The following is a 222,824-nucleotide window of genomic DNA, read 5'->3' on the forward strand; positions in this document are numbered from 1 at the left end:
CGGGAGGACATCGCATGCGTTCATCATCCTTGGTCGGCCTTTTGGCCGGAACGGCCCTGTGCGCCCTGGCGCTGCCCGCGGGGGCGCAGCAGGGCGTACCGGCGGGCTTCGTGTTGCCGCCGGACCGCGCGGCGCAGCCGCGGTTTCGCTGGTGGTGGCCGGGGGCGGATGTCTCGGACGCGGCGCTGAAGGCCGAGATCGCCCAGATCGCCGCCGCCGGGTTCGGCGGGGTCGAGATCGCGGATGTCTATGATGCGGTGCCGGGCGCCATCGATCCCGTGACGCGGGGCTGGGGCACGCCGCGCTGGAACGCGGCGGTGGCGGTGGCGCTGCAGGCGGCGGCCCGGGCCGGGCTGACGGTGGATCTGACGGTGGGCCCGCACTGGCCCTCGGCATTGCCAACGGTGACCCCGCAGGACATGGCCGCCGCGAAAGAGATGACCTTTGGCGCGGTGACGCTGGGGACGGACGGGCATTTCAGCGGCCCGGTGCCACAGCCCGGACTGCCGCCCTCGGGGGTGACGCAGGCCAATCCCGATCCGCAGGTGCGTGCCTGGCGGCTGGCGGTGCTGGCGGTGCGCTGCCAGGCCGGCTGTGACGGCGCCGGGCCTGTCACGCTGGAGCGCGCCTCGGTCAGGGACCTGACGGCGCAGGTGCACGATGACCGGCTGGACTGGCAGGCGCCGGATGCGGGCCATTGGATGATCCTGGCGATCTACGGGCGCACCACCGGCCAGCGGGTCAATCTGTTCGACATGGCGCCGGGGGCCAGCCCGGTCACCGATCCGGCCTCTTACGTGGTGGATCATTTCGGATCCGCCGGATCGGCGGCGGTGATCGATTTCTGGAACGCCACCCTGCTGACGCCCGAGGTCCGCGCCGGGCTGAAGGCCGCAGGTGGCGCCATCTTCGAGGATTCGCTGGAGCTGAAGGCGCTGCAGGACTGGACCAACGGGGCGCTGGCGGCCTTTCAGGCCGACCATGGCTATGACCCGCGGCCCGACCTGCCGGCGCTGCTGTTCAAGTCGCTGAAAAGCTTTACCGCCCCCGGCACCCGGGCCTTCACCTTCGACGATGCGCAGGCGGATGAACGGATCCGTCAGGACTGGGCCCGGACGATGGCCGGGCTGTGGCAGCGTCATCACCTGGTGCCGCTGCGCGACTGGGCGGCCTCGCTGGGGCTGGGCTGGCGCAGCCAGGCCTATGGCGGGCCGGTGGATCCGATCCTGGCCGCGGCGATGACCGGCCAGCCCGAGGGGGAATCCCTGGGCTTTGGCCGCCAGGAGGGCAAGTTCCAGGCCCTGCGCGCCGGGCGCGACATGGCGGGCGGCGGTCTGCTGTCGGATGAATTCGGTGCCTTCTTCACCGGCTATGCCACGCAATGGACCAGCCAGATGCTGCCCGAGATGAACCGCAACTTCGCCTTCGGGGTGAACCAGCTGTATCTGCACGGCTATGCCTATGATGTGGCGCCGGGCCAGCCCTGGCCCGGTTTCGCACCCTTCGGCACGCTGTTCTCGGAGGCGTGGAACGCCAAGCAGCCCAGCTGGCAGATGATCGGGGCGCTGTCGGGCTACATCAGCCGGGTGCAGAACGTGCTGCAGCAGGGGCGCAACCGCACCGATGTGGCCGTGCTGCGCACGCAGATGGATCTGGACGGCGGCTATCTGCAGGATCCGGCGCTGGAGCAGGCGGGCTATACGCTGGGCTACCTCAGCCCGGCGGTGCTGGATCTGCCCTCGGCCCGGGTCGAGGGCGGGGCGCTGAACGCTTCCGGGCCGGGCTACCGGGCGCTGATCGTGCCGGAGGGGCTGCGGCTGAGCCCTGCGACCGAGGCCCGCCTGAGCGCGCTGCAGGCGGCGGGCTTGCCGGTGATCCGGCTGGGCGCGGGGCAGGGCGCGGCCGATCTGCCGGCGCGGCTGGCCGCGATGGGGATCGCCCCGGACATGCAGCCGCAAACCGCAGGTCCCCTGCGCGCGGTGCACCGGGCGGCGGGGGAGGTCTCGTATTACTACCTTTTCAACGACAGCGATGCGCCGGTGGCGATGTCCATGGCGCTGAAGGGGGCGGGGGTGCCCTGGCAGCTGGATCCCTGGACCGGCCGGGCGGCGCCGGTCGCCGTCTACCAGGCGCAGGACGGGCGGGTGAGGCTGCCGGTGGCGCTGGATCCGCATCAGGCGGCGCTGATCGCGCTGCAACCGGGACCTGCGCCCGCGCATCTGCTGCAGGCCGATGCGCCGGCCGTGATGACGGCCGCGGGCCCGGTGTTGCAGGTCCGTCACGACGGTCCGGTGCAGGCGGTGCTGGCGGATGGTCAGACGGTGCGTGCGACGGTCTCGGGGGTGCCGGGGCCGCAGGCGCTGACCGACTGGACGCTGCAGGTCGAGGCCTATGGCCCCGGCGACAGCGTCAGCGCGATCCGCAAGACCGCGCTCGGGCCGGTGCGGCTGCAGGGGCTGCGGCCCTGGACCGGGATCGAGGGGCTGCGCGATGCCGCGGGCATCGGCACCTATGACACCACGGTGACCCTGGCCGACTGGTCCCCCGACACCGGCGCCTGGCTGGAGCTGGGCCTGCATGCCGATACCGTGGCGCTGTCGGTGAACGGCCATCCGCTGGGGCCTGTCGACCAGCTGGCGCGCCGCATCGATCTGGGCGGGCTGCTGCAGGCCGGAGACAACCATATCGAGGTCCGTGTCGCGACGCCCCTCAACAACACGCTGCTGCATCTGCAGCCCGAACGCTTTGCGCATCTGCCCTTCGGGCCCCGCCTGCCGCTGCAGACCGGCCTTCTGGGGCCGGTGACGCTGATCCCCTACCGCCGGGTTCCGCTGGCGGACTGACACCGGTTGCAGGCCGGTCGGACCCGGCCTGCAACCATAAATCCAGACTATGGAAATCGGCATAATTATTATTTTGCCTGAAGCCGTTGCCATGCAACCATCGGATGCAGCCGGGGGAGGAGACCCGGCAAGGGAGGAACCATGCATCACAGATCATCCGAGGGGTCCGCCGTGACGGCGTGACCCCGGACCGGGCGCGTCCCGTGCGTCCCCATTCACCGACATCGTGCAGCCCCGACGCGCCCTGACCGGGTGCGCCCGGCGGCCGCGTTTCCGATCCCCTCGCAGGCTGCGGTCCTGGCGGGCCCGATGCCCCCTGTCGCCTGCCTGCCGACATCGCCCGGAGGGTCCGGGCAAGAGGTCATCACCACACATGAAAAAGACGCTTCTCAGCCTTCTCGTCCTGGCCGCAGGCCTGCCTGCCGCCGCCCGTGCCGACGGCATCGACTATACCCGCCAGCTCTATCTGGGGTGGGGCAATACCGGCGACCATGACGGCGCGCTGGCGATCGGCACGCTGGATGCGCGCAGCCGTTACCAGCTGGGCGATGTCGCCACGCTCAGCCTGCATGGGCGGCTGCGGCTGCGCAGCGACCAGGATGATCTGGGCTATGTCGATGACGATCCGCTCGATCTGGAAACGGTGCTGGATTTCGGTCGCGGCGGCCGGCTGACCGTGTCGTCCTTCAGCCGCTACACCGGCTACCCTTGGGTGACCGGCGATATCGAGAACCGCGGCGACCTGTCGGTCTTTGCCGTCATCTCGCCGCTCTATCAGGGCGTGGCGGACCTGACGGGGGTGCTGCACAATGGCCAGGTGGTGCGCGCCGACGGCGCGAGCTACCTGCAATATGACAATGACTTCGGGCCTGTCTCGGTCATGGTGCGGGCCGATCCGCAGATGAAATACGGCCCCGTCTCGGGCAGTGACGTGCGCGATTCCGACGGCAACAGGCTGCCCCGCGCCGAGGCCTCGGCGACGTTGCACGGCCAGCATCTCGATTTTCTGGTGATGGCCAATGACATCGGCGACAGCGTCTATGCGCTGACCTGGAAGGACATGCTGCCGGGGGCGTCGCTGACATTGGGCCAGCAGGTGGGCGACAATGATTTCGACACCCGGATGACCAATGTCGTGGTCAACTGGATCCCGCAGTTCCACGGGCCGCTGCGCCGGGTCTTTGCGCTTTATGATCACTACGACCACGACATGGACTATGTGATTTCGGCCTGGTTCGGCGGCGAGACCTGGCAGCTGGGCCTGAGCGTCGACGACGATTTCGACACCGCAGCCGAGCTCTCGTACCACATCAGCAAGACCTATGAGCTGCTGATCGGCCTCGACAGCGGCCATGCCGCCTACAATGGCTTCGATCCCAAGCATTTCCCGCCGCCCGTCACCTCTGCCCGCGGCCCCGCCGTCGAGCTGGGCCTGCGGGCCACCTTCTGAAACCGTCCAGGGAGGACAGACCATGATCACCCGCCGCACCCTTCTGGCGCTGGCCGCCGCCTCGGCCGCCGCGCGTCCGGCGCTGGCCGCCACGACCCCGGCGCCCGGCGCACCCCCGGCCGGGGACTTTCTGTGGGGGGCCTCGACCGCGCCGCACCAGGTCGAAGGCAACAACACCGCCAGCGACCTGTGGTTCATCGAGAACCAGCAGCCCACCATCTTCCACGAACCCTCGGGGGATGCCTGCAACAGCTTTGCCTTGTGGGAAGAGGATTTGGACCTGGCCCGGGCGCTTGGCCTGGGCTGCTACCGCTTCGGCATCGAATGGGCCCGGATCGAACCGGTGCAGGGGCGGTTCTCGCAGGCGATGCTGGATCATTATGCCCGGGTGGTTGACGGCTGCCTGGCGCGCGGCCTGGCGCCGGTGGTGACCTACAACCACTTCACCGCGCCGCTGTGGTTCACCGCGATGGGCGGCTGGACCAACCCCGAGGCCCCGGCGCTGTTCGCCCGCTACTGCACGCGTGTCACCCAGGCCTTCGGCGACCGCATCGCCTATGCGCTGACGCTGAACGAACCCAACCTGATGCGTGTGCTGACCCACAAGCTGCCGCCGCAGGTCTGGCAGATCCAGGCACTGACCAACCAGCGCGCCGCCGAACGGCTGAACGTGCCGCGCTTCGTCTGTGCCAATGTCATGGGGCTGGAGGACCTGCCCGAGATGGAGGCCGGGATGATGGCCGGGCACAAGGCCGGGCGCGCCGCGATCCGTTCTGTGCGGGCCGATCTGCCGGTGGGCATGGCGCTGGCGCTCATCGACGACCAGGCCGAGGGCGCGGATTCGATGCGCGACGCGGTGCGCGCCGCCTGCTACGACAGCTGGCTGGAGGTCGCCCGCGAGGACGATTTCGTCGGCGTGCAGACCTATGAGCGCACCCGCTGGGGCAAGGATGGCCCGTTGCCGCCGCCTGCCGGTGCCACCCTGACCGAGGCGGGGGTGGAATTCTGGCCGCGCGCGCTGGAAGGTACGGTGCGCTACGCCCATGCCCGCGCCGGTGTGCCGGTCTTCGTCACCGAGAACGGCATTGGCACCTCGGACGACAGCCTGCGGGCGCGTTTCCTGCCCGAGGCCATCGCCGGGCTGCGTGCGGCGATGGCCGATGGCGTGCCGGTGCTGGGCTACTGCGTCTGGTCTCTGCTGGACAATTTCGAATGGATCTCGGGCTACGGGCCGAAATATGGCCTGTATTCCGTCGATTTCGAGACCTTCGAACGCCGCATCCGGCCCAGTGCCGCGGTCTATGCCGAAATCATCCAGGCCTGAAGGTCCGCGCCCAGGCGGGCGCGGGCCCGATGGGACCGGGGGGCGGGAACGGTTTCCGTTTCCCGGCACCCGGTGTATTCCTGCGGGCAAGGAGGACCCCCCATTGCCCATCGATCCGCGCCACCTGCGCATTCTGCTGGCCGTCTCGCGCTCGGGCTCGTTCACCGCCGCCGCGGACGAGCTCAACATGTCCCAGCCCGCCGTCTCGATCGCCATTGCCCAGCTGGAGGACCGTGTCGGCCTGCCGCTGGTGATCCGCGACCGCAAGGGTGCCGTGCCGACCGCGGCCGGAGAGGTCCTGCTGCGCCGCGCCCGCACCATCGAAACGGTGCTGGAACGCGCCGTGCAGGAGGTGGCGCTGCATCACCACCGCATCGAGGGGCCGCTGGTCATCGGCGGTACGCCGGGGGCGCTGATGTCGCTGGTGCCGCCGGTCATGGCGCGGCTGGGCGAGGAGGGGCTGCTGCTGCCGCTGTCGCTGCAGGAGGCCCGCGATGAAGACCTGGCCGAACTTCTGCGCGGCCGCCGCATCGACCTGGCGCTGTGCACCGCCAGCCGGCAGAACCTGCCCGCCGGGGTCGAGGAACTGGTCGTGCGCAGCGAACCCTTCGTGCTGGTCGGCCGGGCCGGGCTGGGCCTGCCGAAGGCCGGGCTGAGCGTCGCCGAGGCTGCCGCCTATCCCTGGATCCTGCCCTTGGCCGAGGGCGCCACCCGGCGCCATCTGGAGGCCGTCTTTCTGTCCGCCGATGTGCCGGTGCCGCGCAACGCGGTGCGCTGCGACAGCCTGGCCACGATGAAAGAGCTGCTGCGGCTGGGCGGTTACATCACGCTGTTGCCGGCGTCTGTCTTTGCCGCCGAACTGGCGGCGGGGCAGCTGGAAAGCGTGCCGCTGACCGGTGCGCCCCCGGCGCGGCGTCTGGCGGCCTGGCGCATGCGCGAGGATGATCCCAGCCCCGCCACGGCCCTGTTCCTGGAGGCGGCTCAGGCGATGGCGGCCTCTGAGCATAATCCAGATTAATGGATTTGCCCTTTATCATTATTTTACTTTGGAGCACTGCCCCGTGAAGATGCCCTCATCCCCGGGAGGAAAACGGGGATGAGGAGGATGAATGCACCACGAAATCCGCTTCGGTGGCAGCGCGGACGCGCCGCTGCTGGCTGATCTCTACTGCCCCGACCGTGCGGGCCCCCATCCGCTGGTCATCGCCGTCTGCGGCGGCGGCTGGGTCCGCGGACATCGCCGGGCGCTGGCGCACTGGGGGCACTATCTGGCGGCGCGGGGGCTGGCGGTGGCCAGCATCGACTATCGCAAATCCGCCGACGGCATCGCCTATCCGGGCAATGCCCAGGACGTGGCCGAAGCGCTGCGGTTTTTCTCGGGGCAGGGCGCCGGGCTGGGCCTTGATCCGGCGCGCATCGCGCTGCTGGGGGTCTCGGCCGGGGCGCATCTGTCGTCGCTGGTGACCTTGTCGGCGGCCTTCGACGTGCCCCGGCCCCGGGCGCTGGCCTGCATCTACGGGGTCTATGACCTGGTGGCGCACTGGCAGTCCGACCTGATCGGCAATGCCCGCCCGGGCACCGACCGGACCGAGCGCATGCTGGGCTGTACGCCCTATGACAATCCGCAACTCTATCACGATGCCTCGCCGTTGCGGCAGATCACCTATGCCAATGCGCTGCCCAGCTTCTTTGTCTGGGGCCATCAGGACCGGGTGATCCAGCCCACGCAATCGGCCGCCATGGCGCTGGCGATGCGCCAGGCCGGTGCGCCGGTCCGGGTGCTGGAACTGCCCGATGCCGACCACTTCTGGTTCAGCGAGGAAGACATCGCCGATCCCACCAGCCATTCGGCCCGCGTGGCCGGACCGCTGACCCGTTTTCTGTGCCAACAGCTGGAGGTCGCGCCCACATGACCCGCCCCTGGGATATCATCATCACCGGCTGCGGCCCCGTCGGCGCCTTTGCCGCCAACCTGCTGGGCAGCCGCGGTCTGCGGGTGCTGGTTCTTGACCGCGACACCGCGCCCTATGCGCTGCCGCGGGCCGTCCACATCGACCACGAGATGCTGCGCCTGCTGGCCGATGCCGGCCTGCTGGAGGCGCTGCGCGCGGGGCTGCATGCCGGCGACGGCCATATCCATATCGGCGCCGATCACGGCGTCATCCGGTTCCTGTCGGCCGCCGGCCAGCCGCGCCCCTTCGGCTATGCCAATGACTACTTCTTCTACCAGCCCGAGCTGGAGGCCGGTCTGCGCGCCGGGCTGGAGCGCTTTGCCAATGTCACCCTGCGCCTGGGCGCCGAGGTGACGGGCCTGACCCAGGACGACACCGGCGTGACGCTCGATCTTGCCGATGGCAGCCAGGAACGTGCCGCCTGGGTGATCGGCTCGGACGGGGCGCGTTCGACCATCCGCAAGGCGCTTGGGGTGACGCTGGACGATCTGCAGTTCGAGGAACCCTGGCTGGTCGCCGATGCCGAGGTCGAGGGCCCGATCCGCTTTCCCGATTTCACCGGCGTCCCGGAGGGGGCGGACCTGCAGAACCTGTCGCTGATGATGTGCGATCCGGCCCGGCCCGCGACCATCGTGCCCGGGCGCGGCAACCACCGCCGCTGGGAATTCATGCTGCTGCCGCACGAGGACGATGCGCAGATGGCGCAGCCCGAAAGCGTGGCCGCGCTGATGGCGCCCTGGCTGGGCGACACGCCGCACCGGATGATCCGTGCCGCGACCTATCGCTTTCACGGGCTGGTGGCGCGGGACTGGCGGCGGGGTCGGGTTTTTCTGGCCGGGGATGCCGCGCATCAGACGCCGCCGTTCTTCGGCCAGGGCATGTGCCACGGGATGCGCGACGCGGCCAACCTGGCGTGGAAGCTGGATCTGGTGTGCCGTGGCCTGGCCGGGTCGGCGCTGCTGGACAGCTACCAGCCGGAACGCGATGCCCAGGTGCGCCACGTGATCGGCGCCGCGATCGAGGCCGGCCGTTATATCTGCGAGCTTGATCCCGCCAAGGCGGCGGACCGCGATGCCCGCATCCGGTCCCAGACCGGCATGCGCACCGCCGCCGAACTGATCGCGCCGATTGCCTCGGGGTTGATCGGCCCCGGCGCGGGCGAGCGCTTTGTGAACCCGGCCGTCACCGGTCCGGCGGGGCCGGGGCTGCTGGATGATGTCACGGGCGGCGGCTGGGTGCTGCTGTGCACGACGCCCCCCGACCTTGCCCCCGAGGCCCATGCCGTGCTGTCGCTGCTGGATGCGGCGGTGGTGACGCTGGGGGCGGATCTGCATGATGACGAGGGACACCTGGGCGCCTGGTTCGCCCGCAAGGGGGCCGAGGTCGCGCTGATCCGCCCCGATTTCTACCTTGCCGCGCTGGCGGCCGACGGGGCCTCTGCCTCGGAGGTGCTGATCCGGCTGGGACAGGCCCTGACGCTGGCCGCGCCCGTGCCGGCGCAGGCTTCGGCCGGGCGCTGAAAGAACAGAAGACGACAGGAGAACGAGATGCGTTTCGTCAGTTTCGTACATGAGGGAAAGGCCTCCTGGGGCCGGGTCGAGGGCGACATGATCGTCGATCTGGGCGCGCTGCCCGGGGCCCCCGCCGATCTGAAGGCGGCGCTGGCCGCCGATGCGCTGCAGATCGCAGGTGATGCCCCGGTGATCGCACGGGCCGATGTCCGGCTGCTGCCGGTGGTGCCGAACCCCGACAAGATCCTGTGCGTGGGGCACAATTACGAATCCCACCGCCAGGAGACCGGCCGTGCCAAGGTCGACCACCCTTCGATCTTCACCCGCTTCGCCGACACGCTGACCGGTGCCGATGACCCGATCATCCGGCCCCGGGTGTCGTCCGATCTGGATTACGAGGCCGAGCTGGCCATCGTCATCGGCAAGGGCGGGCGCCACATCCCCGAGGCCGATGCCATGGCCCATGTGGCAGGGTTCGCCTGCTTCAACGATGCCTCGGTGCGCGACTGGCAGTGGCACACCCGCCAGTTCATCCCGGGCAAGAACTTTCCCGGCACCGCGCCCTTCGGCCCCGAACTGGTTACCCCGGACGAGATCGGCGATCTGTCGGCGGTCTCGGTCAAGTCGGTGCTGAACGGCGAGGTGATGCAGGAAGCGACGGTCGATTACATGATCTTCCCGATCCCCGAGATCATCGCCTATGTCTCGGCCTTCACCGAACTGCGCCCGGGCGATGTCATTGCCACCGGCACCCCCGGCGGCGTCGGCGCCAAGCGCACCCCGCCGGTCTGGATGAAGCCCGGCGACACGATCGAGGTCGTCATCTCGGGCATCGGAACCCTGTCCAGCCGGATCGTCGAAGAGGCCTGAACCGGCCCCGGGGGCGGCCCGCCGGGCCGTCCTTCCATTACCACAGCTTATGCTGATCAGATGTTTCATTCTTGGACGCGCCGGGAATGACGGAGGATACTTCCTCTGACGGCTGGGAGGGCCGCCGAGGGGGGGGCAGACGACATCACCGGATGGACGCTGTCAGCATGGGCGGCCGGGGCGATGCACCCCGGCGCAGCCGAGGGAGGCATGCATTTTGAATATCCAGACCCAGCCACGGTTTCCGGTCTGCGCGCTGCGCAGCGTCGAGCTGAGCGTGCCCGACGTGGCCGCCGCCGTGGCCTTCTACACCCAGACCTGGGGCCTTGAGGAAAGCGCGCGCGATGCGGCCTGCGTCTACCTGCGGGGCACCGGGATGGACCCCTATCTGGTGGCGCTGTCCGAAGGCGCCCCGGCGATCCGCAGCGTCACCTACCGCGCCGATCCCGGCGCCTGCCTGACGACCCTGCGCGCGCGTATGCTGACGGCCGGGGCCTCGGTCTCGGGTGGCGATACCGGAGAGATCGGGCCGGTGGCGCTGGCGGGCGGCGGCACCGGCTTCAGCCTGCGTGACCCGTTCGGACGCTGCATCCGCGTGGTGCAGGACGACCGGCTGCTGGTGCCGGTGCTGGGCGAGGCCGCTCAGGCCCGGCCGACGCGGCTGGCGCATGTCAACATCAACACCCCCGACCAGGAACGAGAGCTGGCCTTCTTTGTCGAGGGCATGGGCTTTCAGCTGACCGATGTCACCCCGATCATGGGCTTCGTGCGCTGCAATCCCGATCACCATGCGGTGGTGCTGGCGCGCGCGGATGTCACCACGCTGAACCATATCGCCTTCCTGCACGACACCTGGGAAGAGGTCATGGTGGCGGCCGGGCGCATGGTCGACAGCGGCCGCAAGATCGAATGGGGCCCCGGCCGCCATGGCCCGGGCGACAATGTCTTTACCTACTTCCTTGACGACAACGGCTTTGTCATCGAACACACCGCCGAGATCCTCGAGGTCGACGACAGCTACCGCGTTGGCGGCCCGGCCGACTGGACCTGGCCGCAGGGGCGGTCCGACCAGTGGGGCATCACCGTGCTGAAGTCCGACCAGTGCAAGCAGGCGCAGCTTGCCATTCCCTTCACCTGAGACCGAAAGGTATTGATCATGCTGATGAAAAACATCCAGACGGCGCTTCCGGGCAAGGCCGTGGCCTATGTGCTGAAGGCGGGTGAGGGGCGCTGTAACCTGGTCGCGGGGCAGGTTGTCCATACCCTGGCCGGGATCGAGGAAACCGCTGGCGGCTTTGGCGCCATGGTGTGCGATGCCAGCATCGACCGCCAGGCGATCCCGCTCCACTACCACGAGAAAGAGCACGACACCTGGCTGTGCACCCGTGGCCGCATGAAGGTCTGGAGCGACGGCATCTGCCGCGTGCTGACGCCCGGCGATTTCGCCTATGTCCAGCCCGGCGGCGTGCATTCCTACCAGTGCGTGGCGCCGCGCAGCCAGTTCTTCGGCATCGTCGCCCCCGGCGGCTGGGAGGTCTTCTTTGAGGATGCGGGCGAGGCCTGGACCGACACTGCGCTGCCGCCGGAAAACCATCCGTTCGATTTCTCGCGCATGGGGCCCGCGATGGGCAAGCACCGCATCATGCGGGTCGAGGGCGCCAGCTATGCCGAGGTCACCTGCGGCGACGACACCGACCGGGTGCTGCCCGAGGCGCCGGCCTCTTACGTGCTGCAGGCGGGCTATGGGCGCCGCAGCCGCCTGAATGGCCATATCTCGACCGCGCTGCTGACCCGCGAGATCACCGGCGACATGGTCGACATGCGCACCATCACCGGCGGGCAGGGCGCCGAGATGCCGGTGCTGTGCCATGCGCGGACGCATGTCTTCCTCTATGTCATCGACGGCACCGTGGCACTGACCCTGGAGGGCGAGGATTACGTCCTGAGCGCAGGCGATGCGGCCAACATTCCCGCCGGTACGCCCTATGCAACGCGGGTGATCAGCCATGACACCCAATGGGTGCTGGCGGCGGCGCATGGCAACGGGCTGTCGGTCTGGGATGCCGTCGGGACGCCCACCGGGGATTTCGGCCATGTCACCCGGGGCGATGCCCGTCTGGAGCAAGTGCCCGAAGGGATCGACGCGACGCTGGCCTGACCGGATCGCGTCAGGCACGGGGCGGCCTTGCGGGGCCGCCTGTCACGGGCGCCGCATCGCGGCAGCCCGGGGGCCCGTCACGGGCCGATGGCCGGCCGGGGCGACCCGGCCCGCCGATCCTGCGCCGCCGGGAGGGGCCGCGCATGTGACCGGGTCCATCGCGGCCCGAGGGGAGGGATTGCAATGACACGACCGACGTCCAAGGGCGCGCTCTTCGCGCTGATCATCGGCCATGTGGCCGGGATGATCGACCTGGCTTCGCTGCCGGTCTGGGTGAACACGCTGATCGAGGGCTACGGCTATCGCCCGGCCATGGCGGGGATGCTGCCGACCGTGTTCCTGCTGGGGGTGGTGCTGGCCTCGCTGGTGATGAGCCGGCTGTTCGAGCGGGTGAACCGGCGGCTGGTGACGCCGCTGGGCTATGCGGTGGCGGCGCTGGCGCTGCTGGGGGTGACGCGCACCGACAGCTTTGCCGCGCATCTGCTGCTGCACGGGCTGGGCGGGCTGGCGGTGGGCAGTGCGCTGTCGATCGTGCACGGCACGCTGGGGCGCAGCGCCAATCCGCACCGCGCCTTCGCCTGTGCGGGCGTCGGCTTTGGCGTGTTCTCGATGGTCTTTCTGGGCGCCGTGCCGCAGATCATCACCGCCGCCGGGCCCCAGGCCTTCTTCGTGACCGTGGGCGGCATCATGATCGTGGCGGCCCTGGTGACGGCGCTGCTGATGCCGGCGCAGACGCAGCGCGCGGCGCTGCTGCGCAAGACCGCGACCGGCCCGCTGCCCCGCCATGTGCGGCTGGCGATTGCGGGCATCATGGGCATGGCGCTGGTGCAGGGCATGGTGTTCAGCTTCCTGGTGCAGGCTGGTACCGCGCGCGGCTTTGGGACCCACCGGGTCGAGATCGTGCTGATCGTGCTGGGCGTCGTCAACCTGGTGCCGCCGGTCATCGCGGCACTGCTGCAGACGCGGGTGCGGGCCATGACCGTGGCGCCGCTGGGGCCGCTGGTGCAGGGGCTTTTCGCGCTGTCGATCATGGCGGCGCCGGCCTTCGCGGGCTTTGCCCTGCCGGCGGTCTTCTTCGCGGCCGTGCTGATCTTTACCCATACCTTCGTCTTCGGCTTCCTGGCCGAACAGGACCCCTCGGGGCGGGCGGTGGCGGCGACGCCTGCCATGCTGATGACGGGGTCGGCCGTGGCCCCCTTCCTGGGGGGCGCCCTGGTCGAGCTCTGGGGCTTTGCCGCCATCGGCCTGACCGGGCTGCTGGTGGGGCTGGTCTGCGCGGCGCTGTTCCTGAAGGCCCGCCGTTCGGCCGGGCCGGTGGCGGGGGCGCATCCCGCCGAATGACCGGACCCCATGGCCGGGCCCCATGCCCTGCCGTGCACCGGCGGGGCCCCGTTTGCGAACATGAGGAGGAGGAGGACCTCGATGACACGTTTTGCCGTGGCAGTGCTTTGTGCGCTCTTGCCGCTGGCCCAGCCGGCGCTGGCCCAGACCCGCTGGACGACGCTGGGCACCTCGGGCGGGCCCAATGCCCGCGCCGACCGATCCCAGCCCGCCAACCTGCTGAGCGTTGATGGCACCTATATCCTGGTCGATGCCGGAGACGGCGTGACCGACCGCCTGGCGGGCAAGCAGGTGCCGCTGTGGCAGATCGACAGCCTGCTGATCAGCCATCTGCATTTCGACCATTTCGGCGGGCTTCTGGCGGTGCTGGGCCAGCGCTTTCAGCTGAACGCGGGCAAGCCGTTGCAGATCTACGGCCCGCCCGGCACCCAGGCCACCGTCGCCGGGCTGCTGACCGGCATGGGCCCCGCGATGGAGGCCGCCTACGGCTTGCCGGACGAACAGACCTTGACCCCGGATGCACTGGTGCAGGCCCATGACCTGAAGGATGGCGACAGCCTGACCATCGGCAGCACCCGGGTGACGGCGGTGAAGAACACGCATTACTCGTTCCCGCCCGGATCTGACATGGACGCCCGGTTCCAGTCGCTGTCGTTCCGCTTCGATACGCCTGACCGCTCGATCGTCTATACCGGCGACACCGGCCCCAGCCCGGCGGTAACGCAACTGGCGCAGGGCGCCGACCTGCTGGTGTCCGAGATGATCGACCTGGATGCCGTCACCGGCCAGATCCGCGCGCAGCGCCCGGACCAGCCGCCCGAGATCCTCAAGGAGATGGCCCGGCACCTCTCGACCCACCACCTGACGCCGGATGCCCTGGGTCTCATGGCGGCCTCAGCCGGGGTCAAGGCGGTGGTTGCCACCCATCTGGTGGCCGGTGCCAGCATCACCCCCGCACAGGAAGACGGCTGGGCCCGCACCATCGCCAGCCATTACGCAGGTCCGGTCACCTTCGCAACCGACCTGCAGGACTTTTGACGGCCTGCCATTCACTGACTGCCATGAACCGGACATTTCGCATGAAAAACAAAGCCCTCGCCGTTCTTGCCACGCTGACCCTGACCGCGCTGACCCTGACCGCTCCCGCCCGGGCCGAGAACACCCCGAAATCCCCCTTCGCCTACCAGCGCGAGGCCTTCGATGGCATCAAGCTGACGCTGCTGGGCACCGGCAGCCCGGCGCTGCGGATCAACCGTTTCGGCCCGTCCAGCCTTGTGCAATGCGCCGGTCAGGACATCGTCATTGATGCCGGGCGCGGCATGACCATGCGCCTTGGCCAGCTGGGCATCCCCGCCGGAGAGATCGATGCCGTCTTCCTGACCCATTTCCATTCCGACCATACCAACGGCCTGCCGGATCTTTACCTGTCGGGCTACGTGCCGCTGCCGCTCGGCGGCCGCACCACCCCGTTCCAGCTATACGGGCCAGAGCATGTCGACCGGCTGGCGAAGGGGCTGACCGAGGCCTATGCCTCGGATCTGGAAGAGCGCGCCGCCGCCTCGATCCCCGAGGCCGCCACCCGGATCGACCCCCATGTGGTGCATGAGGGCGTGGTCTTCGATCACGACGGGCTGAAGGTCACCGCCTTCAAGGTGCATCACGACCCGTCCGCGGAAACCTTCGGCTACCGGGTCGATTGCGCGGGCCATGCGGTGACGTTTTCGGGGGATACGGCCTTTGACCAGAACGTGGCGACATACGGCAAGGGATCGGACGTGATCGTGCACGAGGTGGCCGCCGTCGCCGCCGGTCAGGAAAACAACCCCTTCTTCAAGGTCGTCATGTCCGGTCATACCGCGCCGGAGGAGGCGGCGCAGATCTTCGCTGAGGCGCAGCCCAAGCTCGCCCTGTTCAGCCATATCGTGCAGTTGCCGGGCGGGCCCGCCGGCCCCTCCGAGGCCGAGATCCTGGCCCGCGCCCGCAAGGGCTATGACGGCCGCATCGTGATGGGCGAGGATCTGATGAGCGTTTATATCGACGACAACGGCATCCGTCTTGCGGGCACCGCCCCGGCAACGAACTGAGTGGGTCGCACGCCCGCCTGTACCCCGGCCCGGCCGTTCCGGCAGGATCGCCGGGCCGATGACCGGGTTGGTTTGGGGAGCGGACCCGGGCCCCGGGTTCCTGACCTGCCTTGCCGTCCTGCGCGCGTTGAACATCACGCATTGGTTCCGCGCAACGCGGGTCAGCCAGCTCTGCCTGCCATATAGGCGGGGCGGAGCGCTCCTTGCCTGCTTTGCATCATGCCCGGGGGCACCACCGGGCCCGGGTCCCTTCCCGCAAGGGGCAGCTGCGGGCGCTCCATCAGGTCGGGCGATCTGGTCGGCGCTGCTGGCAAAATGGTTTCGCTGGCGCGCGTCGGGCTGCCGGTTTGTCGGTGGCTTTTTTTGGCCGCGGTTTTGGCGACATGATCGGCGGTTGTCGTGCCGTGCCGGGCCAACAGCGGCGTCGCGGCAGTCACGCCGAACACCCGGCCTGCCAATGCCGCAGCCGATCCGGGGAAGACACCCCGGATGATCCTGACCGGCGGGCGTCGCAGGGTGGCGGGGTTCGGTCAGGACATGATCTGCGCCACCTGTGGCAAGGGCCGGGGACATATGCGCTTGTCGCCCGGCGCATCAGGCTGGCTGCGGGTCCGGGATGGAGCGGCGGATCTTTGGCGGTGATGCGGTGCAGCGCGACCTGGCGGGCAATCGCAGCCGGCGTTTGGGCCGGATCGACTCAGGTACCGCGGACGGTGACGAAATGGACAGCGATCCCTCTGCTGACCTTCCAATCCCTGGGCGCGGTCCCGCCGTGGACGACCGCCGCCTGCAGCGCCCCGGCCCGTGCCATGAGCGTGACAAGGGCAAGGGCCGTCGCAGCCCCCACGACAGGACATGCCGGGCCTGCGTCCGGTCCGGTCGGGATGCGGGAACGTGTACGTTCCTGACACTGCGGCTGTGTCTTGCGAACTGGATTATCAATCGTTTCCAGAGACATACGGATAAACCTGCCGGGCGGGGTCGGGGCGGTTGCCCGATGGTCCGGCAGATGGACGGGCCGGGGCGGATCGGCAGGTCGCGCCGGGGGCACTGGCGGGGGCGGACGGAAAAGGCCCCGGACGCGGGCGGCGCGGCCGGGGCAGTCGGGCGGGCAGAAAAGGGACTTTCCGCCGGAAGGAACAGGGTCAGGAGCGCTTGAAGCCCAGGCTGGATTCGATGCGTTCCCAGGTTTCGTTCATCGGCCAGGCGGCCGAGACGCCGGGGATCGACAGGTGGCCGTAGCGGAACGACAGCTGATGTTCCGAGGCGGCCTCGCTGCGGCCATCGAATTTGGCGACATAGATGGCGGTGGCCAGGCCCGTGCGGTCGGCGCCCTGCTGGCAATGGATCAGCAGCGGTTTCGGCAGGGTTTCCATCAGCTTTGTCAGCTCGGCCACGCGGTCGTCGGGCAGGATGCGGCGGGCGGACATGGCGAAATCGGCATGGGTGACGCCCAGGTCGCTGCTGACCTGGACCTCGGCATCGTACCAGTCCTTGCCGGGGTTGGGCCCGCGCAGGTTCAGCACCGAACGGATGCCGTATTTCTCGATATCGGCGCGCAGGCTCTCGGCGCCGGGCTGGGCCGAACGGTAAAGGACGCCGGGAATGACGGTGTGGAAATTGCCGCTGAGCGCAAGCCAGCCGGCCCAGCCCCCGGCGGCCAGCAGGACCACCCCTGCCACGGCGGTCACGGCCGCGACGCTGCGCAGGATCCGCCGCAGCAGGCGACGCGGTCGCGCGACGGTTGCGTCCGCAGGCTGGGCATTGTCGGGGCTGGCCTTGCCGGCGGGAAGGGGAAGAAGAGCCATGGTCTGTCCGTCGTTTCTTGTTGCTGCGCATCGATCTTCGGGGCGAAACCTTGCACTTTGCTTACGACGCGCCTTTGGCCTTTCCGTGACGGCGGGATCGGGCTAGCCAGAGGCATGAGAATTCTTGTTGTCGAAGATGCAGCCGATCTGGCCGGGGCGGTGCGCCGTTACCTGGTGCGGGAAGGCCATGCGGTGGATCTGGCCGAGGACATCGAAGCCGCGCAAAGCGCGCTGGCGGTGGCCGAATATGACGGTCTGGTGCTGGACCTGGGGCTGCCGGATGGCTCGGGGCTGGAGCTGCTGCGCGCGCTGCGCGGGGGCGGCGACCGCACGCCGGTGATCATCGCCACCGCCCGCGACCAGATCAGCGACCGCATCGCGGGGCTGGACTGCGGCGCCGATGACTATGTGGTGAAGCCCTTCGACCTGGGCGAACTGGCGGCCCGGCTGCGCGCCCATGCCCGCCGCGCCGAGGGCGACCCGGAGGTCATCGCCCGCATCGGCGCGCTGCGCATCGACCGGGCGCGGGCGATGATCTGGCGCGACGAGCAGCCGGTCAAGCTGACGGCGCGGGAATGGGCGATCTTCGATGCGCTGCTGGGCAGCCGGGGGCGGGTCCTCAGCCGCAGCGCGCTGGAAGACCGGCTGTATGATTTCGACGCCGAGATCTCGGGCAATGCAGTCGAGGTCTATGTCTCGCGGTTGCGCAAGAAGCTGGGGGCGGATGTGATCACGACCCGGCGCGGCCTGGGATACCAGCTGCAATGACCCGCTGGTCGCTGCGCGGACGGCTGACGCGGCGGGTGCTGATGGCGCTGGCGGGGGCGTGGATTCTTAGCCTGGGGGTTGGCATCTACACCATTGCCCATGAAATGAGCGAGCTTCTGGCGGACGAGCTGCGCAGCGTGGCACCACTGGTCATGGCGCTCGACAAGGCGGGGGGGACGATGCCCGATCTGCCGGGCGACATGCGGTTGCGCATTGCCGGACAGGCTGCCGGTGATCGCCCCATTCCCTGGCCCGCGCAGGACGCGGATGGCCATTACAGCCTGGGCGACTGGCATGTCTGGCGCCTGACCGACCCCGAGACGGGCCATGTGATCGAGATCGGCCAGAGTGCGCTGAAGCGGCGCGACGAGCTGTCCGAGACGGTGCGCGCCTTCGTCATCCTGATGATCCTGGTGCTGCTGGTCGGCAGCGGCAGCATCTGGTTCGGCACCCGTTCCGCCCTGCGGCCGGCGCAGGATTTCGCCCGCCGGATGGGCGCGCGCCAGGCCAGCGACCTGCAGCCCATGGCCGATACCGGCCTGCCCGAGGAACTGGTGCCGATGCGCGATGCGCTGAACGCCTATCTGGCACGGATCGAAACCCTGCTGGAAAGCGAACGCCGCTTTGCCGCCGATGCCGCGCATGAGTTGCGCACGCCGGTGGCCATCGCGCTGGCGCAGGCGCAGCTGCTGTCGGCCGAGGCCGAGGCCCCCGAGGATCTGCAGCGCCTGGTCCGCGCGCTGGAACGTCTGGGCCATCTGGTGTCACGCCTTCTGCAGTTGTCGCGCGCCGAGGCGAACCTGGCCCCGGGCGAGGGGCGCACCGATCTGGTGGCGCTCTTGCTGCTGCTGATCGGCGAGCGCCCGGGCCGGCCGATCCGCTTTGACGATCATGATCTGGAGCAGGCCTGGGTGGCGGCCGATCCCGACAGCCTGGCGATCCTGCTGTCGAACCTGATCGACAATGCGCTGGAACACGGCACCGGCGGCGTCCGGCTGGAGCTGGTCTCGGAGACCGAACTGCGGGTCATGAACCCGGTGGCCGAGGGGGCCGCCTTCCGCCATGGCCGCTTTGCCCGGGGGCCGGGATCGGCGGGCAGCGGTCTGGGGCTGTCGATCGTGGCGACCATCGCACGGCTGAACCGGATCAGCCTGCAGGACAGCATCCGCGACGCTCAGGCCTGCGTCACGCTGCGATTTCCCCGGGGCTGAGGGGGCGTTCCGCCTGCAGCTCAGTCAGCAGCGGGGCGGCCAATGCCTCGACGCGGGCCTCGACCCGGGCCCTGAAGGGCAGCTTGCCGCGGGGCGGGGGCGTGGCGCGCAGGGCCGCGAAAGAGACGCCGAAGCGGGCTTCGTGACGCGCCCGATCCGGTCCGCAAAGGTCGCAGGTCGACAGGCAGTCCAGCCCGCGTGCCCGGGCCGCGGCCTCGCTCAGCAGGTGGCTGAGGTAGAAGACCGCATAGGCGTCCTCGGGGGGAAGCCGCGCCGTGGTGTCGCGCAGGAAGCTGCGGCGCGCGATCTGCCGGCGCAGGACCGGCAATGCCATCACGGCGATCCGGCTGTGCAGTGTCGCTGGCACCAGCTGTCGCAGCAGCGGCCGTGTGCGCGCGGAACGGGCCAGCTGCAGTAGGGTCCGCGGCAGGAAATAGTCGTTCTGCGGCCAGTTGTACGAGGCGAACTGCGCCTCTGGATCGCGGCGCAGGTAGAAGGCGCAGCGGCTGCCGTCGCAGGCCAGGCCGCGCTGCTGCAGGCCGGATCGGCAGAAGCCGAAAAAGGCGCTGCGGCCATGGGCTTCGGCGACCCGGGTGCAGGCCTGCAGGAAGGCGCGCGCGGCCTCTCCGGGACAGTCGCGATAGACCCGGTCGATCGCCACGTCGCGATCAAAGAGGGCATGCAGCGGCTGGCCGGTTTCCGGATCGCGCAGCAGGTAGGTGTCGAAATAGCCGCCCCGCCAGTCGGGATGCCGCAACCCGGCCGAGACCCGGCGTTGCCGGGCGCCCTCGCAGCGGATCCGCTCGGGCGAGGCGATCATCTCGTGGAAGGGCTCGTAGAAGACCATGTGACGGTCCGAGTCCAGAAAGCACCGGGCCAGGGCCGTGCTGCCGGTGCGCCACATCGAATGAGCAAGAACATGTGTCATTCGTTCCGGCTAGCGATATGTATGCCAGGGAACAACGACTTCGTGAGCAGCGCGAGAGCGCGGGGCGAACATCCGCCAAGATCCGGCGCGCGGGCCGGCAGGGCCCTGCGCGCGCAGAGGTTTGCGTGATCAGTCGGTAACTTTTTTCACGAAGATGGATTTCAGCCCGATCGGACCGATGCCGGGGATCTTGCAATCGATGTCGTGGTCGCCCTCGACCAGGCGGATGCCGCGCACCTTGGTGCCGACCTTGATGACCGAAGAGGTGCCCTTCAGCTTCAGGTCCTTGATCACGGTGACGGTGTCGCCATCGGCCAGCAGATTGCCGACGCTGTCGCGGATGCCGCCCGCTTCGGCCGGGCTTTCCGCAGACCATTCATGGCCGCATTCGGGACAGTTCAGCAGCGCCTCGACCTGATAGGTATAGGCGGAATGGCATTCGGGGCACGGGGGCAGGGTATCGCTCATGGCGCCCTATAACGAGAAATGCCGCAGATTTGCAAGGCCGTCATTGCGGCGACGTTTCCCGGGTGGCAGCGGCAGGTCTCTGGAATGGTTGGGGAATTTCGCAAGGCCGCATCGGGTACCGGGCATGGCCGCCGCCGCGACCCTTGATCGCAGCGCGCGCGGTGGGCGGACATTCAGAAAAAATCAAGGCGGACATGGGATTGGACGGGGGCAACTGCCTTGCCACAACTGCCGGGTTTTCCAAATGACCATAAAGACCAAGATATTCAGTGTTCTTGCTCTGGCCACCCTGCTGGCCTGGGGCGGATTGCTGACGGTGATCTCGGAATTGCTGGTACACAACACGCAGATGGATCGCGGCACCCGGCTGGCGGCCCAGCTGACCGGACGCCTGTTGCCGCTGGTCGAGCGGGTCGAGACCGTCAAGATCGACGTCATTCAGGTGCAGCAATGGCTGACCGACATCTCTGCCACCCGTGCCGCGCCCGGTTTCGATGACGGCTTTGCCGAGGCCGCAGCCTTTGCCGAACGCCTGACCGCCGATCTGGAGGTGGCGCGGGACCATGCCAGGGCGCTTGATCTGCCGGATGTGGTGGCGGCGCTTGATCAGGTGGCGGCGGCCTTTCCGGCCTTCTATGCCGGTGGGCGGACCATGGCACAGGCCTATATCGACCGGGGCCCTGCGGGGGGAAATCCGCAGATGGAGGCCTTTGATATTGCAGCCGAGGCGATCGGTTCGGCGCTGGATGCGCTGATCAGCGGGATGCATGACCAGAGCGCCCAGCTCTCGGACCAGCTGACGGCGATCACCGGCGCGGTGAAGCGTTCGAACATGCGGCTGATCTGGCAGGTGGCGCTGTTTTCCGCGGTGGCGCTGCTGGGAACGCTGGCGGGGGTGATCCACCTTTATCGCGTGCTGACCGGCAGCTTCCGCGACCTCGATCACGACATTGCGCTGGTGATGCAGCGCGACGATGCGACGGCCTTCCGCCTGGATCCCGACCGCCGGGACGAACTGGGACCGGTTGCGGGTGCGCTGCATGCCTTCCGCCGCAGTGCCGCCGAGGTGCGTGCCCGGGAGGCGGGCGAACGCGCTGCGCACGCCCAGGCCGAGGCCCAGCAGCGCGCCCAGGAGGCGGCGCGCCTTGAGGCGGCCGAGCGTGAAGCCGAGGCAGCGGCCCGGCGATCCTCGGACCAGGCTGCCGCCCAGGCGCGCGACCAGGCCATCATCGCTGAAATTGATGCCGTGGTGCAGGCCTGTGCGGCGGGCGATTTCTCTCGTGCGTTGCGGGTGGAGGACAAGAGCGGCGTGCTGGCCGATGTCTGTGCCGGGCTGAACAGGGTGGGCGAGGCCGCCAATTCAGGTCTGGGCGCAGTGCTGCAGGGGCTGCAGCAGATGGCGGCGGGCGACCTGCGCCGCCGCATGCCCGAGGATCTGTCGGGCATCTTCGCCGAGATCGCGACAGAGATGAACATTGCCTGCGCGACGCTTGGCGGGACGCTTGGGGGGATTTCGGCTTCGGCGGGGCGGGTGGACGGATCGACGCGCCAGATCGCCGATGCGGCCGAGGATATGGCGCAAAGGGCTGGCAAGGCGGCAGAAATGCTGGAGGGAACCTCGGCCGAACTGCAGCAGATGTCCGGCACGGTGACGGCGGCGGCCGCCTTTGCCGAGACCGCCTATCGTTCGGTCGAGGAAATCTCGGGCAAGGCGGACAGCGGCCATGACGTGGTGCGCCGCGCTGTCGAGGCGATGGACGAGATCCAGACATCCTCGGAGGCGATCGGCCGGATCCTGCATGTGATCGATGAAATCTCGTTCCAGACCAATCTGCTGGCGCTGAATGCGGGGGTCGAGGCGGCACGGGCGGGCGAGGCGGGGCGTGGTTTTGCCGTGGTGGCGACCGAGGTCCGCGCGCTGGCGCAAAGATCGGCCGATGCCGCCCGCGAGATCGCCGGGCTGATCGAGGCCTCTGGGGTGAACATCGGCCGCGGGGTCGAACTGGTGCAGGCCTCGGGGCGGGCCTTCCAGGAGATCGTCGGCGGGATCGAGGGGACGACGGCTCAGATCCGCCAGATTGTCACGGCCTCGAACGAGATGGCCGAAGGCATTGGCACGATCTCGGAGGCGACGCAGGACCTGGACCGCATCGCGCAAAGCAACCTGGAGGCGGTGCAGAAGACCGGCGGCGCGGTCTCGGCGCTAATCGAGGAGGCACGGGCGCTGTCCCGTTCGATCCACAGTTTCGAACTAGAGACCGCAGTCCCGCTGCATTGCTCCCCAAACTTGGACCGCAGGAAGTTGGATTTTTCAGCTGCCTCACGATGACGGGCCGGTGACGCCATCGGGATAATGCATGGCAATCGGGACGTTGTATCCAATCGCGCTGTGGGGTCGGTCCTCGTTGTAGTGTCGACGCCAAGCTTCCAACTTTTCGCGGGCGTCCTGGCGGTCCTCTCGCAGCTTCGCCTTCACCCTGCGCTTCGGGTGCTTGTTGCCCAGCTGAAGGCCCAACTCATTGTAAATGCGGGTCTTTTCATATTGATCACCCATCCTTCCCGTCGCAGAAGGACATGCACAGGCCGGTAGCCATACCGCACGCGTGTCTCGCAGATCTCCTTGATCCGCTTCTCGACGGCAGCCTGGTGCGTCCGCCGGGACTTGTAGTGGTCGCTGGACGTGTCGAAGCAGATGGCCCCACAAGCCTTCCGGATCGACACGCCCCAGTCGACGCACATCCCGGTCACGATCTCTCGCAGACGCCCAGGCTTCAGAGCTTTCGCCGGATAACGTCCTGCAACATCTCCCGGTCAAGCGTCAGGTCCGCCACGATCTTCTTCAGCCGCGTGTTCTCGTCCTCAAGTGCCTTCCACCGACGCATCTCGTCCGGAAGCAAGCCGCCGTATTTGTTTGGCGGGAAAACCGTCCACTGGACGCTTTTCTTCATCCGCCTGCACTCCAGTTGAAGTAGGTCGCTTGGCTGATCCCTGCCTTACGGCAGATCTCAGCAACCGGCGTGCCTTGCTCGCCCTGCTTCAGGATGAAGGCCTTTTGCGCCTCCGTGAACTTCGATGCCTTCATGCCTTTCCGCTCCTCTCCCAGCCAAGAAAGAGTAGCCGAAAACTCCAGCTTCAAACGCGCCAGGTTTCAGGGGGCAGAGCAGGCGCCCTCGATCTGATGACTTTGGTGCGCGCAGATTTGAGGTCGATGCCGCCCGCAGACACATGGGCCACCTTTCAGACCACGACACCACCACGACGCCAATGGTTTGTGATGCGCATTCAAGTATCTGAAAAGTAATAAAAATATGGACTTGAAATTCGTTTCGCCGCACCGGGATGGACCGACCCGGAGGCCCGATCACGGGACCGCATCGGCCGGGTCCGGTGCCGGGATGCCTCAGGTCAATGGCGCCCCCGGAGGAGGCGCGCCGCCCCGGAAGCATCCGCCCGGAACGGCCACAGGCCGCGGGGCCGGGCAGGCGTGGCGCCTGGCGACCCCGGCCAATTGCTCAGCCCGCGATCTTGGCCAGCAGGCCTTTGACGTCCGGATCATAGCCGCCGATGGCCTGCACGGCGCCGCTGCTGTCCTTGAACAGCAGGTAGGGCGTGCCAGAGATCCCCTGCGCCTGCATCCATTCGTTGTTGGCCTTCACCTTGGCCACCGCATCCGCGTTCGAGGTGTCGCCGGCGATGCCGCCCTCTTCCTGGGCCTCGTCGAACTTGTCCTCGTCCTCGGCCAGGGCAGCGGCCGGATCCTTGGCGGCCATGATCGCGGCAGCCTTGGCCAGAGAACTCTGCTTCAGGAAGCCGGCCTGGATGATGTGCACCTTGACCTTGCCGGCCGCGACGGCGGGCTTCAGATCGTCATAGGTCTTGTGGCAGTAGATGCAGTTCGGGTCGAACAGGATCCACAGCTCTTTCGGGGCATCGGCCTGGCCCCAGACATAGCCCGAGGTCTTGTCGAGCGTGGCAAAGTTCTCGGCCGCCGAGGGCGGTTTGGGCAGGACGCTGGCGCCTTCCAGATTGGTGACGTTCTGGCCGTCGCTGTCGATGATCATGCCCTGCATCAGGTATTTGCCATCTGCCGAGGCATAGAGGATCGTGTCCTTGTGCGGGCCCAGCTCGACCGCCAGGCCGATCAGGCCGGCGGGGGCCTCGAAGGCTTGCAGGACCTTGGCCTGGCCCTGGGTCAGCTTGTCCAGCGTCGCCTTCACCGGGGCGGGGAGATCGATGCTTTTGACGGCGGCGGGGGCGGGGGCGGGCGCGGCTGTGGTCTGGGCCAGAGCAGGCAGCGCCGCCAGCCCGGCGACAAGGCTCAGCGTCAGCCCGGCGCCGCGCAGCAGGGCGGCGGCCGGGAGGGAACGACGAAGCGGGGAAGACAGCATGACGAGGGTCTTTCGTGCAGGATCAAGGAACATGCCCGGCCAGCGGGTATCCCGTCCTTGTCACGGCCCCGGGGGCGGGGGCGCAATGCACATTCATTTGAACGGCGGGCATTTGAACGGCGGGCATTTGAACGGCGGGCATTTGAACAGCTGGGCCCTTGGTCGCGGGCCCATCCTGCGGGGCGGTGATCAAAGGGCTGGCCACCGGGGCGATGCCCCCACCCGAGCGGGCCCGGGGGGGAAGGGCCTGCCACTGGTGCCGCCCTCAGTAGGCGCCGCGTCCCGAGGCGATGCTGCGGAAGGTCAGCGCGATCAGCATCAGGTCCAGCACCGACGAGCGGCTGTGCACATAGGCCAGATCCATGTCGACCATCTTGTCGAAACCGATGTCCGCCCGCCCCGAGACCTGCCACAGTCCGGTGATGCCGGGTCTGACCGCCAGTCGTCCCAGGGCCGGGGCCGGATAGGCGGCCACTTCGCTGGGCAGGGCCGGGCGGGGGCCCACCAGCGACATGTCTCCGCGCAGGACATTCAGGATCTGCGGCAGCTCGTCCATCGAGCTGCGCCGCAACAACCGCCCGATCCGGGTGATGCGCGGATCGTTGTGCGCCTTGAAACACAGACCCGCCCGGTCCGATCCCGCCAGCAGCGCCGGGCGGCGCGCCTCGGCATCCGTCTGCATCGAGCGGAATTTCAGCACCTGGAACGGTTTGCCGTCGCGGCCGATGCGGGTTTGACGGAACAGGGCCGGGCCGGGGCTGTCCAGCCGGATCGCCAGCGCCATGGCCAGCATCACCGGCGCCAGCAGCAGCAGGGCAGGCAGCACCAGGGCCAGGTCCAGCAGCCGCTTGCGGCGCGCTCCGGGATCGGCGGCCGACAGGGCATGGCGGGCGGCGCGGGCCAGGAAGGTGGCATTGCCGATCAGGTAGCGGCGCGCCATGCGGCGCGGCTCCATCGCCAGCCGCCAGGCCCATTCGCCATGCAGGCGCCGCACCATCAGGGGCGCGCGGCGGACATTGCCGGCCAGAAAGTCGAACAGCGCGCCCACACCCAGCCGCAGACGCGGCGCCAGCAGGTGGCCATGTTCGGCCAGCCACAGGTCCTGGCGCGGCACCCCCATGGCGACCAGCAGGATATCCGCCCCCGAGGCATTGATCTCGGCGATCGCCCTCAGATCGTCACGGGCCCCGGCAAAGCCGTCGCGGGTACCGGCGATGCGCAGGCCGGGGATGTCGCGTTGCAGGCGCTGCGCGGCGCGCGCGGCAGTGCCGGGGCTGGCGCCGAACAAAAAGACCGACAGGCCCTGCGCTGCGGCCCGCTGCAGCAGCGCAGGCACAAGGTCCGTGCCGTTCAGGTTGGCGCTCAGCCCGGGGCCGGTCATCCGGGCGGCCAGCTCGACCCCGATCCCGTCGGGCAGCACCATGTCGGCACTGCGCAGCGCATCCGCATAGCGGGGCGAACGTGCCATGACATTGGCGCAATGGGCGTTCAGGAAGGCAATGGTACGCTGTCCCGGGGCCAGGATGGCCTCGATCGCGGCCTCGGCCGGGGCATCGACCAGCGGCAGGCCCAAGACATCGCGGCGCGGCAGGCGGCAGGTGGCGGGCAGCGGCCGGGACTGCAGGAAATCGGTGTCGGACAGGTGTTTCATCGGGCTCCTCCCTGAGCATGTCTCGCTTCAGGGTTGCGGCCCGGGGGTGCGCGCTCAATCGCGCGTCGGGACAGGCGCGCGGCGCGGAAAGCGGGCGGGACCGGCCGGCCGGATCGCAGCTGCCCACCGCCGGCACAGGGGGGCAGGGCCGTTGGATCGGCCCTGCGCCGCCGCCGGAACAGGCCGCGTGACCTAGCGGACAGGCGTTTCGATCCAATGGGATAGGCCCCGGTGCAGTCGGATGGCACAGCGCTTTTTCAGCGCCCTTTCCGCGACGTCGCGATAAGATGGTTAAGAATTTCTGACGACCAGAAGAGGGAGGAGGCAGGATGCGTTTGCTGATTGCCGATGATCATGAACTGCTGCGCGATACGCTGGTGCTGCTGTTCGAACAGGCCGGGGACATCACCGTCGAAACCGCCGCCAGCTTCGGAGAGGCCCGCGCCTGCCTTGCCGCGCAGCCGCCCTTCGATCTGGTGCTGCTGGATTTCAACATGCCCCAGATGCAGGGGCTCGACAGTGTGGCGCAGTTGCTGGCGCTGCCGGATCCGCCCCGGGTGGCGCTGATCTCGGGCGAGGCGCGCCGCGATGTCGCCGAGGCCGCGCTGGCAATGGGGGCGGCGGGGTTCATCCCCAAGACGCTGCCGGCGCGCAGCCTGCTGAATGCCGTGCGCTTCATGGCCATGGGAGAGGTCTATGCGCCGCTCGATTTCATGACGGCGCCGGGCCTGATCGAGGCGCCGCATCCGATGACCGAGGGGCTGTCGCTGCGCGAACGGCAGGTCGCCAAGGGCCTGACCGAAGGCAAGTCCAACAAGGAAATCGCCCGCGACCTGCAGCTGCAGGAACCGACGATCAAGCTGCATGTCAAGACGCTCTACCGCAAGATCGGCGCGGCGAACCGGACCCAGGCGGCGCTGATTGCGCGCGATGTCGGCCTGGCCTGATCCCTTCGGATAGCCCGACCCGTCCCGGGGGGCAGGCGGGCGGCGGAACGGGGGGGCGCGGCTATCCGGCCTTGGCCGCGACCGGCGCGCCCGGCCCCGCTAGCCTGACGCCCGAGAGGAGACGCCGATGACCGACACCCCCGTTCCGACCCGCCGCAGCCGCGCCCCCATTCCCGGCTTTCTGCGCACCCCGCCGCGCCAGCTGTCGATCTGGCGCCTGTTCAGCGGCGGGCGTCCGTCGGATCTGCTGCGCCTGCCGCGCTATCTGGTGCTGGCCGGGCTGGGCGGTGTCGGGATCTGGGCGCCGATCACGACCTATCTGAAGACCGCGCCCCTGTCCTATACTTCGGAAATGTCGCTGATCCTGCCGGGATCGGGGGCGGCGGCCTCGGTCAATCTTGCCAATATCGGGCAGGCGTCCTCTTCGGCCAATTCGGCGTTTTCCTCCAGCTCGATCAGCCCGACGGAAACCTACAAGCGGCTGATCAGCGCCGACCGCATCCTGGGGGCTGCCGCCGCGGCGCTGGACGAGGCACCCCGGGCGTTCGGCCGCCCCAAGGTCGAGCTGGTGGACCTGACCGGACTGATCCGCATCCGCATGACCGGTGCCACCCCCGAGCAGGCCCGCGCCCGCACCGAGGCCCTGCGCCGCGCCTTCTACGCCGAGGTCGACGCCCTGCGCCATGACGAGCTTTCGGTGCGCGAAACCGGGGCGCTGACCGCGATCGAGGACTATCGCGCCTCGATCGCCGAGACCCGTCGCGCCATCGCCGATCTGCAGGCGCGCACCGGGCTGGTATCCTTTGGGCAATACGATCAGCAGGTTGGCGCCAATGACGCCCTGCGGGCTGAACTGGCCGGGCTGACCTCGGATCTGGCGCAGCAGGAGGAAACCGTGGCGGCGCTGTCGCGGACGCTGGGCATCGCCCCCGAACAGGCGGCGGTGACGCTGAAGCTTTATGCCGATGCCGATTACAACGCCCTGCTGGCCGAGATCGCCCGCCACACGGCCGCCCTGGCCCAGGCGCGCGCCCGTGTCGGCCTGCGGCATCCCGATGTGACCGGCGCCCAGGCGGGGCTGGCGGCGGCACGCACCATGGCGCGCAGCCGGGCGATGGCGCTGACCGGTCTGGACGCGGCTGCGGTGCAGGCGCTCGACCTGGCGCATCCCGGCGCCCGGGCCGAGCTGCTGGCCGAACTGGTGCGCAGCGATGCCGCCCGCCGCGGTCTGCGCTCTGAACATCGCAAGATGGCGGCGCGGCTGGCGGCGGAAAGCGCCCGGCTGACCCGCCTGGCGCCGCTGGCGGCGCAGCTCGAAGATCTGCAGCGTGATTTTTCCGTGGCCGAGGCCGTCTTTGCCTCGGCTATCGCGCGCAGCCAGTCCTCGAAGGCCGACATCTATGCCTCCTATCCGCTGGTGCAGGCGCTGGAGGACCCCTCGCTGCCGGACCGGCCCAGTTCCCCCAATCGCAAGCTGGCGCTGGCGGCGGGCGGGGCGGCGACGCTGATGCTGCTGTTCGGTCTGCTGCTGGGCTGGATCCGGCGGCCGCTGATCAACCGGGTGCTGGCGCGGCCGCTGGGACGTCCCGGGGGACGGGCATGACCGGGCGGGCGCGGCCCGCCGGCATGACCCCGGCCGAGGCGCTGGTCTGGCGCGTCATGGTGATGACCTGGGTCTTCTACGGCCTCGGCGCGCTTTACGTGGTGGGGCCGGTGATGGGATGGACGCTGCTGGGCATGGCGCTGCTGTCGCTTTATCTTGGCCCCGCGATCCGGCCCGACCTGCGCGCAACCGGCCCGTTGCCGGGGATCGCGGCGCTGTGGTTGCTGGGCATGGCGGTGATGCTGGTCGCGCTTTGGGCGGGGCATCTGAATTGGGGGCTGGGGGTCCGGCAGACCATCAAATCCTCGATCGGCTGGGCCAAGGGCTGGGCGCTGGTGGCGCTGTTCATCACCGCCGGATCAATCCTGCCGATCCGTCGCGAAGTGCTGATCCGCGGCCAGTGCGCCATTGGCTTCTGGACGCTGGTGCTGGCGCCGGTGATGCTGGCCGCGCCGCATATGGGCCTGCCAGAACGGATCTTCGTCTCGCCGCTCAAGGCCATCGGGGGACCGGGGCCCGAGTATTTCTCGGTCTATTTCTATACCTATGATCCGGCCAGCTGGACGCCGCGCTGGCAGTTCTACCTGCCATGGTCGCCCTTCGCGGCGCTGATCGGGGTGGTGATGGTGATCTTCTCGCTGGAAGAGCGCCACCGGGGCTGGCGCGCAGCCGGGGTGGCGGCGGGGATGCTGATGATCTTTGCGTCGAAATCACGCATGGGGCTGGTCGGGCTGACCGCCTGCACGGTGGGCCCCCGGATGCTGCCGCTGGTGGCGCGCAGCAGCGCCTGGCTGGCGCTGGCGGGGCTGACGGCATCGCTGGCGGTGGTGGGTACCTGGCTGCTGACCAGCGCTCGGGCCGGGATCGCGGCCTTCAAGGGCGCGCGGGCTGACAGCACCCGGGTGCGCGAAACCCTGCAGCGCATTGCCCAGGAACGCTGGCGCGCCGAGGCCGTCTGGTTCGGCCATGGCACCGTGCAGCCTGGTGCTCATATCGTCGAATACATGCCGATCGGCAGCCATCACACCTGGTACGGACTGCTGTTCGTGAAGGGGCTGGCGGGGTTTGCAGCGCTTTTCGTGCCGCTGGTCGCGCATATCCTGTTTACCGTCGTGGATGCCGCCCGCCATCCCCGCGGGCGGCTGCCGCTGGGCATCCTGATGACCATCGTGCTGCTGTCCTTCGGCGAGAACCTGGAGATCGAGGCCTATATGTTCTGGCCGGCCCTGCTGCTTTTGGGGGTGCATCTGCGCGAGGTGGCGCAGGCGCGCGACCAGGGCGCGCCTCGCCAGGAACCGCGCGCCCCGACCCACGACGCTCAGGGCAGCATGGCGACGACGCCCACCATGCCCAGCACCCGGGCGACCTCTCCGACATCCGTCACCGTACTGTCATAGCAGGCAATGGCATCGCCGGGCAGCAGATAGGGGTCGTAATCGTCCCGATCCGCCCGCCGCAGCATGTCCTCGATATTGCGTTCGATCACCACCGAAACCCCGGTCACCGGATTGCGGCTCATCAGCAGGGCCGAGCGGTCGGCGCTGGTGGCCCGCGGCCCGCCGACGCAGTTGGTGTCCACCACCGCCTGCATGAAGCGCGTGCCCCAGGGCACTTCGCGCACCTCCTGACCCACCGCCGAGATCGCGTTGCCGCTGGCCGGCTGGGTCAGGTTCGACAGGAACAGCGACACCCCCGGCGGGCTGACCGGAGAGGGCCTCATCAGCGCCTCCTGAAAACAGGCGCGGCTGGGCACGACGATCTCGTCTCCGCTCAGCAGCAGCACGTCGACGACCCTGCGCCCCTCCAGGACGCCACGCATGTCGATGCGGTGGACATGGCCGTTGCGGTGCAGTTCCACCGCCGAAAGATCCGCATCGGGACGCACGCCGCCCGCGGCACGCAGGGCGGCCGACAGGTTGCGGGCCTCGGTCGAGGCGCCCATGGCGGCGGCACGGGCCGTGTCGCGCTGCAGCCCGCCGCCGGGGCCGATGCCGACCTCATGCGGTTCGAAAACCGCACCCGAGACACCGACGCTGACCGGGGCCAGGTCCATGATCCGCACCGAGACGCGCGGCCGTTCATCGTAGAAGCGTTGCGCCACCAGGGCTGCCGCCAGTGCGGCTTCGACCTGGTCGATGCTGCGGCCCTGGGCCGGGACGGCGGGCAGGAAGGGCAGGCGGATGGTGCCGGCGCGCGACACTTCGTAGGCGCCGTTGAAGGTGGCATCGGCTTCGACGCGGATGTCCAGCAGATCGCCGCGCGACAGGCTTTCGCCGCGCAGCGCCAGGGCTGCAAGACCGGCGCCCTTGCCCAGCGGCCCCTGGGCGCCGCCGCGGGCGAGCTGGCAGCCCTGGGCGTTCATCGTCGCCGAGATCAGGAAACTGTCGCGGCCACGGGCGCGGCTGACCTCTGGCGCGCGCCACTGCGCCTGGTAGTCATGACCGCGCGACACCGGCGCCAGATTGGCGGGGGCCTTGTAGGTCGTGCAGCCCGCCACAGACAGGGCGAGGATCAGCGGAACGGTCTTGAAGTCGGGCCGGAACATGCGGGTCCTCCTGCAATTGGGGCCGGAACTGGGGGTCCTTTCTGGATAGGACAGCGCAGGCGCAGCGGTCCACGCCCCGGTCGGTTTGTTGAAGTATCCCATCGGATTGGCCGCTGTCCGTGCGGGACCGTACGCTGTCCGGGCGGGGCCGGGACGGCGCAACGGATCCGTCGCAGACTGCCCTTCGACCGCAATCCGACCCCGACCAGAGGTATCGTTCCCTTGCCCCTCATCCGTCCTGGCCTGGCCCTGATGCAAGCGCCGCTGGCCCGCAATCTGCTGTCCTACGGCGCCTCTGAAATGGCCTCGAAGGCGTCTCGCCTGCTGGTGGTGATCACCGTCGCGCGGACCATGGAGGCCGGGGCCATCGGCATTGCCGCGGCGGCGCTGGCGGCATCGGACATCCTGAAGGCCCTGACCGAGAACGGCATCGGTCAGCGCATCATCGCCGCCCCGCCCGGGCGCCTGCAGGCGACCTGTGCGACCGCCCGGCGGCTGTTCACCGGCTGGTGCCTGGGGCTGTGCCTGTTGCAGGGCGCGGTGGGGGTGGGGCTGGCGTGGTGGCAGGCGCAGCCGCAGACCGGTCTGCTGGTGGCGCTGCTGGGGCTGGAGTACCTGTTCATGCCGGCCGGACTGGTGCAGGCGGCGCTGGCCATGCGCGAGGGGCGGATGCACCAGACCGCCGCCATCGCCGGTGGCCAGGTGGTCAGCGCCAACCTGCTGTCGGCGGTGCTGGCGCTGCTGTGGCCGGGGCCGCTGGCGCTGGTGTTGCCGCGGCTGGCTGCGGCGCCGCTGTGGCTGGTGTGCATGCGCCGCCTGCGGCCCTGGCGCCCCGATCCGGCCGCCGGGCGGATGCCGTTGGCCCATTTCACCGGTTTCGGCGCCACGGTTCTGGCCATCGAGCTGGTCAAGGCGCTGCGGCTGCAGGCCGACAAGCTGTTGGTGGGGCTGCTGATGGGCCCCGAGGTGCTTGGCCTTTATTTCCTGGCCTTCAACGCGGGGCTGGGGCTGGCGACGTCCTTTTCCGTGGCGCTGTCGGTGGTGATCTTCCCGCATCTCAGCCGCGCCCGCGACCGCCGCCAGGCGTTGCGTCAGGGCATCGTGCTTGGCCTTGCCGTGATTGCGCCGCTGGTCCTGCTGCAGGCGGCGCTGGCGCCCTATTACGTGCCGGTGCTGTTCGGAGCCGGCTGGGAGGGGATCGCGCCCGTGGTCAGCATCCTGTGCCTGGCGGCGATCCCCATGGCGCTGTGGTCCAGCGCTGCGGGCTGGCTGCGCGCCGAACAGCGCACGGCCCAGGAACTGCGGGCCACGGCGTTGCTGACGCTGGCACTGCTGGTCAACACCCTGGTGCTGGCGCCGCACGGGCTGACGGCCCTGGCCTGGGGCTATCTGCTCACCACCTGCCTGGGCATGGGCGCGGCCTCCTGGCCGGCGCTGGTCGCGGGCTTTGGCCTTTCCCCCGCAAGGAGCTGATCCGATGCCGCAATTCTCGATCATCCTACCCTGTTACCGGGCCCAGACGACACTGCCGGACACCCTGGCCAGCCTGCGCGCCCAGACCCTGACCGACTGGGAGGCGCTGTGCATCGACGATGGCTCCGACGACGGCACCCGGGCACTGGTTTCGTCCTGGGCGCGCCGCGATGCGCGGATCCGGCTGCTGCACAACACCGGTCGCGGCCCGTCGCAGGCCCGCAACCTGGGGATGCAGCAGGCCCGGGCGCCGCTGCTGGCATTTTGCGATGCCGATGACATCTGGCGGGCCGACAAGCTGGCGCAGATGGCGGCGGTGCTGCAGGACCCGGCCTGCGACGGGGCCTTCGCCCGCGTCGCCTTCTTCCGCGATCATCCAAAGGATGCGCGCAGCGTCTCTGGCGTTCCGCAGGGGCCGCTGGGGCTGCCGATGCTACTGGCCGAAAACCCCGTCTGCACGATGTCGAACCTGGTGCTGCGGGCGGATTGCGCGGCCGCGGTGGGCGGGATGCGCTCGGACATGGTGCATAACGAGGACCTGGAATGGCTGATCCGGCTGGTTGGCCATGGCGCCCGGCTGCTGCCGGTCGACCGGGTGCTGGTGGGCTACCGGACCTCGCCCGGCGGGCTGTCTGCGGATCTGCAGGCGATGGCCCGGGGCCGGGCCGAGGCACTGCGCAGTGCGGCGCGTTTCGGTCACCATCCCGATGCCACCGCCGAGGCCGTGCACCTGCGTTACCTGGCGCGCCGCGCGCTGCGGGTAGGGCAGGGTGGCCTGGGTCCGGCCCGGCTGGCGCTGCGCGGGCTGAGGCTGGCACCGCGCGGCTTCCTGCATCCGCTGCATCGCGGCGGCGGCACCCTGGCCGCCGCGCTGGCCACCCCGATCCTGCCGGCGCCGCTGCGCCGCGCCCTGTTCACCCGCTGAACCGTCCCAGACAGGAGAGGTCCCGATGACCCCCATGACCCCGCCCCCCCCGCTGTCCGCCCCGGTGGTCCAGGCCGCGCCTCCGGTGGCCTCGATCGTGGTGCCGGCCTTCAATGCCGCCCCGACGCTGCGACAGACCCTTGTCAGCCTGTCCCGCCAAAGCTTCCACGAGCTGGAAATCATCGTGGTCGATGACGGGGCCACCGATGACACCGCCGGGATCGCCGCAGCCATGGCGCGCCACGATCCCCGCATCCGCCTGCTGCGCCAGGCCAACCGCGGGCTGGCGGGGGCACGCAACAGCGGCATCGCGGCGGCGCGCGGCGTGGTGGTGGGCTTTTGCGATGCCGATGATCTGTGGGCGCCGGACAAGCTGGCGGCCCATGTGGCACATCTGGGCGCCGATCCGCTGGTGGGGCTGTCGTTCTCGGGGTCGGTGCTGATGAACGAGGCGGGGCAGCTGCTGCACCGCTGCCAGCGGCCTCGGCTGCGCGGCATCGATGCCGGCCATGTGTTCCGGCGCAACCCGGTCGGCAATGGCTCGGCGGCGGTGCTGCGCCGCGAGGTGCTGCGGGCGCTGGCCTGGCGGCCGCAGGGGGAAACCGCACGCGACTGGGTCTTTGACGAGACCTTCCGCCAGTCCGAGGATATCGAATGCTGGCTGAGGCTGGCGCTGACCACCGACTGGACGATCGAGGGGGTGCCGGGGCTGCTGACGCGCTACCGGGTGTCCTCGGGCGGGCTGAGTGCGGCGACCGACCGGCAGCTGGCCGCATGGGAGCGCATGGTCGACAAGCTGAGGCCCCTGGATCCCGCCTTCTTCGCCCGTCATGCCCCGGCGGCGCGGGCCTACCAGCTGCGTTACCTGGCGCGGCGGGCGGCCAGCGATGGCCGCGGCCCCGAGGCGCGGCGGTTGCTGCGTGCCGCGCTGGCCTGCTCGGTCCGGCCCTTGTGCGAGGAGCCGGTGAAAAGCCTGACCACCGCCGCCGCCGCCCTGCTGATCGACCGGCCACTGGGCCGTCGGCTGCACCGCCGGGCGACGCGCCCTGCCGAACCCTGACCCGATCCCGGAGGAGACCTGCCATGACCTGCCAATTTCCGTTGCCCCTGCGCCCGCGCGCCCTGCATCTGGTGGATGACACCACCCCGGGCGGGGTGATGCGCTATCTTGATTTCCTGTCCGGCGATCCGGGCCTGGCCGAGACCGCGCACCATGTCGTCCAGCCCGTCGATCCGCGCCGTCTGGGGCGCCTGCAGTCAGAGGCCGAGGTGATCGTGTCGCATCTGACGGTCAGCTGGCGCAGCCTGCCACGGCTGATCGCCTTGCGCGCCCGCCATCCCGCAACCCGGATCCTGCATGTCGAGCACAGCTATACCCAGGCTTTCACGGCCCTCAACGTGGCGGCGCGGCCGCGGTTTCAGACGCTGCTGCGCACGGCCTATGCGCTGTTTGACCGGGTGATCGCGGTCAGCGCCGCCCAGGGCGATTGGCTGCGCGCCCGTGGCCTGGTTCCCGCCGAACGGCTGAGTGTGCTGCGTCCGGTGGTCGATCTGGCGCATTTCGCGGCGCTGGAGGCACCATGCGGGCGGCCGCGGATCTTCGGCACCTTTGCGCGGCTTGAACGGCAGAAGGGGCTCGATACGCTGATCGACGCCTTCCGCACCGTGGCCGATCCCGACATGCAGCTGCATATCTTCGGTGCCGGAACCCAGCATGATGCGTTGCTGGCGCGCTCGGGGGCCGATCTGCGGGTCCGCCTGCGGGGGCATGCGGCCGATCCCTGTGCCGCCATGGCGCAGATGCAGGCCATCGTCATGCCGTCCCGCTGGGAGGCCTTCGGGCTGGCGGCGCTGGAGGCGCGGGTGGCCGGGCGGGCGCTGATTGCCAGCGATCTGGACGGGCTGCGCGATCAGGCCGGTCTTGGGGTGACGCTGGTGCAACCGGGCTCGGTCCCGGCGCTGCGCCACGCGATCGAGACCGCCGCCCCCTCGCCGCTGACGCAGCTCAGTCGCCGTGTTCTGGCCGAACGCAGCCTGCAAGCCACCCGCGATGGCTGGGCGCAGCTGATGGCCCTCAGCCCGCAGAGGCCGCACTGAGGCCGGTCCGTCAGGGCTGTGCCGCCAGGATCTGGTCCAGCAGCGCCCAGGTCGCCAGGGCCTCGGCCTCGGGGATCTTCTGGACGGCATAGCCCATCTGCACCAGCACGTAATCGCCGGGCGCCAGCGGCACGTCCTGCAGCATCAGCAGCGAGACCTCTCGGGTGACGCCATGCATGGTGCAATGGGCGACAAGATCCGACCGGGTCAGGATGCGAAGGGGAAGGGCCTGGCACATCCGGCATGCTTGCGCCGGATGGGCGACCAAGGCAAGGCCCTGCGGCAGTGCGCCGCGGGCGGGTGATACGTGTTTTGACTTGTGTCCCGGCGCTGCCGGACCGAAGCTGCGGCACCCCGCCTCAGCCTGCTGAAATCCTGCGGATTTCCAACGCTCCGGGCGGTGGGGCGGAAGGTCGAATGGAACGGATCCCAGACATTGACGCCGGGCACGTGGTCACCGTGCTGGGGCTTGGCAACACGCTTTTGGGCGATGATGGCATTGGTGTGCGGGTGGCGCAGGCCCTGATGGGCAGCCCCGGTATGATGGCCGTCGACGGCGGCACGATGGGCTTTCGGCTGGCCGGGGTGATCGCCGCGACCCCCGCCTGCATCCTGGTCGATGGCGCCGATCTGGGGGCCGCCCCCGGGACGGTCGATGTGCTGGACCTTGCGGCCATTGATGAGCGTTTTGGCGCCCGCGGTGGCGGGACCTCGGCCCATGCGGCGGGGCTTTTGGACCTGCTGGCGCTGGTGCGGCTGGAAGACCGCCTGCCGGACCGGCTGGCGCTGGTGGCGGTGCAGCCGCAGGATCTGGGCTGGTCCGAAACCCTCAGCGATCCGGTGGCCGCCGCCCTGCCGCGCGCCTGTGCCATGGTCCGGGCGATCTGCAAGGACTGGCATGATGCCCGCTGATCCCTTTCTGGATGCCCTCCTGGCGGAACTGCACGGCCATCTGCAGCGCCTGCTGGACGACGGCTCTGGCGCGCTGGTCGACCTGATGCGCCTGCCGATGCCGCCCGAACGCCGCGCCGCGCTGCGCGACCGCCTTGGCACCGGAGAGGTGGTCATCACGCTGGACGCCGAGGGCTCCAGCCGCCTGCAGGAAACCGCCATTCCCGGCCTGTGGTGGGTCGAACACCGCGACCGTACCGGCCGCCTGCTGGCCGAGCTGATCGAGGTGGCGCGGGTGCCCGCCATCGTGCCTGCCGACCGGACGGCGATCCGGGACGGGCTGATGCAACTGGCACCAAAGGAAAGGGCGGCAGAATGACCGACACCCTGGGCGAAACCCTGGCGGCCCGCGGCATCAGCCGTCGCGCGCTGCTGAAATTCGCGGCCGCCGTGGCGACCAGCCTGGCGCTGCCGCCGGGGGTGGCGCCTGCCATCGCCGAAGGCCTGTCGCAGGCGCGACGTCAATCGCTGATCTGGCTGTCGTTCCAGGACTGCACCGGCTGCCTTGAGGCGCTGACGCGCTCGGAGGCGCCGGGGATCGAGCGGCTGATCTTCGATTTCGTCTCGCTCGATTACCAGGAGACGCTGATGGCTGCGGCCGGTACCGCCGCTGATGACGTGCTGCGCCAGGTCGCGCAGGAAAACCACGGGCAGTACCTGCTGGCGGTCGATGGCTCGGTGCCGGTGGCCGATGGTGGGATCTATGCGATGGTGGGCGGCCGCAGCCCCCAGGCGATCCTGAGCGAGCTGGCCGAGGGCGCCGCCGCCGTGCTGGCGATCGGCAGTTGCGCGGCCTATGGCGGCCTGCCCAAGGCCGCGCCCAATCCCACCGGCGCCCGGGGTCTGGCCGGGCTGGTGGGCGATCGCCCCATTGTCAACATTCCCGGCTGCCCGCCCATCCCCGAGGTCCTGACCGGCATCCTGGTCAATTTCCTGTCCTTCGGCCGCCTGCCGGACCTGGACGACCAGGGCCGCCCGCTGGCCTATTACGGCACGACGATCCACGACCAGTGCTACCGGCGGCCCTATTACGATCAGGGCAAGTTCGCCCGCAGTTTCGACGACGAAGGCGCCCGCCAGGGCTGGTGCCTGTTCGAGCTGGGCTGCAAGGGCCCGACCACCCGCAACGCCTGTGCCAGCCTGAAATGGAATGGCGGCACATCCTTCCCGGTGCAGTCGGGCCATGGCTGCCTTGGCTGCTCCGAGCCCGATTTCTGGGATCGCGGCAGCTTCTACACCTCGCTTTCGGGGGGCGAGGGCACGTCCTGGCCCGCGGTTGCGGGGGCGGGGGCTGCGGGGGTGGCGCTTGGCGCGGGGGCGGCACTGGCCGCACGGCGGGCCCGGGCGGCGGTGGAACGGCAGATGGCGCCCGCGGCGCCGGAACAGGAGGACCGGGGATGACGGTTCTGGACTTTGCCCGGGGTCCGGCCTTGCCGGCCTCGGTGCTGATCATGGTGGCGGGGCTGGTCTGGCGGATGGCGGCGGTTCTGCTGCTGCCGGCGCGGCCCGAACGCTCGGCGCCGGGGGAGGGCGCGCCGGGGCGCACCGCAGGGGCGCTGCGGCTGGTCTTTACCCGGATGTGGCCGCGCCGCGCCTTCCTGGGGCGGACCTGGGTGCCGGTGACGCTGGGCTATGCGATGCATCTGGGCCTTGCGGTGATCGTGCTGGGGGGCGCGCCGCATATCCTGCTGCTGACGCAATCGACGGGGCTGGGCTGGGCGCCGCTGCCCAAGGGCATCGTGGCGCTGGCCAGCGCGGTGACGCTGGTGGCGCTGCTGGCGGCGCTGCTGCGGCGGATGATCCATCCGGTGCTGCGGCTTCTGTCGAATGTCGATGACTACCTGTCGCTGCTGCTGGTGCTGCTGGTGGTGCTGACCGGCATCCTGCTGGCCGAGGAAACCCTGGCCAGCTACGCGACCCTGCTGGGCTGGCACATCCTGTCGGTCGAGGCGATGATGGTCTGGCTGCCCTTCGGCAAGCTGTCGCATGTCGCGACGATCCTGGCCGCGCGCGCCGTCGCGGGTGCTCGCCAGGGCCACCGGGGGGCCTTGTCATGAGCCGCCCTCCCTCGGCGCCGCCGGTCCTGCGGCCCGCCACCCGCCGCATCGCCGCAGCCCGCGCGGCCGAGGATCCCGCCCGCCTGCAATCGGCGATGAAGGGGTTCCTCAGCGATTTCGGCCCCACCGCCGCCACCTGGATGGAGGCCTGCCTGCATTGCGGCCAATGCGCCGAGGCCTGCCAGTTCTACGTCGAAACCGGCGATCCCGCCTATACGCCGATTTGGAAGATCGAGCCCTTCAAACAGGCCTACAGCCGCCAGATGGGCCCCTTTGCGCCGCTGTTCCGCCTGCTGGGGCTGACGCCCGAGGTGACGCTGGATCAGCTGGAACGCTGGCAGGGGCTGCTCTATGACAGCTGCAACATGTGCGGGCGGTGCTCTCTGGTCTGTCCGGCGGGGATCGACATTGCCGATCTGGTGGAAAAGGCCCGCCACGGCATGTTCGAGGCCGGCCTGGTGCCGCCCGACTATCTGGGCGCGCTGGCGGGCAAGGAACGCGAGACCGGTAGCCCCTTCGGCATCGCGCCCTCGGCCATGCATGACAGCCTGCTGGAGATCGGCCGCCAGCACGGCGTCGAGATGCATGTCGACGAGGCCCACGCCGACGTGGTGCCTGCGGTGTCCTCGATCGACCTCAAGATGTACCCGGCCTCGATCGCGGCGACGGCGAAGGTGCTGAACCACATGGGCGTGCACTGGAGCTTCATGACCCGCGGCTTCGATGCCGACAACGTGTCGCTGACCGCGGGCGACCGTGACGGCCAGCGCGCCGTGACCGAGGCCATCGTCAGCGCCGCGACCGCCTGTGGCGCCAAGGTGCTGATCCTGCCCGAATGCGGCCATTCCTACACCGAGATGCGGTGGGAGGCGGCCAATACCCTGGGCCGCGCCCTGCCGTTCCGGGTGCTGCACATGTCGGAATACCTGGACGAAGGCCTGTCGCAGGGCCTTCTGCACCTGCGTCCCGTGCCGGCGGAGGGGCAGGGCAAGGGCGTCACCTTCCACGATCCCTGTCAGGTCTCTCGCCGAAGTGGCCGCAGTGCCGCGCCGCGCCGGATCATGGCGGCCCTGGGCCTTGACCTGCAGGAGCTGGCCGATCATGGCCCCGATGGCTGGTGCTGTGGTGGCGGTGGTGGCGTGGCGCTGATCGGCCGCGCCAAGCCCCTGCGCGACCATGCCTTCGACATCAAGGACCGGCAGGTGGCACAGACCGGCGCCGACACCGTCTATGTCACCTGCACCGGCTGCCGCCAGACCTTTGAACACGGCTTCAAGGATCGCGGCCGCGACACCCGCGTCGGCAGCCTGCTGGATCTGGTGGCCGAGCAACTCGACCCTACCCCGAACGGACCCAAGCCATGAGCAAGACCATCGTCGTCGACCCGCTGACCCGGATCGAGGGCCACCTGCGGATCGAGGCCGTCGTGGATGACGGCGGCCGTGTCACCCGCGCCCTCAGCTCGGGTACGCAGGTGCGCGGCATCGAGATCATCCTGAAGGGCCGCGATCCGCGCGATGCCTGGGCCTTTGCCCAGCGGATCTGCGGTGTCTGCACGCTGGTGCATGGGCTGGCCTCGGTGCGTGCGGTCGAGGATGCGCTGAAGATCGAGATCCCGCAGAACGCCCAGCTGATCCGCAACCTGATGGCGGGTTGCCAGCTGGTGCAGGACCACGTGATGCACTTTTATCACCTGCAGGCGATGGACTGGGTGAACCCGGTGTCGGCGCTGAAGGCGGATCCGGCGGCGGCGGCGCGGCTGGCGCAGGCGCAGGATTATCCCGAAAGCTCGGTCGCGCATTTCACCGCCGTGCAGGCGCAGCTTCAGGGGCTGGTGGGCTCGGGGCAGCTGGGGCTGTTTCGCGGCGGCTACTGGGATCATCCGGGCTATGTCCTCTCGCCCGAGGTGAACCTGATCGCGCTGTCGCATTACCTCGACGGGCTGAAATGGCAGCGCGAGGTCGGCAAGATCATGGCGGTCTTCGGCGGCAAGGACCCGCATCCCAATCTGGTGGTGGGGGGCGTGCCCTGCGCCATCGCCGCCGGAGAGGGCACGCTGCCGGGCGGCGGCGATGCGACGGCGGTGAACCTGACCAGCCTGCAGAAGGTGCAGGATCTGATCACGCTGATGCGCCAGTTCGTCTCGCGGGTCTATCTGCCGGATCTGGAGCTGATCGCGGGTCAGTATCCCGACTGGTTCACCCGCGGCGAGGGGGTGCGCAACTTCCTGTCCTACGGGGATTTCGGCGGCACGGTGGACAATGGTTTCGGCGTGCCGCGCGGCGTGGTGATGGACCGCGACCTGACCCGGATCGAGCCTGTCGACCTGGGCGATGGCGACCAGATCCGCGAATTCATCTCGAATGCCTGGTACAGCTACGAGGGCGGCCGCAGCCAGGGCCTGCACCCCTATGCGGGCGAGACGACCTTTGCCTATGACGGTCCGCAGCCGCCGTTCCAGACGCTCGATCCGGCCAGGGGCTATTCCTGGCTGAAGTCGCCGCGCTGGCGCGATCACCCGGTCGAGGTCGGCCCGCTGGCGCGTCTGGTGCTGATGCGCGCGGGCGGCGAGGCCACCTCGAAGGCGCTGACGGATGGCATCCTGAACCGGCTGGGGATGCCCTTCGAGGCGGTCTATTCCACCATGGGGCGGATCCTGGCGCGCGGCATCGAGGCGCAGATGATGGCGGACCGGATGCAGGTCTGGCTGGATGCGCTGCTGGCCAATATCGCCAAGGGCGATCTGAAGACCTTTGACGGGCGGGCGTGGAACCCCTCGGCCTGGCCGAAGCGGGCACAGGGCGTGGGCTATGTCGAGGCGCCGCGCGGCGCGCTGGCCCATTGGCTGAGCTTCGAGGACGGCCGGATCACCAATTACCAGGCCGTGGTGCCGACCACCTGGAACGCGGGTCCCGTCGATCCGATGGGGCAGGCGGGCCCCTACGAGGCGGCGCTGCTGGACGATCACGTCCTGACGATCCCGGACCAGCCGCTGGAGGTGCTGCGCACGATCCACAGCTTTGATCCCTGCATGGCCTGCGCGGCGCATGTGCTGGGCGGCGGCGGAGACGAGATCGTCTCGGTCCGCATCGCTTGACAGGCAAAAGCCCCCCTTCCGGGCGATTGGCGGCGGGCTTGCGTGCCGTCGTGACAGGCCGTGACGCGGGCGGGCGATCCCGTTCGGGCCTGAGATGGCCGCCCGGAACCTGCCGGGCGGGTGTTCCAGCGTGACACGTCCAGACCCGGAGCCTTAGGCAAGGCGCCGGTGGCGGGCCGTTCGTGGCGTCGTTTCGCGGTGCGTCGGGCGTCCCCGGTGGCGCGCCGGACGCTGCCGGGCGCGTGTCCCTGCGTCACATCGCCAGACCCGGAGCGGTGGGGGGGCGCTGCTGTCGGGTCTTTCGGCATGTCGCCTCGCGGTGCGAAGGCCGTCCACGGCGGCGCGGCAAACCATACCCGGGCGCTGCCTGCGGGCATTCCCCCGTCACATCGCCAGACCCGGAGCGGCAAGCAGGGCGCTGCTGTCGGACCCTTCGTCGCGTTGCGGTTCGGCGGACCGTCCCCGCTCGCACGACAAGCCCTGCCCGGGGCCAGCCGGACGCATGTCCCGGCGGGGCACTGCCGGACCCGGACCGGTGCGCAGGACACCGCTGTCGGGCCTTTCATCCTGTCGCATCGCGGTGGGCGGGCCGTCCCCGGTGGCGCGGCAAACCATGCCCCGGATCTTGCGGGCGGGCGGCCCGAACCGCCCCGCCGCACAACCGGCGCAGCAGAAAGCCCCCCGCCGGTTGTCCGGCAGGGGGCGTTGCGTTGCAGGACGCTCAGCGGGCGGCGACGCTGGCGGGGCGGGCGGTGCCCAGGATCTGCTGGGCGGCGATGCGGCCGCTGTTGACCGCAAAGCCGAAGCTGGTCCCCGAGGCCGCCCCCAGCGTGTAGCTGTCGCGCGCCGAGATCCCCCCGGCATCGTTGCCGACCACATAGACCCCCTGCACGACGCTGGCGTCGGGGCGCACCGGTTGCAGGTCGCGGTTCACCCGGATGCCGCCGATGGTGGTGAAGATGCCATAGGTCATGCGGAAGGCATAAAGCGGGCCGTCGGTCTCGAGCTTGACCAGGTAGCGGCTGTCCTTGGCAAAGCCGCTGTCCTTGTTATGCGCCACGTCGTCATTATAGGTGGCGAAGGTGGCCGTCAGAGCCTCCAGCGGCAGGCCGGTCTGCTGCGCCAGATCCGCCAGACCCTCGGCCCGGACCACCGCGCCTTCGCAGTTCTTCAGCCCGTAGTCCAGCAGGGCGTCGAACTCGGTCACTTTCGTGGTGGCGGGGATCAGCACGCCCAGCCCCACGTCGAACCCCTTCTGCATCAGGTGCTCGCGGGTGGCGGCGTCGAAGATCGTCCAGGCATGGCGCACCCGGTGCAGGGCGTTGCCGGCATGGATGAAATCGACGGCCACGTCCTCGGCGGTAAAGCGTTCCCCCGCCAGATCCACCCAGACCGCGCGCGGCTGCCAGCCCAGGATGCACAGGTTCATCTGCTCCCAGCCCATCTTCTTCACATGCTGGTCAAGGGCCGGTGCCAGCATCGTGGCGGCGATGGAATCCAGATCCGCCCCAAGCGCCTGCACCATCGTGATGCCGTCCCCCTCGGAGCCGATCGGGGCATATTGCACCGGGTCGGGCGCCTCGGTGTATTTCGCCAGCATCGCGGGGTTGTTGGCAAAGCCGCCGGTGGCGACGATGACGCCCTCGCGGGCGGTGACGGTCAGCGCGTTGCCATCCGCGGTGACGGCACGGGCGCCGGTGACGCGGCCGGTGTCATCCGTCAGCAGCGCCCTAGCCGAGATGTTGCGGATCAGCGTGGCATTGGGGAAGGTCTCAAGCCGCTCGAACAGGGTGCGGCACAGCTGCTTGCCGTGGCCCTTGGCGATGTGCCAGGTGCGGTTGGCGGTCCATTCGATGGTCTCGGGGCCCTCGAATTCCACACCCTGTTCCTGCAGCCAGTCGATCGTCGCCGCCGAGGCATTGTGGAAGCGGCGCACCAGCGGCGCATTGGCCGACCAGCGGGTTTCCTGCATCTCCTCGCGGAAGGTCTCGTCGCGCTTCAGGTTCACCCAGGCGGCGCGCTGCATCTCGGTCTCGACGCCAAAGACGCCCTCGGCATAATTCGCCCGGCCGCCGGTGACGGGCGTCTTCTCGAGCACCAGCACCTGCTTGCCGGCAATCGCCAGCGTCAGGGCGGCGGCAAGGCCTCCGGCGCCCGCGCCCAGGACCAGTACGTCTGTGCTGCGGCTGTCTTGTGTCATTTCGGTCGTCCAGTTCAATGCATATGGCTGGATGATACGAGGGCATAAGATCTGCGCCTTGATCTGGCGCAAGCCCGTCTGTCGCAGTTCGGGCCCAGGGGTTGTATGCTGCAGCCGTGCTCGTCCGGTGCTTGCGGGCCGGGCGTTCGGCGCGGGGCGGGGCAATCTGCGGGCATGCCAGCGCACGGTGGTGGAATTCCGTATAAAGGACCGGCGGGTGGCATTACCCTGCGGACAGGTGTTCGACCTGTCGTTCCAACCCGGAGGTGCCCCATGCCCGATCCCATTCCATCCGTTGCCGATCCCTCGCAGGACAAGGTCTTTGTCATCGGGCTGACCATGGCCGGGGCGATCTCGGCCGGGGCCTATACGGCGGGGGTGGTGGATTACCTGTTCCGCGCCATGCGGGCGCATAATGCCCGCGTCGGCACCCCCGGCGGGCCCGCGCATCGCGTGGTGGTCAAGGTGATGAGCGGCTCGTCCGCGGGCGGCACCACGGCGGGGCTGATCGTCGCCAGCCTGCTGGACGCCGGCGGCGAGAATGCCGCCATCTGGGATGCCCCGCTGACCGCAAAATACCCGCTGCAATCGGGTGGTTCGGGCGAATTCCAAAGGGTTCTGGGCCCGGTTTTCGATGTTTGGGTGAACGAGCTGTACCTGTACGAGAACGGCAAGGGCCTGCTGTCGCTGTCGGATCTGGAATCTGGGGCGCCGGTGCCGCTTGACTGGAGCGGAAAGCCCCCGGTGTCGCTGCCGCAGCAGGCGCTGCTGAATGGCGGCGCCATCGACGCGGCGGCGAAAAACGTGCTGAAGGCGATCCCGGAATGGACGTCGCAAGTCAGCGGCTACAGCTTCGTTTCGGGCACGTTCGAGCTGTTCCTGACCACGACCTCGCTGGCGGGGGTGGTGATGGATGTGGCCTTTGCCAATAACCAGACCTTCCCGATGACCCAGCATTCGCTGGTGCGGCATTTTCGGATGACGGGGCTGGGGGCGGGGCCCGATCTGCCCTCGGCCTGGCTGGCGCGCTGGCAGGACGAGGGGATTGCCCTGGATCCCCGGCAATGCGGTGCGCCGATGATCCCGCTGACGGATGTGAACTGCGCCTCGGCCTGGAAAAAGCTGACGGTGGCCTGCATCGCCACCGGCGCCTTCCCCTTTGGCCTGCCGCCCCGCTATATCGAGGCCACCGCCGGAGAGCAGGGCGTGACAGATGCCAATGGCCGCCGCCAGGGCGGCGCCATGCCGGTCGATCTGGACCTGGGTCTGCCGCTGCCAGAGGTCTTCCCGGCGGGCATCGCGGCGAATACGGCCGCGCCCTATGTCTCGATCGACGGCGGGACGGTCAATAACGAACCCTTCGAATATGCCCGTTTCGCCCTGCGCCGGGGTAATGAAGGGGCCAGCGGCCCGGCGCTGCAGGACAATCCGCGCGGCGCGCTGGAGGCCGACCGGGCGGTGATCCTGATCGATCCCTTCCCCAATGCCGATGCCTATGCGCTGGCCCGCCGCGCGGATCTGGCGCCGCAGGCGGGGCTGTCGGGGGTGATCGGACGGCTGATGGGGCTGTTCATCTCGCAGGCGCGCTTCAAGCCGACCGAGGTGCTGCTGGCGCGCGACAAGACGGTGCATTCGCGCTTCCTGATCTCGCCCGTGCGCTCGGACGATGCGCTGGATCTGCCCCGGACCGATGGCGCCCGGGCCATCGCCTGCGGCAGCCTGGGGGGCTTTGGCGGCTTCCTGAAACGCGATTTCCGCCAGCATGACTTTGTCCTGGGGCAGCGCAACTGCCAGTGGTTCCTGGAACGGCACTTCCTGCTGGATCCGAAGAACAAGGTGCTGGGCGGGGCCTCGGCCACGGGGCGGATCGTCGATCCCGGGCAGGGGGCGCAGGTCGGCTTGCCGCTCTGGCCGCAGATCACCGAAGGGGAGCTTGCGCCGGTGATCAAGGCGGCGCGGGCCCGCATCAAGGGGCTGATCGGCGACCCCCGCTTTGCCGAGACGCTGCGCGCTGTGCTGCCCTTCCTGCCCGATGTCGGGGTCTGGGGGATCCGCCAGGGGAAGGGCGTGATCGCGGGCTGGGCGCTGCCGAAGGTGCAGGGAGGCATCTACGCGGGCCTGATGGAACATGAGCTGTTAAGTGCCCCTGCGCTGTTCCGCGACATCGACGAGATCTGCCCGCAGCCGCAGGCCCGCGCCCGCTGTCGGCAGATGATCCGCCTGCTGATGGCCGCAGGCAAGAAGGGCCTGACCGCCGGGGCGCTGCAGGAGGCCCTTGGGCCGCAGCCTTTCGCCGGTGACAGCTGGATCGGGGATGTGCTGCAGGCGTTGGCCGCCCGCGGCTGGGTCAAGCCGCAGTCGCCGCGCAATCCGTTCTCGAAGGCGCCGGTCAGCCATGTCTACGACTTTGCGAAACCGTTGGGCTGACGGCGCTGGAACACCCCAGGGTTGCGGGGCAAGATCCCTGATCCTGCAACCATACGCCCACGGCCTATCCCTGTCCCGGATCTGAGACACTTCCGCCTTGCCATCTGGTCCACCCCCGTTGCGACACCGCGGCCGGGGGGGCAGAACCATCCTGTCAGGGCGTGACGGAGACGCGCCCGGAGGTTCGGCAGTTGCGAGGAGGCCTGTCGTGAACATCAGGACGTCCTGCGCGGCGACAGCTTTCGCGCCCGGCCCCTGCGCCGGCCGTGCCCCCGGTGCCCCGGTCCGTCCGGCCATCCGGGCTGCCCGTCGCCTGCCGTCTCGTTCCCTGGCAGGGGACAGCCCCGCCGACCGGCACGCGCCGGGTTCGGGCCCTGTCCCTGCAACACTCACGATCCAGAATGGGAGGATCCCTACATGGCCAAGACGATGAAGGCCGCGGTGGTGCGCAAGTTCGGCGCCCCCCTCGATATCGAAGAAGTCGCCATCCCCGAAGTGTCCGACGGCATGATCCAGGTCGCCATCCAGGCCTCGGGCGTGTGCCACACCGACCTGCATGCCGCCGAAGGCGACTGGCCCGTCAAGCCGAACCCGCCGTTCATTCCGGGCCACGAGGGCGTGGGCTATGTCTCGGCCGTGGGCAAGGGCGTGAAGAACGTCAAGGAAGGCGACCGCGTGGGCGTGCCGTGGCTTTACAGCGCCTGCGGCTGCTGCCGTCACTGCCTGGGCGGCTGGGAAACCCTGTGCGAAAGCCAGCACAACACCGGCTATTCGGTCAACGGCGGCTTTGCCGATTACGTCATCGCCGATCCGAACTATGTGGGTCACCTGCCTGCGGGTTCCGATTTCGCGGAAATCGCTCCGGTCCTGTGCGCCGGTGTGACGGTCTACAAGGGCCTGAAGATGACCGAGACCAAGCCCGGTGACACCGTGGCGATCTCGGGGATCGGGGGCCTGGGCCACATGGCGGTGCAATATGCCGTGGCGATGGGGCTGAACGTCGTGGCGGTCGACATCGACGATGCCAAGCTGGACCTGGCCAAGCGTCTGGGCGCCAAGATGACCGTCAACGCGCGTACCCAGGAAGACCCGGCGGGCTTCGTGCGCCGTGAAACCGGTGGCGTCAACGGCGTGCTGGTGACGGCGGTCAGCGAAAAGGCCTTTGAACAGGCCGTCGGCATGGTTGGCCGCGGCGGCACCGTGTCGCTGAACGGTCTGCCCCCGGGCGACTTCCCGCTGAACATCTTCGGCATGGTGCTGAACGGCATCACGGTGCGCGGCTCGATCGTGGGCACGCGGCTTGACCTGCAGGAGTCGCTGGACTTTGCGGCCGACGGCAAGGTCAAGGCCACCATCGCCAAGGCGCCGCTGGAAGACATCAACAATGTCTTCGACCGGATGCGCAAGGGCCAGATCGAAGGCCGCATGGTGCTCGACCTGACCAGCTGACGGCTCGGGCCGTCAGGGGCGTTTCGGTGCAAACGAAGTCTGCATCCCTCCCCGTGCCGGGACGCCCCCCGCTGCCGCCGCCGTTCCCGACCCTTTCCCCAGGGTTCCAGGCGGGGGCAGGGCCCGTGCGCCCTGGGTCCCCTGTCCCAACAAGACCCGGCGCTGCCCCCTTCGGTTTCCGAACCGGAGGGGGTTTGCCATTTCAGGGGCGGCGATCGGGGAAGGTGCCCAGCTCTTCGATCCGGTAGCCGTCGGGATAGCCCGGCCGCCGTCGCGCGGTGATCCGGCGCGGGCAACGGCGGGCGGGCAGCCAGCGCAGCAGCCGCGCCCGCAGCCTCAGCCCCGTCAGTACCATGCGTTCGATGCGGGCGCCGGGATCGGCAAAGCCCATGGCGCGGCGCAGCGCCGGATCGCACAAGGCATGGACCGCGGGACGCCCCAGCGGCACCAGTGCCCGCGGCAGGTAGAACGACAGCAGCAGGTCGCGGGTCAGGCAGGCGACCTCGGCATTGCTGGGGGCGGGGCGGAAATGCTGCGCCTCGTAGCCCTGCGCATAGGCGGCAAAGCCCTGGTAATCTGCGGGAATGCCGGTGATCCCCATGCGGGTGCCAAGCGCGCGGTAATACTGCGTCCAGGCGGTGATTTCATGCGCGCTCAGCGGGCGGCGGCCGAACCGATCCAGCCAGTCCTTCGGGCAGATCACGAAGGTTGCCAGCACATAAAGCATGTCGGCATTGGCGATCCGGTAATGGCCGTGCATGGTGTTCATCCGCGCCAGCGCCGCCTGGCCACGGGCGCTGTCCTGACCGTTCTCGGCGATTTCCGACAGGATCAGCTCGGTATCGTCATAGCGTTTGCGGGTGTCGCGCCGGAACGCCCCGGTCTTCGCCAGCACCCCCGAGATCGACGGCACGCCGTAGGTGCGGAACAGGGCGAATTCCAGCGCCTTCTCGATGTCCCAGGCGAATTCGCAGCAACTCAGCAGAAAGACGATGCGTTCATATTGCGTCGTGGCATCCAGCGCGGCGATTTCCCGTGACCAGCGCGACATGGCGATCCCTCCGACCTGGCGTGTCGCGCAAGGATGGCGCACCCCTTGCACGCATTCAACCACCGATGGCTTGCCTTCCGGGGCGGGCGCGGACTATCACCGCGCCATTCCTTCCGAGCAGAGAGTTCCCATGTCCCCAGCCTACCTCGTCACGCATTCCGGCGGCTTTCATGCCGACGAGGTGCTGTCCTCGGTCATCCTGACGCGGCTTTTCCCCGATGCGCAGCTGGTGCGCAGCCGGGCGCCCGAATGGATCACCCCCGGGGCCGACCGCATCGTCTACGATGTCGGCGGCGCCTATGATGCCGAGGCCGGGATCTTTGATCACCACCAGCGCGGCGCACCGCTGCGCGAGGATGAAAAGCCCTACAGCTCGTTCGGGCTGGTGTGGAAGCATTTCGGCATGGACTACCTGCGCGCCTCGGGCGTGCCCGAAGAGCACCTCGACAGCGTCCATGCCTCGTTCGACCGCGGCTTCGTGCTGCCGGTCGATCTGGTCGACAACGGCGCCGTCAGCGTGTCCGAGGCCGGTCCCTTGTCGTCGCTGACCCTGCCGGGGCTGATCGAGACGCTGAAGCCCGTCTTCGACGAACAGGACCCCGAGGCCGAGACCGGCGCCTTTCATGCCGCCGTCGCCATCGCCCGCCAGTTCGTCGAGGCCCGCGTGGCGCGCTCGGCCGCCAAGCTGCGCGCCGAGGCGCTGGTGCAGGGCGCGATCGCGGCCGCAGGCCAGGGCCGCATCCTGGAGCTGCCGATGGGGATGCCCTTCCGCCCGGCGGTGATCAAGGCGGGTGCCGATCACCTGTGGTTCGTGATCACCCCGCGCAGCGGCGATGAATGGACGCTGGGCGGCATCCGGCTGGCCGACGAAGGCTTTGCCCTGCGCGCCGATCTGCCGGCCGCCTGGGCCGGTCTGACGGGCGCCGACCTCGATGCCGTCTGTGGCACCGAGGGGGCGATCTTCTGCCACAACGGCCGCTTCATTGCCGCCGCGAAATCCCGCGAGGCGATCGTGACCATGGCCAACCTTGCCGTGGCCGAGGCCGAAGCGGCGCTGGCTCAGGCCTGAGAGGCGCGGCGCAGCACCCCTGCCAGCGCCGCCATTGCCGCAATCAGGAGACCGTAGGCCATCACGGTCTCCTGCAGTCCCAGCACCGGGACCAGCAGGCCCGCGATCACCACCGGCACGCCGAAGGCCAGATAGCTGACGCAGAACATCGCGGCGAAGGTTTCGCCCCGCATCTCTGGCGGGACCAGCGGGATGATCGAGCGGATGAAGCCGTAGAAGCAGGTGCCAAAGCCCATGCCCACCACCGCCAGCGCCACCAGATACAGCGTCAGGCTGCCCGCCAGCACGCCTGCCAGCGTGCCCAGCGTGCCAAGCGCCAGCGCCGAGGTGCCGAACAGCACCACCTGACGCGCGCTGTAGCGCCGTGCCAGAAAGCACGACAGCGCCCCCATGCCCGACAGCAGCGTCACCACCAGGCCCTGCACCACGACGCTGTGGATGCCGAAGACATGGCCCACGATCAGCGCCCCCAGCGACAGGTACAGCCCCCCCGTTGCCCAGCCCGCAAAAAGCGCCGGTGCCCCTTTCCAGAACGGTCCGCGCACCGCCGCCGGCAGGCCCACCTGAGGGCGCAGCGCCTGCCACAGCCCCTCGTGCCGGGGCGAGGTCTCGGGCAGGGCCCAGATCAGCACTGCCAGCACCAGGCTGATGACGGCAAGACCGTGGAAGATGTCCGCCTTGGGTGCCACCAGCAGATCCATCGCAAAGCCCGAGGCCAGCGCCCCCAGGGCCAGTCCGACCAGCGGGATGACCGAATTGCAGACCGCCGCGATGCCGGGCAGACGGGGCGGTTCCAGATCCGTGATCGTGGCCGAGAGCGTCGACATCAGCAGCCCGCAGGCCACCCCCTGCAAGGCCCGTGCGCACAGCAGCTGGGTGACGGTGCCCGAGATCTCGAAGCCCACCGAGGCCGCGGCCAGCAGCGCGAATCCCGCGCTCAGGATCGGGCGGCGGCCCAGGTGGTCCGACAGCGATCCCAGCACCAGCAGCGTCGCCAGCAGCACCAGCGCATAGATCGCGAAGACCGCCGACATCATGAAGGCCGAAAATCCCATCTGGCTTTGCAGCAGCGGATAGAATGGCGAGGGCGCGCTGGCGCTGGCCATCATCAGCGCGCTGCCGGTCAGCACGATGGCAAAGCCCGCGTGGTCCCGCGTGATGGGGAAGGTCGGGGAAAGGGGCATGAGGGCCTCAATGGTTCGATATGTTTCGAACCATTGCCTAGTTCCCTTCCCGCGAAGGTTCAAGTATATTCGAACCATGTCGACGGAAAACACCAGCCCCGATCTTGTCCATCCGCCGGAAGAGGCGATTGTTCTGACGCAGGTGCTGTTTGCGCTCAGTGATCCGGCACGTCTGGACATCGTGCGGCAGCTGCGCGACGGGCCGGTGCTGATGGCGCGCTGCAATCTGATGGATCCCGACGTGGCGAAATCGACGAAATCCCACCTGTTCAAGGTGCTGCGCGAATCGGGCGTGATCCGCAACGAACCCCAGGGCCGCGGCCGCCTGCTGAGCCTGCGCCGCGAGGCGCTGGACCGGCGCTTTCCCGGCCTGCTGGACGCGGTGCTGACCGCCCCCTGAGGGGGGCCGACAAAAACTTTCGGAAAGATTGAACCGGCGGGCATCTTCTCCCGTATCCCTTGCATTCCGGCGCTGCAGGCGACCGGAGCAACGGAGGAGGATCCCATGTTCAAGACATTCGCCCTGACCGCCACGCTGGCGGCGCTGTCCCTTGGTCCCGTGCAGGCGGCCGGCATGGCCGACAACCCGATGGTGGGCAGCGCGCCGATGTATGCCGACAAGACCATCGCCGAGAACGCCAGCGCCGCGCCCAACCTGACCACGCTGGTGGCGGCGGTGCAGGCGGCAGGGCTGGCCGAAACGCTGATGGGCCCGGGGCCCTTCACCGTCTTCGCGCCGACGAACGAGGCTTTCGCGATGATCTCGAAGGCGTCGATGGACCAGTTGCTGATGCCCTCGCACAAGGAGCAGCTGAAGCAGATCCTGCTGTGCCATGTGGTGGCGGCCGAGGCGTTCTCGACCACCATCGCGGGGATGATCTCGGATGATGGCGGGATGCATGTGGTGCCGACGGTGGGGGGCTGCAAGCTGCAGGCCTACATGGAAGGCGGCGCGCTGAAGCTGAAGGACGAGAACGGCCGCGTCGCCACCGTGACCACCGCCGATGTCGACCAGTCGAACGGCGTGGTGCATGTGATCGACCGGGTGCTGCTGCCGCTGGGCCAGGCCGGCTGATCCAGCCTGACGGCGATGACCACGGCGATGACCACGGGGGGCGCCATCTGCGCCCCCGTTTGTGTGGCCTGGGCGGACGTGGGGTCTGCACGAAATCCGATGGCTGGGCCCTTGTCGCAGCATGGGGCCTGGCGTATCCCGAAAGGGTCTGGTGCCCCGTCTCTTATGGGGGGGATAATCGGGAACGCGGTGCAAATCCGCGACGTGCCCAACGCTGTAAGGTGGACCGGGCGGCACGATGCCACTGGCCCCCGGGGCCGGGAAGGCGCCGCACGGGGCGAAGCCAAGTCAGAAGACCGGCCAGGCAGGACGGGCCCGGGTGCGCGGACGGCACCCAGGGCTGCATGTTGTCAGACGGGGGTTACGTCATGATGCTACCAGGCGGGCTGCGGCCGGCAGGTCCCTTTTCCGAAACCGAACGCGACGCGGTCTACCGCGCGATCAACGAACGGCGCGACGTGCGCAGCCAGTTCCTGCCTGACCCCATCCCCGATGAGGTGCTGATGCGGCTGCTGGGGGCGGCCCATGCGGCGCCCTCGGTGGGGTTCATGCAGCCCTGGAACTTTCTGATCCTGCGCAGCCCCGAGGTCCGCGCCCGCATCCGCACCGCTTTCGAGCGCGCCAATGACGAGGCCCGCGACATGTTCGAGGGCGAGCGGCGCGAACTTTATTCCAAGCTGAAGCTGCAGGGGATCGAGGACGCGCCGCTGAACCTGCTGATCACCTGCGACCGCACGCGCGGCGGCAAGGTGGTGCTGGGGCGGACGCATTGCCGGGACACGGATCTGTATTCCACCGTCTGCGCGGTGCAGAACCTGTGGCTGGCCGCCCGCGCCGAGGGCATCGGGGTGGGCTGGGTCAGCATCTTCCATGACGACGAGCTGCGCGCGATCCTGGGCCTGCCCGATCACGTCGTGCCGGTGGCCTATCTGTGCCTGGGCCGCGTCAGAGAGCTGTATTCCGCCCCCGAGCTGGAAATCCACGGCTGGCGCAGCCGCCTGCCGCTTGAGCAGATGATCTTTGAAGACCGCTGGCCCTCAGACCAGGTGCAGCCTGCAGGCGATGGCGACGGCCTCTAGCAGGGTACGCGCGCCCAGCTTGCGGCGCAGGTTGGCGCTGTGCAGGTCGACCGTCGGCACGGTGATGCCCAGATCATAGGCCAGCTGGTCGCGGCGGCGCCCCTGAACCAGCCCGCGCAGCACGTCGCGTTCGCGCGCCGTCAGCCCGGGATGGTCCTGCGGCGCGGCAAGGGCTGCGGCCACGGCCGCAGGCGTGTCGCTGGTCACGATGATCAGCACCCGCCGACCGCCCTCGGTGCGGGGCAGCAGGTTCAGCCGCAGCGCCGGCAGCAGCCGTCCGTCGGCGGCGCGCGCCGGCGCCAGGTCCAGCATCGCGGCCTCGGGGCGGTCGCGGGTGGCAGCGCCCACCGCATGGGCAAAGCGCACCGCCCCGGCGCGCCCGCCCGCCATCAGCACCCGGCGGTGCTGCAGCACCAGGCCGGGATGCAGCGACAGCAGCGCCTCGGCCGGGCCGTTCAGACGCAGCAGGCGGCCCTCGTGGTCCAGCTCGTACATCGGGGCGCCGTCTTCCAGGCTGTGATCGGCGGCGGCGATGCGGTGCACGGCACTGCGCGCCAGCTCTCGGCGGATGCCGTGCATGCGTTCCAGGTCGCGGCTGACATGCTGCAGGCAGGCGATTTCCTCGTCCGAGAAATCTTCGGCCCGCTGCCCCTTGTGCAGTGCCGTCACCACCCGGCCGTCGCGGGTGTCCTGCACCATGCCCAGGCACCAGAACCGGTCCTGGCCGGTCCGGCGGACGAATTCGTTGTAGATCACGCTGTCGCGGTAGGTCTGGGCCGACACGAATTTCGACAGCCGGACGGCGCCGATGCCCGCCAGATCGTCCGTGACCTGGTGCATCCACAGGTCATGCTCCAGCATTTCGGCGTAATAGGCGTGGATGTCGGGCATCGAATCGGCGCTGATTTCCTGGAAATCCCCGGGATGTATCCAGAAAAACACCGCCGAGGGCACGTTCATCTGCGCCGCCATCCGTGCGGGCAGCGTATCGAACAGCGCGTCATCCAGGGCCGCGTCGTAGATCTCGTGATGGCTGAGGGGCCGGGCTGGACGAGGCGGCATCCGGGGCGCTCCGTGGCGATGGACCTGCGCCAGAGGATGAAAACGCTCCCGGTGCGTGTCAATATCCCGGAGGGCCCCTGCGCAGCCATGCCGCGCGGGGGCGCCCGGGTGCCTCAGATCACCCGCACCTGCATCTCAAGCGGGCAGAGATCGTACAGCTCCTTGATCTTGGAATTGTAAAGACCGATGCAGCCATCCGAGGACTGCCGCCCCACCTTGCGCGTGTCGGGTGTGCCGTGGATCGCATAGGCGGGCCAGGTCAGGTACATGGCATAAAGCCCCATCGGGTTCTCGGGGCCGGGGGGGATTGGCTTCCAGTCGGGGTGGCGTTCCAGCTGCGAGGGTGTGGGCGTCCACGAGGGCCCCGCCTTCTTGCGCACGATCCGGGTGTAGCCGCGCCGGGTCAGGTCGGCCGACATCGGCACCGAGGTCGGGTAGATCCGGTAATCGCTGCCGTCATGGTTCCAGTAGTGCAGGGCGCGGGATTCGGTATCGGCGACAATGGCGCCGGTCTTCAGGCTGTCGAAATGGTCGCGCCAGTCCTGGGCCATGAAGCTGGAGATATTGTGCCGCGCGCCCTGAGGCGTGGTGCCGGCAGCGCGCGCCAGCCCCGGCAGCGCCACGCCTGTGGCGGCGGCGGCCGCGGTGATCAGCGCCCGGCGCCGGCTGAGAAGAGGGGTCATCCGTTGTCCTTTCTGCTCGATGAGGCCGGTTCTGCATTCCTGCCTTAAGCCAGCCTTAAGGCGCCCCTCGCACCGGCGGGGTCTTGCCCGGGGCCTTGGCGGCCCCCGCCCCCGGGGCTTAAGACTGCCTTAAGCCCGGCGCGCGATCCCGTGGCGGTGTAGACGGAGGCAAGATGCGGATCCTGATCGTCGAGGACGATGCGGTGCTGGCCGATGGCCTGCAGGTGGGGCTGCGGCTGTGCGGCTTCACGGCCGATCCCGTGGGCACCCTGGACGAGGCCCGCAGCGCCCTGCGCACCGCGCGCTTTGATGCGATGATCCTGGACGTGATGCTGCCCGACGGGCTGGGCCTGGATCTGCTGCGCGAGATGCGCGCGGGCGGCGACCCGCTGCCGGTGCTGCTGTTGACCGCCCGCGACCGGGTCCGCGACCGGGTGGCGGGGCTGGACCTGGGGGCCGATGATTATCTGGGCAAACCCTTCGACCTGGAGGAACTGGCGGCGCGTCTGCGCGCCCTGCTGCGCCGCCGCGACGGCCGCAGCCAGGCCTGGATCACCTGGAACGGCCTGTCGATCGACCCTGCCACGCTGTCGGGGCACCGCGGGGCCGAGCCTCTGGCCTTCTCGCGGCGCGAATTCGCGGTGCTGCAGGCGCTGATGGAACATCCCGGCCGCATCCTGTCGCGCGGCGATCTGGAAGACCGCCTTTATGGCTGGCAGGAGGAAATCGACAGCAACGCCGTCGAGGTCCATGTCCACAAGCTGCGCGCCAAGCTGGGGCGCGGCTTCATCGAAACCGTGCGGGGCCTTGGCTACCGCGTTGCGGCGGAGGCAGTGCCATCTCGATCCGGCTGAGACTGATCCTGATCCTGTGCCTGGCCACCGGCGCCGTCTGGCTGTCGGCCGTCGTCTGGATCGAGCATTCCACCCGCGCCAAGGTCGAGCATGTGCTGGACCGGCGGCTGGAGGAGGCGGCGCTGATGGTCTCGTCCCTGTTGTCGGATCACCGCATTGCGGTGGCTGATGCCGGGGCGGTGCCACAGCCGCTGCAAAGCCTGTCGGACCAGGCATTGACCCGGCAGTTGTCGTGCCAGATCTGGTCTTTGTCCGGGCAGCTGGTGGGGCGCTCGAACGGGGCGCCTCAGGGGGCGCTTGGCGGGGTGGCGGACGGGTTCTCGGTGTCGCGGGTCGAGGGCGAGCGCTGGCGCGTCTACGCCTTGACCAATGCCGCGCTCGGGCTGCGGGTGATGGTGGGCGACAGCCTGTCGGTGCGCGACAAGCTGGTGCGCGACGTGATCGAGGGGCTGCTGCTGCCGGCGGGGGTGATCCTGCCGCTGCTGGCACTGTTGATCTGGTTCAGCGTGGCCCGAGGCCTTGCGCCGCTTGACCGGTTGACGCGCGCCCTGCGGGACCGGGCGCCGAGCGACCTGGGGCCGCTTCCGGCCGGTCCGGCGCCCGCCGAAATTCGCCCGGTGCGGGCGGCGCTCGACGATCTGCTGGCGCGCCTTGCGGCCGCGCGCGAGGCCGAGCGCGACTTCACCAGCTATGCCGCGCACGAGCTGAAGACGCCGCTGGCGGGGCTGCGCACCCAGGCCCAGGTGATGCGCCTGGCCCCCGATACCGAGACCCGGGCGGCGGCCTTGCGCGCCATCGAGGTTTCGGTTGACCGGACCGACCGGATGGTGCGCCAGCTGCTAGAGCTGGCCGAGGTCGATCGCGCCGAGCCGCGCCGTCAGGATTGCGATCTTGCGGCGCTGATTGCGGAAACCTGTGAAGGGCTGGCGCAGCTGGCGGCGCGGCGCGGTGTCGTGCTGGAGGCGGCGGGTGCGGGGCAGGTGGCGACCACGCCCTTCCTTCTGCAGGCGGCGCTGCGCAATGTGGTCGAGAACGGCTTGCAGGTTTCGCCCCCGGGCACGCGGGTGCGTGTCGTGGCCGAACCGGCGGATCCGGCGGCGGGCCGCCCGGCGCGGATCCGTGTCACGGATGCCGGTCCGGGTCTGCCCGAAGCGCTGCAGGCGCGGGTTACGGAACGCTTCACCCGGGGCCCCACCGGCGCCGCTGGCGGCAGCGGCTTGGGCCTGTCGATCACGGCCAGTGCCCTGGAACGGCTGGGAGGCCGGCTGCGGTTCGAGCCGCCGGAGGCGGGCGGGCTGAGCGTCATCCTGGAATTGTGATGTGAAAATATAATATTAAAATCAGTTAATTGTGAGGCATTCCTCTTGCAATTCCCAGCGGAGGTGGTTCCGTGGTTCCGTGGTTCCGTGGTTCCGTGGTTCCGTGGTTCCGTGGTTCCGTGGTTCCGTGGTTCCGTGGTTCCGTGGTTCCGTGGTTCCGTGGTTCCGTGGTTCCGTGGTTCCGTGGTTCCGTGGTTCCGTGGTTCCGTGGTTCCGTGGTTCCGTGGTTCCGTGGTTCCGTGGTTCCGTGGTTCCGTGGTTCCGTGGTTCCGTGGCAGTTCGCTTCGCGGCTGCCGGACCATGCGGCCCAAGGACAGTGCTGCGCCATCACGGGGGGACTGCACCACGCGACGTCTGTGGGGCGGCCAGGGGAATGTGGCCTGGCGCCGGACTGTCCTGAAGACCCATCGGCAAGCGCAGGTGAAAGCGGGTGCCCAGGCCGTCAGGCGGGCTGTCGCACCAGATCCGGCCACCGTGCCGATCTGCGATTTTGCGGCAGGTCGCCAGTCCCAGCCCCGTCCCCGCGCTGTCCCGGGCGCCCTTCAGGCGCAGGAAAGGCTGAAAAACCTCCTCTCGCTTGTCGGCCGGGATGCCGGTGCCGTTGTCGGTCACCTCGAACAACATGTCCTGGCCCTGGACCATGGCGCGGATGGTGATTCGCGGGATCCGGCCCGGCGTGTAGCGCAGGCTGTTGGCCACTAGGTTCTGCAGCAGCAGGCTGATCTGCGGTGGGTCGCAGAAAAAAGCAGTGTCGCAGAGGTCGGTCCTGATTTCAGCATTGCGCAGGGTGATTTCGCGTTCCAGCAATGTCAGGGTCGAGGTGACCAGCGTTTCAGGCAGGGCCGGGATGCGCACCGGCACCCGGTCAATGCGGATATAGCGCGCCAGACTGTCGATCAGCTCGGTCATCAGGGCGGCGGACCGCTGGACCAGAGCAGCTTCTCGGGTCACCGTTTCCAGATCGCCCTCGGCAGCGCTCTCGCTGATGATCTCGCTCAGGGCTCGGACCGAATTCACCGGGGCCCGCAGATCATGTACCAGCACATGGGCGAAAGTCTCCAACTCGCGGCGCTGCTCGTCGAGCTGCAGCTGCATCCGCGCCGTGTCCAGCCCGCGGCGCAGGATCCGTTCGACCGAGGAGGCGGTCATCTGCTTTTTCGAAACGTAATCGACGGCGCCCTGCTGGATGGCGGATTTCGCCGTGTCTTCACTGCCCTGACCGGTCATCAGAACCACGGCGGTGCGCGGAAAACGCTGGCGGAGCACAGGCAGCAAAGCCAGCCCCGTCGTGCCGGGCAACAGCTGGTCCAGGAACACAAGATCCGGGACCGGGGTTTCGGGGGCGATGGCCGCATCGGCGGTCGCGGCCTCGTCCAGAATGATCTCGGTGGGCAGGCCGGTCAGCAGGCGCCGCAGCAGCTTGCGGTCGCCCGGATCATCATCGACGATCAGCACCCGGATCGCGGACATCAGCCGGCGCCTCCTGGGGGGGGCATGCGCGGCAGTTCGATCACCCGCCAGTAATGGTCCAGTGTGCCCACCAGGTCGAGAAAGTCCGCCCCGGCGCGGTTCTTCAGGATGTAACCGGCAATGTTCTGGGCATAGGCCTCGCATTTGTCGCGCTCGTCGCCCGAGGTTGTCATGATGAAGACGACGGCCTGGTGCAGGTCGGGATCGCGTCGGATCTCGGCCACCAGCTCCAGGCCGGTCATCCGGGGCATCTTGATGTCGACCAGCAAAACGTAGGTCTCGGGCGGAGTGCCCGTCTTGCCGCGCAAGAAGTCGAGTGCCTCGATCCCATCGCGAAGCCGCAGGATCGGATTGGCCACGCGGGCCTTGGCAAAGGCGCGGCGCACCGCCTTGGCATCGCCGTCGTCGTCCTCGACCAGGATGATGTTGAGCGGTTCCGACATTGGCTCGGGTGACCGGGGCGGGTGGCTCATGTGGCGCTCCCGTCCATGGGCGGGGTGGCGGTCTCATGTGGCCACAGGATCCGGAATTCGGTGCCGCGCTGGCCGTCCGATCGCAGAGTGACCGTGCCACCTGCCAGTTGCACGGTCTTCTGGACCATCGCCAGACCCATGCCGCTGCCATCGACCTCGTCCCTTGGGCGCAGGGTCTGAAACATCTCGAAGACCTTTTCGTGATAGGCTGGGGGGATGCCGGGACCGTCGTCGAGGACGGTGAAGATCGTGGCCCCGGGGGCGGGTTCGGCAGACAGGATGACCTGGCCGGTCGGGCGGTCATGGTGACGCACCGCATTGCTGACCAAATTGAGCAGCACCCGCTGCAGCGGCATCTGTCGCAGCTCAAGCGCTTCGAAGGCCGGGGTTGCGGTGACGCTGATACCGGGGGGGCAGGCGATCAGCGCGCGAATGGTTTCCAACATCTCAGTGCCCGTGACGCGGCGTCGACCCTCGTCCTGAACCCGGCCGATGCGGGAATATTGCAGCAGATCGTCCAGCAGGCGCTCCATCCGGGTCACCCGGCTGCGCAGCAGCTGCAGGCTGTCGCGTGTATCCTCGGTCAGATGCGGTGCCAGGTCTTCTTCCAGCCAGCGCGAGGCATTGTCGATCACCCGCAGCGGCGCCTTCAGATCGTGCGAGGCGACGTAGGCGAAGGTGTCAAGCTCGGCATTCGAGCGCTCAAGCTCGGCCACCAGGTCATGCAGCCGGGCTTCGGCGGCGCGGCTGCGGGTCACGTCGCGAATGACGCCGATAAAGCGCGCGCCCTCGGCCGATTGCATGCGGCTGACGGAAATGTCGACATCGACGCCATGGCCATCGCGGTGGCGCCCGTAAAGATCGCGCCCGTCGCCCATCAGGATCATGTCGCCGCCGATGGTGGTACTGGCCAGCCAGCGGGCGTGTTCGGCGGCGATCTCGGGGGGCATCAGGACTTCGATCGGCAGGCCGTGCAGGGCTTCGGGCGGATGGCCGAACAGGCGTTCCATGGCGGGATTGGCCTCTTCGATGCGGCCTTTGCCATCGGTGACGACGATGCCCTCTGCCATGCCGTCGAAGATCGCACGGGCGCGGGCCAGCTGGCGGTCCAGATCCAGATTGCGCATGGCGATGGCCTGGACCAGCGGTTGCAGGGGCGATCCCGGGGCCATCGGGAGCGGCTGACCGGTGGCCAGATCCTGCGCCAGCCGCGCCACCTGGCGACGCAGCCGGAGCATCAGCAGCCCGGTCAGGCCGCCGCCCGCAACGGCCGGCACGATGCTGCCGCCGGTCGCCAGGATCAGTGCCGCGCAGGCCAGCGCGGGCAGCAGAACATCCGTGCGCAGCAGTGACGGCATGGTCCCGGTCCCCAGAAATGCCACGATTGCGCCCCGCCCTGCGGGACGCCTGCTTTGTGGTTAGACGAGGAAGTGTTGTGATCGGGTTATCAACCCAGAGGTTTCCGCCCCGGCAGCGCGCATTCCGGCGGTTTGGCCCGTCCGCGTCTGCGAGAGCGGGCCGTGCGGAAATCTAGACGCGCACGGTGCCACGGGGCCAGTCCTGCAGGCGGAAGCTGTGCCGGCGGGCCCGCCGCGTCGCCCCCTCGGGGCGCCAGGACAGCCGCAGCCGGTCGCCCGCCTGTGCCCCTTGCAGCCGCACCTCCAGCCGGGCGAAATCCGAGGCATTGGCCGCCCCCGCCGGACAGTCGATGCGGGGGGGCGGCAAAAGCGTGCGTTCCAGCAGCAGGCGGCCCCGGCTGATCGCCTCGCGCAGCTCCAGCGCCGCGCGCCCGTTCGAGCAGCGCAGCTCCAGCAGGTCAACGGCAACGGTGCCGGTGTTGCGCACCGCGATGATGCAGGTGACGCTGCCGTCCGGGGCATCGAACTGCCAGAAGTCGAATTCCGGCCCCGTCGCGAAAGCGTCCAGCCGGCTGTGCCAGACGACCAGACAGGCAGCCGCCGCGATCAGGACCAGGTAGGCCATCGCGATGGCGCTGACGATCAGGAAACTGACGCTCATGCCGGACCCTTTCAGTACCGGTCGCCCGGCACGCAGCCTGTTCCGCCAAAAATGCAGCACGACAGTCCCGCAGCAGGGGAAGGCGACTGGTCTGGAGGAGTCTTGGGGAGAAGTTGCGGCGTGAATAGCCCCATCCCGTATCGATTTCCAAGGAAAATTGATCTCGATACGTGAAAAAGACCGGATTGCCGGAAATCTGCCGGTTTGCCCGGCTTTGCGCCGTTCTGCTTCACTGAAAGTCCGTGCGGGCTGCACGCAGAAACCCGAGCAGAGCATCGGTGCAGGCCGGGTCCAGCACCAGCAGGCGCGGCCCTTCGTCGGTGATCAGCTCGATCTCGCAGCGGGTCAGGCGTCCGTCGTCGCTGGCTTGCATCCGTCCGCCCAGCACGCGCTGGACGGTCAGGGGGGGTGTGGGGGAGGTCACGGGGAGGCCGCTCCTGTCCGAAAGAGGTATCCCGGATGTAGCTATGGCTTAGAAGTTAACGCCCTGTTAACGACGTTAGCAGCGTGTTTACCCTTTCCCGGAAAATGCTGCGGCGCGGCGTCGCAGGGGTCAGGCGGCCGGTCCCAGGACCTCTTCCAGCAGCGCTTTCAGCTGCGGCAGGCCCAGGGGTTTGCGCAGCACCGCAGCGGCTTCGAAGCCCGCGGGACGGGCGGCGGCATCGCCGTAACCGGACAGAAAGCGCAGTTGCAGCTCGCCTTTGCTGCGTTGCAGATCCTCGGCCAGGGCAAAGCCGCTTTCGCCGCGCCCCAGGCGGATGTCGACCAGTGCCAGCGCCAGGTCGGGACTTTGGCTGAGGGCCGCGCGGGCGCTGGCACCATCGGCGGCGACGACGGCGGGATAGCCCAGCAGGGCGCAGGCCTCGGCGGTGATCTCGGAGAGGTCGGCATCGTCATCGACGATCATCAGGCGAGGCTGGGACATGGCGGCTCCTGCGGTGGGTTAACCAAGCTTATCGGGCGCGGCGCCATCCAGCAAGGCGCGGGCGCTGCGGCCAAGTGCGGTGGCCGCGCGGCGGATCTGGTCGGGCCTGTGGCCGGAAAAGCCCAGGATCAGCGCTTCGTCAGGGGCGGGGTGCAGGCGACAGTCCGACAGGCGCTGCGCGGTGACCCCGGCGCGGGCGGGCAATGCGTGCAGGGCTGCGGCGCTCAGCCCGGGGCCGGGGCGCACGACCATGTGCAGACCCTGGCCGGGGATCTCGGGCTGCAACGCCCCTCCCGAGGCCTGGGTCAGGACCTGCGCCAGAAGATCGCGGGCCTCGCGGTAGCCGCGACCGACGCGGCGCAGGTGGCGGGCCAGGTGCCCCTCTTGCATCAGCGCCGCCAGGGCGTCCTGCAGGAAGGGCGGCTGGAAGCGGTCGAAGGCGGCGCGGGCCTGCAGCACGGGCAGCAGCGCCCGGGGCGGCAGCACCAGATAGCCGATGCGCAGCCCGGGAAACACCATCTTGGCAAAGGTGCCGATATAGATCACGTGATCCGGCGCCAGCCCCGCCAGTGCCGACAGGGGTGGGCCGTCATAGCGGAATTCGCTGTCGTAATCATCCTCCAGGATCCAGGCATCACGGGTCCGCGCCCAGTCGATCAGCGCCACGCGCTGCGCCATGGCCATGGTGCGCCCCAGCGGAAACTGATGCGAGGGGGTGACATAGGCCGCACGCGCGTCCGGCGCCGCAGCGATCCCCGAGGCCACCTCCAGCCCCAGCGGCCCGACCGGCACCGGCACGATCCGCGCCCCCGCCGCCTGAAGCGTCCGCCGCGAGGTGACATAGCCCGGGTCCTCCATCCAGACCGGGGCGCCGGCGGGCAGCAGCGCATCGGCACAAAGGCGCAACCCGTGCTGTGTGCCGCTGACCACCACGATGCAGTCGGGATCGCAGACCAGCCCCCGGTGCGCCGCCAGGAAGGCCGCGATCTGCTCGCGCAGCGCCCGTGTGCCGCGCGGATCGCCATAGGTCAGCTCGGCCGGTCCGGCGCAGGTGATTTGCCGCCGGGTGGCCGCGCCCAGCTGCTGCAGCAGCGCGGGCGGCACGGTCGTCTGGCCCAGGGCGAAGGCGGCGCGGCCCGGAAGATCGGGCTGTGGCACCGGCGCGGGCGCGGGCGAGGCGGGCGGCGGCAGATCGGCCGCGACAAAGGTGCCGGCGCCGTGGCGGGCCTCGGTCAGGCCATCGGCGGCCAGCTGGTCATAGGCTTCGACGATCATGTTGCGCCCGATGCCCAGCTGCGCGGCCAGCGCCCGCGACGACGGCAGCGCCCGGCCCGGGGCCAGCCCGCCGTCCAGGATCGCGGCCCTGAGCGCGGCATGGACCCGCCGTGCCTGGCCGGGGATTGCGGGATCCAGGGCAAGCGGCGGCAGGGGCAGGAAAGTGGTTGGCAAATTTGCCCCCTTAGTGGACCTGTTTGAAACCAGTTTGCCGATCTAGACCGGCGGGGCAAGCAAAACGAGGCCTCCCCATGTCCGACCTGTCCTATCCCGTCGATGCCACCAACCGCGTCAAGCGCGTGCATGAACGCGGCGCCTATGACCATGCCACCGTTCATGATCTGCTGGATGCCGCGATGCTGGCGCATGTGGCCTATGTCATTGACGGCCAGCCCTTCTGCACGCCGACGCTGTTCTGGCGCGAGGGCACGCGGCTTTACTGGCACGCCAGCTCGGCCAGCCGGATGCTGCGCAACCTTTCGCAGGGGGAACCGGCCTGCCTGACGGTGACGCATTTCGACAGCCTGGTGCTGGCGCGCAGTGCCTTCAACCATTCTGCCGATTACCGTTCGGTCATGGCCTTCGGCACGGCGCGGCTGGTCACCGACCCCGCCGAGAAGGACCGCGCGCTGCGCATGATGGTCGACCGTTTCTTCCCTGATCGCACCGCCCAGCTGCGCCCGACCACCGCCCAGGAGGTGAAGGCGACCGGCGTGGTGGTGATGGAGATCGAGAAGGCCTCGGCCAAGATCCGCGCCAAGGGCATCGGCGATGACGAGGCCGATTACGCCCTGCCGATCCATGCCGAGCGCATCCCCCTGCGCACCGTTCTGGGCGCACCCGAACCCTGTGCCCGCCGTCCCGAAGGCGTCCTGCGCCCGGCGACCCTTTCGGCCTGGCAGGAGGGGCGGCTGCTGGAGGCGGCGCTGCGCGATACCTATGCCGAGGCCTATCCCGAAGCCTGACGCGCACTTGCCGTGACCCTGCCGGGACTTTCCGGGACTTTCCGGGACGTGCCGTGCACACCGGGCTTCGAGGTGCCTGGGCCTTGCCACCCGCGGGCCCGGCCGGACCTGCCGCGCGCGGGGCTTTGGCTGCGCGCGCATCCTTTGGGGGGCGCGTGCGCACAGGATTTGCCCACGGTTTTCGCGGACCCGGGCTTTCGCCGTACAGCGGGTCCCGACCCGTGGCCCCCGTCCTGCGACCGGGCTAACGAGAGGCCGATGACGGCTTCATGACGGACAAATGACAGTGCACGCAGAACGGACCGGCGGAGACCTTGCGCGGGACAGGGACTTTCTTCTTTTCCTGGTGACACGGGGGGGCTCGACCATGGCCTTCCAGGTGCTTTCCGTGGCGGCGGGCTGGCATGTCTACGAGCGCAGCCAGAATGTGCTGAACCTCGGCCTGATCGGCCTGTCGATGTTCCTGCCGTTCCTGGCGCTGTTCCTGGTGGCGGGGGTGGTGGCGGACCGGGTGGACCGGCGCTGGATCCTGACGCTGTGCAACCTGGTCCATGCGGCGCTGATGGTGGCCATGGGGCTGTGGTTCCTGAAGGGCGGCAGCGCGCTCTGGCCGGTCTTCGCGATGCTGGCGGCCAGCGGCAGCGCCCAGGCCTTCCTGCAGCCGGCGCTGCAGGCGGTGCTGCCCGGCATCGTCTCGCGCGAGGTGTTCCCGAGGGCAGTGGCGGTGTCGTCGATGGTGATCACCGTGGCGCAGCTGGGCGGCCCGGCGCTGGCGGGGGTGCTGCTGGCGATCCTTGACGTGCATGTCTACTGGGTCGCCTCGGGGTTCTTCCTTGCGGCGGGGCTGGCGGGGGCGCTGATGCGCACCGACCTGCATGTGCGCGGGCGCGAACCCTTCGGGCTGGAGCTGCTGTTCGGCGGCTTTCGCCACATCTGGGAGACGAAGGCGATGCTGGGGGCGATCTCGGTCGATCTGGTGGCGGTGCTGTTCGGCGGCATCGTCGGTATCCTGCCGGTCTATGCCCATGACATCCTGCATGTCGGGCCCGCAGGCCTGGGGGTGATGCGCGCCGCCCCGGCGATCGGCGCGCTGGTCGTCGGCACGGCGCTGGCGCGCTTTGGCATGCCGTTCCGCGCCGGCCCGGGATTCTTCCTGTCGCTGGCGGTCTATGGCGCCTCGATCCTGGTCTTTGGCCTGTCGCACTGGTTCTGGCTGTCGGTGCTGGCGCTGGCGGTCTATGGCGGCGCCGACATGGTCAGCGTCAACATCCGCCAGACGCTGGTGCAGATGCGCACGCCAGACGACCTGCGCGGCCGGGTGGCGGCGGTCAATTCGGTCTGCATCAATGCCTCGAACCAGATGGGCGATTTCCGCGCAGGCGTCATGGCCAGCGTCACCGGTACCCCTGCGGCGGTGGTCATCGGCGGCGGCGTCACCCTGGCGGTGGTGGCGCTTTGGGCGCGGCTGTTCCCGCAGTTGCGGCGCCTCGACAGCGCCAGCGGCTGACGCTGCCGTTCGGATTTTAGAAAACCCGGTCCCGCAGGCCCCGTCCAAATTAAGGGCGGGGCAATTCTTTTGCGCCAAGGTCCGCGATCAACGTCATCGCGAACCGAGGATAAGCAGATGAAACACCTTGCCGCCGGCCTGCTTCTGGCCACCACCCTTGCGCTTCCGCTGCAGGCCAATGATTACGAGGCCTCGATGCGCGACTACCTGGAAAGCGAAGTGCTGATGTGGGCCTTCGATCCGCAGGTGCTGGATGCGGTGCGGGCGCAGAACAAGGCCCATGCCAGCGTCACCCAGTCCGATATCGACAAGATGGATGCGGACTGGCGCAGCCAGGTCGGCTCGGCCAGCGAACCGCTGGTGGATGAGGTGGTGAAAAATCCGCTGGCGGACTTCCTGCGCGTCCAGCAACAGAATTCCGCCGGGACCGTGACCGAGATCTTCGTCATGGACAGCCACGGGCTGAACGTGGCTGCCACCGGGGCGACATCGGACTACTGGCAGGGCGACGAGGCCAAGTTTCAGGACACCTACGGCAAGGGACCGGGTGCCATCCATGTCGGAGAGATCGAGTTCGACGAAAGCTCTCAGACCCATCAGGGCCAGATCTCGGTCAGCCTGAGCGATCCGGAGACCCATGAATTGCTGGGCGCGATGACCATCGGCCTGAACGCGGAAATGCTCTACTGAGGCGTCCCTGCAAGAGGTTGGGCAGGCGCGCGGTCGCCTGCCCGAAACGCGGTCCAACAAGGATGACGACATGGCCAAGAGCGACGCGGTGACCCGGAACCCCAGAACGCCTGATCCCGGGGCTTCGGCTGGCAGGGATGCCCTGCGGGTGGCCTTCCATCGCAGTGCCTTCTTCCGGGCGACGGTGTTCGTGGCGATCTGCATCCTGATGGTGGTCACCACGACCGAACTGATCGCCGTGTCGAAGGTGCGCCAATCCGTACGCGACTGGACCGGCGTGCGCGCGACCGAGGCGACGACGGGGCTGGCCGGCCAGTTCTCTGGCGCGATGCGCTTTGGCACCGAAGGTCCGGTGGCCGAGGGCTTTGAGAAATTCGCCGCCGCCGTCCCCGAGGATCTGCTGGGCGTGCTGGCGATCCGGGCCGATGGCTCGGTCCTGGCCGAAAAGACCCGCCCCGGCTTCGATGCCGATGCGGCCCGGGCGCTGGCCGAGACCGCGATGGGCAAGGGGATGGTCGTGTCCGATCCGGCGCGGCTGATCTGGGCCGCCCCGGGGCATTTCGGTCCCGACAATACGGTCGTGGGCGCGCTGGTGACGCAATGGACCGCGGCACCGCGCACGGCGAGCGCCCTGCATGCCCGGCGCGGCTCGCTTCTGGTGGCGGGGGGGGTCTTCCTGGCGGCGCTGGCGCTGGCGGCGGGGCTGTTCTACCTGCTGTTTTCGCGCGCCCTGCAACGGGTGGCTCTGGAAATGGGCGCCGTGGCCGAAGGCCGTTACGACACCCAGATCCATGGCACGGCCCGCGGTGACGAGATCGGCGTGCTGGCCCTGCGCCTGGCGCAGTTCCGCGACAATCTGAAAGCCGCCCGCGCCACCGAGCGCGAGAACGCCTTTCGCAGTGCGGCCATCGACAGCTCTGGCGCGGCCCAGCTGCTGATGGATGCCGAGATGAAGATCGTCTTCGCGAACCCCGCCTGCCTGACGATGATGCAGGGGTTTGAGCATGCCATCTGCGAAAGCTGGCCGGGGTTCCGCGCGGATCAGGTCTCGGGCCATCCCGCCCACAGCCTGCCTGGGCTGGGCGGCGTGCTGACCGATATCGCCGCCGGTGCCGTTAGCCTGCCACGTGAGGTCGAACTGAAATGGGCCTCGGCGCGGATCTCGGTCCGGCTGGATCGTGTGCTGGGCACCGGCGGCGCCACCATCGGCTATGTGGCCGAACTTAAGGATGTGTCTCTGGACAAGCTGAATGCGGCGGTGCTTGAGGCGATCGAGGCCCATCAGGTGCGGCTGGATTTCGATGGCGAGCATCGCTTGCTGTCGTGTAATGCGGGCTTTGCCCATGCGATCAGCGCGGATCCCGCGGCGCTGAAGGGGCGTCTTGCGGCGGATCTGATCCGCGGGCTTGGAACCTCCGAGGCCGAGCGCCAGGACCATCTGCGTCGTCTGGAGGCCGGCAAGGCGGTGACCGGCAAGTTCGAACATGCCGGAGGATCCGGCGCCTGCTTTGAGGGCAGCCTCAGCCCGATCCTGGGGCGGGACGGCAAGATCCAGCGGGTGGTCTTCATCGGGTCCGATATCACCGCCAGCCAGCAGGCCATGCGCGCGGCCGAAGACGAGCGCCAGGAAACCGCTCGCCAGCAGCAACTGGTGGTCGATACGCTGAAGATCGGCCTGCAGAACCTGGCCGAGGGGGATCTGACCTCGGCCATCGAGCAGCCCTTCCGAAGCGAATACGAACAGTTGCGCGGCAATTTCAACCAGGCGGTTGAATCGCTGCACGATGCCATGTCCGCGGTGGTGCAGAACGCGGAATCGATCCGTGGAGAGACCGGTGAAATCAGCAATGCCGCCGACGATCTGGCGCGCCGGACGGAAAAGCAGGCGGCCACCCTGGAGGAAACCGCCGCAGCGCTTGACCAGCTGACGGCCTCGGTGAAATCGGCCGCCGAGGGCGCCGACGAAGCCAGCCAGATCGCGGAAAATGCCCAGGCCAAGGCCGTGCAGGGGGGCAACGTCGCCCGCCAGGCGGTCGAGGCGATGGATGCTATCAAGGCTTCGTCGCGCGAGATCTCGAAGATCACCGGGGTGATTGACGACATCGCCTTCCAGACCAATCTGCTGGCGTTGAACGCAGGTGTCGAGGCCGCGCGGGCGGGCGAAGCGGGGCGCGGGTTCGCCGTCGTCGCGACCGAGGTCAGGGCCCTGGCCCAGCGGTCCTCGGAAGCTGCCCGCGAAATCAACCAGTTGATCTCGGCCTCGGGCAACCATGTGAAATCTGGTGTGGAACTGGTTGATCGCACTGGCTCGGCCCTGTCCGAGATCGTCACGGCCGTGGTCGATATCTCGAAGCGGGTGACCTCGATCGCGACTTCGGCCCGGGAACAGTCCACCGGTCTGAACGAGGTCAACAGCGCCATGAACGAGCTGGATCAGGTGACCCAGCAAAACGCGGCCATGTTCGAGGAAACCACGGCCGCCAGCCATGCCCTGACCAGCGAGGCCAATGCACTGGTCGAAGCCGCTGGCAAGTTCCGCGTCAGCGGCAGCCGCAGCCCGCAGCGCAAGGCGCCGCGGCGCGCCGAAAGTCGGCCGGCTGCCGAACCCCGGCGCAAGGTCGTAGGCGGAGGCGGGGATGGATCGCCTCCCAGTTGGGAAGAATTCTGACGCAGCGCAGGGGGACGGCGGCCAGACCGGCTGGTTTTGCGGCGCGCCTCGGCTCCGGGAACGGCCCTTTCACGAAAAGACCCATAGCAAATCGCCATCGGGCGCAGATCAAAGAAACAGGGGGCAGCCCCCACAAGGGGACGACGCCCAAGGGCTCTGCCGCAATAGACCGAGGGTCCTGCCCAGATAATGAGGCCGTATTCAAGGGCCAGCCCAAATGAAAAGGCCGCACCAACGGCGCGGCCTTTTCCCGTCTGGGGATCAGTCCCGTTTGCCGCTGAACCGCGACTGCCAGTCCTCGCGTTCCTCGTCCGAGACCTTGCGGAACAGATTTTCCGGTACGATGAAGGCTGCACCCGGGGCCAGCGCATCCAGTGCCGTAGGCAGATCTTCGGGCCAGTCCAGCGACGGCAGCTGCATCGCCTCCTTCAGCGTCTCGGCCGTGTCGGGGATGAAGGGGGCCGACAGGATGGCGTAGAGGCGGATCAGGTTCAGCGACAGGCGCACGATGGCGGCCGCGCGTTCGGGGTCCTCCTTGTAGACGGACCAGGGGGCGGCGGTCTGAAGGTATTCGTTGCCGGCGGCCCAGATGGCGCGCAGCTCGGTCGCGGCCTTGCGGACCTCGATCGCGTCCATTGCCGCCTGATAGCGGCCCAGGCGCGCAGCCAGATCGGCGATCAGCGCCGCTTCCTGTTCGCCATAGCTGCCGCCCTCGGGGACGACCTCGCCGAATTTCGAGCGGCAGAACTTGGTGACCCGGCTGACCAGGTTGCCCAGCACATCCGCCAGGTCCTTGTTGACCGAGGCCTGGAAGTTCTCCCAGGTGAATTCGCTGTCCGAGCTTTCGGGCGCATGGCTCAGCAGCCACCAGCGCCAGTAATCCGACGGCAGCACCGCCAGCGCCTGGTCCATGAAGACCCCGCGCCCGCGCGAGGTGCTGAACTGGCCGCCTTCGTAATTCAGGTAGTTGAAGGACTTGATGTAATCCACCAGCTTCCACGGCTCGCCCGAGCCCAGGATCGTCGCCGGGAAGGACAGGGTGTGGAAGGGCACGTTGTCCTTGCCCATGAACTGGGTATAGGTCACGTCCGCCGCGCCCTTGTCGGTGCGCCACCAGCGTTCCCAGTCGGCCCCCTTGCCGGCCTCGACCCATTCCTGCGCGCAGGCGATGTATTCGATGGGCGCGTCGAACCAGACGTAGAAGACCTTGCCCTCCATGCCCGGCCAGTCCTCGGTGCCCTTCTTGACCGGCACGCCCCAGTCCAGGTCGCGGGTGATGCCGCGGTCCTGCAGCCCGTCACCGTCGTTCAGCCATTTCTTGGCGATCGAGGTGGTCAGCACCGGCCAGTCGGTCTTCGAATCGATCCAGTCCGCCAGCGCCTCCTTCATCGCGGATTGCCGCAGGTACAGGTGCTTGGTCTCGCGCATCTCCAGGTCGGTGGCGCCCGAGATCGTCGAATGCGGATTGATCAGATCGACCGGGTCCAGCTGCTTGGTGCAGTTGTCGCACTGGTCGCCGCGCGCGCTGTCAAAGCCGCAATTGGGGCAGGTGCCCTCGATGTAGCGGTCCGGCAGATAGCGGCCGTCGGTCGGCGAATACATCTGCTTTTCAGACACTTCCCGGATCAGCCCACGCTCTGCCAGAACACCCGCGAAATGTTGCGTCAGCACTCGGTTCTGCACGCTGGACGACCGCCCGAAGTGATCAAAGCTCAGCCGGAAGCCCTGGGCGATCCCGGCCTGGACCTCGTGCATCTCGGCGCAGTACTCGGCCACCGGTTTGCCGGCCTTGGCCGCGGCCAGCTCGGCGGGGGTGCCGTGTTCGTCGGTGGCGCAGAGGAACATCACCTCGTTGCCGCGGCCGCGCTGGTAGCGCGCGAACAGGTCGGCGGGCAGCTGGGACCCCACGAGGTTCCCGAGGTGCTTGATCCCGTTGATATAGGGAATGGCCGAGGTGATGAGATGCCGCGCCATGGACGCCTCCTGAAGCTGTTTCGGATTTTGCGCCACCGCGCTTTTCCGCCTCATATCCCGCCCGGGGACAAAGCAAAAGGCCCGCGCCTTCATCTTTCCCCAACTACGGCGGGGGAGGCCGCCGGCCGGGGGCATAGCCCCCCGCCGGGCGGGCCTCAGGCGCCGCGCTCATCTTCCTCGCGGGTGCTGCGCAACAGCCGCCCGATGTTGAACGAGGTCCGCGGCGCATAGGTAAAGCGCGTGCGCAGCCCCCGCGCCGGCGTCGGGCGCACCCTCATCCGCCCCAGGCCATACAGCAGCAGCGCCCCGTGCCCCGCTGCCACCATCGCGTAGATCGAGCGCGGCCCGAAGATCCCGATCAGCTCGGATGCCAGCAGCGGCGCCGCCATTGCCCCCACGGCATAGTAGAACAGCAGCGCCGCCGACAGCTCGGCCCGTTCGTGGCTTTCGGCAAAGTCATGGGCATGGGCTGAGGCGATGGAATAGACCGGATAGGTCGCCAGGCCGAAGAAGAAGACGTTGATCAGCACCGGCCCGATGCCCGAGGGCGACAGCATCGAGGCCGCGCAGCTCAGGATCGTGAGGATCGAGACGCCGACCAGCACCCGCCGCCGGTCAAAGCGGTCCGCCAGCCAGCCCGCCGGCACCTGCGCGACCGCGCCGCCGACCAGGAACAGCGCCAGGAAATACGAGATCTGGTGGGCATCAAGGCCCATCTCCAGCCCGTAGACCGGGCCCATCATCCGGAAGGTCGCCGCCGACAGCGCCGAGACGATCACCGCCACCACCGCCAGGGGCGAGCGTTTCAGCGCCAGTCCCGGCTGCAACCGGGGGGCCGCACCCAGGGCAGGGGCGGGCGCGCGGGTCAGCGCCAGCGGCAGCAGCGCCGCGCAGCACAGGATCGACAGGATGTTGTAGGACAGGTACGAGGCCGGGCTCAGCACGCCGACCAGCAGCTGCGCCACCAGCGATCCGCCCATGTCGCCCAGCCGGTAGACCCCGGTCACCCGGCCGCGGTCGGCATTCGACAGCCGCGCCATCAGCCAGCCCTCGATCACCGTGTAGCAGCCCGCGATGCACAGCCCCGAGGCCACCCGCATCAGCGCCCAGGCATAGGGGTTGACGATCATCATGTGCATCAGCGTCGCGATCGCCCCCAGGGCTGTCAGCGCGGCAAAGGCGCGCGAATGGCCGACCCGCCCCATCAGCCGCGGCGTGCCCCAGCAGCCGATGAAGAAGCCCAGGAAATGCGCCGAGCCCAGAAGCCCGATCTGGGCCCGGCTAAAGCCCAGCTCCAGCCCCGACAAGGCATCAAGCGGCGACACCGCGCCCGAGGAAAGTTGCAGCAGGATGACCGAAAGAATGAGGGCGGAGAAGGAGATGATCGTGCGCATGTCCGTGCTGTCCCCTCCATGTCCGCCGCTTGCCCGCCCGTTTTCGACATGATGTGACGTTTCCGGCATATTGCATGCTTTTTACCCGCTTTTGCGGCGGGAACGTCAGGTCATCCGCCACACGGGGCTGACCGACATGTCGGGGGGCGGTGTCTCTGGCAGCGGCGGGGTCAGGCTGAAACCGCCGGTGGCGTCGCGCTCGGCGATATCGGTGGTGTAGCGGTGATGCAGCGCCCAGCGGCGGGGCGGTGCCATCCGGGCCCGGCGCCGTTCCAGCCGCCACAGCCGATGCCCGAAGGCCAGCAGCAGCGGATCGGCCCGCAGGTGGTCGGGGGCACAGTGCCAGCGGCTTTCGACCCCCTGGGCGCCGCCGTCACCCGGCGTCAGGATCAGGCCCAGGGGCGCGCAGGCGCCGGTTTCGGCCCCGGTTTCGGCGGCCAGATGCAGCCGCCGCACCGGGGTCAGGGCGGGCGGGCGCTCCAGCTCGGCCACCACCAGCGGCACCAGTCCCGAACGCAGGACCTCTTCCAGCACCCAAAGGATGTCCTCGGCCCGGCGGGGGGCGGCAAAGATCACCCGCCCGGGATCCAGGAACGCCGCCATCCCCGGGGCATGCAGCGGCGCGCGGTTCCAGGCGGGGGCGATCCAGTAGATCGGTGCCTCGTCATCGCCGCGCGCCCGCGCCGCCGCCAGGGCGCGGGCGCCCACGAAATGGGCAAAGGCATGGCGCCCCGGCCCGCAGGCCTCGTGCAGGCGGCTCAGGCGCAGGCCGGCCTCGGGGGCAAGGGCCAGTTCAGGGGCGCTTTGCCAGGGGCGGCGCTGCAGCAGAGAGGGATCGGGACTCATGGTCCCAGGATAGAGTGTTCTTAAAATGTTCTCAAGCCGCGGAATGGCCTTTGACAGGGCTGACGACACGGAAAGGTGCCCCGGGACCTTGCATCGGGCAGGGAAATGGTAAGGTTCGGCCCCTAACGATGGTTCTCGGGATGAGGAAGGTAAGAATGCGCAGACACCAGCTGGGACGAAGCGGGATCGAGGTTTCCGATTATTGCCTGGGCTCGATGACCTGGGGCAACCAGACACGCAGCGCCGTGGCGCATGAACAGATCGACGCGGCGCTCGACGCCGGGATCAACCTGATCGACACCGCCGAGATGTATCCGGTGAACCCGGTGAAGGCCGAAACCATCGGCCGGACGGAACGGATCATCGGCCTCTGGCTGGAAAAATACCCGCATCGCCGACACGAGATGGTGCTGGCCTCGAAGGCCAGTGGCGAGGGGCTGAAACATGTCCGCGAAGGTGCCCCCATCACCCCCGAGACGATCGAGGAAGCCATCGAGGGGTCGTTGCGGCGGCTGAAGACCGATTACATCGATCTGTATCAGTTCCACTGGCCGAACCGCGGGTCGTATCATTTCCGCCAGAACTGGGGCTTTCACCCCAAGGGCGGCCGCAAGTCGAAGGACGCTGTGCTCGACAATATGCGCGCCTGTCTTGAGACGCTGAAGACCCAGCAGAAGAAGGGCCGTATCCGCGCCTTTGGCCTGTCCAACGAAAGCGCCTGGGGGATGGCCCAGTGGCTGCGCCTGTCCGAAGAGCTGAACGCGCCGCGTCCTGTCTCGATCCAGAACGAATATTCGCTGCTCTGCCGCCTGTTCGACACCGACCTGGCCGAGCTTTGCGTCTATGAAGAGGTCGGGCTGCTGGCCTATTCGCCGCTGGCGACCGGCCTGCTGACCGGCAAGTACCAGGGGAATGCGGTGCCTGCGGGCTCGCGCATGGCGATCAACGGCGATCTGGGCGGGCGGAAAAGCCCTCGCGTCTTCCCTGCCGTCGACGACTATCTGGACGTCGCGCTGAAGCATGATCTGGATCCGGTGCACATGGCGCTGGCCTTCTGCGCCAGCCGCCGCTTCAACGGCTCGGTCATCTTTGGCGCCACCACGATGGCGCAGCTGGGCCATGTCCTGGACGGCCTGGATGTCACCCTGTCGAAAGAGGTGCTGGAGGATCTGGATGCGGTGCATCGCAAGCATCCGATGCCCTACTGATCCCAAGGGGCGATGATCCGGCCGGTCCCGAAGGGGGCCGGTCACCAGGCCCCCTGGTGGTTTCCATGGCCGCCCTGTGCCCCTTGGGGCGGTGTGTCCCGTGTCACGGCGGACCCGCCCTTGCCGGTGTGCCGGTCCCGGGGCAAGGGCCCGGGCTGCTCAGGCCAGCAGACTCAGGCCAGCAGCCTCAGGCCACCAGGCCGCGGAACACCGGCCCCGAGGGCGGCTGGTCGAAGAAAGGGATTGCCTCGGGGGCGCGGCCGCGGCGCAGCATGGCGGCCAGTTCCGACAGGGCGACCGCGGTGACGAAGGGCAGGTTCAGCCGCCGCGCCGCCGCCAGAGGCACCCAGGCCAGGTCCGACAATTCTCCCGAGGCGCCACCGAAGTCGTCGCTGTCGCCGTGGATTGCGCTGTCTTCCAGCAGGAAGAAACGGGCGTCGAAGCGCCGCGCCTGCCCCGGCGGCGTGATCGCGCGGTAGAAAAAGCCGAGCGCCCCGGCATCGGGCAACAGTCCGGCCGCGGCGAAGGCGGCCCAGGCGGGGTCCTGCGGCGGTGCGGGCCAGAGGCCGGGGCGGCCGATCAGCAGGCCGGTTTCCTCGGCGAATTCGCGCAGCGCGGCGGCGGCCAGCGCCGGCACCAGGGCGGGATCGGCATCCATGGCCAGCAGTCTCTGTGCGCGCTCGGGCAGGGGACGGGCCAGCGGCACCCCGGCATCGCCCGCCTCGACCGCACCGCCGGGAAAGACCATCTTGCCCGGCATGAAGGCCGCGCTCTGGCCGCGCTGGCCCATCAGCACGCAGGGGCCTTCCGGGCTGCGGCGCAGGGCGATGATCGTGGCGGCGTCTTTCGGCTGGGCAGTCATCGGGGCCTCCTTGTGCAGGCGGGGTCAGTATGCAGGCGGGGTAAGGGCGTCAGGGGTCTTGGGCAAATCCGTGCATCCGGCGCGCCCATTGCACGGCAATCAGCACGCCCTTCATCCGGGGCAGAGTGTAAAGCGTCAGCGCCACGGCGAAAATGGCAAAGCCGGTGAACAGCATGATCGGATCCGGCTGCCAGGCCATCCACACCGCCCCCAGCAGCGGCGCCGACAGATGGCCGACCACCAGGATGGTCAGATAGGCGGGGCCGTCGTCGGCACGGTGATGGCGCAGGTCCTGCCGGCAGACCGGGCAGATGTCGCGCACCTTCAGGTAGCCCTTCAGCAGCGGACCAGAGCCGCAGTTCGGGCAGCGCAGCCGCCAGCCACGGCGCAGGGCAGGCCAGAGCGGCCGCTCTTCCGGGTCCTCCCCGGGGCGCAGGGGCGCCGGGGGATGATCCTCGGTCTTCTGGGTCACGTCGGGCTCCTGCGGGGACATTACTTCCGGTTGCAGGATGCGGCGGCGCGGCCTGTCTGAAAAGCCCGGGCGACCCGCTTGCGGCGCCATGTCGCAAATCCGTGATCGCGGGCGGCGGAAAAAAACGACCCTTCGGCGACGGAAGCCCCGGGCTGGCCCGTATTTACCTGCAGATGACGGAGGGCGACGCCCCCCATCGACCCGAAGAGACTAGAGGAGTTGACCTTATGAAACGCGCAGTTCTTCTCGGCAGCATCGCCGCCCTTTCGCTGACGGCATTCGCGTCCAGCGTGTCCGCCCAGGCCGCCGACACGACCACGACGGCTCCGGCACCGGTCAGCGCACCTGCCAAGCCGCTGCCGCCGCGGATGAAGGCGATGGACACCGACGGCAACGGCGAGGTCTCGCAGGAAGAGCGGGATGCCGCCGCCGCCAAGCGCTTTGCCGCCGCCGACACCAATGGCGATGGCGAAGTGACCCAGGACGAGCTGGTTGCCTACATGGCCGCCCAGGAAAAGGCCCGTGAACAGGCTCGCGACACGCAGATCGCCGAGGACATGATCAAGCGCCTCGACACCAATGGCGACGGCAAGCTGTCGGCCGAGGAAATGAAGCCGAAATCGCCGGCCGACGCCGCCTTCGCGCGCCTCGATACCAATGGTGACGGGCAGGTCTCGAAAGAGGAATTCGAGGCAGGCTTTGCCAAGATGGCCGAGCAGCGCATGGATCGCGGCATGGGCCCGCAGATGGGCATGATGGATCGCGACGGCGGTGGCATGGGCCGGGGTTTCGACCGTGATCACGGCCCGCAGATGGGCATGATGGATCGCGACGGCGGTGGCATGGGCCGGGGTTTCGACCGTGACCATGGCCCGCGCATGGGCATGATGGATCGCGATGGCGGCGGCATGGGGCGCGGCTTTGACCGTGACCGCGGCCCCGGCTGCGACATGATGGATCAACGCGGTGGCGACATGCGCCGTGCCGATCGTGGTCAGGGCGGTGACATGCGCAAGATGCACAACCGCATGATGCCGCCCGCTCCGAACGGCCAGCCCGGCCCGCAGGATGCCCCGGCCGATGGTCAGGCGCCGAAGGCGTCCGACGACAGCCAGGGCTGAACCCTGCGCCGCTCCCCAAGGCAGGGGGCGGCCGCCCGGTGATCCGATTTCGGGCGGAAAAAGGTAGACTTGCCGGGGCGATCCGTTGTCGGATTGCCCCGGGTGACGGAAACGGATACGCCGCTGGAGCATGAGCAACATGGCCTTCGACGATCCCAATGCCATTCCCGATGATGCGCTCCTGGTGCTGTATGCCAACGGGGACGCGGATGCGGCACGGCAGTTGACCACGCGGCTGGCGCCGCGGGTGCTGGCGCAGGCCGCCCGGATGCTGGGCGACCGGGCCGAGGCAGAGGATGTGACCCAGGAGGCAATGCTGCGGCTTTGGCGCATTGCCCCCGACTGGCGCCAGGGCGAGGCGCAGGTGACGACCTGGCTTTACCGGGTGACGGCAAACCTGTGCACCGACCGTCTGCGCCGCCGGCGTGGCGGTCCGCGCGACATGGACGAGATGCCCGAGATCGCCGACGAGGCGCCCTCGGCAGACCAGCGCATGCAGACGGCGGCCCGGATGGATGCGCTGCAGGATGCGCTGAACCAGCTGCCCGACCGGCAGCGGCAGGCAGTGGTCCTGCGGCATATTGAGGGGCTGGGCAATCCCGAGATTGCCGAGATCCTCGAGATCAGCACCGAGGCGGTCGAGAGCCTGACCGCCCGGGGCAAGAGGGCGCTGGCCCGCATCCTAGAGGGGCGGCGCGATGAACTGGGGTACGACGATGACTGAGCGGAAAACAGGAGACGCCTTCCAGGACGATGCGCTGGACGCGATGTTCGCGCAGGCCCGCCTGATGCCACCGAAGCTGCCGGCGGGATTGCAGGCGCGCATCCTGGCCGATGCCGATGCCCTGATGCAGGCGCGCCTTGCCCCGGCGCCGCAGCCGGTGACGCCGGCGCGCCGGCCCGGCCTGTGGCAACGCTTTGTGCGCGGTGTGGGCGGTACGCCTGCCCTGGCGGGACTGGTTGCGGCGACCGCGGCGGGGCTTTGGATCGGTATCATGCCGCCCGCCTTTGTGACCAGCGGCGTCGAGGCGGTGCTGGGCACGGATGTCAGCTACAGCCCCTACATGGTCGACAGCACCAGCGCCTTCGACTTTTTCGACACCGACACGACCCAGACGACCGGAGGCTGACCATGACCGATCCCCTTGCCAGCCCGCCCCAGATGCCGCGCTCGGGCACCGGGCTTCGGGTGCTGCTCTTTGCCTCGCTGGCGGTGAACCTTGCGGTGGCCGGACTGGTCGTGGGCTCGGTGTTGCACAACCGTCCCGACGGGCCTGACGGCCCGCCTCGCGTCGACCGCATCGGTGGCGCGCTGAGCTATGCCCTGAGCGAGGCGGACCGCCGTGCCATCGGCCGCGCGGTCTGGAAGGACATGCGCGAGAACCGCCCCGACCGCGGCCAGGTCCAGGCCGAGTTTCAGCAGATCATCGCGGCGCTGCGGGCCGATCCCTATGACGGCACCGTGGTGGCGCAAAGCCTGAAGCGGCAGCTGGACGAGGCGATGCGGCGTCAGGATGTCGGCCAGCAGATGCTGCTGCAGCGGATTTCTGAGATGAGCCGGGACGAACGCGTGGCCTTCGCCGATCGCCTGCAGGATGCGGTGCAGAAGCTGCAGACCCAGGGCCCGGACGCGCTGCGCCCCGATCGCGACAAGGGGAAGGGCAAGGATGGCGACCATAAGGCACCGCCCCCACTGGAATGACGCCGGCCGGTCCGCTCTGCGGGGCATCGGATCTCTGGCTGTTCTGCGGTCGGGGATTTCCGGTTGCAAAGCGGGGGCAGGCGACGGATGGCTTTCTGAGCCGTGAGCCGTGAGCCGTGAGCCGTGAGCCGTGAGCCGTGAGCCGTGAGCCGTGAGCCGTGAGCCGTGAGCCGTGAGCCGTGAGCCGTGAGCCGTGAGCCGTGAGCCGTGAGCCGTGAGCCGTGAGCCGTGAGCCGTGAGCCGTGAGCCGTGAGCCGTGAGCCGTGAGCCGTGAGCCGTGAGCCGTGAGCCGTGAGCCGTGAGCCGTGAGCCGTGAGCCGTGAGCCGTGAGCCGTGAGGGGCATCCGGCCCGTGGCACGGATGTCCGTGCGGCCTTTCCGAAGATCAGCGGGGCAGATACAGGATACGGGCCTGGGGCAGGGGGCGGGGATCTTCGGGTTCCTGGGCGATGCAGTCGCGTCCCGCGGCCTTCGCACGGTAGAGCGCGCGGTCGGCATCCTCCAGCAAATGCTCGGGCGTGCGGGTGCCGTGGCGCGCGCAGGTCACTCCGATCGAGATGGTCAGCGCCTGCGGCACGCCATCGGCGATCAGCGGACGTGCCCGCACCGCCGTGCACAGCCTTTCGGCCACGATGCGGGCCTCGGCCGGAGGGGTGTCGGGCAGCAGGGCCAGGAATTCCTCGCCGCCGATGCGGGCCAGCACATCGCTGCCGCGCAGGCTGTCCTGCAGCACCCTGGCCACCAGCTGCAAGGCCTGGTCGCCCATCGCATGGCCGAAGTGATCGTTGACCTGCTTGAAATGGTCGATATCGGCCAACAGCACGGCAAATGGCCGCCCCTCAAGCGCGGCTGCCCGTGCCGCCAGCGCCAGCTTTGGCAGGGCGAAGCGACGATTGTGCAAACCGGTCAGCGGATCCGTGACCGAGGCCTTCATCCCCTCGGAAAGCACCGCCTGCAGGCGCCGCCGACGCGCCAGACGCCCCTGCAGGCCCCGCAGGCGCGCCGCGATCTCGGCCGGGTCGAAGGGGCCTTCCATCACTGCGCTGGCACCGATGTCATAGGCCGCCGCACGCAGCCTGCGGCTGCAGCCCGTGGCCAGCAGCAGGACCTCGCTTGACAGGCGGTCCCGGTGGTTCTGGAAGGTGGCCAGGCGGCGCAGGCTGTGCTGTTCATCGTTGGGATCGGCGGCCATCAGGAACAGCCCGTGCCGTGGCAGATCGCGCGGAGGAGCGTCGCGCGCGGGATCGCCGCGCCGCAGGGTTCCCGCCAGCTCCAGCCGCAGCCCGGGCTGCGCGTTCAGCGCCTGCCGCCACAGCAGCCCGGTCGCCGCATCGGGCGGCAGGGCGATGACGCGGCTCTGGCCCAGAAAGCGCAGCGCGCCTTCCGCGAGGCCCGGAGGCTCATGCAGATCGCCCCGTGGCTTCAGCGCTTCCAGGGTTTCTCGGGCGCGGTCATGGGCGCGCAGCCGGGCGCGGAAGACATCCTCGGATTCGGCGCGCGAGATGACATCGTCGGCGCCCGCTGTCAGCAGACCCGCCCGGCCCATGTGATGGCCCGGTGCCGTCACCACAAAGATCGTCACATCGGCGAACTGCGGCGCGCTGCGCAGCGCGTGGATCAGCCGTCCCGCCGGCATCATCTGCATGTCGTCCGCCACGATCAGCACCTGGGGCTGCCAGTGATGCGCCTGCTCCTGGGCTTCGGCCGGGGTGGCGGCGGTCCGGATGTCGTAGAAATCGCCCGACAGGCGCGCCGCAAGGGTGATGCGGCGGGTCACATGCTCGTCCACGATCAGGATCCGTGCCGGCATTTCCCCTCCTGTCACGTCGCGCCGCATGGCACTTTGTCAGCGGGCGTCCTAGAAGGAGGGTGGCCTGAAAATGGTTAACAAATCCTTTAACAAGATATATCATTCGGGGGAGGAACGGGAACGTGATGACGCGCAAGCAGGCCGAGGATACCGCGGTCCAGGCGCTGGCCTGGCTGGCTGGCAACGAAGAGCTTCTGCCGGTATTCATGGGCTCGACGGGGTTGTCGCCGGACGATCTGCGTCAGGCGGCGCAGACGCCGGAATTCCTGGGGGCCGTGCTGGATTTCCTGACCATGGACGATGCCTGGGTCATGGCCTTCTGCCGCAGTGCGGGGATGCCGTTCGATCAGCCGATGCAGGCGCGCGCGGCCCTGCCCGGTGGCGAGCAGGTGCACTGGACCTGATGCGCGCGGGCCTCAGAAGGTCCGCAGCCCGCCCTTGTCGCCTTCCGAAACCTTGGCCAGCAGGCGCAGCAGCTCTTCCTTCTCGCCGGGGGCAAGGCGGTCGGTCATGACGGCGGTGTTCTGCAGGGCATAGGGGATGGCGCGTTCCAGCGCCTCGTGACCGGCCGGGGTCAGGCCGATCTGGCGGGTGCGGCGGTCGCCGGTGCCGGGATCGCGCGACAGCAGGCCGGCCTCTTCCATCTGGCGCAGCGCGCGCGAGGTCGCGGTGCGGTCGATGCCGACGAAATCCGCCAGCTCAGAGGGTTGGGTCAGGCCTTCATTCGCCAGACCCAGCAGGATGCACCAGGTGATCCGCGTCAGCCCAAGACCGCGCAGGCGCTCGTCCATCCGGCGTTCCTGGATGCGCGCGGCCAGCGACAGCCAGTAGCCGAGCGAGTTGTGAAGGCGATAGGGGGTGTTCTGCGGATCCATGGGGCCAGAAGCCCGAGCGTCCCGCGAAAGTCAAGCGGCAGCCGGTTTGCATAACGGACGGCTTTGGTTTGCAAATCTTGCGCAGCCTTGTGCTTGGGCTGCGATCCCGGCAGTGTCGCGGCGACATTGCAAGGGCAGGACATCATGGGTTCGGGCAGACCGGTACGCGGCATTCTCTTCGACAAGGACGGCACGCTGTTCGATTTTGGCGCCACCTGGAACGGCTGGGCGGCGGGCATCCTGCGGGACCTGTCGGAGGGGGATGACGCGCGGGCCCAGGCCATGGCCGATGCGCTGCATTACGACCGCGCGGGCGGGGGCTTTCGCCCCAGCAGCCCGGTCATCGCCGGCACCAACGGCCAGGCGGCGGCGCTGATCCTGCCCTATCTGCCCGGCTGGCAGGCCCCCGCGCTGGAGGATTTCCTGTCGCAGCGCGCCGCCACGGCCGCGCTGGTGCCGCCGGTGCCGCTGGCGCCGCTGCTGCAGGGGCTGCGCGCCCGCGGCCTGAGGCTGGGGGTGATGACCAACGACACCGAATTCAGCGCCCGCAGCCAGCTGACCTCGGCGGGGGTGCTGGATCTGTTCGACTTCATCGCGGGCTTTGATTCCGGCCATGGCGCAAAGCCTGCGCCCGATCCGCTGCTGGCCTTTGCCCGCGCCACCGGGCTGTCCCCGGCCGAGGTCGTCATGGTCGGCGACAGCACCCATGACCTTGAGGCCGGCCGTGCCGCCGGGATGCAGACGCTGGCGGTGCTGACCGGCATGGCCGGGCCCGGCGATCTGGCGCCCCTGGCCGATGCCGTGCTGCCCGATATCGGGCATCTGCCGGACTGGCTTGCGGCCTGATCCTGAACAGACAATTGGATATATTGAGGCGTTGTTAAGCCGCGCCGGGCATGGTGGCGGAAAAGGACGGCACCCCGGACCATGCACGGCTTGATCAACAGATCCATCGAATGCTTCCTGCGCGACACCTATGGCGAGGGGCTGTGGGCGGATGTCGCCCTGCGAGCGGACCTTCCCGCCGCAGCCTTCGAGGCGATGCTGATCTACGAGGACGCGCTGACCTGGCGGGTCCTGGATGCGGCTGTGGCGCTGCTGGAAAAGCCCAGCTCGACCCTGCTGGAGGATGTCGGCACCTATCTTGTCTCGCATCCCAGCAACGAGGGGCTGCGGCGCCTGCTGCGCTTTGCCGGCGTAGGGTTCGAGGACTTCCTGCATTCCCTCGACGACCTGCCGGACCGGGCGCGGCTGGCGGTGGGCGATCTGATGATCCCGCCGCTGGAGCTGGTGCAGCAATCCGGCAACCGTTTCGTGCTGACTTGCGGCCCCGGGCTGCCGGGCTTCGGCCATGCGCTGATCGGCGTGCTGCGCGCCATGGCGGATGATTACGGGGCGCTGGTGATGATGGACCACCTGGGCAGTCATCAGGGCATCGAGACGATCGAGGTCCGGCTGGTGGAAAGCGATTTTGCCGAAGGCCGGGAATTCGCCCTTGGGGCGCGCACGGGATGAGCGCGCCCTTGACGCCGGTCTGCCCGCCGCCGGGGCAGGCGCTGGTTCCACCGCTGCCGCAGATGTCGCTGGACCTGCTGTGCCCGATGCATCTGGTGCTGGATGCCGGGGGCTGGATCACCCATGCCGGCCCGACGCTGCGCAAGCTGCGACCGGGGCAGGAGGTCACGGGGCGGGCCTTTCTGGATCTGTTCGAGGTGCTGCGCCCGCGGATCTCCGGTTCGATGGAGGCGTTGCTGGCCGCGGCCGGAACCCGCCTGCACCTGCGGTTGCGGGACCATCCCCGCACCGGGCTGAAGGCGGTGCTGGTGCCGCTGGAGGCTGCGGCAGATGGCACGCGGGGCGCGATCCTGAACCTGTCCTTCGGCATTTCCATTGATGAGGCGCTCAGGGATTATTCATTGCACTCCAATGACTTCGCCCCCACTGACCTGGCGATCGAGATGCTGTACCTGACCGAGGCGAAGCTGGCGGTTCTGGACAGCTGGAAGGATCTGAACCTGCGCCTGCAGGGCGCCAAGATCGCGGCCGAGGAACAGGCCTATACCGACACGCTGACCGGGCTGAAGAACCGCCGCGCCATGGATCACGTGCTGGCCCGGCTGATCCGTGGGGCCGAGCCCTTTGCGCTGATGCATCTGGACCTGGACTGGTTCAAGGCGGTGAATGATTCCCATGGCCATGCGGCGGGCGACTATGTGCTGCAGCATGTCGCCCGCGCCCTGGTCGAGGAAACCCGTGACGAGGACACGGTGGCGCGGATCGGCGGCGACGAATTCGTGCTGCTGTTTCCGCGCCTGCTGCGCCGCGCCCGGATCGAGGAAATCGCCCATCGCCTGATCGCCCGGCTGGAACGCCCGATCCTGTTTGAAAGCGCCACTTGCCGGGTGTCGTGCTCGATGGGCACGACGCTGTCCAGCTTCTACGATCACCCAAGGTCCGATCAGATGCTGGCGGATGCGGATGCGGCGCTTTATGCTTCGAAAAAGATGGGCCGCGCGCAGCATTGCTTCTTCCGGCCCGGCACTGCCCCTGGGTAATGCAGCGTGGCAAATGCGCAGCATATCTAGATGTAGTATTTCGCGACTACCCAATCCGCTGTAGACCCCCTATACTGCCTGTGGATAAGATACGGGGGCCCCATAGCTGCTGCTGCGAACCGGGGCTGCAAGAAGTGGGGGCCCGGCAGAAACATGCGTTGTCCGTTCTGCGGAAATATCGACACCCAGGTGAAGGACTCTCGCCCGGCCGAGGATCATGTGGCGATCCGCCGGCGCAGGCTCTGCCCGTCCTGCGGCGGCCGGTTCACCACCTATGAACGGGTCCAGCTGCGCGACCTCGTGGTGATCAAGTCCAGCGGCCGACGCGAGGATTTCGACCGGGAGAAGCTGGAACGCTCGATCCGCATCTCGATGCAGAAGCGCCCGGTCGAGCAGGAGCGCATCGACCAGATGATCTCGGGGATCGTGCGCCGGCTGGAAAGCATGGGCGAGACCGACATCCGTTCGAAGGTCATAGGCGAGATCGTGATGGAGGCGCTGGCGCGCATCGATACGGTGGCCTATGTGCGCTTTGCCTCGGTCTACAAGAATTTCCAGGCCGCTGACGATTTCGACAAGTTCGTCAGCGAACTACGCCCGAACATCCCGCACGACAAGTGACCCGCGAGCAGGATCTGCGCTGGCTGGCGCTGGCATTGTCGCTGGGGCGGCGCGGGCAGGGCAACACCTGGCCCAACCCGGCCGTCGGCTGCGTGCTGGTCAAGGACGGCCGGGTGATCGGCCGGGGCTGGACCCAGCCGGGCGGCCGCCCGCATGCCGAAACCGTGGCGCTGCGCCAGGCGGGCGAGGCGGCGCGGGGCGCCACGGCCTATGTCTCGCTGGAGCCGTGCTCGCATTACGGCCAGACGCCGCCCTGTGCGAAATCGCTGATCGCGGCGGGGGTGGTGCGGGTCGTCGCGCCCTTTGCCGACCTGGATCCGCGGGTCGAGGGGCGCGGCTTTGCCATGTTGCGCGATGCCGGCATCACCGTCGACACCGGGCTGATGACCGGCGAGGCGGCGCAGGATCTTGAGGGGTTCTTCCTGAACCGATCCCAGGGGCGGCCCCGGGTGACGCTGAAACTGGCGCTGTCGCTGGATGGCAAGATCGCCACCGCGACCGGCGAAAGCCAGTGGATCACCGGCCCCGAAGCCCGCCGCGAGGTCCATGCCATGCGGATGCGCCATGACGCGGTGATGGTGGGCGCGGGCACGGCGCGGATTGACGATCCCAGCCTGACGGTGCGCGGCCTCGGGGTCGAGCGCCAGCCGGTCCGGGTCGTGGTGTCGCGTCGGATCGATTTGCCGTTGCTGGGCTCGCTGGCCTGCACGGCCCGTGATGTGCCGGTCTGGATCTGCCACGGCCGGGATGCCGATGCCAAGTTGATCACCGCCTGGAAAGAGCTGGGGGCGACGCTGATTCCTTGCGCGCTGCAGGGGCGTCAGCTGGATATCCTGTCGGTTTTGCAGGGGCTTGGAACGCATGGCCTGACGCGGGTCTTCTGCGAGGGGGGCGGCGCGCTGGCCGCCACGCTGCTGGCCGCCGACCTGGTGGACGAGCTGGTGGTGATGAACGCGGGCGTGCTGCTGGGGGCCGAAGGGCGCCCGGGTCTTGGGGCCATGGGCATCGACCGGCTGGCCGAGGCGCCGCGCCTGACCCTGGCCGAGGAACGCCGCATCGGTCCCGACGTGATGACCCGCTGGCTGCGCCCGACGCAGTAACCCTCAGGGCAGCACGGCGCTGGCGGTGTTGAAGTCGCTGAGCGACCCCAGCATCGCCGACACGGCCTTGTCCCATTGGGCGAAGGGCGCTTCGGTGATGTAAAGCAGGTCACCGTCGCGGATCAGGAAATCACCGGCCAGGAACAGCCCGTTCGGCTGCGTCAGGTCCAGCACGTAGACCATGCGCTGCGGGCCGGTCAGATCGCTGCGGCCCAGCACCTGGTCTGCAATCTCGGGGGCTTCGTTGCGCATCACGAAGACGCCGGTCGGATCGGCGGCGTTGCTGCGCAGGCCGCCCGCCAGGGCAATGGCCTCGATCCCCGAGAGCGAGGGACGCTCCAGCGGCACGATCTTCTGCGCACCCGCCGCCCCCAGCACGGTGAAGGAACGCACGGTTTCCTCGACCAGGATGCGGTCGCCGTTGCGCAACGCGATGTCATCGGCGGGATTATCGAAGATGTCCTGGAACCGGACCGAGGACCGCTGCCGCCCGCGGATCACCGTGACCTCGGCCGCCTCGGGGTCGATCGACAGCCCCCCGCCCGAGGCCAGCATCCCCGACAGCCGCCGGGTGGGCCGTTCGATCTTGTGCACGCCCTGGCCCGCGATTTGCCCGACCAGCGTCACCGTCGCGCCGTCGCCCGGCGCGCGCTGCAATTCCACCTGCGGATCGGGGGTCTGTTCCGCCAGCTTGACCGAGATCTGGCTGCGGATCACCTCTGGCGTGTTGCCGGCGGCCTTGATGCGGCCCGCGTAGGGCACGAAGATCCAGCCGTCATCATCGACCTGAATGCCCGACAACCGCGTGGCCCGCGCCCCGGCGGTGGCGAACAGCCCGTCGTCGACGTTTTCCCAGATCGTCAGGTTCAGCGTGTCGCCCGGCCGGATCAGATCCGAACTGACCTCTCCGGCGCCGCGGAAGGCGGCCGAAAAGCCCAGTTTCGGGATCACCGCCGTGGCCCGCGTCACCCGGTCGTTCACCGTGACCACAAAGGCATCGCCCTTGCGCAGTACCGACCCTTCGTAGATATCGGACTTGTTCGGGCCGATCCGGGGCAGGGTGCTGCAGCCCGCCAAAGCCAGCGGGGCCAGCAGAACCATGCGGCGGGAAAGGGTCGGGTGAAGGGGGCGGACGGTCACTGTCGATCTCCTGGTCCTTTGCGGACTCGTTCAGGCTGCCTCTGCGTCACGTTACACGCAAACAGGGAAATGAAACGTTGCCGTGCCCCGGTTTCACGGAACGGCACGCAACTGTTGCCGGGGGGCCGCGGTGCCGGCGCGCAGGGCGTCGTAGGGGTCGTCCTCGGCCAGCATCATGTCGACGACCTGGCGCAGCAGCTGCCGCCGCCCGGCTGCGGAATAGTAGCCGCCCGCGACCTGGCTGGTCTCGAACAGGAAGCGGCGATAGTCCTTGTAGGCGCGGGTATCGGGCCGCGCGGCACAGGCGAAGAAATCCGCCAGCGGCTGGGCCGAGACGAATTCCGGCTTGTCGTAGACCGCCGTGCCGAAGGTCTTCAGCGGGATGCCGCGATACAGCGCCTGCTGCGCCGAGGTCGAATTCACCGTCACCGCGCTGCGGCAATCGTTCAGCAGCGGCCCCAGCTTGCCGCCGCGCACGTAATGCACCCGCCCCTCCAGCCCGTGGGCGCGGGTCAGGCGCGCGATTTCCCGGCGCAGGGGGGTGCGGCCGTCCTCCAGCGGATGGGCCTTCAGCACCAGATGGTGGTGGCCGGGCGCGCCGGCGGCAAAACCTGCCATCACGCGGTCGATGAACTCTGCCAGCGAGGCAAAGGGCGAATGGCTGCGGAACGAGGCATCATGGGCCAGCTGCAGCAGCACGACGTGATAGGGAAAGCCGCCGCGGCGGATCCGGGCCGAGGCCCGGCGCCGCTCGGCGGCACTGAAGGGCATGCGCAACAGCCGGCGCAGGTACAGCCGGAATTCCTGGCCGACGGACAGGGCACGGTGGGGGCGGAAATCGCGGTAGCCCTGGTTCAGGCACATCACGAACCAATGATACAGCGCGCCATAGAAGACATGTTCGCGCAGATCCCCCCAGCGGGCGGGGGGCAGCGGCGCATCCAGGTCGCACAGGGCCAGCATGGCCCGCATGTCTGCCACCGACAGCTGCATCAGCCGCGAATGCCCGTTCGAGCCGCCGCGTTCATAGGTCACCCAATAGGGGCGCAGATAGCCTTCCTCGAAGACATGGATGCGCAGCCCGGCAGTGCGGGCGCGGGCGATGGCGCGGGCATGGATGGGCCGCGTGTCGCCATAAAGCACGATGTCGGTGGCGCGATGGGCGGCGGCCAGCGCGGCAAAGGTCTTGTCCCAGTCCTGCGCCGGGCCGCGAAAGGCGATGTAGCTGTCACGGTCGGGCCAGAAGGCCCGGTCCCCGGCATTGAAACCGACGCGCCAGACCTGGGCCCCGGCCTGGCGCAGCAGCCGGCCGAGCTGATGAAAGAACGGTCCATGCGGCCCCTGCAGGAACAGAAAGACCCGGTCTGCGTCGGCTTGGTTGCTCATCCTCAAGGTGTGATAGATCCGCATGAACAATCTATTGAAGAATCCTGCACTCTGCCGTCCCCGGTTGTCAAAAGGTCTTTGCCGTCCCGCGCTTGCGGTGGCCTGCGCGGGGCGCTACCCCTTGCCCAGACCAGACCCGGAGGCCCCATGTTCACTGGCACCATCACCGATATCGGCAGTATTTCGGCCCTGAGCCGCGGTCCGGGCCAAAGCGCCCGTATCCGCTGCGGCTATGATCTGGACCGGCTGGATGTGGGCACCTCGGTCGCCTGTGCCGGGGTGCGGCTGACGGTGACGGCGAAGGGCGATGACTGGTTTTCGGTCGATGTCAGCGCGGCGACGCTGGCGCGCACCACGCTGTCGGACTGGCTGGAGGGCACGCGGATCAATCTGGAACGGCCGCTGCGCGTCGGCGACGAACTGGGCGGCCATATCGTGTCGGGCCATGTCGATGACGTGGCCGAAGTGCTCTCGGTCATCCCCGCGGGCGAAAGCCTGCAGGTGCGGTTGCGCGCGCCGCAGGCGCTGGCGCGCTTTGTGGCGCAGAAGGGGGCGGTGGCGCTCGATGGCGTATCGCTGACGGTGAATGCGGTCGAGGGCGCGGAATTCGAGGTCAACATCATCCCGCGCACACGTGCCGTGACGACGCTGGGCATGCTGGCGGCGGGCGACCGCGTCAACCTCGAGATCGACACCCTGGCCCGCTATGTCGCCCGCCTGCAGGAGATGCGCGCCTGATCCCCGGCATCGGACACAACCAGGGTCCCTCGATGGAGCCAGGCCAGGCCTGGCGCATCCATATGTGGACCCGCGCCAAGGCCCAGCACCCCGAGGCCAGGCTGCCGCCCGCGCTGGTGCGCCAGCGCATCGCCCGCGCGCGCGAACTGGGGCTGGCTTATGCCGATTATGCTTCGGTGCGGCGCACCTCGGGGCGCGACATCTGCGGCTATCTGCTGTCGTCGAATGCGCTTGGCGTTTTGCGGCCGGGGCAGGTGGCGCCCGAGGGGGTGCGCGATGTTCTGGCCGGGCTGCGCCATGTGCGCCGCATTGGCCTCGCCCATGCGCCGCTGACCCCCGAGGCGCTGATGGACCTGGCCGGACACCTGGACGAAGCCTGGCCCGCGCCGCCGCTGCTGGCCGATTTCGCCCGTATCCGCGAGGGGTTGCGCGCAGCCCAGGGGCGCCTTCCATCGGCAGGCCTGGTGGCGGTGACGGCCCTGCAGCTGGAAGCGGACTGGGTGAGCGCGGGCCGCCTGGGCGCGTCGCTGCCCGGCATGGCACTTTTCGGCACCGATTGACCCTGCCGCATTTGCACAACCGCTTTGCACCGGTTGAGAGTGGCAATCGCTTTCAAATGGCGGTGGAGTATATTATTCCCCACGGCAACACGACCGAAAGTGATTGGCCCATGCCCGAAGCATCCCCTGAAACCGCTTACGAAAACCCCGGCCCCGTGGAACAGAACTGGTCCGATGCGATCTCCTCGGTCGACGAGATCCTGGAAGAGGCCCGCAACGGCCGCATGTTCATCCTCGTCGATCACGAGGACCGCGAGAACGAGGGCGATCTGGTCATCCCCGCGCAGATGGCGACCCCCGAGGCGATCAACTTCATGGCCACCCATGGCCGCGGCCTGATCTGCCTGTCGCTGACCGGCGAGCGCGTCGACCAGCTGGGCCTGCCGCTGATGGCCTCGCACAACTCTTCGCGTCACGAGACCAACTTTACCGTCTCGATCGAAGCCCGCGAAGGCGTCAGCACCGGCATTTCCGCCCATGACCGCGCCCGCACCATCGCGGTGGCCATCGACCGCGGCAAGGGTGCCGCCGACATCGCCACCCCAGGCCACGTCTTCCCGCTGCGCGCCCGCGAGGGCGGCGTGCTGGTGCGCGCCGGCCATACCGAGGCCGCCGTCGACGTCTCGCGTCTGGCGGGCCTGCAGCCGGCCGGTGTGATCTGCGAGATCATGAACGAAGACGGCACCATGTCCCGTCTGCCGGAACTGATCGCCTTCGCACAGCGTCACAACCTGAAGATCGGCACGATCTCGGACCTGATCGCCTATCGCCGCCGCCACGACAACCTGGTGCGCGAACGCGAAGAAAAGACCATCACCTCGGATTTCGGGGGCGAGTGGACGCTGAAAGTCTTCACCGATGAAACCCAGGGCGCCGAGCATATCGCGCTGATCAAGGGCGACATCACCACCGACGAACCGGTTCTGGTGCGGATGCATGCGCTGGATCCGCTGCGCGACGTGGTGGGCTACAAGGCGGGCCGGGCGGATGAATTCCGTCATGCCATGTGCCAGGTGGCCGAAGAAGGCCGCGGCGTCGTCGTGCTGCTGCGCGACCTGACGATGAAGATCATGGATGTCGAGGAAGTCTCGCCGCAGACGCTGCGCCAATATGGCCTGGGCGCCCAGATCCTGTCGTCGATCGGGCTGCACAAGCTGGAACTGCTGACCAACTCTCCGCGCCCCAACATCATCGGCCTGGAGGCCTACGGGCTGGAAATCACCGGCACCCGCCGCATCAAGGAGTGAGCACCCATGGCTGCCTCTGAACTGCACCACATCATGCCGCGCGGCACGCTGGACAAGCCTGCCAAGGTGCTGATCGTCTATTCGCCCTATTACAAGGACATCTCGGACGAGCAGATCGCCGGCGCCAAGGCCGAGATCGAGGCCTGGGGCGCCACCTGGGAGGCCATCGAGGTCCCCGGCGCGCTGGAAATCCCCACCGCCATCGCCATGGCGGGCCGGATGGCCGATTTCGACGCCTATGTGGCACTTGGCTGCGTGATCCGCGGTGAAACCACCCATTACGACACAGTCTGCAACGACAGCTCGCGCGGGATCACCCTGCTGGGGCTGCAGGGCCTGCTGATCGGCAATGGCATCCTGACGGTCGAGAACCGCGAGCAGGCGCTGGTGCGCGCCCGGGTCGCGGATCAGAACAAGGGCGGCGGCGCCGCAGCAGCGGCCTTGCATCTTCTCGCGCTTTCGCGCAAATGGGGCGCTCCGAAAAGCGGTGTGGGATTCCGTCCTGCGACCGATGAATACCAGCTGGCCGGCGGAACCGCTTCCGCCTGAGCCCGGCCCCACCGATAGGCCCCGAGATGAGCGACGAGATCCAGAACCCGCAGCCTGCCGACCCCGTGTCGGGGAACCAGAAGCGCAAGATGCGCTCTGCCTCGCGTCTCTACGCGGTGCAGGCGCTCTACCAGATGGAAGTGGGCGCACAGACCGTCGACCGCGTGATCACTGAATTCGAGGATCATCGCTTCGGGGCCTCCTACGAAGAGGGCGACTTTATCGAAGGCGACGTGACGCTGTTCCGCAAGACCATGCGCGATGCGGTCAACTGGCAGGCCAAGATTGACCAGATGACCGACCGCGCGCTGGTGGCGAAATGGCCGATCGCCCGCATCGACCCGACCCTGCGGGCCCTGTTCCGCGCCGCCGGCGCCGAGCTGGTCGAGGGCGAAGCCCCCCCGAAGGTGGTGATCGTGGAATTCGTCGACGTGGCCAAGGCCTTCTTCCCCGAAGGAAAAGAGCCCAAGTTCGTCAATGCGGTCCTGGATCACATGGCCCGCGAGGCACGCCCCGAGGCCTTCTGATGGCGGGGCTTTCGGATCCCTGGCGCCTGGCGTGCCCGGCGGATCTGCCCGCCATCGAAACCCTTCTGGCCGAACCGGAATTCTTCGACCGCCTTGCTGCGGTCGATCCGGTGCGTCTGCGCGCCTCTCTGGATGGCACCCGACCCGAGCGGATGCTGGTCAGCGGTGCGCCGGGGGCCATTGCCGCCTTTGCCTGGGTGTCGGGCTGCGACACCGACAGCCCCAAGATCGAGGAATTCGCCGTGCTGCAGCGCGGGCAGGGCGTCGGCCGTCAGGTCTTCCCGGCGCTGGTGCAGACCCTGCGCGCCGAGGGCTGCTATCGTTCGGTCTGGCTGAAGGTGGTGGTCGGCAACGATCCGGCGCGTCACCTTTACCGAACTTCGGGCTTTGACCGGGAAACCTTCTGGCCCGCGGGCTGGACCGATCGCAACGGCCATGTCGCTGACATCTGGCGCATGGAATGCACATTCGAGCCCGCCTGACCCCCGCGACAGCACGTCCCGGCGGTTATGGCGGACAGGAAAAACAACCTGTGGTATAAGTCCGGGGGACTCTCTTCTCTCCCGGAGGTATCAATGCCAAGGCTTGTTCGTCTTTACATCCTGCACTGCCTCATCGGCTTCGGCCTGTCGGCGCTATTCACCGCCGGACTGGTCTGGTTCGATGTGATGGGGCTGAAACATCTGGTGCTGACGTCACGCGACGGTTGGCTGGGGGCCTTCCTGATCTTCTTCTCGAACGGGATCGTCTTTGCCGGCGTGCAATTTGCCATTGCCATCATGAACATGGCCGAAGAGCAGGGGCCGCGCGGCGGCAATCGTCTTCCTCAGCCCGCCCGGGTGGCGGTGAAGGAAGATCAGCGACGGGCCCGCACGCAGCCGTTTGGGTGACGCATTCCCGAGGACCTGTATATACAGGTGGGCGCCAGGTAACCGGACCACAGCCCGGACAGAGCCAGCTCCCTCGGAGTTGCTTAAGGCCACCGGAATGCACCCGTACACGAGAAGGGCAGCACCCGTCGGATCCACAGGTAGTGGCTTGGCAGGGCTGCGGCAAGGGGGCAGCGGCGTGAAGCGGCCGAATTTTCGGGCGTCTTACGGCGGGGCTGGCGGTGACGGACAGGCCTGCCCTGTGCCGATTGCATGACTAGTCAGGAAAAGATGGGCGGCTGGCTTGCCTTTTTCCGTGCTCCGGCGCATATCCCAAAGGGGATCCGCCGCATCGTGGCGGGGACGCCGCCCTTTCGTCGTGCGACGGGCCGGGGCACGTCCCGCAGGAGCGAGGCGTCCGGTACGGCTGCGATCCTTTCGATTTTCGAACGACCTTTGCCGAACTGCCCCGACGGGCGCAGCCAGTGATCCCACTCGGGCACAATCGGGTGCCGCAGCCATGGACCGCACCTGGGGAGGAGCGCGGCCCGACCAGATATGGATAGACCATGACGGAGACCCCCTCCCGCACCGTTCCCGCCGAGGACGGCCTGCCGACCGGCCGCCGCCGCCTTGCCTTTGTCGCCCTGATCGTCACCATCGCCATGGCGGTGCTGGACGGCGCCATCGTCAACCAGGCGCTGCCGGTGATCGCGCAGGAACAGGCGGTCAGCGCCTCGACCGTGATCTGGGCGGTGACCGTGTACCAGCTGGTGCTGGTGATGACGATTCTGCCCTTCGCCGCCCTGGGCGACAAGATCGGTTTCCACCGCGTCTACCTGTTCGGAATCGCGCTCTTTACCCTGGCCTCGGCGCTGTGCGCGCTGGTGCCGGGGATCCACGCGCTGATCTTCGCGCGCGGTCTGCAGGGCATCGGTGGCGGCGCCCTGATGAGCCTCAACAGCGCCATGGTCCGACAGATCATGCCCAAGGACCGTCTGGGTCGCGGCCTGAGCGGTATTTCCATGATCATCGGCATTGCCGGTGCCGCGGGCCCGTCGCTGGGCGCGGGGATCATGGCGGTGGCCAGCTGGCACTGGCTGTTCCTGATCAACATTCCCATGGGTCTTGCGGCGCTGCTGCTGGGCTGGTTCACCCTGCCGCGCGCCGCCGGGTCGGGGCGGCGTTTCGACCTGACCGGCGCCCTGCTGAATGCGGTGACGCTTGGCCTGTTCATCACCGCGCTTGGGACCTTCGGCCATCCCGGCGCCGCCCGGCTGGCCCTGGCCGAGCTGGCGGTGGCGCTGGTCGCGGGGGTCTTCTTCCTGCGTCACAACCTGGGCCAAAGCCACCCGATGCTGCCGCTGGACCTGTTCGGCATCCGCCAGTTCAGCCGATCGATGATCTGTTCCTTCTGTGCCTTCTTCGCGCAGTTCCTGATGCTGGTGACGCTGCCGTTCTACCTGCATGATGTCATGGGTCATTCCGTGGTCACCACCGGCCTGCTGATGACCCCCTGGCCGGTCGCGACCGCCGTCATGGCGCCCTTTGTCGGCCGGCTGGCGGATCGCCACAGCGCCGATTGGCTGGGTACGATCGGCATGATCCTGTTCGGCGCGGGCTTCCTGGGGGTGGGGGTGCTGACGCTGCATCCCTCCGAGGCGCTGGTGCTGGTGTCGATGACGGTCAGTGGCGCGGGCTTTGCGCTGTTCCAGTCGCCGAACAACCGGCTGATCCTGTCCTCGGCGCCGAAACATCGCGCGGGCGGGGCCAGCGGCATGCAGTCTGCCATGCGTCTGATCGGCCAGTCGGTGGGTGCGGCCGGGGCCTCGGTGCTGATGTCCGTCTCGGGCGGGGTCAATCTGGAGGCCGCAGCCGCCCTTGCCGCCTTCCTGGCGCTGGTCGCGGCAGGCGTGTCGCTCAGCCGCAGGTCCGGTCGTCCGGTCCACCAGATGGCCTGATCCCATCCCCCGGCGGTACGCCGCCGGGGGCTTGCGGGGCGTTCATGGATTGTTCATGATGCGCCCATGCCCCTGACGCCCCTGTCCCCCGATCCCGCTCCACCGCAGCCCGGCCAGCTTCTGGCGCGGGGTGTCTGCCGTCTTCTGGCCAGCCACGACTTTGCCTGCCTTGAGGAATTCGTCCCCGAGCGCGGCAAGCGTCTGGATGTCATGGCCCTGGGTCCAAAGGGGGAGCTTTGGATCATTGAGTGCAAATCCTCCCGGGCGGACTTCATGTCGGACATGAAGTGGGAGGGCTATCTGCAATGGGGGGATCGTTTTTTCTGGGCCGTGGATCAGGATTTCCCGGTCGATCTGCTGCCAGAGGACTGCGGGCTGATCCTCTGCGACGCCTGGGGCGGAGAGGTCCTGCGGATGCCCGCCGAGCAAAAGCTGGCAGGCGCCCGGCGCAAGGCTGTCACCCTGAAGTTTGCGCGCGATGCCGCGCGACGACTTCAGGGGTACCGCGACCCGAGGGTCTGAGGCAGCTCAGCGCTTGGTCTTGCCCTTGCCGCCGGACTTGCCGGCCTGTTCGGCAGCCTGCGCGGCGGCCTTGATTTCTTCCGCGATTTCGATCGCCTCGTCGGGTTCGAAATCCATCGGAATTTCCAGGCCGTTGGCCTCGATGAACAGGCGCACCATGCCTTGGTCGGTCGGGCCGATCTGCAGGTTTGCCTCGATGTCGCGTTCGGTATCGATGCCCATGGGAGCCTCCAAAACTAAGGCTTGCTGGTTAGCGCGGGACTTGGGTCTTGGCAAGAGTAGCTGCGGAGCGGCCGGCTGACCATACGTCGTGAATTTTTGTGCAGCTTTCCTCTTGCGCGCCCCGGATGGCGCCGGTAAATCCCCCTCAGTGCCGCCTTAGCTCAGTTGGTTAGAGCGCTGGATTGTGGATCCAGAGGTCCCCCGTTCAAGCCGGGGAGGCGGTACCACAAATTTCCTGACATCGAAAATAGTTTGATGGCGTGCCAGTGGCGCGCCGTTTGTCGTGGCGCGTGGGTCTGCGATTTCGGAAAGTGACCCTGGGGAGGGGCATGCGGATTTCCTCTTGCACGGGTCGTGCGGCACCGGTAAATCCCCTCTCAGTGCCGCCTTAGCTCAGTTGGTTAGAGCGCTGGATTGTGGATCCAGAGGTCCCCCGTTCAAGCCGGGGAGGCGGTACCACTCCCCCCTTGGAGCCTTATCCGATCTGACGGTGTGGTGCGCATCGTAAGGTGTGATGCGGTTGTGTTGCTTGCCCTGCGTCGCATTATGCAGATGGAGCAAAGGGGTGATGCGCCATCGCCAGATGCATCGACGGGTTCTGCCCCTGTCAGACAGCATTCATTGCCGGATTTCCAGGGTCGGATCGCATTCGAGCGAAATATCCGCGAACTGGGCTAATCTCTCTTCGAAGCAGCCGGACAAGTCCCGCGCTGCCATGCCCGGATCTGTCAGCGGGCATCGCCCGGCGACGAGAGTAGCGTCCGGGTGGAACGGATGCGCCCGGTGCCGCGCGACGAGCTGGGCAAGGTGATCGGGATGACCCTGCGGGGCCTCACCCTCGGCCTCATGGCGGTGCCGCCAATTTCAGAGCGTCGGGCGCGACACGCCACAGCGCCGACATGTCAGTCCCGCGTCCCCGGTCCATTGATGGGTCGTCACCCGGATCAAGCTTGCAGCAGGGGAGGCATGCCGTCACCTTTCATCCGTCGAAGCTGAGGGGAGGTTGCGTCAATTTGCGAGTGAAACCCTCATACATCAGCCCTGGCCTCGACCGGAGCAGCTTTGTGGGCTTCCGGCGCTGTGGGCGCACATGCATCTTCATGAAGGGGCGGCGGTGGGTGGCGCCCGATCTCTATGGCTCGGAGCGCACGAGGCATCGCAGTGAGCGGGGCTGCCGATGGCAATGTGAATATGTTGCAGAGGTCCCTGAAACGACAAAGGCCCCTCTTACGAGGGGCCTTTATGCCATTGATCTCTTTGAGAGATTTGGCTCCGGCGGTAGGGATCGAACCTACGACCAATTGATTAACAGTCAACTGCTCTACCGCTGAGCTACGCCGGAACATGTGGGGCTGTATAGCGATGGCTTTCGGGGGGCGCAAGACGCAGATGTCGCCTTTTTTGCGCATTTGCGGATGCCGTTACGCCACCTTTGGCAGGGTCTGCGCGGATCCCTTTTCGCGTCCCGGCAGAGGGGGTAGGATGGGGCCAGAAACCTCAGCTTATAGATCCAGATGGCCATTCCTGCCGAGACCTTCTTCTTGCCCGCCGACGGCCAGGGTACGCTGCAGCAGCAGATCCGGCAGCTTGTCTCTCAGGCCATCCTGTCGGGGCGTTGCCTGCCGGGGGAAAAGATGCCCTCGACCCGGCATCTGGCGCAGCATCTGGGGGTGGCGCGGATCACCGTGACCAATGCCTTTACCGATCTGGTGGCGGATGAATATCTGCTGGCCAGGGGGCGTTCGGGCTTCTACGTGGCCGAAACGGCGCCGCATCCCACCATGCACCGCCCCGAAGGTCAGGGCCCGGCCGCGCCCTTCGACTGGTCGCGGCGGCTGCGGCAGGGCCATGCCCAGGCGATGCCGGTGTTGCGGCCGCAGAACTGGGCCGACTACCGCTATCCGTTCATCTACGGGCAGACCGATCCGAAGCTGTTCGATCACGCCAACTGGCGGGCCTGCGCGATCCGTGCGGTTGGGCGGCGCGATTTCGACAGCCTGGCCATCGACCATTACGAACGCGACGATGCGCTGCTGGTGGAATTCCTGCTGCGCCAGATCCTGCCCCGTCGCGGCATCGAGGCCCGCCCCGAAGAAATCCTGATCACCATGGGCGCGCAGCACGCGCTGTGGATGACCGCGCAGATCCTGCTAAGCCCCGAACGCACCGCAGTGCTGGAAAACCCCTGCTACCCCGGCCTGAGGCATATTCTGCAGCAGGCCCGGGCGCGGGTGCACAATGTCGATGTTGACCGTGACGGACTGCCGCCCGAGGCCATTCCGCAGGGCGCCGACGTGGTCTTTACCACCCCCTCGCATCATTGCCCCACCAACGTGACCCTGCCGCTGGAGCGCCGCCGCGCCCTGCTGGCCCGCGCCGAGGCAGAGGGCTTCGTCATCGTCGAGGACGATTATGAATTCGAGATGTCATTCCTGAAACCGCCCTCTCCGGCGCTGAAATCCCTCGATCGGTCGGGGGCGGTGGTCTACATGGGCTCGTTTTCCAAGTCGATCTTTCCGGGGTTGCGCATCGGCTACATGGTGGCGCCCGAACCCTTCATCACCGAAGCCCGGGCGCTGCGCTCGATGGTGCTGCGCCATCCGCCCGGACACATGCAGCGCACCACCGCCTATTTCCTGTCGCTGGGGCATTTCGACGCCCAGATCGCCCGCATGGCGCGCAGCTATCGCCAGCGCCGCGCGGTGATGGAAGAGGCTCTGGCCGCCCATGGCCTGCTGGATCCCGACCGCCCCGGCACCTTTGGCGGCTCGTCCTTCTGGATGCGCGGCCCCGAGGGGGTGGACATGGGGCAGGTGGCGTTGCGGCTGCGGCAGGCCTCGGTGCTGATCGAGCCGGGCGAGGCCTTCTTTGCCGGGGGCGCGCAGGCGAAACGGCATTACCGGCTGGCCTATTCCTCGATCCCGGCGGCGCGGATCGAAGAGGGCGTGGCGCTGATCGCCCGCGAAATCCGTGCCGCAGAGGCCGAGATCCGATGACCGACACCCCCGACCGCATTATCCTGATCCATGGTGCCTGGGCGGGCGGCTGGGTCTGGGAGGGGCTGGTGCCCGCGCTCGCGGCCCTGAACCGCACCGCCATCGCGGCCGAGCTTCCGGGCAACGGCCATCACCCGATCGCGTTGCCCGACGTGCGCCCGGGCGATTACCTGGACACGCTGGCCGATCTGATCGGCACGGGGCCGGGCAAGGTGGCGATCCTGGGCCATTCGGGGGGTGGCCAGCTGGTCAGCGCGGCCATTGCCGCCTTCGCCCCGCGCATCAGCCATGCCATCTGGCTGGCCGGAATGCTGCTGCCCGAAGGCCAGACCTTTGATGACCTGCAGGACGATATTCTGGGGCAGGGCAAGCGTTTCGGCGTCACACCTCATGTGGTGCATGAAGAAGACGGGCGCTCTAGCCGCGTGCCGGAAGACATCGCGATGACGCATTTCTTCCAGGATGCGCCGCCGGATCTGGCGCGCGCTGCGGCGCGGCGCCTGACCCCGCAGCCCAGTGCAGGGCACCGGCTGAAGATCCCACGCGGGCCGCAGTTCCAGGCCGCTTTTGACGCGATGCCAAAGCTATATATCCTGGCAGAGCGCGACCGCTCGGTGCTGCCCGAGGCGCAGCGGCGCATGGCCTCGGGGCAGCGGAACCTGGATCTGGTGCGGCTTGACAGCGATCACGTGCCGCAACTGACCCGCGCCGACACCCTGGCGCGGATCCTGGACGACTGGCTGCCCTAATAGCGCCGCGCCTCGGCCGAGATCGCCTGCAGCAGCGGGTCGCTTTTGTGCTCCATCGCCTGCATCAGCAGCTCGGATGTGGTCGGGCCCAGGGTAAAGCCCTGGTGGCCATGGCCGAAATGGAACCACATGCCGGGATGGCGCGGTGCGGCGCCGACGACGGGCAGCATGTCGGGCATGCAGGGACGGGTGCCGAACCATTGGGTTTCGGGGCGACGCTCGCCGATGGCGAACAGCTCCCGGGCGCCAGCCACCCCGCGTTCCAGCTGCCGTGGGTCCGAGGGCGCCTCCATGCCGACAAGGGCTGCACCGGTGGCGACCCGCAGACCGGCGCGCATCGGCGACAGCACGACGCCATAGCCATTGTCCATCACCGGCGTGCGCGGCATCATCGGAGCGTCGTAATGGCCATGATAGCCGCGCTTCATCACCATCGGGATGTGGTACCCGAAGCGTTTCAGCAGCTCGGGCGACCAGGGCCCCAGGGCGATCACCACCTGGCTGCCCTGGACGGGCCCCTCGGTGGTGGTGACATGCCAACCCGACCCGTCCTGCGCCAGGGTCGCAGCATCGCCCGCCAGAAGACGGCCGCCGCGGTCCTGGAACAGCTGCGCATAGGCCGCCGTCAACCCGCCCGGATCGCTGCAGGTCCAGGCCTGCGCCCAGTGCACCGCCCCGGCGGGGGCCGCGATCAGGGCCGGTTCCTGTTGGCGGTAGGTCTCGGCATCCAGCACCCGGCCCAGCCGGCCGTAGCTTTTGCTGATGCGTTCGAAATCCTTTGCCGCAGCTTCGAATTTGCGGGCCGAGCGATAGACCACGTGGTAGCCGCCGCGCGCGATCAGGTTGTCGGCGCCCGCCGCCTCGATGAGCGGCGCATGGTCTTCTGATGCGCGCATGGTCAGCGCCGCGTAATGCACCGACAGCGCCCGGTGCGCCTTGGTGCCGGATCGCAGGTAGTAGCCCAGCAGCGCGCCGGCCTGCTTCATCACCGATGCGGGGGTCCAGACAACATCGTTCGAACGCCCCGAGGCATAGGCCAGCAGGGTGCGCAGGTCATGGGGCAGGGCGTAGGGCTCGGCCGCCTCGACCTGGATGAAGCCCGCATTGCCAAAACTGGTTTCGCGACCCGGTTCGCGCCGGTCCACCAGCGTCACCGCATGGCCGCGCGCCTGCAGCGCCAGTGCCGTGCTGACGCCGACCATGCCGGCGCCCAAAACAAGAAACTCCGCCATCTTCCGCCCTTTCGCGACGCAGCATTGCCCGTCAAAGCCTAGCCAGCCGGTCCGCGCCCCGGCAAGAGAGCCTTATGTCCACCCCCACACCTTGCCGTAGCGGCAGGCGGGTGCGCTGCATCACGCGACAGCACGCTTGCGTGAAACCTGCGCGCCCGGGCACGCGAACTTGACACCGATCAAGTCGCGGGCTGCCCTATGGTCATAGCTGTGATCATATTTCCGGCCGTCCTTCGTTTCGCGGTACCTCCTTGGCAGGCGGGCAGGGCGACCTCTCTCTCAGGACCGGAAGGACCAGAAAATGACCCAGACAGAGCTTGCCGCCGATCCCGGGGCTGGCGGGGCGCCCGTTCCCGACACCGACATGACCAAGGGCCTGAGCGCCGACGAGGCCACCCGGCGGCTGGCCCAATACGGCCCCAATGCGCTGGATGAAAAGCACGAGACGCTGCTGGACCGGCTGAAGCATTTCTTCTGGGGGCCGATCCCCTGGATGATCGAGATCGCGGCAATCCTGTCGGCGATCCTGGGCGATTGGCCCGATTTCGCGATCATCCTGGCGATGCTGCTGATCAATGCCGCCGTCGACTGGTGGCAGGAACGCAAGGCGGGCGACGCGATTGCCTCGCTCAAGGCGCAGCTGGCGCTGACGGCGCGGGTGCTGCGCGATGGCAGTTGGCAGGACATTCCGGCCGCCGATCTGGTGCCCGGCGACGTGGTGCACCTGAAGCTGGGCGACATCACCCCCGCCGATGTGACGCTGGTGTCGGGCAGCTATCTGACGGCGGACGAATCGGCGCTGACCGGCGAATCCCTCCCGGCCGAGAAGAAACCCGGTGATACCGCCTATTCCGGCGCCACCATCCGCATGGGCGAGATGGGCGGTGTGGTCACCGCCACCGGCATGCAGACCTTTTTCGGCAAGACCGCCCGCATGGTCCAGTCGGCCGAGACGAAATCGCATTTCCAGAAGGCCGTGCTGGGCATCGGCAACTTCCTGATCTTGGTGACGCTGGGGCTGGTGGCGGTGATCCTGGTGACGGCGGCGCTGCGCGGCACGCCGTTCTGGGAAACCCTGCAATTCGCGCTGATCCTGACGGTGGCGGCGATCCCGGTGGCGCTGCCGACGGTGCTGTCGGTGACGCTGGCGGTTGGCGCTGAAAAGCTGGCGGGCCTCAAGGCCATCGTCTCTCGGCTGGTGGCGATCGAGGAGCTGGCGGGCGTCGACGTGGCCTGCGTCGACAAGACCGGCACGCTGACGATGAACCAGCTGACGCTGGCGGATCTGAAGCCCGAATCCGGCGTCACCCCCGACGATCTGCTGCGCGCCGCGCGCCTGTCGTGCAACGCCGAGGATCCCGATGCGATCGACAGCGCCATCCTTGCGGGCAGCAGCCCGGTTCAGGGCCAGCTGATCGACTTTACCCCCTTCGATCCGGTGTCGAAACGTGCCGCCTCGCGGATGCGCATCGACGGGGCCGAGATCGCCTTTTCCAAGGGCGCACCGCAGGTCATGCTGGATCTGTGCCAGCCCACCCCCGAGGACCGCGCCCGGATCGAGGCCGCCGTTGATGCGCTGGCTGCCGACGGCTACCGCGCGCTTGGTGCGGCGCAACAGCCCGAAGGGGGCGCCTGGCAGTTCCTGGGGCTGATCCCGATCTTCGACCCCCCGCGTGAGGATGCCGCCGAAACCATCGCCACGCTGCGCCGGATGGGTCTGGGCATCAAGATGATCACCGGCGATCACGAGGCCATCGCCCGCCAGATCGCCGGACGGCTGGGGCTGGGGGCCGATATCGGCTCGGCGGCGCGGATGTTCGACGGCAGCGATGCCCAGGTTGCCAGCCGCATCGACGGCGCCGATGGCGTCGCCCGCGTCCTGCCCGAGCACAAGTTCGCCATCGTCAAGGCGCTGCAGGGTAAGGGCCATATCGTCGCCATGACCGGCGACGGGGTGAACGATGCCCCGGCGCTGAAACAGGCCGATGCGGGGATCGCGGTCTCAGGCGCGACGGATGCGGCACGCGCGGCCGCCGATGTGGTGCTGACCGGCACCGGCCTGTCGGTGATCGCCGCCGCGGTCGAGGAAGCCCGCCGCATCTTCGAGCGGATGCTGTCCTACGCCACCTTCCGCATCTCGGAAACGATCCGGGTGCTGATCTTCACCACGCTTTCGATCCTGGTCTTCAACTTCTATCCCGTCACCGCGGTGATGATCGTGCTGCTGGCGCTGCTGAACGACTTCCCGATCATGATGATCGCCTATGACAACACCCGCGTCTCGGACCGGCCGGTGCGCTGGCGGATGAAGCGTGTGCTGACGCTGGCGACCTGCCTGGGGCTGACGGGGGTGCTGGAAACCTTCCTGCTGTTCTGGTTCGCCGATGCGGTGCTGAAGCTGCCGCGTGACACGATCCAGTCGATCATCTTCCTCAAGCTGCTGGTGGCGGGGCATTTCACCCTCTACATCACGCGCTCGCAGGGGTGGGTCTGGACGCGCCCCTGGCCGTCGCTGCGCCTCTTCGTGACGACGGAAACGACGCAGGTCCTGGGGACGCTCTTTGCCGTCTACGGCGTGCTGATCGCGCCCATCGGCTGGGGCTGGGCGCTGGCGGTCTGGGCCTATGCGCTGTGCTGGCTGGTGATCGAGAACATCGTCGCCCGCTTCGTGCGCCGCCTGCTGGATCGGTCCGAAGCACGCCAGGCCTGAGTTGACGCACCACATGAAGAAACGCCCCGAAGATCCTGTCTCTGGGGCGTTTTCCTGTCAGATACCTTCGACGATGCTGATATGGGCGATGCAGGCGCCGTCGCGGGCATCCCGGGCGGCGCGGTATTCGGGACTGTCGTAGCAGGCCCGCGCCTGGTCCATCGTGTCGAAGGCGATGACCACCTGGCGCTCATGGGCCGTGCCCTCGAATGTCTCCGAGGCGCCGCCGCGCGCCAGGAACCGGGCGCCGTATTTCGCGAAGGCGGCCGGGGCCTGGGCCATGTAGCCTGCATAGGCCTCGGGGTCGGTGACGGTGACATGGGCGATCCAGTAGGCGGTCATGCCGGGGGCTCCTGCTGCAACAGCCGTTCGGCAATGGCCGAGGCTTCGTCGATATGGGCGGCAACGGCCTGGGCTGCGGCCTCGGCATCATTGGCCAGGATCGCCTCGCAGATCGTCGTCATATGGGCAAAGCCTGACCGGTGCCGGTCGGTGGTGGCCAGCGTCATCGCCCGCAGCCGGCTGATCCGGCCATTGAGCCGCTGCACCACGTCCCAGGCGATGTCATGCCCCGCGGCATCGAAGATCGTCTTGTAAAAATCGCTCGAGGCCTGGGTCAGAACGCCGGGCGTCGGGTCGGCATAGGCGACCTCCAGCTGCATCAGCGCGGCGCGCAGCCGCAGCTTGACCGCCGGGTCAGCGCGCAGGGCGCAATCGCGCGCCGCATCCGATTCCAGCAACCGCCGGATCCGGTAGATCTGCTGTGCCTGGCCCAGGTCCAGCCGCGCCACGATCGGGCCACGGTTGGGCTGGATCTCGACCAGGCCCTCGGCCTCAAGGTAGCGCAGGGTTTCCCGGATCACCGTGCGCGAAACGCCCATCTGGTCGCACAGGCTGCGTTCCACCAGCCGGTCGCCGGATTTGAAATGCCCGTCGAGAATCGCCTTGCGCAGACGTGTCACCGCGATCTCTCGCAGGGTCTGGGGCGGCTGGTCGATCTTCAGGGAGAGGGGAGAGGTGCTGCTTTCCATGGCATCACGATAGCCTGTCCCCCCGTCGCTGCCAATTGCGAATTGACAGACGGTATTATGGCATACCAACATACAAGCATCACCAATGCGAGGGAGAGACATGCCCGCGATCATCCGCAAGACCCTGCTTCACAAGGAAACCACCTTTATCGAGGGTGGCCGCGCAGCGCCCGTCCCGCTGGAGCTGATCGCCGCCGTGGCGGTGGTCAAGAACCCCTGGTACGGCCTTGGTTTCGTTGAGGATCTGCGTCCCGGTATCGCCGATGTCGCACCCGGCCTGGGGGAGCTTCTGACTGGTATGATCATTGATGCCTGCGGCGGCGGCGACAAGGTCGAGGGCTATGGCAAGGCGGCCATCGTGGGTCTGGGCGGCGAGGTCGAACATGCCTCGGGGCTGATCCACACCCTGCGTTTCGGCAATCATTACCGCACTGCCGTTGGTGCAAAGTCCTACCTGTCGTTTTGCAACACCCGCGGCGGGGCCAATGCGCCGCTGCTGATCCCGCTGATGGACAAGAACGACGGCGGGCGGCGCTCGCATTACCTGACCATCCAGCTGGCGATCCCCGATGCTCCCGCCGATGACGAGATCGTCGTGGCGCTTGGTGCCTCGAATGCCGGCCGGCCGCATCACCGCATCGGCGACCGTTACCAGGACCTGAAGGAAATGGGCCATGACCTTGAGAACCCTGCGGCTGTCTGACGGCCTGGGCGCCGCGATCCGCGACGAGGGGCAGGGCGATCCGCTGCTGCTGATCCACGGCGTCGGTCTTCAGAAGGCGGCCTGGGATGCGCAGGTTGCGGCGCTGGCGCCGCACATGCGGGTCATCGCCGTCGACATGCCGGGCCACGGCGGCAGCGATCCGCTGCCCGAAGGCAGCCTGCTGCCCGATTTCGTCGCCTGGGCCGCCCGGGTGATCGAGGCCCTGGATTGCGGTCCGGTCAGCCTGGCGGGTCATTCGATGGGCGCCCTCATCGCTGCCGGCACCGCGATCGAACGCCCGGATCTGGTCGCCCGCCTGGCGGTGCTGAACGGCGTCTTCCGCCGCAGCGCTCCGGCGCGCGCCGCCGTGATCGCCCGGGCGGCCGAAATGGTCCAGGGGATCAAGGACGTGGACGGCCCGATTGCCCGCTGGTTCGATGCCTCGCCCACCGAACAGCTCAGCGCCGCGCGCGCCCGCGACTGGCTGACCGAGGTCAATCCCAAGGCCTATGCCACCGTCTACCGCGCCTTCGCCGAGGGCGATTCCCTCTATGCCGACCGCTGGCCGCAGCTGGGCTGCCCGGTGCTGGTGCTGACGGCGGATGGCGATCCGAACTCGACCCCCGAGATGGCCCGCGCCATGGCCGATGCCGCGCCGCGTGCCCAGCTGAAGATCGTCGAGGGCCATCGCCACATGGTCCCCATGACCGCCCCTGACGAAGTCAGCGCGGCCATCATGTGCTGGCACGGGCTGGATCTGGTCGCACGCTGACCGCCGGGGCCAGGCCCCGAACCACAGATCCCGTCCCAAGGACAAAGCCCATGAAATTCTCGCTTTTCATCCACCTTGAACGCCTGAACGCCGACCAGCCGCAACAGCAGCTTTACGAAGAATTCCTTGCCCTGTGCGAGATCGCCGACAGGGGCGGCATGCACGCCATCTGGGTGGGCGAGCATCACGGCATGAACTTTACCATCGCGCCGAACCCCTTCCTGCAACTGGTCGACCTGGCGCGGCGCACGCGGAACGTGCGGCTGGGCACCGGCACGGTTGTCGCCCCCTTCTGGCATCCGATCCGCCTGGCGGGCGAGGCCGCGATGACCGACATTCTGACCGATGGCCGGCTGGAACTGGGCATCGCCCGCGGCGCCTATTCCTTTGAATATGAACGCATGGTTCCGGGCATGGATGCCGTCACCGCCGGCGAGCGCCTGCGCGAGATGGTGCCCGCCATCCAGGCGCTGTGGAAGGGCGACTATGCCCATGACGGCAAGTACTGGCAGTTCCCCGCGACCACCTCGGCGCCGCAGCCGCGCCAACAGCCGGCGCCGCCGATCTGGATCGCCGCCCGTGAACCCGAGAGCCACGATTTCGCTGTCCGCAACGGCTGCAACGTGCAGGTGACGCCGCTGGCCGCGCCCGATGCCCAGGTCGACAAGCTGATGGGCAATTTCAACGCCGCCTGCGCCGCCAACCCGCAGGTGCCGCGCCCCAAGATCATGCTGCTGCGCCACACCTATGTCGCCGACAGCGCCGCCGACGCCGATCTGGGTGCCAGCGAAATCAACGTCTTCTACAATTACTTCGGGGCCTGGTTCAAAAACGAACGTCCCATCAGCCAGGGCCTGATCGCGCCCCTGAGCGATGCGGAAATCGCCGCCAACCCGATGTTCTCGGCCGAGGGGATGCGTAACAACTGCGTCGTTGGCCAGCCGCCCGAGGTGATCGACCGCCTGAAAGCCTACGAGGCGCAGGGCTTTGACGAATATTCCTTCTGGATCGACACCGGCATGAGTTTCGAGCGCAAGAAGGCCTCGCTTACCCGCTTCATCGAAGAGGTCATGCCCGCCTTCGCCTGAGAGGACCGAATGGAACAGTTCAACCACTATATCGACGGCGCCTTCGAGCCGGGCAGTGCCCGGTTCGACAGCACCGATCCCGCCACCGGTGCCGTCTGGGCCCGGATGCCCGAGGCCCGCCGCGACGACGTGAACCGCGCGGTCGAGGCCGCGGCGCGGGCGCTGAAGGCGCCGCAATGGCGCGGGCTGACGGCCTCGGCCCGCGGCAAGTTGCTGCTGAAACTGGCCGATCTGGTCGAACGCGATGCGCAGAAGCTTGCCCTGTACGAGACCCGCGACACCGGCAAGATCATCCGCGAAACCTCGGCCCAGATTGCCTATGTGGCGGAATATTATCGCTATTACGCGGGGCTGGCGGACAAGATCGAAGGCAGTTGCCTGCCCATCGACAAGCCCGACATGGAGGTCACGCTGCGCCGCGAACCGGTGGGCGTGGTGGCAGCGATCGTGCCCTGGAACAGCCAGCTGTTTCTCTCGGCGGTCAAGCTGGGCCCGGCGCTGGCGGCGGGCTGCACCGTGGTCCTGAAAGCCTCGGAGGAAGGCCCGGCGCCGCTTCTGGCCTTTGCGGAACTGGTGCACGAGGCGGGCTTTCCGCCGGGCGTGGTCAATGTGATCACAGGTTTCGGGGCAGAATGCGGCGCCGTCCTGACGACCCATCCCAAGGTCGCCCGCGTGGCCTTCACCGGCGGCCCGGAAACCGCCCGCCAGATCGTCCGCAACAGCGCCGAGAACCTGGCCGCGACCTCGCTGGAGCTGGGCGGAAAGTCACCCTTCATCGTCTTCGAGGATGCAGATCTGGACAGCGCCGCCAATGCCCAGGTGGCGGGGATCTTTGCCGCGACGGGGCAAAGCTGCACCGCCGGTTCGCGGCTGCTGGTCCATGCCAGCGTTGCCGATGAATTCGCCTGCCGCCTGCGTCAGAAGGCCGAGGCTATCGTCATCGGTTCCCCCGATGACATGGCAACCGAGGTGGGCCCCCTGTGCACCCTGCGCCAGCGCGACCGGATCCAGTCGGTGGTCGACGCATCCGTCGCGATGGGCGCACGCCTGCTGACCGGCGGCGCGGTTCCCGAAGGGCCGGGGCGCTACTATCCGCCGACGATCCTGGATTGCCGCCGGGCGCCCGGTGCGCCGGTCATCAGCCAGGAACTGTTCGGCCCCGTACTGGCCCTGCAGACCTTCGAGACCGAGGCCGAGGCGCTGGAGCTGGCCAATGCCACCGATTACGCCTTTGCCGCCGGGGTCTTCACCACCAACCTGACGCGTGCGCACCGGATGATGCGCGACCTGGATGCCGGGATCGTCTGGGTGAACACCTATCGCGCCGTCTCGCCCATCGCGCCCTTCGGCGGGGCCGGATTGTCGGGGCATGGCCGCGAAGGGGGGCTGGAGGCGGCGCTTGACTATACCCGGGTCAAGGCGGTCTGGCTGCGGCTGTCTGACGACCCGATCCCCGATCCCTTCGTCATGCGCTAACGGCGCGCGGGCCCGCAGCAGCATTGCAGGCCCGCCTGTCCCGCCTTGGTCCCCCGTATTGCGCTTGTATAACGCGGTGTTGCTATTAGGGTGACAGCGGGTGAACGGGGAAGACACATGGGTGATCTTGCAGTCGATACGGCCGCGGTGCTGACCTTGCTGGCCTCGGTGCCGCGTGGGGCGCGGCGGGTGATCCTGGCCATTGCGGGGCCGCCTGGGGCGGGCAAGTCCACTCTGGCCGAGGCCGTGGTCCAGGCGCTGGACACCGCCCAGCCGGGGCAGGCGGCGCTGTTGCCGATGGATGGCTTCCACCTGCCGAACACGGTTCTGAAGGACCGCGGCCTGAGCGCCGTGAAGGGCGCGCCGCAGACCTTCGATGCCGAAGGCTATCTGGCGCTGATCACCCGGGTGCGCGCCGATGACGGGCCGGTGTCCTACCCGACCTTCGACCGCGCCGCCGATTGCAGCCTGCCCGATGCGGGCCTGCTGGCCGCCACGACCCGCATCGTGGTGACCGAGGGCAACTACCTGCTGTCACGCGCCGCACCCTGGTGCAATCTGCGGCCGCTTTTCGATGCGGCGGTGCTGCTGTCACCGCCGATCGCGGTGCTGGAACAGCGCCTGGTACGGCGCTGGCTGGACCATGGGCTGGCGCCGGATGCGGCGCGGGCGCGGGCGCTTGGCAACGACATTCCGAATGCGCGTTACGTGCTGGACCAAAGCTGCGGCGCGGATCTGGTGCTGTCGCGCTGAGCGGCCCCGGGGGGGCTGGTCCGGGGCGCCCGCCTCTGTCATGCTGCCCCTGCACGCCCCAGCGGAGACCCGGAGATGGCAACCACCGTCCCCCGCCGCCAGACCGTGGTCCGCGCCCGGGCGGAGCGGCCGCGGCTCTACAAGGTGATCCTGCTCAACGACGATTTCACCCCGCGCGACTTTGTCGTGCGGGTCCTTGGGGTGGTCTTTCGGATGACCGAGGCCGAAGCGCTCGGGGTCATGCTGACCGCCCATCGTTGCGGGGCCTGCGTGGTGGCGCTTTTCACCCGCGAGGTGGCCGAGGAAAAATGCCTGCGGGCGAATGACGAGGGCCGCCGGGCAGGGCATCCGCTGTCCTTCATCACCGAACGCGACAGCTAGGGCCCATCGCCGCCGGGGGCGCGCGCTCAGCCATCCCGGCGCGCGCGCCGCCTGCCAACGCGGGGGCCCTGGGCGGCTTCGGCCAGAAGACGGCGCAGCACCTGGGCGCGGATCGGCTTGGCGATCACGTCATCCATGCCGGCCGCGCGCAGGCTGTCGGCGACCTCTCCACCGACATGGGCCGTCAGCGCCACGATCCGCGCCCGGGCCGAGGCGCCCTGTCCCGCCCGAATGGCCCGCGTGGCTTCAAAGCCATCCATCACCGGCATCGAGACATCCATCAGGATGATATCGTAGCGATGCGCCTCGCTGGCGGTGACCCCCAGGGCACCGTCTTCGGCCTCGGTCACGCGGTGGCCGTCCCGTTCCAGCATCCGGCGGGCGACGAAACGGTTGGTCGGATTGTCCTCGACCAGCAGGATATCCAGGGGGCGCAGGGGGGCCGGGGCGGTATCGGGGCCGGGCAGTCGCGTGGGGGCGCAGACCGCCAGCGGCAGGTCCAGTGTGAACAGGCTGCCCTCACCCGGCGTACTGTCGACCGAGATGCTGCCCCCCATTGCCAGCGCCAGCTGACGCGCGATGCCCAGGCCCAGGCCGGTTCCCTGGATCTGCCGGTGCACCGCCCCATCAAGGCGCACGAAATCGTCGAAAATGCGGCCGCGTTCCTCCTCGGTCATGCCGATCCCGGTGTCCCGAACCCGCAAGCTGACACGCGGCCCGTCGCGTTCGGCACTGACGGCCACTTCGCCGCCCTCGGTAAACTTCACGGCATTGGACACCAGGTTCAGCAGCACCTGACGCAAGCGCGTCGCGTCGCCCTCGACCCAGCCCAGCATCGGCGTGCCGGTCCGATGCAACCGGTTCCCGGACCGCAGCGCCCGCGGCAGTTCGCTGGTCAGGATGTCCTCGATCAGCGCGTCCAGATCGAAGGGGGCCCGATGGATCGTGACATCTCCGCCCTCGATCTGGGTGATGTCCAGCACGTCATTGACCAGCTGCAGCAGGGTTTCGGCAGAGTTGCGCACAACGCCCAGATAGGTGGTGCATTCGCGGCCCTCCGGTGCCTCCTGCACCAGATCTAGCGTGCCCAGGATGCCGTTCAGCGGGGTCCGCATCTCGTGGCTGATGACGGCAAGAAAGCGCGCCTTGGCCCGTTCGCCCGCCAGCGCCTGATCGCGCGATGCTTTCAGCTGCGCTTCGATCGCCACCTGATGGGAAATGTCGCGGATCACGCAAACCAGCACCGGACCGTCGTTGTCGGCCGCGGTCATCGATATCTCGATCGGAAAGCCGCCGCCCTGCTGACGCCGCCCGGTCAGCCGGTAGCCGGTGTGCGCGCCCTCTTCGCAGGCGGCGAAAAGCTCGGCCGCGCTGACCCTGACGGGCCCTTCGGGGGTGTCGCGGCGCAGATAGTCGCCCGAGGAAATGTCGCCGTGCTCGACCTCGCCAAAGCCGAACATCTGCTGGGCGGCCCGGTTGGCGCTGCGCAGGCAACCGCGCGGATCAAGCACGATGATTGCATCGCGCGAGGTGCGGAAGATGGTTTCCAGCCGCGCGGCGGCGGCCTGGCCTTCCTGCAGGCGGCGGCGCGCCACCAGCGCCAGCTGGCGGAACAGCACCACCATCGCGCCCAGCACCGTGATCAGCCCCGAAGTTGCCAGCGCCAGCCCCCGCAGCACCACGAAGACGCCTTCGCGCGCGGCGTCCGATTGCGCCACCATCAGCTGGTTGCCCACCGACAGGATCCGCCGCACGTCCTGACGGCTGCCCTCCAGGACCGTCTGGATCTCTGGCAACCGCTGCAGCAGTGCCGCATCGCCGCCGTCGATCAGCGGGATCATCGCATAGACCCGGTCGCGGATCTGGTCGAAATCGGCGGCGACCTTCGGGTCGTGCAGGGCGCTCAGATAGGCGCGGCCGCGCGACAGGGTCTCGAACCGGCTGTAAAGGATGTCGTAGCGGGTGCGCAGGTCGGTCAGATCCGGCAGACTGCCAGTGTCGCGCGACAGCGCCTCAGAGAGACGAGTGGCCTGGACTGCAGCCTCGAATTTCAGGAATTCGACCTCCAGCTGGCTGAGCGTCCATTGGATGTTGTCCTGCCGGGACGAGCCGAGTTCGGTCAGCTTCTCGCGCACGTCGGTCAGCATGTAAAGCACCACACCAAGGCACAGCGCCAGGATCAGCCCCAGCACCGTCAGCCGGACCACCCCGGTATCGAGGCCGCTCCGCCCCTCGGTCTGAAGGGTCATCTTCGCCATCCCCCCAGGGGGGCACCTGTGGGCCCGGCAGGGGGGAACCGGGGCATCTGTGCTACTCGGTCACCGACATCCGGTCGAGCTGCCAGATGGAGTTGGAATAGATCACCTCGGTTTGGAAATCTGGAGACGAATCATATGGATAGATCAGCCAGAGAGGACCCTTCTGACGCAGGCTCATGGCGGCGCCGTTGCGTTCATAGGCCAGTACGGCCCCATCGGGCCGGAAGCTGGAGACGGGGATGGTGATGGTATAGTCATTGGCCGCTGTCAGGTGCAGATCGCCATGGGTGATGCCGAGATGCGCCAGCAGGTCGGTCATCCGGACGCCGCGGAAATGTTGCAGGCCCTCGGTCCAGATGGTGGTGGTGTCGACTTCGGTCGCGGGCAGGGCGGCCAGCCCGGCCTGGTCGAACACGACCTGCCCGGTGTCCAGCGTCACGCTCAGCAGCGGCGCATCGGCAGCGGCGGGCAGGGCGGTCAGTGTCAGGCTCGCGCCCAGCAACAGCGCGGCGAGGGTCTTTCCTGGTCGGATCATCGGAGCCTCTTGCAGATCGGGAACACCGGGAGGCGGCATGCGGGCCACGGCCCTGCCTCTCTCCCCGTGCTAACGATGAGTCCTTAATGTTCCCTCTAGCCGCACCGGATCGTCCCGATTGCCGCAAATTGCGCATATTCCGGGGCCTGCGATGCGCCGTGCCAGAGCACGATTAAACCAATCTTCACGGCTGGGCTTCCATACCTCTGTCGGGCCGTGGTGCCGGGGATCCCGGGCGGCGGTCCCGTCCCGACGCCGTCGCGCGGAACCCTTTCGAGGCAATCACAAGGACAAAAGATGGGCCTTTCCCGGATTCGCATCGCCTTCAGGCTCCCGGTCGCCTTCCTGCTGATCGTGGCCATTTCGCTTGGTATCCTTGCGGCGGTGTCCTACCGCTCGGCCAAGGCCACGCTGATGGTCTCCGGGCAGGAGGAACTGTCGGGGGTCGCGGCGGAACGCGTCGAAACCCTGCAAGCCTGGGCCGCAGGTGTGCAGACAGATATCCTGATGCAGGCGCGCAGCCCGCTGCTGGCGAATGCGCTGAAATCCTTCTCTGCCGCCTGGGACACGCTGGGGCCCACCGCCGCTGGCGATCTGCGCAGGCTCTACATCGAGCGCGCGGGCCTTGCGCCCTTCCAGCGCCAGGAGCTGGAGGATGCCGGGGACGGATCGGTCTATTCCAGGGTTCATGCACGGTTCCACGATCATTTCCGCTCCCTCATGCGGCGGGGCGACTACCGTGACATCTACCTTTTCGATGCCAACGGCCGTATCGTCTATTCGGTGGCCAAGCAGGACGATTTTGCCCAAAGCGTCGATGCGCCCACGGGCGGGGCCTTCTTTGCCGGGGTGCATCAAGACCTGCAATCCGCCAAGCCCGGCACGGCGCGCTTCATCGATTTCGCCGAATATGGCCTGGCCGGCGAACCCTCTGCCTTCCTGATGGCCCCCGTGACGGGGCCGGATGGCAAGATCATGGGGGCCATCGCCTTCAGGATCAGCATCGCCACGATCACCGCCAAGGTGGGACATGTCGGGGGGCTTGGTCCTTCGGGGCAGGTCTTCGTGATCGGCACCGATGGCAAGGCCCGCTCTGAGACGCATGGCTGGAAGGGGGGGGCCATCGCGGCCGACTCACCCCTGGCACCGGCCCTGGCCGGGCAGTCAGGATTGACCTCCGACGACCTGATCGAAAGCGATCTGACCGACGAGATGACGGCTTTTGCCCCAGCCAAGATCTTCGGCAGCACCTGGATCGTCATCGTCTCCGAGAAGATGGATGAACTTCTGGCCGCAGTCGCGAGCTTCAGCCAGATGATGATGATCTATGGGGCCATCACCCTTGCCGTGTCGGGCGCGGTCGGGCTGTTGATCGCCCTTGGCGTCAGCCTGCCGCTGCGCGACATTTCCCGCAGTATCGAGAACGTCCGTCAAGAGGTCTATGACGTCGATGTGCCCCATGTCGGGCGCCGGGACGAGATCGGCGATATCGGACGCTCGATCGAGGCGTTGCGGGCGCGGCTGTCGGATGCCCAGGCGCTGACCCATGAAATGGCCTTCAAGAGCGCGGCCCTTGAATCGACCTCGGCGGCGCTGATGATCACTGATGACGATTTCACCATCACCTACGTGAACGAGGCCGTGCGGCAGATGATGCGCACCCAGCTGACCGAGTTCCGAAAGATTGCCCAGACCTTCGATCCCGAAAAGCTGATCGGGGTGAACATGGACATCTTCCATGCCAAGCCCGCCCAAATCCGCGCGCTGGTGGAGCAGCCGGGAAAGCTGCCGTTCCGCACCGATATCCGTGTCGGCAATGCCCGTGTCCAGATCGAACTGAACGCGGTCTATGGCGCCGACGGCAATTTTGCCGGGCTGGTGGTGGAATGGATCGACGTCACCGAGGAACGCCGCAAGACCGCCGTTCTGTCGGCCATCGAAAAGGGCCAGATCCTGGCGGAATGCGACATGACCGGCCGCCTCGTGCGCACGAACGACAATTTCCTGGCGTTGACCGGGCGTAGCCGCGATGGGCTGTTCAGTCTCGATCTGCCGGATTTGCTGCATTTCCAGGGGGAATTGCCTTCGGGCGAGGGGGTGCTGGATATCCTGCGGCGTGGCGAAGCCCTGCAGGGGCGCTTCCTGATCCCGCGCAGCCAAGGGGACGAGGCCATCATCGAAGGTGGGCTTTACCCGGTCTTCGACCGCCGCGGGGATACGACCGGGGTGACGATGATCGGCTCTGACGTCACGGCGGCACAGGCCGAACTGCGCGCCGCCGAGGCCCGTCAGCAGGCCATGCAGGAGGCGCAGCGCGGTGTCGTCGAGGCGCTGAGCGTCGGCATGCGGGACATTTCCCGTGGGGATCTGACCTCGCGGCTGAACCGTCCCTTCGCGCCGGAATACGAACAACTGCGCAGTGACTTCAACGAGGCATTGGAGAACCTGACCCAGGCGATGCGCAACGTCGCCAGCCAGACCAGTGCCATGCATCATGAAACCTCGGAAATCGTGAAGGCCGCGGACGAGATGTCTCTGCGGACCGAACGCCAGGCAATGACCCTGCAGGAGACAGCCTCGTCGCTGGACGAGCTGACGACCAACATTACCCAGACCGCAAACGGAGCCGCGCGGGCCAACGAAGTGGTGAGCGAGGCGCGCAGCCGGGCCGAAGAAAGCGGCGGTGTGGTGGATGAAGCCGAAAAGGCGATGGCCGAGATTGCGGCCTCATCCCAAGAAATCGTCAAGGTTATCAGCGTGATCGACGACATTTCGTTCCAGACCAACCTGCTGGCGCTGAACGCGGGGGTCGAGGCGGCGCGGGCGGGCGAGGCGGGCCGCGGCTTTGCCGTCGTCGCCACCGAGGTGCGCGCCCTGGCGCAGCGCTGTGCCAATGCGGCAGCCGAGATCAACCAGCTTATCAGCGTCTCGGGGCAGCATGTTTCGCGCGGGGTCGAGCTTGTGGGTGTCACCGGCGAGACGCTGAAGAAGATCGTCGGTTCGATCTCGGAGATCTCGGATTACATCGCCGAGATTGCCCAGGCCGGGAAGGAACAGTCGGTGGGCCTGGCGCAGGTGAACTCGGCCGTGAACCAGATCGATCATGTCACCCAGCAGAATGCCGCGATGTTCGAGGAAACGACCTCTGCCAGCCATGCGCTGGCGCAACGCGCCAACAGCCTGTCCGAGACCATTGGCCACTTCCGCGTCGGCAGTGATGCTGTGTCCGAACCCCGGGCACCGCGCAAGCCCACCGCACCACGTCGTGCGCCGGTCAGCCGCGGCAACCTCGCCACTGCGCCGGACCCGCAGGTGCCTGAGGCCTCGGGCTGGGAAGACTTCTGATGACGATCACCCTGGAACATGACGGGGCCCGGCAGGCGGTTCGCGTGCTGATCGTGGATGATCAGCACAGCGTACAGAACCTGCTGCGTTATTCGCTGAACAAGGTCGAAGGGATCGAGGTTGTCGGTGTCGCGGATGATCCCTACATGGCCCGGGACATGATCAAGAAGCTCGCGCCGGATGTGCTGACGCTGGATGTCGAGATGCCGCGGATGAACGGGCTGGATTTTCTGGAACGGCTGATGCGCTTGCGGCCGATGCCGGTGGTCATGTTCTCATCGATCACCACATCGGGCAGCGAGGCGGCGATACGGGCCCTGTCGCTGGGGGCGGTCGATGTGCTGCCAAAGCCTTTGGGCGGCATCAACGAGGACCTGCTGGGGCAGCTTGCACGTCGGGTGCGGGCGGCCGCCCGGTTCCGCCGAAATTCCCGTGAAGCGGCGCTGCTGCCGGTGGCGTCCACGCCGGGCAAGGCTGCCACGCTGAAGCGCTGGAATGGCCATGCGGTGCTGATCGGCGCCTCGACCGGAGGGGTTGCCGCGGTCGAGACGGTGCTTCGCGCGATGCCGCCGGATTGTCCACCGATCGTCATTGCGCAGCACATGCCCGCCAGTTTTCTGGTCAGCTTTGCCCGTCGGTTGAACGATATCCTGCCGCAGACGGTGCAGTTGGCGACCGACGGGCTGGAGCTTTTGCAGGGCCACATCTACCTGTCGCCGGGCGGCGAAGTGCACACCGGTATCCGTCGCGCCGGGCGCCGCTATGAGACAGCGGAAATTTCCGCGCCGAAACGCAATGGTCATATTCCATCGGTAGATGAATTGTTCATCTCGGCGCGTGATTGCGCCGAGACGGTGACGGCCGTGCTGCTGACCGGTATCGGCAAGGACGGTGCGGAAGGCATGCGCGAGATCAAGCGCAGGGGGGCCCATTGTATTGCTCAGGACGAGGCCACAAGCGTCGTCTACGGCATGCCGCGGGCGGCGGCAGAACTGGGGATCCTGGATGCGCAGCTGCCTCTGGGCGACATCGCGCAGGCGATCTGCGCCAGCTGTGAAACAGGACGGGGCTGAAAACGGAGAGCGATGTGAGACGGGCGACGGGCCGAGGGCCCAACATCAACATTACACAGGACGAGTTCGCCGTGTCGGACATGCATGATGGCGTGATCACGACGATCCTGGGGTCTTGCGTTGCGACCTGTATCTGGGATCCGGTCCGTAAGGCGGGGGGCATGAATCATATTCTGGTGGCGCGCTCGCACACGGCGCTCGGGGTGAACGACTATGCCGGGACCAACGCGATGGAGCTTTTGATCAACGGGCTGGTGCGGATCGGCGCAGAGCGCAGCCGCCTGAATGCCAAGGTCTTTGGCGGGGCGGCGATGATCAACGGCCTGTCAGACATCGGCCATGCCAATACCACCTTCGTTCTGGAATTCCTGGAGCGGGAGGGCATTCCGGTTCTGGGCAAGAGCATCGGTGGCGGGGCAGCTCGTCAGATCCGCTTTTTCCCGGCCGAAGGTCGGGCCATGCAGCGCACCGTCGCGGCGCCGCCGGATCTGGAGACCAAGCCCAAGCCCGTTCACGAAGAGCGCAATGGCGTGGAACTGTTCTGAGGTGCCTTGTCCGCGAGACCTCTGTGCCGGGGGGGCGATCCACTGCGGGATCAGCGCCAGTTGGGGATGTTGTGCGTCGCCCGTTGGTCCCGGCATGCGCCTTGCTACCTGAGGGTGAGAAGGAAAGAAGGGAAGCACAGCAGAGGGCGGCGATGTCAGGTGGGATGCGGGGCATCAGAACCAGGGTGCGGGGATCTGCTGCGGAAATGTCCCGGCCATTCCATCGCTCGGCCCCCATTCAGCCGGCGCCTGGCGGAAGCCGTCCGGAGAGGTGACAGGAAAGAGCGGCCTGTGTCATGAGGATAAGAGGAAAGGATTGCAACAGGAGGTTCCAGAGCGACGGTGGAAGGGCGACATTTGGAACCGGGGATGATCCGGGGAGGCCCGGATAAAAGGGGGCGGGTTCTTCGCGCAGCATGCAAAGTGAAGGCGCCCCGTGCGTCGCAGATCTCCGGCGGGTGTTTTCAGTTCGGCTGATGTCCCTCCATTTCCCCGAGCATCCTTGTGCAGGGTTTACGGCACTGTCGGCCGGCCGCGCAGAGCCGGGTGCACGTCAGGCCCAATCAGCACATCTGGCCATCGGCCATCGGCAGGACCATTCCTTAACCGGCGCGGCAATGCGCAGAATGGACGGGGGCGCCGAAGATTGGCGGATCAGGGCCGGAAGATCTGGGAAACCGGGCTGTGCGGCAGACATCCTTGGGCGGATCAGGGAACAGTCGGGCTGTAGATGCCGATGCGGCGCCTTTGGCAGGACGCCGCCCTCAGTTCACCATCTGGTCGGGGTCCTCCACGCGGCCAGAGCCTGTTCGCCTCTGGGTGGTGACCTTACGTACGCCCCCAAGAAGGATGAGTGTCCCGTGCGTCGTCAACGATCCGATGCACCGCCGTCTGACAGGAGGGTTGGCATACTGTCTCATGACGACCGATTTGCCCCTGCCGGTTGCCTGGCCTCTCGGGACATTGGAACGCAAGGGCCCGCCCGACGTCATTGACCTCTCTGGCGCGCGAAGCGGAAAGACAATGCACAGGTCCACGGCGATCGGGGCTTTCAGGGCGCATGCTGGGATTGGCCGGTGTTCCGTCCCGCGCTGGATCCCGAGCCCAATGGGCACTGAGGCGGGATTGGCGCTGGCGCCCCGGACCGCTTCCCCAGGGTGCCGAAATGGGGGCGAAACATCTCTCTCCCGCAAAAACGTCCAAGGGGATGCGTGCACCCATACGGACCCTCTTTTCCCTGGCCAGGCGCACGGGTGACGCGGTGCCGGATTTCAAGATCAGACAGAGCCGGACCTCAGAGAGGCTGGGGCCGGGTGGACCTGCGCCGTCACCTCTTGCAGACCAGACACGTAAGGTTGTGACAGGTCCGGCAGGTCTCTGGCGAACCAGGGCGCCACATGTTCCGCCGTGCGGGCCAGGTGACCGGCCTGCCGCCCGGCGGGGAGCGGACCCGCGCAGGTGTGACAGGGGCGCTGGCCACCAGGATCGGCAACCCCATTCCGGCACGGAAACGGGCCAGCGTCTGACCCCGGCCCCGTGGACAGGACGGGGGCCGGAGGCTCTGGCCATGGAAGATGACGCGAGGCTTCAACAGGATGTGATTGCGCGTCGCGCAGCCTTTGGGCAGGGGGCGCAGGCCGAGCTGTCCCGTTCCCCCCCCCGTGGTGCCCTGAAAATCCGGCAGATCGCGGCTGGTAGGGGCATGCGGATGCTGCTGCCTGACATCCCGGGCGGCCTGTACGCTTGACCATCGACTCTGGCCGATCCCGGCCCTTATATCGGACCAAGTTCAAAAGAGGACGTCCGGTTGAGTTTCGTCGTTCATGTCATCGGTCTGCTGATCGCCCTCTTCGGAGGGCTGATGTTCGCGGATGCGGCCATCTTTCCCGACACTGCCCGGATCTTTCTGACCGGGGGCGTCCTTGTCGTGCTGGTGGGGGCGTCCCTGGCGCTGTCGACCTCGGCCCGCCTGCACGAGCTGAACCGCCTGCACGCCTTTCTGCTGACTGCCGGTATGTGGATTGCCGCGGCCACCGCGGGGGCGGTGCCGCTGTGGCTGTGGAAGCTCTCGGCGGCAGATGCCTTTTTCGAGGCCATGTCGGGCATCACCACCACGGGGTCGACCGTGATGACCGGGCTCGATCATACGGCGCACGGCATCCTGTTCTGGCGGGCGCTGCTGCAATGGATCGGCGGCATCGGCTTTGTGGTCACCGGCCTTGCGCTGCTGCCCATCCTGCGCGTCGGCGGCATGCAGCTGTTCCGCACCGAAAGCAGTGAGCTGGGCGAGAAGGAAATGACCAGCACCGCGCGTTTTGCCATGGCCAGCTTTCAGGTCTATACCGCGCTGACGCTGCTGTGCACCGCCACCTTCCTGGCCGGTGGCATGACCTTTTTCGAGGCGATCTGCCATGCCATGGCGACGCTGTCGACGGGGGGCTATTCGACCTCGGACAGCTCTTTCGGGCATTTCCAGAGCGGCTTTCTGCAATGGTCCGGCACGCTTTTCATGCTGGCGGGATCGCTGCCCTTCGCCTGGTACATCCGCATCCTGCGCCGTCGGGATTTTGCCAACGAACAGGTCAAGATGCTGGTCCTCAGCCTGGCGGTCGCGATCGGCCTGATCACCGCCTGGCGCGTCTGGAGCGCCGGAACCCCGATCCTTGAAACCCTGCGCCTGGTCGCCTTCAACGTCGTTTCGGTGGTCTCGACCACGGGCTTTGCCACCACCGACTATACGACCTGGGGCGCGCCTGCGGTTGTGGCCTTCTTCCTGCTGACGGTGGTGGGTGGCTGCACGGGCTCGACCTCGGGCGGGGCCAAGGTGATGCGCTGGATCATCATGGCGCGGGCGATGAAGATGAAGCTGCGGATGATCCGCGACCCGCATGGCGTCTTCTCGTTGCGCTACGAGGGGCGGGCGGTCGAACCCGACGTGCTGAGCGGTGTCATCAGCTTCTTCGTGCTTTATGCGGCCACGGTCTTTGCCCTCGCGGTGATGCTGGCCTTCCACGGCATGGACATGGAGACCGCGGTCAGCGGCGCGCTGACGGCCGTGGCCAATGTGGGGCCGGGGATCGGCACCCATATCGGCCCCTCCAGCACCTTTGCCGATGTGCCCGATGCCGTGAAATGGGAGCTTTCCTTCGGCATGTATGCCGGCCGGCTGGAAATGATGACGGTCTTCGTGCTGTTCACCCGCGGCTACTGGCGCGCCCTTGCCTGAGGTCACGGCGATTCGCCTGTCCCGGCCAATGGGTTTCGTCCGGCAGGGGGCGGCCATGCAGCGCACGCAACAGCTGCCGCATTCCCGCCACGAACTCTGCGACCAAGGGCGTAGAGACCGGGCGCGCATGGTGGAAATCGTGCGAAATGGTTAATTGTGCCGGAGAGCGAAACCCAAATCTTCATGGTTAGGTAAGATTTGGGACGCTCACCGGAAATGGCCCCCCGTTCCGCCCGGCCTTAACCATTTCCCCGGAAACAATACCCCCGGAGAAACCGCCAAATTTCTCGAAAAACCTCGGTATTTCGACCCGGGGGGCGGGGCTCGTACCTTGGTCTTGTCTTGTCCGGTGGGGCGATCGGGTTAGAACCATCCTGACCCGACTGGGGGGTCAACGGGGCCGTTGGGGCGGCCCGAACACTGTCAGGCATCCGGTGATGCGCGGGAGGTGATCCCGCAGGCCGGCACGGATTTCGTGCCGGCGCGATGGGCAGCTTGCTTCGGTGCGCCGGATGTCTTCCGTCGCGCCGCGGGCAGGCTTTGTCCTTCGTCAGGTCACGGGAGGCCCGGCCAAGGGCAAGGGTGCGGAGCGGCGGGCTCCGGCAGGAAGGGATGAAGACGATGACGACGAACCACCATGACAGCGATTGCGGCACCACCACGACCCCGGCGGCTGATGGCTATGTCGAGGGGACCTCGGGCGCCGATCTGATCACCACGGCCTATACCGGCGATCCGCAGGGCGACCGGATTGACGCCAATGACGCGATCCTTCCGGGCGAGGCCGGCAATGACGACATCGTGCTGGCGGGCGCGGGCGATGACACGGTGCTGGCGGGCGCGGGCCAGGACGACATCTATGGCGGTTCGGGCGATGACCTGCTGGAAGGCCAGTCGGGCGATGACCGGATCTTGGGCGAAAGCGGCAACGACACCCTGTCGGGCGGCCTTGGCGACGACACGCTGGCGGGTGGCTCGGGCGACGACGTGATCTATGGCGACACCGGCGGCACCGCGACCACCGCGCGCGAGACGTTCAGCTGGGACAAGCTGGCCGATCCCGATTGCAACGGCGGCGCCATCGACAACGGCGACCGGATCTCGGGGGTGCAGGTGCAGGACACCGGCCAGGTCACTGTGACGATGACCAGCCAGACCAACCACGGCACCCCCTCGACCTATTATACCGACACCCATCAGGACGTTGCCGGGATCGAGGGCGATGCCTCGGGCGTCGACAGCACCTCCGGCATGGCCTCCGTCGTCGACAGCGCCGGCGAAAGCGCCACCTACAGCTTTGATTTCTCGCAATCCGTTGGCGATGTGTCCTTCCGCATCAACGATATCGACTATGGCTCCAAGGTCGAGATCCACGCCTATGACGCCGATGGCAATGAGGTTCCGGTCAGCGTTGAGTCCGGCTGCCTGGTGCAGGCCCAGGACCTGGACGGCACCGCCGGGACCGAGACCCTGACCAGCGGCACCGCCTGGTACGGCAGCACGCCGACCGATGGCAACTATTCCGCCCTGATCAGCATCGACGGCCCGGTCACGCGGCTGGAAATCACCCATGTGCAGACCGGCCCGACCGCCGGAGGCATCACCCTGACCGACATTTCCTACGAACCGGTCGCGGATGCCGCGGCGCTGACGGCGACGACGGCGGCGGATGGCAATGACGTGATCTCGGGCGGGGCCGGGCGCGACACGATCTATGGCGAGGGCGGCAATGACCTGATCGCGGGCGGCGCCGGGGCCGACCTGATCTATGGCGGCGCCGACCGCGACACGATCCAGGGCGCCAGCATCGGCGACGTGATCAACGGCGGATCCTCGGGCGACGACTGGGACGTGCTGAACCTGGAGGGGTCCGCCCCGGAGGGCGGCCATCTCGAGGTCGTCCGCGACAGCGACAACCCCGAGGACGGCACGATCTATTTCTACGCCGCCGACAACAGCCTGACCGGCACCGCCTGCTTCGAGGACATCGAGGTCATCGTGCCCTGCTTCACCCCCGGCACCCTGATCGCCACGCCGCGCGGCGAGATGCGGGTCGAGGATCTGAAGGACGGCGACCGGGTGATCACCCGCGACAACGGCATCCAGCCGCTGGCCTGGATCGGCACCCGGCATCTTTCGGCGGCGGAACTGGCCGCGCATCCCCATCTGTCGCCGGTTCTGATCCGCCGCGGCGCCCTGGGCCATGGCCTGCCGGAACGCGACATGATGGTCAGCCCGAACCACCGGATGCTGATCAGCAACGACCGCACCGCCCTCTATTTCGAGGAACGAGAGGTCCTGGTCGCCGCCAAGCACCTGGTCGGCATGGAGGGGATCGAGCGCGCCGAGGTCGACGAGGTGACCTATATCCACTTCATGTTCGCCGATCACGAGGTGGTCCTGTCGAACGGCGCCTGGTCGGAAAGCTTCCAGCCGGGGCACCAGACCTTGGGCAGCCTCGATGCCGATCAGCGGGCCGAGATCCTGACGCTGTTCCCCAGCCTGAAGACCCCGGCCGGCCAACAGGCCTATCCGGCCGCCCGCCGCACCCTGCGCCGCCACGAAGCGCAGCTTCTGGTGGTCTGAGATCTCCTTGCGGCACCCCGCCCGGTGCCGCGGGGCCGGGCTGATCCCGATCAGCCCTCACGGCCTGGCGTGTTTCCCTTCCTCCCTCCCGCACGCCAGGCCGTCCAGTCTTCGGGGGTATCCAGATCGGTCAGCGCATGGGTTCCGGGCAGGGGCACCAGCCGCACCCGCCCGGCATGGCGCTTCAGGACCGAACGCGCCCCCTCATCGCCTTCCAGCGCCAGCAGCTCGGGGAACAGATCGGCCGGAAACAGCACCGGATGGCCCGGCCGCCCGCCCGAAGCGCCGCGCAGGATGGCCTGTCCGTCGAAACCTTCGATCATTTTCCGCAGGTCGGCTTCGGTGATCTCGGGCATGTCGCCCGGCAGGATCAGCACCCCCTGCGCCTCGGGTAGCGCCGAAACCCCCGCCCGGATCGACGCCGCCATGCCCGCCTGCCAGTCCGGCACCGAGACCTGCCGCACCGCCAGCCCCTGCAGCGCCTGCGCCCGGGGATGCGCCAGATCTGGCAGCGTCACCAGCACGGGCGCCAACGGCAGGGCACGCAGCGCCAGCAGCCGGATCAGCGGCAGGCCTTCGACCTCTTCCAGCAGCTTGTCACCGCCCCGCATCCGCGATGCCGCCCCGGCGCCCAGGATCAGCACCCAGGGGCTCATCGCCCGGCCTCGCGCTTCAGCGCCTCCAGCACATGCAGACGGATCGCCGTGGCCAGCCCTGCCTCCAGATCACGCCCTTCGTCGATCTGCGCCGCCAGCTCGTTGATCGCGAGGCCGTCGCGCGCGGCCAGGCGGCAGAATTCCTTCCAGAAGGGATCTTCCAGGGTCACGCTGGTCCGGTGCCCCCGCAGGGTCAGGGAGCGTTTCACCGGCCGGGCGCTCATGCCTGCGGCTCATCCTCCGAAGGTGCATCCTGCGACGGGCCGTCCAGCCGGTGCCCGGTCAGCCGCCGCGCCTCCAGCGCCGCCTCGGCCTCGGTCTGCCGCTTCTCGGCCAGCGTCCGGCCGAATTTCACCGCATTGGCATCGCCCTGCACACGCCTTGCGTCGCGGGCCTTCTGCTTGCGGAACTGGTTGAGGTTGGTGACATTGCTCATGCCCGCAGGATGCCACGCCGCGCGCGCCCCGTCCAGCCAGCGCAAAGGGGCGGCCCCTCGCGGAACCGCCCCTTTCATCTTTCCCCAAATATGCAAACGCCCGGCCCGCCAGGGGCCGGACATCCGCCGCAGGGATCAGTCCTTCGGACCGATCATGTCTTCGGGGCGCACGACGCGGTCGAAGGTTTCCTCGTCGACGAAGCCCAGGCCGATGGCCTCTTCCTTCAGCGTGGTGCCGTTCTTGTGCGCGGTCTTGGCGACCTTGGTGGCATTGTCGTAGCCGATGGTGGGGGCCAGCGCCGTCACCAGCATCAGGCTTTCCTTCATCAGCTTGTCGATGCGCGGCAGGTTCGCCTGGGTGCCCACGACCATGTTGTCGGTGAACGCGCTGGCCGAGTCGCCCAGCAGCTGCATCGACTGCAGCACGTTGTAGGACATCATCGGGTTGTAGACGTTCAGCTCGAAATGGCCCTGGCTGCCGGCAAAGCCGATGGCTGCATCATTGCCCATGACATGGGCGCAGACCATGGTCAGCGCTTCGGCCTGCGTCGGGTTCACCTTGCCCGGCATGATCGACGAACCCGGCTCGTTTTCCGGCAGGATCAGCTCGCCCAGACCGGACCGCGGACCCGAGCCCAGCAGGCGCATGTCGTTGGCGATCTTGAAGAGCGACGCCGCCACGGTCTTCAGCGCGCCCGAGAACATGACCATCGCATCATGCGCGGCCAGGGCCTCGAACTTGTTGGGCGCGGTGACGAAGGGCAGGCCGGTGATCTCGGCCATGTTCTTCGCGACCATCTCGGCCCAGCCCTTCTTGGTGTTCAGGCCGGTGCCGACGGCGGTGCCGCCCTGCGCCAGTTCGTAGATGTCGCCCAGGGCGGATTTCACGCGCTCGATGCCCTTGCGGACCTGGTGCGCATAGCCCGAGAACTCCTGTCCCAGGGTCAGCGGTGTCGCGTCCTGGGTGTGGGTCCGGCCGATCTTGATGATGTCCTTGAACTCTTCCGACTTGGCTTCCAGGGCGGCTGCCAGCTTTTCCAGGCCGGGGATCAGCACGTCGCGCGCCTGCATGGCGATGCCCACGTGCATGGCGGTCGGGAAGGTGTCGTTCGAGGACTGACCCATGTTGCAATGGTCGTTCGGGTGCACCGGGGATTTCGACGCCAGCTTGCCGCCCAGCATCTCGATCGCGCGGTTCGAGATCACCTCGTTGGCGTTCATGTTGGACTGGGTGCCCGACCCGGTCTGCCAGACGACGAGGGGGAAGTTGTCATCGAACTTGCCCTCGATGACCTCGGTTGCCGCAGCCATGATCGCATCGGCGATCTCGGGGGACATGGCGCCCAGGTCCTTGTTGGCCATGGCACAGGCCTTCTTGATCACGCCGAGCGCACGGATGATCGGAACCGGCTGCTTTTCCCACCCGATGGGGAAGTTCATGATCGAGCGCTGCGTCTGCGCGCCCCAGTACTTGTCCGCGGGAACTTCCAGCGGGCCGAAGCTGTCGGTTTCGGTGCGGGTTTCAGTCATGTCTGCTCTCCCAAAGGATGGTCGCAGGTGGTTTGCCCTGAAATCCCGGGGGGTTCAATGCCGTTCGCGCCAACAGGACAAGATCTGCAACGCAGGCGCGAGGGGAAGCCACCGCGAACCGTTCCGGAAGAGGATCCGCCCAATGGCGCATCACTGTCCGCCACGTCCCGTTCGGGACAGGGCCGCATCGCCGCGCGAGACAGGGCCGCATCGCCGCGCGAGACAGGGCCGCATCGCCGCGCAGGACGGGCCGCATCGCCGCGCAGGACGGGCCGCATCGCCGCGCAGGACGGGCCGCACCGCCGCGCGGGACAGGGTCACGCTGATGCGCAGGTGGGGCCAGACCGATGCCGCGGGATTGGACGACGCCGAGCCGCAGGACAGGGCAAAAACACCCCTATGTGTTCGCAAGGGCCTGGGTGGGGGCCTTCCTTTGCAAATCCTAGCTATCCAGTTTTCAAACTCGGATTGCCACCTCCTGGCTTTGCAAAGAGCCGCAGAGATCTTTGCAAGTTCTTCTTCCCAAGCGAAACCCCCCGGACAAGACTGTCCCGGGGGGGTCTTTCAAAGCGGCCTGCTTTTACTTGCGGAAGGAATCCAGTCGTACGACCTCGGCATCCTGACCGGATTTCTTCTCGGCCGGTGCGCTGTCCTTCTTGGTCCGGTCCCGCAGCGGGCGCGGCGCGTCGGGCGGCGTCGGATCGTCGTCATCCTCGTCCATCTCGTCATCCTGCTCCTGGGTTTCGAAGCGCAGGCCGAATTCCACCGAAGGATCGACGAAGGTCTGGATCGCATCGAAGGGGATGTACATCCGTTCCGGGCTGTCGCCAAAGTTCAGCGTCACGGCAAAACCCTGGTCGTCAACTTCCAGGTCCTCGAACCAGTGCTGCATCACGACGGTCATCTCGCGCGGATAGCGTTCCTTGAGCCAGTCCGCCATCTCGGTCTCGGGATGGGTGGTGTCGAAGGTGATAAAGAAATGATGGGCGCCCGGCAGGCCATTCTCGGACACGTCCGTCAGCACATCCTGGATCAGGCTGCGCATCGCCCGATGCATGAGGTTCCCGTAGTCGATGGTGCGTTGCATGGCTTTTTCCGCAGTTCTTTCGGAGGAGAATAGGGGATTCGGAACAAAACGAAAGGTGGGGCGCGAAGTTTCTGCGCGCCCCGCTCTGACGGCTCCGCAGGAATGGCGGGTCAGGGCAGTGGCGCGGTCCGGAACAGCGTGACCTTCAGGCCGCCATGGGACACGGCCGGGCCCGGCGGAAGGAAGGGCAGGTCGCTGGCCCGTGCCAGCCCCGCATCCGAGGTCACGATGCCGACCCGCCACCCCGAGAACCGCTCGCCCAGGGTCTTCCCAAGCGCCCCGTAGACCGAGAACAGCAGCTTGCGCGTGCCGATCCGCTCGCCATAGGGCGGGTTGACGATCACGATCCCTGGTGCGCCTTCGGGGCGCGGCAGCTCCGACACCCCATGGCGGTGGAAGCTGATCAAATCGCCCAGGCCGGCCGCCACGGCATTCTGGCCGGCCGCCCGGATGGCCCCGTCATCGCGGTCGGATCCACGGAACAGCGGCAGTGCCGCCGGACGCGGGGCGCCTTCGGCCCGCATCGCGGCCCAGGCCTCGGCATCGAAGGACCGGAACTGCTGGAAGGCGAAATCGCGGTCTCGTCCGGGCTGCAGGCCCAGGGCGATCTCGGCGGCCTCCAGCAGGAAGGTGCCAGAGCCGCACATCGGATCAATCACCGGCTCATCACCGCGATAGCCCATCTGCCGAAGGAACAGGGCGGCCAGCGTCTCGCGCATGGGCGCCTTGCCGACGGCGGGCTTGTGACCGCGTTTGTGCAGGCCCTCGCCCGAGGTGTCGACCGAGAAGGTGACGATATTGTCCTCGATGCGGACCTTCAGGCCGATCCCGCCTTCTTTGGCCAGCGGAATACCCGCGGCCTCCAGAGCGCCCTCGATGCGCTGCCGGGCAGCACCGGCATGGTAGATTTTCGATTTCCGCGTCGTGACCTCGACCTTCACCGGCAGATCGGGACGGAACATCGCCGACCAGTCGAACTTGCGCGCCCGCTTGTCCAGCTGCGCCAGATGCACCGCCGGAAAGCTGCCGATCCGCGCCAGGACCCTGCCGGCGCCGCGCAGACACAGGTTCGCCCGCCACACCTCCGGCCAGCCGCCCTGAAAGCTCACGCCGCCGGGCGTGGCCTGGGCATCGGGAAATCCCGCCTCGCGTGCCTCATCCCGAAGCGTGTCTTCAAGCCCGGGGGCCACCTGCAGAAAGATCTCGAATGTCTCGCTCATGCCGGCTGGATAGCCGCCTTCTCCGGCCAAGGCGAGGCCCCATGTCGTCATTTTCTTGTTCCAAATACCTCGGGGATGAATTGGCCGCAGGCCAAGAAGGGGAAGAGCCCCTTTCGCCGGATCAGCCAGCGCATCGACAAGAAGATGGGAAGTGCAGGTTTCTGTTGCCAGGTACCTGCGAACCCCGCCTTACGCCGCTAAGCGAAAGGACTTAGATTTCGGTATTCCGGACTGCTTACGCAGCCAGGGCAACCGGAGCACGATTGTTGTTGGCAATTGTACTATGTGAACCGATAACGGTGGTATCTCACCGAAGCAAAGCAACATCTTTACACGTTCGTCGATCCTGTTTCGACCCCATGATCCCCCAACAAGGGATATTTGGTGGAGCCGCCGGGTACCGCCCCCGGGTCCGATCCGCTTATTCCATGCGCGTTTATGCCCATAGTTCCCGTGGGAACGTCTCAGATATAGGGCGCGCGTGGGCGGATTTGAAGGGGGATTTTCAGAAAATGCGAAAGGTGGCGTGGCGGCAAGGCCCTGAGGGGCGCTGCCCCTCTTGAGCCCGTTCCGGGCTCAATTCACCCCGAGGTATTTCAGACAAGAAAATGAGGCGGTCATTTGGAGGCGCTGAGCCAGCTGCGGGCGGCAAAGAGCCCAGATTCGGGGAAGAGGCGCGTGGGCGCGGGGATCATCCAGCTGAGGCCTGCGATGGCGGCAGAGAGGAGCGCATTGTCGGTCACGACGGCAAGGCGATCGATATCGCGCAGGTGATGCAGGCCCAGGTTCAGGTCCTGCCACATGGCTCCGGGCGTGAAGCCCTGAAAATCCGGGCCGAGGTGATAGAGCATTTTCAGAGGGCCGTGCTGGGCCAGAGCAGCCTCGAAGCGAGGTATCAGGATGGTTTCGTAATCTTCCGCGGTGACGTGGCTGGTGGCCGAGGCCTCGAAAAGGCCGGTGGCGGGGTCGAACGTGGTGGTGATCATCGCAATGTCCTCCTGCCTGAAGAATATAGCGACGACACTGCCCGGTTGGAACCGCCGACAGGCTGGGCAGCTGTCGGCGGCAGGGATCAGTCGGCGAGCTTGATCAATGCGTGGCGCTTCTTGCCGGCCGAGAGTTTGACCGGAGAGGAGAGTGCCGCGCGGTCGAGCATCATGCCGGCGTCGGTCAGGGGGGCGTCATCGATGCGCGCGCCGTTGTCGGCGATCAGGCGCTTGGCCTCCTTGCCGGTCTTGGCGAGGCCCGAGCGCACGATCAGCTGGGCGACGGAAATGCCTTCACCGACCTCTTCCGGGGTCAGCTCCAGCGTCGGAAGATCGTCACCGACGCCACCCTTTTCGAAGACCTCGCGGGCGGTGGCCTGGGCGGCAGCGGCGGCATCGGCCCCGTGCAGCAGGGCCGTCACCTGGTTCGCCAGGATGATCTTGCCCTCGTTGATCTCAGAGCCGCCAAGGGCGCCCAGGCGCTCGCATTCCTCGACCGAAAGCTCGGTATAAAGTTTCAGGAAGCGGCCGACGTCGGCATCGGTGGTGTTGCGCCAGAACTGCCAGAACTCGTAGGGGCTGAGCATCTTGTCGTTCAGCCAGGTGGCGCCGTTCGCCGACTTGCCCATTTTGCGCCCGTCCGAGGTGGTCAGCAGCGGCGTGGTCAGGCCGTAGATCTCATGGTCCAGCACACGACGCGTCAGGTCGATGCCGTTGATGATGTTGCCCCACTGGTCCGAGCCACCCATCTGCAGCACGCAGCCGTAGCGGCGGTTCAGCTCCAGGAAGTCATAGGCCTGCAGGATCATGTAGTTGAATTCGAGGAACGACAGGGATTGTTCCCGGTCGAGGCGCGATTTCACCGATTCAAACGACAGCATCCGGTTGACGCTGAAATGGCGGCCGATGTCGCGCAGGAATTCCAGGTAGTTGAGGCTGTCCAGCCATTCGGCATTGTTCAGCATCAGCGCGTCGGTCGCGCCGTCGCCGTATTTCAGGTACTTGGCAAAGACATTGCCCATGCCGGCGATGTTGGCGTCGATCTGTTCGGCCGACAGCAGCGGACGCTCGTCCGAGCGGAAGGACGGATCGCCCACCTTCGTGGTGCCGCCGCCCATCAGCGTGATCGGCTTGCCGCCCAGCTTCTGCAGCCAGCGCAGCACCATGATGTTCATCAGGTGCCCGACATGCAGCGAGGCGGCGGTGGCGTCATAGCCGATATAGGCGGGAACGACCCCCTTCACGAGCGCCTCGTCGAGGCCCTGGTAATCCGTGCAGTCGGCGACGTATCCGCGTTCCTGCATCACGTTCAGGAATTCCGACTTGGGGGTATAGGTCATGGCACTTGTCCCGGGTTTGAATGATGGGGCACTCTATAGTTGCGAGGCCGGGAAAGGAAAAGACCATGTCGCATCCGCAGACTGCAACGGGGGTGCTGCGCGCCCTGGGGGCCATGTCGGGGACGTCGCTGGATGGCGTCGATGCCGCGATGATCGAGACCGATGGCCATGTGATCACATCCTTCGGCGCCTCGGGTTATCGCGCCTATCGGCCGTCCGAGGCCACGGTGCTGCGTGCGGGCCTGGGCTGCTGGCCCGGACAGGAGCCGCCCGCGGCCGCTGGGGTTGTCCTCGATACCCATGCTGAGCTGCTTGCGACCTTCCCGCAGGCGCAGGTCGTGGGTTTTCACGGCCAGACCCTGGCGCATGAGCCGCATGGCCGCGGCACCTTCCAGCTGGGCGACGGGGCGGCGCTGGCGGCGCGTCTCGGGCGCACCGTCGTCTGGGATTTCCGCAGCGCCGATGTGGCGGCAGGGGGCGAGGGGGCGCCGCTTGCCCCCTTCTTCCACCACGCCTGCGTCCGCTGGATCGGGGCGGATGCGCCGGTGGCGGTGCTGAACCTGGGCGGCGTCGGCAACCTGACCTGGGTCGATCCCGCGATCGAGGCGCCCGAAACCCCCGGTGCCCTGATTTCCTTTGATACCGGCCCCGCCAATGCGCCGGTCAACGACCTGATGCAGCTGCGCCTGGGGCGCGACGTGGACCGCGACGGGGCGCTGGCGGCGCAGGGCAGGGTGGACGAAGCGGTGGTCCAGGCTTTCCTGACCCATCCCTATTTCACCCGTCCCGCGCCCAAGTCGCTTGATCGCAACGATTTCGGCGATACCGCGGCGCTGGTGGCGCATCTGGGCGATGCCGATGCGTCGGCAACCCTGACGGCGCTTTGTGCGGCCTCTGTCGCGGCGGGGCTGTCGTTGCTGCCTGTCCGCCCCTCGCGCCTTCTGGTCACCGGCGGAGGCCGCCTCAATCCCGTGCTCATGGCGATGATCGGGGCGCGCTGCGACTGCGAAGCCGTCGCAGTCGAGCATGTCGGCCTCGATGGCGACATGCTCGAAGCCCAGGCCTTTGCCTACCTGGCCGTGCGGGTGCTGAAGGGCCTGCCCACCTCCTGTGCGGGCACCACCGGCGTGGCCCATCCGGTCTGTGGCGGGCGCATCAGTGCCCCCGATGCCGCACTGCTGCGCGCCTGAACCGGCGCGTGCCCCCCGGGCCACGCCATAAGTTACCGCTAACGGTCGCCATTGTGATGCCCGGATCATCTGCTATGGTGCCCCCGAACCGCCGCGGTGCAGCACCCGCTGCCGCCCGGCGCAAGGCACATGCGAAGAGGAGCTTTCATGGTTTCGCGCGTGATACCGGTCGAACCGTTCGACCTCGTCATTTTCGGCGGCACCGGCGATCTGGCCCGGCGCAAGATCCTTCCCGCCCTGTTCCGGCGCTTCTGCGCCGGCCAGATGGAGGAACCGTCCCGCATCATCGGGGCGGCGCGCTCGGAGCATGATACGGCCGAATTCCGCAGCTTCGTCGCGGCGGCCATCGAGGAATTCAACAAGGGCCACAGCTATACCCCGGGCGAGCTTGCAAGCTTCCTGGAGCATATCCATTACGTGCAGATCGACGCCCTCGGCACCGGCGGCTGGGAAGAGCTGGCCGAGCTGACCAACTCGGACCGCATCCGCGCCTTCTACTTCTCGGTCGCGCCCTCGCTTTTCGGGGCGCTGGCGGAACGGCTGCACAAGTACGGCCTGTCGGATGACGCGACCCGCATCGTGGTGGAAAAGCCCTTCGGCCGCGATCAGGCCTCGGCCAAGGCGCTGAATGCCGTGCTGGCCGAGCATTTCCACGAAAGCCAGATCTACCGGATCGACCATTATCTGGGCAAGGAAACCGTCCAGAACCTGATGGCCGTGCGCTTTGGCAACATGCTGTTCGAACCGCTCTGGAACGCGCAATATGTCGACCACATCCAGATCACCGTCGCGGAAACCGTGGGCGTGGGCGGGCGTGGCGAATATTACGACAAGTCCGGCGCGATGCGGGACATGGTGCAGAACCACCTGATGCAGCTGCTGTGCCTGATCGCGATGGAGCCGCCGGCGAAATTCGACCATGACGCCGTGCGCGACGAGAAGCTGAAGGTGATCCGCGCCCTCGACATCCCCCCCGCCGAGGACATCGTGCGCGGCCAGTACGCCGCCAGCGATGACGGAGAGCCGGGCTATCTGGCGGATGTGAACGATCCTTCCTCGGCCACGGAAAGCTTCATCGCGATGAAGGTGCGGATTTCCAACTGGCGGTGGGCCGGCACGCCGATCTACCTGCGCACCGGCAAGAAGCTGAAGGCGCGGACCTCGGAAATCGCCGTGGTGTTCAAGGAAACGCCGCATTCGATCTTCGGGCCGGAATCGGGGCGCCATCGCAATATCCTGACGATCCGCCTGCAGCCGAACGAGGGCATGGATCTGGGCGTCACGATCAAGGAACCGGGCCCCGGCGGCATGCGGCTGATCGACGTGCCGCTCGACATGACCTTTGCCGATGCGCTCGGCCCCGATGCCGATGACGTGCCCGATGCCTATGAACGGCTGATCATGGACGTGATCCGCGGCAACCAGACGCTGTTCATGCGCGGCGACGAGGTCGAGGCCGCCTGGGGCTGGGCAGATCCGATCATCGAGGCCTGGGAAAGGAACGGCATCAAGCCCGTCCCCTACGAGGCCTATTCCACCGGCCCCGAAGATGCGCTTATGCTGATGCACCGGGACGGACGCCGCTGGCGGGAGATCAAGGTATGAACTTCCAGGAATACCCCGATCGCGACATGCTGGCGCTGAAGCTGGCGGATCTGCTGGCCTCAGAGCTGGGCGCTGCGCTGCGCCACGAAGAGCGCGTCACCTTCTGCGTCCCCGGCGGCACCACGCCGGGGCCCATCTTCGATGCGCTGACGGCGGTGCAGCTGGATTGGGACCGCGTCGACGTGGTGCTGAACGACGAACGCTGGGTGCCCGAAACCTCGCCGCGCTCGAACACGGCGCTGCTGCGCCGCCGCCTGCTGACGGGCCATGCGGCCAGCGCCACGCTGCTGCCGCTGCACCAGGATGTCGAAACCCCCGAGGAAGGCCTGGCGCCGCTGTCCGAGGCGCTGAAGCCACACATGCCGATCGACGTGCTGCTGCTGGGGATGGGGGGCGACATGCACACCGCCAGCCTTTTCCCCGGGGCCGACAAGCTCTCGCAGGCGCTGGCGGATGATGCGCCGATCCTGCTGCCGATGCGCGCCGATGGCGCGGGGGAACCCCGCATCACCATCACCGCCCCCTGGCTGAAGGGCGCGCTGTCGACCCATCTGGTGATCATGGGCGCGGAAAAACGCGAGGCCCTTGAAAAGGCCCGCAAGCTCAAGCCGGAAGAGGCGCCCGTGGCCGCGATCTTGTCGGGTGCCACCGTGCACTGGGCGGAATAAGGCTTCATGCATTACCTGAAGATTTTTTCACAACATTCTGATAAAAATGGATATTGATCCCATGTGGGAAAAGCTGACCTCGCTCGCTGCCAGCCATGCCGACCGTCCGATCCTGGACCTGTTCGAGGACGGTGATCGCTTTGCGGCCTTCTCGGCCAGCCATGACGGGCTGCTGTTCGACTATTCCAAGACCAACATCTGCACCGAGGTGAAAACCGCGCTGCTGGATCTGTGCGAGACCGCCGATGTGGCCGGTCGCCGCGCCGCGATGTTTGGCGGCGAAAAGATCAACGACACCGAAGGCCGCGCCGTGCTGCACACGGCCCTGCGCAATCTGGGCGGCGCGCCGGTCTATGTGGATGGCCAGGATGTCATGCCCGGGGTCGAACGCACCTACCGCCGGATGGAGGCCTTTGCCTCGGATGTGCGCGGCGGGCGCTTCCAGGGCGCGGGTGGCAAGATCACCGACGTGATCAACATCGGCATCGGTGGCTCGGACCTGGGGCCGGCCATGGCCGAGATCGCGATGAAGCCCTATGTTGACGGGCCGCGCTGCCATTTCGTCTCGAATGTCGATGGCGCGCATATCGCCGATACGCTGAAGGGGCTGGATCCGCGCACCACGCTGGTCATCGTCGCCTCGAAGACCTTCACCACCATCGAGACCATGACCAACGCGGAAACCGCGCGGAAATGGATGGCGGAAAAGGTCAAGGACACCGGCGCGCAGTTTGCCGCACTCAGCTCGAACACGGAAAAGACCGGTGAATGGGGCATCGCCCCCGAACGCGTCTTCGGCTTCGAGGACTGGGTCGGCGGCCGCTATTCCATGTGGGGCCCGATCGGCCTGTCGGTGATGCTGGCCGTGGGGCCGGGGGATTTCCGCGCCTTCCTGGCCGGTGCCGCCGCCATGGACCAGCACTTCCGCGACGCCCCGTTCGAGCAGAACCTGCCGGTCCTGCTGGCCCTTGTCGGGATCTGGCACAATCAGGGCCTGGGCTATGCGACCCGCGCCGTGCTGCCCTATGAACAGCGTCTCGCCCGTCTGCCCGCCTACCTGCAGCAGATGGAGATGGAGAGCAACGGCAAGCGCGTCGCCATGGACGGCAGCCCGCTTACGGTGAATTCCGGCCCCATCGTCTGGGGCGAGCCGGGCACCAACGGCCAGCACGCCTTCTACCAGCTGATCCACCAGGGCACCCGGGTGGTGCCGTGCGAATTCATGGTGGGCATCGAGGGTCACGAGCCCGAACTGGCGCATCAGCACGACCTGCTGGTGGCGAACTGCCTGGCCCAGTCCGAGGCGTTGCTGCGCGGCCGCGACCTGGCCGAGGCCACCGCGATCATGGCGGCCAAGGGGCTGGAAGGCACCGAGCTGGCCCGCCAGGCGGCGCATCGCGTCTTCCCCGGCAACCGGCCCTCGACCACGCTGGTCTATCCGAAACTGACGCCCTACGTGCTGGGCCAGATCGTGGCGCTCTATGAACACCGGGTCTTCGTCGAAGGCGCGGTCCTGGGCATCAACTCCTACGACCAGTGGGGCGTGGAGCTGGGCAAGGAACTGGCGCTGAAACTGTCGCCGATCCTCGCCGGAGAGCAGGGCACCGAGGGCAAGGATGGCTCCACCGCCGGTCTGATCGCCGCGCTGCGCGCCGGCAAATAGGCAAACCCACTTTGCAAAGCGGCCCGGGATCGTCCTCCCGGGCCGTTTTCGTCAGGCCGGAATGTCGAAACCCGGCGGGGCCAGCTCGAACCCCTTGAAATCAAAGGCGGGGGACACGGTGCAGCCGACCAGCACCCAATCCCCCAGCGGCCGCGCCGCCTGCCAATGGCCTTCGGGGACAATGCCCTGCGGCCGTTCTCCGGCGGCCAGGTCCTTGCCCAGGGTCAGCGCCCTCGCCGGACCGCTTTCGGTGGCGGCGATGCGCAGCTCCAGCGGCGCGCCGGCGTAGTGATGCCAGACCTCGGTCGCATCGACCCGATGCCAATGGCTGACCTCGTCCGCCTGCAGCAGGAAATAGATGCAGGTCCCGGCGGGGCGCGCGCCCCCGTCTGCCCCCGCGATCCAGGTCTGATGGAAATGCCCGCCCTCGGGATGCGGGGCAAGGTTCAGCAGGGCAATGATCTCGTCTGCAGTCATGGGGTCCTCGGCTTTGTCGCCGCAGGGTCCGGCCTGGGGATGGGAAAGGCAAGCCCTGCATGGCGTGCAGGACTGCGGCCCAGGGTTGCAGCGCGGACATGGCCCTCGCGCTTGACCGAAACCCGCGAGGCGGGGTAAACCGCTCAGGCCGAAAAGCGCAGGACCGGTTGGTTATCCCGGTCACCGAGGCCCCCCTCGGGAGTTAGTCGATTTTCCGAACCCACGGCAGACCCCAACCCGGGTGTCGTGGAACCATGCCTTCAGCATGTCCAGGGCACCCCCGTATCCAACGGAGCCCGCCATGCCCAATTCGAAATCCATCGTCATCATCGCCCAGGTCTTCATCTCCTGCTTCATGGCGCTGCTGATGACCTTCACCATGTCCATCGCCTTTTCCGGCGCCCTGCACGAAGCCGGCTGGTTCGGCCTGTGGATGCAGCGCTGGCTGACCGCCTGGCCGATCGCCTTCGTCTTCTCCCTCGGCGTCGGCCCGCTGGCCTTCAGGCTGTCGATGCTGACCAACCGCGCCATTGTACGGGAACAGGAACGACACGGCTGATTTCAGCTTTCCCCAAATATGCCCGCCGGAGGCATGGGGCCAAAGGCCCCATTCGCCATGAAAAACGCGCCCCGAAGGGATCCCCGGGGCGCGCGTCGTCATTCGAAGGCCGATCTGATCACTTCAGGATCGAACGGCCGGCATATTCGGCAGTGTCGCCCAGCATTTCCTCGATGCGGATCAGCTGGTTGTACTTGGCCAGCCGGTCCGAGCGCGCCAGCGAGCCGGTCTTGATCTGACCGCAGTTGGTGGCCACGGCCAGATCCGCGATGGTGGCGTCCTCGGTCTCGCCCGAGCGGTGCGACATCACGTTGGTGTAGCGCGCGCGGTGGGCCATATCGACGGCCTTCAGCGTTTCCGTCAGCGAGCCGATCTGGTTCACCTTCACCAGCATCGAATTCGCCACGCCCTTCTCGATGCCCATGGCAAGACGCTCGGGGTTGGTGACGAACAGGTCGTCGCCCACCAGCTGCACCTTGTCGCCCAGCTCGGCGGTCAGCAGCGCCCAGCCTTCCCAGTCATCCTCGGCGCAGCCGTCCTCGATCGAGATGATCGGATAGGCATCGACCAGTTTCTTCAGATAGGCGACGTTCTCGGCCGAGGTCAGCGAAAGGCCTTCGCCCTTCATCTCGTACTTGCCGTCCTTGTAGTATTCGGTCGAGGCGCAATCGAGCGCAAGGTAGATGTCCTCGCCCGGGGTGTAGCCGGCCTTTTCGATGGACTTCAGGATGAAGTCGAGCGCCTCGGTGGTCGAACCCAGCTGGGGCGCAAAGCCGCCTTCATCTCCCAGGCCCGTCGACATGCCGGCAGCCGAGAGTTCCTTTTTCAGGGTGTGGAACACCTCGGAACCCATGCGGACCGCTTCCTTGATATTGGAAGCCGCCACCGGCATGATCATGAATTCCTGGATGTCGATCGGGTTGTCGGCATGTTCGCCGCCGTTGATGATGTTCATCATCGGCACCGGCAGGACCCGGGCCGAGGTGCCACCCACATAGCGGTAAAGCGGCTGCGAGGTGAAATCGGCAGCGGCCTTGGCCACGGCCAGCGACACGCCCAGGATGGCGTTGGCGCCCAGGCGGCCCTTGTTGTCGGTGCCGTCCAGTTCAATCATCGTCAGGTCGATGCCGACCTGATCGGTGGCGTCCATGCCGACGATGGCTTCGGCGATCTCGCCGTTGACGGCCGCGACGGCCTCCAGGACGCCCTTGCCCATGTAGCGGGACGTGTCGCCGTCACGGCGTTCCACCGCTTCGTAGGCGCCGGTCGAGGCGCCCGAGGGAACGGCGGCGCGACCCATGGTGCCGTCCTCGAGAATGACGTCGACCTCGACGGTGGGGTTGCCACGGCTGTCGAGGATCTCGCGGGCGTGAATATCAATGATGGTGCTCATTTGGGCGCTGTCCCTTTCGGTGAAAATGCCTTCGCGGAAGTCATATTAGACCGCTTGCGCCGTGGAAAGGGGGCGGCGGCAACTGTTTGCGATAAACGGTGAAATCGGCACCGGACAGGGCGACAGGGGCGCTGCCCCTCTTGCGCGCAGGCGCGCAATTCACCCCGGAGTATTTCCGGTCAGATGACAGGGACCCGTTCAGGCCCCGTCCGCAGGTGCCGCGCTGTCGTGGATCGTGTAGTGGCGCGTCAGGCCTTCGGTGACCCGGGCCCAGGCGCTGGTGCCGGCGCGATGCTGATGGGCGTCGAAGGCCGGGCGGTCGCGGAAGAGCTCGTGCACCTGGAACCGGTCGCCGAGGTCGGTGACGACGAAATCGATGCAGCCCGGTTCGGCCAGGGTCAGGCGGATGTGCTCGGGCAGGGCGGCGCTAACCGCCGCGTGACGTTCGGCGGGGCAGTCCATGTGGCCTGTCAGTCTGATCATGATGTCCTCCCGAAGGCAGGGTGCCACGGGCGGCGGACAAGGAAAAGGCCGGGTGGGGACCCGGCCTTGCCTTTGGCTTATTCCAGCTCGATCGTGCCCGGCGGCTTCGAGGTGCAGTCGTAGAAGACGCGGTTGATGCCCTTGACCTCGTTGATGATCCGGGTCGAGGTCTCGCCCAGGAAATCATGGGTGAAGGGGTAGTAGTCGGCGGTCATGCCGTCGACCGAGGTCACCGCGCGCAGCGCCAGGGCGTAATCATAGGTGCGCCCGTCGCCCATCACGCCGACGGTGCGCATCGGCAGGATGGCCGCGAAGGCCTGCCAGATCTCGTCATAGAGGCCGTGCTTGCGGATCTGGTCGATATAGACCGCATCGGCCTTGCGCAGGATCTCCAGCTTGTCGCGGGTGATTTCGCCCGGGCAGCGGATCGCCAGGCCCGGCCCCGGGAAGGGGTGGCGGCCGATGAAGCTGTCGGGCAGGCCCAGTTCGCGACCCAGGGCGCGGACCTCGTCCTTGAAGAGTTCACGCAGCGGTTCGACCAGCTTGAGGCCCATCTTCTCGGGCAGGCCACCGACGTTGTGGTGCGACTTGATGGTGACCGAGGGACCGCCCGAGAAGCTGACGCTCTCGATCACGTCGGGATAGAGGGTGCCCTGCGCCAGGAAGGCCGCGCCCTCGATCTGGTCGGCGTATTTCTGGAACACGTCGATGAACAGCTTGCCGATCGTCTTGCGCTTGACCTCGGGGTCGGAAACCCCTTCCAGCGCGTTCAGGAACAGGTCCTGTTCCTGGGCGTGGACGACCTTCAGGTTCATGTGGTCGCGGAACATCTGCACGACCTGTTCGCCCTCGTTCAGGCGCAGCAGGCCGTGATCGACGAAGACGCAGGTCAGGTTCTCGCCGATGGCCTCGTGGATGAGGGCCGCCGCGACCGAGCTGTCGACGCCGCCGGAAAGCCCGCAGATGACCTTGCCGTCGCGGACCTGATCACGGATTTTCTGAACCATTTCCTCGCGGTAGGCGGACATGTTCCAGTCGCCCGTGAAGCCTGCTTCGCGCACGAAGTTCTGGTACAGCGTGGCGCCGTTCGGGGTGTGGTGCACCTCGGGGTGGAACTGCACGGCGTAGAAGCGGCGGGCGACATCGGCAGTGATCGCGAAGGGCGCGCCCGGCGAGGTGCCGTAGACGGCAAAGCCCGGGGCGATTTCGCTGACGTGATCGCCATGCGACATCCAGACCTGCTCGCGCTCTTCCAGGAACCAGCCGGACAGCAGGTCCAGCTTGGCATTGGCCGGGGTCACATAGGCGCGGCCGAATTCGGCGGTGTGGCTTTCACCGGCTTCCACCTTGCCGCCCAGGTCCTGCATCATGACCTGCTGGCCATAGCAGATCCCGAGGATCGGAACGTTCAGGTCGTAGACCTCTCTCGGGGGGCGGGGCGAGCCCTCGCGCACCACCGAATCCGGCCCGCCCGAGAAGATGACTGCCTTGGGGGCAAAGTCCTTCAGGAAGGCCGCGGTGACGTTCTGGTAGGGGTGGATTTCGCAATAGACGTTCAGCTCGCGCAGGCGGCGCGCGATCAGCTGCGTCACCTGGGATCCAAAGTCGATGATCAGGAGGCGGTCGTGGGATGTCTCTAGCATGGCCTCGCCATAGAACCAGTCGTGGAACTGCGCAAGCCTTCACGTGCACCCCGGAGAGGACCTCCCGGGGGCGGCGTTCAGACCGCGCGGGGTTAAGGGTTTCGAATAGGGGGTTTCGGCCCCGGTTTGAAGCCCGAAGTGAACGGTGGTTGCAGGCCGGATCGGCGGCATGGTCAGGTTGCACCGGCGGGCACAGCCGCAGCGCCATTAGCGTGGTCGCCAGGGTGCAGCCGCGGAGCGTCCGCATGGCCAGTCCGGAACGGCCGTCGGCAGCCTGCAGCAGTAGGCCTAGGAATCGTTGTCGTCGTCCTTCTGGCCCTTGTTGAACGGCTTCGCTTAGATCACCGGGATGAACCGGGGCGCGATGCCCATTCCCCTCAGCCCCCGACGGACGAAATGCGCACTAAGACTTGCCACCTTGCCATTGATGCAAGGCGGCGGCTTCTGGAGGGGCGCCACGAGAGCCGGGCGCTTGATCTTCTGTCGCAGCACGAGGTTGCCGTCGGAACGGAACCCGAGCAGGTGAAAGACGTCCTTTCCGATGTCCATCCCGATGACGGCCACGGTCGCAAAATCCTGCCCGGTCCTGGAGACGATGATCGCCTCTTCCTTGGGGCGGTGCCCCCCTGAAGGCGCCAGCGCCAGATCCGGGAAGATCTGCATCAGGGCATAGACCCAGAAGAACAGCCCCGAGAGCGTCGCAAGCCCGCCGCTGCCCGATGGTCTGCGGCGCCAGGCTGGGGGCCATCGGGCGACGATTTCATAGAGGAAGAACAGGGCAGCGGCCATGTAGGCCAGCCAGGCTGCGGCGCGGTCGCGGGCTGGCATTGGCAAGTCCCTGCGTCGTTGGCCCGCCGACCCTGGCCGGATCCCGGCGGGGCGCAACCGCGACGCGACATGTCGCTTTTGCCTCACCGATGCCGCATGCGACCGAAGCGCCCCTCGCGTGCTGCGGTAATCTGCCGGAAGATGATCCCGGACCAGCAGAGAAGGAGCAGGCCCATGACCGACGCAGCCGCCCCCAGGCGTACCCGCGGAGGCGGCGGTGCCGCCCGTCGTGCCGCCCGCAGCGCCGTCAGCTTTGACACCGCCCGCTTCATCGAGCGTGCCGTCCCTGTCTACGAGATGCTGCCCGAAGAGGCCCTGCAGATCATCGAGACCAATGCCGAGACGGTGCTGGAAGAGATCGGCGTCACCTTCGCCAACAATCCCCGTGCGCTGGCCCTGTGGCAAGAGGCCGGCGCCGATGTCCGGGGCGACCGGGTGCACATTCCCCGCGGCCTGGCGCGCCGGCTGTGCTCGAGCGCGCCCGCGCGCTTTACCCAGCTGGCGCGCAACCCCGAGCGCAATGTCGACATCGGCGGGAAATCCCTTGTTCTGGCGCCAGTTTACGGGCCGCCTTTCGTGCGGGACCTTAACGGCGGCCGACGCTATGCGACGATGGAGGACTTCCGCAATTTCGTGAAGCTTGGCTACATGTCGAAATGGCTGCACCATTCCGGCGGCACGGTGTGTGAGCCCACCGACATCCCCGTCAACAAGCGCCACCTCGACATGGTGCTGGCCCATATGACGCTGTCGGACAAGCCCTTCATGGGCTCGGTCACCGAACCCTCGCGGGCGCAGGACAGCGTCGACATGTGCAAGATCCTGTTCGGAGAGGAGGTCGCGACCAGCCAGCCGGTGATGACCTCGCTGATCAACATCAACTCTCCGCTGACCTTCGACGACACGATGATGGGTGCACTAGAGGTCTATGCGGCCAATATGCAGGCCACCATCATCTCGCCCTTCATCGTGGGCGGCGCGATGGCGCCCGTGTCGGTGGTGGGGACGCTGACGCAGGTGCTGGCCGAGGTGCTGGCGGGCGTGGCCTATTCGCAGCTGATCCGCGCCGGGGCACCGGTGATCTTCGGCGCCTTCGTGACCTCGATCGACATGAATTCCGGCGCGCCCACTTTCGGCACCCCCGAGGCCAGCCAGATCCTCTATGGTGCGGGCCAGCTGGCGCGGCGGCTGAATCTGCCGTTCCGTTCGGGCGGGGGGCTGTGTGGATCGAAACTGCCGGATGCCCAGGCCGCCTACGAAAGCGCCAACACGCTGAACGCGGCTCTGATGGGGGGTGTCAACTTCATGCTGCACGCCTGCGGCTGGCTGGAGGGCGGGCTGGTCTCGTCCTTCGAGAAATTCGTCATGGACGCCGATCAGCTGGGGGTGCTGCACCGTCTGGCGCAGGGCGTCAGCTGGGACGAGGAGGGCCAAGCGATGGATGCCATCCGCGAGGTCGGCCCCGGCGGCCATTACCTGGGCTGCGCCCATACCCAGCGGCACTTCCAGACCGCCTTCTGGCGATCCGACGTGCTGGACAACAAGCCCTTCGAGACCTGGACGGACGAGGGCGCGCGTGACACCCAGGCGCTGGCGGCAGCGAAGGTGCGGCGGATGCTGGACAGCTACCAGCAGCCGCAGCTGGATCCGGGCGTGGCCGAGGCGCTCTCGGATTACGTGGCGCGGCGCAAGGCCGAGATGCCCGACGCCTTTTCCTGATCTGGCAGGCTGTCAGGCGGGCAGGGCGTCGTGGCGCGCCTCGGCGATCAGCGAGGCCAGCAGATCGACATGGCGCGCGGGGGAATAGTCCGCGCGCTTTTGCCGACGGGCATGGTTCATCTCGGATTCCAGCTCCAGCAGCTGCATCAGCAGGACACCGCGGCGCGGCAGGCCGTGATGGCCGAGGACGCGCGCCAGATGACGTTCGCGGTTGTAATCCTGGGCGGCCAGGGTGGCGGCGCGCACCAGCAGTGCGGGGCGGCGCAGGGTGGCCAGCATCGCGGTCAGGTCTTGCATCGTCATTCTCCTCGATCCGGGGTCAATCGACCCTATATGAGAGAAACAAGCCTGATGAGTGTTGCGCGGTTTGATACGATGCGTGCGGTAGGGTTAGACTAGTTTATCATATCGAAACAATTATTGCAGTGAGGGTTAATTGTTAACCCTTTGGAAACCTAAACGCCCTGTTATGTGGACAACTTGGGAGAAGTCCCAAAATGAGTGTAATGCCAATAGGCTATCTCGATGTCTGCACCCGATCGCCCGGCAGAGTCCTACTGGCCAGACTGGCTACCGGATTCCGCACGGCACTACATAGTCTACACGCGGGACGGGGTTTCCATTCGCCAGCTGGCGCGAGAGGCGGGCTGCCACGCTTCGACCGTCTTGCGACAGATCCGGCGCTTCGAAACCCTGCGTGGCGATCCTCTGGTGGATCGTGCGCTCGATGCCCTGGCCCGGTTGAGGGATGACTGGCACAGGGCATCGCCTGCAATGGAGCGATGCAAGATGAAGGCGACTTTTTCTGAAGATTTCCGTAGCTCGGTTCCGGCGGCCCTGCCGATGACCGAGGTGGCGCTCGCGCGCCAGGCCCTGCCGGTGCTGCGCCTTCTGGCGCGGCCCGGCACGGTTCTGGCGGTGGCCGCCGAGATGGAGAAGGCAGTGGTGGTTCAGGACCGGGCGCAGGGGGCGCCCGAGAAGCTGGACGTGATTGACCGCGGCCTCGCGCAGGCGCTGGCGCTGAAGGACTGGATCGCCTGCAATGCGCCCGGCCGGATCGCCCGCTACCACATCACGACGCTGGGCCGGACTGCACTCAACCAACTGATTGCAAAGCAGGAAAATGCTGCCCGTGGGTTTGCGGAAGGCATGGCGAGCTTCGATATGCGCGGTGCGGTCCCGGTCGAGGCCGACACCGAGGAGGAGGCCTCGGGTCGAGCGGGGCGTGGCTATCAGGCCGATACGCCGGTGGCGGCGCTGGCGCGGCGCCGGGACCGGGACGGCGAACCCTTCCTGCGGCCCGAACATGTGCGTGCCGGCGAACGCCTGCGCGAGGATTTCGAACTGGCGCAGATGGGGCCGCGGGTGACCCAGGATTGGGGTCGTTTCATGACTGCGGGCGTGTCGGGCGGGCAGGCGTCCTCGGGGCCGTCGCGGGGGCCGGATGGTGCGCGTCGCCGCGTCGCCGAAGCGCTGCGTGACCTGGGCCCGGGGCTGGGCGACGTGGTGCTGCGCTGCTGCTGCCACCTGGAGGGGCTGGAGGCTGCCGAACGCAAGATGGGCTGGTCGGCGCGCTCGGGCAAGATCGTGCTGCGGATCGCGCTGGAGCGCCTGCACCGGCATTATGCGGCTCTGCCAAGTGACAGTGGGCTGATCGGTTAAGGCCCGCGCCAATCTGGAAACAATCCGGGAAACAGTTCTGGAAACAATCCGGCGGCGATGGTTCCCGGGGGCAAACGGTCCCCGCACCCCGCCGCCGATTCCCCAAGGACGCAGGCCCGGATCGGACCGGTCCCCCAAGCCCCATGATGGCTCGCCTTCTGTCGATCCCTGCCATGGCCCCGTCCCGTAAGGCCCTTGTGCGGCTGGACCCGGCCCCGTATTCATAGGACCCATCGGGCGAAATCCAGCCCTTCGATAAGCCGGTCTTATGAATATCACCCTCCGCCAGCTCTCGTATTTTCAATCCCTGGCGCGCCACCGCAATTTCGGTCGCGCGGCCGAGGCGGTGCATGTCAGCCAGCCCGCGCTGTCGGTCCAGATCCGCGAGATGGAGGCGACCCTTGGCGCGCCGCTGGTCGAACGGCGCAGCCGCGACGTGGTGCTGACGCCCTTCGGCCGGATGATCCTGGCCCAGGCCGAACGCGTCCTGGAAGAGATGCGCGCCTTGTCGGATCTGGCGCGCTGGAACAGCGGCCTGGCCGGAGAGCTGCGCCTGGGCATCATCCCGACCGTCGCCCCCTACCTTCTGCCCGATGCGCTGGCCGAAATCCGTGCCCGCGACATCGGCCTGTCGGTGCAGATCCAGGAGGGCATGACCACGCGGCTTCTGGCGGATCTGCGGGCCGGCCAGCTGGATGCGGCGGTTCTGGCCCTGCCGCTTGACGAAACCGAGGGCCTGCGCCAGCTGCCGCTTTTCGAGGACCGCTTCCTGCTGGCCGGCACCGATGCACGGCTGGCGGCACTGGAAGGCCAGGCCGAGGCGCTGCGCCCCGAACAGATCGGCGCCGCCCAGCTGATGTTGCTGGAAGACGGCCATTGCCTGACCGACCAGGCGCTGGCGGTCTGCGGCCGGGGCAGGGGCCATGCGCAGATCAACATGGGGGCCTCGTCTCTGGCGACGCTCAGCCGGTTGGTGGCGGCGGGGTTCGGCCTGACGTTGCTGCCGGAACTGTCGTTGTCCACCGATGCTGCGGGTCTGGCCCTGCGCCGTTTCGCCAGCCCCGAACCGGCCCGCTCCATCGTGCTGGTCTGCCGCGCTTCGGGCCCCGAGGACGGCTGGTTCCGCGCGCTGGCCCGCGTGCTGTCCGATGTCGGCACCCGGCTGGTCGCCGCCACCCGGTCCGACACCCTGTCCGGCTGACCACGGCCGACGATGTGAAAAGGCCCGGAGGATCGTTCCCCCGGGCCCGCTGTCCCTGCCTCAGGCGGCCTGTCAGGCGGCCGAAGCCTTGGCGTCTTCCAGGTATTTCAGCAGGTTCTCGGGCGAGGATTCGCCATAGGGGTCTTCGCCGTGGTTGTCGCTGATGCCGGGCTCTTCGAACCAGGCCTCGACCACGCCATCATTGATGATGGCGGCATAGCGCCAGGACCGCATGCCAAAGCCCAGGTTGTCCTTGGCCACCAGCATGCCGACGCGGCGGGTGAATTCGCCCGAGCCATCGGGGATGACATCGACGTTCTCGATACCTTGGGCCTTTTTCCACTGGTTCATCACGAAGCTGTCGTTGACGGACATGCAGTAGATCTTCTCGACGCCCAGCTCCTGGAACTTGGCGAAGTTGTTCTCAAAGCCCGGCAGCTGGTAGGTCGAGCAGGTGGGCGTGAAGGCGCCCGGCAGCGAGAACAGGATCACGCGCTTGCCGGCAAAATAGTCGTCGGTGGTCATGTCCTGCCAGCGGAACGGGTTCGGGCCGCCCACGCTTTCGTCACGGACGCGGGTGCGGAAGGTGACGGCGGGAAGTTTGGAGCCGGGTTGCATGGATCAATCCTCAAGGTTGGAAGTCGCGGGAAAAGACTCGGAAATTTTCTAGAATTGTTCAAAAATATCCTCAAGGCGCTTTCCGCTTTCCCCGGGGCCACCCCGCCATGGCTGCCCGGAATTTAGCCTTTGGCGCAGGGCCTCTTTCCGCCCCTGCATGGCGGCCATGCGCGCGGTGCAAGTCGGAATTGCGCCACTGGTCCTTCATCTTTCCGCCGACTATGATAGGGCCAGTCCGAAAGGAAAGGCAGATCATGCGCGACCTCAAGATCCCCGAGCAGCGTCACCCAGAGAAGGCGCATCGCCCGGACAACGCCCAGCCGAAGAAGCCCGACTGGATCCGCGTCAAGGCACCCACCTCCAAGGCCTATGCCGAGACCCGCAAGATCATGCGGGACAACAAGCTGGTCACCGTCTGCGAGGAAGCAGGCTGCCCGAACGTCGGCGAATGCTGGAGCCAGGGCCACGCCACCATGATGATCATGGGCGAGATCTGCACCCGCGGCTGCACCTTCTGCAACATCGCCACCGGCCGCCCCGATGCGCTTGACGCGTTCGAGCCGGGCCGCGTCGCCCATGCGGTGGAAAAGCTGGGGCTGAACCACGTGGTGATCACCTCGGTCGACCGTGACGACCTCGATGATGGCGGGGCGGAACATTTCGCCCAGACCATTCGCGCGGTGAGGCACCGCTCGCCCTCCACCACGATCGAGATCCTCACCCCGGACTTCCTGAAATGCGCCCCCTCGGCGCTGGAAACCGTGGTCCAGGCGCGCCCCGACGTCTTCAACCACAACCTTGAAACGGTGCCCGCGCTCTACACCTCGGTGCGCCCCGGCGCGCGCTACTTCCACTCGCTGCGCCTGCTGCAGCGCGTCAAGGAAATGGATCCGACGATCTTCACCAAATCGGGCATCATGGTCGGCCTCGGCGAAGACCGCCCGCAGGTCCTTCAGGTCATGGACGACATGCGCGCCGCCGATATCGACTTCCTGACCATCGGCCAGTACCTGCAGCCCACCCCGAAACACCACGCGGTCGAGAAATTCGTCACCCCCGAGGAATTCAAGGGCTACGAGACCTCCGCCTGGGGCAAGGGCTTCCTGATGGTTTCGGCCACGCCGCTGACGCGCTCCAGCTACCATGCCGGCGACGACTTCGCCCGCCTGCGCGATGCGCGGCTGAAAAAGCTCGGCCAGGCCTGACCCAGCTACGACCCGAACCGAAAAGGCCGCCCCCAATCCGGGCGGCCTTTGCATTTTCTTGTCCCAAATACCTCGGGGGAGTCCGCCTCCGGCGGACGGGGGCAGCGCCCCCCCCCTTGCCCTCAGTCCGTGACCGCCGGCAGGGCCTTCACATAGGCCGCGATCGCCATCCGGTCGTCTTCGCTCAGATGCGAGAGGTTCTGCACCACCTCGGCCATCTCGCCCCCCGCCACGTCGAAATCCGGCGTGAACCCGCTGCCCAGGTATTCCGCCACCTCGGCCTGGGACCAGGTCAGCGCCGCAGGCGTCAGGTTCGGCACCTTGCCCGTGCCGCTGGCCGCAGGTGCACCCGCCATCCAGGCATCGCGCTCCAGCCCGCCCAGGGCGTCGCGCGGCGTGTGGCATTCAGCACAATGGCCAAGCGCCTCGACCAGGTAGCGCCCCCGCACCAGCTCGGGGCTCGGTGCGTCCTCGACCCAGCCGTCGTTCAGGTAGAGGATCTTCCAGGCCCCGATGGCGCGGCGGATGTTGAAGGGAAACGACACCTCCTGCGGCTGGCTGGGGGTCGGATCGGCGGGCAGGGTCCTAAGGAAGGCGAACAGATCCGCGATGTCCTGCAGCGTCGCATGGGTATAGGTCGTGTAGGGGAAGGCCGGGTACAGGTGCCGCCCCTCGGGGTCGACACCGCGCTTCATCGCATTGGCCAGGTCCTGCACGCTCCAGCCCCCAATCCCCGCCACCGGATCCGGCGAGATATTGGGCGCATGGAAGGTGCCGAAGGCCGTGGGGAAACTGCGCCCCCCCGCCAGCACCAGCATCTCGTCCCCCGGTTTCGCGCCGGGTGCGGCATGACAGGACGCACAGCCGCCGGCATAGAACACCTCTTCGCCATGGGCGGCATCGCCCGACAGATCGGCCGTGGCCTCCGGGGCCAGCCGCCGCGGCCCGGTCAGCATCCAGGCGCCGGCGCCCCCCAGCACGGCCAGCAGGACAACAAGAAGGATCAGCTTGCGCAAGCGGGCCTCTTCGGGATCACGCCCGGATCGCGGGCTCTTCACGAAAGATTTAGCGTCCGTGTGGCGCGGCGCAAGCGCACATCCTGCATGGGGCCGCGAAATGTCGGAAAACCGCCCATTCCACGGCCTGCCGGATCAATCGGTGAAACGCACCTTGCCGATGAAGGGCAGGTTGCGGTTGCTCTGGGCATAGTCGATGCCATAGCCCACGACGAATTCGTCGGGGATCTCGAAACCGATCCAGTCGGCCTTGAAATTCACCTCGCGGCGCGACGGCTTGTCGAGCAGCGCAATGGTCTTCAGCTGCTTGGGTTCGCGCGATTTCAGCAGGGCAACCACGTGGCTCAGCGTATAGCCGGTATCGACGATATCCTCGACCACCAGCACGTTGCGGCCGCCGATCTCGCCGCGCAGGTCCTTCAGGATCCGCACCTCGCGAGAGCTTTCCATCGCATTCCCGTAAGACGACGCCTCGAGGAAATCGACCTCGACCTCGCGGTCCTGCAATTCCCGCACCAGATCGGCGATGAAGATGAAGGACCCCCGCAGCAGACCCACGACCACCAGCCGTTCGCCGGTGGGGAAGGTCTTGCGGATTTCCCGCGACAGCGCCTCGATACGGGCTGCGATTTCTTTGGCAGAGATCATCTGGTCGATGACATATGGGCGCGACATCGCGGCTTCCCCCTTGAATGTCCGGGCGTGGTGGTAGAAACGAAGCCCCCGAGAGCACCTGCGCGTGAACCCGAACGACTTCAGGGGGCGATATGCCAACCCATTCAGAGACCCGCAAGCTTCCCTATACGGCACAGCAGATGTACGATCTGGTGGCCGATGTGGGAACCTACCCGAAATTCCTGCCCTGGTGCGCGGCCGCGCGCATCCGCCGGATCACCCCGGTCGAGGACCACAAGGTGATGGAGGCCGACCTGGTGATCTCCTTCAAGGTCTTCCGCGAGAAATTCGGCTCGCGCGTGGTGCTGTGGCCCGAGGCGCGCAAGATCGACACCGAATACCTGGACGGGCCGTTCCGCTACATGAAGTCCAGCTGGGCCTTCCGCGATGCCGAAGGCGGCTGCGAGGTCGATTTCTTCGTCGATTTCGAATTCAAGAACGCGGTGTTGCAGGGCATCATCGGCGTCGTCTTCAACGAGGCGATGCAGCGCATCGTGCGCGCCTTCGAACGCCGCGCAGCCGAGCTTTACGGACGCTGAGCGCCCAATTTCACAGCGTCTCGACGCAGGTCAGCACCAGCGTCAGCGCATGATCGACCGCCGCGCGGCGGACCTCCGCGCGGCCCCTTGCGCCGAACTCGACGGTTTCGGTGCGGGTGCCCGCGGGGCTGGTGATGCCAAAGCAGACCCGCCCCTCGGGCTTGAATTCCGACCCGCCGGGCCCGGCAATGCCGGTGGTCGAGACCGCCACCTGCGCCCCTGTCACGCGCGCCACCCCCTTCGACATCTGCGCCGCGACCTCTTCCGAGACGGCACCATGGGCGGCAAGGGTTTCCCGGGCCACGCCCAGCAGCGCGATCTTGACGCTGTTGGAATAGGACACGACCCCGCCCAGAACCACGTCGGAACTGCCCGCCACATCGGTCAGCGCCCCCGCCACCAGCCCACCGGTGCAGCTTTCGGCGGTGGCAAGGGTCAGCTTTGCGGCACGGCAGGCGGCCAGCGTCGCGGCCGCCAGGCATTCATCAGGACGGGCATCGGAACGGGCATCGGAACGGGGCATCGGGGGCCTCAGCGCATCAGGACAAGATGGAACAGGGCGGCCATGGCGACCACCACCACGGCGGCAAAGATGCCGGCCCAGACATCGTCCAGCATCACGCCCACCGCATCGTCGCGGCGATCGGCGCGGCCGACCAGCCAGGGCTTCCAGATGTCGAACAGCCGGAACGCCAGCAGCGCCGTCACCCAGCCCGGCCACAGGTCGATCAGCGGGAACCCCACGTGCCAGGCGCCGAAGACCACCGGGAAGAAGGCGATCCACTGGCCGACGACCTCGTCCACGACGATCTCGGAAGGGTCGTGGTTCGCCTTGCCCGCGGTTTCCACGCGCGTCGCCCAAAGCCCCGCGAAGAACAGCGCCACCGCCGCCACCGCCAGCAGCAGCGGCCCGCCGATCAGCGACAGGATCCAGGCCACGGGCAGGGCCGCGACCGAGCCCCATGTGCCCGGCGCCGGTTTCAGATGGCCGACCCCCGCGAAGGTGGCGATGAAATGAGATGCCTTCATGCGATCAGCACCGCGGTCGCGATGGCCGCGATTCCCTCTTCCCGACCGGTGAAGCCCAGCCGCTCGGATGTGGTGGCCTTGACCGAGACCCGGGCGGGCTCCATCCCCATGATCTCGGCCATCCTTGCCTGCATCGCATCCGCATGGGGCCCGACCTTGGGGCGTTCGCAGATCAGCGTGCAGTCGACGTTAGAGATACGGTAGCCCTTCGCCGCGGCAAGCTCTACCGCATGTTTCAGGAAGATGTCCGAGGGCGCGCCCTTCCACTGCGGGTCCGACGGCGGGAAATGCCGACCGATGTCGCCTTCGGCCAGCGCTCCGTAGATTGCATCCGTCACCGCATGCATCCCCACATCCGCGTCGGAATGCCCCTTCAGCGCCTTGTCGTGGGGCACCTTCACCCCGCAGAGCCAGACGTGATCGCCCTCTTCGAAGGCGTGCACGTCAAAGCCGTTGCCCATGCGTATGTCCATCTGTCCTCTCAGAATCTTCTCGGCCCGGGCGAAATCGCCGGGATGCGTGATCTTCAGGTTGTCTTCGTGACCGGGGGTGATGGCGACGGCAAGGCCCGCGTGGCGGGCGACCTCGACATCATCGGCAGCGCCGCCGGGATGCGCCTGATGCGCGGCCCGCAGCGGCGCCAGCCGGAACCCCTGCGGCGTCTGCGCCCGGAACAGCCCCTCGCGCGGCTGGATGCCCGCGACCTGACCGGCAGTGCCGATCCACAGCGCATCCGTGACGGGCAGGCCGGGGGCGGCGGCCTCGTGGGTTTCCAGCGCCTGCAGCACCCCCTCGATGACGGAGGCGGGCACGCAGGGCCGTGCCACGTCGTGAATCAGCACGTTGCGCACCCGTTCGGGATCCAGCGCCGCCAGACCCGCCCGCACCGAAGCATCGCGCGAGGCGCCGCCTGCCACCCGGATCAGATCCGCGGGCAGACCCGGGGTTCCCATGTCGTCGGGATGCAGCACCAGCACGATGGGCGACAGGCCCGCAGCCCGGATCGCCTCGATCGTCCAGTCCGCCACCCGGCGGCCCGCAAGCGGCTGCCACTGTTTCGGAAGATCCCCTCCGGCCCTTGTGCCGCGCCCGGCGGCGACGATGATGGCGGCGTCCTGCATTCCGGCCCTCCGTTGTCAGGCCCTTGGAATAGGGGCAGGCCCGGGGAAGGGCAATCCGTGGCCTCCCTTGCGGGATGATTAAAAATTATGCATGTAATAGGTCAAGCCGCTGGTCTTTGTGCCAGCTTTGTTGTTTGATGCCTGCGTCTGGTCTAAACGTTAGGCTCTTGCCCAAGGTTTGAGCATGGTCACTGCAGTTCCGTTCACATCCGCGTTTCCCCCGGTCTGCCTGGCCCCTCTGGCCGGAATCACCGACCGTCCGTTCCGCGATCTGGTCGCGGGCTTCGGCGCGGATCTTGTCGTCAGCGAGATGGTCGCCTCGCAGGAGATGGTGCAGGCAAAACCCGGCGTGCGCGAACGCGCCGAGCTGGGCCTCGGCGCGGCCGCGACCTCGGTCCAGCTGGCGGGGCGCGATCCCTACTGGGCGGGCGAAGCCGCCCGCATGGTCGAGGGGCAGGGCGCGCAGATCATCGACTTCAACATGGGCTGCCCCGCCAAGAAGGTAGTGGGCGGCCTGTCGGGCTCGGCGCTGATGAAGGAACCCGACCACGCCCTGCGCCTGATCGAAGCGGTGGCGAATGCCGTCAGCGTGCCGGTCACGGTCAAGATGCGGCTGGGCTGGGACGACGACCTGCTGAACGCCCCCGAGATCGCGGCGCGTGCCGAATCCGCCGGGGTCCGCATGGTGACGGTCCATGGCCGCACCCGCTGCCAGTTCTACAAGGGCCAGGCCGACTGGTCCGCCATCGCCCGGGTCAAGCGCGCCGTGTCGATCCCGGTGATCGCCAATGGCGACATCATCGACACCGCCACCGCCCGCCGCGCGCTGCAGCTTTCGGGCGCCGACGGCGTGATGATCGGGCGCGGCGCGCAAGGGCGCCCCTGGCTGCTGGCGCAGGTCGCCGCGGGGCTGCGCGGCACCGCCGCGCCGCAGATCCCGGGGCCTGCCGCCTTCGCCGACATGGTCGGCACCCATTACGAGGCCTCCCTGTCCTTCTACGGGCTGGAGCTGGGCCGAAAGGTGATCCGCAAGCATCTGGGCTGGTACATGGATACGGCGGCAACGCCCGACCTGCTGCGCGGCCGGATCCTGCGCGCCATGGACCCGCAAGAGGTCCTGTCACTCCTGCCCGAGGCGCTGGCCGCGGGCCCGAATACCAACACCCAACCGGAGGTCGCAGCCGCATGAATTCTCGTGTGCTCGAAGCCGACACAGACCAGATCACCGCCGTGGTGGACGAGGTCGAATCCAGCGAGATCTGGACTTCGCTTCCCGTCCCGGCGCTGCTGCTGGATCCAAACGACCTGATCGTGTCGATCAACTCGGCGGCCGAGGGGTTCCTGAACACCTCGACCAAATCCATCCGCGGCCAGCATGTCTGGGAGCGCGTGATGGTCGACAGCCCGCTGGAGGACGCCTTCACCCGGGCGCGCGAAACCTCGTCTCCGCTGTTCGTCAATGATGTCGACGTGGGCACGGGCGAACGCTCGCCGCTGCATTGCAACCTGCAGATCGCGCCGCTGTCGACCTATCCCGGCTTCATGATCTTCCTGATCAGCCCGCGCGAACTGGCCGGCCGCATGACCCAGGACCACAGCGTCAAGTCGGCGGCGAAATCCGCCATCGGCATGGCCGAGATGCTGGCCCACGAGATCAAGAATCCGCTGGCGGGCATCACCGGCGCCGCGCAGTTGCTGTCGATGGGCCTTTCGGCCGAGGACCGCGAGCTGACCGACCTGATCGTTGCCGAAAGCCGCCGCATCGTGAAGCTGCTGGAACAGGTCGAGCAGTTCGGTAACCTGACGCTGCCCGATTTCAAGCCGGTCAACATCCACGACGTGCTGGACCGCGCGCGGCGCTCGGCGCAGCTGGGCTTTGGCGCCAACATGAAGATCATCGAGGATTACGACCCCTCGCTGCCGCTGTGTCTGGGCGATGCCGACCAGCTGCTGCAGGTGGTGCTGAACCTGCTGAAGAACGCGGCCCAGGCCGCGGGCAAGGACGGCGGGCGGATTCGGCTGCACACCTATTTCGAACATTCCTTCCGACTGCGCCGCGCGGATGGCAAGGGGCGCTCCCTGCCGCTGCAGATCGAGATCGAGGACGACGGTCCGGGCCTGCCGCCCGAGATCGCCAACGACATTTTCGAACCCTTCGTCTCGGGGCGTGAAAACGGCACCGGCCTGGGGCTGGCGTTGGTCAGCAAGATCATTTCGGACCACGAAGGCTGGATCTCGGTCTCGTCGGTCCCCGGAAAGACGGTGTTCCGCATCTCGCTGCCGCGGGCGCCCAAAGAACTTATCGAGAAGGAGAATTCCTGATGGACGGTACTGTCCTGGTTGCCGACGACGACCGCACGATCCGCACGGTGCTGACCCAGGCCCTGACGCGCGCAGGCTGCAAGGTGCACGCGACCTCCTCGCTGACCACGCTGATGCGGTGGGTGGGCGAAGGCAAGGGCGACGTGGTGATCTCTGACGTGATGATGCCCGACGGGAACGGCCTCGAGATGCTGCCCAAGATCAGCCAGGACCGTCCCGGCCTGCCGGTCATCGTGATCTCGGCGCAGAACACCATCATGACCGCCATCCAGGCGGCCGAGGCCCAGGCCTATGACTATCTGCCCAAGCCCTTCGACCTGCCGGACCTGATGAAGCGCACCGCCCGCGCGCTGGAGCAGCGCCAGCGCATCCCCGCCAAGGGCCCGGTCGAGGAAAAGGAACGCCCTGACGAGCTGCCTCTGGTCGGCCGCACGCCCGGGATGCAGGCGCTGTACCGGCTGGTTGCACGGGTGATGAACACCGATCTGCCGGTGCTGATCGCCGGTGAAAGCGGCACCGGCAAGTCGCTGATCGCGAAGGCCATTCACGATTTCAGCGACCGCCGCAACCTGCCGTTCGTCGCCGTTTCCGCGCAGGACCTGACCGATCTGGAAGGCCCCGCCCGGGTTCTGGCCCGCGCCAAGGGCGGCACGATCCTGTTCGACGAGATCGCCGATATCGACCAGGAGGTCCAGGCCCGCATCGTGCGCATGATGGATGGCCCCGCCGACACCCTGCCGCGCTTCATGGCGACCTCGCAGACCGATCTGAACCGCGCCATGGAAGAGGGGCGCCTGCGCCAGGACCTGTTCTATCGCCTGACCGGCGCCACCATCAACGTCCCCGCCCTGCGCGAGCGCGTCGACGACATCCCGCTGCTGGTCGATCACTTCCTGCAACGCACCGAACGGGAAGGGGCGATGCGCCGCTACCTGGCCGAGGATGCGCTGGAGATGATGCGCACCTATTCCTGGCCCGGCAACGTTCGCCAACTGGAAAACGCCATCCGCCGCCTGGTGCTGACCGCCCGCACCGACGAAATCAGCCGCGCCGAGGTCGAAAGCGTGCTGGGCAACCAGCCCGAGACCGAACCCCTGCTGTCGGGCGGCGGCGGCGAGAGCGAAAAGCTCTCGGGCTCCGTGGCGCGTCACCTGCGGCGCTATTTCGACCTACATGGCAACATGCTGCCGCCTCCGGGCCTTTATGCGCGCATCCTGAAAGAGGTCGAGATGCCGCTGATCGAGATCGCGCTGGAAGCGACGGGTGGCAACCAGGCGAAATGCGCGGACCTGCTGGGCATCAACCGCAATACCCTGCGCAAGAAGATCACCGATCTTGATATTCGCGTGACACGTCGTCGGAAGTTGATGTAAAATCGCCACAGGACCGTGGCCGATCGGGGACAGACCCTCTGATCTGCCACAAAATATGGCGGTTGGTGCCCTTCAGCACCACATCAGCGCGGGAGTGGCCTGTGGCGGCCCGGACACGACGAATGACCTGGAACCGCATCACGCAGATGCGGCGCCTGCGCAAGTGGCAGAATTTCGCCACCCTCGGACTGGTCATTCTGGGCCCGGTTCTGGTGCTCGCGACCTTCATGGTGCTGGGGCCCCTCGACAAGGGGGCTTCGGCAACGGCGCTGCGGCTGGTGCTGCTGGCCGACTTCGTCTACGTCACCGTCGTCGCGGCGCTGGTGCTGCAGCGGGTGGCGCGGATGATCGCCGCGCGGCGGGCGCAGTCGGCGGGCTCTCGGCTACACCTGCGGCTGACCGGGGTCTTCACGCTGATGGCGCTGATCCCCACCGTTTCGGTCGCGGTCTTTGCGGCGCTGACCATCAACATCGGGCTTGAAGGCTGGTTTTCCGAGCGCGTCCGCTCGGTCGTGGGCACCTCGATGGAGGCGGCGCAGGCCTATAAGGAAGAACATCGCGACGCCCTGGTGCAGGATGCCAACGCCTTGGCAAACCTGCTGGATTCGGCCCGTGATGCGTCCTTCTACATCGGCGACGGAGAGCTGCGGCAGGTGCTGACCAGCGGTCAGGCGCAGATCCAGCGCGGCCTGCGCGAGGCCTATGTGATCGACGGCGCCGGCACGATCAAGGCGCGCGGCGACCGATCCTATCTGTTCGACTACGACAAGCCCACCGTCGCCCAGATGAAGGAGGCCCGCGAAAGCGGCCTTTCGGTCATAGAGGATTGGGACGACAACGAATTCCGCGCCCTGGTGGCGCTGAAACGCTTCCCCGACCGGTATCTGTATGTCACCCGCGATGTCGACGGCAAGATCCTGTCGCTGCTCGATGACACCCAGGCCACCGTGCGCCTTTATCAGCAGCTGGAGCACGAGCGCGGCCGGGTGCTGTTCGAATTCGCGCTGCTGTATCTGGGCTTTGCCGTGATCCTGATCCTGGCGGCGATCTGGCTGGGGCTGTGGTTCGCCGAACGGCTGTCGCGGCCCGTGGGGCGGCTGACGGCCGCCGCCCAGCAGGTTGGCGCGGGCGATCTGAACGTCCGGGTCTACGAAGACGGCGGCAATGACGAGATTTCAGAACTGTCTCGCTATTTCAACCACATGACGCGCGAACTTCGTCATCAACGTGAAGAGTTGCTGTCAAATACCGACCAGATCGAACAGCGCCGCAGGCTGTTCGACAGCGTGCTGGGCTCGGTCACCTCGGGGGTGGTGGGGCTGGATGCCGAGGGGCGGATCACCTTCGTCAACCGCTCGGCCGAGCGTCTGCTGGACTGGCACGAGCGCAAGCAGGCGCTGCTGCTGGAGGATGCGGTGCCGGAATTCGCCGCGCTTTACCGCGAACTGGTCTGCAGCCATCGTGAAGTGGTGCAGGAAGAAATCCGCGTAACCCGCGGTGGCAAATTGGAAAACCTTCTGGTCCGCATGGCCACCCGCCGCAATGCCGAGGGCGCGGGCGAAGGCTATGTGGTGGCCTTTGATGATGTGACCGATCTGGTGGCGGCGCAGCGCATGGCGGCCTGGGGCGACGTGGCCCGCCGCATCGCCCACGAGATCAAGAACCCCCTGACGCCGATCAAGCTGTCGGCGGAACGCATCCGGCGCAAGTTCGGCCGCTACCTGGACGAGGAGCAGGACAACAACCTGCAGAACCTGACCGAGGTCATCGTGCGCCAGACCGACGACCTGCGCCGCATCGTGGACGAGTTCTCGAAATTCGCGCGGATGCCGGAACCGCAGCGCAAGCCCGAGGACCTGGTGCGCCTGGTGCGCGACGCGGCGCTGCTGCAGCAAAGCGGCCAGCCCGACGTGGCCTTCCAGGTGTCACTGCCCGAGGGCCCGCTGACGGCACTGCTGGATGCGACGATGATCAACCAGGCGCTGACCAACCTGATGAAGAACGCGGGCGAGGCGATCCAGACGCGCGCGGAACAGGCCCCGGGCGACTGGGCGCCGCAGATCCGCGTCCAACTGCAGCTGGAAGAGGGCGCGACCGCCGATCCGCAGGCGGTGATCCGCATCGCCGACAACGGCATCGGCCTGCCCGAGGACCGCGCGCGCCTGTTCGAACCCTATGTGACGACCCGCGCCAAGGGCACCGGTCTGGGCCTGCCGATCGTCAAGAAGATCATCGAGGAACATGGCGGCGTGCTGACGCTTGAGGACGCACCCGCCTTCGAGGAAGGCGCCCCCAGAGGCGCCATGGCCGTGATCCGTCTGGTCCTGACGCCGCCGGCGCAGACCTCGGGCCCGGCAGCCGACAAGGCACAACACGCAGAAAATGTGGAGGTATGAGGGCAAGATGTCGGACATTCTGATCGTCGATGACGAGCGTGACATCCGGGAGCTGATCTCGGACATCCTGCAGGACGAGGGCTATGCCACACGGCTGGCCGGCAACTGCGACGACTGCATGGCGGCGGTGCGCAACGCGCCCCCCGCGCTGATGGTTCTCGACATCTGGCTGAAGGACAGCGAGATGGACGGGATCGACATCCTGAAGACCGTCAAGCGCGACCATCCCGAGATCCCGATCATCATCATCTCGGGGCATGGCAACATCGAAATCGCCGTCGCCGCGATCAAGCAGGGCGCCTACGACTTTATCGAAAAGCCCTTCAATATCGACCAGTTGCTGGTGGTGATCCGCCGCGCCATGGAGGCCAGCCGCCTGCGCCGCGAAAACACCGCGCTGAAACGCCAGGGCGGCGATACCGCCGAGATGATCGGCGAGGCGCCCGCCTTCCGCGGCCTGATCACGCAGCTGGAAAAGGTGACGAAATCGAACGGCCGGGTGATGCTGACCGGCGGTCCGGGGTCCGGCAAGGAACTGGCGGCGCGCTATATCCACGCCCATTCGGCGCGCGCCGATGCCCCCTTCGTGGTGGTCAACTGCGCCCAGATCGAGGCCGACCGCATGGAAGAGGTGCTGTTCGGCCGCGAAAGCCCCGAACGCGGCATCGAACCGGGTCTGCTGGAACAGGCCCATGGCGGCGTCGTCTATTTCGACGAGGTGGCCGACATGCCCTTCGGCACCCAGTCCAAGATCCTGCGGGTGCTGGTCGACCAGCAGTTCATGCGCGTCGGCGGCACCGAGAAGGTCCGCGTTGACCTGCGGGTGATTTCCTCGACCAGCCAGGACCTTGAGGATGCGATCCTGACCGGCCGGCTGCGCGAAGAGCTGTATCACCGGCTGAACGTGGTGCCGATCCGGGTGCCGCAACTGTCAGAACGCCGCGAGGACGTGCCCTATCTGGCGCGCCATTTCATCGACGTGCTGCACCGCACCCAGGGCCTGCCGAAGCGGGCGCTGTCAGACGAGGCGTCGTCGCTGATGCAGACGCTGGCCTGGCCCGGCAACGTGCGCCAGCTGCGCAACGTGATCGAGCGGATCCTGATCCTGGGCGACGGCACCGGGGCGATCTCGGCCGAGGAGGTCCCGGGGGACGAGGAACGCCGGGGCCTGGATGACGGACGGGTGGTGATCTCGGGCACATTGGCGATGTTGCCGCTGCGCGAGGCCCGCGAGGCCTTCGAACGCGAATACCTGCTGACCCAGATCAATCGCTTTGGCGGCAATATCTCGAAGACGGCACAGTTCGTCGGCATGGAGCGTTCGGCGCTGCACCGCAAGCTGAAGTCGCTGAACGTGGTGACCACCAGCCGCTCGGGGGCGCGCATTGCCCAGTACGACGATGAAATGGACGAGGCTGAAGCCGCAGAGTGATCTTGCCGGGCCAAGCTGCCCCATAACCCGTGGTGCCCCGGCAGCGACCTGATCTGCCGGGCAGCAGCCGCAGCGGGACCCCGTCGGGGGCCGCAACAGTGCGCCCCTAGCGGATCAGCCGCATGGTGCTGCCGGTGATCTCGATCCGGCGGAACAGGTCGAGGTAGTCCATGCCCAGCAGCGGCGCCACCAGGTCTCCGTCATTGACCATGGCGCGGACGTTGTGGTCGGTGACACCGCCCAGGGTCATGTTCTTCAGACGCACCGGCGCTGTGCGCACCTTGCCGTTGGCGGTGCCCGCAACGCCGGAATAAACCAGCTGGTCGGGCGTCAGGCCGATGTCCTGGGCGATCTGGCGGGTCAGCACGATCTGGCTGGCGCCGGTATCCACCAGAAAGCGCACCGGGGTGCCGTTGACGGAAACGGTGGCGTAATAGTGGCCATCGGGCTGCCGGGGCAGGGTGATCTCGGTCCCCGAGGCGCTGACGCTTTGCCGGGGCAGCAGCACGGTCTTCACCCGGTCCCACATGCCGATACCGGCCACGACCCCCATGAAGATCAGCGCCCACAGCAGCGCATGTCGCATCATCTGCCCCAGGCGCCGCCGGTTGCCGATGATGACATAAAGGCCGATCACCGCCAGCAGCAGCAGCAGATAGGCCAGATGTCCGTAATCCTGTTCACTCATGTGCCGAATATAGGGATCCTGCGCGCCCGCGTCACCGGGGCCTAGCCTGCGGCAAAACCGAAGGCCTTCAGCCCGTCCAGCACGAATTGCACCGACAGCGCCGCCAGCAGCATCCCCATCAGCCGGGTGATGACGTTGATGCCGGTCTTGCCCAGGGCGCGCTCCAGCAGACCGGTGGTCTGGAACAGCAGCCAGACGACGCAAAGGACCGCGATCACCACCCCCAGCACCAGAGCCACGCCGGCAAGGCCCGGCTTCTGCCCCGACAGCAGGATGACCGAGGCAATGGCGCCAGGCCCCGCGATCAGCGGAATGGCCAGCGGAAAGACCGAAGGATCGGGGGCCTCGGGGTGGTCGGTCTGGCCCTCGCGGCGCTTGGTGCGTTTCTCGAACAGCATTTCAAGCGCGGTGAGGAACAGCAAAAGCCCCCCGGCAATGCGGAAGGCCGGCATCGAGATCCCGATGAAGCCCAGCACATGTTCCCCGAACAGCGCGAACAGCGCCAGGATCGCCAGCGCGATGCCACAGGCCCGCAGCGCAATGGCCCGGCGCTGATGCGCGGGCATCCCCTGGGTCAACGCCGCGAACAGCGGCGTCAGACCGACGGGGTCGATGATGACGAAAAGCGTCGCGAAGGCGGTGATCAGAAAGGCGCTGTCCATCACGACTTATCGCCTGCGATCCCCGCCTTGCCAAGCCGTCTTGACGCCTCAGGCGACCTCGGCCTGCTCCAGCTTCTCAAGCGCGGCCATCCACAGCGCCTCGGCCTTTTCCAGCGCCGCGCGCAGCTCGGCATATTTGCGGTTCCAGACCTCAAGCTCGCCGACCTTCTCGGGCTCGTAGAGGGCGGGATCGGCCAGCTTCTTGGCCAGCTTGTCGCCCATCTCGTTCAGCTTGGCCACGCGTTCTTCGCATTTGCGGACCTCGGCGCGCAGGCCCAGAACCACATCGCGCGAGGGTTTCTTGGGCTTTTCCTTCGCCGCTTCCTTGCGCGGGTTCGAAGGCTTGGCGCCCTGCAGCAGCATCTCTCGGTAGCTGTCCAGATCGTCCTCATAGGGCGCCACGCGGCCGTCCTTGACCAGCCACAACCGGTCGGCAACCAGGCTCAGCAGGTGCATGTCGTGCGACACCAGGATCACCGCGCCGGAATAGTCGGTCAGCGCCTCGATCAGCCCCTCGCGGCTTTCGATGTCCAGGTGGTTGGTCGGTTCGTCGAGGATCAGCATGTGCGGCGCATCCAGCGTCGCCAGCAGCAGCGACAGCCGCGCCTTCTGGCCCCCCGACAGCCGCCCCACCAGCGTTTCCGCCTGCTCTGATCCGATGCCGAAGCCCGCCAGCCGCGCCCGCAGCTGCGCCGGCGCCTCGGTCGGGCGCTCGCGGCGGATGTGGTCGATGGGGGTCTCGTCCAGGTGCAGTTCCTCGACCTGGTGCTGGGCAAAGAACCCGACCCGCAGCTTCGAGGATTTCGTCACCTTGCCCGACATTGGCGCCAGCCGGTCCGCCAGCAGCTTCGACAGGGTGGATTTACCCTCGCCGTTGCGGCCCAGCAGGGCGATGCGGTCATCCTGGTCGATGCGCAGATCCAGCTTGGAAAGCACCGGCTTGTCGTCATAGCCCACGACACCGCCCTCGATCCGCAGGATCGGCGGCGACAGTTCCTCGGGCGCGGGGAAGCTGAAGCGGCGCAGCGCGGCCTCCTGCGGCCGGGTGATCGGCGTCATCTTCGACAGCGCCTTCAGACGCGACTGCGCCTGCTTGGCCTTGCTGGCCTTGGCGCGGAAACGGTCGACGAAACTTTGCAGGTGGGCGCGGCGCGCATCCTGCTTGGTGGCCTCGGCCTCGGCCACCGCCAGACGGGCGGCCCGGGTCGAGGCAAAGGTGTCATAGCCGCCCTGGTAGAGGGTCAGCTTGCGGTCTTCCAGGTGCACGATGGATCCCACCGCCCGGTTCAGCAGCCCGCGGTCGTGGCTGATCACCAGCACGGTATGCGGATAGCTGACCAGATAGCTTTCCAGCCACAGCGCGCCTTCCAGGTCCAGATAGTTGGTCGGTTCGTCCAGCAGCAGCAGATCCGGCGCCGAGAACAGCACCCCCGCCAGCGCCACCCGCATCCGCCACCCCCCCGAGAAGGCCGAGCACGGCATCTTCTGCTCTTCGTCGGTGAACCCCAGCCCCTTCAGGATCGAAGCGGCGCGCGCCTCGCCCGACCAGGCGTCGATATCGGCCAGCCGCGTCTGCACCTCGGCGATGCGGGCGGCATCGGTCGCGGTCTCGGCCTCGGCCATCAGCGCGGCGCGCTCGGTATCGGCGGCCAGCACGGTGTCGATCAGGCTGACCTCGTTGCCGGGGACCTCCTGCGCCACGCCGCCGATGCGGGCGCGGGCGGGCAGGGTGATCTCGCCGCCCTCCAGCACCAGCTCGCCCCGGATCAGCTTGAACAGGGTCGACTTGCCGGTGCCGTTGCGGCCGACAATGCCCACCTTGTGACCATCGGGAATGGTGACCGAGGCGCCCTCCAGCAGGGGGCGGCCGGCAACGGAATAGGAGATATCTTGGATACGCAGCATGAAGGCTCTCTGACCGATCCCCGCATCCCCGTCAACGGCCCGCGCGCGCCCGGTTCCCTCATCTGGCCGGAAATACCCCGGGGGAGGCGCGGGCCCGCCCGCGCCGGGGGCAGAGCCCCCCGCCACCGCTGCCGCAAGACGGGCGATTTGACGGCTTTTCAATCGCCCGACCCCATGCTACCCGAAGCTCGATTTTCACGCGGGCACCCGCCCATCTGAATGAGAGACCGCAAAATGGCCATCGAACGCACCCTGTCGATCATCAAGCCCGACGCCACCCGCCGCAACCTGACCGGCAAGATCAATGCCAAGTTCGAAGAGGCAGGCCTGCGCATCGTCGCCCAGAAGCGCCTGCACCTGTCGGAAGCACAGGCCGGCAAGTTCTACGAAGTCCACAAGGACCGTCCCTTCTACGGCGAACTGGTCGAGTTCATGGCCTCCGAGCCCGTCGTCGTCCAGGTCCTGGAAGGCGAAGGCGCAATCGCGAAGAACCGTGAAGTGATGGGCGCGACCAACCCCGCGAATGCCGACGAAGGCACCATCCGCAAGGAATTCGCGCTCTCCATGGGCGAAAACTCGGTCCACGGCTCGGATGCGCCGGAAACCGCCGCTCAGGAAATCGCCTACTTCTTCTCCGGCCTCGAACTGGTCGGCTGATTGCTGCAGGGCTGATCCCGATGTTCCGATCCCGCTGATCGGATCCCTGCGATCGGATCCCGGTGATCGCCTGACGAAAAGACCCCCGGCAGGGCCCTGCCGGGGGTTTTCTTATGCCTCGGGCGGATCAGGCTTCACGCCCACGATCAGGCGTGAAGCGCCCGCCGCATCAGCGCCACGTTGCGCAGGTTGGCCTTCCAGCCGATGTCGAAGATGTCGCCCAGCAGCGGCACCGACCCCAGCAGCCAGTCGAAGACCACGTTGCCCGCCATCTGCAGCAGCACGCGCTTGGGCAGGCCCATGTGCCAGGCCTCGATGACGATCCACAGCGCCGGAGCCAGGGTGATCGTGTCGCCCGCCCAGGGCACCAGCCCCAGGATGCCGTCCCAGCCCAGCCGGATGCGGGTGCCGGGAATGCGGTAGGCGGCGTCCAGCCAGCGGGCCAGGCGCTCCAGCCGTTGCAGGCGGATCAGGTCATCCGCCCGGTTGACCCGCAGCCCCGCATCATGCAGCGCCACCATCGCCTCAGTCCCGCAGGATGATGTAGAGCGCGTGGATGATGCCGGGGATATAGCCCAGCAGGGTCAGGATGATGTTGATCCAGAAATGCTTGCCAAAGCCCACCTGGAAGAACACCCCAAGCGGCGGCAGGATGATGGAAAGGATGACACGCAGGAAATCCCCGCCAATGGAATCAGTACGTTGATAGGCCATGATGCCCTCCGTTTCGGTCTGCTGACCTAACGGGCAAGGGCCCCTGCCGGTTCCACCGCCGGTCGTGCGGCCCTTTCCCGGCGCCACCCGACAGCCGCGTCCGGGCGGCCCGGCATTCGGTCTGCCGGGATCCCGCGGTGGCGACCGGCCGATGCCTCAGTCCAGCGGCCCGAGGCGCAGGCCCTCAGGCGCGGGCGCGGATGCCGTGACGGTCCAGGAAGCTGGCCAGTTCTCCCGGCAGGGCGCCGGGATCGGGGGCGGCCTCCTGCGCCCCCGCCAGCACGGCCTCGTAACGCAGCCGCAGCGCCGCGCGCTCGGCCTTGTCACAGCTGTTCCAGGGCCGCTCCTGCAAGCCCATCACCAGCGAGATGAAGGCCATCAGATGCGGCCGCCGCCCGCTGCGCACCACCGCCCCGTAGGCGGCATCGGCCCCAAGCGCCCGCACCGCCTCGGCCGTGGTGATACCGGCGGACAGGAAGGCCTCTTCCATGGCGGGCCCGAGGTTGCGGATGGTCTGGATCGAACTCATGCGGCCACAGTGCCCCGGCCGGGGCCCCGGCGCAAGAGAATGTTCGGGAAATGTTCACCCGGCCCGAGGCGGCGCCGAAAGATGTGCCGCCCATGTGACGATTGGGGTCCTTCTGCCCCGCCGCCATCCGCGATAGGCGGGCCGGGTGGAATGGGAAAGGATGGACGATGGCGGGCTCATCGGACAGGAAGGCCGCGCGCGCGGCCGAGGCGCGGCTGATCGCGCCGGTGGCAGGGGATCTGAAACGGGCAGGGATGCTCTCGGTCCTGTCGGGGGCGCTGTGGCCCGTGCAGGCGGGCGGCCTGGCCTGGGCGGTCTCGGGCTGGGCGTCGGGGACCGAGGTGATGCAGCGCAGCCTGGTGGCGGCGGCGATCTTTCTGGTCTGTGCGGCGCTGCGGGTGGCACTGGATCACCGGGCGGGGGCGATGCTGTTTGCCGCCGCCGACCGGGTGATTTCCGGCGAACGCGCCCGGATCCTTGCGCGCGAGGCGCTCAACCCCGGGCCGCAGGGCTCGGCCTCGGTGGCGGCGCTGGCGGTGCAGAAGCTGCCGATGCTGCAGCCCTGGATCACCCGCTACCGCGTCGCCTCGCTGAAGGTGCTGGTGCTGCCGCTTTTGCTGCTGGCGCTGTCGGCCTGGTACAGCTGGGCGGTGGCCATCGTGCTGCTGGTCTCGGGCCCGCTGATCCCGGTCTTCATGGCGCTGGTCGGCATGGCGGCCGAGGACGCCTCGCGCAAGCAGCTGGGGGAAATCGCCAGCATGAACGACATGCTGATGGACCGGCTGTCGGCGCTGCAGGACATCCGCCTGCTGGGCGCCACGGATCGCGCCGCCGATGACTTTGCAAATCGCGCCGATACACTTCGCAACAGGACCATGGCGGTGCTGCGCATCGCCTTCCTGTCCTCGACCGTGCTGGAGCTGTTCGCCGCCATCGGCGTTGCCATGGTAGCGGTCTACGTGGGCTTTTCGCTGCTGCACGTGCTGCATTTCGGGACCTGGCGCGGCCCGATGACCCTGGACGAGGGGCTGTTCCTGCTGCTGCTGGCGCCCGAATTCTTCCAGCCGCTGCGCGATCTGGCCGCCGCCTGGCATGACCGGGCCTCGGGGCTGGCTGTGGCGCAGGAACTGGCCGAGGCCGAGACCGCGGACCGGATCGCGGTGCTGGGGCAGGGTGCCCCGGCCGAGGCACTGCCCGGTTTCCTGTCGATCCGGCTGCGCGATGGGGTGGTGGCGCTGCCGGGGCGGCGGCTGGCGCTGCCCGATCTGGACCTGACCCCGGGCGAGGCGCTGGCGCTGACCGGGCCCTCGGGGGCCGGGAAATCGACGCTGCTGCGGGTGCTGGCGGGGCTGATCCCGCTGGCCGAGGGCCAGCTTGAGGTCTGCGGCCAGCCGCTGGACGCCGAAATCGCCGACAGCTGGCGCGCCCGCATGGCCTTCCTGCCGCAGGCGCCGCATTTCGCCGACCAGAGCCTGCGCGATTTCCTGGGCGGCACCGATCCCGAGGCCGCGCTGCGGCTGGCGCAGGCCGACCGCATCGTCGCCCGCCTGCCTGAGGGGCTGGAGACCAAGCTGGGCGCGCGCGGTGGCGGGGTCTCGGGCGGCGAGGCGCGGCGGCTGCTGATCGCGCGGGCCGTCGCCTCGGGGCGAGAGCTGATCCTGGCGGATGAACCCACTGCCGATCTGGACGAAGACACCGCCGCCCGGGTGATCCGGGCGCTTCTGGACCTGCGCGCCGCAGGCCGCACGCTGATCGTGGCCAGTCACGATCCCGCCCTGGTGGCCGCGATGGATCGCGCCGTGGAGGTAGAGGCATGAAACCGATGCTGAAGATGATGCGGCTGCTGCTGACGGCCGCGCCCTGGGCGATGACGCGGGGCGCGGCGCTGTCGCTGATCGTGCTGCTGATGGGCTCCGCTCTGCTGGGGCTGTCGGGCTGGTTCATCACCGCGACGGGGATCGCGGGGGTGGCGGGCGTGGGGATCGCCTTCGACGTGTTCCGGCCTTCGGCCGGGGTGCGATTCCTGGCGCTTGGCCGGACGGCGGCGCGCTACGGAGAGCGCGTGCTGACCCATGACGCGACACTCAGGGCGCTGGCGGCGCTGCGGGTCGATCTGCTGCGCCGCCAGGCCCAAAGCGGCGCCCGCGCGCTGGCACGACTGCGCGGCGAACAGGCTCTGACGCGGATCGTGGCGGATGTCGACGCGCTGGACGGACTGGTGCTGCGGCTGCTGCTGCCGCTGCTGGCGGGGGGCTGCACCATCGTGCTGACGGCGCTGGCGCTTTGGGCGCTGGTGGGCTGGCCGGTGGCGGTGCTGCTGCCGGTGCTGCTGCTGCCGGGGGCGGCGCTGATCCTGCTGGTGCTGGCGCGGCGGGGCCTGGCGCCCGCATCGCGGGCCGAGGACCGCCTGCAAACCCTGCGCCGTGGCCTGATCGACATGATCCGGGACCGCGAGGCGCTGATCCTGGCGGGCGATCTGCCGGCAAGACAGGCGGCGCTGCAGGCCACCGATACCCAGGCCCGCGCGGCCGCGCGCCAGCTTGACCGGGCGGATCGCGGTGCGGGGGCGGCGCTTGGGCTGCTGCATGGGGGGGCGGTGGCGCTGGCGATCGTGCTGGCGGGCGGGCTGGTCGCGGCCGGGCAGGCGGGGGCAGCGGCGGCGGCTGTCGCGGTCTTTGCCACGCTGGCGCTGGCCGAGGCGCTGTTGCCGCTGCGCCGGGGCGTGTCCGAGCTGGGGCGGATGGCCGACGCGGCGGGTCGGATCGCGGGTGACACACCGCGCCCTGCGGCGCGCGCGCCGGTGCAGCCGCGGCATGGCGCGCCGCTTCTGGAGGTCTCTGGACCCGGCCTGTCCATCCATCTGCAACCGGGGGATGCAATTGCGCTGACGGGACCGAGCGGCGCGGGCAAGACGACTCTGCTGCTGCAGGTTGCGGGGCTGCTCGACTCACATCCCGGCCGCGAGATCCGGCTGATGGGTCACGATATTTCGACCTGGCCCGAGGCCGATTTCCGAAAAAATGTGACCATGCTGCCACAACGCAGCGCCCTGATCCGGGGCAGTTTCCGCGACAACCTGACGCTGGCCCAGGACGCCCCCGAAGAGGCCCTGTGGGCGGCGCTGGAGGCGGTTGACCTCGGGTCTGAAATCCGCGCCAGGGGGGGCCTCGATGCCCCGCTGGGCGAGGCGGGCGCGGGCCTTTCGGGCGGCCAGTCGCGGCGTCTTTGCCTTGCAAGGGCCTTGCTGCAAAGGCCCCGGCTGCTGCTGCTGGATGAACCGACCGAGGGCCTTGACGCAGCGACAGCCGAACGGGTGATCCACGGTCTGCGCAGCCTTCTTCCCGATACCGCCCTGCTGGTCGCGCTGCACCGCGGGGCCGCCCATGACGTGTTCACGACACGTATTTCCCTTACGGCATGAAACCCCGTAGGTGATATTGTCACAGGGACTATTCCGGGCGGGTGACTATGGTCCCCGGCAATTGACGGATCCCGGATTCAGTTTTCACGTAAAGCGTGTATACTGATCCGGGGTCCGCCTTGAACCAAGGAGAACCGGGAATGGACATAGGTGTCGTCGAGCTGTCGCGCCTCCAATTCGCGTCGACAGCCCTTTACCACTTTCTCTTCGTGCCGCTGACGCTGGGCCTTTCGATCATCGTCGCGATCATGGAGACGGTCTACGTCATGACCGGCCGCCCCATCTGGCGGCAGATGACGAAATTCTGGGGCACGCTGTTCGGGATCAACTTCGTGCTGGGTGTCGCAACCGGCATCACGATGGAGTTCCAGTTCGGCATGAACTGGAGCTACTACAGCCAGTATGTCGGTGACATCTTCGGTGCGCCGCTGGCAATCGAGGGCCTGATGGCCTTCTTCCTGGAAGCGACCTTCGTGGGCCTCTTCTTCTTCGGCTGGGACAAGATGCGCCCGGTCACCCACTGCGCCGTCGCCTGGCTGGTCGCCATCGGGTCGAACTTTTCGGCGCTGTGGATCCTGATCGCCAACGGCTGGATGCAGCACCCGGTGGGCGCGACCTTCAACCCCGACACGATGCGGATGGAAATGCACGACTTCATGGCCGTGCTGTTCAACCCCGTCGCGCAGGCCAAGTTCGTGCACACCGTGTCCGCGGGCTATGTGACTGCCGCCTGCTTCGTGCTGGGCGTCTCGGCCTGGTACCTGCTGAAGGGCCGCCATCTGGAACTGGCGAAACGCTCGATCACCATCGCGGCCTCCTTCGGGCTGGCGGCTGCGCTGTCGGTCGTCGTGCTGGGGGACGAATCCGGCTATTCCGCTGGCGAAACCCAGAAGATGAAGCTCGCCTCGATCGAGGCCATGTGGGACACGGAACCGGCGCCTGCGCATTTCACCCTGTTCGGCATCCCCGACAAGGCCGAGCGTGAAACCCATTACGCCGTCCACATTCCCTGGGTCATGGGCCTGATCGGCACCCGTTCGCTGGATACCCAGATCCCCGGGATCAACGACCTGGTGGCCAAGAACAAGGAACGCATCCAAAGCGGTCTGATCGCCTATGACGCGCTGATGACCATCCGCGCCGACAAGGACAAGGCCCCCGCAGACGTCCGCAAGACCTTCGAGGACCATTCGGCCGACCTGGGCTATGCGCTGCTGCTGAACCGCTACGTGGACGATCCGCGCACCGCGACGCCCGCCCAGATCGACCAGGCCGCCAATGACACTGTTCCTGGCGTCGGCATCCTGTTCTGGGCCTTCCGCATCATGGTCGCGCTTGGCTTCTCGTTCATCGCCGTGATGATCTACTTCTTCTGGCGCTCGTCCTTCAAACGTCAGGACTATCCCCGCTGGGCGCTGCGCCTTGCAGTGATCGTGATCCCCTTCCCGTGGATCGCCGCCGAAATGGGCTGGGTCGTGGCCGAGTTCGGCCGTCAGCCCTGGACTGTGGACGGCGTGCTGCCGACGGCGCTTTCGGCCTCGCAGCTGACGGTCGGTGACCTGCTGTTCACCCTGATCGGCTTTGTCGCCTTCTACTCGGTCCTCTTCGTGATCGAGATGGGCCTGATGCTGAAATACATCCGCAAGGGTCCGCATATCGACGTCAAGGAAACCGAAGCCTGGATGAAACGGCATGAAAACCGCCTGAAATCCAATGCTGGCGATGAACCCTACGCCGCAGTTCCGGCAGGGGAGTAAGAGACATGATCCTTTCCAATCTGATCGACTACGAAGTCCTGCGCGTCATCTGGTGGGTGCTGCTGGGCGTGCTGCTGATCGGCTTTGCCATGACCGACGGCTTTGACATGGGCACCGCGGCCCTGATGCCCTTCATCGGCAAGACCGACATGGAGCGCCGTCAGGTCATCAACACCGTGGGTCCCGTCTGGGAAGGCAACCAGGTGTGGTTCATCCTGGGCGGTGGCGCCATCTTCGCCGCCTGGCCGCCGCTTTATGCGGTCAGCTTCTCGGGGTTCTACCTGGCGATGTTCCTGGTGCTGGCCTCGCTGATCCTGCGTCCGGTGTCCTTCAAGTACCGTTCGAAACGCGAAGGCACGCGGTGGCGGAACAACTTCGACTGGTGCCTGTTCATCGGCGGAGCCGTGCCCGCGCTGATCTTCGGTGTGGCCGTCGGCAACGTGCTGAAGGGCGTGCCCTTCACCTTTACGGACGAGCTGATCCCGCTTTACCCGGGCAACTTCATCCTGAAGCTGCTGTTCCTGCTGAACCCCTTCGCGCTGCTGACCGGTGTCGTGTCGCTGACCATGCTGCTGACCCACGGCGCCGCCTGGGTGTCCTTCAAGGCGGATGGCATCGTGGCTGAACGCGCCCGCGCCATCGGTTCGGTCACGGGTCTGGTGTTCATCGCGGGCTATGCGCTGGCGGGCATCTGGCTGGCCTTCGGCATCCCCGCCTACCACTTCACCGGCCCCGTCGTCACCGACGGCCCGTCAAACCCGCTGTGGTCCGAAGTGGCGCGCGGCGGCAGCTGGCTGGCCGCCTATGGGACCCGTCCCTGGATCATCATCGCCCCGGTGCTGGCCTTTGGCGGCATGGCGCTGACGGTGCTGGGTCTGCGGGCCGGCCGCGAAGGCACGACGCTGCTGTTCTCGAAGCTGGCGATCTTCGGTGCGATCTCCTCGGTCGGGCTGACGATGTTCCCGTTCATCCTGCCCAGCTCGCTGAACCCCACCGCGTCGCTGACGGTCTGGGACGCCTCGTCCTCGCACCTGACGCTGTTCATCATGCTCTGCGCGACGATCATCTTCCTGCCGATCATCCTTCTCTACACCGCCTGGGTCTACAAGGTGCTGTGGGGCAAGGTGACGATCGAGGACGTCGCGAAGAATTCCGAAACCGTCTACTGAGAGGACCGAACGATGTGGTATTTCGCCTGGCTTCTGGGCCTGCCGCTGGCCGCCGTCTTCGCCGTCATGAACGCCATGTGGGTCGAGCTGCAGCGCGACCGGCGCATGGCCGAAGAAGACAACTGACCTGACCCAGACGCCGGGCCCGCAACGGGCCCGGCGTTTTCCGTTGCGAGAGAGAGCGATGACCTACAAGGAAAAATCCGAGGACATGCGCAACGACCTGCGCGCCCTCTACAAGGCGGCCCCCGATGCCACGAAGGCCTTCGGCGGCCTTGGCAAGGCGGTGAAAGAGGCCGGTGTCCTTGATCACAAGCAAAAGGAACTGATCGCCACCGGCATGGCCCTGGTGATGCGCTGCGAGCCCTGCATCGTCAGCCATGTCGAGGCCCTGGTAAAGATCGGAGCCACCCGCGAGGAACTGTCGGACGTGATCGCCATGGGCATCCAGATGTCCGGCGGCCCGGGGCTGATGTATGGCGCCAAGGCGCTGGCCTGCTACGACGAATTCGCCGCCACACAATGACCACGCGCGCGGGGCGGGCGATCCCCCCGCGCGTCTACAGCATCCATTCCATTGGCAACAGACGCAGCAGCCGCATCCGCAGCCGGTTGACCAGCCGGGTGTTCGGCTCGTGATGCCAGCGGACCTCGTTGCCGTCACTGTCGCTGGCGCGCCATTCCAGCCGCCCCGGCCTGGGCTCGGTCAGCGCATAGGAGGTCGCGGGCAGATCCAGCGTGCGGCTGAGCGCCCGGGCCAGCTTCTGGCTTTCGATCAGAAAGCCCATCTCGGTGTTCAGCCGGGCCGAGCGCGGATCGAAGTTGAAACTGCCGATGAAGACGCGCTCGCCATCCATCACGAAGGTCTTGGCATGAAGGCTGGCGGTCGAGCCGGTCAGCGCATGGCGCACCAGCGTTTCATGGGGAAAGGCGGGGTGGGCGCGCAGTTCAAACAGCGTCACGCCCGCGCGCAGCAGACCCGGCCGGTAGCGCATGTAGGCGCTGTGGACCGAGGCGACATTGGTGCTTTCCAGCGAATTCGTCAGCACCCTGGTGCGCACGCCACGCCGCGCCAGCCCCTCCAGCTGTTCGGCGCCGGGGGGGCCGGGAATGAAATAGGCCGAGGTCACATCGACCGAATGATGCGCGCGCTCCAGCAGGCGGCGCAGGGTGGTGATCAGCAGCCGCTCATCCGCCAGCGCCCCGGTGCCCTTGGCGGGATCGTCGCAGTATAGCGTGACGCGGGTCCATTCCAGCTCGGGCGCCAGTTCCCACAGGTCCGACACCACGCAGGAGGCCTGGATGGCCGCCAGGTAATCCTGCCCCTGAAGCGTCGCACGGGCATTGGCGGCGGCGGCCTGCAACCGGTCAAGCCCGGCCGGATGACCTTCGCGCAGGATGATCTCGGCCGGGTAGGCGGCGGCCGAGGCCCAGTAAAGGTCGAAGGCCTGCGCCACCTCGTCGGCCGCCTTGCCTGCGGCCAGCACATCGACGTCGAAGATATGCACGCCCGGCCCATAGGCGAAATAGCCGTCGCCGATATTGCGCCCGCCGATGATCGTCACCGCACCGTCGGCCGTCATCGCCTTGTTGTGCATCCGGCGGTTCAGCCGCAGGAAGTCGAACAGATAGGACAGCCCGCGCGGCCGGCGCAGCACATAGGGGTTGAACAGGCGGATCTCGAAATTGGGAAGTTCGTTCAGTGCTGCAAGAACGTCATCGAACCCCTTGATACCATTGTCATCCAGCAGCAGACGCACCCGCACGCCCCGGTCCGCCGCCGCGCGCAGTTCATCCAGCAGCAGCCAGCCGGTCGTATCGGTTTGCCAGATGTAATATTGCAGATCCAGGCTTTCTTCGGCGGCGCGCGCCAGCCGGACCCGGGCCGCCAGCGCCTCGCGCCCATCCGCCAGAGAGCGCACCCCCGATCGCGCCGGGTGGTGGTGCATCAGCCCCAGGATCCGTGCGCCCAGCCGGGTCCGGTCGGAGATCGACAGCCGCCGAGAGCCGCGGCGCACCGCGTTCGGCGGCAAGGGATAAAGGCTTCGCAACGTGGCGATAACGAGCAGCAGCAGAACCGGAGCGAGAACGACAAAGATCATGCGACCGCGCGAGATATCCTTCAGGGCGCCGGAACGGCGTGAGCTACACTTGTAGCGTGCCGGGCCGGTCAGGAAAGGGAAATCGGCGTCAGGGTTTCGCGATCACATCGCTAGAGGCGCGCCTGCCGCAGCGTCTCGACCGGGGTGCAGCCATATTTGCAGCGGAACGCGGCCGAAAACCGGCCAAGATGGGAAAAGCCCCAGCGGGTGGCGACCCCGGTGACGCTGGTGTCGGGGCCGGGGGCCGACAGATCCTGCCAGCTGCGCTCCAGCCGCATGTCGCGCAGCCGCTGCAGCGGGCTGTGGCCGCGGGCCTCGCGAAAGGCCATTTGCAGGGCCCGGCCGCTGACCCCGGCCGCCCGCGCGATCTGCTCCAGGTCCAGCGGGTCGCCCAGATGGGCCGCCATATAGCTTTCGGCCTGCCGCACCGCGCGCGGCGCCGGCCGTGCGCCCTCGCAGGGGGAAAGGCCATGCGGCATCGCCTCCAGAAGGCCCAGCAGCAGCGCCTGTTCCATCTGGCGGCTCATCAGCCCCTCGCCGCCGATCAGCCCGGCCCCGGTTTCGGCCGCGCGCACCAGAAACAGCAGCAGCTCGCGAAAGCGCTGACCGGCCCCTTTCGACAGCCCGGCCGGGCCCCGGAAATGCAGCGGCCGCCCCGGTGCCAGACCGTAATGGCTGCGCGCCAGCGCCTCCAGCCCGGCCCGGTCGACCTGCAGCATCAGCTGGGTGCAGCCCTCGTCCCAGATCATCGCGGTGCGCCGGTCGGGATTGAGCACACCAGCACGACCGGGGCCGATCTCGTACTGGTCGGCGCCGTTGCTGATCGAGGCCGCCCCCCGCAAGGGCATCTGCAACAGGTAGAAATCCCCCAGTTCGCCCGGCGCGATCAACGTACGGGCGCCATAGGACATGACGTTGATCGACAAGAGCCGCCCCGCCACCCGGTTCTGCCGGGCATGAAAGGGGACGCGGCCCATCCGCTCAAGCCTGTGATCACAATACACCCGGGCGACGCCGCTGCGGGCCTCGTCCAGATCGGTGGTATCGACCAGCGCACAGGCGGCCAGTGGCAGGGGATCGGGCAGGGCGGGGATCATCGACAGCTCCGCAACAGATGCTTCAAGCATGAAGGAAATTCGCCGTGCCGCACAGTGCGGACTGCATCCGGGGCCACTGCCTGCCGGAAACCGCCCAAAAACCTCGCAAGGCGAGGTCCGGCAGACGGGTTTCCCGGCAACGGCGGGCCCGGGCGGCACAAACGCCCCGGTGACAGGGCCGTCGTCTGCGGCAAGGATGGCGGAAAGATGGACGGAAAGGCTGAAGACATGTTCGACCTATTGCTGCGCAACGCCACGCTGCCCGACGGGCGCACCGGCCAGGACATCGGGATCCGCGACGGCCGGATCGCCGCGCTGGAGCCCGCCATTACCGCCGAGGCCGGGCAGGTGATCGACGCCGCCGGCCAACTGGTCAGCCCGCCCTTCGTCGATCCGCATTTCCACATGGATGCGACGCTGTCGCTTGGGCTGCCGCGGATGAATGTCTCGGGCACGCTGCTGGAAGGGATCGCGCTTTGGGGGGAACTGCGCCCGACCCTGACCCGCGACGCTTTGGTCGAGCGTGCCCTGCGCTATTGCGATCTGGCCGTGTCCAAGGGCCTGCTGGCGATCCGCAGCCATGTCGATGTTTCAGACCCGCGCCTGGTCACCGCCGAGGCCCTGCTGGAGGTCCGCGATCTGGTCGCCCCCTATATCGACCTGCAGCTGGTGGCCTTTCCCCAGGATGGCTATTACCGTAGCCCCGGGGCCGCGGCGGCGCTGGAGCGGGCGCTCGACATGGGTGTCGATATCGTGGGCGGCATCCCGCATTTCGAACGCACCATGGAAGATGGCGCCCGCTCGCTGGAGGTGCTGTGCCGGATCGCGGCCGACCGCGGGCTGCGCGTCGATATCCATTGCGACGAAACCGATGATCCGATGTCCCGCCATGTCGAGACGCTTGCCGCCCAGACCCTGCGCTTTGGCTTGCAGGGGCGCGTGGCAGGCAGCCACCTGACCTCGATGCATTCGATGGACAATTACTATGTTTCCAAGCTGATCCCGCTGATGGTTGATGCAGAGCTTCAGGTCATTCCGAACCCGCTGATCAACATCATGCTGCAGGGCCGCCACGACAGCTATCCAAAGCGGCGTGGCCTGACCCGCATCCCCGAACTGATGGCTGCGGGCCTGACCGTGGGGCTGGGGCAGGATTGCGTGCTGGATCCCTGGTATTCCATGGGCTCGGGCGATCTGCTGGATGTGGCCCATATGGCCGTGCATGCCACGCAGATGGGCGCAGGCCTGGACAAGCGGGCGCTGTTCGATGCGGTGACGGTGAATTCCGCCGCCATCATGGGGCTGGAAGGCTATGGGCTGAAGGTTGGCAACCCGGCCGACATGGTGCTGCTGCAGGCCCGCGACCCGGCCGAGGCCATCCGCTTGCGCCCGCATCGGCTGAAGGTCATCCGTCGCGGCAGGATCATCGCGGAAACCGCTCCGGAGGTTACGCTTTTGTCGCTGGCCGATCGGCCCGCCCAGGTCGATCCCGCGCAATACGCGCCCCGTCACGCCGTTTGATCAACCGGTCAGGATTTGCCTGTTTCCGGGGCACTGCCTGCCGTTGCAGGGGGGACTGCGGGGGGCGAGGCTTGACACTGCGTCACCCCCGCGCCCCGATGAACGGGCAACAGAGCCGGGCCCGGACCCGGCCACAGGGAGAGCCTCATGACACGATTTCTGATGACCCGCCGGCGGCTTTTGGGCACCGGCGCCGCCTTCGGGGCGACCACGCTGCTGGCCCCGGCGGTGCGCGCGCAATCGACCCCGGTGAAGGTGGCCGGCATCCATGCCTCGCCGGTCGAGAACGCCTGGAATTCGGTCCTGCACGCGGCCATGCTGGCGGCGGCCAAAGAGGGGGTCATTGACTATACCTTCTCTGAAGGGGTGTCGGCCACGGACTATCCGCGTGCGATGCGCGAATATGCCGAAGCTGGCAACAGGCTGATCGTGGGCGAAGCCTATGCCGTCGAACGCGAAGCCCGCGCGGTGGCCAAGGACTATCCCGATACGGCCTTCCTGATGGGCTCTTCCGCCGCGCCTTCGGGCGAGAATTTCGGCGTCTACGGCACCTGGAACTGGGAGGCGGCCTATCTCTGCGGCATGCTGGCCGGAGCGATGACCAAGACCGGCACCGTAGGCTCGGTCGGGGCGATGCCGATCCCTGAAGTTAACATGCTGATCAATGGCTTCGGCGACGGCGTCAAAGCAGTGAATCCAGAGGCGAAGCACGTTGTCAGCTTCATCGGCACCTTCTTCGATCCGCCCAAGGCGCGCGAGGCCGGGCTGGCGCAGATCGACAGCGGCGCTGATATCCTGTTCGGCGAACGCATCGGCACGGCAGATGCGGCCCAGGAACGCGGGATCAAGGCCATCGGGTCTCTGATTGACTATACGCCGCGTTACCCGAACACGGTTTTCGCCAATGCTATGTGGTCTTTCCGGCCGCTTCTTGATGCAGCGCTGAAAGATGCCACCAGCGGCAATCCCGTGGGCAAGACCTATACGCCCCTCAGCCTGATGAAAGATGGTGGCAGCGACATCAAGTTCGTCGAGGGCGTCGCCCCCGATGCGGCCGTGCAGAAGATGCTGGAGACCCGGGCCGCGATCATGGCCGGTACCTTCGACGTGCCGCGCAACTTTGACGCGCCGGCCTGAGGCCCCATGACGTCTGTTCCGCCGCTGACCGATGCGCTGGATCTGGCGCGGGCGATCGCCTCGGGGGCACTGAACGCGGGTGGGGCGATGGCCCTGGCCCGCGCGCAGGCGGCCAAGGTCTCGGATCTGGGCGCCATCACCTGGCTCAGGCCCAAGGAACCGGTCTTGGACGGCCCTCTGTCAGGCCCTTTTGCCGGGGTGCCGCTGCTGGTCAAGGATCTGGGCGGGCCTTTCGCGGGGATTCCGATGCGGGCAGGTTCGGCCGCGCTGGCCGGCAAGAAGGGGGTGGCAGACAGTGATCTGGCGGCGCGGTTCCGGGCCGCCGGTTTCCGGCCCTTTGGCGCCACCACCGTTCCAGAATTCGGCCTGTCGTTGTCGGCGGAGCCGGATGTTGGGCCGATTTGTCGAAATCCCCTTGATCCTCAACGCAGTGCGGGCGGATCTTCGGGTGGCGCGGCAGCTTCGGTTGCCGCTGGGATCGTGCCTCTGGCCCATGCCACGGATGCCGGAGGATCGATCCGTGTCCCGGCCGCGGCCTGCGGGCTGGTTGGGTTGAAACCCTCGCGCGGGGCGATTCCGGGGGGGCCGGGCTTTGGCAACCATCTGGGCGGCATTGCCACCGAATTCGCGGTGACCCGCAGCGTCCGCGATGCCCGCGCGCTCTGGCCTTGCGTCACCGGAAGGGCATGCGGTGCCACGGCCGATCCGATGCAATGGCCTGATGACGGCCGCTTTGCCATCGGCCTGCTGAGCGAAGCCGAGGGTATCTCCGATGATCGGCTGCAGGTGCTTGAAGACGCCGGCCGCGCCTTGGAAGCCGCAGGTCATCGTCTTGTCCCCGTGCCCGCCCGCCAGTTGGAGCCGCTGCGGCGCATAAGTGCCCGTGCCTTTGACCGCATCATCAGCACCAACATGGCCGCGCTTCAGGAAGCGGGCCTGGATCTGTCAATTTGCGAATCCCTGACCCAGGCTTTTGCAAAGCGGGGTATGGCCCTATCCGCCCGGGATCTGTGGACCGCGCAAGAAGCCGGTGTTTCGGCCGCTCATGCCCTGTGGCAGATTTTCCAGACGGTCGATGTACTGCTGACGCCGATGCTGTCCACGGCACCTCCGCCTCTGGGCGCCTTTCCCACCAATCACCAGGACCCGGAGTTGCAACTGATCCGCATGGATCGGTTTGCGCCCTATGCGGCTTTGGCCAATGTCACCGGCGCCCCGGCGCTGACCTTGCCCTTCGGTGTCGATACCTGCGGACTGCCGCTGCCGGTTCAGCTGATCGGGCCGATCGGAGGCGACCTGCGGCTGCTGACCCTCGCCGCAACACTGGAGGCAGAGGGACGCTGGCAGCACCCAATCGCGCTGTTCGGAGGCGCCACATGACCCCGGTCCTGGAACTGCGCGGCATCACCAAGCGCTTTGGTCCCGTCACCGCGAACGAAGACGTCTCTTTGACCCTCGGGCGCTGTGAAATCATTGCTCTGCTTGGAGAAAACGGTGCCGGAAAGACGACGCTGATGTCGATCCTCTTCGGTCACTACACCGCAGATTCGGGCGAGGTACGCATTGATGGCCAGCGCTTGCCACCGGGCCGCTCCCGCGCGGCGATCCGCGCCGGCGTCGGCATGGTGCACCAGCATTACGCTCTCGCGCCGAACCTCAGCGTGCTGGACAATGTGATGACCGGGACCGAGCCTCTGTGGCGCCTGCGGTCTGACCGGAAAGGCGCGCGGACGCGGCTGGTGGCCCTGTCGGAACGCTTTGGCCTGAAGATCGACCCCGAGGCCCGGGTGGCGGATTTGTCGGTCGGCGAATGCCAGCGTGTCGAGATCCTGAAAGCGCTTTATAACGAGGCCCGTGTCTTGATCCTGGATGAGCCGACGGCGGTTCTGACATCGCAGGAATCCGAAAGCCTTTTTAAAACCCTGCGGCATATGGCCGGGCAGGGGCTGTCACTGATTTTCATCAGCCACAAACTGCCCGAGGTAATGGCGGCCTCGGACCGGGTGGTGGTGTTGCGCAGGGGCCGGGTGGTGGCCGAACGGCGCACCGCTGACACCACCCGGGAGGAGCTGGCCGAGTTGATGGTGGGCCATGCGGTGACACGCCCCCGGCGTCTGCCAGGTCAGAAGGGGCCCGTTCTGCTGGAGGCCCTGGATCTGCACGCGCCCGGTTTGCAAAGCGCAACATTTCAACTTTGCAAAGGCGAGACGCTGGGCATCATCGGTGTCTCAGGCAATGGGCAGACGGTGCTTGCCGGGATCCTGTCCGGTGTGATCACACCGACCTCAGGCCAGCTGAGGATCGGCGGGCAGGTGCCAAAGCGCCATGACGTGCCCCATGCCATGGCAGCAGGCATCGGCCGCATTCCCGAAGATCGCCATGCCGAGGGCACGATAGGCGACATGACGATTTGGGAAAATGCCGTACTGGAAAGGCTTTGGGCCCCGGAATTCTCATATCATGGGGTGGTGCGGCGCGGGGTGGCCCGGGCTGCTGCCCAAAAGATACTGGACGATTACGATGTCCGCGGTGCCCGGCCCGACGGCCGCATCCGGCTTTTGTCGGGGGGCAATATGCAGAAACTGATCCTGGGCCGCGTGCTGGAGGCCGGTCCCAAGATCGTGCTGGCCGCTCAGCCCAGCCGGGGCCTGGACGAGGGCGCGATTGCCGCGGTCCATGCCCGCCTGCTGGAGGCCCGCGCCCGGGGCGCCGGCATCTTGCTGATTTCAGAAGATCTGGAGGAGGTCATGGCGCTGTCCGATCGCATCCGCGCGATCGTCGGCGGCAGGCTGTCCCCGGCGATCCCGGCCGAGGCCGCTTCGCCCCGGTTGCTGGGGCTGATGATGGCGGGCGACTGGGACGAAGCCGCCCGCCTGGAGGTCACCCATGCGCCTTGAACGCCGCGCGGCCGTGCCTGTCTGGATGACGCTGCTGGCACCGCTTGGTGCTGTGATCACAGCGCTGATTCTGGCCGGGATCCTGATCGCCATCGCCGGGGCCAATGTCCCGGATGCCTATCGGCTGATCCTGAAAGGGGCGCTCGGCTCGCGGCTGGGGGTTTCGGAAACCCTGACGCGGGCGACGCCGCTGATGCTGACGGGGCTGGCGGCTGCGGTGGCCTTTCGGGCAAGGCTTTGGAATATCGGGGGCGAGGGGCAGTTCTATCTGGGTGCGCTGAGCGTTGCCGCGCTGGCGATGATCCCGGCTGTGACGACCCTGCCGGGGCCTGTGATCACAATTCTCTGCCTGCTGGGCGGCGCCGTGGCCGGGATGGTGCTGCTGCTGGTACCGCTGGGACTGCGGCTGCGCTTTGGCGTCGACGAGGTGGTGACCAGCCTGCTGCTGAACTTTGTCGCGGTGCTGTTCGTGTCGATGATGATTGAGGGGCCGATGAAGGACCCGCTGGCCTTCGGCTGGCCGCAATCGGTGCCGGTGCCGGATGATGCGATGCTGCCCAGGCTGATGGCCCGGACCCGGCTGCATGCGGGGCTGCTGATCGCGGTGGGGGCGGCGCTTGTTGTCGCCGCAATCCAGGCACGGACCGTTTTCGGAATGCGGGCCCGCGCCGCGGGGCTGAACCCCCGGGCCGCGGCCTTTGCCGGCGTACCGCTGGGGCGGACGCTGGTGATCGTGGCCTGCCTGTCGGGCGGTCTGGCGGGGTTGGCGGGCGCGGTCGAGGTGCTGGGCGTCAAGGGCTATGTCACCACCGATCTGTCGCCGGGCTTTGGCTATTCGGGGATCGTGATCGCCATGCTGGCGAACCTCAATCCGCTGGGGGTCATCGCGGCGGCGCTGTTTTCGGCCGTCATGTTCGTCGGCGCCGACAGCATGTCGCGGGCGCTGGCGATCCCGTCCTACATCGCCGATGTCACCGTCGCACTGTCGCTGCTGTGCATGTTGGTGGCCCTGTTCCTGACACAATACCGGATCCGCAGATGAGCATTCTTTGGGATATCCTGGCCTCGGTCGGGCTGTGGGAAGCGGTCCTGAGGATCGCCACGCCGCTGATCTTTGGCACGCTGGGGGTGCTTTTGTGCGAACGCTCCGGGGTGCTGAACCTTGGTATCGAGGGGATCATGACCTTCGGCGCCATGCTGGGCTGGCTGACGGTGCATGGGGGCGGCGATCTGTGGCTGGGGATGCTGGCCGCCGCCGCCGGAGGGGCGCTGTTCGGCCTGCTGCATGCGGTGATGACGGTGGTGCTGGGGCTGTCGCAGCATGTGACGGGTCTGGGGATCACGCTGTTTGCCTCCAGTTTTGCCTATTATGTCTTTCGGCTGGCGGTGCCCACGTCCTCCAGCCCGCCGACGGTGGTGCCGTTCCAGCCCTGGCCGGTGCCCGGGTTGTCGCAGATCCCGTTCCTGGGGCCGGTGCTGTTCGACCAGACGCCGCCGACCTACCTGGCGCTGGTGCTGGTCGCGGTGCTGGGATGGGTGCTGTACCGCACGCCCCTGGGGCTGGCGCTGCGGATGACGGGTGAGAACCCCCATGCGGTCGATGCCCAGGGCATAGATCCGATCCGGCTGAGGATCGGCGCCGTGATGGCCGGATCGGCGCTGATGGGGATGGGCGGCGCCTTCCTGACGCTGGCGGCCTTCAACAGCTTCTTCCCGACCATGGTGCAGGGGCGCGGCTGGATCTGCGTGGCGCTGGTGGTCTTTGCCCTGTGGCGGCCGGGGCGGGCGCTGCTGGGGGCGCTGCTGTTTGCATTTTGCGATGCGTTCCAGCTGCGTTTGCAAACCGTGGTGGAGGGCGTGCCCTACCAGCTGTTCCTGATGCTGCCCTATCTGCTGTCGATCCTGGCGCTGATCGTCATGGCGCGGCGCGCCCGGGTGCCGCAGGCGCTGATGCAGCCCTACCGCCGGGGCGAGCGTTAACCCGCAACCGGCGTCCAGATCACATGATCGACCGAGGGCGCGGCGGTGGCCAGCATCGCCAGCCGGTCAAACCCCATGGCAATCCCCGAGGCCTCGGGCATCAGCGACAGCGCCGCCAGAAACTCTTCGTCCAGAGGATAACGTTCGCCGTATATCCGTTCCTTTTCGTTCATTTCCGCCTCGAACCGGCGACGCTGTTCGGCGGGGTCGGTCAGTTCGCCAAACCCGTTCGCCAGCTCGACACCGCAGGCATAGACCTCGAAGCGCTCGGCCTCGCGCGGGTCGTCGGGGCAGGTGCGCGCCAGCGCCGCCTCGGCCGCCGGATAGCGGTCCAGAACCGTCAGGCAGCCCTGACCCAGGTGCGGCTCGACCCGTTCCGACAGCACGCGGGAAAAGATGTCGGACCAGGTGTCATCTGCGGCCAGAACCACCCCCGCGGCCCGAGCGCCCGCCGCCAGACGCGCGCGGTCGGTGGTGCCATCCGCCGACAGCGTCGCCAGCAGGTCGATCCCGGCATGATCGCGAAACGCCTGCGCGACCGAGACCCGTTCGAACGGCAGGAAGGGATCACAGGTCAGATCGCGGTGCCGCAACAGCGTGCTGCCGGCGGCATCGCAGGCCAGCCGGGCCATCTGCGCCACGTCCTGCATCAGCACCGTGTAATCCTGGCCCGCGCGATACCATTCCAGCATGGTGAATTCGGGGCTGTGCCTGTGCCCCCGTTCACGGTTGCGCCAGACATGGGTGAAGGCGGCGATGCGGGGCTCGCCCGCCGCCAGCAGCTTTTTCATCGCGAATTCCGGCGAGGTGTGCAGATACATCACCCGCGCCGCGCCATCATTGCCGATCATCTGCGTCGCGAAGGCATGCAGATGCGTCTCGTTTCCGGGGCTGGGCACGAGGGCATTGGGGTCAACCTCGACAAAGTCCTGCGTCGCAAGAAACCCCCGGATCGCGGCCTGTGCACGGTTGCGGGCCAGCAGCGCCGGACGGCGGTCCGCATGACGGGACGGGGTCCACCAGGGAGAATGGGACATGAAATGCACCTGCAGTCTGGATTTTCCTGTGATCTTCGGCTAGGGCCGGGCACGATCGGGCGCATACCCTGCGCCGAAGCCACCCACAAGGAACAACACCGATGAGAGTCATCGCTTCCTCGCTCCGGAAGGGCAACGTCGTCGAGCAGGACGGCAAACTGTTCGTCGTGCTCAAGGCCGAGAACTTCCACCCCGGCAAGGGCACGCCCACCACCTCTGTCGACATGCGCGGCATCCAGGACGGCGTGAAGGTCACCATGCGCTGGAAGACCACCGAACAGGTCGAAAAGGCGCTGGTCGACGAACGCGAATACGATTTCCTCTATGACGACGGCGAAGGCTATCACTTCATGGAGCCCGAAAGCTTTGAGCAGGTCACCGCGTCCCCCGACGTCGTGGGCGACAGCTCGGCCTTCCTGGAGCCGGGGATGCGCGTCTTCCTGCAGACCTTCGAAGGCAACCCGATCTCGATCGAACTGCCGCAGCGCGTCACCGTCGAGATCGCCGAGACCGAGCCGGTGCTGAAGGGCCAGACCGCGTCCTCCAGCTACAAGCCCGCGATCACCAACGTCGGCGTGCGCATCATGGTGCCGCCGCATATCGCCGTGGGAACCCGCGTGGTGATCAACACCGCCGATCTGACCTATGTCGAGCGCGCCCGCGACTGATCCGTCGCCCCGCCGCATCTGATCGGGCCCCGTGTCATCCGGCACGGGGCCTTTTTCATGGCCGATCCGTGCAGACCCGAGTGCTACGAAAATAATAGCGGACGCCGGGCAGGGTGGATGCTATCATTTCCATAGCAACGCGGAGACACCGATGGATTTCCCCAGACCCGGCGAGGCCGTGCGCGGATCGCGCAGCGGCAACCCGATCATGGCGCTTTTCGACCTTCTGGGCCGAAGATGGGCCATGGGGGTGCTGTGGACGCTGGCCCGGCAGGGGCCGATGACCTTCCGCAGCCTGCAGGACGCCTGCGAGAGCATCTCTCCGACCGTTCTGAACACCCGGCTGAAGGAACTGCAGGCCGCAGGCTTCGTCACCAGAACCCCCGAGGGCTATGCGGTGAGCGATCTGGGCCGCACCGTCTTTGATGCGCTGTTGCCGCTGTCGGATGCCGCCCGCACCTGGGCGCGCAGCCTGCAGGACCCCCAGACCTGATCCCAAACGACCCGGAGCGCCCGATGCCCCTTCTGCCCCCAGACCAGACCCTGTTCGTCGTCGATCTGCATTACCTCGTGCCGCTCGACAGGCTGGATCCCTTCGTGCCGCCGCACCGGGATTTCCTGGATCGCCATTATGCCAGTGGCACGATGATTGCCTCGGGGCCGAAGGTGCCGCGCACCGGCGGGGTGATCCTGGCCACCGCCGCAAGCCGCGCCGAGCTGGAGCGCATTCTGGACGAGGACCCGTTCCGCCAGAACGGCCTGGCCGAATACCGGGTGACCGAATTCAACCCGATCAAGGCCGCTGCCGCCCTGACGGCCTGAGGTAACAGCTAAGGCGCCACCGTAACGACACCGCCCAAGCCATGGGCCACAGGCGCCTTTTCCCTGGCCCTTGCTTGACCTTCCGGTCAGGCGAGGGCCAGATGCGGCGTAGCCCAGACAGCCGCCCTCAGGACCTTCCCCCGATGAGTGACCGCCCCAGCCCCTTTGCCCCGCTGCGCAATCCCGCCTATCTGGCCTATTGGCTGACCGGGCTGTCCGCCAACTTCGGCTGGCTGATCCAGATGGTCGCCGCCGCCTGGCTGATGACCTCTCTGCATGGCTCGGCCGAGATGGTGGCGCTGGTGCAGACCTCGGTGGCGCTGCCGGTGATGCTGTTTTCGCTGCCGGCGGGCGCGCTGGCGGATGCCATCGGGCGCAAGACAACGGTGATCTGGTCGCAGGCCTTCCTGCTGGTGGTCTCGACCACGCTGGCGGTCTTTGCCTATCTGGAGTGGCTGACACCCTGGCTGCTGCTGCTGTTCACCTTCCTGGTGGGCGCCGGCAAGGCGCTGAACAATCCCGGCTGGCAGACCATGACCGCCGAGATCGTCCCCAAGAAAGACCTGCCGCCCGCCATCGCGCTGAACTCGATGGGGTTCAACCTGGCGCGCACCGTGGGCCCGGCCATCGGCGGCGCGCTGGTGGCCTTCCTGGGCGCCTTCGCCGCCTTCGCGATCAACGCGCTGTCAAATCTGGGTGTGATGCTGGTGGCTTCGCGGTGGAAGCGCAACGAGGACCCGAACCGCCTGCCGCCCGAACCCATGGGTGGCGCGATGATTGCCGGGCTGCGCTATGTGGCGCTGTCGCCGAGGCATCTGAAGGTGAACCTGCGTGCCGGGATCTTCAACTTTGCCGGGATCTCGGTCATGGCGCTGATGCCGCTCATTGCCAAGGAACTGGTCCATGGCGGCCCCCAGACCTATGGTCTGATCTTCGGCGGCTTCGGCGCCGGTGCCGTCAGCGGTGCCCTGGGCGCCGCCCGCCTGCGCGAGAAACTGTCGCTGGAATGGCTGATCCGCGGCGGCTTCCTGTGCTTTGCTGCAGCCCTGGTGGTGATCGCGCTCAGCCCCTGGCTGGTGCTGACGATCCTGGGTGCCGCGGGCGCCGGGGCCAGCTGGCTGCTGACGCTCTCGACCTTCAACACCACGATCCAGCTGTCCTCGCCCCGATGGGTCCTCAGCCGGTGCCATGCGCTCTATCAGACCTCGTGCTTTGCCGGCAACGCGCTTGGCAGCTGGGTCTGGGGCTATCTGGCGGAACAGATCAGCCTGCCCGCGTCGCTGCTGATCTCGGGGGCGGTGCTGGCGGCAGGCGCGGTGTTGGGGCGCTACGTGACGTTGAAGGATTTCGACCCCAGCCGCCTCGATGCCCATACAACCTGGACGCCGCCCGCCATGGCGCTGGACATCCGTCCGAACAGCGGCCCGATCGTCACCGAAGTCGGATATCGCATTCGAGAGGCAGATATACGCGACTTTCTTATCCTGATGCGTGAACGCCGCCGCCGCCGGATCCGCGATGGGGCCCGGGGCTGGATCCTGGCCCGCGACATGATCGACCCCGAGATCTGGTGGGAACGCTACCGCACCGCCACCTGGGTCGAGCATGTCCGCCACCACCAGCGCCGCACCGTTGCCGGCGCCGAGCTGGTCGACAAGCTGCGCGCCCTGCATCAGGGCGACAAGTTCCTGATCCGCTACGAGCTGGTTCGCCCCACCGGTGCGCCGCCGCCCGATCATGCGGAATTCTACAGCGACCTGGGCGGGCACCATCATCCGCACTGATCAGCAGCAATCGGCGCGGGTCCGCGAACTGTTGGGCCCGCCGATGCGCCGCCGCAGCCGCCGCGACAGCGCATCGACCACCGCCGTCATCCCCCCCGTCGCGACAAGCAGCAGCAGCGCGCGATCCAGCCGCAGTTCCTGCACGGCGCTGTCGACGAAGAAGCCCAGCGTCGCCACCCCCAGCAGGCCCATGACGGCGGTTTCCCTCAGGATGATCTCCCAGCGGTAAAGACAGAGCGCCAGGAAGCTGCCGGTCAGGCGCGGCGCGATCTCGTAGCCCCAGAGGGTCAGGCCGCGCGGTGCATCGGCACGCAGGCCCGGCACCAGCGTTTCCCCCTGGCGGCCCAGCAGATGCGCGATGATGGCGCCGTTGTGCAGCGCCAGCGCCAGCACCGCCGGCAGCATCGAGGGGCCGAAGACCTGCAGGAACAGGTAGGCCAGCATGTATTCAGGGAAGCTGCGCAGCACCACCAGCCCCAGATGGCCGATCCAGCGAAGCGGCCGGGCGGTGACGCGCGGCACCAGCACCCCGAAGGCCGCGAAGGCCAGCGCCCCGGTCAGCGCCAGCGCGATCTGCGCCACCAGCAGCGTGGCGATCAGGCCGGGCAGGGCCTCGGTCAGCAGCAAGGGCTTGGCCCAGGCCCAAAGGGCGCCCGCATCCCAGCCCTGGCGCAGCGGTGCGGGCACGATGTCATGGGTCAGGAACCGCGTCAGCGCGCCCTGTCCCATCGGCAGGCTGGGGTAGGTGGCCAGCGTCCAGATCCCCGCCAGCAGCCACAGCGGCACCAGCCGCGGCCGCATCCACAGCCGCATCGAGGCGATCATCGCCACGTAGCAGATCATGATGGCACTGGCAGCGCCGTAATTGCCGATGGCAAAAAAGCTGTCCAGCTGGAAGCCCAGCGTCGGCAGCCCGATGAACCCCAGCACCGCCGAGGATCGCAGCGCGCATTCCAGCCGATAGAGCGTATAGCTGGCCATCGCCTGAAGCGCCATCGGTGCCCGTGCCCAAAGGAACCGCGACAGCGCATCGGTGGCGGGCGGCAGGGCCCGGGCGGGCCGTTGATCTGCTTCCTCAAGAAGCTCCGAGAAGACCTTGGCGAAAATACCAATATAGGGCAGGGCGATGGCCAGGACGCCGGTGGCAGGCGCGATGCCCAGCACCTGCATCAGCATCAGCGCCCAGAACAGTTCGTGGACCGAGCGCAGCGCGATGCAGACCGCCCGCACCGGCCCGAGGTGGTAGAAGGGTGCCAGCCCCAGCCCCACCGTGCCGCCAAGCGCGACACCCGCCACCGCAAAGCAGACCGTCAGCCACAGCGCCCGCCCGATCTGGTCGACAGCACCGAAATCGGGGTGCAGAAAGCCCGCCAGCATCCGCCCGACCACCGGCCAGGGGTTGTGGTCGGCCATCCCCAGATCCGCAAAGGGCAGCGCCAAAAGCGCCAGCGCCGCGAACAGCAGGATGACCCTCAGGCGGGGACGCTCAGCCGTAGAGATCGGCAAGATGCGCATCGCTGACCTCCTGTGGGGGGGCGTCGAACAGGATCCGGCCGCGGCCGATGCCGACCAGCCGGGTGGCAAAGCGGCGCGCCAGCCGGACGTCGTGCAGCGCCACGAGCGTCGTGTCGAAACGGTTCTGGAGGGTCTCAAGCAGCGCCACAGCCTGGGTTTCGTCGACAGCCGAGACGGGCTCGTCACCGATCAGCGCGGCGCCGCCCCGGTACAGCGCCCGCGCCAGCGCCACCCGCTGCCTCTGGCCACCCGACAGCGCCTCGACCCGGCGCGCGGCCAGTCCCTGCAGGCCGACTGATGTCAGGCAATCTTCGATCAGTGCTTTCGTTGCGCCCGGCAACCACATCAGATCACGCAGGTTCCGTAGTGCTCCGTGATCGTCCAGTCGACCCATGTGGACATTGCGCGCCACCGACAACTGCGGCACCAGCGCATGATCCTGGGGCACCAGCGCCACGCGTTCGCGCGGCGCCAGATCACTGTAGACGCGGCTCAATAGGGTGGATTTGCCGGCACCGGAACGGCCCAGCAGCACCACGTGTTCGCCCGCGCTCAGGTCAAAGCGCACCTCCCGAAGGATGGTGGTCTGACCATAGCCCAGCGATTCCCCATCAAGCCGCGCGTAGCTCATTCCAGCAGGCCAAGCTGTTTGCCGGTGACCTCGACGGGATCGAAATCGGCGTTCTTGGCGGGGATGAAGGCCTCGCGCGGGAAGGCCGCCAGGATTTCGGGGTCGTGCAGGTTGACCAGCGCGTCCTGGACCTTCTGGATGAAGCCCGCGCCGAAGGTCGCGTCCACATCGCCGCGGATCGTCCAGTTGTAATCCGGGTAGGGCGGCGTCTGCCAGATCACCTTGGCCTTCTCGGTGTCCGGGTCATGTTCGGCCACGGCCTTGTCGTAGACGGCATAGTTCAGCGCGCCGATGTCATAGGCGCCCGAGGCCACCAGCCGCAGCGTCTGCGAATGATCGCCCGAGAAGCCCACCTTCGAGAAGAAGTCCTCCGGCGCAAGGCCCGTCTCCTTGCGGATGTAATATTCCGGCATCAACCGCCCCGAGGTCGAGGTCTTGGCGCCGAAAGTAAAGCTCATGCCCTTGGCGGCTTCGGGGAAGGCGTCGCCCTTCGTCAGGCCGGTCGAGACATTGGCGATGAAATACGAAATGAAGGTCGGGTCTTCCTTGCCCTGTGCGATGGTCTGCGCCCCCGGCACCGCCAGCCGCGCCTGCACCGAGGTCAGCCCGCCGAACCAGGCCAGCTGGATCTGGTTGTTGCGGAAGGCCGTGACCGAGGCGGCATAGCTTTTCACCGGCACGAATTTCACATCGACGCCCAGGGTCGTCGACAGGTAGTCGGCCACTTTCGAGAAGCGCGCGACCAGCTTGGTCTCGTCCTCATCGGGAATGGCCGAAAAATACAGGGTCTGCGCCGAGGCATGGCCCAGCGAGGCGACCAGAAGGCCCAGCGAAAGGCCGATGGTTTTGAACGACATAGAGCGATCCGTGAATGTACTGGTGAAACTTGACAGGTGAAGGCCCCGGCATTGCGCGCAAGGGCTTGTCCAGCTAGTGCAGCCTTGGGTTGCGCAGGTCAAGGCGACATGGCGCACCAATCTGCGCCGGGCGGATCTTTCTGCCCCTGGTCACCCGGAACGGTGCCTGGCGCGATGACCGAGACGACCGGCTCCTGAACCGCGAGGCCGATTTCCGCCGCAAATTGCGCGTGGCTGGCTGCTGGCCCGCAGCCCGAACGTGCTGCTGATCGCCGATATCTGTTCCAAAGCGTATCAGCGCGCCAACGTTGCCGCCGCGCTGACCCTGCCGTCCATGGCAACGGCGCGGCTCGACCGGATCGGCAACGTCTGAGCCTGCCGGAATTTCCGGCGGAGCCTGCGGCATATGCGGCAGGTCCCGAAGGGGGATCTTGTGCCGCCCGGCGGAACGGGTTGGGATGGCCGCGACCTGCCCCGGAAAGGACACCGCATGTTTTCCCTCGCGGGCCAGAAGGCCCTGATCGTCGGTATCGCCAATGACAGCTCCATCGCCTACGGCTGTGCCCGCGCCCTTAAGTCGCAGGGTGCAGAACTGGCCATAACATATTTGAATGAAAAGGCAGAACCTCATGTTCGCCCTCTGGCCGAGGCACTGGACTGCCCGATCATCGCGCCGCTGGATGTCAGCCAGCCGGACCAGATCGAGGCGCTGTTTCAGCAGATCGCAACCCGCTGGGGGCGCCTAGATACGCTGGTGCATTCCATCGCCTTCTGCCCGAAGGACGATCTGCACGGCCGCGTCACCGACTGTTCCCGCAATGGCTTTCAGCAGGCCATGGATATCTCGGTCGGCAGCTTTATCGAGCTGGTGCGCCGGTCCGAAGCGCTGATGCCGCAGGGGGGCACCTGCATGACAGTCAGTTTCTACGGCGCCGAGAAGGTCGTCGATCATTACAACATCATGGGCCCGGTGAAATCGGCGCTGGAGAGCGTCACCCGCTACATGGCAGCCGAACTGGGTCCAAAGAAGATCCGCGTGCATGCCCTGTCGCCCGGGCCGCTGAAGACCCGGGCGGCCAGTGGCATCGCCCATTTCGATGCGCTGATGGAGGCCACGGCCGCCCGCGCGCCCACCCACCAGCTGGCCACGATCGAGGATTGCGGTGCCTATGCCGCCTTCCTGGCCAGTCGCGAGGCCGCCAATGTCACCGGCGGCGTGCATTACATCGACGGCGGCTTCAATATCCTGGGCTAAGGCAGGACTTGAAGGCAGGCCGACAGGACGCTGAATTCGCTGTCACAGTTGCGCAATCACCTCGGGCAGGTCCTGGGGGCGGTCGCAAAGCAGCGTCGCGTGGTTCGAGGTCAGCTCCTCGGGGCTGCCATAGCCCCAGGTGACGCCGATCGAGGGCACCGCATTGCGATGCGCGGCCAGCGTGTCATTGGCGCGGTCGCCGACCATCACGGTCTGCTCGGGCCCGAGGCCCTCGGCCTGCAGCAGATGCGCCATCAGGTCACCCTTGTCATCAAAACGGCCGTCCAGCTCGGCGCCATAGACGGCCTCGAAAAGCGGCAGAAGGTCGAAATGCCCCAGCACCTTCAGGGCAAAGGGACGCGGCTTGGCGGTGCAGATGATCATGCGGTGCCCGGCCGCGCGAAAGCCGTGAAGGGTTTCGGGGATGCTGGCGTAGACGGTCGCGTCGAACATCAGGCCGGCGTTGTAATGGCGGCGATAGCCCGCGACACCGGCCTCGACCTGATCGGGGGGCAGGAATGCGGCATAGCTGCGGCGCAGCGGCGGCCCGATGATCCAGGTCAGATCCGCGGCCGGCGGGGCAGCAACGCCCAGCTCTTCCAGTCCCAGGCGAAAGGCGCCGACGATGCCGCGGGCAGGATCGACCAGGGTGCCGTCCAGATCGAACAGCAGGGTTCGGGGGGCAGTTTGCATCATGGGGGCACCTCTCTTGCAAAGATGCCCCCGGGGGTAGAGCGCGCCCAGGGCGCAGGCAAGGGCGCGGACGCCCTTGCGCGGGGGATCAGGACAGTTCGTCCCGTTTCGGCAGGAAGACCGTCAGCAGGCCCAGCACCGGCAGCAGGGCGCAAAGGTCGAAGACGAAGCGGATGCTGGTGGCATCCGCCAGAAAGCCCAGGCCCGCCGCCGCGATGCCGGCAAAGCCGAAGGCCGCGCCGAAGAACAGGCCCGCCACGGTGCCCACGCGGCCCGGCAGCAGATCCTGCGCGAAGACCATGATCGCAGGCAGCGCCGAGGCCAGGATGACGCCGATGATCATGCTCAGGACCGCGGTCCAGAACAGCGAGGCGAAGGGCAGCATCAGCGTGAAGGGCAACACCCCCAGGATCGACACCCAGATCACCGTGCGTCGGCCGATGCGGTCCCCCACGGGGCCGCCGATGACGGTGCCTGCCGCGACGGCCGCCAGGAACAGGAACAGCATGCGCTGCGCATCCGTGGTCGACAGATGGAACCGGTCGATGAGGAAGAAGGTGAAATAGTTGCTCATGGCGGCCATGTAGACCTGTTTCGAGAACATCAGCACCAGCAGCACCGCGACCGAGAAAGCCGCGCGGCGTGGCGACAGGGTCTGCACCCGGACCGCCTTGCGTTTTTTCGCCACGGCATGTTCGCGGGCATGCCAGCGGCTGACCCCGGTCAGGATCACCATGCCCACCAGCGCCACCCCGGCGAAGGCCGCGACCGAGGGCCGACCCAGCGGTACCACCACGAAGGCCGCCAGCAGCGGACCGATGGCCGTGCCAAAGTTGCCGCCCACCTGAAAGACCGACTGCGCCAGCCCGAAGCGGCTGCCAGAGGCCGCCCGCGCGACCCGGCTGGCTTCGGGGTGGAAGACCGAAGATCCCAGACCGATCAGCCCGGCGCCACAGATCAGCAGGCCGTAGCCCGGCGCGAAGGCCAGCGTCACCAGCCCCACCATGGTTGAGGCCATGCCCAGGGGCAGCGCATAGGGGAAGGGCCGCTTGTCGGTCACCATCCCCACCACCGGCTGCAGCAGCGAGGCGGTCAGCTGAAAGCAAAAGGTCAGCAGGCCGATCTGCCAGAACGCCAGGGCGAATTCGGTCTTCAGCATCGGATAGAGCGCCGCCAGCAGCGACTGCATCAGGTCGTTCAGCAGGTGGCAGCAGCTGATCGCGGCAAGGATCACGTAGCTGGTGCGGGCTGCGTCCCGCGGGGCCGCATTCGGGAGGCTGCCGGAAGTGGCATCTGTCATGGAGGTTATCCTTTTTTTTGCCCTAGCTAGCCCATGTTGCAGGGGTCCGTCTTTCGTGGTTTGGTCCAAAACATTCGCAATCGGGCCAAAGTAGAGGTCAGCCATGCCGCAGCAGGTACCCGTGGACCTGTTCCTCCGCATCGACAAGGTCGAACAGGCCGACAGCCAGCTGGTCAGCCTGGCCTCGGATTATCCCGTGGCCACGACGATACGGCCGCACAGCCATGCCCGGCACCAGCTGATGCATGCGCTCTCGGGGGTGGTGCATGTGCAGACCGACCAGGGCAGCTGGATGGTGCCGCCCGACAGCGCGCTGGCGATCCCTGCAGGCTGCGTCCATGCGGTCGAGATGTTCGGGCCGGTGCGGATGCGCTCGACCTATCTGAAGCGGGGGGTGTCGGATCATGTCTTTGACCGGCCACGGGTTCTGTCGGTCAGCGATCTGGCCCGGGCCCTGATCGTCGAGGTCCACGCCATCCCCGATACCGAACGCCCCGACACCCGCAGCGCGCTTTTGATGGCGCTGCTGGTCGAGGAGATCTCGTGCCTGCGGGAACAGCCCCTGGCATTGCCCTTGCCAAAGGATCCACGGCTGTGGCGGCTATGCCAGAAGGCCTTGCAGGCGCCCTCGGCCCGGCTGTCGCTGGAGGACTGGGCCGCGCAGGCCGCGATGAGCCGGCGCAGCTTTACCCGGCATTTCCGCGACCAGACCGGCCTGTCGCCCGACCAGTGGCGCCAGAGGGCGCTGGTGCTGGGGGCGCTGCCCAGGCTGGTGAAGGGGGATGCGGTGACGGCGATCGCGATGGATCTGGGCTATGACAGCCCGGCGGCGTTCTCGACCATGTTCCGCCGGTTGCTGGGCTGCACGCCGCGCGACTACCGCGACCGCAGCAAGTAAGGGGCGCCCGACAGGCGCCCCTTCGTGGATCATTTCTCGGGCAGAAGGCCCCTTGGAGAGAACCGCAGCACCAGCAGCAGCAGCACCCCCATGACCAGCATCCGCATGTAGGCCGAGGCATCGACCAGATGGGCCTTCAGCCCGCCATCGGGCAGGGGTGCCGCGATCAGCCCCATCAGGTCCGGGCCCCAGTCTCCGGCCTTGACCCACAGATACCAGATCAGCACGCCACCAAGCGCCGAGCCCCAGTTGTTGCCCGAGCCCCCCACGATCACCATGACCAGGATCAGGAAGGTATAGCGCAGAGGGTTGTAGCTGGAGGGCGTCATCTGCCCATCGAGCGAGATCATCATCGCCCCCGCCAGCCCGATCACCGCCGAGCCCAGCACGAAGACCTGCAGATGCCTGCGGGTGACATGTTTGCCCATCGCCGCGGCCGAGACCTCGTTATCGCGGATCGCGCGCATCATCCGGCCCCAGGGCGATTTCAGCGCCAGCTCGCAGCCCCAGATCAGCAGCAGCACGACGACAAGGAACAGCGCCAGATAGGCCAGTTTCACCGTCAGCGTCGAGGCCAGCACCGGATCCATCCCCCAGCCCTGCGCCATGTGGACGAAGGAGGGGCTGTTCTGCAGGTCGATCTCATACGGGACGGGCCAGGGCCGGGGGATGCCGTTGACGTTCAGAACGCCGCGGTCCAGCCATTGCTCGTTCTTCAGGATGGCCACCAGGATCTCGGCAATGCCGAGCGTCGCGATGGCCAGATAGTCGGATCGCAGGCCAAGTGCGGTCTTGCCGACCAGCCAGGCCGCCCCCGCCGCCAGCAGCGCCCCCACCGGCCAGCTGACCAGCGTCGGCAGGTTCAGCCCGCCCAGATTGCCTGCCGCCGATGGGTTGATCGCCTCGATCGCCTCGACCGCCGGATCGAAGAAGCCCCGGTAGGCGAAGAACCCCACCAGCAGGATCAGCGTCACCAGCAGGCCACGGCCGCGGATCTTCAGCCGGCGCCAGGCCAGCACCGCCAGCAGCACGGCGATGATCGCAATGGCAAAGGCCGCGATCAGCCCCATGCCGCCCGCCCGGAACGCGCCCGGCGTCGGCGGCATGGAGATCAGCACCGGTGCGATGCCGCCAAGCGCCAGGAACCCCATGGCACCGGCGTTGAACAGCCCCGCATAGCCCCATTGCAGGTTCACCCCAAGCGCCATGATCGCCGAGATCAGTCCCATGTTCAGGATCCCGAGCGCCGAATTCCACCCCGAGGTGACGCCCTCGAAGATCAGCAGCAGCGCCAGCACGGCAAAGAACAGCGGCGCCCGCAGGGCCGATGTCTGCCCCGGTTGACGAGAGGTGCTCATACCACTTTCCCCTTGAACAGGCCCGTTGGCCGGAAGATCAGCACCAGGATCAGGATGGTGAAGCTGACCGCATATTTGTAATCGGTGGACAGAAGCTGGACCAACCCGTCAGGGTGCCAGTTCGGCAGCAGGTAGCCCGCGACCTTCTTCCAGGCATAGGTCAGACCGACCTCCGAGAACGAGATCACGAAGCCCCCCGCGATGGCGCCCACCGGGCTGCCGATGCCGCCGACGATGGCCGAGGCGAAGATGGGCAGCAGGATCTGGAAATAGGTAAACGCCTTGAAGGACTTGTCGAGGCCATAGAGGGTGCCCGCAATGGTCGCCAGCGCGCCGGTCAGGATCCAGGTGACGGTGACCACGCGGTTCGGGTCGATGCCCGACAACAGCGCCAGGTCCTCGTTGTCGGAAAAGGCGCGCATCGACTTGCCGGTGCGGGTGCGGTTCAGGAACCAGAACAGCGCCGCCATCACGATAACGGCCGTCACCACGGTGATCACCTGCGTCGAGCGCAGCGTCAGCGGCTCGGCCAGGCCGGTCCAGTCCTTCCATTGCCGGGCTGTGATCACAAAACGTGCGCCATCGTCAAAGTTGATCTGGTCGACCCCGATCAGAAAGCGCGTCAGCGCATTCATCACGAACATCACCCCGACCGAGACCATCACCAGCACCACCGGCGCGGCGCGGGTCCGCCGGTAATAGCGGTAGACCACGCGATCGGTGCCCAAAAGCAGCGCGGCGGTGATGACGATGCCGAAGGGCAGGGCCAGCAGTGCCGTCGGCAGCGGACCAAAGCTGATCCCGAGGCTCTGGAAACCCCAGGTGATCAGGATCACGATGCCGGTGCCGAAGGCCATGGTGTCGCCATGGGCGAAATTCGAGAACCGCAGGATCGAGTAGACCAGCGTGACGCCAAGCGCACCAAGCGCCAGCTGCGCGCCATAGGCGGTGCCGGGGATGATGACGTAATTGGTGATCGCGATCAGCGCGTTGAGGAAATCCATCTCTCAGCCCCCCAGGAAGGTGCGGCGGACCTCCGGATCGGCCAGAAGGGCCTCGCCGGTGTCGGTATAGCGGTTGGCGCCCTGGACCAGCACATAGCCCTTGTCGGCGATCTCCAGCGCCTGGCGGGCGTTCTGCTCGACCATCAGGATGGAAATCCCGGTGCGGGCGACCTCGATGATGCGGTCAAAGAGTTCGTCCATGACGATGGGGCTGACGCCGGCGGTCGGCTCGTCCAGCATCAGAAGGCTGGGCCGGGTCATCAGCGCGCGACCCACGGCCACCTGCTGACGCTGCCCGCCCGAAAGCTCGCCCGCATTCTGGCGGCGCTTTTCCTTCAGGATCGGGAACAGATCATAGACCTGCTCCATCGTGGGGCGGAAATCGTCATTGCGGATGAAGGCGCCCATCTCAAGGTTTTCCTCGACCGACATGGTGGGGAAGACGTTGTTGACCTGCGGCACGAACCCCATGCCCTTGCGGACGCGCTCCTGCGGGGACAGGGCGGTGATGTCCTCGCCCGCCAGCGTGACGGATCCGGCGCGCAGCGGCAGCATCCCGAAGACCGCCTTCATCGCGGTCGACTTGCCGGCGCCGTTGGGGCCGACGATGACGGCGATCTCGCCCTGATCGACGGTCAGGGTGCAGCCGTGCAGGATGTCGGCCTTGCCATAGCCGCCGGTCATGGCGGCGGCGTTCAGAAAGCTCATGATGCGTCCCCCGTGCCGGGTGTTGCACCCTGAGATTGCTGTTGCATTGCAGGCGATTGTGCTTCGGCCTTCACCTTGTTCTTCAACCCGGTGCCCAGGTAGGCCTCGATCACGGCCTCGTTCTCCATGATATGGGCGGCGGGGCCTTCGGCCAGCACCTTGCCCTCGGCCATGACGATCACCGGATCGCAGAGGCGGCCGATGAAATCCATGTCATGCTCGATGACGCAGAAGGTATAACCGCGCTCGCGGTTCAGCCGGACGATGGCGTCGCCGATGGTGTTCAGCAGCGTGCGGTTCACGCCCGCGCCCACCTCGTCCAGAAAGACGATCTTGGCCTCGACCATCATGGTGCGGCCCAGTTCCAGCAGCTTTTTCTGCCCACCCGAGAGGTTCCCCGCCTTCTCATCTTTCAGATGAGAGATGGTCAGGAAGTCCAGGACTTCATCGGCCTTTTTCAGCAGTGCCGCTTCCTCGTCCCGGATCCGGGCGCGCTGGAACCAGCTGTTCCACAGCGTTTCCCCGGTCTGGCCCGCAGGCACCATCATCAGGTTTTCGCGCACGCTGAGCGAGGGGAATTCATGGGCGATCTGGAAGGTGCGCAGCAATCCCTTGTGGAACAGCTCGTGCGGCTTCAGCCCGGTGATGTCCTCTCCATCCATGGTGACGCGCCCCGAGGTCGGTTCGTGCACCCCGGCGATGACGTTGAAAAGCGTGGATTTTCCGGCCCCGTTCGGACCGATCAGCCCGGTGATCGACCCGGTGGCGATCTGCAGGCTGGCATTGTCGACGGCTTTGAAGCCGCCAAAGGATTTGACGAGATTATCGACCCTTATCATGGGCGCCCCTGATCTCTGGCGTTACGCGAAATTCGCGCCGCAAGATGTTGTTATAAATGTGAAACAGCCCGGGTCTTCGCCGGGCTGTCCTGAAACCTTACCGTCTTCAGCGGTATTTCACGGTTTCGATCTTGTCGTCCTTGATCTCGATCTCTCGGAAGGTGCCCGAGGCTTCGCCGCCGCCGACCAGCGTGACAGCGGTGGCGCCCTCGTAGTCGATGGCCTTGCCTTCTTTCAGCAGCTCCAGGCCCTTGGCCAGCTCGCCGGGATAGATCTTTTCGCCGGGGCCATTGGCGATCTCCATGATCTTGTCCTTGTAGACCTTGGGATCGGTGGACCCGGCCGCCTGCATCGCCAGCAGCATCAGCGCCGCCGCATCATAGGAGGCACCGGCATAGGCCGAACTGCCGTCAAAGCCCGCGTCCTTGGCCATCTTCAGGAAATCGTCCATGCCCTGGCCCTGGCTGTCGGGCAGTTGCCCGAACGAGCCATTGATTTCCTTGCCGAAATTGTCCTGCAGGGTCTGGCTGACCATGCCATCGGGGAAGACGAAGGTATCGAAGGCCCCGGTGTCGAGCGCGCCGCGCAGGATGCCCGAACCGCCCTGATCGATATAGCCCGCGATGACCAGCGCATCGCCACCGGCCGAGGCCAGCGCGCCCACTTCGGCGGAATAGTCGCCCTTGCCGTCCTCATGCGCGGCCGAGATCGTGACCTTGCCGCCCTTGGCCTCGTAGGCCTTGTCGAAGCTGTCGGCGAGGCCCTTGCCGTAGTCGTTGTTGGTATAGGTGACGGCGACGGACTTGATACCCTTTTCCAGGATCTCGTCGGCCATGACCTCGCCCTGACGGGCATCCGAGGGCGCGGTGCGGAAGAACAGGCCGTTGTCCTCGACCGTCGAGAGCGCGGGAGAGGTGGCCGAGGGCGAGATCTCGACGATGCCGTTGGGCAGCGCCACGTTCTGCAGCACGGCCGAGGCCGCGCCCGAGCACATCGCCCCCATGATGCCCTTCACGCCATCCGAAGTGACCAGCGTTTCCGCCGCGGCGGTGGCTGCCGCCGCATCGACGCAGGTGCTGTCGCCGCGCACCGCGCTGACGGTGTCGCCACCCAGAAGCTTGCCGCTCTCCGAGACCTCCTTGATCGCCAGCTCGGCGCCCGCAGCCATCGGCGGGGCCAGCGATTCAAGCGGGCCGGTGAAGCCCAGCAGGACGCCGATCTTGACGTCCTCGGCCGAGGCGGCCGAGGCGACAAGCGCCATCGCGGCCGAGGCCAGAAGAAGCTTTTTCATGAGATACTCCCGTGTTGGAACTCGCGTTCAAGGCGAGGCTAGAGCCGTGTCCCGGAAAAGGAAAGGACCGTCCCTTGCCCCGAGCGAGGCATATCGCTGCGGAAGGTCAAGGGGCAGGCAGGGGCGATCACGGGAAAGTGCCGCGTCGTGACGCAGGACTGCCCGCCGGACAGGCGGGCAGGGCGGATCAAGGCAAAGGCAGTGACGGGAATGTGAAGCATGCCACTCACTTGGCAGGGAAACGCCATTTGACAGTTTTGTGACGTCCGGGTCAGGATTTGGATCATTTTACACGTTCAAGGATGATTTCCATGCGTCTCAGCCCCTCGCGGTTCAGCCTTTCCGTTTCGGCCCTTGCGGTGATCAGCGCCACGGTTCTGGGCCTTTCCGGCCCGGTCCAGGCGCAGGATGCCAAGGTCGCGCCCGACGATCTGCTGAACGCCACCGTCTGGATGAACACCTCGGTCGAATACAAGGCGACGGTTTCGCAGCTGTTCAAGCAGGCGCAGGTTCAGCTGGACAAGGCGCTGGCCGACAAGAGCTGGTCGGCCGTTCCCGACAAGGAACCCCAGGGCTATGAAAACCTGCCCGTCGCGATCGTGTCGGATCTGGACGAGACGCTGCTGGACAACGGCAATTACGAGGCCTCGCTGATCACCCGCGGGGTGGATTACAGCTCCAAGGAATGGACGGATTATGTCAATTCCCAGACCTCGTCCGCGGTGCCGGGTGCGCTCGGGTTCCTGAAATACGCAGCTTCGAAGGGGGTGACGATCTTCTACGTCTCGAACCGCAAGTCGATCGAGAAGGACGGCACGCTGGGCAACCTGAAAAAGCTGGGCTTCCCGATGACCGAGGGCACCGACACGGTGCTGCTGAAGGGCGACCAGAAGGACTGGGGCTCGGACAAGGAAAGCCGCATCGCCTTTGTGGCGCAGAAATACCGCGTGGCGCTGCTGATGGGCGACAACCTGGGTGATTTCACCGATGCCGCCGGCGGGTCGCTGGAAGACCGGGACGAGTTCTTCAAGGCCAGCCAGGACCATTGGGGCAAGGACTGGATCATGCTGCCGAACCCGGAATACGGGTCCTGGGAATCGGCGGCCTTCGGTGGCGACTGGTCGAAATCGCCCGATGCGCGCCGCCAGATGAAGAAGGACGCGCTGAAGCCCTGGCAACCCGCCAAGTAAGGCAAGCCGGGCAGGGGGTGCATGACCCCCTGTCCGTCACCCGCCAAAGCTGGAGCGGCTGGTCTTGGTGCTGCCGAAGCCACCGCGCGAGGCCAGCGTGGCCTTCGTCATCGGCGCCTTGCCGACGGTGGTCTGGGGCTTCTTGAAGAACGACTCGCTCAGCTTCGTCTTGCCGGAATTCGACGAATAGGTGGCGCCGCCCGCGGCGGTGGTGAACTTGCCGTCGGCGGTGCGGTACATCGGCTGCGCCGCCGCCATCCCGGTGCGTCCGCCCATCAGGTTGCCCAGCAGGTAGCCCGCGATCAGCGGCAGGAAGATGCTGCCAGAGCCACCGGACATCGCCTTGGCCTCGGTCTCGCAATTGCCGGTGCCGTGCTCGGCCTCGCAGGTGGCCTGGCTGTCGTAGCGCGGCGCGGTTTCCACGTTCAGCTCCTGCGCCTGCTGGAAGGCGGTTTCGCAGTCCTGAATGCTGAAATTGCCGCCGGTGTTCGAGGCTTCCTTGCAGCTTTGCAGATCCGGGAAGGCCTGGGCATCGACCTTTTCGTCCCGGCAACCCGCCAGGGTGAAGGCGGCGGCGCCCACGATGGCCAGCGCCACGGTCTTCGAACGTTTCCTCATGAGATGCTCCCCCTCAGTCGCGGATGAAATGCGGCTTGAACCGCGACAGGTCCCGGGTGATGCGGCCGCGGTCCTCGCGCAGGCCGATGCCCGCACAGGACTGGCCCACGATCCACGATCCGATCACCGGGCGGAACCCGTCGAAGACCGGCAGGGCCGCGTACCCTTGGATGATCCTCGGGTACTGGCCATAGCCGTCATCGGGCGAGGCCTCAACCTTGTGGCCGCCCTCGAAGATCCGAACCGAGGCGCCTTCACGCGAAAAGATCGGCTTGGAAACATAACCATCCGGGAACATTGCGGAAACATCTCCGCGTTCCAGATCGTCGGCGAAATAGGCGGGTAGGAGGTTCGGATGCCCCTCGAATATCTGCCACAGCACCGGCAGCAGCCCCTTGTTCGACAGCACCGATTTCCACGCCGGTTCCAGGAACTGGCACTGCGCGGTGGCGATCTGCGCGGCATAATCCTGCTGCAGCAGGTCTTCCCACGGGTAGAGCTTGAACAGAGTGCCGATGACGCGATCCTGTTCGTCGATGAACTGGCCGTCGGTTGACAAGCCGATCTGCTCCAGCTCGACATATTGCGCGCCAAGGCCCGCGTCGCGCGCGGCCCAGGCCAGGGCCTCGACGGTGCCGTAATCCTCTTCGTTGCCGGCAACCGAGGTAAAGTGCAGATCGGCATTCTGCGGGAAAAGCGCGCCGAAGCGTTCCACCAGCGCCTCGTGGATGCCGTTGAACTGGTCGTCGCCCGGGTGCAGCACGCCAGCCTCGATCTGGTCCTCAAGCCAGCTCCACTGGAACGAGGCGCTTTCATAGAGCGAGGTGGGCGTGTCGGCGTTGTATTCCAGAAGCTTTGCCGGGCCGTGACCGTCATAGGCCAGATCGAACCGACCGTAGAGTTCGGGGTCCGCGCGGGTCCAGCTGTCGGCCACCAGGTCGCGGTACTCGGCCGGGATGCCCAGCTTGCGCAGCAGTTCCTCTGACGCGCAGATGCGGGCCGCGGCCTCGCGGCACATGGCGTGCAGCTCGGTCGAGGGGTCTTCGATGTCATCCTCGATCTGGCGCAGCGTGAACCGGTAGGCCGAGGTTTCGTCCCAGTAAGGCTCTCCGTGCATGTCGGCGAAGGTAAAGCCCAGGTCGCGTGCCTTGTCGCGCCAGCCGGCGCGCTCGGGCAGAAAAATCTTGTCCATGTCGCTCCTTGACGTGGGACGTTCGTGGAATACCCGAGATGGCTGTCGCGGCACCGACATGCAAGACGCCGAAGTTGCAAAAGCGGAAACGAAGGACCGAAGACGCATCCGGGGGCTTGTCACGTTCTGTGCTCATCCGTTATAATTACATAATAGTGATTATCCAGATGTTGGAGGGGTATCTTTGATACCCCTCCAACATCTGGAAAATCACTAATATGTTAACAACTTAGACGTTGATCTTAAGGTTATGCGCTAAGGACGCGGCCAGAAAAAAGCGCCACAGGATCTCTCCTGCGGCGCTTTTTTCCTTATTTTATTGGGTTTGCGCGGAAACCTCAGCCCAGGGCGTAACCTGCACCGCGCACGGTGCGCAGCGGATCGTCTCCGCCATGCACGCACAGCGCCTTGCGCAGCCGGCCGATATGCACGTCGACGGTGCGCGTATCGACATAGATGTCGCGCCCCCAGACCCGGTCCAGCAGCTGCTCGCGCGACCAGACGCGGCCGGGCTTTTCCATGAAGGTCGAGAGCAGCCGGAATTCCGTCGGCCCCAGCTTCAGCTCCTGGCCGTCGCGGTTCACTCGGTGGGTCTCGGCGTCCAGCACGATGTCCTGGTAGGTCAGCCGCTCGCCCATCGCCGCGGGCCGCGTCCGGCGCAGCTGGGCGCGCACGCGGGCCATCAGCTCGATCACCGAATACGGCTTGACCACATAGTCATCCGCCCCGGTTTCCAGCCCCCGCACGCGGTCGACGTCCTCGGAACGCGCAGACAGCATGATGATCGGCACGCCCCGCGTCTCGGCACGCATCTTCAGCCGGCGGCAAACCTCGATCCCCGAGAGGTTCGGCAGCATCCAGTCCAGCACGATGATGTCGGGCGCGATCTCGTCCACCAGCAGGATCGCCTCTTCGCCGTTCTCGGCGCGGCTGACGCGGAACCCCTCGGCTTCCAGGTTGTAGGCCAGGACCTCACGCTGCGCGGGCTCGTCCTCGACCACCAGGACGGTCGGTTGCTGATCTGCGGCCATCAGCCGTCTCCCATCGGGGCATCGGGCGCGACCGAGGCATCGGTCGAGGTCTTGTCACCCTTCACCCGCGCCTCTTCCGGGGTCGAACCGGTTACCAGGTAGACCACCTGTTCGGCGATCGAGGTCACGTGGTCGCCCATGCGCTCGGTGTTCTTGGCCATGAAATGCAGGTGCATGCAGGGCGTGATGTTGCGCGGGTCTTCCATCATGAAGGTCAGGAATTCGCGGAACAGCGCATTGTACATCTGGTCGACGTCGCGGTCGCGGGCGATCACGTCCTCGGCCAGCGCCAGGTCGCGCTGGATATAGGCGTCGAGCGCATCACGCAGCATCGCCTCGACCTCGCGCGCCATCCGCCGCAGCGCCGAGTTCGCCCCCTGGATCGGTGCCATCTGCACCAGCACCGTGGTGCGCTTGGCCATGTTCTTGGCATAGTCGCCGATGCGTTCCAGGTTGCCGGCGATCTTCATGATCGACAGCACGATGCGCAGGTCCGATGCGGTGGGCGCGCGCAGCGCGATGATGCGCGCGGTCTCTTCCTGGATCAGCTCTTCGAGTTCGTCGATGGCGGCATCGCCCCGGCGGACGGCCTCGGCCAGTTCCTCGTCGCGGGTTTCCAGCGCGGTGGCGGCGTCGCTGATCGCCTGTTCCACCAGGCCGCCCATCTTCATGATCCGCGCCTGGACGGCCTCCAGGTCGCGGTCGAAACTTTTGGTGATATGCTGGGTCATCTTTGGGTGTCCTGCCTCAGCCGATCCGGCCGGTGATGTAGCTTTCGGTCCGGGGGTCCTTTGGCGTCGTGAAGATCTGGCTGGTGTCGCCATATTCCACCAGGTTGCCCAGGTGGAAGAACGCGGTCTTCTGGCTGACCCGCGCCGCCTGCTGCATCGAGTGCGTAACGATGACCACGGAATAATTGGTGCGCAGCTCGTCGATCAGTTCCTCGACCTGGCCGGTGGCAATGGGATCGAGGGCCGAGCACGGCTCGTCCATCAGCAGCACCTCGGGTTCGGTGGCGACCGCACGGGCGATGCACAGACGCTGCTGCTGCCCGCCCGACAGGCCCGTGCCCGGCGCATGCAGGCGGTCCTTGACCTCGTTCCAGATGGCGCCGCGGCGCAGGGCTTTCTCGACGATCTCGTCCAGCTCGGCCTTGTTGCGTGCCAGACCGTGGATGCGCGGCCCGTAGGCCACGTTGTCGTAGATGGATTTCGGGAACGGGTTCGGCTTCTGGAACACCATCCCCACCTTGGCGCGCAGCTGCACCGGATCGACGCGCGGATCATAGATATCCTCGCCGTCCAGCAGGATGCTGCCCTGCACGCGGCAGATGTCGATCGTGTCGTTCATCCGGTTCAGCGTGCGCAGGAAGGTCGACTTGCCGCAGCCCGAGGGGCCGATGAAGGCGGTGACGGTCTTGTCCTGGATCTCGACGTTGACGTCCTTGATGGCGTGGGTCTCACCGTAGAAGACCTGCACGTTCCGGGCGGCGATCTTGATGGTCTGATTGTCCAAATTCTTCTCCAGGGCGGGCTGGTCGTACATGGGTCCCCTCCTCTTTCTTACCAGCGGCGCTCGAAGCGGCGGCGCAGGATGATGGCGATGATGTTCATCGTCATGAGGAAGATCAGCAGGATGATGATACCCCCCCATGCCCGTTCGTAATAGGCCGGATCGGCGCGCTTGGCCCATTCGTAGATCTGTGCCGGCATGGCCGAGTTCGGCGACAGGAAGCCCGCGACGATGCCGTCGGGCGGCGTCGAGGCGATGTAGCCGATCATGCCGATCAGCAAGAGCGGCGCGGTTTCCCCAAGCGCCTGCGCCAGGCCGATGATGGTGCCCGTCAGGATGCCGGGCATGGCGAGCGGCAGCACATGGTGGAAGACCGACTGCATCTTCGAGGCGCCGATGCCAAGGGCGGCATCGCGGATCGAGGGCGGCACCGCCTTCAGCGCCGCGCGGGTCGAGATGATGATGGTCGGCAGCGTCATCAGCGTCAGCACCAGCCCGCCCACCAGCGGCGCCGATTGCGGCAGGCCGACGAACTGGATGAAGACCGCAAGGCCAAGGATGCCGAAGACGATCGACGGCACCGCCGCCAGGTTCGAGATGTTGACCTCGATCAGGTCGGTAAAGCGGTTCTTCGGCGCGAATTCCTCGAGGTAGATCGAGGCCGCGACGCCGATCGGCAGCGACAGCACCAGCACCACCAGCATCATGAACAGCGACCCCACCATCGACACCCCGATCCCGGCCTGTTCCGGCCTGCTTTCAGAGGCATCGGCGCCAAAGATGAAGTCCCAGTTGAAGCTGCGGGTGACGATGCCGTCCGCCTTCAGCTGGTCCACGATGTCCAGATGCGCGGCGTCCAGGTTCTTGTCGCGCTCCAGGCTTGCGCGGGTGACGCGACCCTTCAGGTAGCCATCGACGCGCGACGCGGCCAGCAGGCGGAAACTTTGCGTCGTGCCGATGATCGAGGGATCCGCGATCACCGCGTCACGCACCTGCGCCGCCGCGGACGAGGACAGCATCTTGCGCAGATCCGCCGCCTTCATCGTGGTCTCGACATGATTGTCGGCCAGGACCTTGGTCAGCGCATCCCCCAGGATGTCGTTATAGCCGAAGGTGGTGACCTTCTTGATGTCCTCGGGGTTGCGATTGCCCTTCTTGTCCAGCTTTGCCGCCGGCAGATCGACCTGCAGGGTGATGTAGGTCTGGGTAAAGGCCGGGATGCCGTTCTTGACGATGGCGCCCAGCAGCACCACCAGGCACAGCACCCCCACCGCGACCGCCCCCATGCCGTAAAGGCGAAAGCGCGTTTCGGCGGCGTTGCGTTTGCGGGTGCGCTTGTCCAGCGTCAGGATCGAGCTTTTCGGTGCGGGCGTTGCGCCCTGTTGGGTCGCGTCGGTCATTCGTATTGCTCCCGGTATTTGCGCACGATCCACAGCGCGAAGATGTTGAGCGCCAGCGTGATCACGAAAAGCGACATGCCCAGCGAGAAGGCCACCAGCGCCTCGGGAGAGGCGAAATCGGCATCCCCCGTCAGCTGGCTGACGATCTTGGCGGTGACGGTGGTCATCGCGTCGAAGGGGTTCAGCGACAGCCTGGCTGCGGCCCCTGCCCCCATGACCACGATCATCGTCTCGCCGATGGCGCGCGAGGCCGCCAGCAGGATGGCCCCCACGATCCCCGGCAGCGCCGCAGGCAGCACCACCTGCTTGATGGTTTCCGATTTCGTGGCACCCAGCCCCAGCGAGCCGTCGCGCAGGCTTTGCGGCACGGCGTTGATGATGTCATCGGACAGCGAGCTGACAAAGGGGATCAGCATGATGCCCATGGCCAGGCCCGCGGTCATCACGGCCGTGCCGCCCTGCATCCAGCCGATACCGCCGTTTTCGCCGAAGACCTTCAGCAGCAGCGGACCGATGGTGACCAGCGCGAACAGGCCGTAGACGATGGTCGGAATGCCGGCCAGGACCTCGATCAGGGGCTTGGCGATGCCGCGGATGGCGGGCGTTGCATATTCCGACAGGTAGATCGCGGCAAACAGGCCCAGCGGCACTGCCACCAGCAGCGCGATGAACGAGATATAGAGCGTCCCCCACAGCAGCGGCAGGATCCCCAGCTGCGAGCCGCCGCCAAAGCTGGGCGACCAGGTCAGGCCAAAGAAGAAATCCTGCGCCGGATACAGCTTGAAGAACTCGATCGTGTTGAACAGCAGCGACAGCACGATGCCGATGGTGGTCAGGATCGCCAGCGAGGCCGCCAGCACCAGCAGCGCCTTGATGCCCTTTTCCACCGCGTTGCGGGCGCGGAAATCGCGGTCGGTCTGCTTCAGCGCCCAGCCGAAGCCCGCCAGCGCCAGCAGCACGATCACCGCATCGCGGATCCGGTCGCCTGCATGGGTCAGGGCGCGGTAGTCGCGGGCGGCGTTCAGTTCCGCCGCATCCACATCCGAGCCAAGCGCCACGCCCACCTGCGAAAGCCTGCCGCGCACGTCGTCGGCGGCGGTCAGCCGGGTCACGGCGGCCTCGGTCAGGACGCCCTGCCCGACTGCCAGATCAAGGCCTTGCGCGATGCGGTGCACGTCCGACATCATCAGGCTCAGCTCGCCTGCATTGGCATAGGCATCGGCCGGGATCTCGGCCTGGGCACGCTTTTCGATGACCGCAGGCTGCAGCACCAGCCACAGACCCAGCACGATCAGCGCCGGCACGGCCGTCAGCAGCGCGGCGTTCATGCCATAATAATTTGGAAGGGAATGCAGCTTGCGTCTGTCACCCATCGCCGAGGCCAGGGCCCGGCGGCGGGCCAGCACGTATCCGATGGCGGCAAGCACCACCACGATCAGGAAAATCCAGGATGCCGGCATTGAATACTCGCTGGAAGTCAGGGAATGAAAACGCCCCGCGCAATCAGCGCGAGGCGGAGGCGGCGGTCCCGTCACAGGACCGCCGCTTGTGGATCAGTTGGACGCCATGGTGGTTTCGTTGGCGACCATGTCCTGGGTCTTGGCCAGTTCGGGATCCGAGACCAGGCCGTATTCGGCCAGCGGGCCATCGGGGCCTGCGATGTCGTCCGAGACGAAGAACTCGGCATATTCCTTCAGGCCGGGGATGACGCCGATGTGGGCCTTCTTGATGTAGAAGTACAGCGGACGCGACACCGGGTAGTCACCCGAGGCGATGGTCTCGGTGCTGGGGGCGATACCGGACATGGTCGCGACCTTCAGCTTGTCGGTGTTGTTCTCGTAGAAGGCCAGGCCGAAGACGCCGACGCCGTTCGGGTTCGACGAGATGCGGGCCAGGGTCTCGGTGTAGTCGCCGTCGATGTCCACGGACTTGCCGTCGGTGCGGATGTTCAGGCAGGCGGCTTCGGCATCCTTGGCGGACATGCCGCCGTCTTCCATCGCCTTCAGCGCGCCGGTGGCCTCGCAGCCGGCCTTCATGACCTTCTCTTCAAAGACTTCACGGGTGCCGTGCTTGGTGCCCGGAATGAAGGCCAGGATGTCAGCGTCGGGCAGAGCGGAATTGAATTCATTCCACTTGGCATAGCTGTTGTCGACGATCTTGCCGTCCTTCAGCACCTTGGCGCCCAGGGCGTTGTAGATGTCGGCTGGGGTGAAGGCGGTGAAGGCCGGGCCGTCGATCTGGCTGGCGAAGACGATGCCGTCATAGCCGATGCGGACCTGGATGATGTCCTTGACGCCGTTTTCGGCGCAGGTGGCGATTTCCTTGTCCTTGATCGGACGCGAGGCATTGGCGATGTCGATGGTGTTCTCGCCGACGCCTTCGCAGAATTGCTTCAGACCCGCCGAAGAGCCGCCCGACTGGACGACCGGCGCGGGGAAATCGGTGTTCTCGCCGAAGGCCTCTGCCACGATCGAGGCATAGGGCAGCACGGTCGAGGAGCCGGCAATCTGGATCTGGTCGCGGGCCGCGGCAGCCGAGGCAGAGACGGCAGCAACCGCAAGCGCCGAGGCGGTCAGTTTCATGAAGGACATGGAGTGCTCCTGTTTCACTGGTCGTGGCCGCCATCCCCGGCGGCCTTGAAGCCCTGCTAGGCCCGGTCGATGAGCCTTTTGTGACGCCGACGTAACAGTTTCATGACGACACCCCAGCTTACCCTGCGTCGCTGTCACATTTCAAAAAGGAAAAAGGCCGCAGTTGCCTGCGACCTCACATGAAAGTGCCTTATTTTGAAGGTTCCGTGCCCTGCCCGCCCTAGCCCAGCGGCAGGCTGATGCGAATTTGCGTGCCCTCGCCCAGTTTCGAGGAAATCCGCATCCGGCCACGGTGACGGTTCACGATATGCTTCACGATGGCCAGTCCCAGCCCGGTTCCGCCCATTTCGCGCGAGCGGTGCGAATCAACCCGGTAGAATCGTTCGGTCAGGCGCGGCAGGTGGACCTCGGGGATTCCGGGGCCGCGATCAGCCACCGTCAGCGCCACGCCCTGCCCCTGCAATTCCTTCATCTCGGCCGGCGCCGAGAGGCTCAGCCGCACCTCTTTGCCCGAGCGCGCGTATTTGATGGCGTTTTCCGTCAGGTTCATCAGCACCTGGCGCAGCTGATCCTCGTCGCCCTGGACATGGACCTGCGGCACGGCGCTTTCGACCACGATCTCGACGCCCGCGCCCTCGGCCAGGGGCGCCAGCGCATGGCGCACCGAATCCAGCAGGCTGTGCAGCTCGACCCGCTCGGTGGGCTTGATGCGTGCCGCGCCCTCGACCTGGCTGAGCGACAGCAGATCCTTGACCAGGCGCTCCATCCGGCCGGCCTCGCGGCCCATGATCTCCAGGAAGCGCTCTCGGGCGGGTTCGTCGTTGCGCGCAGGGCCGCGCAGGGTCTCGATGAAGCCGATCAGCGCGGTCAGCGGCGTGCGCAGTTCATGGCTGACATTGGCCACGAAATCGCGGCGCATCTGTTCGGTCTTGTCCTGCTGGGTGGTGTCCTGCAGCGTCACCACCACGCCCCGGCCCAAGGCGCTGTCGACATAGGCGCAGGTCACCGCATGGTGGGTCTCCTGGCCGCGCCGCGTCGCCAGGTAGCGCGTGGTGTGGCGCTGGTGGTCGGCCAGGCAGGCCTCGACCGCGTCCAGCACCGCGGGCTGGCGGATGACGGTGATGAAATGGCGGTCGGTGATGGTGTTGCCGAACATCGCCTGGGCCAGATCATTGGCGGCGATCACCCGTTCGGTGGGGGCCACCATCAGCGCCGGCAGCGGGATGGCGTCCAGAAAAGCCGTGAGTGCGTCTGGCATGGATCAGAGCGCCTTCAGCCCGTCCCGGAACCGGCGCATGTTCTGCTGATAGCCAAGCGCCGAGGCGCGCAGGCGGTCCTCCCAGTCGGGGCCCAGCTGCTTGGCGACCTTTGCCGGGCTGCCCAGCACCATGGAATTGTCGGGGATCACCTTGCCCTCGGTCACCAGCGCCCCCGCGCCCACCAGGCAATTGCGCCCGATGACGGCGCCGTTCAGCACCGTGGCGCCCATCCCGATCAGGGAATTGTCGCCCACCGTGCAGCCGTGCAGCATCGCCTTGTGGCCCACCGTGACGCCCTGCCCGATGGTCAGCGGATAGCCGATATCGGTGTGCAGCACCGCGTTTTCCTGCACGTTGCTGCCCGCGCCCAGGGTGATCACCTCGTTGTCGCCCCGGATCGTCGCGCCGAACCAGACCGAAGTGCCGCTTTCCAGCACCACCCGGCCGATCACGTTGGCATCGGGGGCAATCCAGAAATCCAGGTCTTCGGGCAAGACCGGCGCGTGGCCGTCAAGGGCATAGAGGGTCATGGGTTCTCTTCGTATTCGTCGTTCAGGGTGCGCACATGGTCGACGATAGCGGGTTGTTGTGACAATCTCATGCGTTCGGCGGAAATGATCGTGCGCAATTGCAGTTCCGTCGCGTCCAGATCATCATTGACCAGAACGTAGTCGTATTCCGACCAGTGGCTGATCTCGTCCAGGGATTTTTCCATCCGCTGGGCGATGACCTCGGCGGCGTCCTGATCGCGGCTGACCAGGCGGCGCTCCAGCTCTTTCATCGAGGGCGGCAGGATGAAGATCGACAGCGCGTGCTTGCCAAGCGCCGAGGCGCGGATCTGCTGGCCGCCCTGCCAGTCGACATCGAACAGCAGGTCCTTGCCGGCATTGATCGCCTCTTCCACCGGCGCGCGGGGGCTGCCGTAGCGGTTGCCGAAGACGGTGGCATATTCCAGCATCTGCCCGTCCGCCACCAGCCGGTCGAATTCCGACCGGTCGTGGAAGAAGTAGTGCACGCCGTGATCCTCGCCCGGGCGCGGCGCCCGCGTCGTCGCCGAGACCGAGAACCGGATGTCGGGATCCCAGGCCAGCAGGCGTTTCGACAGCGTCGACTTGCCCGCGCCCGAGGGGGAAGAAATGATGATCAGAAGCCCGCGCCGCTGGCTCATGGGACGCCTCCGCTGGAATGGAATTTCGGCCGGTTATGCAGGTTTTCCCGCCCGGGGCAATGGAGAGGCATCATTCGACGTTCTGCACCTGCTCGCGCATCTGGTCGATCACTGTCTTCAGCTCCAGCCCGGCGGCGGTCAGATCGGGGTCCTGCGCCTTGGAACACAGGGTATTGGCCTCGCGGTTGAACTCCTGCATCAGGAAGTCGAGGCGTCGGCCCACCGCGGCCTCCTCGGCCAGCAGGTCGCGGGCGGCACCGACATGGGCGCGCAGGCGGTCGATCTCTTCGGTGATGTCGGCCTTGATGGCGATCAGCGCCAGTTCCTGCGCGACGCGCTGCGGGTCCATCGTCGCGGCCTCGCCCAAGACCCGCGCCAGGGCGGCCTCCATCGCGGCACGCTGGCGCGGCAGGCGGGCGCTGGCGGCATCGCAGGCGCGGGCGACCAGCCCCTCGATCTGCGACAGCTGGCCCAGCAGCACGTCGCGCAAGGCGCGCCCTTCGGCGGCGCGCATCTTCAGGAACTGCGTCAGGACCGGCTCCAGATCCGCGATCAGCAGCGTTTTCAGGGCTTCGGTGTCGTCTTCGGGTGCGGCCATCTCCAGCACGCCACGGCTGGAAAGGATATCGGTGGCGCGGCTGGGGTCCAGCACCAGGCCTGCGTCCTCGGCCGCGGCCTCGACCTGCCGCAGCGCCCTCAGCACCGCCGCCAGCTGGCCCGCATTGACCTGCAGCGCGGCCTGGGTTTCCTCGCGCGCGAGGCGCAGCGACAGCGTGACATTGCCGCGCGCCACCGCCCCCGTCAGACGCGCCCGCAGCGCCCCTTCCAGCCCCGGCACCCAGTCCGGCACCCGCAGCCGCAGATCCAGCCCCTTGCCATTGACCGAGCGCAGCTCCCAGCTCCAGCCATAGCCTGCGCCCGTGCCCTGTGCGGCGGCAAAAGCCGTCATCGATCGCGTCATCCGTGCCTTCCCGGCAGCCTTCACCCGGCAGGATCCAACCGATGTTAACCAACGGCGGGGATTTCGAGCGAAATTTGCCTAAACCCTGTGATATTAAAACTTCGGTAACCTCTGTGAAGCTACCATTAACCTTGTGCGCCGTCCGGGACGGTCCGCAACGTGAGCATAGCGCAGGGGGCGGCATGATCACATCAGGAGAAGTCACATGCGACAGGATGGTCGCGACGGCAGGACCGTCATCGACATGTCCAGCTTCGTGAGCGCGGCGCGGTTCGGCGCGATCAGCGAAGTCGAGGCCTACTGGGAAGCGATCCGGGCGGGCCGTCTGGTGCCGCGCCGGTCCGATATCGACCCGCGCGGGATCGAACGGGCGTTGGAATACGCCTTCATCCTGGAGCGCGTGGCGCCCGGGATCGCGCGCCTGCGCATCGCGGGGTCCCACCTTTCCGACCTGATGGGGATGGAAGTGCGCGGGATGCCGCTGTCGGCCTTCATGACCGCGACCTCGCGCAACCTGCTGGGAGAGATCCTGGAAGAGGTCTTCGACAGCCCCGCCAAGGCGGTGATCGAGCTGGAATCCGAACGTGCCATCGGCAAGCCCCATATCGAGGCCCGGATGATCATGCTGCCGATGAAAAGCGACCTGGGCGACATCTCGAGGATGCTGGGCTGCTTCGTGACCGCCGGCGACATCGGCCGCACGCCGCGCCGTTTTGACATCACCGACAGCCATGTGACGCCGCTGCTGGGGGATTTCCTGACGCCGCGCAATGACGACACGGCCAAGGCCGAGACCCCTGCCCCGAGCCCGGCCCCCACCGGCCTGTCCGCGCCGCGCGCACCCTTCCGTCCGGCCGAGGCCGACACCACCTATACCCTGCGTCCCGGCCCGCGCCCCTACCTGCAGGTGGTGGAAACCCGCGACTGATCCCGCATCGGGGACAAACCCCTGCCGGTGCATGGAAAAAGGGCCGCCCAGGGGCGGCCCTTTCCTGTTGCGGTCTGCCAGGGCTCAGCCGGCTTCGGCCATGCGCTCCTGATGCAGGGCATTCAGCTCTTCGGCGACCAGGAAGGCCAGTTCCAGCGACTGCGAGGCGTTCAGGCGGGGATCGCAGGCGGTGTGGTAACGGTCCGACAGGTCCTCTTCGGTCACCGGCTGCACGCCACCGGTGCATTCGGTCACGTCGAGGCCGGTCATCTCGAAATGCACACCGCCGGGGATCGTGCCCTCGGCGCGGTGCACGCGGAAGAAGTCCTGGACCTCGCGCAGCACGTTGTCGAAGGGGCGCGTCTTGTAGCCGGTCGAGGACTTGATGGTGTTGCCATGCATCGCGTCGCAGACCCAGACCACGTTGGCGCCTTCGCGGCGGACGGTGTCGATCAGGCGCGGCAGATGATCCGCAACCTTGCCGGCCCCGAAGCGCGCGATCAGGGTCAGGCGGCCCTCTTCATTGGTCGGGTTCAGCTTGGCCATCAGGACCTTGAGGTCCTCCGAGGTCATCGAGGGGCCGCATTTCAGCCCGATCGGGTTCAGCACGCCCTTGCAGAATTCCACATGTGCGCCGTCGGGCTGACGGGTGCGATCACCGATCCAGATCATGTGACCCGAGCCCGCCAGCCATTTGCCCGAGGTGGAATCGTTGCGGCACAGCGCCTCTTCATATTCCAGCAGCAGGGCTTCGTGGCTGACGTAGAAGTCCACCGTCTTCAGCGCATGGTTCGAGGCGGAATCGATGCCCGCCGCCTTCATGAAGTCCAGCGTGTCCGAGATCCGGTTGGCCATGTCGCGGAAGCGTTCGGCCTTGTCGGAGGCGGTGAAGCCCAGCGTCCAGCGGTGCACCTGGTTCACGTCGGCATAGCCGCCGGTCGAAAACGCGCGCAGCAGGTTCAGCGTCGCCGCGGCCTGGGTGTAGGCCTGCAGCATCTTGCCGGGGTTGGGGATCCGGGCTTCGGGGGTGAAGGCCAGGTCGTTGATGATGTCGCCACGGTAGCTGGGCAGCTCAAGGCCATTGAGGACCTCGGTCGGGGCCGAGCGCGGCTTGGCGAACTGGCCGGCCATACGGCCCACCTTCACCACCGGCACCTTGGCACCGAAGGTCAGCACCATCGCCATTTGCAGCAGCACCTTGAAGGTGTCGCGGATCGCATCGGCGCTGAACTGGTCGAAGCTTTCGGCACAGTCGCCGCCCTGCAGCAGGAAGGCTTCGCCGCGGCCGGCAGCGGCCAGGGCCTGTTTCAGACGCCTGGCCTCGCCCGCAAAGACAAGGGGCGGATATTTCGCAAGCTGTGCCTCGGCGGCATGCAGCGCGTCCTGATCCTGATAGTCAGGCATCTGCACCCGCGGCTTGTTGCGCCAGTCGGATTTCTGCCATGCACCCATCTTGTCCTCCACGGGGTCATTCGCTTGTTGAGGCGTCAAGCCTATAGCGAAAGTTGCCCCAGGGGGCCACACTTCTTTTGCGACACCTTGACGTCGCGAAAAAGCAATGCGCTGATGCTGGGATGAATCGGACAGGGCCCCTGTCCAAGGACCCTTCTGCCACAGGCTAAGACATGCCGGATAGCTCTCATTCGGTGCAGACCGTTCCCGTTGCCCCGGCACGGACACGGCGCTTCATCTTCGTGCTTCTCAACAATTTTTCGCTGCTGTCGTTCTCCAGTGCGCTGGAATGCCTGCGCATCGCCAACCGGATGTCGGCCCAGAAGCTGTACAGCTGGGAGTTGCGCAGCGAGGCAGGCGGGCTGGTCGAATGCTCGGCCAGGGCGGCCTTTGCCACCGATGGCGAGCTGGGCGAGCTGGCGCGCGAAGACATCGTGCTGGTCTGCGGCGGCCTGGACGTGCAGGTCGAGACGACGCGGCGGCTGCTGAACTGGCTGCGCCGCGAGGCCCGCAAGGGAATCGCGGTGGGGGGCCTTTGCACCGGCGCCTATGTGCTGGCCAAGGCCGGGCTGCTGGACGGCAAGCGCGCCACCATCCACTGGGAGAACCACGACAGCTTTGCCGAGGAATTCGAGGAGGTCGATCTGACGAAATCGGTCTTCGTGGCGGATGGCAACCGGCTGACGACGGCGGGGGGCACGTCCTCGATCGACCTGCTGCTGAAGCTGGTGGCCGATCATCATGGCGAGGACCTGGCCAATGCCGTGGCCGACCAGCTGATCTATTCCTCGATCCGCACCGACCAGGACACCCAGCGGCTGTCGATCCCGACCCGGATCGGTGTGCGCCATCCGAAGCTTAGTCAGGTCATCCGGATGATGGAGGGCAATATCGAGGAACCGATCAGCCCCGCCATCCTGGCCCGCGATGTCGGCATGTCGACCCGCCAGCTGGAGCGGCTGTTCCGCCGCTACCTGAACCGCAGCCCCAAGCGGTACTACATGGAACTGCGTTTGCAAAAGGCGCGAAACCTGCTGATGCAAACCGACATGAGCGTGATCAACGTGGCGCTGTCCTGCGGTTTTGCCAGCCCGTCGCATTTTTCCAAATGCTACCGGGCGCAGTATCAAACCACGCCGTATCGGGAACGCGGCAGTCAGGGCACGCGGGAGCAGGTGTGACGCCGGCGCGGTCCGGCCCGCCGCGCGGGCGGGGCCGGCCAGGTGGTGGACAGTGGTGGACAGGTCCGGCTCTGCGCCCTCGCGGCAGTTCTTGCCCGCGATCGACGGCAGAGGGGGCTCTGCCCCCATCGGCGCGGGTCGCGCCGATTCCCCCGAGGTATTTTGAACAAGAAAATGGCGAAAGCGGAGGGCGCTGCCGCTTTCGAGGGCATTGCCGCATACTGTTGCTTAATGGTTTCATGCCAGTCTGGGGCTGTCCGGTGGTGGATGCGTTTCCGCCGGGCAACTTCCTCCCTGTCAGACTGGCCGCGTCCTGCGGGGCGCGGCGTTTTTCCCGGATCCCGAATGGGAGGATCCCTGGCCGCGCGAGCCCGGCGAAAAAGCCAGGACAGGGCGGGAATGGCCATGAAAAAGGCACTCTTCCGGGCTTTTGCCGCCATCATCATGCCAGTGTCACAGGGCTGCCGTTCCGGGGTCGTTTCCCTGTTGACGAGGTGTCACAAAAATCTTAGCGTCCCGTTCAAACACAAGTCGGCCAGTCCGACAGGGAGCAAGAATTGGGGAAAGGGGCCGGATCCGGTCCCTTTTTCCTTCTTCCCCGACATGGGTTTTCCCAATCCTTTCAGAGGCCCCGCCCCGCCGGCAGTTCCCCGCCTATGGCCGGGCTCACAGCTTTGGGACCAGCCATCCGGGGGCCAGGTTTGCACCTGACACTGGCGGGCCTGCATGGTAATCGGGCTGCAGGGAACCAGAAACGGAATGTTCATGTCTATTGTCTCGAAAACCGCTGCAGCCTTTGCCGTGATCGCGTTGATGGCCGGGGCAGCCTCGGCGCAGGACGCGGCCTCGGGCACTGCGGCCACGGATACGTCGACCGCCGGCAGCCAGGCCACCGCACCCGCGAAGCCCGACCTGTCGATGGGAGAGGATCCCAACAAGGATCCCCAGGTCGGCCAGCAATACACCAAGACCACCGAAGGCGACTGGACCATCCAGTGCGTCAAGGCCGACAAGGGCAAGGACCCCTGCCACATGGTCCAGGTGCTGAAGGGCGAGGAAGGCAACTCGGTCGCGGAAGTGACCCTGTTCCGCGTGCCCGCGGGCAATGGCCCCGCCGTCGCCGGTGCCAATATCATCGTGCCGCTGGAAACCTTGCTGCCGGCCGGCGTTCTGATGAACATCGATGGCTCGGCCGACAAGAAGTACCCCTTCGCCGTCTGCACCCAGGTGGGCTGCATCGCCCGCGTCGGCCTGACCCAGGACGAGCTGGCCGCGCTGAAGAAAGGCAAGATCGCCAACGTCACCATCCGGCCGTTCTCGCGTCCTGATGTCACCGTGCCGCTGAAAATGTCGCTGTCGGGCTTTACCGCCGCCTTTGACGCCACCACGATCGAAGCCGGCAACTGATCCCCCGATCCGTCGCCGGACATGCGAACGCCGCGCCTTTCGGGGCGCGGCGTTTTCATTCCGAAGGCTGGAGGATCAGGATCAGACCCGGCGCAGCGCCAGCACCGCGTTCAGCCCGCCGAAGGCAAAGGCGTTCGACAGGGCATATTCCACCTTCGCCTCGCGCGCAGCATTCGGCACCACGTCGAGGGCGCATTCGGGATCGGGTTCCTCGTAGCCGATGGTCGGCGCGATCACCCCGTCGCGCAGCGCCATGATGCAGGCCAGCAGCTCGACCGCGCCGGTGGCGCCGATCAGGTGGCCGTGCATCGACTTGGTCGAGGAGATCATCACCGTATCGGCATGGGGTCCGAAGACATCCGCCACCGCGGCGCTTTCGGTCTTGTCATTGGCGCTGGTGCCGGTGCCATGGGCGTTGATGTAGCCGATCTGCTCCGGGGTGATCCCGGCAAAGCGCATCGCCCCCATGATCGCCCGCGCGGCGCCCTGCTTTGAGGGCATCACGATGTCGGACGCATCCGAGGTCAGCGCATAGCCTACCACCTCGGCCAGGATTTCCGCGCCCCGGGCACGGGCGTGCTCGTATTCCTCGAAGACGAAGATGCCGGCGCCCTCGCCCTGGACCATGCCGTTGCGATTGGCACTGAACGGGCGGCAGGCGGTCTTGGACATGACGCGCATGCCTTCCCAGGCCTTCACGCCGCCAAAGCACAGCATGGATTCAGAGCCCCCGGTGATCATCACCGGCGTCATGCCGCAATGCACCATCTGGAAGGCCTGGGCCATCGCATGGTTCGAACTGGCACAGGCCGAGGACACCGTGAAGGTCGGCCCCTTCAGGTTGAATTCCATCGACACATGCGACGCGGCCGCGTTGTTCATCAGCTTCGGCACGACGAAGGGGTGAACGCGGTTCTTTCCCTCTTCGTAGACCGAGCGGTAATTGTCGTCGATGGTGGTCATGCCACCGCCGGAATTGCCAAGGATCGCACCGGTCTTGTGGGCCAGCTCTCCGGCGAAGGTCAGGCCGGACTGGGCAATGGCCTCGCGGGCGGCGACCAGGGCGAACTGGGTGAACCGGTCGTAAAGCGCCATCTGCTGACGGTTGAACAGACCCTCGGAAGAGAAGCCCTTGACCTGCGCGCCGATGGTCACCGACAGGCGTTCGGAATCCCGCACGTCCAGTTCGGCAATGCCGCAGCGGCCTTCGCGGAAGGCCTGCAGCGTTTCGGCAACGTTATGACCCAGGGCGTTGATCGTGCCCGCCCCGGTAATGACAACGCGCTTCACGAATTCTGTTCCGCGACCAGTTTCTCGACCCCGGCGACGATCGAGGCGACATCGGTGATGTCGAAATCGCTGGCGTCGGGTTCGTTGGCGTTGAAGGGCACGTTGATGTCGAAGGCTTCCTCGATGGCGAAGATGCTTTCGACCAGGCCAAGGCTGTCGATCCCCAGATCGTCCAGCGTGCTTTCCATGGACACGTCGGATGGCTCGAGAACCGCCTGCTCGGCGATGATCGCGATCACCTTATCCCTGACCTCAGACATGCATCGTCCCCTTCTGATACGCGCCCGCTTCCCCGGACTGGTGCCGATTTAGTCGTTCTTCTCCGACTTGAAAACCGCTTTCTGTAGCTCTGCCACCTGCTTGAACAGCCGTGGCAGGCGGCGTGTCAGCTTGTAGGTTTCGATATGCGTGTCCATCTTGACGGCCGGATAGCCCAGCATGACACGCCCCGCAGGCACGGATGTCATCACCGCCGTGCCGCCGCCGCAGACCACGCCGTCGCCGATGGTGATATTGTCCGACAGGCCGACCCGGCCACCGAACACCACGTTGTTACCGATCGTGGTCGATCCGGCGATGCCGACAAAGGCCGCGAACAGGCAGTCATGACCGATGACGACGTTGTGGCCCACATGCCCCAGGTTGTCGATCTTGGTGCCGCTGCCCACGCGGGTCGGCCGGATGGTCCCGGCATCAACGCAGGTCTGCACGCCCAGTTCAACGTCATCCCCCAGCACCACGGCGCCCAGGGAATGGATGCGCACCCAGGACTGCGGCCGCAGTTCGACCTGACCGCCCAGCGTCGAGCGCACCTGTTCGACGCTGCCGGCCTCGGGGGTGACAAAGCTGAAGCCGTCGCTGCCAACGACACAGTTCTGATGGCCGATGAAACGATCACCGATGGTCACGCGCGGACCGATCCGCACGCCCACATGCAAAAGCGCATCGCGCCCGATCACGCTGTCGGGCCCGACAAAGACCTGCGGCCCCAGAAGCGAGCCCGCGCCGATCTTCGCCCCCGCCGAGATGATCGAGAACGGGCCGATGCTGACGCCCTCGCCGATCTCGGCCGTGGGGTCGATCAGGGCGGAAGGATGGATGCCGGTCGGATAGCCATGGCCGCGGTCGTATATCCGCGTCAGCCCGGCCAGCGCCATGCGCGGACGCGGCGCGACGATGGCGGCCTTCAGCCCCATCGCCTGCCAGTCGGCCCCCTGCCACAGCATCGCGGCCCGCGCCCGGCCCTTGGGCAGGGCCTCGGCGAATTCGGGCTTCATCGCCAGCGCCAGATCGTCGGGGCCCGCATCGGCGGGCTCCTTCAGGCTGTCGATCAGGATCGAGCCATCCCCCAGGACCTCGGCGCCAAGCGCCTGGGCGATCTCGCTGATTGCATGTGCCATACCGGACCCCGTTCCTTGAAAGTTCGGGGAAGTCTTAACTGCGAACCGGAGACAGGGCTACCCCTTCCGCCGCGAGCGCCTGCCAGATCTTGGCATCGCGCCCATAGACATCCGAGCGATAGTGCATCCGGCCATAGCCATCCGCAAAGGCGGTGCGGTAGACCAGATGCACCTGGATCGGCTGCTTCAGGTTGACCTGCACCTGCTTGCCGGTGGCCAGCTTCTCCTGGAAGTAGGTTTCCGGATCCGAGACCTGACGGGCCAGCAGCGTATAGGCAAAATCGAAGGGCTGCTGCAGCCGGATGCACCCGTGCGAGGCCGCGCGCATGTCGCGCCCGAACAGCGATTTCGACGGCGTATCATGCAGATAGATGTTGTTCGGGTTGGGGAACATGAACTTCACCAGGCCAAGCGCGTTGCGCTCGGACGGGGGTTCGCGCAGGTCGTAGGGGAAGTTCTGCGCATTGTACTGCGCAAAGTTCACCGAGCCCCGCGGCACCACCTGCCCGCGGCTGTCGATCAGCTCCAGCTGGCTGGCGGCGGCGGGGTTCTGCTGCATCTGCGGCAGATATTCGTTCACCACGATCGAGCGCGGCACGTTCCAGCTGGGGTTGATGGACATGTATTCCATCACATCCGAGAACTCGGGGCTCTGGTGGCTTTCCTCGCGAGCACCGACCACGGCGCGGGTCTCGAAGGTGACAGTGCCGTCATCGACGATCTCGGCACTGAAATCGGCCAGGTTCACCCAGATGTGGCGCTTGCCCAGCGGGCGGTTGATCCAGCGTTCGCGCTCCATGGCGACGATGACGGATTTCAGGTTGTCCTCGGCCGAGCGATTGATCAGCGCCATGGTCGCAGGCCCTGCCACGCCGTCCTCGGTCAGCCCGGCATCATGCTGGAACGCCTTCACCGCGGCGATCAGCGAGCCGTCATAGACCGTCGACAGCGACCCGCTGTCATAGCCCAGCACCGACAGGCGGTTGCGCAGCGCGCCGACGTCGGCACCCGAATAGTTGGGCTTGAGCACGTTGGCGCCGACCTTGGGGCCATAGCCGCCGGCCTCGATCACCTGTTGCAGCTGCATCCGCGCCTTCATCAGGCTGGCATATTGCGTGCTCTGCGGCGGCAGTGAATGCACGTAGCGGATCGGATCCGGGCCCTGGATCTGATCCAGGTACTGGGAATAGTCGCGCAGCGGCACCTTGCGCAGGATTTCGGGCACCACGTTGCTGGGTGTCAGAATGCCGGTCTGCAGATCCTTGGCGAGGGTGATGAAGGCCACGCTCAGCTGCACGTCAAGGCGGCCGCGGTCTTCGCCAGTCTGGGCGGCGCCCATCTGGTTGACCAGCTGCTGCACCGTGTAGACTGACGCGGGCAGGCCGTTCTGCGGCATCATCCGCACCGCCTCCAGCAGCGCGCTGCGGCGGTCGTCATAGGCCGCGCCCGAACCGGTCCAGATCGGGGCGAAATCGCGCGAGCGGTAGTAATCCGCAATGCGGCTGTCGGCATTGGCCAGGGCCGAAGCGACCCCCTGACGGAAGGACATGCCCTGCAGATCCGACGCCGCGGGCGGCGGCAAGGTCGATTCCTGAGCAGATGCTGACAAACAGGGCATACCAAGGCCCACGGCGGCCGCCAGCAACCCGGCGCGGGCGGGCCGCAGGGCGCTCTTGAGAGACGACATCGGGGTCCAGAGATCCATAAGGGGCTCCTTACAAACGGGATTCGGCGCAAAGGCGTCGGGGAGGCGCGCCGCGGAATGCAGTTTTTCGGATGGCGCGTCCGGCGTCTACCCGAAAAACTAGCCCGCGCAAGATCCTTTCAACCCGTTGCGGCAGGGTTGCTGTCCGACGGGTCATGAGCGGATTAACGATGAAATGCCTGCAAACGCTGCGCGAGATCTTGCCGGTTTTGCCGCATCCCCGGCCTGCCGGAAAATGGCTGGTTTGCGAAATTTTACCCCTGTGCCATAAACCACGCATACTTGGGGATGAAGAGGGCACGTCCGGCCACCGGTCGCGTCCGAACAAAAAGACTACTCAGGCAGACACGACGGGACAGACAAACCGATGACAGAGCAGAAGACTGCGCGCGTTTCGCGGCGTTCGCTTCTGGGTGCGTTCATGGCAACAGCCGTGGTCGCCGCACCCACCTATTCCAATGCGGCCGGACTGCTGCGGGGCAGCGGCGATATCCGGCGCGTTAAAATGTACTCCTCCCGGACGGGCGAGAAGATCGACATGATCTACTGGGTGGATGGGCAATACATCAAGGACGCGCTGACCGAGATTTCCGGCTTCATGCGCGACTGGCGGCAGAACGAGGTCAAGTCGATCGATCCGCGCACCATCGACATCATTGCCGCGACGCACAAGCTGCTCGATGTGAACGAACCCTACATGCTTCTGTCCGGGTATCGCACGCCGAAGACCAATGCGATGCTGCGGTCGCGCTCCAGCGGCGTTGCCAAGCATTCGCTGCATATCCAGGCGCAGGCCGCCGATCTGCGACTGTCGTCGCGCTCGGTCAGCCAGATCGCGCGGGCGGCCAGCAGCTGCCACGCCGGTGGCGTCGGTCGGTATTCGCATTCCGATTTCGTCCATATGGATTGCGGCCCGATCCGCAGCTGGGGCGCCTGAGGCCCGGCCCTTCGGCCGCGCGGCCCGCACCCGACGATCCCTTTCAAGGACCCGCACCCTCAGGGCGCGGGTCTTTTGCTGCCTGCGGTTCGGGCAGACTCCCGGCAAAACGGCACAACGGCCCTGCCCGGGCATCCCGGCAATTGACGCCCCACCCGGCGCCTTCGAAAGATGTGCACAACAGGGCGGAAACGGGGATCGAATCGCGATCAACAGGCCGTATTTCCGGCGCAAATGGACGCTCCCCTGATCAATCCGATTGCGATGTACACAAACAGGGAGATTCCGCGCATGTCCGTCAGCAAGGCCCCCTTCCCGGCCGCCGAATACCAGCGGCGGATCCGGCTGACCCGGCAGGCCATGGCCAAGGCCGGGATCGAGGTGCTGTTCGTCACCAACCCCTCGAACCAGTTCTGGCTGACCGGCTATGACGGCTGGTCCTTCTACGTCCATCAGGGGGTCATCCTGCCGCAGGAGGGCGATCCGATCTGGTGGGGCCGGCTGCAGGATGCCAATGGCGCCCGGCGCACCGTCTGGATGGCCGAGGACCACATCCTGTCCTATCCCGACCGCTACATCCAGGCCCCCGACATCCATCCGATGCAGGATCTGGCAGAACATCTGCAGGCCTTGGGCCATGGCCAGGCCCGCATCGGCGTCGAGATGGAGACCTATTTCTACACCGCCCGCGCCCATGCCATGCTGGCCGCAAGCCTGCCCGGGGCGACGCTGGTCGATGCCTCGACGCTGGTGAACTGGCAGCGGCTGATCAAATCCCCCGAAGAAATCGCCTTCATGCGCCGCGCCGCCCGGATCTCGGAGCTGGTGATCCGCCGCGCGATCGAAATTGCCGAGCCCGGCCTGCGCAAGCACGATCTGGTGGGGGAACTGTTCAAGACCGCAGTCCAGGGCGAGGCCGACAGCTGGGGCGACTATCCCGCCATCGTGCCGCTGCTGCCCTCGGGCGAGGATGCCAGCGCCCCGCATCTGACCTGGAACGGCGAGGCGCTGAAATCCGGCG

General features: G+C 67.2%; 204 protein-coding genes, 3 tRNA genes, 1 other RNA gene, 2 pseudogenes and 1 riboswitch (1 of these 211 running past the window's edge). Of the genes and pseudogenes, 116 read left to right on the plus strand and 94 right to left on the minus strand.

The features are described from left to right. The first annotated feature begins 14 nt into the window (after nt 1–14). From AC2ITM_RS08340 to AC2ITM_RS08395, 12 genes are all read left to right on the plus strand, one after another. Entirely contained in the window at nt 15–2,843 is a 2,829-nt protein-coding gene (locus AC2ITM_RS08340) for a glycosyl hydrolase (protein WP_486469348.1), read from the plus strand. Nucleotides 2,844–3,216: 373 nt separating this feature from the next. Beyond that, nucleotides 3,217–4,293, plus strand: a complete 1,077-nt coding sequence (locus tag AC2ITM_RS08345) for a hypothetical protein (protein WP_486469349.1) — start codon at nt 3,217–3,219, stop codon at nt 4,291–4,293. A 22-nt stretch (nt 4,294–4,315) separates the two neighbouring features. Next, complete coding sequence (locus tag AC2ITM_RS08350; protein ID WP_486469350.1) at nt 4,316–5,617, plus strand: glycoside hydrolase family 1 protein; 1,302 nt, start codon at nt 4,316–4,318, stop codon at nt 5,615–5,617. 103 nt (nt 5,618–5,720) lie between these two features. Further along, complete coding sequence (locus tag AC2ITM_RS08355) at nt 5,721–6,635, plus strand: LysR family transcriptional regulator (RefSeq protein WP_486469351.1); 915 nt, start codon at nt 5,721–5,723, stop codon at nt 6,633–6,635. Nucleotides 6,636–6,726: 91 nt separating this feature from the next. Then, the gene (locus AC2ITM_RS08360; protein WP_486469352.1) at nt 6,727–7,530 is read left to right on the plus strand and encodes an alpha/beta hydrolase; all 804 of its coding nucleotides are present in this window, start codon (nt 6,727–6,729) and stop codon (nt 7,528–7,530) included. After that, nucleotides 7,527–9,089: a bifunctional 3-(3-hydroxy-phenyl)propionate/3-hydroxycinnamic acid hydroxylase gene (locus tag AC2ITM_RS08365; protein WP_486469353.1), complete on the plus strand. Its 1,563-nt coding sequence runs from the start codon at nt 7,527–7,529 to the stop codon at nt 9,087–9,089. The genes AC2ITM_RS08360 and AC2ITM_RS08365 overlap by 4 nt, the downstream gene beginning before the upstream one ends. A 27-nt stretch (nt 9,090–9,116) precedes the next feature. Next, nucleotides 9,117–9,950, plus strand: a complete 834-nt coding sequence (locus AC2ITM_RS08370; RefSeq protein ID WP_486469354.1) for a fumarylacetoacetate hydrolase family protein — start codon at nt 9,117–9,119, stop codon at nt 9,948–9,950. Between the two features lie 217 nt (nt 9,951–10,167). Next, complete coding sequence (locus AC2ITM_RS08375; RefSeq protein ID WP_486469355.1) at nt 10,168–11,088, plus strand: VOC family protein; 921 nt, start codon at nt 10,168–10,170, stop codon at nt 11,086–11,088. 18 nt (nt 11,089–11,106) lie between these two features. Beyond that, nucleotides 11,107–12,108, plus strand: a complete 1,002-nt coding sequence (locus tag AC2ITM_RS08380) for a cupin domain-containing protein (RefSeq protein ID WP_486469356.1) — start codon at nt 11,107–11,109, stop codon at nt 12,106–12,108. Nucleotides 12,109–12,291: 183 nt separating this feature from the next. Further along, on the plus strand, nt 12,292–13,449 hold the full coding sequence (locus AC2ITM_RS08385; RefSeq protein WP_486469357.1) for an MFS transporter: 1,158 nt from the start codon (nt 12,292–12,294) through the stop codon (nt 13,447–13,449). Between the two features lie 81 nt (nt 13,450–13,530). Next, on the plus strand, nt 13,531–14,487 hold the full coding sequence (locus AC2ITM_RS08390) for an MBL fold metallo-hydrolase (protein WP_486469358.1): 957 nt from the start codon (nt 13,531–13,533) through the stop codon (nt 14,485–14,487). Between the two features lie 41 nt (nt 14,488–14,528). Further along, on the plus strand, nt 14,529–15,533 hold the full coding sequence (locus tag AC2ITM_RS08395; protein WP_486469359.1) for an MBL fold metallo-hydrolase: 1,005 nt from the start codon (nt 14,529–14,531) through the stop codon (nt 15,531–15,533). 1,145 nt (nt 15,534–16,678) lie between these two features. Here the strand turns inward: AC2ITM_RS08395 and AC2ITM_RS08400 are convergent. Then, complete coding sequence (locus tag AC2ITM_RS08400; RefSeq protein ID WP_486469360.1) at nt 16,679–17,341, minus strand: dual specificity protein phosphatase family protein; 663 nt, start codon at nt 17,339–17,341, stop codon at nt 16,679–16,681. A gap of 114 nt (nt 17,342–17,455) precedes the next feature. Here AC2ITM_RS08400 and AC2ITM_RS08405 point away from each other — a divergent pair, with 114 nt between their 5' ends. Continuing rightward, nucleotides 17,456–18,109, plus strand: a complete 654-nt coding sequence (locus AC2ITM_RS08405; RefSeq protein WP_486469361.1) for a response regulator transcription factor — start codon at nt 17,456–17,458, stop codon at nt 18,107–18,109. Next, nucleotides 18,106–19,320: a histidine kinase dimerization/phospho-acceptor domain-containing protein gene (locus tag AC2ITM_RS08410; RefSeq protein ID WP_486469362.1), complete on the plus strand. Its 1,215-nt coding sequence runs from the start codon at nt 18,106–18,108 to the stop codon at nt 19,318–19,320. The genes AC2ITM_RS08405 and AC2ITM_RS08410 overlap by 4 nt, the downstream gene beginning before the upstream one ends. Here AC2ITM_RS08410 and AC2ITM_RS08415 read toward each other — a convergent pair. Together AC2ITM_RS08415 and AC2ITM_RS08420 are read right to left on the minus strand one after the other, a co-directional pair. Further along, nucleotides 19,295–20,248, minus strand: a complete 954-nt coding sequence (locus tag AC2ITM_RS08415; protein WP_486469363.1) for a hypothetical protein — start codon at nt 20,246–20,248, stop codon at nt 19,295–19,297. The genes AC2ITM_RS08410 and AC2ITM_RS08415 overlap by 26 nt on opposite strands. 129 nt (nt 20,249–20,377) lie before the next feature. Continuing rightward, nucleotides 20,378–20,716, minus strand: coding sequence for a zinc ribbon domain-containing protein YjdM (locus tag AC2ITM_RS08420; protein ID WP_486469364.1), 339 nt, complete (start codon nt 20,714–20,716; stop codon nt 20,378–20,380). Nucleotides 20,717–20,960: 244 nt separating this feature from the next. Between AC2ITM_RS08420 and AC2ITM_RS08425 the strand changes: the two genes are divergently transcribed. Next, the gene (locus AC2ITM_RS08425) at nt 20,961–23,045 is read left to right on the plus strand and encodes a methyl-accepting chemotaxis protein (protein ID WP_486469365.1); all 2,085 of its coding nucleotides are present in this window, start codon (nt 20,961–20,963) and stop codon (nt 23,043–23,045) included. On the opposite strand, the pseudogene AC2ITM_RS08430 reads toward AC2ITM_RS08425, so the two are convergent. The 3 genes and pseudogenes from AC2ITM_RS08430 to AC2ITM_RS08440 form a co-directional block, all read right to left on the minus strand. Beyond that, a pseudogene (locus AC2ITM_RS08430) lies at nt 23,037–23,798 on the minus strand (transposase). The gene AC2ITM_RS08425 and the pseudogene AC2ITM_RS08430 overlap by 9 nt on opposite strands. A gap of 430 nt (nt 23,799–24,228) precedes the next feature. Next, entirely contained in the window at nt 24,229–25,104 is an 876-nt protein-coding gene (gene dsbG / locus AC2ITM_RS08435) for a thiol:disulfide interchange protein DsbG (RefSeq protein ID WP_486469366.1), read from the minus strand. Between the two features lie 265 nt (nt 25,105–25,369). Next, nucleotides 25,370–26,755 carry a WecB/TagA/CpsF family glycosyltransferase gene (locus tag AC2ITM_RS08440; protein WP_486469367.1) on the minus strand — a complete coding sequence of 462 codons (1,386 nt, stop codon included), beginning with the start codon at nt 26,753–26,755 and terminating at the stop codon, nt 25,370–25,372. Between the two features lie 329 nt (nt 26,756–27,084). Between AC2ITM_RS08440 and AC2ITM_RS08445 the strand changes: the two genes are divergently transcribed. From AC2ITM_RS08445 to AC2ITM_RS08455, 3 genes are all read left to right on the plus strand, one after another. Then, nucleotides 27,085–27,702: a response regulator transcription factor gene (locus tag AC2ITM_RS08445; protein WP_486469368.1), complete on the plus strand. Its 618-nt coding sequence runs from the start codon at nt 27,085–27,087 to the stop codon at nt 27,700–27,702. 127 nt (nt 27,703–27,829) lie between these two features. After that, complete coding sequence (locus tag AC2ITM_RS08450; protein ID WP_486469369.1) at nt 27,830–29,305, plus strand: GumC domain-containing protein; 1,476 nt, start codon at nt 27,830–27,832, stop codon at nt 29,303–29,305. Next, nucleotides 29,302–30,702 carry an O-antigen ligase domain-containing protein gene (locus AC2ITM_RS08455; protein WP_486466215.1) on the plus strand — a complete coding sequence of 467 codons (1,401 nt, stop codon included), beginning with the start codon at nt 29,302–29,304 and terminating at the stop codon, nt 30,700–30,702. Before AC2ITM_RS08450 ends, AC2ITM_RS08455 begins: the two co-directional genes overlap by 4 nt. On the opposite strand, the gene AC2ITM_RS08460 is transcribed toward AC2ITM_RS08455, so the two are convergent. Beyond that, nucleotides 30,624–31,850: a polysaccharide biosynthesis/export family protein gene (locus AC2ITM_RS08460; protein WP_486466216.1), complete on the minus strand. Its 1,227-nt coding sequence runs from the start codon at nt 31,848–31,850 to the stop codon at nt 30,624–30,626. The genes AC2ITM_RS08455 and AC2ITM_RS08460 overlap by 79 nt on opposite strands. A gap of 222 nt (nt 31,851–32,072) precedes the next feature. Between AC2ITM_RS08460 and AC2ITM_RS08465 the strand changes: the two genes are divergently transcribed. From AC2ITM_RS08465 to AC2ITM_RS08480, 4 genes are read left to right on the plus strand one after another with little or no spacing between them, the layout of a single operon-like run. After that, entirely contained in the window at nt 32,073–33,323 is a 1,251-nt protein-coding gene (locus tag AC2ITM_RS08465) for an oligosaccharide flippase family protein (protein WP_486466217.1), read from the plus strand. A 4-nt stretch (nt 33,324–33,327) separates the two neighbouring features. Beyond that, nucleotides 33,328–34,248, plus strand: coding sequence for a glycosyltransferase family 2 protein (locus tag AC2ITM_RS08470; RefSeq protein ID WP_486466218.1), 921 nt, complete (start codon nt 33,328–33,330; stop codon nt 34,246–34,248). Nucleotides 34,249–34,273: 25 nt separating this feature from the next. Beyond that, nucleotides 34,274–35,308 carry a glycosyltransferase family 2 protein gene (locus tag AC2ITM_RS08475; protein WP_486466219.1) on the plus strand — a complete coding sequence of 345 codons (1,035 nt, stop codon included), beginning with the start codon at nt 34,274–34,276 and terminating at the stop codon, nt 35,306–35,308. A gap of 23 nt (nt 35,309–35,331) precedes the next feature. Further along, entirely contained in the window at nt 35,332–36,345 is a 1,014-nt protein-coding gene (locus AC2ITM_RS08480; RefSeq protein WP_486466220.1) for a glycosyltransferase family 4 protein, read from the plus strand. Nucleotides 36,346–36,355: 10 nt separating this feature from the next. On the opposite strand, the gene AC2ITM_RS08485 is transcribed toward AC2ITM_RS08480, so the two are convergent. Next, nucleotides 36,356–36,583: a HypC/HybG/HupF family hydrogenase formation chaperone gene (locus AC2ITM_RS08485; RefSeq protein WP_486466221.1), complete on the minus strand. Its 228-nt coding sequence runs from the start codon at nt 36,581–36,583 to the stop codon at nt 36,356–36,358. A gap of 179 nt (nt 36,584–36,762) precedes the next feature. Here AC2ITM_RS08485 and AC2ITM_RS08490 point away from each other — a divergent pair, with 179 nt between their 5' ends. From AC2ITM_RS08490 to AC2ITM_RS08515, 6 genes are read left to right on the plus strand one after another with little or no spacing between them, the layout of a single operon-like run. After that, nucleotides 36,763–37,257 carry a hydrogenase maturation protease gene (locus AC2ITM_RS08490; RefSeq protein ID WP_486466222.1) on the plus strand — a complete coding sequence of 165 codons (495 nt, stop codon included), beginning with the start codon at nt 36,763–36,765 and terminating at the stop codon, nt 37,255–37,257. Beyond that, complete coding sequence (locus AC2ITM_RS08495; RefSeq protein WP_486466223.1) at nt 37,247–37,615, plus strand: hydrogenase expression/formation C-terminal domain-containing protein; 369 nt, start codon at nt 37,247–37,249, stop codon at nt 37,613–37,615. Before AC2ITM_RS08490 ends, AC2ITM_RS08495 begins: the two co-directional genes overlap by 11 nt. Then, nucleotides 37,612–38,697: a hydrogenase small subunit gene (locus AC2ITM_RS08500; RefSeq protein WP_486466224.1), complete on the plus strand. Its 1,086-nt coding sequence runs from the start codon at nt 37,612–37,614 to the stop codon at nt 38,695–38,697. Before AC2ITM_RS08495 ends, AC2ITM_RS08500 begins: the two co-directional genes overlap by 4 nt. Continuing rightward, nucleotides 38,694–39,353 (plus strand): nitrate reductase, encoded by a 660-nt coding sequence (locus tag AC2ITM_RS08505; RefSeq protein ID WP_486466225.1) that lies wholly within the window; start codon nt 38,694–38,696, stop codon nt 39,351–39,353. Before AC2ITM_RS08500 ends, AC2ITM_RS08505 begins: the two co-directional genes overlap by 4 nt. Continuing rightward, nucleotides 39,350–40,717, plus strand: a complete 1,368-nt coding sequence (locus AC2ITM_RS08510; protein ID WP_486466226.1) for a (Fe-S)-binding protein — start codon at nt 39,350–39,352, stop codon at nt 40,715–40,717. Before AC2ITM_RS08505 ends, AC2ITM_RS08510 begins: the two co-directional genes overlap by 4 nt. Then, nucleotides 40,714–42,450 (plus strand): nickel-dependent hydrogenase large subunit, encoded by a 1,737-nt coding sequence (locus tag AC2ITM_RS08515; protein WP_486466227.1) that lies wholly within the window; start codon nt 40,714–40,716, stop codon nt 42,448–42,450. The genes AC2ITM_RS08510 and AC2ITM_RS08515 overlap by 4 nt, the downstream gene beginning before the upstream one ends. 721 nt (nt 42,451–43,171) lie before the next feature. Here the strand turns inward: AC2ITM_RS08515 and AC2ITM_RS08520 are convergent. After that, nucleotides 43,172–44,650: an FAD-dependent oxidoreductase gene (locus AC2ITM_RS08520; RefSeq protein WP_486466228.1), complete on the minus strand. Its 1,479-nt coding sequence runs from the start codon at nt 44,648–44,650 to the stop codon at nt 43,172–43,174. A 273-nt stretch (nt 44,651–44,923) separates the two neighbouring features. Between AC2ITM_RS08520 and AC2ITM_RS08525 the strand changes: the two genes are divergently transcribed. Together AC2ITM_RS08525 and adhP are read left to right on the plus strand one after the other, a co-directional pair. Beyond that, nucleotides 44,924–47,077: a hypothetical protein gene (locus AC2ITM_RS08525; protein ID WP_486466229.1), complete on the plus strand. Its 2,154-nt coding sequence runs from the start codon at nt 44,924–44,926 to the stop codon at nt 47,075–47,077. 417 nt (nt 47,078–47,494) lie between these two features. Further along, nucleotides 47,495–48,526: an alcohol dehydrogenase AdhP gene (gene adhP / locus AC2ITM_RS08530; RefSeq protein WP_486466230.1), complete on the plus strand. Its 1,032-nt coding sequence runs from the start codon at nt 47,495–47,497 to the stop codon at nt 48,524–48,526. Nucleotides 48,527–48,728: 202 nt separating this feature from the next. On the opposite strand, the gene AC2ITM_RS08535 is transcribed toward adhP, so the two are convergent. Continuing rightward, complete coding sequence (locus AC2ITM_RS08535) at nt 48,729–49,577, minus strand: oxygenase MpaB family protein (protein WP_486466231.1); 849 nt, start codon at nt 49,575–49,577, stop codon at nt 48,729–48,731. Nucleotides 49,578–49,707: 130 nt separating this feature from the next. Between AC2ITM_RS08535 and AC2ITM_RS08540 the strand changes: the two genes are divergently transcribed. Beyond that, the gene (locus tag AC2ITM_RS08540; RefSeq protein ID WP_486466232.1) at nt 49,708–50,646 is read left to right on the plus strand and encodes an MYG1 family protein; all 939 of its coding nucleotides are present in this window, start codon (nt 49,708–49,710) and stop codon (nt 50,644–50,646) included. Here the strand turns inward: AC2ITM_RS08540 and AC2ITM_RS08545 are convergent. After that, nucleotides 50,637–51,830: an MFS transporter gene (locus tag AC2ITM_RS08545; RefSeq protein WP_486466233.1), complete on the minus strand. Its 1,194-nt coding sequence runs from the start codon at nt 51,828–51,830 to the stop codon at nt 50,637–50,639. The two genes, AC2ITM_RS08540 and AC2ITM_RS08545, sit on opposite strands and share 10 nt — an antisense overlap. Nucleotides 51,831–51,906: 76 nt before the next feature. On the opposite strand from AC2ITM_RS08545, the gene AC2ITM_RS08550 reads away from it, so the two are divergent. The 3 genes from AC2ITM_RS08550 to bluB all read left to right on the plus strand — a co-directional run bounded on the left by AC2ITM_RS08550 (nt 51,907) and on the right by bluB (nt 53,984). Further along, nucleotides 51,907–52,230 (plus strand): ArsR/SmtB family transcription factor, encoded by a 324-nt coding sequence (locus AC2ITM_RS08550; protein ID WP_486466234.1) that lies wholly within the window; start codon nt 51,907–51,909, stop codon nt 52,228–52,230. Between the two features lie 105 nt (nt 52,231–52,335). Further along, on the plus strand, nt 52,336–52,905 hold the full coding sequence (locus AC2ITM_RS08555) for a fasciclin domain-containing protein (protein ID WP_486466235.1): 570 nt from the start codon (nt 52,336–52,338) through the stop codon (nt 52,903–52,905). Nucleotides 52,906–53,051: 146 nt separating this feature from the next. After that, a riboswitch (cobalamin riboswitch) is annotated at nt 53,052–53,211 on the plus strand. A 62-nt stretch (nt 53,212–53,273) separates the two neighbouring features. Continuing rightward, a complete protein-coding gene (bluB, locus tag AC2ITM_RS08560; protein ID WP_486466236.1) occupies nt 53,274–53,984 on the plus strand; it encodes a 5,6-dimethylbenzimidazole synthase in 711 nt (236 codons plus the stop codon). On the opposite strand, the gene AC2ITM_RS08565 is transcribed toward bluB, so the two are convergent. Then, nucleotides 53,943–55,046 (minus strand): helix-turn-helix transcriptional regulator, encoded by a 1,104-nt coding sequence (locus AC2ITM_RS08565; protein ID WP_486466237.1) that lies wholly within the window; start codon nt 55,044–55,046, stop codon nt 53,943–53,945. The two genes, bluB and AC2ITM_RS08565, sit on opposite strands and share 42 nt — an antisense overlap. A 113-nt stretch (nt 55,047–55,159) precedes the next feature. Then, nucleotides 55,160–55,729 (minus strand): L,D-transpeptidase, encoded by a 570-nt coding sequence (locus AC2ITM_RS08570; protein ID WP_486466238.1) that lies wholly within the window; start codon nt 55,727–55,729, stop codon nt 55,160–55,162. A gap of 173 nt (nt 55,730–55,902) precedes the next feature. Between AC2ITM_RS08570 and AC2ITM_RS08575 the strand changes: the two genes are divergently transcribed. Both AC2ITM_RS08575 and AC2ITM_RS08580 read left to right on the plus strand, forming a co-directional pair. Next, nucleotides 55,903–56,583, plus strand: coding sequence for a response regulator (locus tag AC2ITM_RS08575; RefSeq protein WP_486466239.1), 681 nt, complete (start codon nt 55,903–55,905; stop codon nt 56,581–56,583). Nucleotides 56,584–56,624: 41 nt separating this feature from the next. Continuing rightward, a complete protein-coding gene (locus AC2ITM_RS08580; protein ID WP_486469409.1) occupies nt 56,625–57,902 on the plus strand; it encodes an ATP-binding protein in 1,278 nt (425 codons plus the stop codon). 327 nt (nt 57,903–58,229) lie between these two features. Here AC2ITM_RS08580 and AC2ITM_RS08585 read toward each other — a convergent pair whose 3' ends face one another. The 7 genes from AC2ITM_RS08585 to pdxR (AC2ITM_RS08615) all read right to left on the minus strand — a co-directional run bounded on the left by AC2ITM_RS08585 (nt 58,230) and on the right by pdxR (AC2ITM_RS08615) (nt 64,238). Next, a complete protein-coding gene (locus AC2ITM_RS08585; RefSeq protein WP_486466240.1) occupies nt 58,230–59,372 on the minus strand; it encodes a sensor histidine kinase in 1,143 nt (380 codons plus the stop codon). Then, nucleotides 59,372–59,845: a response regulator gene (locus tag AC2ITM_RS08590; protein WP_486466241.1), complete on the minus strand. Its 474-nt coding sequence runs from the start codon at nt 59,843–59,845 to the stop codon at nt 59,372–59,374. The genes AC2ITM_RS08585 and AC2ITM_RS08590 overlap by 1 nt, the downstream gene beginning before the upstream one ends. Then, a complete protein-coding gene (locus AC2ITM_RS08595; RefSeq protein WP_486466242.1) occupies nt 59,842–61,203 on the minus strand; it encodes a sensor histidine kinase in 1,362 nt (453 codons plus the stop codon). The genes AC2ITM_RS08590 and AC2ITM_RS08595 overlap by 4 nt, the downstream gene beginning before the upstream one ends. A gap of 172 nt (nt 61,204–61,375) precedes the next feature. After that, entirely contained in the window at nt 61,376–61,864 is a 489-nt protein-coding gene (locus AC2ITM_RS08600; RefSeq protein ID WP_486466243.1) for a hypothetical protein, read from the minus strand. 229 nt (nt 61,865–62,093) lie between these two features. Beyond that, nucleotides 62,094–62,288, minus strand: a complete 195-nt coding sequence (locus AC2ITM_RS08605) for a hypothetical protein (protein WP_486466244.1) — start codon at nt 62,286–62,288, stop codon at nt 62,094–62,096. Nucleotides 62,289–62,417: 129 nt separating this feature from the next. After that, nucleotides 62,418–62,789, minus strand: a complete 372-nt coding sequence (locus AC2ITM_RS08610) for a response regulator (RefSeq protein ID WP_486466245.1) — start codon at nt 62,787–62,789, stop codon at nt 62,418–62,420. A gap of 18 nt (nt 62,790–62,807) precedes the next feature. After that, on the minus strand, nt 62,808–64,238 hold the full coding sequence (pdxR, locus tag AC2ITM_RS08615; protein ID WP_486466246.1) for a MocR-like pyridoxine biosynthesis transcription factor PdxR: 1,431 nt from the start codon (nt 64,236–64,238) through the stop codon (nt 62,808–62,810). Nucleotides 64,239–64,315: 77 nt separating this feature from the next. Here pdxR (AC2ITM_RS08615) and AC2ITM_RS08620 point away from each other — a divergent pair, with 77 nt between their 5' ends. From AC2ITM_RS08620 to AC2ITM_RS08635, 4 genes are all read left to right on the plus strand, one after another. Further along, the gene (locus AC2ITM_RS08620) at nt 64,316–65,029 is read left to right on the plus strand and encodes a pyridoxamine 5'-phosphate oxidase family protein (RefSeq protein WP_486466247.1); all 714 of its coding nucleotides are present in this window, start codon (nt 64,316–64,318) and stop codon (nt 65,027–65,029) included. A gap of 367 nt (nt 65,030–65,396) precedes the next feature. After that, nucleotides 65,397–66,536, plus strand: a complete 1,140-nt coding sequence (locus AC2ITM_RS08625) for an MFS transporter (protein WP_486466248.1) — start codon at nt 65,397–65,399, stop codon at nt 66,534–66,536. 117 nt (nt 66,537–66,653) lie between these two features. Continuing rightward, nucleotides 66,654–67,226 (plus strand): hypothetical protein, encoded by a 573-nt coding sequence (locus tag AC2ITM_RS08630; protein WP_486466249.1) that lies wholly within the window; start codon nt 66,654–66,656, stop codon nt 67,224–67,226. Nucleotides 67,227–67,296: 70 nt separating this feature from the next. Further along, complete coding sequence (locus AC2ITM_RS08635) at nt 67,297–69,894, plus strand: methyl-accepting chemotaxis protein (RefSeq protein WP_486466250.1); 2,598 nt, start codon at nt 67,297–67,299, stop codon at nt 69,892–69,894. A 261-nt stretch (nt 69,895–70,155) separates the two neighbouring features. Here the strand turns inward: AC2ITM_RS08635 and metG are convergent, their stop codons facing one another. The 3 genes from metG to AC2ITM_RS08650 form a co-directional block, all read right to left on the minus strand. Continuing rightward, nucleotides 70,156–71,868 carry a methionine--tRNA ligase gene (gene metG / locus AC2ITM_RS08640; RefSeq protein WP_486466251.1) on the minus strand — a complete coding sequence of 571 codons (1,713 nt, stop codon included), beginning with the start codon at nt 71,866–71,868 and terminating at the stop codon, nt 70,156–70,158. Nucleotides 71,869–72,023: 155 nt separating this feature from the next. Further along, entirely contained in the window at nt 72,024–73,262 is a 1,239-nt protein-coding gene (locus AC2ITM_RS08645) for an MFS transporter (RefSeq protein ID WP_486466252.1), read from the minus strand. A 105-nt stretch (nt 73,263–73,367) separates the two neighbouring features. Continuing rightward, nucleotides 73,368–74,108, minus strand: a complete 741-nt coding sequence (locus AC2ITM_RS08650; protein WP_486466253.1) for an ImuA family protein — start codon at nt 74,106–74,108, stop codon at nt 73,368–73,370. A 155-nt stretch (nt 74,109–74,263) separates the two neighbouring features. Here AC2ITM_RS08650 and AC2ITM_RS08655 point away from each other — a divergent pair, with 155 nt between their 5' ends. Next, a complete protein-coding gene (locus AC2ITM_RS08655; protein WP_486466254.1) occupies nt 74,264–75,316 on the plus strand; it encodes an aldo/keto reductase in 1,053 nt (350 codons plus the stop codon). Between the two features lie 187 nt (nt 75,317–75,503). On the opposite strand, the gene AC2ITM_RS08660 is transcribed toward AC2ITM_RS08655, so the two are convergent. Together AC2ITM_RS08660 and AC2ITM_RS08665 are read right to left on the minus strand one after the other, a co-directional pair. Further along, nucleotides 75,504–76,178, minus strand: a complete 675-nt coding sequence (locus AC2ITM_RS08660) for an NUDIX hydrolase (protein ID WP_486466255.1) — start codon at nt 76,176–76,178, stop codon at nt 75,504–75,506. A 49-nt stretch (nt 76,179–76,227) separates the two neighbouring features. Further along, a complete protein-coding gene (locus tag AC2ITM_RS08665) occupies nt 76,228–76,650 on the minus strand; it encodes a DUF983 domain-containing protein (RefSeq protein WP_486466256.1) in 423 nt (140 codons plus the stop codon). 227 nt (nt 76,651–76,877) lie between these two features. Here AC2ITM_RS08665 and AC2ITM_RS08670 point away from each other — a divergent pair, with 227 nt between their 5' ends. From AC2ITM_RS08670 to AC2ITM_RS08685, 4 genes are all read left to right on the plus strand, one after another. After that, nucleotides 76,878–77,771 carry an EF-hand domain-containing protein gene (locus AC2ITM_RS08670; RefSeq protein WP_486466257.1) on the plus strand — a complete coding sequence of 298 codons (894 nt, stop codon included), beginning with the start codon at nt 76,878–76,880 and terminating at the stop codon, nt 77,769–77,771. Nucleotides 77,772–77,901: 130 nt separating this feature from the next. Next, on the plus strand, nt 77,902–78,495 hold the full coding sequence (locus tag AC2ITM_RS08675; protein WP_486466258.1) for an RNA polymerase sigma factor: 594 nt from the start codon (nt 77,902–77,904) through the stop codon (nt 78,493–78,495). Next, nucleotides 78,488–78,901, plus strand: coding sequence for a hypothetical protein (locus tag AC2ITM_RS08680; protein ID WP_486466259.1), 414 nt, complete (start codon nt 78,488–78,490; stop codon nt 78,899–78,901). The genes AC2ITM_RS08675 and AC2ITM_RS08680 overlap by 8 nt, the downstream gene beginning before the upstream one ends. Before the next feature lie 2 nt (nt 78,902–78,903). After that, the gene (locus tag AC2ITM_RS08685; protein WP_486466260.1) at nt 78,904–79,473 is read left to right on the plus strand and encodes a periplasmic heavy metal sensor; all 570 of its coding nucleotides are present in this window, start codon (nt 78,904–78,906) and stop codon (nt 79,471–79,473) included. A gap of 384 nt (nt 79,474–79,857) precedes the next feature. Here the strand turns inward: AC2ITM_RS08685 and AC2ITM_RS08690 are convergent, their stop codons facing one another. Next, nucleotides 79,858–81,282: a GGDEF domain-containing response regulator gene (locus AC2ITM_RS08690; protein WP_486466261.1), complete on the minus strand. Its 1,425-nt coding sequence runs from the start codon at nt 81,280–81,282 to the stop codon at nt 79,858–79,860. Between the two features lie 125 nt (nt 81,283–81,407). Between AC2ITM_RS08690 and AC2ITM_RS08695 the strand changes: the two genes are divergently transcribed. Next, nucleotides 81,408–81,686 (plus strand): DUF3572 domain-containing protein, encoded by a 279-nt coding sequence (locus AC2ITM_RS08695; RefSeq protein ID WP_486466262.1) that lies wholly within the window; start codon nt 81,408–81,410, stop codon nt 81,684–81,686. Nucleotides 81,687–81,698: 12 nt separating this feature from the next. Here AC2ITM_RS08695 and AC2ITM_RS08700 read toward each other — a convergent pair whose 3' ends face one another. Then, complete coding sequence (locus tag AC2ITM_RS08700; RefSeq protein ID WP_486466263.1) at nt 81,699–82,157, minus strand: MarR family winged helix-turn-helix transcriptional regulator; 459 nt, start codon at nt 82,155–82,157, stop codon at nt 81,699–81,701. A gap of 144 nt (nt 82,158–82,301) precedes the next feature. Between AC2ITM_RS08700 and AC2ITM_RS08705 the strand changes: the two genes are divergently transcribed. The 5 genes from AC2ITM_RS08705 (at nt 82,302) to ribD (ending at nt 86,433) form a co-directional block, all read left to right on the plus strand. Then, nucleotides 82,302–83,003, plus strand: coding sequence for an HAD family hydrolase (locus tag AC2ITM_RS08705; RefSeq protein ID WP_486466264.1), 702 nt, complete (start codon nt 82,302–82,304; stop codon nt 83,001–83,003). Between the two features lie 81 nt (nt 83,004–83,084). Further along, nucleotides 83,085–83,672: a heme NO-binding domain-containing protein gene (locus AC2ITM_RS08710; RefSeq protein ID WP_486466265.1), complete on the plus strand. Its 588-nt coding sequence runs from the start codon at nt 83,085–83,087 to the stop codon at nt 83,670–83,672. A 62-nt stretch (nt 83,673–83,734) separates the two neighbouring features. Then, on the plus strand, nt 83,735–84,712 hold the full coding sequence (locus tag AC2ITM_RS08715; RefSeq protein ID WP_486469410.1) for a GGDEF domain-containing protein: 978 nt from the start codon (nt 83,735–83,737) through the stop codon (nt 84,710–84,712). 153 nt (nt 84,713–84,865) lie between these two features. Continuing rightward, nucleotides 84,866–85,333 carry a transcriptional regulator NrdR gene (gene nrdR / locus AC2ITM_RS08720; RefSeq protein WP_486466266.1) on the plus strand — a complete coding sequence of 156 codons (468 nt, stop codon included), beginning with the start codon at nt 84,866–84,868 and terminating at the stop codon, nt 85,331–85,333. Continuing rightward, a complete protein-coding gene (ribD, locus tag AC2ITM_RS08725) occupies nt 85,330–86,433 on the plus strand; it encodes a bifunctional diaminohydroxyphosphoribosylaminopyrimidine deaminase/5-amino-6-(5-phosphoribosylamino)uracil reductase RibD (protein WP_486466267.1) in 1,104 nt (367 codons plus the stop codon). Before nrdR ends, ribD begins: the two co-directional genes overlap by 4 nt. A gap of 3 nt (nt 86,434–86,436) precedes the next feature. Here ribD and AC2ITM_RS08730 read toward each other — a convergent pair whose 3' ends face one another. Then, nucleotides 86,437–87,534, minus strand: coding sequence for a polysaccharide biosynthesis/export family protein (locus AC2ITM_RS08730; protein WP_486469411.1), 1,098 nt, complete (start codon nt 87,532–87,534; stop codon nt 86,437–86,439). Nucleotides 87,535–87,666: 132 nt separating this feature from the next. Next, nucleotides 87,667–88,959: a capsule biosynthesis protein gene (locus AC2ITM_RS08735; protein WP_486466268.1), complete on the minus strand. Its 1,293-nt coding sequence runs from the start codon at nt 88,957–88,959 to the stop codon at nt 87,667–87,669. Nucleotides 88,960–89,106: 147 nt separating this feature from the next. Between AC2ITM_RS08735 and AC2ITM_RS08740 the strand changes: the two genes are divergently transcribed. The 9 genes from AC2ITM_RS08740 to AC2ITM_RS08780 all read left to right on the plus strand — a co-directional run bounded on the left by AC2ITM_RS08740 (nt 89,107) and on the right by AC2ITM_RS08780 (nt 95,932). Continuing rightward, nucleotides 89,107–89,697, plus strand: coding sequence for a riboflavin synthase (locus tag AC2ITM_RS08740; protein ID WP_486466269.1), 591 nt, complete (start codon nt 89,107–89,109; stop codon nt 89,695–89,697). A 32-nt stretch (nt 89,698–89,729) separates the two neighbouring features. Then, complete coding sequence (locus AC2ITM_RS08745; RefSeq protein ID WP_486466270.1) at nt 89,730–90,257, plus strand: hypothetical protein; 528 nt, start codon at nt 89,730–89,732, stop codon at nt 90,255–90,257. Nucleotides 90,258–90,367: 110 nt separating this feature from the next. Beyond that, nucleotides 90,368–91,504 (plus strand): 3,4-dihydroxy-2-butanone-4-phosphate synthase, encoded by a 1,137-nt coding sequence (gene ribB, locus AC2ITM_RS08750; RefSeq protein ID WP_486466271.1) that lies wholly within the window; start codon nt 90,368–90,370, stop codon nt 91,502–91,504. Between the two features lie 6 nt (nt 91,505–91,510). After that, on the plus strand, nt 91,511–92,053 hold the full coding sequence (locus tag AC2ITM_RS08755; RefSeq protein ID WP_486466272.1) for a 6,7-dimethyl-8-ribityllumazine synthase: 543 nt from the start codon (nt 91,511–91,513) through the stop codon (nt 92,051–92,053). A 26-nt stretch (nt 92,054–92,079) separates the two neighbouring features. Beyond that, nucleotides 92,080–92,580: a transcription antitermination factor NusB gene (gene nusB / locus AC2ITM_RS08760; RefSeq protein WP_486466273.1), complete on the plus strand. Its 501-nt coding sequence runs from the start codon at nt 92,080–92,082 to the stop codon at nt 92,578–92,580. Continuing rightward, nucleotides 92,580–93,062 (plus strand): GNAT family N-acetyltransferase, encoded by a 483-nt coding sequence (locus AC2ITM_RS08765; RefSeq protein ID WP_486466274.1) that lies wholly within the window; start codon nt 92,580–92,582, stop codon nt 93,060–93,062. Before nusB ends, AC2ITM_RS08765 begins: the two co-directional genes overlap by 1 nt. 93 nt (nt 93,063–93,155) lie before the next feature. Continuing rightward, nucleotides 93,156–93,470 (plus strand): hypothetical protein, encoded by a 315-nt coding sequence (locus AC2ITM_RS08770; protein WP_486466275.1) that lies wholly within the window; start codon nt 93,156–93,158, stop codon nt 93,468–93,470. Nucleotides 93,471–94,018: 548 nt separating this feature from the next. After that, entirely contained in the window at nt 94,019–95,410 is a 1,392-nt protein-coding gene (locus tag AC2ITM_RS08775) for an MFS transporter (protein ID WP_486466276.1), read from the plus strand. Between the two features lie 66 nt (nt 95,411–95,476). Further along, the gene (locus AC2ITM_RS08780) at nt 95,477–95,932 is read left to right on the plus strand and encodes an MmcB family DNA repair protein (RefSeq protein WP_486466277.1); all 456 of its coding nucleotides are present in this window, start codon (nt 95,477–95,479) and stop codon (nt 95,930–95,932) included. Between the two features lie 6 nt (nt 95,933–95,938). Here AC2ITM_RS08780 and AC2ITM_RS08785 read toward each other — a convergent pair whose 3' ends face one another. Beyond that, nucleotides 95,939–96,154, minus strand: a complete 216-nt coding sequence (locus AC2ITM_RS08785; protein WP_486466278.1) for a DUF6324 family protein — start codon at nt 96,152–96,154, stop codon at nt 95,939–95,941. Between the two features lie 150 nt (nt 96,155–96,304). Between AC2ITM_RS08785 and AC2ITM_RS08790 the strand changes: the two genes are divergently transcribed. Then, nucleotides 96,305–96,381, plus strand: a tRNA-His gene (locus tag AC2ITM_RS08790). 155 nt (nt 96,382–96,536) lie between these two features. Next, nucleotides 96,537–96,613: transfer RNA gene (locus AC2ITM_RS08795), tRNA-His, on the plus strand. Nucleotides 96,614–96,961: 348 nt separating this feature from the next. Here AC2ITM_RS08795 and AC2ITM_RS08800 read toward each other — a convergent pair. Both AC2ITM_RS08800 and AC2ITM_RS08805 read right to left on the minus strand, forming a co-directional pair. Continuing rightward, nucleotides 96,962–97,102 (minus strand): annotated as a pseudogene (locus AC2ITM_RS08800) (helix-turn-helix domain-containing protein); the annotation flags it as partial. A 319-nt stretch (nt 97,103–97,421) separates the two neighbouring features. Further along, nucleotides 97,422–97,496 (minus strand) — tRNA-Asn (locus AC2ITM_RS08805). Nucleotides 97,497–97,668: 172 nt separating this feature from the next. On the opposite strand from AC2ITM_RS08805, the gene pdxR (AC2ITM_RS08810) reads away from it, so the two are divergent. After that, a complete protein-coding gene (gene pdxR, locus AC2ITM_RS08810) occupies nt 97,669–99,150 on the plus strand; it encodes a MocR-like pyridoxine biosynthesis transcription factor PdxR (protein WP_486466279.1) in 1,482 nt (493 codons plus the stop codon). Continuing rightward, entirely contained in the window at nt 99,147–99,899 is a 753-nt protein-coding gene (locus tag AC2ITM_RS08815; RefSeq protein ID WP_486466280.1) for an alpha/beta fold hydrolase, read from the plus strand. Before pdxR (AC2ITM_RS08810) ends, AC2ITM_RS08815 begins: the two co-directional genes overlap by 4 nt. Here AC2ITM_RS08815 and AC2ITM_RS08820 read toward each other — a convergent pair. Beyond that, a complete protein-coding gene (locus AC2ITM_RS08820) occupies nt 99,896–101,131 on the minus strand; it encodes an NAD(P)/FAD-dependent oxidoreductase (RefSeq protein ID WP_486466281.1) in 1,236 nt (411 codons plus the stop codon). The two genes, AC2ITM_RS08815 and AC2ITM_RS08820, sit on opposite strands and share 4 nt — an antisense overlap. A gap of 301 nt (nt 101,132–101,432) precedes the next feature. Between AC2ITM_RS08820 and AC2ITM_RS08825 the strand changes: the two genes are divergently transcribed. After that, complete coding sequence (locus tag AC2ITM_RS08825) at nt 101,433–103,841, plus strand: plasma-membrane proton-efflux P-type ATPase (protein WP_486466282.1); 2,409 nt, start codon at nt 101,433–101,435, stop codon at nt 103,839–103,841. 57 nt (nt 103,842–103,898) lie between these two features. Here AC2ITM_RS08825 and AC2ITM_RS08830 read toward each other — a convergent pair whose 3' ends face one another. Further along, nucleotides 103,899–104,183 (minus strand): DUF1330 domain-containing protein, encoded by a 285-nt coding sequence (locus AC2ITM_RS08830; RefSeq protein ID WP_486466283.1) that lies wholly within the window; start codon nt 104,181–104,183, stop codon nt 103,899–103,901. Next, complete coding sequence (locus tag AC2ITM_RS08835; protein WP_486466284.1) at nt 104,180–104,872, minus strand: GntR family transcriptional regulator; 693 nt, start codon at nt 104,870–104,872, stop codon at nt 104,180–104,182. The genes AC2ITM_RS08830 and AC2ITM_RS08835 overlap by 4 nt, the downstream gene beginning before the upstream one ends. Before the next feature lie 100 nt (nt 104,873–104,972). Between AC2ITM_RS08835 and AC2ITM_RS08840 the strand changes: the two genes are divergently transcribed. From AC2ITM_RS08840 to AC2ITM_RS08865, 6 genes are all read left to right on the plus strand, one after another. Next, nucleotides 104,973–105,575 carry an amino acid synthesis family protein gene (locus AC2ITM_RS08840; RefSeq protein WP_486466285.1) on the plus strand — a complete coding sequence of 201 codons (603 nt, stop codon included), beginning with the start codon at nt 104,973–104,975 and terminating at the stop codon, nt 105,573–105,575. Continuing rightward, nucleotides 105,547–106,347, plus strand: coding sequence for an alpha/beta fold hydrolase (locus AC2ITM_RS08845; protein ID WP_486466286.1), 801 nt, complete (start codon nt 105,547–105,549; stop codon nt 106,345–106,347). Before AC2ITM_RS08840 ends, AC2ITM_RS08845 begins: the two co-directional genes overlap by 29 nt. Nucleotides 106,348–106,397: 50 nt before the next feature. Further along, a complete protein-coding gene (locus AC2ITM_RS08850) occupies nt 106,398–107,435 on the plus strand; it encodes an LLM class flavin-dependent oxidoreductase (RefSeq protein WP_486466287.1) in 1,038 nt (345 codons plus the stop codon). 9 nt (nt 107,436–107,444) lie between these two features. Further along, nucleotides 107,445–108,911 (plus strand): aldehyde dehydrogenase, encoded by a 1,467-nt coding sequence (locus AC2ITM_RS08855; RefSeq protein ID WP_486466288.1) that lies wholly within the window; start codon nt 107,445–107,447, stop codon nt 108,909–108,911. Between the two features lie 117 nt (nt 108,912–109,028). Next, on the plus strand, nt 109,029–109,664 hold the full coding sequence (locus AC2ITM_RS08860; RefSeq protein WP_486466289.1) for a nucleoside/nucleotide kinase family protein: 636 nt from the start codon (nt 109,029–109,031) through the stop codon (nt 109,662–109,664). Between the two features lie 75 nt (nt 109,665–109,739). Then, nucleotides 109,740–110,045, plus strand: coding sequence for an ATP-dependent Clp protease adaptor ClpS (locus tag AC2ITM_RS08865; protein ID WP_486466290.1), 306 nt, complete (start codon nt 109,740–109,742; stop codon nt 110,043–110,045). Between the two features lie 26 nt (nt 110,046–110,071). Here AC2ITM_RS08865 and AC2ITM_RS08870 read toward each other — a convergent pair whose 3' ends face one another. Together AC2ITM_RS08870 and AC2ITM_RS08875 are read right to left on the minus strand one after the other, a co-directional pair. Beyond that, nucleotides 110,072–112,294 carry a hybrid sensor histidine kinase/response regulator gene (locus tag AC2ITM_RS08870; protein ID WP_486466291.1) on the minus strand — a complete coding sequence of 741 codons (2,223 nt, stop codon included), beginning with the start codon at nt 112,292–112,294 and terminating at the stop codon, nt 110,072–110,074. A 61-nt stretch (nt 112,295–112,355) separates the two neighbouring features. After that, entirely contained in the window at nt 112,356–112,838 is a 483-nt protein-coding gene (locus AC2ITM_RS08875) for a putative pterin-binding protein (protein ID WP_486466292.1), read from the minus strand. 297 nt (nt 112,839–113,135) lie between these two features. Here AC2ITM_RS08875 and AC2ITM_RS08880 point away from each other — a divergent pair, with 297 nt between their 5' ends. The 5 genes from AC2ITM_RS08880 (at nt 113,136) to AC2ITM_RS08900 (ending at nt 123,613) form a co-directional block, all read left to right on the plus strand. Beyond that, on the plus strand, nt 113,136–116,183 hold the full coding sequence (locus AC2ITM_RS08880; RefSeq protein ID WP_486466293.1) for a methyl-accepting chemotaxis protein: 3,048 nt from the start codon (nt 113,136–113,138) through the stop codon (nt 116,181–116,183). Continuing rightward, nucleotides 116,183–117,256: a protein-glutamate methylesterase/protein-glutamine glutaminase gene (locus AC2ITM_RS08885; protein WP_486466294.1), complete on the plus strand. Its 1,074-nt coding sequence runs from the start codon at nt 116,183–116,185 to the stop codon at nt 117,254–117,256. The genes AC2ITM_RS08880 and AC2ITM_RS08885 overlap by 1 nt, the downstream gene beginning before the upstream one ends. Nucleotides 117,257–117,417: 161 nt before the next feature. After that, nucleotides 117,418–117,801, plus strand: a complete 384-nt coding sequence (locus AC2ITM_RS08890) for a chemotaxis protein CheD (protein WP_486466295.1) — start codon at nt 117,418–117,420, stop codon at nt 117,799–117,801. 1,807 nt (nt 117,802–119,608) lie between these two features. Beyond that, nucleotides 119,609–121,027, plus strand: coding sequence for a TrkH family potassium uptake protein (locus AC2ITM_RS08895; RefSeq protein WP_486466296.1), 1,419 nt, complete (start codon nt 119,609–119,611; stop codon nt 121,025–121,027). Nucleotides 121,028–121,648: 621 nt separating this feature from the next. Continuing rightward, entirely contained in the window at nt 121,649–123,613 is a 1,965-nt protein-coding gene (locus tag AC2ITM_RS08900) for a Hint domain-containing protein (RefSeq protein ID WP_486466297.1), read from the plus strand. 50 nt (nt 123,614–123,663) lie between these two features. On the opposite strand, the gene AC2ITM_RS08905 is transcribed toward AC2ITM_RS08900, so the two are convergent. From AC2ITM_RS08905 to tyrS, 9 genes are all read right to left on the minus strand, one after another. Further along, entirely contained in the window at nt 123,664–124,269 is a 606-nt protein-coding gene (locus tag AC2ITM_RS08905; RefSeq protein WP_486466298.1) for a nucleotidyltransferase family protein, read from the minus strand. Continuing rightward, nucleotides 124,266–124,493 carry a ribbon-helix-helix domain-containing protein gene (locus AC2ITM_RS08910; protein ID WP_486466299.1) on the minus strand — a complete coding sequence of 76 codons (228 nt, stop codon included), beginning with the start codon at nt 124,491–124,493 and terminating at the stop codon, nt 124,266–124,268. Before AC2ITM_RS08910 ends, AC2ITM_RS08905 begins: the two co-directional genes overlap by 4 nt. Next, entirely contained in the window at nt 124,490–124,705 is a 216-nt protein-coding gene (locus AC2ITM_RS08915; protein ID WP_486466300.1) for a DUF4169 family protein, read from the minus strand. Before AC2ITM_RS08915 ends, AC2ITM_RS08910 begins: the two co-directional genes overlap by 4 nt. A gap of 135 nt (nt 124,706–124,840) precedes the next feature. Next, the gene (gene fumC, locus AC2ITM_RS08920) at nt 124,841–126,235 is read right to left on the minus strand and encodes a class II fumarate hydratase (protein ID WP_486466301.1); all 1,395 of its coding nucleotides are present in this window, start codon (nt 126,233–126,235) and stop codon (nt 124,841–124,843) included. A 580-nt stretch (nt 126,236–126,815) separates the two neighbouring features. Further along, nucleotides 126,816–127,322 carry an SspB family protein gene (locus AC2ITM_RS08925; protein ID WP_486466302.1) on the minus strand — a complete coding sequence of 169 codons (507 nt, stop codon included), beginning with the start codon at nt 127,320–127,322 and terminating at the stop codon, nt 126,816–126,818. A 110-nt stretch (nt 127,323–127,432) separates the two neighbouring features. Next, on the minus strand, nt 127,433–128,542 hold the full coding sequence (locus tag AC2ITM_RS08930; RefSeq protein WP_486466303.1) for a THUMP domain-containing class I SAM-dependent RNA methyltransferase: 1,110 nt from the start codon (nt 128,540–128,542) through the stop codon (nt 127,433–127,435). A 150-nt stretch (nt 128,543–128,692) separates the two neighbouring features. Next, nucleotides 128,693–129,042: a transfer-messenger RNA gene (gene ssrA / locus AC2ITM_RS08935) on the minus strand. A gap of 117 nt (nt 129,043–129,159) precedes the next feature. Next, nucleotides 129,160–129,528, minus strand: a complete 369-nt coding sequence (locus tag AC2ITM_RS08940) for a SpoIIAA family protein (RefSeq protein WP_486466304.1) — start codon at nt 129,526–129,528, stop codon at nt 129,160–129,162. Between the two features lie 86 nt (nt 129,529–129,614). Then, nucleotides 129,615–130,868, minus strand: a complete 1,254-nt coding sequence (gene tyrS, locus AC2ITM_RS08945) for a tyrosine--tRNA ligase (RefSeq protein ID WP_486466305.1) — start codon at nt 130,866–130,868, stop codon at nt 129,615–129,617. A gap of 65 nt (nt 130,869–130,933) precedes the next feature. On the opposite strand from tyrS, the gene AC2ITM_RS08950 reads away from it, so the two are divergent. The 4 genes from AC2ITM_RS08950 to pgi all read left to right on the plus strand — a co-directional run bounded on the left by AC2ITM_RS08950 (nt 130,934) and on the right by pgi (nt 135,994). After that, nucleotides 130,934–132,058, plus strand: a complete 1,125-nt coding sequence (locus tag AC2ITM_RS08950; protein WP_486466306.1) for an anhydro-N-acetylmuramic acid kinase — start codon at nt 130,934–130,936, stop codon at nt 132,056–132,058. A gap of 147 nt (nt 132,059–132,205) precedes the next feature. Next, nucleotides 132,206–133,663, plus strand: a complete 1,458-nt coding sequence (zwf, locus tag AC2ITM_RS08955; RefSeq protein ID WP_486466307.1) for a glucose-6-phosphate dehydrogenase — start codon at nt 132,206–132,208, stop codon at nt 133,661–133,663. After that, the gene (pgl, locus tag AC2ITM_RS08960) at nt 133,660–134,331 is read left to right on the plus strand and encodes a 6-phosphogluconolactonase (RefSeq protein ID WP_486466308.1); all 672 of its coding nucleotides are present in this window, start codon (nt 133,660–133,662) and stop codon (nt 134,329–134,331) included. The genes zwf and pgl overlap by 4 nt, the downstream gene beginning before the upstream one ends. A gap of 46 nt (nt 134,332–134,377) precedes the next feature. Further along, nucleotides 134,378–135,994 (plus strand): glucose-6-phosphate isomerase, encoded by a 1,617-nt coding sequence (gene pgi / locus AC2ITM_RS08965; protein WP_486466309.1) that lies wholly within the window; start codon nt 134,378–134,380, stop codon nt 135,992–135,994. A gap of 51 nt (nt 135,995–136,045) precedes the next feature. Here the strand turns inward: pgi and AC2ITM_RS08970 are convergent, their stop codons facing one another. After that, nucleotides 136,046–136,471 (minus strand): cupin domain-containing protein, encoded by a 426-nt coding sequence (locus tag AC2ITM_RS08970; RefSeq protein ID WP_486466310.1) that lies wholly within the window; start codon nt 136,469–136,471, stop codon nt 136,046–136,048. Nucleotides 136,472–136,772: 301 nt separating this feature from the next. On the opposite strand from AC2ITM_RS08970, the gene AC2ITM_RS08975 reads away from it, so the two are divergent. Beyond that, the gene (locus AC2ITM_RS08975; protein ID WP_486466311.1) at nt 136,773–137,030 is read left to right on the plus strand and encodes a DUF2798 domain-containing protein; all 258 of its coding nucleotides are present in this window, start codon (nt 136,773–136,775) and stop codon (nt 137,028–137,030) included. Nucleotides 137,031–137,148: 118 nt separating this feature from the next. Here the strand turns inward: AC2ITM_RS08975 and eno are convergent, their stop codons facing one another. From eno to AC2ITM_RS08995, 4 genes are all read right to left on the minus strand, one after another. Continuing rightward, the gene (gene eno, locus AC2ITM_RS08980; protein WP_486466312.1) at nt 137,149–138,423 is read right to left on the minus strand and encodes a phosphopyruvate hydratase; all 1,275 of its coding nucleotides are present in this window, start codon (nt 138,421–138,423) and stop codon (nt 137,149–137,151) included. 198 nt (nt 138,424–138,621) lie between these two features. Beyond that, a complete protein-coding gene (locus tag AC2ITM_RS08985) occupies nt 138,622–138,906 on the minus strand; it encodes a putative quinol monooxygenase (RefSeq protein ID WP_486466313.1) in 285 nt (94 codons plus the stop codon). 77 nt (nt 138,907–138,983) lie between these two features. After that, nucleotides 138,984–140,549, minus strand: coding sequence for a glutamine-hydrolyzing GMP synthase (guaA, locus tag AC2ITM_RS08990; protein WP_486466314.1), 1,566 nt, complete (start codon nt 140,547–140,549; stop codon nt 138,984–138,986). A gap of 336 nt (nt 140,550–140,885) precedes the next feature. Further along, nucleotides 140,886–141,338 (minus strand): hypothetical protein, encoded by a 453-nt coding sequence (locus tag AC2ITM_RS08995; RefSeq protein ID WP_486466315.1) that lies wholly within the window; start codon nt 141,336–141,338, stop codon nt 140,886–140,888. 213 nt (nt 141,339–141,551) lie between these two features. Here AC2ITM_RS08995 and AC2ITM_RS09000 point away from each other — a divergent pair, with 213 nt between their 5' ends. Further along, a complete protein-coding gene (locus tag AC2ITM_RS09000; protein WP_486466316.1) occupies nt 141,552–143,096 on the plus strand; it encodes a trimethylamine methyltransferase family protein in 1,545 nt (514 codons plus the stop codon). Between the two features lie 12 nt (nt 143,097–143,108). Here AC2ITM_RS09000 and AC2ITM_RS09005 read toward each other — a convergent pair whose 3' ends face one another. After that, the gene (locus tag AC2ITM_RS09005) at nt 143,109–143,393 is read right to left on the minus strand and encodes a DUF6477 family protein (RefSeq protein ID WP_486466317.1); all 285 of its coding nucleotides are present in this window, start codon (nt 143,391–143,393) and stop codon (nt 143,109–143,111) included. A gap of 492 nt (nt 143,394–143,885) precedes the next feature. Between AC2ITM_RS09005 and AC2ITM_RS09010 the strand changes: the two genes are divergently transcribed. Both AC2ITM_RS09010 and AC2ITM_RS09015 read left to right on the plus strand, forming a co-directional pair. After that, entirely contained in the window at nt 143,886–144,758 is an 873-nt protein-coding gene (locus tag AC2ITM_RS09010) for a DUF6456 domain-containing protein (RefSeq protein ID WP_486466318.1), read from the plus strand. A gap of 268 nt (nt 144,759–145,026) precedes the next feature. After that, nucleotides 145,027–145,959 carry a LysR substrate-binding domain-containing protein gene (locus tag AC2ITM_RS09015; protein WP_486466319.1) on the plus strand — a complete coding sequence of 311 codons (933 nt, stop codon included), beginning with the start codon at nt 145,027–145,029 and terminating at the stop codon, nt 145,957–145,959. Between the two features lie 72 nt (nt 145,960–146,031). Here the strand turns inward: AC2ITM_RS09015 and AC2ITM_RS09020 are convergent, their stop codons facing one another. After that, a complete protein-coding gene (locus AC2ITM_RS09020; protein WP_486466320.1) occupies nt 146,032–146,577 on the minus strand; it encodes a redoxin family protein in 546 nt (181 codons plus the stop codon). Nucleotides 146,578–146,831: 254 nt separating this feature from the next. Here AC2ITM_RS09020 and lipA point away from each other — a divergent pair, with 254 nt between their 5' ends. Then, the gene (lipA, locus tag AC2ITM_RS09025) at nt 146,832–147,782 is read left to right on the plus strand and encodes a lipoyl synthase (RefSeq protein ID WP_486466321.1); all 951 of its coding nucleotides are present in this window, start codon (nt 146,832–146,834) and stop codon (nt 147,780–147,782) included. Nucleotides 147,783–147,904: 122 nt separating this feature from the next. Here lipA and AC2ITM_RS09030 read toward each other — a convergent pair whose 3' ends face one another. Both AC2ITM_RS09030 and hpt read right to left on the minus strand, forming a co-directional pair. Next, nucleotides 147,905–148,798, minus strand: a complete 894-nt coding sequence (locus tag AC2ITM_RS09030; RefSeq protein ID WP_486466322.1) for a c-type cytochrome — start codon at nt 148,796–148,798, stop codon at nt 147,905–147,907. A 135-nt stretch (nt 148,799–148,933) separates the two neighbouring features. Continuing rightward, the gene (gene hpt / locus AC2ITM_RS09035; RefSeq protein WP_486466323.1) at nt 148,934–149,473 is read right to left on the minus strand and encodes a hypoxanthine phosphoribosyltransferase; all 540 of its coding nucleotides are present in this window, start codon (nt 149,471–149,473) and stop codon (nt 148,934–148,936) included. Nucleotides 149,474–149,565: 92 nt separating this feature from the next. On the opposite strand from hpt, the gene AC2ITM_RS09040 reads away from it, so the two are divergent. Then, complete coding sequence (locus AC2ITM_RS09040) at nt 149,566–150,012, plus strand: type II toxin-antitoxin system RatA family toxin (RefSeq protein ID WP_486466324.1); 447 nt, start codon at nt 149,566–149,568, stop codon at nt 150,010–150,012. A gap of 10 nt (nt 150,013–150,022) precedes the next feature. Here AC2ITM_RS09040 and AC2ITM_RS09045 read toward each other — a convergent pair whose 3' ends face one another. Genes AC2ITM_RS09045 through AC2ITM_RS09055 form a run of 3 tightly spaced genes read right to left on the minus strand, consistent with a single transcriptional unit; the run spans nt 150,023 to nt 152,162 of the window. Further along, nucleotides 150,023–150,535 (minus strand): CinA family protein, encoded by a 513-nt coding sequence (locus tag AC2ITM_RS09045; RefSeq protein ID WP_486466325.1) that lies wholly within the window; start codon nt 150,533–150,535, stop codon nt 150,023–150,025. An 8-nt stretch (nt 150,536–150,543) separates the two neighbouring features. Further along, a complete protein-coding gene (locus tag AC2ITM_RS09050) occupies nt 150,544–151,041 on the minus strand; it encodes a phosphatidylglycerophosphatase A family protein (protein WP_486466326.1) in 498 nt (165 codons plus the stop codon). After that, the gene (locus AC2ITM_RS09055; RefSeq protein WP_486466327.1) at nt 151,038–152,162 is read right to left on the minus strand and encodes a bifunctional 2-C-methyl-D-erythritol 4-phosphate cytidylyltransferase/2-C-methyl-D-erythritol 2,4-cyclodiphosphate synthase; all 1,125 of its coding nucleotides are present in this window, start codon (nt 152,160–152,162) and stop codon (nt 151,038–151,040) included. Before AC2ITM_RS09055 ends, AC2ITM_RS09050 begins: the two co-directional genes overlap by 4 nt. A gap of 184 nt (nt 152,163–152,346) precedes the next feature. Between AC2ITM_RS09055 and dusB the strand changes: the two genes are divergently transcribed. The 5 genes from dusB to ntrX all read left to right on the plus strand — a co-directional run bounded on the left by dusB (nt 152,347) and on the right by ntrX (nt 159,685). After that, entirely contained in the window at nt 152,347–153,351 is a 1,005-nt protein-coding gene (gene dusB, locus AC2ITM_RS09060; RefSeq protein ID WP_486466328.1) for a tRNA dihydrouridine synthase DusB, read from the plus strand. Further along, complete coding sequence (locus AC2ITM_RS09065) at nt 153,348–154,484, plus strand: two-component system sensor histidine kinase NtrB (protein WP_486466329.1); 1,137 nt, start codon at nt 153,348–153,350, stop codon at nt 154,482–154,484. The genes dusB and AC2ITM_RS09065 overlap by 4 nt, the downstream gene beginning before the upstream one ends. Then, a complete protein-coding gene (locus tag AC2ITM_RS09070) occupies nt 154,484–155,857 on the plus strand; it encodes a response regulator (protein WP_486466330.1) in 1,374 nt (457 codons plus the stop codon). Before AC2ITM_RS09065 ends, AC2ITM_RS09070 begins: the two co-directional genes overlap by 1 nt. Nucleotides 155,858–155,979: 122 nt before the next feature. After that, nucleotides 155,980–158,253, plus strand: a complete 2,274-nt coding sequence (locus AC2ITM_RS09075) for a sensor histidine kinase NtrY-like (protein WP_486466331.1) — start codon at nt 155,980–155,982, stop codon at nt 158,251–158,253. Nucleotides 158,254–158,260: 7 nt separating this feature from the next. Next, on the plus strand, nt 158,261–159,685 hold the full coding sequence (gene ntrX, locus AC2ITM_RS09080) for a nitrogen assimilation response regulator NtrX (protein ID WP_486466332.1): 1,425 nt from the start codon (nt 158,261–158,263) through the stop codon (nt 159,683–159,685). Between the two features lie 106 nt (nt 159,686–159,791). Here ntrX and AC2ITM_RS09085 read toward each other — a convergent pair whose 3' ends face one another. The 3 genes from AC2ITM_RS09085 to AC2ITM_RS09095 are packed head-to-tail and all read right to left on the minus strand — an operon-like array spanning nt 159,792 to nt 162,940. After that, nucleotides 159,792–160,373 carry a retropepsin-like aspartic protease family protein gene (locus tag AC2ITM_RS09085; protein WP_486466333.1) on the minus strand — a complete coding sequence of 194 codons (582 nt, stop codon included), beginning with the start codon at nt 160,371–160,373 and terminating at the stop codon, nt 159,792–159,794. A gap of 41 nt (nt 160,374–160,414) precedes the next feature. Next, the gene (locus tag AC2ITM_RS09090; RefSeq protein ID WP_486466334.1) at nt 160,415–161,035 is read right to left on the minus strand and encodes a MarC family protein; all 621 of its coding nucleotides are present in this window, start codon (nt 161,033–161,035) and stop codon (nt 160,415–160,417) included. 48 nt (nt 161,036–161,083) lie between these two features. After that, on the minus strand, nt 161,084–162,940 hold the full coding sequence (locus AC2ITM_RS09095; RefSeq protein WP_486466335.1) for an ABC-F family ATP-binding cassette domain-containing protein: 1,857 nt from the start codon (nt 162,938–162,940) through the stop codon (nt 161,084–161,086). A 234-nt stretch (nt 162,941–163,174) separates the two neighbouring features. On the opposite strand from AC2ITM_RS09095, the gene ndk reads away from it, so the two are divergent. Then, nucleotides 163,175–163,597: a nucleoside-diphosphate kinase gene (gene ndk, locus AC2ITM_RS09100; protein WP_486466336.1), complete on the plus strand. Its 423-nt coding sequence runs from the start codon at nt 163,175–163,177 to the stop codon at nt 163,595–163,597. A gap of 146 nt (nt 163,598–163,743) precedes the next feature. On the opposite strand, the gene AC2ITM_RS09105 is transcribed toward ndk, so the two are convergent. From AC2ITM_RS09105 to AC2ITM_RS09115, 3 genes are all read right to left on the minus strand, one after another. After that, complete coding sequence (locus AC2ITM_RS09105) at nt 163,744–164,118, minus strand: DUF4112 domain-containing protein (protein WP_486466337.1); 375 nt, start codon at nt 164,116–164,118, stop codon at nt 163,744–163,746. Nucleotides 164,119–164,122: 4 nt separating this feature from the next. Continuing rightward, nucleotides 164,123–164,311, minus strand: a complete 189-nt coding sequence (locus AC2ITM_RS09110) for a YqaE/Pmp3 family membrane protein (RefSeq protein ID WP_486466338.1) — start codon at nt 164,309–164,311, stop codon at nt 164,123–164,125. Between the two features lie 184 nt (nt 164,312–164,495). After that, nucleotides 164,496–164,840 carry a TfoX/Sxy family DNA transformation protein gene (locus AC2ITM_RS09115; protein ID WP_486466339.1) on the minus strand — a complete coding sequence of 115 codons (345 nt, stop codon included), beginning with the start codon at nt 164,838–164,840 and terminating at the stop codon, nt 164,496–164,498. A 167-nt stretch (nt 164,841–165,007) separates the two neighbouring features. On the opposite strand from AC2ITM_RS09115, the gene cydD reads away from it, so the two are divergent. From cydD to AC2ITM_RS09145, 6 genes are all read left to right on the plus strand, one after another. Then, nucleotides 165,008–166,657, plus strand: a complete 1,650-nt coding sequence (cydD, locus tag AC2ITM_RS09120) for a thiol reductant ABC exporter subunit CydD (RefSeq protein ID WP_486466340.1) — start codon at nt 165,008–165,010, stop codon at nt 166,655–166,657. Continuing rightward, a complete protein-coding gene (locus AC2ITM_RS09125; RefSeq protein ID WP_486466341.1) occupies nt 166,654–168,261 on the plus strand; it encodes an amino acid ABC transporter ATP-binding/permease protein in 1,608 nt (535 codons plus the stop codon). The genes cydD and AC2ITM_RS09125 overlap by 4 nt, the downstream gene beginning before the upstream one ends. 140 nt (nt 168,262–168,401) lie before the next feature. Continuing rightward, entirely contained in the window at nt 168,402–170,018 is a 1,617-nt protein-coding gene (locus AC2ITM_RS09130; protein ID WP_486466342.1) for a cytochrome ubiquinol oxidase subunit I, read from the plus strand. A 5-nt stretch (nt 170,019–170,023) separates the two neighbouring features. Then, entirely contained in the window at nt 170,024–171,187 is a 1,164-nt protein-coding gene (gene cydB, locus AC2ITM_RS09135) for a cytochrome d ubiquinol oxidase subunit II (protein WP_486466343.1), read from the plus strand. Between the two features lie 12 nt (nt 171,188–171,199). Beyond that, nucleotides 171,200–171,313, plus strand: coding sequence for a cytochrome bd-I oxidase subunit CydX (gene cydX / locus AC2ITM_RS09140; RefSeq protein WP_486466344.1), 114 nt, complete (start codon nt 171,200–171,202; stop codon nt 171,311–171,313). Between the two features lie 58 nt (nt 171,314–171,371). Then, nucleotides 171,372–171,713: a carboxymuconolactone decarboxylase family protein gene (locus AC2ITM_RS09145; RefSeq protein ID WP_486466345.1), complete on the plus strand. Its 342-nt coding sequence runs from the start codon at nt 171,372–171,374 to the stop codon at nt 171,711–171,713. Nucleotides 171,714–171,747: 34 nt separating this feature from the next. Here the strand turns inward: AC2ITM_RS09145 and AC2ITM_RS09150 are convergent, their stop codons facing one another. Further along, nucleotides 171,748–173,289 (minus strand): phospholipase D family protein, encoded by a 1,542-nt coding sequence (locus AC2ITM_RS09150; protein ID WP_486466346.1) that lies wholly within the window; start codon nt 173,287–173,289, stop codon nt 171,748–171,750. Between the two features lie 110 nt (nt 173,290–173,399). Next, nucleotides 173,400–174,416, minus strand: coding sequence for an AraC family transcriptional regulator (locus tag AC2ITM_RS09155; RefSeq protein ID WP_486466347.1), 1,017 nt, complete (start codon nt 174,414–174,416; stop codon nt 173,400–173,402). 198 nt (nt 174,417–174,614) lie between these two features. Here AC2ITM_RS09155 and AC2ITM_RS09160 point away from each other — a divergent pair, with 198 nt between their 5' ends. From AC2ITM_RS09160 to AC2ITM_RS09185, 6 genes are all read left to right on the plus strand, one after another. Next, a complete protein-coding gene (locus AC2ITM_RS09160) occupies nt 174,615–175,907 on the plus strand; it encodes an amidohydrolase family protein (protein ID WP_486469412.1) in 1,293 nt (430 codons plus the stop codon). Between the two features lie 147 nt (nt 175,908–176,054). Next, the gene (locus AC2ITM_RS09165) at nt 176,055–177,044 is read left to right on the plus strand and encodes a BMP family protein (RefSeq protein ID WP_486466348.1); all 990 of its coding nucleotides are present in this window, start codon (nt 176,055–176,057) and stop codon (nt 177,042–177,044) included. A 6-nt stretch (nt 177,045–177,050) separates the two neighbouring features. Next, entirely contained in the window at nt 177,051–178,424 is a 1,374-nt protein-coding gene (locus tag AC2ITM_RS09170) for an amidase (RefSeq protein WP_486466349.1), read from the plus strand. Next, nucleotides 178,421–179,941 carry an ABC transporter ATP-binding protein gene (locus AC2ITM_RS09175; protein WP_486466350.1) on the plus strand — a complete coding sequence of 507 codons (1,521 nt, stop codon included), beginning with the start codon at nt 178,421–178,423 and terminating at the stop codon, nt 179,939–179,941. Before AC2ITM_RS09170 ends, AC2ITM_RS09175 begins: the two co-directional genes overlap by 4 nt. After that, the gene (locus tag AC2ITM_RS09180) at nt 179,931–180,983 is read left to right on the plus strand and encodes an ABC transporter permease (protein ID WP_486466351.1); all 1,053 of its coding nucleotides are present in this window, start codon (nt 179,931–179,933) and stop codon (nt 180,981–180,983) included. Before AC2ITM_RS09175 ends, AC2ITM_RS09180 begins: the two co-directional genes overlap by 11 nt. After that, nucleotides 180,980–181,921: an ABC transporter permease gene (locus AC2ITM_RS09185; RefSeq protein WP_486466352.1), complete on the plus strand. Its 942-nt coding sequence runs from the start codon at nt 180,980–180,982 to the stop codon at nt 181,919–181,921. The genes AC2ITM_RS09180 and AC2ITM_RS09185 overlap by 4 nt, the downstream gene beginning before the upstream one ends. On the opposite strand, the gene epmA is transcribed toward AC2ITM_RS09185, so the two are convergent. Then, the gene (gene epmA / locus AC2ITM_RS09190) at nt 181,918–182,958 is read right to left on the minus strand and encodes an EF-P lysine aminoacylase EpmA (protein ID WP_486466353.1); all 1,041 of its coding nucleotides are present in this window, start codon (nt 182,956–182,958) and stop codon (nt 181,918–181,920) included. The genes AC2ITM_RS09185 and epmA overlap by 4 nt on opposite strands. Nucleotides 182,959–183,059: 101 nt before the next feature. Between epmA and efp the strand changes: the two genes are divergently transcribed. The 4 genes from efp to AC2ITM_RS09210 all read left to right on the plus strand — a co-directional run bounded on the left by efp (nt 183,060) and on the right by AC2ITM_RS09210 (nt 186,232). Beyond that, nucleotides 183,060–183,626 (plus strand): elongation factor P, encoded by a 567-nt coding sequence (gene efp, locus AC2ITM_RS09195; protein WP_486466354.1) that lies wholly within the window; start codon nt 183,060–183,062, stop codon nt 183,624–183,626. A 151-nt stretch (nt 183,627–183,777) separates the two neighbouring features. Beyond that, nucleotides 183,778–184,119 carry a winged helix-turn-helix transcriptional regulator gene (locus AC2ITM_RS09200; RefSeq protein ID WP_486466355.1) on the plus strand — a complete coding sequence of 114 codons (342 nt, stop codon included), beginning with the start codon at nt 183,778–183,780 and terminating at the stop codon, nt 184,117–184,119. Nucleotides 184,120–184,142: 23 nt separating this feature from the next. Beyond that, complete coding sequence (locus AC2ITM_RS09205) at nt 184,143–184,448, plus strand: YciI family protein (protein ID WP_486466356.1); 306 nt, start codon at nt 184,143–184,145, stop codon at nt 184,446–184,448. Between the two features lie 143 nt (nt 184,449–184,591). Further along, complete coding sequence (locus AC2ITM_RS09210; protein WP_486466357.1) at nt 184,592–186,232, plus strand: MFS transporter; 1,641 nt, start codon at nt 184,592–184,594, stop codon at nt 186,230–186,232. On the opposite strand, the gene AC2ITM_RS09215 is transcribed toward AC2ITM_RS09210, so the two are convergent. From AC2ITM_RS09215 to AC2ITM_RS09225, 3 genes are read right to left on the minus strand one after another with little or no spacing between them, the layout of a single operon-like run. Next, on the minus strand, nt 186,233–187,747 hold the full coding sequence (locus tag AC2ITM_RS09215) for a PhnE/PtxC family ABC transporter permease (RefSeq protein ID WP_486466358.1): 1,515 nt from the start codon (nt 187,745–187,747) through the stop codon (nt 186,233–186,235). Beyond that, nucleotides 187,719–188,378: an ATP-binding cassette domain-containing protein gene (locus AC2ITM_RS09220; protein WP_486466359.1), complete on the minus strand. Its 660-nt coding sequence runs from the start codon at nt 188,376–188,378 to the stop codon at nt 187,719–187,721. The genes AC2ITM_RS09215 and AC2ITM_RS09220 overlap by 29 nt, the downstream gene beginning before the upstream one ends. Beyond that, complete coding sequence (locus tag AC2ITM_RS09225; protein WP_486466360.1) at nt 188,375–189,235, minus strand: putative selenate ABC transporter substrate-binding protein; 861 nt, start codon at nt 189,233–189,235, stop codon at nt 188,375–188,377. Before AC2ITM_RS09225 ends, AC2ITM_RS09220 begins: the two co-directional genes overlap by 4 nt. Before the next feature lie 490 nt (nt 189,236–189,725). Between AC2ITM_RS09225 and fabI the strand changes: the two genes are divergently transcribed. Further along, nucleotides 189,726–190,490 (plus strand): enoyl-ACP reductase FabI, encoded by a 765-nt coding sequence (fabI, locus tag AC2ITM_RS09230; protein ID WP_486466361.1) that lies wholly within the window; start codon nt 189,726–189,728, stop codon nt 190,488–190,490. A gap of 42 nt (nt 190,491–190,532) precedes the next feature. Here fabI and AC2ITM_RS09235 read toward each other — a convergent pair whose 3' ends face one another. Then, nucleotides 190,533–191,186, minus strand: a complete 654-nt coding sequence (locus AC2ITM_RS09235; protein WP_486466362.1) for an HAD hydrolase-like protein — start codon at nt 191,184–191,186, stop codon at nt 190,533–190,535. Nucleotides 191,187–191,271: 85 nt separating this feature from the next. Further along, entirely contained in the window at nt 191,272–192,483 is a 1,212-nt protein-coding gene (locus AC2ITM_RS09240) for an MFS transporter (protein WP_486466363.1), read from the minus strand. Between the two features lie 121 nt (nt 192,484–192,604). On the opposite strand from AC2ITM_RS09240, the gene AC2ITM_RS09245 reads away from it, so the two are divergent. Further along, complete coding sequence (locus AC2ITM_RS09245) at nt 192,605–193,381, plus strand: AraC family transcriptional regulator (RefSeq protein WP_486466364.1); 777 nt, start codon at nt 192,605–192,607, stop codon at nt 193,379–193,381. 29 nt (nt 193,382–193,410) lie between these two features. Here AC2ITM_RS09245 and AC2ITM_RS09250 read toward each other — a convergent pair whose 3' ends face one another. The 5 genes from AC2ITM_RS09250 to AC2ITM_RS09270 form a co-directional block, all read right to left on the minus strand. Then, nucleotides 193,411–194,739, minus strand: a complete 1,329-nt coding sequence (locus AC2ITM_RS09250; RefSeq protein ID WP_486466365.1) for a branched-chain amino acid ABC transporter permease — start codon at nt 194,737–194,739, stop codon at nt 193,411–193,413. Beyond that, a complete protein-coding gene (locus tag AC2ITM_RS09255; protein ID WP_486466366.1) occupies nt 194,736–195,743 on the minus strand; it encodes a branched-chain amino acid ABC transporter permease in 1,008 nt (335 codons plus the stop codon). Before AC2ITM_RS09255 ends, AC2ITM_RS09250 begins: the two co-directional genes overlap by 4 nt. Nucleotides 195,744–195,746: 3 nt before the next feature. After that, nucleotides 195,747–196,451, minus strand: coding sequence for an ABC transporter ATP-binding protein (locus tag AC2ITM_RS09260; protein ID WP_486466367.1), 705 nt, complete (start codon nt 196,449–196,451; stop codon nt 195,747–195,749). Further along, nucleotides 196,448–197,290, minus strand: coding sequence for an ABC transporter ATP-binding protein (locus AC2ITM_RS09265; RefSeq protein ID WP_486466368.1), 843 nt, complete (start codon nt 197,288–197,290; stop codon nt 196,448–196,450). The genes AC2ITM_RS09260 and AC2ITM_RS09265 overlap by 4 nt, the downstream gene beginning before the upstream one ends. 106 nt (nt 197,291–197,396) lie before the next feature. Further along, nucleotides 197,397–198,581 (minus strand): ABC transporter substrate-binding protein, encoded by a 1,185-nt coding sequence (locus AC2ITM_RS09270; RefSeq protein ID WP_486466369.1) that lies wholly within the window; start codon nt 198,579–198,581, stop codon nt 197,397–197,399. 311 nt (nt 198,582–198,892) lie between these two features. Between AC2ITM_RS09270 and AC2ITM_RS09275 the strand changes: the two genes are divergently transcribed. After that, entirely contained in the window at nt 198,893–199,771 is an 879-nt protein-coding gene (locus AC2ITM_RS09275; RefSeq protein ID WP_486466370.1) for a 5'-nucleotidase, lipoprotein e(P4) family, read from the plus strand. A 36-nt stretch (nt 199,772–199,807) separates the two neighbouring features. On the opposite strand, the gene AC2ITM_RS09280 is transcribed toward AC2ITM_RS09275, so the two are convergent. From AC2ITM_RS09280 to AC2ITM_RS09335, 12 genes are all read right to left on the minus strand, one after another. Beyond that, nucleotides 199,808–200,389, minus strand: a complete 582-nt coding sequence (locus tag AC2ITM_RS09280; protein ID WP_486466371.1) for a DUF1190 domain-containing protein — start codon at nt 200,387–200,389, stop codon at nt 199,808–199,810. A gap of 13 nt (nt 200,390–200,402) precedes the next feature. Further along, complete coding sequence (locus tag AC2ITM_RS09285) at nt 200,403–201,581, minus strand: glutathionylspermidine synthase family protein (RefSeq protein ID WP_486466372.1); 1,179 nt, start codon at nt 201,579–201,581, stop codon at nt 200,403–200,405. Nucleotides 201,582–201,919: 338 nt separating this feature from the next. Beyond that, nucleotides 201,920–202,612 (minus strand): phosphate regulon transcriptional regulator PhoB, encoded by a 693-nt coding sequence (phoB, locus tag AC2ITM_RS09290; RefSeq protein WP_486466373.1) that lies wholly within the window; start codon nt 202,610–202,612, stop codon nt 201,920–201,922. Then, nucleotides 202,612–203,343: a phosphate signaling complex protein PhoU gene (gene phoU, locus AC2ITM_RS09295; RefSeq protein WP_486466374.1), complete on the minus strand. Its 732-nt coding sequence runs from the start codon at nt 203,341–203,343 to the stop codon at nt 202,612–202,614. Before phoU ends, phoB begins: the two co-directional genes overlap by 1 nt. 16 nt (nt 203,344–203,359) lie before the next feature. Continuing rightward, nucleotides 203,360–204,157: a phosphate ABC transporter ATP-binding protein PstB gene (pstB, locus tag AC2ITM_RS09300; protein WP_486466375.1), complete on the minus strand. Its 798-nt coding sequence runs from the start codon at nt 204,155–204,157 to the stop codon at nt 203,360–203,362. A 17-nt stretch (nt 204,158–204,174) separates the two neighbouring features. Continuing rightward, on the minus strand, nt 204,175–205,524 hold the full coding sequence (pstA, locus tag AC2ITM_RS09305; RefSeq protein ID WP_486466376.1) for a phosphate ABC transporter permease PstA: 1,350 nt from the start codon (nt 205,522–205,524) through the stop codon (nt 204,175–204,177). Beyond that, complete coding sequence (gene pstC, locus AC2ITM_RS09310; protein ID WP_486466377.1) at nt 205,521–206,984, minus strand: phosphate ABC transporter permease subunit PstC; 1,464 nt, start codon at nt 206,982–206,984, stop codon at nt 205,521–205,523. The genes pstA and pstC overlap by 4 nt, the downstream gene beginning before the upstream one ends. A gap of 93 nt (nt 206,985–207,077) precedes the next feature. Continuing rightward, complete coding sequence (locus AC2ITM_RS09315) at nt 207,078–208,115, minus strand: PstS family phosphate ABC transporter substrate-binding protein (RefSeq protein WP_486466378.1); 1,038 nt, start codon at nt 208,113–208,115, stop codon at nt 207,078–207,080. A gap of 220 nt (nt 208,116–208,335) precedes the next feature. Further along, a complete protein-coding gene (locus AC2ITM_RS09320) occupies nt 208,336–209,373 on the minus strand; it encodes an ATP-binding protein (protein ID WP_486466379.1) in 1,038 nt (345 codons plus the stop codon). 3 nt (nt 209,374–209,376) lie between these two features. Next, nucleotides 209,377–209,904, minus strand: coding sequence for a gamma carbonic anhydrase family protein (locus AC2ITM_RS09325; protein WP_486466380.1), 528 nt, complete (start codon nt 209,902–209,904; stop codon nt 209,377–209,379). Next, the gene (gene gmk, locus AC2ITM_RS09330) at nt 209,901–210,542 is read right to left on the minus strand and encodes a guanylate kinase (RefSeq protein ID WP_486466381.1); all 642 of its coding nucleotides are present in this window, start codon (nt 210,540–210,542) and stop codon (nt 209,901–209,903) included. The genes AC2ITM_RS09325 and gmk overlap by 4 nt, the downstream gene beginning before the upstream one ends. 70 nt (nt 210,543–210,612) lie before the next feature. Next, entirely contained in the window at nt 210,613–211,503 is an 891-nt protein-coding gene (locus AC2ITM_RS09335) for a YicC/YloC family endoribonuclease (protein WP_486466382.1), read from the minus strand. Nucleotides 211,504–211,708: 205 nt separating this feature from the next. On the opposite strand from AC2ITM_RS09335, the gene AC2ITM_RS09340 reads away from it, so the two are divergent. Continuing rightward, complete coding sequence (locus AC2ITM_RS09340; RefSeq protein WP_486466383.1) at nt 211,709–212,431, plus strand: PAS domain-containing protein; 723 nt, start codon at nt 211,709–211,711, stop codon at nt 212,429–212,431. Nucleotides 212,432–212,515: 84 nt separating this feature from the next. Here the strand turns inward: AC2ITM_RS09340 and AC2ITM_RS09345 are convergent, their stop codons facing one another. Next, nucleotides 212,516–213,883, minus strand: a complete 1,368-nt coding sequence (locus AC2ITM_RS09345; RefSeq protein ID WP_486466384.1) for a class II 3-deoxy-7-phosphoheptulonate synthase — start codon at nt 213,881–213,883, stop codon at nt 212,516–212,518. Between the two features lie 173 nt (nt 213,884–214,056). On the opposite strand from AC2ITM_RS09345, the gene AC2ITM_RS09350 reads away from it, so the two are divergent. Both AC2ITM_RS09350 and AC2ITM_RS09355 read left to right on the plus strand, forming a co-directional pair. Beyond that, nucleotides 214,057–215,064, plus strand: a complete 1,008-nt coding sequence (locus tag AC2ITM_RS09350) for a GlxA family transcriptional regulator (protein ID WP_486466385.1) — start codon at nt 214,057–214,059, stop codon at nt 215,062–215,064. A gap of 759 nt (nt 215,065–215,823) precedes the next feature. Continuing rightward, on the plus strand, nt 215,824–216,471 hold the full coding sequence (locus AC2ITM_RS09355; protein ID WP_486466386.1) for an invasion associated locus B family protein: 648 nt from the start codon (nt 215,824–215,826) through the stop codon (nt 216,469–216,471). Nucleotides 216,472–216,552: 81 nt separating this feature from the next. On the opposite strand, the gene AC2ITM_RS09360 is transcribed toward AC2ITM_RS09355, so the two are convergent. Genes AC2ITM_RS09360 through AC2ITM_RS09375 form a run of 4 tightly spaced genes read right to left on the minus strand, consistent with a single transcriptional unit; the run spans nt 216,553 to nt 220,710 of the window. Beyond that, the gene (locus AC2ITM_RS09360; protein ID WP_486466387.1) at nt 216,553–217,761 is read right to left on the minus strand and encodes a beta-ketoacyl-[acyl-carrier-protein] synthase family protein; all 1,209 of its coding nucleotides are present in this window, start codon (nt 217,759–217,761) and stop codon (nt 216,553–216,555) included. Beyond that, nucleotides 217,758–218,021, minus strand: a complete 264-nt coding sequence (locus AC2ITM_RS09365; protein ID WP_486466388.1) for an acyl carrier protein — start codon at nt 218,019–218,021, stop codon at nt 217,758–217,760. Before AC2ITM_RS09365 ends, AC2ITM_RS09360 begins: the two co-directional genes overlap by 4 nt. A gap of 48 nt (nt 218,022–218,069) precedes the next feature. Continuing rightward, entirely contained in the window at nt 218,070–219,161 is a 1,092-nt protein-coding gene (gene lpxD / locus AC2ITM_RS09370) for a UDP-3-O-(3-hydroxymyristoyl)glucosamine N-acyltransferase (RefSeq protein ID WP_486466389.1), read from the minus strand. Nucleotides 219,162–219,195: 34 nt separating this feature from the next. After that, nucleotides 219,196–220,710, minus strand: a complete 1,515-nt coding sequence (locus tag AC2ITM_RS09375) for a L,D-transpeptidase family protein (protein ID WP_486466390.1) — start codon at nt 220,708–220,710, stop codon at nt 219,196–219,198. A 523-nt stretch (nt 220,711–221,233) separates the two neighbouring features. Here AC2ITM_RS09375 and mepK point away from each other — a divergent pair. Next, a complete protein-coding gene (gene mepK, locus AC2ITM_RS09380) occupies nt 221,234–221,803 on the plus strand; it encodes a peptidoglycan L,D-endopeptidase MepK (protein WP_486466391.1) in 570 nt (189 codons plus the stop codon). 291 nt (nt 221,804–222,094) lie between these two features. Next, nucleotides 222,095–222,824: the 5' portion of a M24 family metallopeptidase gene (locus AC2ITM_RS09385; RefSeq protein ID WP_486466392.1), read on the plus strand. The gene runs 455 nt beyond the window's last position; the window shows 730 of its 1,185 coding nt (coding positions 1–730); its start codon is at nt 222,095–222,097; its stop codon lies beyond the right edge, outside the window.

The sequence above is a fragment of the Pseudooceanicola sp. NS-SX9 genome (assembly GCF_057380705.1).

Excerpts from the sequence above, each read along its gene's own strand:
- AC2ITM_RS09175 (WP_486466350.1), top strand. The coding sequence starts at position 178,421 with ATGACCCCGGTCCTGGAACTGCGCGGCATCACCAAGCGCTTTGGTCCC.
- AC2ITM_RS09045 (WP_486466325.1), bottom strand. The coding sequence starts at position 150,535 with ATGCCCCGTTCCGATGCCCGTTCCGATGCCCGTCCTGATGAATGCCTG.
- AC2ITM_RS08590 (WP_486466241.1), bottom strand. The coding sequence starts at position 59,845 with ATGAGCCACCCGCCCCGGTCACCCGAGCCAATGTCGGAACCGCTCAAC.
- AC2ITM_RS08395 (WP_486469359.1), top strand. The coding sequence starts at position 14,529 with ATGAAAAACAAAGCCCTCGCCGTTCTTGCCACGCTGACCCTGACCGCG.
- AC2ITM_RS08555 (WP_486466235.1), top strand. The coding sequence starts at position 52,336 with ATGTTCAAGACATTCGCCCTGACCGCCACGCTGGCGGCGCTGTCCCTT.
- AC2ITM_RS09350 (WP_486466385.1), top strand. The coding sequence starts at position 214,057 with ATGCCGGATAGCTCTCATTCGGTGCAGACCGTTCCCGTTGCCCCGGCA.
- AC2ITM_RS08765 (WP_486466274.1), top strand. The coding sequence starts at position 92,580 with ATGGCGGGGCTTTCGGATCCCTGGCGCCTGGCGTGCCCGGCGGATCTG.
- AC2ITM_RS09210 (WP_486466357.1), top strand. The coding sequence starts at position 184,592 with ATGAGTGACCGCCCCAGCCCCTTTGCCCCGCTGCGCAATCCCGCCTAT.
- AC2ITM_RS08740 (WP_486466269.1), top strand. The coding sequence starts at position 89,107 with ATGTTCACTGGCACCATCACCGATATCGGCAGTATTTCGGCCCTGAGC.
- AC2ITM_RS08385 (WP_486469357.1), top strand. The coding sequence starts at position 12,292 with ATGACACGACCGACGTCCAAGGGCGCGCTCTTCGCGCTGATCATCGGC.
- tyrS (WP_486466305.1), bottom strand. The coding sequence starts at position 130,868 with ATGACCTATACCCCCAAGTCGGAATTCCTGAACGTGATGCAGGAACGC.
- nrdR (WP_486466266.1), top strand. The coding sequence starts at position 84,866 with ATGCGTTGTCCGTTCTGCGGAAATATCGACACCCAGGTGAAGGACTCT.
- AC2ITM_RS09240 (WP_486466363.1), bottom strand. The coding sequence starts at position 192,483 with ATGACAGATGCCACTTCCGGCAGCCTCCCGAATGCGGCCCCGCGGGAC.
- AC2ITM_RS08840 (WP_486466285.1), top strand. The coding sequence starts at position 104,973 with ATGCCCGCGATCATCCGCAAGACCCTGCTTCACAAGGAAACCACCTTT.
- metG (WP_486466251.1), bottom strand. The coding sequence starts at position 71,868 with ATGGCGCGGCATCTCATCACCTCGGCCATTCCCTATATCAACGGGATC.
- AC2ITM_RS08930 (WP_486466303.1), bottom strand. The coding sequence starts at position 128,542 with ATGAGCGAGACATTCGAGATCTTTCTGCAGGTGGCCCCCGGGCTTGAA.
- AC2ITM_RS09325 (WP_486466380.1), bottom strand. The coding sequence starts at position 209,904 with ATGACCCTCTATGCCCTTGACGGCCACGCGCCGGTCTTGCCCGAAGAC.
- AC2ITM_RS09265 (WP_486466368.1), bottom strand. The coding sequence starts at position 197,290 with ATGATAAGGGTCGATAATCTCGTCAAATCCTTTGGCGGCTTCAAAGCC.
- AC2ITM_RS08700 (WP_486466263.1), bottom strand. The coding sequence starts at position 82,157 with ATGGATCCGCAGAACACCCCCTATCGCCTTCACAACTCGCTCGGCTAC.
- phoU (WP_486466374.1), bottom strand. The coding sequence starts at position 203,343 with ATGACCCAGCATATCACCAAAAGTTTCGACCGCGACCTGGAGGCCGTC.
- AC2ITM_RS08645 (WP_486466252.1), bottom strand. The coding sequence starts at position 73,262 with ATGCGCACGATCATCTCCTTCTCCGCCCTCATTCTTTCGGTCATCCTG.
- AC2ITM_RS08570 (WP_486466238.1), bottom strand. The coding sequence starts at position 55,729 with ATGACCCCTCTTCTCAGCCGGCGCCGGGCGCTGATCACCGCGGCCGCC.
- cydD (WP_486466340.1), top strand. The coding sequence starts at position 165,008 with ATGGCGGGCTCATCGGACAGGAAGGCCGCGCGCGCGGCCGAGGCGCGG.
- AC2ITM_RS09205 (WP_486466356.1), top strand. The coding sequence starts at position 184,143 with ATGCCCCTTCTGCCCCCAGACCAGACCCTGTTCGTCGTCGATCTGCAT.
- AC2ITM_RS08340 (WP_486469348.1), top strand. The coding sequence starts at position 15 with ATGCGTTCATCATCCTTGGTCGGCCTTTTGGCCGGAACGGCCCTGTGC.
- AC2ITM_RS09085 (WP_486466333.1), bottom strand. The coding sequence starts at position 160,373 with ATGAGTGAACAGGATTACGGACATCTGGCCTATCTGCTGCTGCTGCTG.
- AC2ITM_RS08835 (WP_486466284.1), bottom strand. The coding sequence starts at position 104,872 with ATGGAAAGCAGCACCTCTCCCCTCTCCCTGAAGATCGACCAGCCGCCC.
- AC2ITM_RS08855 (WP_486466288.1), top strand. The coding sequence starts at position 107,445 with ATGGAACAGTTCAACCACTATATCGACGGCGCCTTCGAGCCGGGCAGT.
- AC2ITM_RS08600 (WP_486466243.1), bottom strand. The coding sequence starts at position 61,864 with ATGAGCGTCAGTTTCCTGATCGTCAGCGCCATCGCGATGGCCTACCTG.
- AC2ITM_RS08900 (WP_486466297.1), top strand. The coding sequence starts at position 121,649 with ATGACGACGAACCACCATGACAGCGATTGCGGCACCACCACGACCCCG.
- AC2ITM_RS08445 (WP_486469368.1), top strand. The coding sequence starts at position 27,085 with ATGCGTTTGCTGATTGCCGATGATCATGAACTGCTGCGCGATACGCTG.
- AC2ITM_RS08550 (WP_486466234.1), top strand. The coding sequence starts at position 51,907 with ATGTCGACGGAAAACACCAGCCCCGATCTTGTCCATCCGCCGGAAGAG.
- AC2ITM_RS08995 (WP_486466315.1), bottom strand. The coding sequence starts at position 141,338 with ATGGCCGCTGCCCTGTTCTTCCTCTATGAAATCGTCGCCCGATGGCCC.
- AC2ITM_RS08360 (WP_486469352.1), top strand. The coding sequence starts at position 6,727 with ATGCACCACGAAATCCGCTTCGGTGGCAGCGCGGACGCGCCGCTGCTG.
- AC2ITM_RS08910 (WP_486466299.1), bottom strand. The coding sequence starts at position 124,493 with ATGAGCGCCCGGCCGGTGAAACGCTCCCTGACCCTGCGGGGGCACCGG.
- AC2ITM_RS08505 (WP_486466225.1), top strand. The coding sequence starts at position 38,694 with ATGACGGTTCTGGACTTTGCCCGGGGTCCGGCCTTGCCGGCCTCGGTG.
- AC2ITM_RS08830 (WP_486466283.1), bottom strand. The coding sequence starts at position 104,183 with ATGACCGCCTACTGGATCGCCCATGTCACCGTCACCGACCCCGAGGCC.
- AC2ITM_RS09170 (WP_486466349.1), top strand. The coding sequence starts at position 177,051 with ATGACGTCTGTTCCGCCGCTGACCGATGCGCTGGATCTGGCGCGGGCG.
- AC2ITM_RS08940 (WP_486466304.1), bottom strand. The coding sequence starts at position 129,528 with ATGATCACCACCACGTTCGACCCCGCCACCGGCCTTTTCGAGGCCTCG.
- AC2ITM_RS08420 (WP_486469364.1), bottom strand. The coding sequence starts at position 20,716 with ATGAGCGATACCCTGCCCCCGTGCCCCGAATGCCATTCCGCCTATACC.
- AC2ITM_RS08450 (WP_486469369.1), top strand. The coding sequence starts at position 27,830 with ATGACCGACACCCCCGTTCCGACCCGCCGCAGCCGCGCCCCCATTCCC.
- AC2ITM_RS08820 (WP_486466281.1), bottom strand. The coding sequence starts at position 101,131 with ATGGCGGAGTTTCTTGTTTTGGGCGCCGGCATGGTCGGCGTCAGCACG.
- AC2ITM_RS08660 (WP_486466255.1), bottom strand. The coding sequence starts at position 76,178 with ATGACTGCCCAGCCGAAAGACGCCGCCACGATCATCGCCCTGCGCCGC.
- AC2ITM_RS08635 (WP_486466250.1), top strand. The coding sequence starts at position 67,297 with ATGGCCAAGAGCGACGCGGTGACCCGGAACCCCAGAACGCCTGATCCC.
- AC2ITM_RS08770 (WP_486466275.1), top strand. The coding sequence starts at position 93,156 with ATGCCAAGGCTTGTTCGTCTTTACATCCTGCACTGCCTCATCGGCTTC.
- pgl (WP_486466308.1), top strand. The coding sequence starts at position 133,660 with ATGAACTTCCAGGAATACCCCGATCGCGACATGCTGGCGCTGAAGCTG.
- AC2ITM_RS08745 (WP_486466270.1), top strand. The coding sequence starts at position 89,730 with ATGGAGCCAGGCCAGGCCTGGCGCATCCATATGTGGACCCGCGCCAAG.
- pstC (WP_486466377.1), bottom strand. The coding sequence starts at position 206,984 with ATGCCGGCATCCTGGATTTTCCTGATCGTGGTGGTGCTTGCCGCCATC.
- AC2ITM_RS08495 (WP_486466223.1), top strand. The coding sequence starts at position 37,247 with ATGCCCGCTGATCCCTTTCTGGATGCCCTCCTGGCGGAACTGCACGGC.
- AC2ITM_RS09255 (WP_486466366.1), bottom strand. The coding sequence starts at position 195,743 with ATGGATTTCCTCAACGCGCTGATCGCGATCACCAATTACGTCATCATC.
- AC2ITM_RS09125 (WP_486466341.1), top strand. The coding sequence starts at position 166,654 with ATGAAACCGATGCTGAAGATGATGCGGCTGCTGCTGACGGCCGCGCCC.
- AC2ITM_RS08480 (WP_486466220.1), top strand. The coding sequence starts at position 35,332 with ATGACCTGCCAATTTCCGTTGCCCCTGCGCCCGCGCGCCCTGCATCTG.
- AC2ITM_RS08440 (WP_486469367.1), bottom strand. The coding sequence starts at position 26,755 with ATGAAACACCTGTCCGACACCGATTTCCTGCAGTCCCGGCCGCTGCCC.
- fabI (WP_486466361.1), top strand. The coding sequence starts at position 189,726 with ATGTTTTCCCTCGCGGGCCAGAAGGCCCTGATCGTCGGTATCGCCAAT.
- AC2ITM_RS08860 (WP_486466289.1), top strand. The coding sequence starts at position 109,029 with ATGGGTGATCTTGCAGTCGATACGGCCGCGGTGCTGACCTTGCTGGCC.
- AC2ITM_RS09365 (WP_486466388.1), bottom strand. The coding sequence starts at position 218,021 with ATGTCTGAGGTCAGGGATAAGGTGATCGCGATCATCGCCGAGCAGGCG.
- pdxR (WP_486466279.1), top strand. The coding sequence starts at position 97,669 with ATGGCCATTCCTGCCGAGACCTTCTTCTTGCCCGCCGACGGCCAGGGT.
- AC2ITM_RS09040 (WP_486466324.1), top strand. The coding sequence starts at position 149,566 with ATGCCAACCCATTCAGAGACCCGCAAGCTTCCCTATACGGCACAGCAG.
- AC2ITM_RS08485 (WP_486466221.1), bottom strand. The coding sequence starts at position 36,583 with ATGTGCCAGGCCCTTCCCCTTCGCATCCTGACCCGGTCGGATCTTGTC.
- AC2ITM_RS09065 (WP_486466329.1), top strand. The coding sequence starts at position 153,348 with ATGAATTCTCGTGTGCTCGAAGCCGACACAGACCAGATCACCGCCGTG.
- ntrX (WP_486466332.1), top strand. The coding sequence starts at position 158,261 with ATGTCGGACATTCTGATCGTCGATGACGAGCGTGACATCCGGGAGCTG.
- AC2ITM_RS08890 (WP_486466295.1), top strand. The coding sequence starts at position 117,418 with ATGAATCATATTCTGGTGGCGCGCTCGCACACGGCGCTCGGGGTGAAC.
- AC2ITM_RS08350 (WP_486469350.1), top strand. The coding sequence starts at position 4,316 with ATGATCACCCGCCGCACCCTTCTGGCGCTGGCCGCCGCCTCGGCCGCC.
- AC2ITM_RS08865 (WP_486466290.1), top strand. The coding sequence starts at position 109,740 with ATGGCAACCACCGTCCCCCGCCGCCAGACCGTGGTCCGCGCCCGGGCG.
- AC2ITM_RS08585 (WP_486466240.1), bottom strand. The coding sequence starts at position 59,372 with ATGTCCGCGATCCGGGTGCTGATCGTCGATGATGATCCGGGCGACCGC.
- AC2ITM_RS08650 (WP_486466253.1), bottom strand. The coding sequence starts at position 74,108 with ATGAGTCCCGATCCCTCTCTGCTGCAGCGCCGCCCCTGGCAAAGCGCC.
- AC2ITM_RS09355 (WP_486466386.1), top strand. The coding sequence starts at position 215,824 with ATGTTCATGTCTATTGTCTCGAAAACCGCTGCAGCCTTTGCCGTGATC.
- AC2ITM_RS09015 (WP_486466319.1), top strand. The coding sequence starts at position 145,027 with ATGAATATCACCCTCCGCCAGCTCTCGTATTTTCAATCCCTGGCGCGC.
- AC2ITM_RS09010 (WP_486466318.1), top strand. The coding sequence starts at position 143,886 with ATGAAGGCGACTTTTTCTGAAGATTTCCGTAGCTCGGTTCCGGCGGCC.
- AC2ITM_RS09275 (WP_486466370.1), top strand. The coding sequence starts at position 198,893 with ATGCGTCTCAGCCCCTCGCGGTTCAGCCTTTCCGTTTCGGCCCTTGCG.
- AC2ITM_RS08630 (WP_486466249.1), top strand. The coding sequence starts at position 66,654 with ATGAAACACCTTGCCGCCGGCCTGCTTCTGGCCACCACCCTTGCGCTT.
- AC2ITM_RS08715 (WP_486469410.1), top strand. The coding sequence starts at position 83,735 with ATGTCGCTGGACCTGCTGTGCCCGATGCATCTGGTGCTGGATGCCGGG.
- dsbG (WP_486469366.1), bottom strand. The coding sequence starts at position 25,104 with ATGCTGTCTTCCCCGCTTCGTCGTTCCCTCCCGGCCGCCGCCCTGCTG.
- AC2ITM_RS08690 (WP_486466261.1), bottom strand. The coding sequence starts at position 81,282 with ATGCCGGCACGGATCCTGATCGTGGACGAGCATGTGACCCGCCGCATC.
- AC2ITM_RS09215 (WP_486466358.1), bottom strand. The coding sequence starts at position 187,747 with ATGCGCATCTTGCCGATCTCTACGGCTGAGCGTCCCCGCCTGAGGGTC.
- AC2ITM_RS08365 (WP_486469353.1), top strand. The coding sequence starts at position 7,527 with ATGACCCGCCCCTGGGATATCATCATCACCGGCTGCGGCCCCGTCGGC.
- hpt (WP_486466323.1), bottom strand. The coding sequence starts at position 149,473 with ATGTCGCGCCCATATGTCATCGACCAGATGATCTCTGCCAAAGAAATC.
- AC2ITM_RS09105 (WP_486466337.1), bottom strand. The coding sequence starts at position 164,118 with ATGGTGGCGCTGCATGATGCGGGGCTGCGGGTCAACCGGGCGGATGAC.
- AC2ITM_RS09155 (WP_486466347.1), bottom strand. The coding sequence starts at position 174,416 with ATGCTTGAAGCATCTGTTGCGGAGCTGTCGATGATCCCCGCCCTGCCC.
- AC2ITM_RS09115 (WP_486466339.1), bottom strand. The coding sequence starts at position 164,840 with ATGAGTTCGATCCAGACCATCCGCAACCTCGGGCCCGCCATGGAAGAG.
- AC2ITM_RS09095 (WP_486466335.1), bottom strand. The coding sequence starts at position 162,940 with ATGCTGCGTATCCAAGATATCTCCTATTCCGTTGCCGGCCGCCCCCTG.
- AC2ITM_RS08400 (WP_486469360.1), bottom strand. The coding sequence starts at position 17,341 with ATGGCTCTTCTTCCCCTTCCCGCCGGCAAGGCCAGCCCCGACAATGCC.
- AC2ITM_RS08345 (WP_486469349.1), top strand. The coding sequence starts at position 3,217 with ATGAAAAAGACGCTTCTCAGCCTTCTCGTCCTGGCCGCAGGCCTGCCT.
- AC2ITM_RS08520 (WP_486466228.1), bottom strand. The coding sequence starts at position 44,650 with ATGACACAAGACAGCCGCAGCACAGACGTACTGGTCCTGGGCGCGGGC.
- AC2ITM_RS08655 (WP_486466254.1), top strand. The coding sequence starts at position 74,264 with ATGCGCAGACACCAGCTGGGACGAAGCGGGATCGAGGTTTCCGATTAT.
- AC2ITM_RS08535 (WP_486466231.1), bottom strand. The coding sequence starts at position 49,577 with ATGTCGCGCTGGTCACGGGAAATCGCCGCGCTGGATGCCACGACGCAA.
- AC2ITM_RS08405 (WP_486469361.1), top strand. The coding sequence starts at position 17,456 with ATGAGAATTCTTGTTGTCGAAGATGCAGCCGATCTGGCCGGGGCGGTG.
- AC2ITM_RS08680 (WP_486466259.1), top strand. The coding sequence starts at position 78,488 with ATGACTGAGCGGAAAACAGGAGACGCCTTCCAGGACGATGCGCTGGAC.
- AC2ITM_RS08460 (WP_486466216.1), bottom strand. The coding sequence starts at position 31,850 with ATGTTCCGGCCCGACTTCAAGACCGTTCCGCTGATCCTCGCCCTGTCT.
- cydX (WP_486466344.1), top strand. The coding sequence starts at position 171,200 with ATGTGGTATTTCGCCTGGCTTCTGGGCCTGCCGCTGGCCGCCGTCTTC.
- AC2ITM_RS08970 (WP_486466310.1), bottom strand. The coding sequence starts at position 136,471 with ATGACTGCAGACGAGATCATTGCCCTGCTGAACCTTGCCCCGCATCCC.
- zwf (WP_486466307.1), top strand. The coding sequence starts at position 132,206 with ATGGTTTCGCGCGTGATACCGGTCGAACCGTTCGACCTCGTCATTTTC.
- epmA (WP_486466353.1), bottom strand. The coding sequence starts at position 182,958 with ATGTCCCATTCTCCCTGGTGGACCCCGTCCCGTCATGCGGACCGCCGT.
- AC2ITM_RS08875 (WP_486466292.1), bottom strand. The coding sequence starts at position 112,838 with ATGATCCGACCAGGAAAGACCCTCGCCGCGCTGTTGCTGGGCGCGAGC.
- AC2ITM_RS09250 (WP_486466365.1), bottom strand. The coding sequence starts at position 194,739 with ATGAGCACCTCTCGTCAACCGGGGCAGACATCGGCCCTGCGGGCGCCG.
- AC2ITM_RS08575 (WP_486466239.1), top strand. The coding sequence starts at position 55,903 with ATGCGGATCCTGATCGTCGAGGACGATGCGGTGCTGGCCGATGGCCTG.
- AC2ITM_RS08540 (WP_486466232.1), top strand. The coding sequence starts at position 49,708 with ATGTCCCCAGCCTACCTCGTCACGCATTCCGGCGGCTTTCATGCCGAC.
- AC2ITM_RS09270 (WP_486466369.1), bottom strand. The coding sequence starts at position 198,581 with ATGAAAAAGCTTCTTCTGGCCTCGGCCGCGATGGCGCTTGTCGCCTCG.
- AC2ITM_RS08525 (WP_486466229.1), top strand. The coding sequence starts at position 44,924 with ATGCCCGATCCCATTCCATCCGTTGCCGATCCCTCGCAGGACAAGGTC.
- pstA (WP_486466376.1), bottom strand. The coding sequence starts at position 205,524 with ATGACCGACGCGACCCAACAGGGCGCAACGCCCGCACCGAAAAGCTCG.
- pgi (WP_486466309.1), top strand. The coding sequence starts at position 134,378 with ATGGATATTGATCCCATGTGGGAAAAGCTGACCTCGCTCGCTGCCAGC.
- AC2ITM_RS08455 (WP_486466215.1), top strand. The coding sequence starts at position 29,302 with ATGACCGGGCGGGCGCGGCCCGCCGGCATGACCCCGGCCGAGGCGCTG.
- AC2ITM_RS08850 (WP_486466287.1), top strand. The coding sequence starts at position 106,398 with ATGAAATTCTCGCTTTTCATCCACCTTGAACGCCTGAACGCCGACCAG.
- pstB (WP_486466375.1), bottom strand. The coding sequence starts at position 204,157 with ATGTACGACCAGCCCGCCCTGGAGAAGAATTTGGACAATCAGACCATC.
- AC2ITM_RS08870 (WP_486466291.1), bottom strand. The coding sequence starts at position 112,294 with ATGACCCTTCAGACCGAGGGGCGGAGCGGCCTCGATACCGGGGTGGTC.
- AC2ITM_RS09000 (WP_486466316.1), top strand. The coding sequence starts at position 141,552 with ATGACCGACGCAGCCGCCCCCAGGCGTACCCGCGGAGGCGGCGGTGCC.
- AC2ITM_RS08735 (WP_486466268.1), bottom strand. The coding sequence starts at position 88,959 with ATGAGCAACCAAGCCGACGCAGACCGGGTCTTTCTGTTCCTGCAGGGG.
- AC2ITM_RS08515 (WP_486466227.1), top strand. The coding sequence starts at position 40,714 with ATGAGCAAGACCATCGTCGTCGACCCGCTGACCCGGATCGAGGGCCAC.
- AC2ITM_RS08415 (WP_486469363.1), bottom strand. The coding sequence starts at position 20,248 with ATGACACATGTTCTTGCTCATTCGATGTGGCGCACCGGCAGCACGGCC.
- AC2ITM_RS09220 (WP_486466359.1), bottom strand. The coding sequence starts at position 188,378 with ATGAGCTACGCGCGGCTTGATGGGGAATCGCTGGGCTATGGTCAGACC.
- AC2ITM_RS08595 (WP_486466242.1), bottom strand. The coding sequence starts at position 61,203 with ATGCCGTCACTGCTGCGCACGGATGTTCTGCTGCCCGCGCTGGCCTGC.
- AC2ITM_RS08845 (WP_486466286.1), top strand. The coding sequence starts at position 105,547 with ATGACCTTGAGAACCCTGCGGCTGTCTGACGGCCTGGGCGCCGCGATC.
- dusB (WP_486466328.1), top strand. The coding sequence starts at position 152,347 with ATGGTCACTGCAGTTCCGTTCACATCCGCGTTTCCCCCGGTCTGCCTG.
- AC2ITM_RS08625 (WP_486466248.1), top strand. The coding sequence starts at position 65,397 with ATGGCCTTCCAGGTGCTTTCCGTGGCGGCGGGCTGGCATGTCTACGAG.
- AC2ITM_RS09070 (WP_486466330.1), top strand. The coding sequence starts at position 154,484 with ATGGACGGTACTGTCCTGGTTGCCGACGACGACCGCACGATCCGCACG.
- AC2ITM_RS09145 (WP_486466345.1), top strand. The coding sequence starts at position 171,372 with ATGACCTACAAGGAAAAATCCGAGGACATGCGCAACGACCTGCGCGCC.
- AC2ITM_RS08675 (WP_486466258.1), top strand. The coding sequence starts at position 77,902 with ATGAGCAACATGGCCTTCGACGATCCCAATGCCATTCCCGATGATGCG.
- phoB (WP_486466373.1), bottom strand. The coding sequence starts at position 202,612 with ATGGCCGCAGATCAGCAACCGACCGTCCTGGTGGTCGAGGACGAGCCC.
- efp (WP_486466354.1), top strand. The coding sequence starts at position 183,060 with ATGAGAGTCATCGCTTCCTCGCTCCGGAAGGGCAACGTCGTCGAGCAG.
- adhP (WP_486466230.1), top strand. The coding sequence starts at position 47,495 with ATGGCCAAGACGATGAAGGCCGCGGTGGTGCGCAAGTTCGGCGCCCCC.
- AC2ITM_RS09335 (WP_486466382.1), bottom strand. The coding sequence starts at position 211,503 with ATGACGCGATCGATGACGGCTTTTGCCGCCGCACAGGGCACGGGCGCA.
- AC2ITM_RS09185 (WP_486466352.1), top strand. The coding sequence starts at position 180,980 with ATGAGCATTCTTTGGGATATCCTGGCCTCGGTCGGGCTGTGGGAAGCG.
- AC2ITM_RS08670 (WP_486466257.1), top strand. The coding sequence starts at position 76,878 with ATGAAACGCGCAGTTCTTCTCGGCAGCATCGCCGCCCTTTCGCTGACG.
- AC2ITM_RS08925 (WP_486466302.1), bottom strand. The coding sequence starts at position 127,322 with ATGCAACGCACCATCGACTACGGGAACCTCATGCATCGGGCGATGCGC.
- AC2ITM_RS09130 (WP_486466342.1), top strand. The coding sequence starts at position 168,402 with ATGGACATAGGTGTCGTCGAGCTGTCGCGCCTCCAATTCGCGTCGACA.
- AC2ITM_RS08780 (WP_486466277.1), top strand. The coding sequence starts at position 95,477 with ATGCCCCTGACGCCCCTGTCCCCCGATCCCGCTCCACCGCAGCCCGGC.
- AC2ITM_RS09075 (WP_486466331.1), top strand. The coding sequence starts at position 155,980 with ATGACCTGGAACCGCATCACGCAGATGCGGCGCCTGCGCAAGTGGCAG.
- AC2ITM_RS08885 (WP_486466294.1), top strand. The coding sequence starts at position 116,183 with ATGACGATCACCCTGGAACATGACGGGGCCCGGCAGGCGGTTCGCGTG.
- AC2ITM_RS08975 (WP_486466311.1), top strand. The coding sequence starts at position 136,773 with ATGCCCAATTCGAAATCCATCGTCATCATCGCCCAGGTCTTCATCTCC.
- AC2ITM_RS08775 (WP_486466276.1), top strand. The coding sequence starts at position 94,019 with ATGACGGAGACCCCCTCCCGCACCGTTCCCGCCGAGGACGGCCTGCCG.
- AC2ITM_RS09345 (WP_486466384.1), bottom strand. The coding sequence starts at position 213,883 with ATGGGTGCATGGCAGAAATCCGACTGGCGCAACAAGCCGCGGGTGCAG.
- AC2ITM_RS09055 (WP_486466327.1), bottom strand. The coding sequence starts at position 152,162 with ATGCAGGACGCCGCCATCATCGTCGCCGCCGGGCGCGGCACAAGGGCC.
- bluB (WP_486466236.1), top strand. The coding sequence starts at position 53,274 with ATGATGCTACCAGGCGGGCTGCGGCCGGCAGGTCCCTTTTCCGAAACC.
- AC2ITM_RS09090 (WP_486466334.1), bottom strand. The coding sequence starts at position 161,035 with ATGGACAGCGCCTTTCTGATCACCGCCTTCGCGACGCTTTTCGTCATC.
- AC2ITM_RS08880 (WP_486466293.1), top strand. The coding sequence starts at position 113,136 with ATGGGCCTTTCCCGGATTCGCATCGCCTTCAGGCTCCCGGTCGCCTTC.
- mepK (WP_486466391.1), top strand. The coding sequence starts at position 221,234 with ATGACAGAGCAGAAGACTGCGCGCGTTTCGCGGCGTTCGCTTCTGGGT.
- AC2ITM_RS08620 (WP_486466247.1), top strand. The coding sequence starts at position 64,316 with ATGTCCGACCTGTCCTATCCCGTCGATGCCACCAACCGCGTCAAGCGC.
- AC2ITM_RS09180 (WP_486466351.1), top strand. The coding sequence starts at position 179,931 with ATGCGCCTTGAACGCCGCGCGGCCGTGCCTGTCTGGATGACGCTGCTG.
- AC2ITM_RS08390 (WP_486469358.1), top strand. The coding sequence starts at position 13,531 with ATGACACGTTTTGCCGTGGCAGTGCTTTGTGCGCTCTTGCCGCTGGCC.
- AC2ITM_RS09150 (WP_486466346.1), bottom strand. The coding sequence starts at position 173,289 with ATGATCTTTGTCGTTCTCGCTCCGGTTCTGCTGCTGCTCGTTATCGCC.
- AC2ITM_RS08985 (WP_486466313.1), bottom strand. The coding sequence starts at position 138,906 with ATGATCAGACTGACAGGCCACATGGACTGCCCCGCCGAACGTCACGCG.
- AC2ITM_RS08380 (WP_486469356.1), top strand. The coding sequence starts at position 11,107 with ATGCTGATGAAAAACATCCAGACGGCGCTTCCGGGCAAGGCCGTGGCC.
- AC2ITM_RS08710 (WP_486466265.1), top strand. The coding sequence starts at position 83,085 with ATGCACGGCTTGATCAACAGATCCATCGAATGCTTCCTGCGCGACACC.
- lpxD (WP_486466389.1), bottom strand. The coding sequence starts at position 219,161 with ATGGCACATGCAATCAGCGAGATCGCCCAGGCGCTTGGCGCCGAGGTC.
- lipA (WP_486466321.1), top strand. The coding sequence starts at position 146,832 with ATGCGCGACCTCAAGATCCCCGAGCAGCGTCACCCAGAGAAGGCGCAT.
- AC2ITM_RS09050 (WP_486466326.1), bottom strand. The coding sequence starts at position 151,041 with ATGAAGGCATCTCATTTCATCGCCACCTTCGCGGGGGTCGGCCATCTG.
- AC2ITM_RS08815 (WP_486466280.1), top strand. The coding sequence starts at position 99,147 with ATGACCGACACCCCCGACCGCATTATCCTGATCCATGGTGCCTGGGCG.
- AC2ITM_RS08565 (WP_486466237.1), bottom strand. The coding sequence starts at position 55,046 with ATGCCGCCTCGTCCAGCCCGGCCCCTCAGCCATCACGAGATCTACGAC.
- AC2ITM_RS08490 (WP_486466222.1), top strand. The coding sequence starts at position 36,763 with ATGGAACGGATCCCAGACATTGACGCCGGGCACGTGGTCACCGTGCTG.
- AC2ITM_RS08705 (WP_486466264.1), top strand. The coding sequence starts at position 82,302 with ATGGGTTCGGGCAGACCGGTACGCGGCATTCTCTTCGACAAGGACGGC.
- ribB (WP_486466271.1), top strand. The coding sequence starts at position 90,368 with ATGCCCGAAGCATCCCCTGAAACCGCTTACGAAAACCCCGGCCCCGTG.
- AC2ITM_RS09340 (WP_486466383.1), top strand. The coding sequence starts at position 211,709 with ATGCGACAGGATGGTCGCGACGGCAGGACCGTCATCGACATGTCCAGC.
- AC2ITM_RS08730 (WP_486469411.1), bottom strand. The coding sequence starts at position 87,534 with ATGGTTCTGCTGGCCCCGCTGGCTTTGGCGGGCTGCAGCACCCTGCCC.
- fumC (WP_486466301.1), bottom strand. The coding sequence starts at position 126,235 with ATGACTGAAACCCGCACCGAAACCGACAGCTTCGGCCCGCTGGAAGTT.
- AC2ITM_RS08905 (WP_486466298.1), bottom strand. The coding sequence starts at position 124,269 with ATGAGCCCCTGGGTGCTGATCCTGGGCGCCGGGGCGGCATCGCGGATG.
- cydB (WP_486466343.1), top strand. The coding sequence starts at position 170,024 with ATGATCCTTTCCAATCTGATCGACTACGAAGTCCTGCGCGTCATCTGG.
- AC2ITM_RS09160 (WP_486469412.1), top strand. The coding sequence starts at position 174,615 with ATGTTCGACCTATTGCTGCGCAACGCCACGCTGCCCGACGGGCGCACC.
- AC2ITM_RS08685 (WP_486466260.1), top strand. The coding sequence starts at position 78,904 with ATGACCGATCCCCTTGCCAGCCCGCCCCAGATGCCGCGCTCGGGCACC.
- AC2ITM_RS08545 (WP_486466233.1), bottom strand. The coding sequence starts at position 51,830 with ATGCCCCTTTCCCCGACCTTCCCCATCACGCGGGACCACGCGGGCTTT.
- AC2ITM_RS09280 (WP_486466371.1), bottom strand. The coding sequence starts at position 200,389 with ATGAGGAAACGTTCGAAGACCGTGGCGCTGGCCATCGTGGGCGCCGCC.
- AC2ITM_RS08950 (WP_486466306.1), top strand. The coding sequence starts at position 130,934 with ATGTCGCATCCGCAGACTGCAACGGGGGTGCTGCGCGCCCTGGGGGCC.
- AC2ITM_RS08825 (WP_486466282.1), top strand. The coding sequence starts at position 101,433 with ATGACCCAGACAGAGCTTGCCGCCGATCCCGGGGCTGGCGGGGCGCCC.
- AC2ITM_RS08695 (WP_486466262.1), top strand. The coding sequence starts at position 81,408 with ATGACGCGCAAGCAGGCCGAGGATACCGCGGTCCAGGCGCTGGCCTGG.
- AC2ITM_RS09260 (WP_486466367.1), bottom strand. The coding sequence starts at position 196,451 with ATGAGCTTTCTGAACGCCGCCGCCATGACCGGCGGCTATGGCAAGGCC.
- ndk (WP_486466336.1), top strand. The coding sequence starts at position 163,175 with ATGGCCATCGAACGCACCCTGTCGATCATCAAGCCCGACGCCACCCGC.
- AC2ITM_RS08785 (WP_486466278.1), bottom strand. The coding sequence starts at position 96,154 with ATGGGCATCGATACCGAACGCGACATCGAGGCAAACCTGCAGATCGGC.
- AC2ITM_RS09225 (WP_486466360.1), bottom strand. The coding sequence starts at position 189,235 with ATGTCGTTCAAAACCATCGGCCTTTCGCTGGGCCTTCTGGTCGCCTCG.
- AC2ITM_RS09235 (WP_486466362.1), bottom strand. The coding sequence starts at position 191,186 with ATGATGCAAACTGCCCCCCGAACCCTGCTGTTCGATCTGGACGGCACC.
- AC2ITM_RS09315 (WP_486466378.1), bottom strand. The coding sequence starts at position 208,115 with ATGTCCTTCATGAAACTGACCGCCTCGGCGCTTGCGGTTGCTGCCGTC.
- gmk (WP_486466381.1), bottom strand. The coding sequence starts at position 210,542 with ATGAGCCAGCGGCGCGGGCTTCTGATCATCATTTCTTCCCCCTCGGGC.
- nusB (WP_486466273.1), top strand. The coding sequence starts at position 92,080 with ATGAGCGACGAGATCCAGAACCCGCAGCCTGCCGACCCCGTGTCGGGG.
- AC2ITM_RS09020 (WP_486466320.1), bottom strand. The coding sequence starts at position 146,577 with ATGCAACCCGGCTCCAAACTTCCCGCCGTCACCTTCCGCACCCGCGTC.
- guaA (WP_486466314.1), bottom strand. The coding sequence starts at position 140,549 with ATGCTAGAGACATCCCACGACCGCCTCCTGATCATCGACTTTGGATCC.
- AC2ITM_RS09200 (WP_486466355.1), top strand. The coding sequence starts at position 183,778 with ATGGATTTCCCCAGACCCGGCGAGGCCGTGCGCGGATCGCGCAGCGGC.
- AC2ITM_RS08470 (WP_486466218.1), top strand. The coding sequence starts at position 33,328 with ATGCCGCAATTCTCGATCATCCTACCCTGTTACCGGGCCCAGACGACA.
- AC2ITM_RS09375 (WP_486466390.1), bottom strand. The coding sequence starts at position 220,710 with ATGTCCTTCCGTCAGGGGGTCGCTTCGGCCCTGGCCAATGCCGACAGC.
- AC2ITM_RS08915 (WP_486466300.1), bottom strand. The coding sequence starts at position 124,705 with ATGAGCAATGTCACCAACCTCAACCAGTTCCGCAAGCAGAAGGCCCGC.
- AC2ITM_RS08370 (WP_486469354.1), top strand. The coding sequence starts at position 9,117 with ATGCGTTTCGTCAGTTTCGTACATGAGGGAAAGGCCTCCTGGGGCCGG.
- eno (WP_486466312.1), bottom strand. The coding sequence starts at position 138,423 with ATGAGCACCATCATTGATATTCACGCCCGCGAGATCCTCGACAGCCGT.
- AC2ITM_RS09285 (WP_486466372.1), bottom strand. The coding sequence starts at position 201,581 with ATGGACAAGATTTTTCTGCCCGAGCGCGCCGGCTGGCGCGACAAGGCA.
- AC2ITM_RS08500 (WP_486466224.1), top strand. The coding sequence starts at position 37,612 with ATGACCGACACCCTGGGCGAAACCCTGGCGGCCCGCGGCATCAGCCGT.
- AC2ITM_RS09110 (WP_486466338.1), bottom strand. The coding sequence starts at position 164,311 with ATGGCCTATCAACGTACTGATTCCATTGGCGGGGATTTCCTGCGTGTC.
- AC2ITM_RS09320 (WP_486466379.1), bottom strand. The coding sequence starts at position 209,373 with ATGCCAGACGCACTCACGGCTTTTCTGGACGCCATCCCGCTGCCGGCG.
- AC2ITM_RS08510 (WP_486466226.1), top strand. The coding sequence starts at position 39,350 with ATGAGCCGCCCTCCCTCGGCGCCGCCGGTCCTGCGGCCCGCCACCCGC.
- AC2ITM_RS08425 (WP_486469365.1), top strand. The coding sequence starts at position 20,961 with ATGACCATAAAGACCAAGATATTCAGTGTTCTTGCTCTGGCCACCCTG.
- AC2ITM_RS08610 (WP_486466245.1), bottom strand. The coding sequence starts at position 62,789 with ATGTCCCAGCCTCGCCTGATGATCGTCGATGACGATGCCGACCTCTCC.
- AC2ITM_RS08410 (WP_486469362.1), top strand. The coding sequence starts at position 18,106 with ATGACCCGCTGGTCGCTGCGCGGACGGCTGACGCGGCGGGTGCTGATG.
- AC2ITM_RS08475 (WP_486466219.1), top strand. The coding sequence starts at position 34,274 with ATGACCCCCATGACCCCGCCCCCCCCGCTGTCCGCCCCGGTGGTCCAG.
- AC2ITM_RS09005 (WP_486466317.1), bottom strand. The coding sequence starts at position 143,393 with ATGCAAGACCTGACCGCGATGCTGGCCACCCTGCGCCGCCCCGCACTG.
- AC2ITM_RS08755 (WP_486466272.1), top strand. The coding sequence starts at position 91,511 with ATGGCTGCCTCTGAACTGCACCACATCATGCCGCGCGGCACGCTGGAC.
- AC2ITM_RS09165 (WP_486466348.1), top strand. The coding sequence starts at position 176,055 with ATGACACGATTTCTGATGACCCGCCGGCGGCTTTTGGGCACCGGCGCC.